The sequence below is a fragment of the [Roseibacterium] beibuensis genome, assembly GCF_039542305.1.
In the GTDB taxonomy this organism is placed as follows: Bacteria; Pseudomonadota; Alphaproteobacteria; order Rhodobacterales; family Rhodobacteraceae; genus Roseibacterium; species Roseibacterium beibuensis.
The window spans coordinates 716,534-935,350 of sequence record NZ_BAABHW010000002.1 but is presented as its reverse complement, the minus strand read 5'-3'; the positions used below and the strand labels follow the sequence as shown (position 1 = coordinate 935,350).

Annotated in this window: 245 protein-coding genes, 2 tRNA genes and 1 pseudogene (2 of these 248 only partly in view); 163 read left to right on the top strand and 85 right to left on the bottom strand. The window is 65.4% G+C overall.

Annotation, left to right across the window (positions count from 1 at the left end; genetic code table 11):
- From ABD923_RS11370 to ABD923_RS11350, 5 genes are all read left to right on the top strand, one after another.
- Positions 1–59, top strand: partial view of a hypothetical protein gene (locus ABD923_RS11370; RefSeq protein WP_259553876.1) — the 3' portion only. The gene continues 280 nt to the left of window position 1, outside the view; the window shows 59 of its 339 coding nt (coding positions 281–339); the start codon falls outside the window, past its left edge; it ends in the stop codon at positions 57–59.
- Between the two features lie 226 nt (positions 60–285).
- A complete protein-coding gene (locus ABD923_RS11365) occupies positions 286–1,851 on the top strand; it encodes a flagellin N-terminal helical domain-containing protein (protein ID WP_259553877.1) in 1,566 nt (521 codons plus the stop codon).
- Positions 1,852–1,991: 140 nt separating this feature from the next.
- Positions 1,992–2,366, top strand: a complete 375-nt coding sequence (flaF, locus tag ABD923_RS11360) for a flagellar biosynthesis regulator FlaF (protein WP_259553879.1) — start codon at positions 1,992–1,994, stop codon at positions 2,364–2,366.
- Positions 2,363–2,782: a flagellar biosynthesis repressor FlbT gene (flbT, locus tag ABD923_RS11355; RefSeq protein ID WP_259553880.1), complete on the top strand. Its 420-nt coding sequence runs from the start codon at positions 2,363–2,365 to the stop codon at positions 2,780–2,782. Before flaF ends, flbT begins: the two co-directional genes overlap by 4 nt.
- The gene (locus tag ABD923_RS11350) at positions 2,779–3,570 is read left to right on the top strand and encodes a DUF1217 domain-containing protein (RefSeq protein WP_259553881.1); all 792 of its coding nucleotides are present in this window, start codon (positions 2,779–2,781) and stop codon (positions 3,568–3,570) included. The genes flbT and ABD923_RS11350 overlap by 4 nt, the downstream gene beginning before the upstream one ends.
- Before the next feature lie 7 nt (positions 3,571–3,577).
- Here ABD923_RS11350 and ABD923_RS11345 read toward each other — a convergent pair whose 3' ends face one another.
- The gene (locus tag ABD923_RS11345; RefSeq protein ID WP_259553882.1) at positions 3,578–4,963 is read right to left on the bottom strand and encodes a FliI/YscN family ATPase; all 1,386 of its coding nucleotides are present in this window, start codon (positions 4,961–4,963) and stop codon (positions 3,578–3,580) included.
- Positions 4,964–5,070: 107 nt separating this feature from the next.
- On the opposite strand from ABD923_RS11345, the gene ABD923_RS11340 reads away from it, so the two are divergent.
- Genes ABD923_RS11340 through ABD923_RS11300 form a run of 9 tightly spaced genes read left to right on the top strand, consistent with a single transcriptional unit; the run spans position 5,071 to position 9,686 of the window.
- Positions 5,071–5,427 carry a FlgB family protein gene (locus tag ABD923_RS11340; protein ID WP_259553884.1) on the top strand — a complete coding sequence of 119 codons (357 nt, stop codon included), beginning with the start codon at positions 5,071–5,073 and terminating at the stop codon, positions 5,425–5,427.
- Positions 5,428–5,445: 18 nt separating this feature from the next.
- The gene (gene flgC / locus ABD923_RS11335; RefSeq protein ID WP_222190355.1) at positions 5,446–5,838 is read left to right on the top strand and encodes a flagellar basal body rod protein FlgC; all 393 of its coding nucleotides are present in this window, start codon (positions 5,446–5,448) and stop codon (positions 5,836–5,838) included.
- Between the two features lie 24 nt (positions 5,839–5,862).
- Positions 5,863–6,156, top strand: a complete 294-nt coding sequence (gene fliE, locus ABD923_RS11330) for a flagellar hook-basal body complex protein FliE (protein WP_222190356.1) — start codon at positions 5,863–5,865, stop codon at positions 6,154–6,156.
- A 10-nt stretch (positions 6,157–6,166) separates the two neighbouring features.
- A complete protein-coding gene (locus ABD923_RS11325) occupies positions 6,167–6,436 on the top strand; it encodes a flagellar biosynthetic protein FliQ (RefSeq protein WP_259553885.1) in 270 nt (89 codons plus the stop codon).
- Positions 6,437–6,451: 15 nt separating this feature from the next.
- On the top strand, positions 6,452–7,171 hold the full coding sequence (locus ABD923_RS11320; RefSeq protein ID WP_259553886.1) for a flagellar hook-basal body complex protein: 720 nt from the start codon (positions 6,452–6,454) through the stop codon (positions 7,169–7,171).
- Positions 7,172–7,192: 21 nt separating this feature from the next.
- Positions 7,193–7,978, top strand: coding sequence for a flagellar basal-body rod protein FlgG (gene flgG / locus ABD923_RS11315; RefSeq protein WP_259553887.1), 786 nt, complete (start codon positions 7,193–7,195; stop codon positions 7,976–7,978).
- Positions 7,978–8,397 carry a flagellar basal body P-ring formation chaperone FlgA gene (gene flgA, locus ABD923_RS11310; protein ID WP_259553888.1) on the top strand — a complete coding sequence of 140 codons (420 nt, stop codon included), beginning with the start codon at positions 7,978–7,980 and terminating at the stop codon, positions 8,395–8,397. The genes flgG and flgA overlap by 1 nt, the downstream gene beginning before the upstream one ends.
- A complete protein-coding gene (flgH, locus tag ABD923_RS11305; protein WP_259553889.1) occupies positions 8,394–9,122 on the top strand; it encodes a flagellar basal body L-ring protein FlgH in 729 nt (242 codons plus the stop codon). The genes flgA and flgH overlap by 4 nt, the downstream gene beginning before the upstream one ends.
- Before the next feature lie 9 nt (positions 9,123–9,131).
- Positions 9,132–9,686 (top strand): flagellar basal body-associated FliL family protein, encoded by a 555-nt coding sequence (locus tag ABD923_RS11300; protein WP_259553890.1) that lies wholly within the window; start codon positions 9,132–9,134, stop codon positions 9,684–9,686.
- Positions 9,687–9,728: 42 nt separating this feature from the next.
- Here ABD923_RS11300 and ABD923_RS11295 read toward each other — a convergent pair whose 3' ends face one another.
- The 10 genes from ABD923_RS11295 to ABD923_RS11250 all read right to left on the bottom strand — a co-directional run bounded on the left by ABD923_RS11295 (position 9,729) and on the right by ABD923_RS11250 (position 19,661).
- A complete protein-coding gene (locus ABD923_RS11295; RefSeq protein WP_259553891.1) occupies positions 9,729–10,115 on the bottom strand; it encodes a hypothetical protein in 387 nt (128 codons plus the stop codon).
- On the bottom strand, positions 10,115–11,200 hold the full coding sequence (locus tag ABD923_RS11290) for an EscU/YscU/HrcU family type III secretion system export apparatus switch protein (protein WP_259553892.1): 1,086 nt from the start codon (positions 11,198–11,200) through the stop codon (positions 10,115–10,117). Before ABD923_RS11290 ends, ABD923_RS11295 begins: the two co-directional genes overlap by 1 nt.
- Positions 11,200–11,970 (bottom strand): flagellar biosynthetic protein FliR, encoded by a 771-nt coding sequence (locus ABD923_RS11285; protein ID WP_259553893.1) that lies wholly within the window; start codon positions 11,968–11,970, stop codon positions 11,200–11,202. Before ABD923_RS11285 ends, ABD923_RS11290 begins: the two co-directional genes overlap by 1 nt.
- Positions 11,967–14,045 carry a flagellar biosynthesis protein FlhA gene (gene flhA / locus ABD923_RS11280; RefSeq protein WP_259553894.1) on the bottom strand — a complete coding sequence of 693 codons (2,079 nt, stop codon included), beginning with the start codon at positions 14,043–14,045 and terminating at the stop codon, positions 11,967–11,969. Before flhA ends, ABD923_RS11285 begins: the two co-directional genes overlap by 4 nt.
- Positions 14,042–14,662: a lysozyme family protein gene (locus tag ABD923_RS11275; protein ID WP_345229472.1), complete on the bottom strand. Its 621-nt coding sequence runs from the start codon at positions 14,660–14,662 to the stop codon at positions 14,042–14,044. The genes flhA and ABD923_RS11275 overlap by 4 nt, the downstream gene beginning before the upstream one ends.
- A 165-nt stretch (positions 14,663–14,827) precedes the next feature.
- On the bottom strand, positions 14,828–17,035 hold the full coding sequence (locus tag ABD923_RS11270) for a hypothetical protein (protein WP_259553896.1): 2,208 nt from the start codon (positions 17,033–17,035) through the stop codon (positions 14,828–14,830).
- A complete protein-coding gene (gene motA / locus ABD923_RS11265) occupies positions 17,032–17,901 on the bottom strand; it encodes a flagellar motor stator protein MotA (RefSeq protein ID WP_259553898.1) in 870 nt (289 codons plus the stop codon). The genes ABD923_RS11270 and motA overlap by 4 nt, the downstream gene beginning before the upstream one ends.
- A gap of 44 nt (positions 17,902–17,945) precedes the next feature.
- Positions 17,946–18,575, bottom strand: a complete 630-nt coding sequence (locus ABD923_RS11260; RefSeq protein WP_259553899.1) for a MotE family protein — start codon at positions 18,573–18,575, stop codon at positions 17,946–17,948.
- A gap of 3 nt (positions 18,576–18,578) precedes the next feature.
- On the bottom strand, positions 18,579–19,118 hold the full coding sequence (locus ABD923_RS11255; RefSeq protein ID WP_259553900.1) for a DUF6468 domain-containing protein: 540 nt from the start codon (positions 19,116–19,118) through the stop codon (positions 18,579–18,581).
- Positions 19,119–19,661, bottom strand: coding sequence for a flagellar basal body-associated FliL family protein (locus tag ABD923_RS11250; protein WP_310796444.1), 543 nt, complete (start codon positions 19,659–19,661; stop codon positions 19,119–19,121).
- 110 nt (positions 19,662–19,771) lie between these two features.
- Between ABD923_RS11250 and fliF the strand changes: the two genes are divergently transcribed.
- The 5 genes from fliF to ABD923_RS11225 are packed head-to-tail and all read left to right on the top strand — an operon-like array spanning position 19,772 to position 23,645.
- A complete protein-coding gene (fliF, locus tag ABD923_RS11245) occupies positions 19,772–21,466 on the top strand; it encodes a flagellar basal-body MS-ring/collar protein FliF (protein WP_259553901.1) in 1,695 nt (564 codons plus the stop codon).
- Positions 21,463–22,119 carry a flagellar biosynthesis protein gene (locus ABD923_RS11240; protein ID WP_259553902.1) on the top strand — a complete coding sequence of 219 codons (657 nt, stop codon included), beginning with the start codon at positions 21,463–21,465 and terminating at the stop codon, positions 22,117–22,119. The genes fliF and ABD923_RS11240 overlap by 4 nt, the downstream gene beginning before the upstream one ends.
- Complete coding sequence (locus tag ABD923_RS11235; RefSeq protein ID WP_259553903.1) at positions 22,119–22,409, top strand: FliM/FliN family flagellar motor C-terminal domain-containing protein; 291 nt, start codon at positions 22,119–22,121, stop codon at positions 22,407–22,409. The genes ABD923_RS11240 and ABD923_RS11235 overlap by 1 nt, the downstream gene beginning before the upstream one ends.
- Positions 22,396–23,136 carry a flagellar type III secretion system pore protein FliP gene (gene fliP / locus ABD923_RS11230; RefSeq protein WP_259553904.1) on the top strand — a complete coding sequence of 247 codons (741 nt, stop codon included), beginning with the start codon at positions 22,396–22,398 and terminating at the stop codon, positions 23,134–23,136. The genes ABD923_RS11235 and fliP overlap by 14 nt, the downstream gene beginning before the upstream one ends.
- A gap of 20 nt (positions 23,137–23,156) precedes the next feature.
- A complete protein-coding gene (locus ABD923_RS11225; protein ID WP_259553905.1) occupies positions 23,157–23,645 on the top strand; it encodes a hypothetical protein in 489 nt (162 codons plus the stop codon).
- A 114-nt stretch (positions 23,646–23,759) separates the two neighbouring features.
- Here the strand turns inward: ABD923_RS11225 and ABD923_RS11220 are convergent, their stop codons facing one another.
- The 10 genes from ABD923_RS11220 to ABD923_RS11175 all read right to left on the bottom strand — a co-directional run bounded on the left by ABD923_RS11220 (position 23,760) and on the right by ABD923_RS11175 (position 36,243).
- Positions 23,760–24,863 carry a flagellar basal body P-ring protein FlgI gene (locus ABD923_RS11220; RefSeq protein WP_259553906.1) on the bottom strand — a complete coding sequence of 368 codons (1,104 nt, stop codon included), beginning with the start codon at positions 24,861–24,863 and terminating at the stop codon, positions 23,760–23,762.
- Positions 24,864–25,871: a flagellin gene (locus ABD923_RS11215; RefSeq protein WP_259553907.1), complete on the bottom strand. Its 1,008-nt coding sequence runs from the start codon at positions 25,869–25,871 to the stop codon at positions 24,864–24,866.
- Entirely contained in the window at positions 25,868–27,331 is a 1,464-nt protein-coding gene (flgK, locus tag ABD923_RS11210) for a flagellar hook-associated protein FlgK (RefSeq protein WP_259553908.1), read from the bottom strand. Before flgK ends, ABD923_RS11215 begins: the two co-directional genes overlap by 4 nt.
- Positions 27,332–27,361: 30 nt before the next feature.
- On the bottom strand, positions 27,362–28,663 hold the full coding sequence (locus tag ABD923_RS11205) for a flagellar hook protein FlgE (RefSeq protein WP_259553910.1): 1,302 nt from the start codon (positions 28,661–28,663) through the stop codon (positions 27,362–27,364).
- Positions 28,664–28,759: 96 nt separating this feature from the next.
- A complete protein-coding gene (locus tag ABD923_RS11200) occupies positions 28,760–29,596 on the bottom strand; it encodes a flagellar motor protein MotB (protein ID WP_259553911.1) in 837 nt (278 codons plus the stop codon).
- Positions 29,597–29,749: 153 nt separating this feature from the next.
- Positions 29,750–31,954 (bottom strand): NADP-dependent isocitrate dehydrogenase, encoded by a 2,205-nt coding sequence (locus ABD923_RS11195; protein ID WP_259553912.1) that lies wholly within the window; start codon positions 31,952–31,954, stop codon positions 29,750–29,752.
- 198 nt (positions 31,955–32,152) lie between these two features.
- Positions 32,153–32,228 (bottom strand) — tRNA-Thr (locus ABD923_RS11190).
- Positions 32,229–32,388: 160 nt separating this feature from the next.
- On the bottom strand, positions 32,389–33,888 hold the full coding sequence (locus ABD923_RS11185; RefSeq protein ID WP_259553913.1) for a heme biosynthesis protein HemY: 1,500 nt from the start codon (positions 33,886–33,888) through the stop codon (positions 32,389–32,391).
- A gap of 16 nt (positions 33,889–33,904) precedes the next feature.
- Positions 33,905–35,371, bottom strand: a complete 1,467-nt coding sequence (locus ABD923_RS11180; protein ID WP_259553914.1) for a COG4223 family protein — start codon at positions 35,369–35,371, stop codon at positions 33,905–33,907.
- Positions 35,372–35,544: 173 nt separating this feature from the next.
- A complete protein-coding gene (locus ABD923_RS11175; RefSeq protein WP_259553915.1) occupies positions 35,545–36,243 on the bottom strand; it encodes a uroporphyrinogen-III synthase in 699 nt (232 codons plus the stop codon).
- Positions 36,244–36,301: 58 nt separating this feature from the next.
- Here ABD923_RS11175 and tsaD point away from each other — a divergent pair, with 58 nt between their 5' ends.
- The 3 genes from tsaD to ABD923_RS11160 are packed head-to-tail and all read left to right on the top strand — an operon-like array spanning position 36,302 to position 38,744.
- Entirely contained in the window at positions 36,302–37,384 is a 1,083-nt protein-coding gene (gene tsaD / locus ABD923_RS11170; RefSeq protein ID WP_259553917.1) for a tRNA (adenosine(37)-N6)-threonylcarbamoyltransferase complex transferase subunit TsaD, read from the top strand.
- Positions 37,381–38,325 carry an NAD(P)H-dependent glycerol-3-phosphate dehydrogenase gene (locus ABD923_RS11165; protein ID WP_259553918.1) on the top strand — a complete coding sequence of 315 codons (945 nt, stop codon included), beginning with the start codon at positions 37,381–37,383 and terminating at the stop codon, positions 38,323–38,325. Before tsaD ends, ABD923_RS11165 begins: the two co-directional genes overlap by 4 nt.
- A 5-nt stretch (positions 38,326–38,330) precedes the next feature.
- Positions 38,331–38,744, top strand: a complete 414-nt coding sequence (locus ABD923_RS11160) for an EVE domain-containing protein (protein ID WP_259553919.1) — start codon at positions 38,331–38,333, stop codon at positions 38,742–38,744.
- A 239-nt stretch (positions 38,745–38,983) separates the two neighbouring features.
- On the opposite strand, the gene ABD923_RS11155 is transcribed toward ABD923_RS11160, so the two are convergent.
- The 4 genes from ABD923_RS11155 to ahcY all read right to left on the bottom strand — a co-directional run bounded on the left by ABD923_RS11155 (position 38,984) and on the right by ahcY (position 43,468).
- The gene (locus ABD923_RS11155; protein WP_259554054.1) at positions 38,984–39,325 is read right to left on the bottom strand and encodes a DUF2853 family protein; all 342 of its coding nucleotides are present in this window, start codon (positions 39,323–39,325) and stop codon (positions 38,984–38,986) included.
- Positions 39,326–39,711: 386 nt separating this feature from the next.
- Complete coding sequence (locus ABD923_RS11150) at positions 39,712–40,683, bottom strand: ketopantoate reductase family protein (protein ID WP_259553921.1); 972 nt, start codon at positions 40,681–40,683, stop codon at positions 39,712–39,714.
- A gap of 103 nt (positions 40,684–40,786) precedes the next feature.
- Positions 40,787–41,851 carry a hypothetical protein gene (locus tag ABD923_RS11145; protein WP_259553922.1) on the bottom strand — a complete coding sequence of 355 codons (1,065 nt, stop codon included), beginning with the start codon at positions 41,849–41,851 and terminating at the stop codon, positions 40,787–40,789.
- Positions 41,852–42,073: 222 nt separating this feature from the next.
- Entirely contained in the window at positions 42,074–43,468 is a 1,395-nt protein-coding gene (ahcY, locus tag ABD923_RS11140; protein WP_259553923.1) for an adenosylhomocysteinase, read from the bottom strand.
- 125 nt (positions 43,469–43,593) lie between these two features.
- On the opposite strand from ahcY, the gene ABD923_RS11135 reads away from it, so the two are divergent.
- On the top strand, positions 43,594–43,809 hold the full coding sequence (locus tag ABD923_RS11135) for a hypothetical protein (protein ID WP_259553924.1): 216 nt from the start codon (positions 43,594–43,596) through the stop codon (positions 43,807–43,809).
- 57 nt (positions 43,810–43,866) lie between these two features.
- Here ABD923_RS11135 and ABD923_RS11130 read toward each other — a convergent pair whose 3' ends face one another.
- The gene (locus ABD923_RS11130; protein ID WP_259553925.1) at positions 43,867–44,007 is read right to left on the bottom strand and encodes a hypothetical protein; all 141 of its coding nucleotides are present in this window, start codon (positions 44,005–44,007) and stop codon (positions 43,867–43,869) included.
- A 126-nt stretch (positions 44,008–44,133) separates the two neighbouring features.
- On the opposite strand from ABD923_RS11130, the gene ABD923_RS11125 reads away from it, so the two are divergent.
- The gene (locus ABD923_RS11125; RefSeq protein WP_259553926.1) at positions 44,134–44,730 is read left to right on the top strand and encodes an HD family hydrolase; all 597 of its coding nucleotides are present in this window, start codon (positions 44,134–44,136) and stop codon (positions 44,728–44,730) included.
- Positions 44,731–44,801: 71 nt separating this feature from the next.
- Positions 44,802–45,293 (top strand): GNAT family N-acetyltransferase, encoded by a 492-nt coding sequence (locus tag ABD923_RS11120; protein WP_259553928.1) that lies wholly within the window; start codon positions 44,802–44,804, stop codon positions 45,291–45,293.
- 25 nt (positions 45,294–45,318) lie between these two features.
- Here the strand turns inward: ABD923_RS11120 and ABD923_RS11115 are convergent, their stop codons facing one another.
- Positions 45,319–45,477, bottom strand: coding sequence for a hypothetical protein (locus tag ABD923_RS11115; RefSeq protein ID WP_259553929.1), 159 nt, complete (start codon positions 45,475–45,477; stop codon positions 45,319–45,321).
- A gap of 97 nt (positions 45,478–45,574) precedes the next feature.
- Between ABD923_RS11115 and ABD923_RS11110 the strand changes: the two genes are divergently transcribed.
- Positions 45,575–46,474 (top strand): LysR family transcriptional regulator, encoded by a 900-nt coding sequence (locus ABD923_RS11110; RefSeq protein ID WP_222190468.1) that lies wholly within the window; start codon positions 45,575–45,577, stop codon positions 46,472–46,474.
- 6 nt (positions 46,475–46,480) lie between these two features.
- On the opposite strand, the gene ABD923_RS11105 is transcribed toward ABD923_RS11110, so the two are convergent.
- The 3 genes from ABD923_RS11105 to ABD923_RS11095 all read right to left on the bottom strand — a co-directional run bounded on the left by ABD923_RS11105 (position 46,481) and on the right by ABD923_RS11095 (position 48,407).
- Positions 46,481–46,981, bottom strand: a complete 501-nt coding sequence (locus tag ABD923_RS11105) for a hypothetical protein (RefSeq protein ID WP_259553930.1) — start codon at positions 46,979–46,981, stop codon at positions 46,481–46,483.
- 87 nt (positions 46,982–47,068) lie between these two features.
- Complete coding sequence (locus ABD923_RS11100) at positions 47,069–47,626, bottom strand: ActR/PrrA/RegA family redox response regulator transcription factor (RefSeq protein WP_259553932.1); 558 nt, start codon at positions 47,624–47,626, stop codon at positions 47,069–47,071.
- A 130-nt stretch (positions 47,627–47,756) separates the two neighbouring features.
- Positions 47,757–48,407: an SCO family protein gene (locus ABD923_RS11095; protein ID WP_259553934.1), complete on the bottom strand. Its 651-nt coding sequence runs from the start codon at positions 48,405–48,407 to the stop codon at positions 47,757–47,759.
- A 105-nt stretch (positions 48,408–48,512) separates the two neighbouring features.
- Here ABD923_RS11095 and regB point away from each other — a divergent pair, with 105 nt between their 5' ends.
- From regB to ABD923_RS11050, 9 genes are all read left to right on the top strand, one after another.
- Positions 48,513–49,916 (top strand): sensor histidine kinase RegB, encoded by a 1,404-nt coding sequence (gene regB / locus ABD923_RS11090; protein WP_259553936.1) that lies wholly within the window; start codon positions 48,513–48,515, stop codon positions 49,914–49,916.
- A gap of 110 nt (positions 49,917–50,026) precedes the next feature.
- A complete protein-coding gene (locus tag ABD923_RS11085; RefSeq protein ID WP_345229471.1) occupies positions 50,027–51,718 on the top strand; it encodes a PAS-domain containing protein in 1,692 nt (563 codons plus the stop codon).
- 54 nt (positions 51,719–51,772) lie between these two features.
- The gene (gene tsaE / locus ABD923_RS11080) at positions 51,773–52,294 is read left to right on the top strand and encodes a tRNA (adenosine(37)-N6)-threonylcarbamoyltransferase complex ATPase subunit type 1 TsaE (protein ID WP_259553938.1); all 522 of its coding nucleotides are present in this window, start codon (positions 51,773–51,775) and stop codon (positions 52,292–52,294) included.
- On the top strand, positions 52,291–53,271 hold the full coding sequence (locus ABD923_RS11075; RefSeq protein WP_259553939.1) for an aminoglycoside phosphotransferase family protein: 981 nt from the start codon (positions 52,291–52,293) through the stop codon (positions 53,269–53,271). The genes tsaE and ABD923_RS11075 overlap by 4 nt, the downstream gene beginning before the upstream one ends.
- A complete protein-coding gene (locus ABD923_RS11070; protein ID WP_259553940.1) occupies positions 53,268–53,972 on the top strand; it encodes a nucleotidyltransferase family protein in 705 nt (234 codons plus the stop codon). Before ABD923_RS11075 ends, ABD923_RS11070 begins: the two co-directional genes overlap by 4 nt.
- A complete protein-coding gene (addB, locus tag ABD923_RS11065) occupies positions 53,956–56,952 on the top strand; it encodes a double-strand break repair protein AddB (RefSeq protein WP_259553941.1) in 2,997 nt (998 codons plus the stop codon). The genes ABD923_RS11070 and addB overlap by 17 nt, the downstream gene beginning before the upstream one ends.
- The gene (gene addA / locus ABD923_RS11060) at positions 56,945–60,343 is read left to right on the top strand and encodes a double-strand break repair helicase AddA (protein ID WP_259553942.1); all 3,399 of its coding nucleotides are present in this window, start codon (positions 56,945–56,947) and stop codon (positions 60,341–60,343) included. Before addB ends, addA begins: the two co-directional genes overlap by 8 nt.
- Before the next feature lie 77 nt (positions 60,344–60,420).
- Entirely contained in the window at positions 60,421–60,741 is a 321-nt protein-coding gene (trxA, locus tag ABD923_RS11055; protein WP_222190497.1) for a thioredoxin, read from the top strand.
- A 183-nt stretch (positions 60,742–60,924) separates the two neighbouring features.
- On the top strand, positions 60,925–61,305 hold the full coding sequence (locus ABD923_RS11050; protein ID WP_222190499.1) for a rhodanese-like domain-containing protein: 381 nt from the start codon (positions 60,925–60,927) through the stop codon (positions 61,303–61,305).
- 39 nt (positions 61,306–61,344) lie between these two features.
- Here the strand turns inward: ABD923_RS11050 and ABD923_RS11045 are convergent, their stop codons facing one another.
- The 4 genes from ABD923_RS11045 to ABD923_RS11030 all read right to left on the bottom strand — a co-directional run bounded on the left by ABD923_RS11045 (position 61,345) and on the right by ABD923_RS11030 (position 63,613).
- A complete protein-coding gene (locus tag ABD923_RS11045) occupies positions 61,345–61,485 on the bottom strand; it encodes a hypothetical protein (protein ID WP_259553943.1) in 141 nt (46 codons plus the stop codon).
- Positions 61,485–61,781, bottom strand: coding sequence for an MBL fold metallo-hydrolase (locus tag ABD923_RS11040; protein WP_259553944.1), 297 nt, complete (start codon positions 61,779–61,781; stop codon positions 61,485–61,487). The genes ABD923_RS11045 and ABD923_RS11040 overlap by 1 nt, the downstream gene beginning before the upstream one ends.
- Positions 61,782–61,922: 141 nt before the next feature.
- Positions 61,923–63,242, bottom strand: a complete 1,320-nt coding sequence (locus tag ABD923_RS11035) for an ammonium transporter (RefSeq protein ID WP_259553945.1) — start codon at positions 63,240–63,242, stop codon at positions 61,923–61,925.
- A gap of 32 nt (positions 63,243–63,274) precedes the next feature.
- Complete coding sequence (locus tag ABD923_RS11030) at positions 63,275–63,613, bottom strand: P-II family nitrogen regulator (protein WP_259553946.1); 339 nt, start codon at positions 63,611–63,613, stop codon at positions 63,275–63,277.
- A gap of 287 nt (positions 63,614–63,900) precedes the next feature.
- Between ABD923_RS11030 and ABD923_RS11025 the strand changes: the two genes are divergently transcribed.
- Positions 63,901–66,114 (top strand): transglycosylase domain-containing protein, encoded by a 2,214-nt coding sequence (locus ABD923_RS11025; protein WP_259553947.1) that lies wholly within the window; start codon positions 63,901–63,903, stop codon positions 66,112–66,114.
- Positions 66,115–66,152: 38 nt separating this feature from the next.
- Here ABD923_RS11025 and ABD923_RS11020 read toward each other — a convergent pair whose 3' ends face one another.
- Complete coding sequence (locus tag ABD923_RS11020) at positions 66,153–66,779, bottom strand: MlaC/ttg2D family ABC transporter substrate-binding protein (RefSeq protein ID WP_259553948.1); 627 nt, start codon at positions 66,777–66,779, stop codon at positions 66,153–66,155.
- A gap of 26 nt (positions 66,780–66,805) precedes the next feature.
- Complete coding sequence (locus tag ABD923_RS11015; RefSeq protein WP_259553949.1) at positions 66,806–67,678, bottom strand: MlaA family lipoprotein; 873 nt, start codon at positions 67,676–67,678, stop codon at positions 66,806–66,808.
- A gap of 293 nt (positions 67,679–67,971) precedes the next feature.
- Between ABD923_RS11015 and ABD923_RS11010 the strand changes: the two genes are divergently transcribed.
- The 7 genes from ABD923_RS11010 to ABD923_RS10980 all read left to right on the top strand — a co-directional run bounded on the left by ABD923_RS11010 (position 67,972) and on the right by ABD923_RS10980 (position 74,922).
- A complete protein-coding gene (locus ABD923_RS11010; protein WP_405048336.1) occupies positions 67,972–69,666 on the top strand; it encodes a type I secretion system permease/ATPase in 1,695 nt (564 codons plus the stop codon).
- Positions 69,663–71,021 carry an HlyD family type I secretion periplasmic adaptor subunit gene (locus tag ABD923_RS11005; protein ID WP_259553950.1) on the top strand — a complete coding sequence of 453 codons (1,359 nt, stop codon included), beginning with the start codon at positions 69,663–69,665 and terminating at the stop codon, positions 71,019–71,021. The genes ABD923_RS11010 and ABD923_RS11005 overlap by 4 nt, the downstream gene beginning before the upstream one ends.
- A 134-nt stretch (positions 71,022–71,155) precedes the next feature.
- Positions 71,156–71,623, top strand: coding sequence for a RidA family protein (locus ABD923_RS11000; protein WP_259553951.1), 468 nt, complete (start codon positions 71,156–71,158; stop codon positions 71,621–71,623).
- A 4-nt stretch (positions 71,624–71,627) separates the two neighbouring features.
- A complete protein-coding gene (locus tag ABD923_RS10995; protein ID WP_259553952.1) occupies positions 71,628–72,392 on the top strand; it encodes a glycerophosphodiester phosphodiesterase family protein in 765 nt (254 codons plus the stop codon).
- Positions 72,393–72,479: 87 nt separating this feature from the next.
- The gene (locus ABD923_RS10990) at positions 72,480–73,670 is read left to right on the top strand and encodes a GNAT family N-acetyltransferase (protein WP_259553953.1); all 1,191 of its coding nucleotides are present in this window, start codon (positions 72,480–72,482) and stop codon (positions 73,668–73,670) included.
- Positions 73,667–73,975: a 4a-hydroxytetrahydrobiopterin dehydratase gene (locus ABD923_RS10985; protein ID WP_259553954.1), complete on the top strand. Its 309-nt coding sequence runs from the start codon at positions 73,667–73,669 to the stop codon at positions 73,973–73,975. The genes ABD923_RS10990 and ABD923_RS10985 overlap by 4 nt, the downstream gene beginning before the upstream one ends.
- 62 nt (positions 73,976–74,037) lie before the next feature.
- Positions 74,038–74,922, top strand: a complete 885-nt coding sequence (locus ABD923_RS10980) for a mechanosensitive ion channel family protein (protein WP_259553955.1) — start codon at positions 74,038–74,040, stop codon at positions 74,920–74,922.
- 4 nt (positions 74,923–74,926) lie between these two features.
- Here ABD923_RS10980 and ABD923_RS10975 read toward each other — a convergent pair whose 3' ends face one another.
- Positions 74,927–75,820, bottom strand: coding sequence for a LysR family transcriptional regulator (locus tag ABD923_RS10975; protein ID WP_259553956.1), 894 nt, complete (start codon positions 75,818–75,820; stop codon positions 74,927–74,929).
- A gap of 99 nt (positions 75,821–75,919) precedes the next feature.
- Between ABD923_RS10975 and ABD923_RS10970 the strand changes: the two genes are divergently transcribed.
- Positions 75,920–76,315 (top strand): (R)-mandelonitrile lyase, encoded by a 396-nt coding sequence (locus ABD923_RS10970; protein WP_259553957.1) that lies wholly within the window; start codon positions 75,920–75,922, stop codon positions 76,313–76,315.
- 42 nt (positions 76,316–76,357) lie between these two features.
- Positions 76,358–76,528 carry an SDR family NAD(P)-dependent oxidoreductase gene (locus ABD923_RS19150; RefSeq protein ID WP_310796445.1) on the top strand — a complete coding sequence of 57 codons (171 nt, stop codon included), beginning with the start codon at positions 76,358–76,360 and terminating at the stop codon, positions 76,526–76,528.
- A gap of 75 nt (positions 76,529–76,603) precedes the next feature.
- On the opposite strand, the gene ABD923_RS10960 is transcribed toward ABD923_RS19150, so the two are convergent.
- The 3 genes from ABD923_RS10960 to ABD923_RS10950 form a co-directional block, all read right to left on the bottom strand.
- The gene (locus ABD923_RS10960; RefSeq protein WP_259553958.1) at positions 76,604–77,281 is read right to left on the bottom strand and encodes a DUF6639 family protein; all 678 of its coding nucleotides are present in this window, start codon (positions 77,279–77,281) and stop codon (positions 76,604–76,606) included.
- A gap of 105 nt (positions 77,282–77,386) precedes the next feature.
- The gene (locus ABD923_RS10955) at positions 77,387–77,869 is read right to left on the bottom strand and encodes a peroxiredoxin (RefSeq protein ID WP_259553959.1); all 483 of its coding nucleotides are present in this window, start codon (positions 77,867–77,869) and stop codon (positions 77,387–77,389) included.
- A gap of 8 nt (positions 77,870–77,877) precedes the next feature.
- Positions 77,878–78,366 (bottom strand): peroxiredoxin, encoded by a 489-nt coding sequence (locus ABD923_RS10950; protein WP_222190539.1) that lies wholly within the window; start codon positions 78,364–78,366, stop codon positions 77,878–77,880.
- Between the two features lie 87 nt (positions 78,367–78,453).
- Between ABD923_RS10950 and ABD923_RS10945 the strand changes: the two genes are divergently transcribed.
- The 3 genes from ABD923_RS10945 to ABD923_RS10935 are packed head-to-tail and all read left to right on the top strand — an operon-like array spanning position 78,454 to position 80,884.
- On the top strand, positions 78,454–79,659 hold the full coding sequence (locus ABD923_RS10945) for an NAD(P)/FAD-dependent oxidoreductase (RefSeq protein ID WP_259553960.1): 1,206 nt from the start codon (positions 78,454–78,456) through the stop codon (positions 79,657–79,659).
- A 5-nt stretch (positions 79,660–79,664) separates the two neighbouring features.
- Positions 79,665–80,234 (top strand): 16S rRNA (guanine(966)-N(2))-methyltransferase RsmD, encoded by a 570-nt coding sequence (rsmD, locus tag ABD923_RS10940; RefSeq protein ID WP_259553961.1) that lies wholly within the window; start codon positions 79,665–79,667, stop codon positions 80,232–80,234.
- Entirely contained in the window at positions 80,231–80,884 is a 654-nt protein-coding gene (locus ABD923_RS10935) for an HAD family hydrolase (protein WP_259553962.1), read from the top strand. The genes rsmD and ABD923_RS10935 overlap by 4 nt, the downstream gene beginning before the upstream one ends.
- A gap of 93 nt (positions 80,885–80,977) precedes the next feature.
- On the opposite strand, the gene ABD923_RS10930 is transcribed toward ABD923_RS10935, so the two are convergent.
- Positions 80,978–82,054: a TRAP transporter substrate-binding protein gene (locus ABD923_RS10930; protein WP_259553963.1), complete on the bottom strand. Its 1,077-nt coding sequence runs from the start codon at positions 82,052–82,054 to the stop codon at positions 80,978–80,980.
- A 201-nt stretch (positions 82,055–82,255) separates the two neighbouring features.
- Between ABD923_RS10930 and recQ the strand changes: the two genes are divergently transcribed.
- Positions 82,256–84,313, top strand: coding sequence for a DNA helicase RecQ (gene recQ / locus ABD923_RS10925; RefSeq protein WP_259553964.1), 2,058 nt, complete (start codon positions 82,256–82,258; stop codon positions 84,311–84,313).
- Between the two features lie 60 nt (positions 84,314–84,373).
- Complete coding sequence (gene yaaA / locus ABD923_RS10920) at positions 84,374–85,150, top strand: peroxide stress protein YaaA (protein ID WP_259553965.1); 777 nt, start codon at positions 84,374–84,376, stop codon at positions 85,148–85,150.
- 51 nt (positions 85,151–85,201) lie between these two features.
- Here the strand turns inward: yaaA and ABD923_RS10915 are convergent, their stop codons facing one another.
- Positions 85,202–85,498 carry a DUF1244 domain-containing protein gene (locus tag ABD923_RS10915; protein WP_259553966.1) on the bottom strand — a complete coding sequence of 99 codons (297 nt, stop codon included), beginning with the start codon at positions 85,496–85,498 and terminating at the stop codon, positions 85,202–85,204.
- Positions 85,499–85,519: 21 nt separating this feature from the next.
- Entirely contained in the window at positions 85,520–86,257 is a 738-nt protein-coding gene (locus ABD923_RS10910) for an N-formylglutamate amidohydrolase (protein WP_259553967.1), read from the bottom strand.
- Between the two features lie 189 nt (positions 86,258–86,446).
- Between ABD923_RS10910 and pyk the strand changes: the two genes are divergently transcribed.
- The 10 genes from pyk (at position 86,447) to ABD923_RS10860 (ending at position 93,033) form a co-directional block, all read left to right on the top strand.
- Positions 86,447–87,895, top strand: a complete 1,449-nt coding sequence (gene pyk / locus ABD923_RS10905; protein WP_222190556.1) for a pyruvate kinase — start codon at positions 86,447–86,449, stop codon at positions 87,893–87,895.
- A gap of 7 nt (positions 87,896–87,902) precedes the next feature.
- Complete coding sequence (locus tag ABD923_RS10900) at positions 87,903–88,142, top strand: hypothetical protein (RefSeq protein ID WP_222190558.1); 240 nt, start codon at positions 87,903–87,905, stop codon at positions 88,140–88,142.
- Between the two features lie 110 nt (positions 88,143–88,252).
- On the top strand, positions 88,253–88,453 hold the full coding sequence (gene rpmI / locus ABD923_RS10895) for a 50S ribosomal protein L35 (protein ID WP_025311654.1): 201 nt from the start codon (positions 88,253–88,255) through the stop codon (positions 88,451–88,453).
- Positions 88,454–88,465: 12 nt separating this feature from the next.
- A complete protein-coding gene (rplT, locus tag ABD923_RS10890) occupies positions 88,466–88,825 on the top strand; it encodes a 50S ribosomal protein L20 (RefSeq protein WP_222190560.1) in 360 nt (119 codons plus the stop codon).
- 77 nt (positions 88,826–88,902) lie between these two features.
- Positions 88,903–89,631: a class I SAM-dependent methyltransferase gene (locus ABD923_RS10885; RefSeq protein ID WP_259553968.1), complete on the top strand. Its 729-nt coding sequence runs from the start codon at positions 88,903–88,905 to the stop codon at positions 89,629–89,631.
- A 79-nt stretch (positions 89,632–89,710) separates the two neighbouring features.
- Entirely contained in the window at positions 89,711–90,040 is a 330-nt protein-coding gene (locus ABD923_RS10880; protein ID WP_259553969.1) for an ElaB/YgaM/YqjD family protein, read from the top strand.
- Between the two features lie 10 nt (positions 90,041–90,050).
- On the top strand, positions 90,051–90,383 hold the full coding sequence (locus ABD923_RS10875) for a hypothetical protein (protein ID WP_259553970.1): 333 nt from the start codon (positions 90,051–90,053) through the stop codon (positions 90,381–90,383).
- Positions 90,384–90,468: 85 nt separating this feature from the next.
- Positions 90,469–91,533 carry a phenylalanine--tRNA ligase subunit alpha gene (gene pheS / locus ABD923_RS10870; protein ID WP_405048337.1) on the top strand — a complete coding sequence of 355 codons (1,065 nt, stop codon included), beginning with the start codon at positions 90,469–90,471 and terminating at the stop codon, positions 91,531–91,533.
- Positions 91,534–91,871: 338 nt separating this feature from the next.
- Positions 91,872–92,105 (top strand): phenylalanyl-tRNA synthetase subunit beta, encoded by a 234-nt coding sequence (locus ABD923_RS10865; protein WP_259553972.1) that lies wholly within the window; start codon positions 91,872–91,874, stop codon positions 92,103–92,105.
- A gap of 40 nt (positions 92,106–92,145) precedes the next feature.
- Positions 92,146–93,033, top strand: a complete 888-nt coding sequence (locus ABD923_RS10860; RefSeq protein ID WP_259553973.1) for a nitrilase-related carbon-nitrogen hydrolase — start codon at positions 92,146–92,148, stop codon at positions 93,031–93,033.
- Positions 93,034–93,038: 5 nt separating this feature from the next.
- Here the strand turns inward: ABD923_RS10860 and ABD923_RS10855 are convergent, their stop codons facing one another.
- Positions 93,039–93,881, bottom strand: coding sequence for an META domain-containing protein (locus tag ABD923_RS10855; protein WP_259553974.1), 843 nt, complete (start codon positions 93,879–93,881; stop codon positions 93,039–93,041).
- 183 nt (positions 93,882–94,064) lie between these two features.
- Between ABD923_RS10855 and pheT the strand changes: the two genes are divergently transcribed.
- From pheT to mscL, 4 genes are all read left to right on the top strand, one after another.
- Entirely contained in the window at positions 94,065–96,473 is a 2,409-nt protein-coding gene (gene pheT / locus ABD923_RS10850; protein ID WP_259553975.1) for a phenylalanine--tRNA ligase subunit beta, read from the top strand.
- A gap of 89 nt (positions 96,474–96,562) precedes the next feature.
- On the top strand, positions 96,563–97,006 hold the full coding sequence (locus tag ABD923_RS10845) for a YtoQ family protein (RefSeq protein ID WP_259553976.1): 444 nt from the start codon (positions 96,563–96,565) through the stop codon (positions 97,004–97,006).
- 49 nt (positions 97,007–97,055) lie between these two features.
- On the top strand, positions 97,056–98,660 hold the full coding sequence (locus tag ABD923_RS10840; protein WP_259554056.1) for a GMC family oxidoreductase: 1,605 nt from the start codon (positions 97,056–97,058) through the stop codon (positions 98,658–98,660).
- A gap of 107 nt (positions 98,661–98,767) precedes the next feature.
- Complete coding sequence (gene mscL / locus ABD923_RS10835; protein WP_259553977.1) at positions 98,768–99,202, top strand: large conductance mechanosensitive channel protein MscL; 435 nt, start codon at positions 98,768–98,770, stop codon at positions 99,200–99,202.
- Positions 99,203–99,269: 67 nt separating this feature from the next.
- On the opposite strand, the gene ABD923_RS10830 is transcribed toward mscL, so the two are convergent.
- Complete coding sequence (locus tag ABD923_RS10830; RefSeq protein ID WP_259553978.1) at positions 99,270–99,875, bottom strand: protein-methionine-sulfoxide reductase heme-binding subunit MsrQ; 606 nt, start codon at positions 99,873–99,875, stop codon at positions 99,270–99,272.
- A 73-nt stretch (positions 99,876–99,948) separates the two neighbouring features.
- On the bottom strand, positions 99,949–101,067 hold the full coding sequence (gene ald, locus ABD923_RS10825; RefSeq protein WP_259553979.1) for an alanine dehydrogenase: 1,119 nt from the start codon (positions 101,065–101,067) through the stop codon (positions 99,949–99,951).
- 115 nt (positions 101,068–101,182) lie between these two features.
- Between ald and ABD923_RS10820 the strand changes: the two genes are divergently transcribed.
- A complete protein-coding gene (locus tag ABD923_RS10820) occupies positions 101,183–101,665 on the top strand; it encodes an Lrp/AsnC family transcriptional regulator (RefSeq protein WP_259553980.1) in 483 nt (160 codons plus the stop codon).
- A 91-nt stretch (positions 101,666–101,756) separates the two neighbouring features.
- Here the strand turns inward: ABD923_RS10820 and ABD923_RS10815 are convergent, their stop codons facing one another.
- Entirely contained in the window at positions 101,757–102,083 is a 327-nt protein-coding gene (locus ABD923_RS10815) for an AzlD domain-containing protein (RefSeq protein ID WP_259553981.1), read from the bottom strand.
- A complete protein-coding gene (locus ABD923_RS10810) occupies positions 102,080–102,799 on the bottom strand; it encodes an AzlC family ABC transporter permease (RefSeq protein ID WP_259553982.1) in 720 nt (239 codons plus the stop codon). The genes ABD923_RS10815 and ABD923_RS10810 overlap by 4 nt, the downstream gene beginning before the upstream one ends.
- Before the next feature lie 91 nt (positions 102,800–102,890).
- Here ABD923_RS10810 and mobA point away from each other — a divergent pair, with 91 nt between their 5' ends.
- Both mobA and ABD923_RS10800 read left to right on the top strand, forming a co-directional pair.
- A complete protein-coding gene (mobA, locus tag ABD923_RS10805) occupies positions 102,891–104,330 on the top strand; it encodes a molybdenum cofactor guanylyltransferase MobA (protein WP_345229468.1) in 1,440 nt (479 codons plus the stop codon).
- Positions 104,327–105,205: a DMT family transporter gene (locus ABD923_RS10800; RefSeq protein ID WP_259553983.1), complete on the top strand. Its 879-nt coding sequence runs from the start codon at positions 104,327–104,329 to the stop codon at positions 105,203–105,205. The genes mobA and ABD923_RS10800 overlap by 4 nt, the downstream gene beginning before the upstream one ends.
- Positions 105,206–105,208: 3 nt before the next feature.
- Here ABD923_RS10800 and ABD923_RS10795 read toward each other — a convergent pair whose 3' ends face one another.
- The gene (locus tag ABD923_RS10795) at positions 105,209–106,378 is read right to left on the bottom strand and encodes a MalY/PatB family protein (protein ID WP_259553984.1); all 1,170 of its coding nucleotides are present in this window, start codon (positions 106,376–106,378) and stop codon (positions 105,209–105,211) included.
- Positions 106,379–106,620: 242 nt separating this feature from the next.
- On the opposite strand from ABD923_RS10795, the gene def (ABD923_RS10790) reads away from it, so the two are divergent.
- The 8 genes from def (ABD923_RS10790) (at position 106,621) to ABD923_RS10755 (ending at position 112,034) form a co-directional block, all read left to right on the top strand.
- Positions 106,621–107,151 carry a peptide deformylase gene (gene def / locus ABD923_RS10790; protein WP_259553985.1) on the top strand — a complete coding sequence of 177 codons (531 nt, stop codon included), beginning with the start codon at positions 106,621–106,623 and terminating at the stop codon, positions 107,149–107,151.
- Entirely contained in the window at positions 107,151–107,609 is a 459-nt protein-coding gene (gene def / locus ABD923_RS10785; protein ID WP_259553986.1) for a peptide deformylase, read from the top strand. Before def (ABD923_RS10790) ends, def (ABD923_RS10785) begins: the two co-directional genes overlap by 1 nt.
- Positions 107,606–108,100 carry a peptide deformylase gene (gene def / locus ABD923_RS10780; protein ID WP_259553987.1) on the top strand — a complete coding sequence of 165 codons (495 nt, stop codon included), beginning with the start codon at positions 107,606–107,608 and terminating at the stop codon, positions 108,098–108,100. Before def (ABD923_RS10785) ends, def (ABD923_RS10780) begins: the two co-directional genes overlap by 4 nt.
- Positions 108,100–109,023: a methionyl-tRNA formyltransferase gene (gene fmt / locus ABD923_RS10775; protein ID WP_259553988.1), complete on the top strand. Its 924-nt coding sequence runs from the start codon at positions 108,100–108,102 to the stop codon at positions 109,021–109,023. The genes def (ABD923_RS10780) and fmt overlap by 1 nt, the downstream gene beginning before the upstream one ends.
- A 1-nt stretch (position 109,024) precedes the next feature.
- Positions 109,025–109,297 carry a hypothetical protein gene (locus ABD923_RS10770; RefSeq protein ID WP_259553989.1) on the top strand — a complete coding sequence of 91 codons (273 nt, stop codon included), beginning with the start codon at positions 109,025–109,027 and terminating at the stop codon, positions 109,295–109,297.
- Positions 109,298–109,413: 116 nt separating this feature from the next.
- Complete coding sequence (locus tag ABD923_RS10765; protein ID WP_259553990.1) at positions 109,414–110,373, top strand: L-malyl-CoA/beta-methylmalyl-CoA lyase; 960 nt, start codon at positions 109,414–109,416, stop codon at positions 110,371–110,373.
- A gap of 162 nt (positions 110,374–110,535) precedes the next feature.
- A complete protein-coding gene (locus ABD923_RS10760) occupies positions 110,536–111,495 on the top strand; it encodes an acetyl-CoA carboxylase carboxyltransferase subunit alpha (RefSeq protein ID WP_259553991.1) in 960 nt (319 codons plus the stop codon).
- A gap of 83 nt (positions 111,496–111,578) precedes the next feature.
- Complete coding sequence (locus ABD923_RS10755; protein WP_259553992.1) at positions 111,579–112,034, top strand: CIA30 family protein; 456 nt, start codon at positions 111,579–111,581, stop codon at positions 112,032–112,034.
- Here ABD923_RS10755 and ABD923_RS10750 read toward each other — a convergent pair.
- From ABD923_RS10750 to ABD923_RS10730, 5 genes are read right to left on the bottom strand one after another with little or no spacing between them, the layout of a single operon-like run.
- Complete coding sequence (locus ABD923_RS10750; RefSeq protein ID WP_222190616.1) at positions 112,031–112,255, bottom strand: hypothetical protein; 225 nt, start codon at positions 112,253–112,255, stop codon at positions 112,031–112,033. The genes ABD923_RS10755 and ABD923_RS10750 overlap by 4 nt on opposite strands.
- Positions 112,249–112,854, bottom strand: coding sequence for a pyridoxamine 5'-phosphate oxidase family protein (locus ABD923_RS10745; protein ID WP_259553994.1), 606 nt, complete (start codon positions 112,852–112,854; stop codon positions 112,249–112,251). The genes ABD923_RS10750 and ABD923_RS10745 overlap by 7 nt, the downstream gene beginning before the upstream one ends.
- Positions 112,851–113,579, bottom strand: a complete 729-nt coding sequence (locus ABD923_RS10740) for a lysophospholipid acyltransferase family protein (protein ID WP_259553996.1) — start codon at positions 113,577–113,579, stop codon at positions 112,851–112,853. The genes ABD923_RS10745 and ABD923_RS10740 overlap by 4 nt, the downstream gene beginning before the upstream one ends.
- Complete coding sequence (locus tag ABD923_RS10735) at positions 113,576–114,478, bottom strand: cell division protein FtsX (protein ID WP_259553997.1); 903 nt, start codon at positions 114,476–114,478, stop codon at positions 113,576–113,578. The genes ABD923_RS10740 and ABD923_RS10735 overlap by 4 nt, the downstream gene beginning before the upstream one ends.
- On the bottom strand, positions 114,475–115,152 hold the full coding sequence (locus ABD923_RS10730) for a cell division ATP-binding protein FtsE (RefSeq protein ID WP_405048335.1): 678 nt from the start codon (positions 115,150–115,152) through the stop codon (positions 114,475–114,477). The genes ABD923_RS10735 and ABD923_RS10730 overlap by 4 nt, the downstream gene beginning before the upstream one ends.
- A gap of 222 nt (positions 115,153–115,374) precedes the next feature.
- On the opposite strand from ABD923_RS10730, the gene ABD923_RS10725 reads away from it, so the two are divergent.
- Positions 115,375–116,205 carry a zinc-ribbon domain-containing protein gene (locus ABD923_RS10725; RefSeq protein WP_259553998.1) on the top strand — a complete coding sequence of 277 codons (831 nt, stop codon included), beginning with the start codon at positions 115,375–115,377 and terminating at the stop codon, positions 116,203–116,205.
- Positions 116,206–116,213: 8 nt separating this feature from the next.
- Here ABD923_RS10725 and ABD923_RS10720 read toward each other — a convergent pair whose 3' ends face one another.
- Both ABD923_RS10720 and lysA read right to left on the bottom strand, forming a co-directional pair.
- Entirely contained in the window at positions 116,214–118,844 is a 2,631-nt protein-coding gene (locus ABD923_RS10720) for a TIGR02302 family protein (RefSeq protein ID WP_310796446.1), read from the bottom strand.
- 40 nt (positions 118,845–118,884) lie between these two features.
- Positions 118,885–120,150, bottom strand: a complete 1,266-nt coding sequence (gene lysA / locus ABD923_RS10715) for a diaminopimelate decarboxylase (RefSeq protein WP_259553999.1) — start codon at positions 120,148–120,150, stop codon at positions 118,885–118,887.
- A 135-nt stretch (positions 120,151–120,285) separates the two neighbouring features.
- Here lysA and ABD923_RS10710 point away from each other — a divergent pair, with 135 nt between their 5' ends.
- Both ABD923_RS10710 and ABD923_RS10705 read left to right on the top strand, forming a co-directional pair.
- Positions 120,286–121,260: a quinone oxidoreductase family protein gene (locus tag ABD923_RS10710; RefSeq protein ID WP_259554001.1), complete on the top strand. Its 975-nt coding sequence runs from the start codon at positions 120,286–120,288 to the stop codon at positions 121,258–121,260.
- Positions 121,257–122,285: a trans-3-hydroxy-L-proline dehydratase gene (locus ABD923_RS10705; protein ID WP_259554002.1), complete on the top strand. Its 1,029-nt coding sequence runs from the start codon at positions 121,257–121,259 to the stop codon at positions 122,283–122,285. The genes ABD923_RS10710 and ABD923_RS10705 overlap by 4 nt, the downstream gene beginning before the upstream one ends.
- Here the strand turns inward: ABD923_RS10705 and ABD923_RS10700 are convergent.
- Complete coding sequence (locus ABD923_RS10700) at positions 122,282–122,599, bottom strand: DUF2834 domain-containing protein (protein WP_259554003.1); 318 nt, start codon at positions 122,597–122,599, stop codon at positions 122,282–122,284. The two genes, ABD923_RS10705 and ABD923_RS10700, sit on opposite strands and share 4 nt — an antisense overlap.
- Before the next feature lie 231 nt (positions 122,600–122,830).
- Between ABD923_RS10700 and ABD923_RS10695 the strand changes: the two genes are divergently transcribed.
- From ABD923_RS10695 to ABD923_RS10685, 3 genes are all read left to right on the top strand, one after another.
- On the top strand, positions 122,831–124,486 hold the full coding sequence (locus ABD923_RS10695) for an electron transfer flavoprotein-ubiquinone oxidoreductase (protein ID WP_259554004.1): 1,656 nt from the start codon (positions 122,831–122,833) through the stop codon (positions 124,484–124,486).
- Positions 124,487–124,575: 89 nt separating this feature from the next.
- Positions 124,576–126,300 (top strand): tetratricopeptide repeat protein, encoded by a 1,725-nt coding sequence (locus ABD923_RS10690; RefSeq protein ID WP_259554005.1) that lies wholly within the window; start codon positions 124,576–124,578, stop codon positions 126,298–126,300.
- Positions 126,297–127,130, top strand: a complete 834-nt coding sequence (locus tag ABD923_RS10685) for a 4-(cytidine 5'-diphospho)-2-C-methyl-D-erythritol kinase (protein ID WP_259554006.1) — start codon at positions 126,297–126,299, stop codon at positions 127,128–127,130. Before ABD923_RS10690 ends, ABD923_RS10685 begins: the two co-directional genes overlap by 4 nt.
- A gap of 39 nt (positions 127,131–127,169) precedes the next feature.
- Here ABD923_RS10685 and ABD923_RS10680 read toward each other — a convergent pair whose 3' ends face one another.
- Positions 127,170–128,171, bottom strand: a complete 1,002-nt coding sequence (locus ABD923_RS10680) for a polyprenyl synthetase family protein (protein WP_259554007.1) — start codon at positions 128,169–128,171, stop codon at positions 127,170–127,172.
- 58 nt (positions 128,172–128,229) lie between these two features.
- Between ABD923_RS10680 and ABD923_RS10675 the strand changes: the two genes are divergently transcribed.
- The 3 genes from ABD923_RS10675 to ABD923_RS10665 all read left to right on the top strand — a co-directional run bounded on the left by ABD923_RS10675 (position 128,230) and on the right by ABD923_RS10665 (position 129,470).
- The gene (locus ABD923_RS10675) at positions 128,230–128,445 is read left to right on the top strand and encodes a putative signal transducing protein (protein ID WP_222190643.1); all 216 of its coding nucleotides are present in this window, start codon (positions 128,230–128,232) and stop codon (positions 128,443–128,445) included.
- On the top strand, positions 128,442–129,179 hold the full coding sequence (locus tag ABD923_RS10670; protein ID WP_259554008.1) for a tRNA1(Val) (adenine(37)-N6)-methyltransferase: 738 nt from the start codon (positions 128,442–128,444) through the stop codon (positions 129,177–129,179). Before ABD923_RS10675 ends, ABD923_RS10670 begins: the two co-directional genes overlap by 4 nt.
- Before the next feature lie 126 nt (positions 129,180–129,305).
- Positions 129,306–129,470 carry a YdcH family protein gene (locus tag ABD923_RS10665; protein ID WP_222190648.1) on the top strand — a complete coding sequence of 55 codons (165 nt, stop codon included), beginning with the start codon at positions 129,306–129,308 and terminating at the stop codon, positions 129,468–129,470.
- A gap of 466 nt (positions 129,471–129,936) precedes the next feature.
- Here ABD923_RS10665 and phbB read toward each other — a convergent pair whose 3' ends face one another.
- The 4 genes from phbB to ABD923_RS10645 all read right to left on the bottom strand — a co-directional run bounded on the left by phbB (position 129,937) and on the right by ABD923_RS10645 (position 133,781).
- Positions 129,937–130,659, bottom strand: a complete 723-nt coding sequence (phbB, locus tag ABD923_RS10660; RefSeq protein ID WP_259554009.1) for an acetoacetyl-CoA reductase — start codon at positions 130,657–130,659, stop codon at positions 129,937–129,939.
- 73 nt (positions 130,660–130,732) lie between these two features.
- Positions 130,733–131,560, bottom strand: coding sequence for a patatin-like phospholipase family protein (locus ABD923_RS10655; RefSeq protein ID WP_345229467.1), 828 nt, complete (start codon positions 131,558–131,560; stop codon positions 130,733–130,735).
- 43 nt (positions 131,561–131,603) lie between these two features.
- Positions 131,604–132,779, bottom strand: coding sequence for an acetyl-CoA C-acetyltransferase (locus ABD923_RS10650; protein ID WP_259554010.1), 1,176 nt, complete (start codon positions 132,777–132,779; stop codon positions 131,604–131,606).
- 159 nt (positions 132,780–132,938) lie between these two features.
- Positions 132,939–133,781, bottom strand: coding sequence for an EAL domain-containing protein (locus ABD923_RS10645; RefSeq protein WP_259554011.1), 843 nt, complete (start codon positions 133,779–133,781; stop codon positions 132,939–132,941).
- Between the two features lie 81 nt (positions 133,782–133,862).
- On the opposite strand from ABD923_RS10645, the gene ABD923_RS10640 reads away from it, so the two are divergent.
- A complete protein-coding gene (locus tag ABD923_RS10640) occupies positions 133,863–134,456 on the top strand; it encodes a DNA-3-methyladenine glycosylase I (protein WP_259554012.1) in 594 nt (197 codons plus the stop codon).
- A 51-nt stretch (positions 134,457–134,507) separates the two neighbouring features.
- On the opposite strand, the gene ABD923_RS10635 is transcribed toward ABD923_RS10640, so the two are convergent.
- A complete protein-coding gene (locus tag ABD923_RS10635) occupies positions 134,508–135,062 on the bottom strand; it encodes a TlpA family protein disulfide reductase (protein ID WP_259554013.1) in 555 nt (184 codons plus the stop codon).
- Positions 135,063–135,092: 30 nt separating this feature from the next.
- Here ABD923_RS10635 and argH point away from each other — a divergent pair, with 30 nt between their 5' ends.
- From argH to ABD923_RS10615, 4 genes are all read left to right on the top strand, one after another.
- Positions 135,093–136,484, top strand: coding sequence for an argininosuccinate lyase (gene argH / locus ABD923_RS10630; protein WP_259554014.1), 1,392 nt, complete (start codon positions 135,093–135,095; stop codon positions 136,482–136,484).
- A complete protein-coding gene (locus tag ABD923_RS10625; RefSeq protein ID WP_259554015.1) occupies positions 136,481–136,630 on the top strand; it encodes an argininosuccinate lyase in 150 nt (49 codons plus the stop codon). The genes argH and ABD923_RS10625 overlap by 4 nt, the downstream gene beginning before the upstream one ends.
- Before the next feature lie 133 nt (positions 136,631–136,763).
- A complete protein-coding gene (gene greA, locus ABD923_RS10620) occupies positions 136,764–137,231 on the top strand; it encodes a transcription elongation factor GreA (protein ID WP_222190671.1) in 468 nt (155 codons plus the stop codon).
- Between the two features lie 61 nt (positions 137,232–137,292).
- Positions 137,293–138,318: a hypothetical protein gene (locus ABD923_RS10615; protein ID WP_259554016.1), complete on the top strand. Its 1,026-nt coding sequence runs from the start codon at positions 137,293–137,295 to the stop codon at positions 138,316–138,318.
- Between the two features lie 56 nt (positions 138,319–138,374).
- Here the strand turns inward: ABD923_RS10615 and ABD923_RS10610 are convergent, their stop codons facing one another.
- From ABD923_RS10610 to ABD923_RS10580, 7 genes and pseudogenes are all read right to left on the bottom strand, one after another.
- Positions 138,375–138,998, bottom strand: coding sequence for a trimeric intracellular cation channel family protein (locus ABD923_RS10610; RefSeq protein ID WP_259554017.1), 624 nt, complete (start codon positions 138,996–138,998; stop codon positions 138,375–138,377).
- Positions 138,995–139,444 carry a ribonuclease HI gene (gene rnhA, locus ABD923_RS10605; RefSeq protein WP_259554018.1) on the bottom strand — a complete coding sequence of 150 codons (450 nt, stop codon included), beginning with the start codon at positions 139,442–139,444 and terminating at the stop codon, positions 138,995–138,997. Before rnhA ends, ABD923_RS10610 begins: the two co-directional genes overlap by 4 nt.
- 33 nt (positions 139,445–139,477) lie before the next feature.
- A complete protein-coding gene (locus ABD923_RS10600; protein ID WP_259554019.1) occupies positions 139,478–139,933 on the bottom strand; it encodes a DUF3429 domain-containing protein in 456 nt (151 codons plus the stop codon).
- A 42-nt stretch (positions 139,934–139,975) separates the two neighbouring features.
- Positions 139,976–140,267 (bottom strand): annotated as a pseudogene (locus ABD923_RS10595) (LysE family transporter); the annotation flags it as partial.
- An 88-nt stretch (positions 140,268–140,355) separates the two neighbouring features.
- Entirely contained in the window at positions 140,356–140,814 is a 459-nt protein-coding gene (locus ABD923_RS10590; RefSeq protein ID WP_259554020.1) for a pyridoxamine 5'-phosphate oxidase family protein, read from the bottom strand.
- 66 nt (positions 140,815–140,880) lie between these two features.
- On the bottom strand, positions 140,881–141,831 hold the full coding sequence (gene ispH / locus ABD923_RS10585) for a 4-hydroxy-3-methylbut-2-enyl diphosphate reductase (protein ID WP_259554021.1): 951 nt from the start codon (positions 141,829–141,831) through the stop codon (positions 140,881–140,883).
- A 173-nt stretch (positions 141,832–142,004) separates the two neighbouring features.
- A complete protein-coding gene (locus tag ABD923_RS10580; protein WP_222190683.1) occupies positions 142,005–142,577 on the bottom strand; it encodes a LabA-like NYN domain-containing protein in 573 nt (190 codons plus the stop codon).
- 262 nt (positions 142,578–142,839) lie between these two features.
- Between ABD923_RS10580 and folK the strand changes: the two genes are divergently transcribed.
- The 8 genes from folK (at position 142,840) to rnc (ending at position 149,686) form a co-directional block, all read left to right on the top strand.
- Positions 142,840–143,484 carry a 2-amino-4-hydroxy-6-hydroxymethyldihydropteridine diphosphokinase gene (gene folK / locus ABD923_RS10575; protein WP_345229466.1) on the top strand — a complete coding sequence of 215 codons (645 nt, stop codon included), beginning with the start codon at positions 142,840–142,842 and terminating at the stop codon, positions 143,482–143,484.
- Positions 143,485–143,559: 75 nt separating this feature from the next.
- On the top strand, positions 143,560–143,913 hold the full coding sequence (rpoZ, locus tag ABD923_RS10570; RefSeq protein WP_222190687.1) for a DNA-directed RNA polymerase subunit omega: 354 nt from the start codon (positions 143,560–143,562) through the stop codon (positions 143,911–143,913).
- A 42-nt stretch (positions 143,914–143,955) separates the two neighbouring features.
- A complete protein-coding gene (locus tag ABD923_RS10565) occupies positions 143,956–146,079 on the top strand; it encodes a RelA/SpoT family protein (protein ID WP_259554023.1) in 2,124 nt (707 codons plus the stop codon).
- A gap of 106 nt (positions 146,080–146,185) precedes the next feature.
- Positions 146,186–146,782 carry a DUF2062 domain-containing protein gene (locus ABD923_RS10560; RefSeq protein ID WP_259554024.1) on the top strand — a complete coding sequence of 199 codons (597 nt, stop codon included), beginning with the start codon at positions 146,186–146,188 and terminating at the stop codon, positions 146,780–146,782.
- A gap of 1 nt (position 146,783) precedes the next feature.
- Positions 146,784–147,530: a pyridoxine 5'-phosphate synthase gene (locus ABD923_RS10555; protein ID WP_259554025.1), complete on the top strand. Its 747-nt coding sequence runs from the start codon at positions 146,784–146,786 to the stop codon at positions 147,528–147,530.
- A 140-nt stretch (positions 147,531–147,670) separates the two neighbouring features.
- On the top strand, positions 147,671–148,123 hold the full coding sequence (gene acpS / locus ABD923_RS10550) for a holo-ACP synthase (RefSeq protein WP_222190695.1): 453 nt from the start codon (positions 147,671–147,673) through the stop codon (positions 148,121–148,123).
- Between the two features lie 85 nt (positions 148,124–148,208).
- Positions 148,209–148,997, top strand: coding sequence for a signal peptidase I (gene lepB / locus ABD923_RS10545; RefSeq protein WP_222190696.1), 789 nt, complete (start codon positions 148,209–148,211; stop codon positions 148,995–148,997).
- Positions 148,998–148,999: 2 nt separating this feature from the next.
- Positions 149,000–149,686 carry a ribonuclease III gene (rnc, locus tag ABD923_RS10540; protein WP_259554026.1) on the top strand — a complete coding sequence of 229 codons (687 nt, stop codon included), beginning with the start codon at positions 149,000–149,002 and terminating at the stop codon, positions 149,684–149,686.
- A 6-nt stretch (positions 149,687–149,692) separates the two neighbouring features.
- Here the strand turns inward: rnc and argC are convergent, their stop codons facing one another.
- Positions 149,693–150,607 (bottom strand): N-acetyl-gamma-glutamyl-phosphate reductase, encoded by a 915-nt coding sequence (argC, locus tag ABD923_RS10535; protein WP_259554027.1) that lies wholly within the window; start codon positions 150,605–150,607, stop codon positions 149,693–149,695.
- Positions 150,608–150,738: 131 nt separating this feature from the next.
- Between argC and era the strand changes: the two genes are divergently transcribed.
- A complete protein-coding gene (gene era / locus ABD923_RS10530; protein WP_259554028.1) occupies positions 150,739–151,644 on the top strand; it encodes a GTPase Era in 906 nt (301 codons plus the stop codon).
- Between the two features lie 5 nt (positions 151,645–151,649).
- Positions 151,650–151,979: a DUF1491 family protein gene (locus tag ABD923_RS10525; protein WP_259554029.1), complete on the top strand. Its 330-nt coding sequence runs from the start codon at positions 151,650–151,652 to the stop codon at positions 151,977–151,979.
- On the opposite strand, the gene ABD923_RS10520 is transcribed toward ABD923_RS10525, so the two are convergent.
- Complete coding sequence (locus tag ABD923_RS10520) at positions 151,976–152,593, bottom strand: Pr6Pr family membrane protein (protein ID WP_345229465.1); 618 nt, start codon at positions 152,591–152,593, stop codon at positions 151,976–151,978. The genes ABD923_RS10525 and ABD923_RS10520 overlap by 4 nt on opposite strands.
- Before the next feature lie 64 nt (positions 152,594–152,657).
- On the opposite strand from ABD923_RS10520, the gene recO reads away from it, so the two are divergent.
- Complete coding sequence (gene recO / locus ABD923_RS10515; protein ID WP_259554031.1) at positions 152,658–153,398, top strand: DNA repair protein RecO; 741 nt, start codon at positions 152,658–152,660, stop codon at positions 153,396–153,398.
- On the opposite strand, the gene thpR is transcribed toward recO, so the two are convergent.
- Both thpR and ABD923_RS10505 read right to left on the bottom strand, forming a co-directional pair.
- Positions 153,371–153,919 carry an RNA 2',3'-cyclic phosphodiesterase gene (gene thpR, locus ABD923_RS10510; protein WP_259554032.1) on the bottom strand — a complete coding sequence of 183 codons (549 nt, stop codon included), beginning with the start codon at positions 153,917–153,919 and terminating at the stop codon, positions 153,371–153,373. The genes recO and thpR overlap by 28 nt on opposite strands.
- 101 nt (positions 153,920–154,020) lie before the next feature.
- Positions 154,021–155,706 (bottom strand): acyl-CoA dehydrogenase family protein, encoded by a 1,686-nt coding sequence (locus tag ABD923_RS10505; RefSeq protein ID WP_259554033.1) that lies wholly within the window; start codon positions 155,704–155,706, stop codon positions 154,021–154,023.
- Between the two features lie 175 nt (positions 155,707–155,881).
- Here ABD923_RS10505 and ABD923_RS10500 point away from each other — a divergent pair, with 175 nt between their 5' ends.
- A complete protein-coding gene (locus ABD923_RS10500; RefSeq protein WP_259554034.1) occupies positions 155,882–156,655 on the top strand; it encodes a sulfite exporter TauE/SafE family protein in 774 nt (257 codons plus the stop codon).
- 7 nt (positions 156,656–156,662) lie between these two features.
- Here the strand turns inward: ABD923_RS10500 and ABD923_RS10495 are convergent, their stop codons facing one another.
- Together ABD923_RS10495 and ABD923_RS10490 are read right to left on the bottom strand one after the other, a co-directional pair.
- Entirely contained in the window at positions 156,663–157,229 is a 567-nt protein-coding gene (locus ABD923_RS10495; RefSeq protein ID WP_259554035.1) for a DUF3859 domain-containing protein, read from the bottom strand.
- Between the two features lie 161 nt (positions 157,230–157,390).
- Entirely contained in the window at positions 157,391–158,989 is a 1,599-nt protein-coding gene (locus ABD923_RS10490) for a phosphoenolpyruvate carboxykinase (protein WP_259554036.1), read from the bottom strand.
- Positions 158,990–159,340: 351 nt separating this feature from the next.
- Here ABD923_RS10490 and ABD923_RS10485 point away from each other — a divergent pair, with 351 nt between their 5' ends.
- From ABD923_RS10485 to ABD923_RS10455, 7 genes are all read left to right on the top strand, one after another.
- Positions 159,341–160,042, top strand: coding sequence for a response regulator transcription factor (locus tag ABD923_RS10485; RefSeq protein WP_222190718.1), 702 nt, complete (start codon positions 159,341–159,343; stop codon positions 160,040–160,042).
- A gap of 30 nt (positions 160,043–160,072) precedes the next feature.
- Positions 160,073–161,779, top strand: a complete 1,707-nt coding sequence (locus ABD923_RS10480; protein ID WP_259554037.1) for a sensor histidine kinase — start codon at positions 160,073–160,075, stop codon at positions 161,777–161,779.
- Between the two features lie 36 nt (positions 161,780–161,815).
- The gene (locus ABD923_RS10475) at positions 161,816–162,286 is read left to right on the top strand and encodes an HPr kinase/phosphorylase (protein WP_259554038.1); all 471 of its coding nucleotides are present in this window, start codon (positions 161,816–161,818) and stop codon (positions 162,284–162,286) included.
- Positions 162,287–162,353: 67 nt separating this feature from the next.
- Positions 162,354–163,280 (top strand): RNase adapter RapZ, encoded by a 927-nt coding sequence (gene rapZ / locus ABD923_RS10470; RefSeq protein WP_259554039.1) that lies wholly within the window; start codon positions 162,354–162,356, stop codon positions 163,278–163,280.
- Between the two features lie 3 nt (positions 163,281–163,283).
- Positions 163,284–163,676, top strand: a complete 393-nt coding sequence (locus ABD923_RS10465; RefSeq protein WP_259554040.1) for a PTS sugar transporter subunit IIA — start codon at positions 163,284–163,286, stop codon at positions 163,674–163,676.
- On the top strand, positions 163,673–163,957 hold the full coding sequence (locus ABD923_RS10460; protein ID WP_222190728.1) for an HPr family phosphocarrier protein: 285 nt from the start codon (positions 163,673–163,675) through the stop codon (positions 163,955–163,957). The genes ABD923_RS10465 and ABD923_RS10460 overlap by 4 nt, the downstream gene beginning before the upstream one ends.
- A gap of 29 nt (positions 163,958–163,986) precedes the next feature.
- Positions 163,987–164,907: a lysophospholipid acyltransferase family protein gene (locus ABD923_RS10455; protein ID WP_345229464.1), complete on the top strand. Its 921-nt coding sequence runs from the start codon at positions 163,987–163,989 to the stop codon at positions 164,905–164,907.
- A gap of 12 nt (positions 164,908–164,919) precedes the next feature.
- Here ABD923_RS10455 and ABD923_RS10450 read toward each other — a convergent pair whose 3' ends face one another.
- A complete protein-coding gene (locus tag ABD923_RS10450; RefSeq protein ID WP_259554042.1) occupies positions 164,920–165,795 on the bottom strand; it encodes a 3-hydroxybutyryl-CoA dehydrogenase in 876 nt (291 codons plus the stop codon).
- 231 nt (positions 165,796–166,026) lie between these two features.
- On the opposite strand from ABD923_RS10450, the gene ABD923_RS10445 reads away from it, so the two are divergent.
- On the top strand, positions 166,027–166,893 hold the full coding sequence (locus ABD923_RS10445; RefSeq protein WP_259554043.1) for a DUF6473 family protein: 867 nt from the start codon (positions 166,027–166,029) through the stop codon (positions 166,891–166,893).
- Between the two features lie 24 nt (positions 166,894–166,917).
- On the opposite strand, the gene ABD923_RS10440 is transcribed toward ABD923_RS10445, so the two are convergent.
- From ABD923_RS10440 to ABD923_RS10415, 6 genes are all read right to left on the bottom strand, one after another.
- Positions 166,918–167,844, bottom strand: coding sequence for an electron transfer flavoprotein subunit alpha/FixB family protein (locus ABD923_RS10440; protein WP_259554044.1), 927 nt, complete (start codon positions 167,842–167,844; stop codon positions 166,918–166,920).
- A complete protein-coding gene (locus ABD923_RS10435) occupies positions 167,844–168,605 on the bottom strand; it encodes an electron transfer flavoprotein subunit beta/FixA family protein (protein WP_259554045.1) in 762 nt (253 codons plus the stop codon). Before ABD923_RS10435 ends, ABD923_RS10440 begins: the two co-directional genes overlap by 1 nt.
- A 154-nt stretch (positions 168,606–168,759) precedes the next feature.
- Entirely contained in the window at positions 168,760–169,419 is a 660-nt protein-coding gene (trhA, locus tag ABD923_RS10430; RefSeq protein ID WP_259554047.1) for a PAQR family membrane homeostasis protein TrhA, read from the bottom strand.
- Positions 169,420–169,615: 196 nt separating this feature from the next.
- A complete protein-coding gene (locus tag ABD923_RS10425; protein WP_259554048.1) occupies positions 169,616–169,825 on the bottom strand; it encodes a twin transmembrane helix small protein in 210 nt (69 codons plus the stop codon).
- A gap of 78 nt (positions 169,826–169,903) precedes the next feature.
- Positions 169,904–170,731 carry an SDR family NAD(P)-dependent oxidoreductase gene (locus ABD923_RS10420; protein ID WP_259554060.1) on the bottom strand — a complete coding sequence of 276 codons (828 nt, stop codon included), beginning with the start codon at positions 170,729–170,731 and terminating at the stop codon, positions 169,904–169,906.
- Between the two features lie 66 nt (positions 170,732–170,797).
- A complete protein-coding gene (locus ABD923_RS10415; protein WP_259554049.1) occupies positions 170,798–171,367 on the bottom strand; it encodes an SH3 domain-containing protein in 570 nt (189 codons plus the stop codon).
- A gap of 146 nt (positions 171,368–171,513) precedes the next feature.
- Between ABD923_RS10415 and ABD923_RS10410 the strand changes: the two genes are divergently transcribed.
- The 7 genes from ABD923_RS10410 to ABD923_RS10380 all read left to right on the top strand — a co-directional run bounded on the left by ABD923_RS10410 (position 171,514) and on the right by ABD923_RS10380 (position 179,153).
- Positions 171,514–173,832 carry a DNA topoisomerase IV subunit A gene (locus ABD923_RS10410; protein WP_345229463.1) on the top strand — a complete coding sequence of 773 codons (2,319 nt, stop codon included), beginning with the start codon at positions 171,514–171,516 and terminating at the stop codon, positions 173,830–173,832.
- A gap of 120 nt (positions 173,833–173,952) precedes the next feature.
- Positions 173,953–174,594 (top strand): hypothetical protein, encoded by a 642-nt coding sequence (locus tag ABD923_RS10405; RefSeq protein ID WP_259554051.1) that lies wholly within the window; start codon positions 173,953–173,955, stop codon positions 174,592–174,594.
- Positions 174,595–174,752: 158 nt separating this feature from the next.
- Entirely contained in the window at positions 174,753–175,928 is a 1,176-nt protein-coding gene (gene tuf / locus ABD923_RS10400; RefSeq protein ID WP_345229462.1) for an elongation factor Tu, read from the top strand.
- A gap of 285 nt (positions 175,929–176,213) precedes the next feature.
- Positions 176,214–176,876, top strand: a complete 663-nt coding sequence (locus tag ABD923_RS10395; protein ID WP_259555231.1) for a CatB-related O-acetyltransferase — start codon at positions 176,214–176,216, stop codon at positions 176,874–176,876.
- A gap of 61 nt (positions 176,877–176,937) precedes the next feature.
- Positions 176,938–178,353, top strand: coding sequence for an NADP-dependent phosphogluconate dehydrogenase (gene gndA, locus ABD923_RS10390; protein ID WP_259555232.1), 1,416 nt, complete (start codon positions 176,938–176,940; stop codon positions 178,351–178,353).
- A gap of 209 nt (positions 178,354–178,562) precedes the next feature.
- Positions 178,563–178,638: transfer RNA gene (locus tag ABD923_RS10385), tRNA-Trp, on the top strand.
- Between the two features lie 110 nt (positions 178,639–178,748).
- Positions 178,749–179,153, top strand: coding sequence for a hypothetical protein (locus tag ABD923_RS10380; RefSeq protein ID WP_259555233.1), 405 nt, complete (start codon positions 178,749–178,751; stop codon positions 179,151–179,153).
- Here ABD923_RS10380 and ABD923_RS10375 read toward each other — a convergent pair.
- The gene (locus tag ABD923_RS10375; RefSeq protein WP_259555234.1) at positions 179,150–179,653 is read right to left on the bottom strand and encodes a YdcF family protein; all 504 of its coding nucleotides are present in this window, start codon (positions 179,651–179,653) and stop codon (positions 179,150–179,152) included. The two genes, ABD923_RS10380 and ABD923_RS10375, sit on opposite strands and share 4 nt — an antisense overlap.
- Before the next feature lie 139 nt (positions 179,654–179,792).
- Here ABD923_RS10375 and secE point away from each other — a divergent pair, with 139 nt between their 5' ends.
- The 25 genes from secE to rplP all read left to right on the top strand — a co-directional run bounded on the left by secE (position 179,793) and on the right by rplP (position 204,685).
- Complete coding sequence (gene secE, locus ABD923_RS10370) at positions 179,793–179,984, top strand: preprotein translocase subunit SecE (RefSeq protein WP_222190759.1); 192 nt, start codon at positions 179,793–179,795, stop codon at positions 179,982–179,984.
- 186 nt (positions 179,985–180,170) lie between these two features.
- Positions 180,171–180,704, top strand: coding sequence for a transcription termination/antitermination protein NusG (gene nusG / locus ABD923_RS10365; RefSeq protein WP_222190762.1), 534 nt, complete (start codon positions 180,171–180,173; stop codon positions 180,702–180,704).
- A 129-nt stretch (positions 180,705–180,833) separates the two neighbouring features.
- Positions 180,834–181,286: a 50S ribosomal protein L11 gene (gene rplK, locus ABD923_RS10360; RefSeq protein ID WP_222190764.1), complete on the top strand. Its 453-nt coding sequence runs from the start codon at positions 180,834–180,836 to the stop codon at positions 181,284–181,286.
- A 3-nt stretch (positions 181,287–181,289) separates the two neighbouring features.
- Complete coding sequence (gene rplA / locus ABD923_RS10355; RefSeq protein WP_222190766.1) at positions 181,290–181,991, top strand: 50S ribosomal protein L1; 702 nt, start codon at positions 181,290–181,292, stop codon at positions 181,989–181,991.
- A gap of 348 nt (positions 181,992–182,339) precedes the next feature.
- Positions 182,340–182,858, top strand: a complete 519-nt coding sequence (gene rplJ, locus ABD923_RS10350; protein ID WP_259555235.1) for a 50S ribosomal protein L10 — start codon at positions 182,340–182,342, stop codon at positions 182,856–182,858.
- A gap of 63 nt (positions 182,859–182,921) precedes the next feature.
- Positions 182,922–183,299, top strand: a complete 378-nt coding sequence (rplL, locus tag ABD923_RS10345; RefSeq protein WP_222190770.1) for a 50S ribosomal protein L7/L12 — start codon at positions 182,922–182,924, stop codon at positions 183,297–183,299.
- A gap of 272 nt (positions 183,300–183,571) precedes the next feature.
- A complete protein-coding gene (gene rpoB, locus ABD923_RS10340) occupies positions 183,572–187,726 on the top strand; it encodes a DNA-directed RNA polymerase subunit beta (RefSeq protein WP_259555236.1) in 4,155 nt (1,384 codons plus the stop codon).
- Positions 187,727–187,799: 73 nt separating this feature from the next.
- Positions 187,800–191,996 (top strand): DNA-directed RNA polymerase subunit beta', encoded by a 4,197-nt coding sequence (gene rpoC / locus ABD923_RS10335; protein WP_259555237.1) that lies wholly within the window; start codon positions 187,800–187,802, stop codon positions 191,994–191,996.
- A 183-nt stretch (positions 191,997–192,179) separates the two neighbouring features.
- Complete coding sequence (locus ABD923_RS10330) at positions 192,180–192,470, top strand: acylphosphatase (RefSeq protein ID WP_259555238.1); 291 nt, start codon at positions 192,180–192,182, stop codon at positions 192,468–192,470.
- Positions 192,471–192,548: 78 nt separating this feature from the next.
- Positions 192,549–193,391 carry a putative rhamnosyl transferase gene (locus tag ABD923_RS10325; RefSeq protein WP_259555239.1) on the top strand — a complete coding sequence of 281 codons (843 nt, stop codon included), beginning with the start codon at positions 192,549–192,551 and terminating at the stop codon, positions 193,389–193,391.
- Positions 193,388–194,299: a DMT family transporter gene (locus ABD923_RS10320; RefSeq protein ID WP_259555240.1), complete on the top strand. Its 912-nt coding sequence runs from the start codon at positions 193,388–193,390 to the stop codon at positions 194,297–194,299. The genes ABD923_RS10325 and ABD923_RS10320 overlap by 4 nt, the downstream gene beginning before the upstream one ends.
- Complete coding sequence (locus tag ABD923_RS10315) at positions 194,292–195,122, top strand: putative rhamnosyl transferase (protein WP_259555241.1); 831 nt, start codon at positions 194,292–194,294, stop codon at positions 195,120–195,122. The genes ABD923_RS10320 and ABD923_RS10315 overlap by 8 nt, the downstream gene beginning before the upstream one ends.
- A 254-nt stretch (positions 195,123–195,376) precedes the next feature.
- Positions 195,377–195,748 (top strand): 30S ribosomal protein S12, encoded by a 372-nt coding sequence (gene rpsL, locus ABD923_RS10310; protein ID WP_025311764.1) that lies wholly within the window; start codon positions 195,377–195,379, stop codon positions 195,746–195,748.
- A 12-nt stretch (positions 195,749–195,760) separates the two neighbouring features.
- On the top strand, positions 195,761–196,231 hold the full coding sequence (gene rpsG / locus ABD923_RS10305; RefSeq protein ID WP_222190782.1) for a 30S ribosomal protein S7: 471 nt from the start codon (positions 195,761–195,763) through the stop codon (positions 196,229–196,231).
- Between the two features lie 30 nt (positions 196,232–196,261).
- Entirely contained in the window at positions 196,262–198,385 is a 2,124-nt protein-coding gene (gene fusA, locus ABD923_RS10300; RefSeq protein ID WP_259555242.1) for an elongation factor G, read from the top strand.
- Positions 198,386–198,460: 75 nt separating this feature from the next.
- Positions 198,461–199,636 (top strand): elongation factor Tu, encoded by a 1,176-nt coding sequence (gene tuf, locus ABD923_RS10295; protein WP_345229462.1) that lies wholly within the window; start codon positions 198,461–198,463, stop codon positions 199,634–199,636.
- Between the two features lie 211 nt (positions 199,637–199,847).
- Positions 199,848–200,156, top strand: a complete 309-nt coding sequence (rpsJ, locus tag ABD923_RS10290) for a 30S ribosomal protein S10 (protein WP_025311767.1) — start codon at positions 199,848–199,850, stop codon at positions 200,154–200,156.
- Between the two features lie 14 nt (positions 200,157–200,170).
- Positions 200,171–201,013, top strand: a complete 843-nt coding sequence (gene rplC, locus ABD923_RS10285) for a 50S ribosomal protein L3 (protein WP_259550541.1) — start codon at positions 200,171–200,173, stop codon at positions 201,011–201,013.
- Positions 201,010–201,630: a 50S ribosomal protein L4 gene (gene rplD / locus ABD923_RS10280; protein WP_259550540.1), complete on the top strand. Its 621-nt coding sequence runs from the start codon at positions 201,010–201,012 to the stop codon at positions 201,628–201,630. Before rplC ends, rplD begins: the two co-directional genes overlap by 4 nt.
- The gene (locus tag ABD923_RS10275) at positions 201,627–201,923 is read left to right on the top strand and encodes a 50S ribosomal protein L23 (protein ID WP_222190788.1); all 297 of its coding nucleotides are present in this window, start codon (positions 201,627–201,629) and stop codon (positions 201,921–201,923) included. The genes rplD and ABD923_RS10275 overlap by 4 nt, the downstream gene beginning before the upstream one ends.
- A 123-nt stretch (positions 201,924–202,046) precedes the next feature.
- Positions 202,047–202,889, top strand: a complete 843-nt coding sequence (rplB, locus tag ABD923_RS10270) for a 50S ribosomal protein L2 (RefSeq protein WP_222190790.1) — start codon at positions 202,047–202,049, stop codon at positions 202,887–202,889.
- Between the two features lie 3 nt (positions 202,890–202,892).
- Positions 202,893–203,171 carry a 30S ribosomal protein S19 gene (rpsS, locus tag ABD923_RS10265; protein ID WP_025311772.1) on the top strand — a complete coding sequence of 93 codons (279 nt, stop codon included), beginning with the start codon at positions 202,893–202,895 and terminating at the stop codon, positions 203,169–203,171.
- 3 nt (positions 203,172–203,174) lie between these two features.
- Positions 203,175–203,555, top strand: coding sequence for a 50S ribosomal protein L22 (gene rplV / locus ABD923_RS10260; RefSeq protein ID WP_259550539.1), 381 nt, complete (start codon positions 203,175–203,177; stop codon positions 203,553–203,555).
- Positions 203,555–204,259: a 30S ribosomal protein S3 gene (gene rpsC, locus ABD923_RS10255; protein ID WP_025311774.1), complete on the top strand. Its 705-nt coding sequence runs from the start codon at positions 203,555–203,557 to the stop codon at positions 204,257–204,259. Before rplV ends, rpsC begins: the two co-directional genes overlap by 1 nt.
- A 12-nt stretch (positions 204,260–204,271) precedes the next feature.
- Positions 204,272–204,685 (top strand): 50S ribosomal protein L16, encoded by a 414-nt coding sequence (gene rplP / locus ABD923_RS10250; RefSeq protein ID WP_222190794.1) that lies wholly within the window; start codon positions 204,272–204,274, stop codon positions 204,683–204,685.
- Between the two features lie 155 nt (positions 204,686–204,840).
- Here the strand turns inward: rplP and ABD923_RS10245 are convergent, their stop codons facing one another.
- A complete protein-coding gene (locus tag ABD923_RS10245) occupies positions 204,841–205,461 on the bottom strand; it encodes a 2OG-Fe(II) oxygenase family protein (protein ID WP_259550537.1) in 621 nt (206 codons plus the stop codon).
- Positions 205,462–205,673: 212 nt separating this feature from the next.
- Between ABD923_RS10245 and rpmC the strand changes: the two genes are divergently transcribed.
- From rpmC to ABD923_RS10135, 22 genes are all read left to right on the top strand, one after another.
- Complete coding sequence (gene rpmC, locus ABD923_RS10240) at positions 205,674–205,883, top strand: 50S ribosomal protein L29 (protein WP_025311777.1); 210 nt, start codon at positions 205,674–205,676, stop codon at positions 205,881–205,883.
- A 2-nt stretch (positions 205,884–205,885) separates the two neighbouring features.
- Positions 205,886–206,119 (top strand): 30S ribosomal protein S17, encoded by a 234-nt coding sequence (rpsQ, locus tag ABD923_RS10235; RefSeq protein ID WP_038650285.1) that lies wholly within the window; start codon positions 205,886–205,888, stop codon positions 206,117–206,119.
- Between the two features lie 82 nt (positions 206,120–206,201).
- Positions 206,202–206,570 (top strand): 50S ribosomal protein L14, encoded by a 369-nt coding sequence (rplN, locus tag ABD923_RS10230; RefSeq protein ID WP_068344865.1) that lies wholly within the window; start codon positions 206,202–206,204, stop codon positions 206,568–206,570.
- The gene (rplX, locus tag ABD923_RS10225; protein WP_259550535.1) at positions 206,570–206,881 is read left to right on the top strand and encodes a 50S ribosomal protein L24; all 312 of its coding nucleotides are present in this window, start codon (positions 206,570–206,572) and stop codon (positions 206,879–206,881) included. Before rplN ends, rplX begins: the two co-directional genes overlap by 1 nt.
- Positions 206,874–207,437, top strand: a complete 564-nt coding sequence (rplE, locus tag ABD923_RS10220; protein ID WP_259550533.1) for a 50S ribosomal protein L5 — start codon at positions 206,874–206,876, stop codon at positions 207,435–207,437. Before rplX ends, rplE begins: the two co-directional genes overlap by 8 nt.
- A 20-nt stretch (positions 207,438–207,457) precedes the next feature.
- Positions 207,458–207,763 (top strand): 30S ribosomal protein S14, encoded by a 306-nt coding sequence (rpsN, locus tag ABD923_RS10215; protein WP_222190803.1) that lies wholly within the window; start codon positions 207,458–207,460, stop codon positions 207,761–207,763.
- 14 nt (positions 207,764–207,777) lie between these two features.
- Positions 207,778–208,170: a 30S ribosomal protein S8 gene (rpsH, locus tag ABD923_RS10210; RefSeq protein WP_259550531.1), complete on the top strand. Its 393-nt coding sequence runs from the start codon at positions 207,778–207,780 to the stop codon at positions 208,168–208,170.
- 12 nt (positions 208,171–208,182) lie between these two features.
- Positions 208,183–208,716, top strand: a complete 534-nt coding sequence (gene rplF / locus ABD923_RS10205) for a 50S ribosomal protein L6 (RefSeq protein WP_222190814.1) — start codon at positions 208,183–208,185, stop codon at positions 208,714–208,716.
- 11 nt (positions 208,717–208,727) lie between these two features.
- Entirely contained in the window at positions 208,728–209,087 is a 360-nt protein-coding gene (gene rplR, locus ABD923_RS10200) for a 50S ribosomal protein L18 (RefSeq protein ID WP_222190816.1), read from the top strand.
- A 131-nt stretch (positions 209,088–209,218) separates the two neighbouring features.
- Positions 209,219–209,800: a 30S ribosomal protein S5 gene (rpsE, locus tag ABD923_RS10195; protein ID WP_222190818.1), complete on the top strand. Its 582-nt coding sequence runs from the start codon at positions 209,219–209,221 to the stop codon at positions 209,798–209,800.
- A gap of 5 nt (positions 209,801–209,805) precedes the next feature.
- On the top strand, positions 209,806–209,994 hold the full coding sequence (rpmD, locus tag ABD923_RS10190; protein ID WP_025311786.1) for a 50S ribosomal protein L30: 189 nt from the start codon (positions 209,806–209,808) through the stop codon (positions 209,992–209,994).
- Between the two features lie 192 nt (positions 209,995–210,186).
- Positions 210,187–210,660 carry a 50S ribosomal protein L15 gene (gene rplO, locus ABD923_RS10185; RefSeq protein ID WP_222190820.1) on the top strand — a complete coding sequence of 158 codons (474 nt, stop codon included), beginning with the start codon at positions 210,187–210,189 and terminating at the stop codon, positions 210,658–210,660.
- A gap of 132 nt (positions 210,661–210,792) precedes the next feature.
- Positions 210,793–212,169, top strand: a complete 1,377-nt coding sequence (secY, locus tag ABD923_RS10180) for a preprotein translocase subunit SecY (protein ID WP_259550529.1) — start codon at positions 210,793–210,795, stop codon at positions 212,167–212,169.
- Positions 212,166–212,741 (top strand): adenylate kinase, encoded by a 576-nt coding sequence (locus tag ABD923_RS10175; protein WP_259550528.1) that lies wholly within the window; start codon positions 212,166–212,168, stop codon positions 212,739–212,741. Before secY ends, ABD923_RS10175 begins: the two co-directional genes overlap by 4 nt.
- 231 nt (positions 212,742–212,972) lie before the next feature.
- Positions 212,973–213,341: a 30S ribosomal protein S13 gene (gene rpsM, locus ABD923_RS10170; RefSeq protein WP_259550527.1), complete on the top strand. Its 369-nt coding sequence runs from the start codon at positions 212,973–212,975 to the stop codon at positions 213,339–213,341.
- Between the two features lie 15 nt (positions 213,342–213,356).
- On the top strand, positions 213,357–213,746 hold the full coding sequence (rpsK, locus tag ABD923_RS10165) for a 30S ribosomal protein S11 (protein ID WP_222190827.1): 390 nt from the start codon (positions 213,357–213,359) through the stop codon (positions 213,744–213,746).
- A 115-nt stretch (positions 213,747–213,861) separates the two neighbouring features.
- Entirely contained in the window at positions 213,862–214,878 is a 1,017-nt protein-coding gene (locus ABD923_RS10160; protein WP_222190829.1) for a DNA-directed RNA polymerase subunit alpha, read from the top strand.
- Positions 214,879–215,012: 134 nt separating this feature from the next.
- On the top strand, positions 215,013–215,435 hold the full coding sequence (rplQ, locus tag ABD923_RS10155) for a 50S ribosomal protein L17 (protein ID WP_222190831.1): 423 nt from the start codon (positions 215,013–215,015) through the stop codon (positions 215,433–215,435).
- A 188-nt stretch (positions 215,436–215,623) separates the two neighbouring features.
- Positions 215,624–216,235 carry a helix-turn-helix transcriptional regulator gene (locus ABD923_RS10150; protein ID WP_259550526.1) on the top strand — a complete coding sequence of 204 codons (612 nt, stop codon included), beginning with the start codon at positions 215,624–215,626 and terminating at the stop codon, positions 216,233–216,235.
- 81 nt (positions 216,236–216,316) lie between these two features.
- The gene (locus tag ABD923_RS10145) at positions 216,317–216,904 is read left to right on the top strand and encodes an acyl-homoserine-lactone synthase (protein ID WP_259550525.1); all 588 of its coding nucleotides are present in this window, start codon (positions 216,317–216,319) and stop codon (positions 216,902–216,904) included.
- Positions 216,905–216,970: 66 nt separating this feature from the next.
- The gene (locus tag ABD923_RS10140) at positions 216,971–217,672 is read left to right on the top strand and encodes a hypothetical protein (protein ID WP_259550524.1); all 702 of its coding nucleotides are present in this window, start codon (positions 216,971–216,973) and stop codon (positions 217,670–217,672) included.
- A gap of 37 nt (positions 217,673–217,709) precedes the next feature.
- Positions 217,710–218,817, top strand: partial view of a replication-associated recombination protein A gene (locus ABD923_RS10135; RefSeq protein WP_222190837.1) — the 5' portion only. 209 nt of this gene lie beyond the right edge of the window; the window shows 1,108 of its 1,317 coding nt (coding positions 1–1,108); the start codon lies at positions 217,710–217,712; the stop codon falls past the right edge of the window.

Here is a 218,817-nt window from a genome sequence, read left to right as displayed (position 1 = left end):
CGTATGGCCGCCGCAGCAATGTCGCGGCTGCCCCGGGTCGAACCCTCTCAAGACGCTGATTGCGACCGCGGCCGCTAAAATTCGCAGCAAAACCCATGCAGTTTCCGGCCCGTCCTAACACTTCATTCAAGCCTTTGAACGTAGGGTATTCGGGCACCCAAAGCGGGTGGCGTGACCCGGCATGAAGGGTTGCAGTGGTCAGAACGACATTTCGTGGGGCGTCGCCGCCCCGGATCGGTATGGCGCGAAAACGGCGCCCGGAAAAAAGCTAGTGAAAGGGACGACATGTCCAGCATTCTGACGAACACCAGCGCCATGGTGGCGTTGCAAACCCTGAAATCGGTGAATTCGAACCTGCAACAAACCCAGTCCGAGATTTCGACCGGCAAGTCCGTGGCTTCTGCGCGCGATAACTCGGCGGTGTGGGCCATTTCCAAAGTGATGGAATCCGATGTGAAGGGGTTCCAGGCGATCTCGGAAAGCCTCAGCCTGGGGGAATCGACCGTGGCGGTGGCCCGCAACGCGGCCGAAACGGTGACCGACCTGCTGACCGAGGTGAAGGGCAAGATCGTCGCCGCGCAGGAAGAGAATGTCGACCGCGCCAAGATCCAGACCGATATCGACGCCTTGCGCGACCAGATCAGTTCGGTCGTGGGCGCGGCGCAATTCAACGGCCTGAACCTCGTGCAAGGCACCGAGGATGTGAACGTGCTGTCGTCGCTCGACCGGTCGTCCAGCGGGGATATCTCGGCCAGCAACATCACCGTGGCGCGCCAGGACCTGACCAGCAGCGTTGGCACCAACGGCGTCGGCACCGGTGGTACGGACCTGTCGGGGCAGATCCTCGATGCGGCCACGGGCGGGTCGACCTATGGCGGCGCAACCCTGTCGGCCACCGGCAACACCGCCGTGATCGAGTTCGCCCAGACCAACGGGTGGGACACCGGCGACAGCACCACGATCTCGGTCGCAGGCCAGAACGTGACCTACACTGCCGCGGCCGATGACCAGAGCGAGACGAACGCGCGCGATGCGCTGCTGCTCAGCCTGCAGGCGCTGGACCTCGAGGATGTGACCTTCGCGTCCAATGCCACGAACCAGATCGTCGTCACCTCGACCCGGGCGTTCGAGTCGCTCGATGTCAACATCACCGACACCGTCTCGGGCGGGGACGGCAACGCCTTTATCCAGGCGGTCAACGGCGCGCCCACCGGCAACACCACGACCGAGACGGCCTCGATCAGCCAGCGCGCCGAGGAGGTATTCTTCACCAGCGGCGCCACCGTGGCCGAGGGCAACAGCTATCAGGCCTCGATCGGCGGAGAGGCCTATTTCTACACCGCCGGCAAGGGCGAAACCTTCGAAGACGTGGCGCGCGGTCTGAAGACCGCCATCGATTCGGCGGGGATCGAGGGCGTGACCACCAAGGTCGAAATTGCCGACGATGGCGCGGTTAGCCTGAAGATCGACAATTCCGGCTCCGACCTTGGCCTGACGACCGCCGCGATGGATGGCGGGACGGCCTCGGGCGGATTGTTCGGCCTGGATGCGATCGACGTGACGACAAATGCCGGCGCCGATTCGGCGCTCGACAATATCGAAACGCTGATCCAGACCTCGATCGACGCGGCCGCATCCTTCGGCTCTGCCGAGGGGCGGATCGAGACGCAATCGAATTTCGTCTCGAAGCTGATGGACTCGCTGACTGCGGGCATCGGCACCCTCGTGGATGCCGACATGGAAGAGGCCTCGGCCCGGTTGCAGGCGCTTCAGGTGCAGCAGCAGTTGGCGACGCAATCGCTGTCGATCGCGAACCAGGCGCCGCAGAACATCCTGTCGCTGTTCCGCTGACCTGACGGGGACGGGGCGGCGTGCCGCCCCGTCCGTTCCTGAGATCCGCCCGACACCTGTCATGCCGGTCGCTGCCCCGCCTCGCCGTGCCATCCGAATCGGCCCCGGCAGCAGCGGCGCCCGCCCAAGGAGTTCCTCCCGTGACCGCCACATCGCTCGCCCGAACCGCCTATGCCGCCGCGTCCCAGCCGGTGCGCACCCCGCGCGGCACCGAATACGCCGCCTTCCAATCCGTCACCGCCCGCCTGTCCCGTGCCGCGGAAAACCCGCGCGACATGGCGACGCGCGCCGCTGCAGTGCATGAAAACCGGCGCCTCTGGACGCTTTTGGCCACCGACCTGGCCGATCCCGAGAACGCCTTGCCGCAATCGCTGCGCGCGCAGCTTCTCTACCTCGCCGAGTTCTCCCTGCTGCAAAGCGGGCAGGCCTTGCGCCAGACCGATGCCCTGGCCGCCCTGATCGACATCAACACGGCCGTCATGCGTGGCCTCTCCGGCATCACGGAGGCAGCATGAGCGGGCTTGTTCTGAAACTGGGCCCCAAGGAAAGGGTCCTCGTGAACGGTGCGGTGATCGAGAATGGCGACCGCCGCGCCCGTCTGGCCATCGTCACGCCGAATGCCCATATCCTGCGGCTGCGCGATGCCATCCACCCCGAGGAGGTGACGACGCCCGTGCGCCGCGTCTGCTACATCGCGCAACTGGTGCTGTCCGGCGATACCGAGCTTGACGAGGCCAGGCCGCAGCTTTTGCGCGGGATGGAGCAGTTGAGCCAGGTCTTCACGGACCCCGACAGCCGGGCGCAACTGTCCCGCGCCACCGAGCATTTGCTGGAGGATCAGGTCTACCAGGCGCTGAAGGCCCTGCGTTGCCTGTTGCCACGCGAAGAGCGTCTGCTCGCCGCAGGCCGGTCGAGCGGGTCGCACCCGTGACCCCCATCGTCCCCTTGGGCGGCTACGCGGGCTGGCGGTTTCTCTCCGCCAGCCTCGACGCGCAGGTCGCCCGTTTTGCCGACAGCCCGGTGCAGGCGCGCGACCGCGCCTATTTCCGCGAGACGATCGGGTCGATCACCTCGGCCGCCGAACTGGTGGCCGATTATCGCCTGCGCCGGGTCGCGCTCTCGGCTTTCGGGTTGCAGGACGACATGGCCAACCGCGCCTTCATCGAACGGGTGCTGGCCGATGGCGTGGTCGAGGAGGACGCGCTGGCCAACAAGCTGGCCGATACGCGCTATCGCGAGTTTTCAGAGGCCTTCGGCTTCGGTTCCCCGCTGCCGCCGCGGACGCAGATGCCCGGCTTCGCCGACAAGATCCTTGCGAAATTCGACCGGCAAGCCTTCGAGGTTGCGGTGGGCGAGCAGGATGACGACATGCGGCTGGCGCTGAACGCCGCGCGGGCCCTGCCGGAGCTTGCCGAAAGCGGCGTCAGCGACACGACCGCCTGGCTGACGATCCTGGGGACGCCGCCGCTCAGGAGCGTGTTCGAAACGGCATTGGGCCTGCCATCCGGGATCGCGACGCTGGATCTCGACCGCCAGGTGGAGGATTTCCGCGACGCGGCCAGCCGGGTGCTTGGCAGCGCGGAAATCGCACAATTCTCGGACCCCGCGCGCGTCGAAGACCTGATGCGAAACTTCACCTTGCGCGCGCAGCTGTCGAACGGGCCCTCGATGACGACGCCGGGCTATGCGGCGATGACGCTCTTGGCCTCCATGGTGTGATGCCTCCTCAGCCGGGTGCGACGGTGGCCGCAGGGGCGGCGCGCCGATCCTTGCCACGCTCGGCGAGGGCCAGGATGCCCTCGAGGCGGGAGAAGCTGGCCGGGATGCCACCCTCGGAGGTCGCGCCGATGAAAGCGTCGAGGTCATCCCACACGGCGACCGCCGCATCGGTCATCGGATCCGATCCTGCTGAATAAAGCCCGGCCTGCACCATCAACTCGGCCTTCGCATAGGCCCCGAGAAGGTGGCGCGCCCGCGCGATCAGCCGGTTCTCGACATCGCTGGCCGCCCCCGGCAAAGCGCGAGAGACCGAGGCCAGCAGGTCAATGGCCGGGTAACGACCGCGCTCGGCGATCTCGCGGTTCAAGACGACATGCCCGTCCAGAACCCCGCGCATCACGTCCGCCACCGGCCCTTCAAGGTCCGAGCCCGCGACCAGCACCGACAGGACCGCCGTAATGTCACCCTGTCCCGCACCGCCCGGCCCCGCGCGCTCGGCCAGCGCCATGACCATTTGCGCCATCGAGGCGGGAAAGCCCCCCGGCCCGAACGGTTCGCCCGCGGCTGCCGCGACCTCGCGCTGCGCCTCGGCAAAGCGGGTGATCGAGTCGGCCAGCACAAGCACCTGCTGGCCCTGATCGCGGAAATATTCCGCGACCGCCATCATGGTCCACGCTGCGCGCGCGCGGGTCAGGGCCGGGCGGTCCGAGGTCGCGGCGATCACCACCGAGCGCTTCAACCCCTCAGATCCCAGTACGTCGGCCACGAAATCCCGCACTTCGCGGCCGCGCTCTCCGATCAAGCCGATCACCACCACATCCGCTGCCATGGCCTGCGCCAATGCCCCGATCAGGCGGGATTTTCCCACGCCAGACCCGGCAAACAGGCCCACGCGCTGGCCGCGGACGATGGGCAGCATCGTGTCGAACACGGCAAACCCGGTTTCCAGACGTGCCCCGAGCCCGCGCCGTGTGGCGGGCGGGGGCGGCGGCGCCAGAAGAGGGCAGGCGCGCGGTCCGGGAAACAGGGGGCGGCCATCCATGGGCTGCCCGTCAGGGTCGATCACGCGGCCCAGCCAACTGAGATCGGGCGCGATGGTCTGTGGCCCCAGGTGCCGGACAGCCTGACCCAGGCGCAGCCCCTCGGACGGGCCTTCGGGCATGACCCGGGCCGCGCCCTCTTCCAGGGCCAGCACCTCGCCCGGGATGCTGTCGCCGATGCGCACCCGGTCCCCCAGCGCCGCGATCCGGTCCAGCCCCGCCACGCGCACGTGATCGCGGCTTAGCCCGGTGACATGGCCGATGCTCTGGCAGGGGCGGATCGCGCCAAGTCGCGCCAGAAGCGGGGCAAAGACAGTGTCGGTTTCGGGCGGGTTTGGACAGGTCAGGGTCAAGTCTCGGCTCCTTCTGAGCGGATCGCGCGGCAAAGGCCGCCGCTGAAACCGTTTTTAAAGGAATCACCGTTAAGCATCCGTGTAGCCGATGAGGGAGAACCCCCAAAATGTTTGACGGTCTCGACATTTTTCAACTCGCCACCGCCCGCGCGCGCCATGCCGCCGCGCGGCAGGCGGTCGTGGCGCAGAACATCGCCAATGCCGACACGCCCGGATACCGCGCGCGCGACATCACCGATTTCGCCGACGCGTTGCGCCGCCTTGAGGTTCAGGGCGGCGACCCGCGCGGCGACCTCGGCATTCGCACCTTCGACGTGGACGCGCCGGCCTCGCCCAATGGCAACACGGTCTCTCTGGAACTGGAAATGGTCCGCGGGGTCGAGGCGCAGCGCGACCATGACCGCGCCATCCGCGTCTACGACAGCGCGCTGAACATCCTGCGGTCCAGTCTCGGGCGCCGGTAATTCTTGTATAGGAATGAAATGACCGATTTCAGCTCAGCCCTCTCCGTCGCCGCAAGCGGGATGCGCGCCCAGGCGCAGCGCTTGCAGCACGTGTCGGAGAACATCGCCAATGCCGACACGCCCGGCTATCGCCGCAAGCTGGTCAGCTTCGCGCCGGATCGCAGCGCCGAGGCCGCGCAAGGCGCGGTGCAACCCGGCCCCGTCCGCCTGTCGCGGGCCGATCTGCCGCAGATCTATGACCCCGGCCACCCGCTGGCCGACGATACGGGGCATTACGACGGATCCAACGTGGATCTGGTCGTCGAACTGGCCGACGCGCGCGAGGCGCAGCGCAGTTACGAGGCCAACCTGCGCGTCTTCGACCAGGTCCGGCAGATGTCCTCCTCCCTCAACGAACTCTTGCGCCGCTGAGACCCCTAGAAAGGAGCAGCCAGAATGGATGTTCGCAACACGCTCGCCGCCCAGGCCTACGGGCAGGCCCGCCCGGCCCTCCGCCCCGAGGCTACCGCCCAGCCCTCGGCCGGGGAGGCGTTTACCCAGGCCGTCGAGGGCTTCGCCGAAACCCTGCAAACCGGAGAGGCGCAGGCGCGGGCCGCCATGACCACCGGCGCCGATCCGCATTCGCTGGTCACCGCGCTGGCGCAGACGGAACTGGCCGTGGAAACGGCGGTCACCATCCGCGACCGGGTGGTCGAGGCCTACCAGGAAATCCTCAGGATGCCAGTTTGACGGGGGGCGCGTGATGGATGAAATGCTGTTCTTCGACACGCTCCGGCAGGGGCTTTGGGTGGCGGTCATCACCTCGACCCCGATCCTTGCGGCGGCGCTGATCTCGGGGGTGGCGGTGGGCCTGTTCCAGGCGCTGACCTCGATCCAGGAGATGACGCTGACCTTCGTGCCGAAACTCCTGGCCATCGTCGCGGTGTTCTGGGTGTCGATGGGGTTCATGAGCCAGACGCTCACGGCCTATTTCCACGACATGCTGATCCCCCTGATCGCGGGCATGTAAGGGGGGGAGGCCGCAATGGACAATTCCGCATACGTCACCCTGACCCGTCAATCTGGCCTGATGCGCGAAATGCAGGTCGTGGCCCACAATATCGCCAACCTGTCCACCACCGGGTTCCGGGCCGAGGGCGTGATCTTTGCCGAACATGTCCGCGCCACCGGGCGCGGCGAGGAAAGCCTGTCCATGGCCAGTGCGACGGGCCATTCGATCTCGCCCATCCAGGGCGCGCTCAGGACGACCGGCGGCACCTTCGATTTCGCGATCGAGGGCGAGGGGTTCTTCCTTGTCGACACGCCCGAGGGCGAGGCGCTGACGCGGGCCGGCAGCTTCATCCGCTCGGACCAGGGCGAACTGGTCACGCCCGATGGCCACCTGCTTCTGGACGGGGGCGGCGCGCCCGTCTTCGTTCCGGCCACGGCGGAGTCCATCACCTTGGCCGATGACGGAACCCTGTCCGCCGATGGGCAGCCGCTGACCCAGATCGGGCTGTGGCAGCCCGTCGATCCAACCGACCTGACGCGCCGGGCGGGCGTCGTTTTCGTGGCGCCTTCGGGTGTCGAACCCGCCCCGCCCGCGCGCCTTCTGCAAGGGGTGCTGGAACAATCCAACGTCGATCCGGTGGGCCAGATCGCCCGCATGATCGAGGTGCAGCGCGCCTATGAGCTGGGCCAGTCCTTCCTCGATGCCGAGGATAATCGCCTGCGTGAATTCCTGCGGACCGCGGGCAATCGATGACGCCAGAAAGGAGTCGATCCGATGAGAGCACTTGATATCGCCGCCACGGGGATGAGCGCGCAACAAATGCGGGTCGAGGTGATCTCGAACAACCTCGCCAACATGTCCACCACGGGCTACAGCCCGCGCCGCGCCGATTTCGCCGACCTGCATTACCAGCAGATGACACGCGCGGGCGCGATCAACGCCGCCGATGGCACGGTCGTGCCCGCCGGGGTGCAACTGGGCCTTGGCGTGCGGCCCGCCGCCGTCACCGTAACCTTCTCGCAGGGGGCGCTCGCGCAAACCGGGGGCGATCTGGATATCGCGATCGAGGGGCGCGGCTATCTTGAGGTGACGCTGCCCTCGGGCGCATCGGGCTACACGCGCGACGGCGCGCTCCGGCGCACGGGCGACGGGCTGATCGTGACGGCCGACGGCTACGAGGTGAGCCCCGGCATCACCATCCCCGACGACGCCCGCCAGATCGCCATCAACGCCGATGGCGAAGTCTACGCCTATTTCGCGGGCCAGGTCGAACCGGACCTTCTGGGCCAGTTCACGCTAGTCGGGTTTTCCAATGACCAGGGGCTCGAGGCGATGGGATCGAACCTGTTTCTCGAAACCGCCGCCTCGGGCCCGCCGCTCCAGGCGCAACCGGGCGAGGACGGTCTTGGCACGCTGCGCCATGGCTATGTCGAAACCTCCTCGGTCGATGCCGTGCGCGAGATCACCGAACTGATCGAGGCGCAGCGCGGCTACGAGTTGAATGCCAAGGTCATCACCGCCGCCGACCAGATGCTCGGCGCAACGACGCAGGTGCGGTGATGCGCTGGGTTCTTTTCCTGATGCTTCTCGCGCAGCCCGCCGTCGGCGACACCGTGGTCGCCTCCACCACGATCCGTGGCCAGCAGCTGATCGGCCCCGAGGACGTGGTCCTGGTCGAGGGCGACACGCCCGGCGCCCTTTGGGCGGTGGACCAGGCCATCGGGATGGAGGCGCGCGTCAACCTCTATCCCGGGCGGCCGGTCCGCCGGGGGGACGTGCACCCACCCGCCATCATCGAACGCAACGAGGTCATCACGCTGCGGTTCGACTCCGGTGGCCTGTTGATCGTGACCGAGGGGCGGGCCCTCGACCGTGCGGCCGAAGGCGAGGCGTTCCGCGCCTTGAACCTCTCGTCGCGCAATACCGTAACTGCCGTGGCCTCCGCGCCCGGCCTCGCCATCGTTGGACAGATGCCATGACCCGATTCCTCCTGTTTTTCTGCTTGTCGCTTGCCTTGGTCAGTTGCGGTCGCCTGTCCGAAGTGGGCCAGGTCCCCGATTTCAACACGCCGACCGCCGGCAACGAGGTGTTTGCCATGAGCGTGGCCCCCCTGCCCGAGGATCGCGTCGCCGCCGCCCGCCACGAGGGCGCGTCGCTTTGGACGGCAGGGCGTCGCTCGTTGCTCGGGGATCGGCGCGCGGGGGCGCGGGGCGACATCCTTACCGTCGTGATCGAGATCGACGAAAGCGCCGAAATTTCGAACAGTTCCGAACGCGGACGCGCGGGATCCGAACAGATGGGGATTTCGGGCCTGTTCGGTCTGCCGGAACTGGCGGATCGCGAATTGCCTGACGGGGCCTCGATGTCCGGCGCCGTCGATACCGGGTCGAGCAGCCGCTACGCTGGCGACGGTGCCGTGCGTCGCAACGAGGAGCTCCAGCTGCGGATCGCGGCGACCGTCACGGATGTTCTGCAAAACGGCGTGCTGCGGATCGAAGGCACGCAGGAGGTGCGGGTCAACCACGAGCTGCGCGAGTTGCTGGTCTCGGGCTATGTCCGGCCCGAGGATATCTCGCGCCAGAACGAGATCGCCTATGACCGGATCGCGGCGGCGCGCATCTCCTATGGCGGGCGCGGTCAGATCAGCGACGTGCAGCAGCCGCGCTACGGACAGCAGATCACCGATATTCTCCTGCCTTTCTGAGGGTCACAGATGATGCGCCTTGTTCTTCCGTTGCTCCTTGTCCTGCTTGGTCTTGCCGGAGGGGTGGGCGCAGGTCTGACCCTTGGGGCGTCATCCTCCCCGGATCCGGCAGCCGAGGATCACGGGTCTGCAGAAACCGAAGCGCGCGGCGATGGCGACGATCATGCCGAGGGCGAAGACGACGGTCATGGCGCGGCGGGTCATGGCACCAGCATCATCCGCGTCACCCCCGCCGGGGCCGATACGGAATATGTCCGGCTGAACAACCAGTTCATCGTTCCAATCATCCGCCACGGCATGGTGCGGTCGCTCGTGGTGATGGCCCTGACGCTCGAGGTGCCGACCGGCGACAACGACCTGGTGTTCCAGCACGAGCCGCGCTTGCGCGACTCGTTCCTGCAGGTGATGTTCGCCCATGCGAATGCAGGCGGGTTCGACGGGAGTTTCACCGAGGCTGCGGCCATGGCGCCGCTGCGCATCGGCCTGCGAGAAGCGGCAGCCCAGGTCCTGGGCGATAGCGTTTACGATGTCCTGATCGTGGATATCACGCGACAGGATGCGTGACGGCAACCGCGCATTTCGCGCACCGCAAAAATTTTTCCGCTCTCAGATCCCGCGGCACCGTTTCCGTTCCAGGGCGCGGCGTCTCTCGTCGATCTGTTGTTTCTCGATCTCTGCAAGGATCTGCTCCCGCCCGTAGGCCCGCCTCGCCGCCTCGCGGGCGCGGCCCAGATCAGCCTCGGCACGGGCAAGCGCCTCGGTTTCCGACATCTGCAGCCGTCGCAGGTGCGCGGCCTGGGCCAGCATCTGCGCTGCCAGGATCGGGTCGGTCCCCACGCTGAGGAGCGCCCGCCGGTGCGCCGCGATCTGGTCGATGCGCGCCTTGACGGCATCGCGCCGAGCACGCACCTCGGCCACGGGGCGCAAGGCCGCCTGCGATAGCATGTCGGCCAGCGTCTTCAGGTGTCCAAGCCGGGTATCGACCTTGCTCATCAGGGCCTCCGACCGGCTTTGCGCCGCATGAGGTCGGCGAAGCGAATGGCGGCGGCGACGGCGCGATACTGGTCCGGCGCGATCGGATCGCCGATCTCGACGCTGGCGAACAGGGTGCGCGCCGTCGGCGGGTCGGAATGGATCGGCACGCCCGCCTCGGCCGCTTTCTCGCGGATGCGCGCCGCGATTTCATCCACCCCCTTCGCGACACAGACCGGCACACCGCCCTTGGGCCGCTCCCATTTCAAGGCGACCGCGTAATGGGTCGGGTTCACGATCACCACGTCAGCCTTGGGCACCTCCGCCAGCATCTGGTTCGTGGCGAGCGCCTGGCCCCTTTGCCGCCGGGCCTGTTTCATGGTCGGATCGCCCTCGGCGCTTTTGACCTCGTCCATCACTTCCTGCCGGGACATCCGGTTCTTGGCCTGGTGCTGCGCGTATTCCCACATCCAGTCGATCCCGCCGATGACGACCGCCATGCCGGTCACGACGATCAGGAAATCGAGGACCAGACCGCCCAGTTGCACAAGGATCTGCCCGGGCGACGCGTAGATCGCGGCAAGGATCGCCTCGGCCCGCGCCCAGAGATAGAGCGCGAGAAGACTGGATACGACCGCCAGCTTCACGGCGGATTTCGCGAATTGAAACAGCCCCTGCGCGCCGAACTTGTTTCGTGCATTTGACAGCGGCGAAATCCGCGAGAGTTTCGGCGACAGCTTGGACGGACTGAACAAAAGACCCCGTTGCGCGATCAGGGCCACAAGCAGCAGCAGTGCGGGCACCAGGATCACGACGCCTGCGCTTAGGAGGCTATCGAACACCGCGCCAGCCGCTGCGGTTGACCCGCCCGGGGCGAGGATCAGGGCCGACAAGGGATCGGCCCGCCCGAGACTTTCCTGCATGAGCCGCCCCAGCGACTGCACCACCCAAGGGGCCAGCAGGGCCCCGGACAGGAGAAAGCCGAAATAGGTGACCGCCGTGTTGAGGTCGGCCGACCGGACGATTTCGCCCTTCTTTCGCGCCTCTTCGAGTTTCCGCGGCGTCGGGTCATGCGGTTTGTCGCGTGGCGACTCGTCTTCGGACATCACGGCCCCCCGATCGGCGACACGAGCGCAGCTTCAAAGGCTGATAGCCAGATGGGCAGGATGAAGGGGGTCGTGACCAGCAAAAGGACGAGCCCGCCCCAGGTGATCGCCGGTGCCCCCACGAAAGCGACCATCAACTGCGGCATGGCCTTGTTGATGACGCCGAGCGCCACGTTGTAGAGCAGGGACGCGATCAGGAACGGCGCCGCCAGCGAAAAGGCCAGTGAAAAGCTGTCGGCGACCTGCGCGACGCCCCAGGCGCCGACGTCCCGCGGGCCCGGTAGATCGCCAAAGGGAAGCAGCGTGTAGGATCTCAGGAACGCTTCGACGAGGTGGACGTGCAGGCCCGAGATCACGGCGAACGTGACCCCGGCCAGGGTCAGGATCGCCCCCATGGCAGGTTGCGGATCGGGCGAGGCGCCGCCCATGATCTGGCTGAGCGAGGTGGACTGCGCCGCGATGCTGCCGGCGATCTGCAGCGCATGCACCGTCAGGCGCAGCGCGAGGCCGAGGAGCAACCCCGCGCCCGCCTCGCTGACAAAGGTCTGGACGGGGGGGAGGGCAGGGCTGCCGCCGATCTCGGTCACCAGCATCGGCGTCAGGAATACGCTCATCGCCAGCGCCGCGCCCAGACGCACGCGCATGGGCACCATCTGGTCCCCCAGCCCCGGCAGAACCAGGAAGGCGGCCCCGACCCTGAGAAAGACCGACAGCCCGGCCATCAGCCACAGCTGCGACATCCCCAGAAGATGCGCCAGCAAATCGGTCATGGGGCCGCCAACCCGACCAGCGCGGGTTTCGCTTCCAGCCCGATTTCCTCGAAAGAGAAGACGGGGTTCGGGATGCCGCGCGCGTTCAGCACCGTGCGCAGGAAGCGGCGGCGCAGGGCCGATGTGACGACCGCCGGGTAGCTGCCCTTTTCGCCGGCCTGAGAGACCTTCTCGGCCACCGATCTGGCCAGCGCATTGAACTGGTCCGGCGGCAGGGCAATTTCGGGCAAGCCGGTTTCGCCCCCGATCTGGTGGCGCAGGAACACCTCTTCCCAATCGTTCGAGAGCTGGATCAGCGGCAGGGTGCCGTCCGCGCGTTTCATCTCGGCCACCAGTTGGAACCCGAGCCTTTGCCGGACGTGTTCACAAATCACTTCGGGCGGCGCCGATCCCCCGCGCGCCTCGGCCACCGCTTCGAGGATCAGCGGCAGGTTGCGGATCGAGACCTGCTCGGCCAGCAGCAGGCGCAGCACCGAATGAAGCAGGCCAAGCGGCACCTTGTCGGGGATCATCTCGTCCAGAAGCCGCCGATTTTCCTCGGACCGGGCGCCGTCGGACAGGGTGACGAACGCGTCAAGCTGGCGTTGCAGCGTCTTGAAGGTGAGCAATCGGTCGAGGTTTCGCTTCAGGACTTCCAGAAGATGCGTGGCCAGCACTTCGGAGGCCTCCACCACGGTGACGCCCTTGAGGGCGGCCGCCTCGCGATCCTGGGCGGCGATCCAGCGGGCCGGGGCGCCGTAGACAGGTTCCTCCACGTCGTCGCCCGGCGGCAGGTCTGTATGGGCATCCCCGACCAGGGCCAGCACCCGGGAGGGCTGCAGGCGGGCCGTGGCATGCTCCACCCCGAGCAGCCGGATCGCGTAGCTGCCACTGGGCATGTCGCCGCGATCGGTCAGACGGATCTCGGGCAGGATCAGGCCGAAGGCGCGCGCGACGTGCTCGCGCATGTTGCGGATCCTGGCATCGAGACCGGTGGCCGGGTCAAGGGCAAGGGCCACGAGATCCGGGGCGAATTCCACGTGGATATCGTCGAGGTCCAGCAGGTCGCCGATCTTTTCCTCGGCCTTGGCCGGGGCCTCTGCCTCGGGCGCGGGCTGTTGGGCCTCGGCCAAAAGCGCCTTGTGGCGGACCCAAGCCGCGGCTCCTAGCGCCGCGGCGCCCAGCAGGAAGGGCAGAAACGGCAGGCCTGGCACCATCGCGAAGATCGCCATCAGGACACCGACCGTGGCCAATGCGGAGGGGTGATTGCCCAATTGTTGGATCAGGGCCGTATCGGTGGAGCCGGATGCCCCACCCCGTGCCAAAAGCAGCGCCGAGGCAATGGCGATGATCACGGCGGGGATCTGGCTGACCAGCCCGTCGCCGACCGTCAGGATCGAATAGGTCTCGAACGCCTGGGCCAGGGGCATGTCGTGAATGGCCGTGCCGATGATCAGGCCGACAACCAGGTTCAGGAGCGTGATCAGCAATCCCGCGATCGCGTCGCCCTTCACGAATTTCGACGCCCCGTCGAGCGAGCCGAAAAAGGTCGTTTCCGCCTGCTCGGTCTCGCGACGCCGCTTGGCCTCGGCATGGTCGATTGCGCCGGCCGCCATGTCGCTATCGATGGCCAGCTGTTTTCCCGGCATGCCATCGAGCGCGAAGCGCGCGCCAACCTCGGCCATGCGGGCCGCGCCCTTGTTGATGACGATGAAATTCACGATCAGCAGGACGCAAAAGATGACGAGCCCCATGACGACCGAGCCGCCGATCACGAACATCGCGAAGCCTTCGATCACGCCACCAGCCGCCCCCGTGCCGGTGTGACCCTGACCGATGATCAGCTTGGTGGACGACACGTTCAGGGATAGCCGCAGCATGAGAGAGGCCAGCAGCACTGTCGGGAAGGACGAGAAATCGAGCGGACGCTCGATGAACAGGGTCACCGTGAAGATCAGGATCGCAAGACCAAAGGACGCGGCGAGCCCGATATCGAGGATGAAGCTGGGCACGGGCAGGATCATCATGACGATGATCGCCATCAGCGCCAACGCAAACAGGATCGTTGGCTGGAAGAGGGTCGCGGCCCGTTTCATGGTTGCCCCCCGAATAGCGGAAGGGCCGATGCCCTGGCGAAAAGGGGCTGAGCCGACGCCAAACTGCCGCGCCCGAGAGTCACAAGAGGTTGGCGTCGGACATGGTCGAAGGGTGTTGTGGGCCCCTCGGGCCGAGCCGCCGGCCGCGTGTCTGGCGCCAGTTCGGGGAGGTCCGCGGCTATCTCGTGGAACCGGGCGATGTACCTTTGCCCATGCCGGGGGGTGCGCGAATGATATGCGGCAATCGCCGCGTCCCAGTCACCTAGCTCCGTTCGCAGATCCAGAAGGAACCGCGCCGCGTAGCGCGCATTTCCGACAGGGTCGATCATCGCGGCCGCCGACTCGAACCGGGCGGCATGCCAGCGGTGGTTCAACTGGAAACATCCGATATCGACATTGCGCCGACCCGAAGCCAACCGGCGCTGCAATTCGTGCAGCGCTGCGGCGCGCGTGTCGAACCACATCCCCTCGCCGCCGGCATTGAGTGTCCAGGGCCAGCTAATGAAGCGGCCCTCGATGGTCCGCCCCGTTTCAAGGAGGGCAATGCTGCGCAAGATGTCGAGAGGAACCCCTGTTTCATCGGCGGCGGCGCGTGCCGCCCGGTCGCAGAGATCCATCGCTGGGCCGTGGCGCGTTTCAGCAAACGCGCTGGGTTCGGCCAGTGTGGGGCCCGTCACGGGCAAAGCCCAAGCCAGCATGCAAAGCGCGCAAACATGGGCAAGCCGTTTGATGAGGGCCCGATTGAAAAGCGACCGGGCAGCGTTTTGCTGTAGCTTGACCATTCAATCACCTCCCGGTCGCAACAAAACCGATACAAGCTGCCTCAGGGCGTCACTATCTTCTATAAGAATTGACAGGTCCTGCAGGTCTGTTTCTGCATCGCGGCGTTCTTCCTCGGCATCCATGGACCCTGGGTCGTCGGGCAAGAGATGCATCATACGGTTGGCAAGCTGGCGCTGTGGGCCGTCGGTGATTTCGGCCAGTGTCGGCCAGTCACGGGTCGACCAGGCCTCGGACAGCAGGTCATCGTCAGAGCGTTCGGGCGCGGGACCGGCGGGGAGGATCAGGCTCCGCTGCCCGCCCCGCAGCGCCTCGGCGGCTTGGAAAAGACCTGCATCGCGCAGATGCGAAATGGCCGCCATGCGCACGCGCCCGGCCTCCGACCCCTCAACGTTCCACGTGCTGCCAAAAAGATGCGCCACGGCGGCCAGCGCGGCGGTGTCCTGTGCGTCGAGCCGAGAAGCGATCAGGTGGAGGATCGCCTCGCCTCGCACTTCGTCCGACCGCCCCTCCGCGTCGAGGAGCATCTCGACGCATTCATCGAGGTTGCCCGTCGCTGCGTGGGCGAGGACGACTTCGCGCCACAGCGCATCTGACGTTTCACCGGCAGGCGTCTCGCGCAGCAAGGCCTCGGCGGCGACCAGGCGCGTCTGATCCGTGGGCGTGCCGGTTCGGCGGGCCAGGGCAAGGGCGTGGGACATGGTTTCAGCGGGCGTGGCCCCGTCAGCCTCCAACGCTTGGTCCAGGATCATGCGCATCTGTGCGGAGTCCGGTTCCACCCCAAGATCGAGATCGAGGCGCGCAACCGCGTCTTGTGGCAGGCGACCGCCCCGCACGATGGCATCGGCCACGTTTCTGGCCGCGCTGTCATGGCCGTCGCTCTGAAGCCGCCGCGCCAGGCGCGGCGCGAGGTGATCGCGCAGCACAACCGGCAAAGCGGCATGGGACCTTTGGACGAGGCCGACCTGGGCCTCCGACAGGCGCGGTCCGATGCGCCCGTCGAGATATCGCCAGAACAACTCGCTTCCACTGCAGGCCATCGGGTCGGCTTCGACCGGGAAACGCGGACTGTCGGCACCATCGACCATGGCCGCGATGATCAGGAGGTCCTCGGGCGGGGTGTCCAACTGTCGAAGCCAGAACGCGGCTTCGGCCCCGAACCCGTAAAAAAGGTAGTGGCGGGCGAGCGCGATGGCCCCTTCTGGCACCAACCTGTCGCGCTCATCGAACAGCCCGAGGCGCAGGGGCCCCAACCCCTGGGCCGGACCCGCGCCATCGGCCCAATCCCGGATCTCATAGGTAAGGCCGTCGCATGACAGTGGCGGGCGCTGCGACGCGGGGCTCGGAGCGGGGCGCCGGTCGGTGTCGAAGGCGGTTTCTGCTCGCAGGGGCGGCATCTCTGCGGGGCCGTCCTCCTCCAGGTCGCCATCGCGTCCCGGGGCGTCGGCCCCGCGCCTTTCCGTTGCGGCCTCTGCGGTTGGTGACACGAGGGCCATGTCCCGATCCGCGTCCTCCACGAGTGCGGGCACATCGCGGTCTTCCGGGGAGGCACTTGGGCCCGAAGCGACAGGGTCGGCATCCGCCAAGGGGCGCCCGAGGCTGGCATCGAGCAACCCCGCAGCCGCGGCGCGGGCCAGTTGCGCGGCCATGATCTGCGCGGCCTCTTCGAGGTCTATGTTGTCCACCCCGTGCGGGATGTCGGGACGGGTCGGGGCGGCTTCGGGCATGTCCGGGGCGAGATCAAGATCGACATCCTCGGCCAGGAGAGCCGCGAGGTCCGGCAACACCCCGGCGGTGGCGGGCCGGGTCAGGGCAGGCCTGGGCTCGTCCGGCGGATCGGCGATGTCGATCACGACGTAGCGGTCGCGAAAGCGAAACGCCTCGACGTCGCAGGGGCAGGCCAGCGAAAGGGTCAGCGAGGTGCCGGCGTCAATCTCGGCCAGCCGATCGCGCTGGATCAGGTCGAAGACGGCGCTCGTATCGAACCCCTCGGGTGCCGGTGTCACTGTCAGGGCATAGTCACGCCCGTCGCCCGTCAACGCCCAGTCCCGGTCGGGGCCGATATCCACGACCAGCCGGGAAAATCCGTCATGCTCGCCGGATTGAACCGCGAGTGTCTGAGCGCAAAGGCCGGTTGCGCCGACGAAGATCGACGTCAAGGCAAGGACCGTCCGGTGTGCGATCGGGGCGAGGGGGCGGGGCATCATCATGCCGCCCCCTGTTTCAGCCCCCGCAAGGCCTCTTCCAACGCGTTGAAATCCGGGCGCATGTGATGCGGCGTGTTCTGCCGGCCGACCTCGATACAGATATTCGTCGCGTGATTGTGGAGGTTGGCGATCAGGACCTCGCGGATCAGAAGGTAGAACTGGTGGTCCTCTTCCACGACCATCTTCACCTTCGCGGCAAAAGGGCCGACGAAGCCATAGGCCAGAAAGACGCCCAGGAACGTCCCGACAAGAGCCCCGCCGATCAGCCCGCCAAGGATCTCGGGCGGCTGGTCGATCGAGGCCATCGTCTTGATGACGCCCAGAACGGCGGCCACGATCCCCAGCGCGGGCAGACCATCGGCAACGGTCTGCAGCGCATGGGCGGAATGTTCGGCGTGGCTGAGGTTCTGGTCCAGCCGCTTGTCCAGCACCTCTTCGACCTGGTGCGGATCGTTGTAGTTCATCGAGGCCGAGCGCAGCGTGTCGCAGATCAACTCCACCGCCTCGTGATCCGCCTGGATCCTCGGATACCGCCCGAAAATGTCGGAGCCGTCCGGGTTCTCGATATGCTCCTCCAGCGTGACGGCGTTCTGCCGGCCAAGACGGATCAGTTCGAACAGCAGGCACAGCAGGTCGCGGTAATCCTCGGGCTTCCACCTGGGGCCCTTGAAGACCTTTCCGATGGCGCCGAACGTATGCTTCACCGCGCTCATGTCGTTCGAGATCAGAAACGCCCCGACCGCGGCGCCAAGGATCATCGTCATCTCGTAGGGCAGGGATTTGAGGATGATCCCGATCTTGCCCCCGGCGGCGATATAGCCCCCGAAGACCATGACGAAGATAACGACGATCCCGATCATTCCGATCATGCCGGCCCCTCCAGACGCTTTGGTTTCGTGATCGCGGACATGGGTTAATTTTCCGTATCCGGCGGGCTGATCTCCGGATCGGAGCGGACGGGGGCCGTGGCATTGCGGGTCGCCAGCACGACCGAGATCGCGTAGGCGACGTCGGGGTCCAGTTCCGCCAGGAGTGCGGCGCTGGTCGCCAGGGCCATGCGCGACAGGAAGCCGGCGGCAAAGCTGGGCTCCATCCGTTCGAAAAGCCGCGCTGCCTCTTCCGGGGCCATGGTTTCATAGACCCGCGTCAACTGGTCGATGTCGGTTTCAGCCGCCGTATCCGAGACCGAGACCAACCGCGCCAGCCTTGCCTCGGCCTGTTCCAATGCAACGAGTCGATCTTCTATAAGAGTTTGCGCCGCCATGAGGGCCGCCTCGCGTTCCTCCAGGTCGGCCTCGCGTGCGACCAGTTGGGCGCGCAGCGCGGCCACTTCGTCCAGCGCGCTCCGGAGTCGTCCCGTCTCAGGCAGGAAGGGGGCGGCGGTTGCATGGCCCGCGGGCTCCGAGGCTTGCGCCCAATCCAGTGCGCCAAGGCGCAGGACACCGGACGCGGCAAAGCTCAGCCCGAGGGCGAAAAGCAACCATCCGCGGCGCATCCGTCGCGGATGCGGTGTTTTCGATTTTCGCACTGTGCGGCGGGCCATCCGTCACCCCTCCGCAGCTTGGCCGCGATGGCGAAACAGCGGGGTCGCCGCCTGCGACGCGATGTCGGAAAGGTCAGGGGCGGCGCGGCGCGTTCCGAAGACCGGCATGGCGACCTCGGTCCCCGATTCCGTCCCACGCCCGTGGTCAGCGGCGCGCTCAGGCGCGGGACCGGCCGCTTGTATTTGACCTGCCGCAGCGTCAGGGCGGGCCTGCGCGCCGGATGCGCCCTGCACCTCGATCGCCTGTTCGGCGAAATCGTGACAGGCGGCGATCATCAGTTCCAATTCGCCCGAGATTTCCCGTGCCTGCCGCACGAGATCGTTCAACTGCCGCCCCGCGCCGTCGGACCCGGCCTTGGCCTCGGTCAGGGCCGATTTCATCTCGTCCACCTGCGTGGACAGCACCGCGATGGCGCCACCGATGCCCTGGTCGAAACTGGTCAGGCGCGACAGCCGCCGCGACAGGATCATGCAGTAGAACGCCGCGCCGAAACTGGAGAAAAACAGCAGGATGTCGGCAGCATAGGTCACAAGGAGCATCATTCAGTTCACCACGAATTGAGTCACGAGAAGGTCGCTGACCCGGCCTGCGCCGGTGACGACCTGGATGCGCCGCAAAAGCTGCGCGCGGATGCGGGCAAGGCTGGTCGGGTCGGTCAGTTCCGACAGGTCGATGACCCGCAGGTAGCTGTTCAGAACGTCCAGAACGCGCGGGCTGAGATGGGCGACCTCGGCCTCGTGTTCGGGGGCGACCTCCAACTCGGCGGTGAAGATCAGATCGGCGCCGCTGATCTCGGACCCCAGCGTGATCACCACCGTATCGAGGGGCACGAAGGCGACGTCGACGGGCACAGCCTCTTGATGCCCACTTTCGCCATGATCGCCACCAGCCTCCGAGGCGTGAGTACCCCCGTCCTCCTCCGTGGCCGAATCGGGCCCGAACGGACCGCTGGTCACGGCCCAGAACCCGCCCCCGCCCGCCGCACCGGCCAGCACCAGCCCAAGCAGCAGGGGCAGGAGGAGTCCGCGTTTCTTCTTTGGGCTTTGGCTGTCGTCATCCTGCGCCATGTCGATTCCGGTGATCACGTTACGTTCTTTCCCGTGATACCGCCTCAGCCCTAACGGTTTGTTAATCGCCGCCGAGGTATCACCTCCCTCGAACGGGCCAGAATGGTCGTGGAGGGATACGGAACGTGATGAACACGCTGACCGGTTTTTGGGATGCGCTCGACACCCGCAGGCGCGCCTTTCTGATTGGCGGGGCGGCGGCCCTTCTGGTCGTGGTCCTGATCCTTGTCCGCCTTGTCAGCGCGCCGTCTTACGCTTTGCTCTACTCGGGCCTCGATCCCGCCGCGGCAGGCGAGGTCGTGGAGGCATTGGAGGCGCGCGGCGTCCCCTATCGCATCAGCGGCGACACGATCGAGGTGGAGGCGGGCCAGCGCGATGCCCTGCGCATGGCCCTGGCCGGCGAGGGGCTGCCCGCGAACGGCCCGCAGGGCTATGAGTTGCTCGATTCCCTGTCGGGGTTCGGCACCACGTCGCAGATGTTCGACGCCGCCTATTGGCGCGCGAAGGAAGGTGAACTGGCCCGCACGATCCTTGCCAGCCCGCGGATTCGCGCGGCGCGGGTGCATATCGCCAACCCCTCTGCCGACCCGTTCCAACCCGTGCAGGACGTCACGGCCTCGGTCGCGATTCGCCCCGCCGCGGGCGGCCTCGCGCCCGGTCATGCGCAAGCGTTGCGCTATCTCGTGGCGTCCTCCGTTCCGGGTCTCAGCCCCGAGAATGTCACCGTGATCGACGCCGATTCGGGCCAGGTCCTCGGCGGGCAGGACCAGGTGACGCCCGCCGCCGATGCCGCCGGTCGCGCAGATGCCCTGCGCCTGAACATCGAACGCCTGCTGGCCGCACGGGTCGGACCGGGGAACGCGGTGGTGCAGGTCTCGGTCGAGTTGGACACGGCGCGCGAGACGATCCTCGAACGCTTGATCGACCCTGACAGCCGCGTCGTCATCGCCACGGAAACCGAGGAACGCGAAAACGCCACCCGCGACGGCGGCGGGGCCGGTGGCGATGTCACCGTCGCGTCGAACCTGCCCGATGGCGATGCCGCCGAAGGCGACGGATCCTCGGCGCAATCCACCGAAACCCGCGAGCGGGTGAGTTACGACCTGTCGGAAACCCAGCGCGAGGTGGAACGCGGGCCCGGCGCGATCCGCCGCATCTCGGTCGCCGTGCTGCTGAACGGCGTGCCCGAGATCGGGGCCGACGGGGTTGAGCGCCTTGTGCCACGCACGCCCGAGGAACTCGCCGCGCTGGAGGCCCTGGTGCGCTCGGCCGTGGGCTATGACGCGGCGCGCGGCGACAGCGTGACCATCGATTCGATGGCTTTCGACGCCTCGGCGTTGACCGGGCTGGAGACCGCCAGCTTTACCGACCGGGTCAGCCTCGATCTTGGGCGTGTCCTGCAAGCCATCGTTCTGGGGGTGGTCGCCCTGGCCATCGCCTTTGGTCTTCTGCGCCCCCTCCTGCGCGCGCGCACAGCGGAGGAGGAGCCGTCTGCCGCACCTGCCCTTGCCGGTGCCGGCATGGCCGAGATGGCCGGCGCGCCGCTTGGCGTTCCGGCCCCCGCCCAGCGGACCGATCAGCCCCAGCTTGCTGCCCCGCCCGATCCCGCGGGCGGGGCGGCGCAGTCCAACCCCGGACAGGCCGGGGGTTTGTCGGCGGCGGGCCTGTTGCCGGCCGCTCCGAACCTGGCGGCGCCCGGGGCAGACCCGCTTCCCCTCGATCCCGTCGAACGCCTGCGCCGCCTGATCGAGGAGCGCGAAGAGGAAACCGTCGAGATCCTGCGCAGCTGGATGGAAGAGGATGAAGAGGAGGTCCGTCCATGACGCGCGCCTTGTCCTTACCGGATTTCGATGAGGTAGACGGTGCGGCCCAGCCCGTTGCCCCGACGCAGGAGCCCACGACGCCCGAGGGTGCGGCCTCCGAGGAAGACCGGCTGGCGGTTTTCGAACAGGGCTACCGCAGCGGCTGGGACGATTGCCTTGCCGCAGAAACCGAAGAACGCGGCCGCATCGCGGCGGACCTGGCCACCAACCTGCGGGACCTCTCCGCCAGCTACGAGTCGGTCCGCGCCGATGTGCTTTCTGCGCTCGGTCCCCTCTTCGACGCGGTGCTGTCGCGCCTCTTGCCCGAGCTGGTGGCCGAGGCTGTCGCCCCCGTCGTGCGCGACGAACTGCTGCGCATCGCGCAGGAGGCCAGCGCCGCCTCGGTGGACCTGGTCGCCGCGCCCGTGGCGGTGCCCCGGCTGGAAAATCTTGCCGCACAAATCCCCGACCTCCGAATCCGGCTGCGGCCCGAGCCTGCCTATGCCGAGGGGCAGGTCTCGGTCCGGTTCGGCACCGAGCGGCGCGATGTCGATCTGTCCGGGGCGGCGCAGCAGATGGCCGAGGCGATTCGCGATTTCACGGACGGGCTGACCCGGCATGCCCCGGTCGCGGAGCCGTTGCCCGACATTGAATCCCAGAAAGGAGCCGCCTGATGACCACCGCCTTCGACCCGATCGCCGCCACGCGCGCCAAGGCCCTGCACGGGCTTCCCATCGAGATCCGCGTCTGCGTCGGGCGCGCGCGCCCGCGGCTGGGGGATATGATGTCGATGGCGCCGGACACCGTCCTGCCTCTCGACAGCCGGATCGAGGACAAGGTGGGGCTCTATGTCGGGGACAAGCTCATCGCCGAGGGTGACCTGGTCGAGCTCGACGGGGATCGCGCCGGGCAACTGGCCGTCCGCATCACCGGCCTGCCGGATCGCGGCGATGCGCCGGAGTGATCGGCTGTTTCCAGCGCTTCTGGCGCTTGGCGTGGTCCTTTTGCCGGGCGGCGCGGTGGCGCAAGAGGTGACCCTGACCCTCGGCGAGGGCGGGGAGTTGACGGCCCGCGCCTTGCAACTGATCGCGCTGATCACGGTGCTCAGCCTCGCACCCGGGCTGGCGGTGATGGTCACCTGCTTTCCTTTCGTGGTCACGGTCCTGTCGATCCTCCGGCAGGCGCTGGGGCTGCAGCAATCGCCGCCCAACATGCTGATCGTCAGCCTGGCGCTCTTCCTGACCTATTTCGTCATGGCCCCTGTCTTCCAAGAGGCCTACCAGGTGGGGATCGCACCCCTCATCGCCGGTGACATGCCCCCCGAAGAGGCCTTGTCCGCTGCTTACGCGCCCTTTCGCGGCTTCATGCTGAACCGGGTCGACATGGGCACATTGGCCAGCCTTGCCGAGCTGCGCGAGGTCGATCTGGCCGCGGCCGAAGGCTCCGCCCCCGAGGCGTCGATCCTGATCCCGGCCTTCATGCTCAGCGAGGTCGAACGCGCCTTCCAGATCGGGTTCCTGATCTTCTTGCCCTTCCTCGTCATCGATCTGGTCGCGGCGGCGATCCTGATGTCGATGGGGATGATGATGGTGCCGCCCGCCATCGTGTCCATGCCGTTCAAACTGGCCTTCTTCGTCGTGGCCGACGGCTGGACGCTGATCACCGGCGCGCTCGTTCGCAGCTACTTCTGACCTGAGAAAAGGCGACCTCTATGGCCGATCCCGCCCCGACCCAACGCACGACAAGAGACGAGAAACTCAGCGCGCTGGCCGCGCTCCTCGGACCCGATGGTCTGGCACGATTGCGGGCCACGGGGCTGGGAGAGGCCGGGCCGCAGCCCGATGTCGACCCCGACCGCCTGGCCTGGCATCAGAACCGGCTGTTGCAACGGCTGCGCGCGCGCCTCGAGGCCGCACCGGACCGCGAGTTGCCGCGCCGGGAGGTCCCGCTTGTGACCCCCATCACCAAGCCCAACCCAATGCCGCCTACCCCCGCACAGCTCCGCGCGCCGATGCAGGCAAATTCCGGTCTGGACGCCCGCATCGCCACTTCACTGGATGTCAATCGTCTTCGTGATGAGCACCCGGCGGTGATCGCGCATGTCCTGCGCCAGCAGGATCGCGCCACGCGCGTGAACACCTTGCGGAGCCTGCCCGGCCATGTCGCGCGCGCCGCCGTGCGCCGATTGCGCGACCTGTGAGCCGCCCCTCATCGGGTCGTCGCCGGGCCTTCAAGAAATTTCGGAACGACGGCTAGGACCGGAATGAAGCGGCTCCGGCGCGGCCCTTCGCCTTGGGACCCCGCACCGCGATCCTCAGCGGACGATGAACTCCGCATGCAAAGCGCCGGCCGCGTCGATGCTCGACAGGATGTCGATCATCTCGCGCGGCGAGACCCCGAGGGCATTCAGCCCCGCCACCACTTCGGACAGCGACGTGCCGCCACGTATTTCGGCAAGGCCCGTCCCCGCGTCTTCCTCGATCGCCGCGCCGGTGCGGGGCAGGATGACCGTCTCGCCCTCGGCGAACGGGTTCGGTTGGACGGCGACAGGCCGTTCCTCGATCCGCAGGGTCAGGTTGCCCTGCGCCACGGCGACCCGGCTGATCCGCACGTCTTCGCCCATGACGATGGTGCCCGAGCGCTGATCCACCACGACGCGGGCGCGGGTTTCGGGTTGCACCAGGATGTTTTCGACCCGCGTCAGGGCATGGGCGGGCGAGGGTGCGCGTGTCGCGCCGATATCGAGCAGCACCGTCCCCGCATCCAGCATCGCCGCAACGCCACGTCCGAATTCGTGGTTGATCGCCGCCTCGATGCGGGCGGCGGTGGTGAAATCCGGGCTGTGAAGGGCGAGGCGCACTTCGGCGAGAGAGGCGAATTCGAACTCGATCTCGCGTTCGATCCGGGCACCGTTGGGGATGACGCCAGCGGTTGGAACGCCCTGCACCACGCTCGCCGCGTCCCCCTCGACCGAAGCGCCGCCCGCGATCACCGCGCCCTGTGACACGGCGTAGATGTCGCCATCCGCGGCGGTCAGGGGCGTCATGACCAGCGTGCCGCCAAGCAGGCTGTCGGCATCGCCGATGGCCGACACGGTCACGTCGATCTGGCTGCCCTGCCGGGCAAAGGGCGGCAGGACCGCCGTCACGATCACCGCGGCGACATTTTGCGGCCGGAATTGTTCGCCGGTCACGTTCACGCCCAGGCGTTCGAGGATGTTGACCATGATTTCCTCGGTAAAGGGCGCGTTTCGGATGCCGTCGCCGGTTCCGTTCAGCCCCACAACCAGCCCGTAGCCCACAAGGTCATTGCCGCGCACACCGTCGAACTCGACCAGGTCCTTGATGCGGATCGGGGTCGCCAGCGCCGCGCTGGCGCAGGCACAGATCAGGCTCAGGGCAAGCAGGAGGCGGGTCATCTACAGGTACTCCGACAGGGACAGGCGCGAGAGGCGCGCGGTGACGAGGTAGAGGCTTTCCAGCCGCTGGCTCAATTCCTCGATCTCCGAGGCGGTGCTGTAGGGATCGGCTGCGGTGATCCGGCCCTGTTCCAACTCGAGGCTGCTGCGGGTCGCCTCGGTCCGGACGCGGGCGGCGTCGAGCTGCGCCTCGGCCGTGCCGAGATTGGCGCGCAATTGGATCAACCCGGTCTCGCCCAGTTCCAGACGCCCGGCCGCAGCCTGGGTCAGCTCGCGGCGCGAGGTTTCATCCGCCGGGCCATGGCCCTCGGCGGTCAGCGCGGCGAGGGCGAGACCGGCCAGGGTCGTGCGAATGGCGTCTTCGCGCGCGGTCACCCCGGCCTCGACCGACTGGCCTTCCTCCAAGAGGACGGGGGGCGGGTCGCCGCCCCCGCCCTGCCAGGCGAAACTGTCATAGCCGCCGCCCGTGTCGCTGAACCACGCGTCGATCTCGGCGATCAGGGTGGCCGCGTCGGGGGCCGCATCGGCGATGGGGCGGAGCGCGTCGAGGATGTCATCGGCGGGCCGCAGCGCGGGTTGATCCGGGCGGTCGCCTGAAAACAGGCTCTGACCGGCAACGCGGGTATTCAGGCTGGACACCGCCATCTCGAACCGGTCGGGCGCATCGGCAAGCCGCAACTGCAACTCGCTCGCCGCGCCCGAGTTGCTGACGGCGAGCAGACCGGGCCCCAGCCCCTCGATCTCCGCCGAGAGGCGCTCTAGCGCGGTCTGGCGACCCTGCGCGGCAAGCGCCGCCTCGGCGATGCCGGTGGCGAAGGTTTCGGTCAGGCGCAAGCGGTGCATGACGTCGGAGAGGGCCGAGAAATCGCCGCCGGTGGCCTGGCCCAGATCCGACACGCGCCCGGTCGACAGTTCGGTCGTCAGCCGTTGCAGATCGGCCTTCAACCCCGCGCTGTCGCGGCGAAACAGGTGGTATCCGGCGGCATCGCCAAGGGTGGTCAGGCTCATGCGCCGATCCTCATCAATTCGTCGAGCATCGCCTCGGCGGTCTGGACCACGCGGGCATTGGCGGCGAAGACCTGTTCGATCTGCAACAGGCGCTGCATCTCGGCATCGGTATCGACACCGGCGGCCAGTTCCGCCTGTTTCAGGGCAGATTGCCGGGCGCTGGCGTGGCTTTCATTCGTCTCGGCGGTCTGGCGGGCCAAACCGGCAAGGGACAGGTGGTCGGACACGAGCCCCGAGAGGGAGCGCGCCGCGCCCGAGAAGCCGCCTGACGCGGTCGGGCGAAGCTCGGACAGGGCATCGAGTTGCGCGGTCAGGAAAGTCGCATTGCCGATCGCGCCCTCGGTCGCGGCGCCCAGACCGTCGCGCAGGCGCCAGACCACGCCGCCCTGGTCGGGGTCCACGGCGGCGTTCAGGCGCAAGCGGCCGGCAAGGCCGATCTCGGCCGCGGCGGTGACCGGGGCGCCGGCATCGGTGAACAGGCCCGCGGCGCCGCTGGGGAGCGTCGTGTCGAGACCGGGGGCCTGCAGCCGTTCGGCGAGGTCGCGCGCGACCGCATCGATCCGGGCCTGAGCATCGGTGCCCCACGCATCCCGGACCGCGAAAAGCGCCGCCAGTTCGCCGCCGGCAAGGGCGGGGGGCGTGCCGTCGAGGCGCAGGTTTCGCCCGTTGATCGTGAGGCCCGAGAGGGTGCCATCGGCGCGGGTCATGTCCGGGGCCATGACCGCGACCGGGGTGAACCCCAGCTGCGCGGCCTGCCCATCGACCAGCGCCTCGCCATCCTGGCTGTAGAGGTAGAGCGCCCCGCTGCTGTCGCGGCGGGCCTGAAGGGGGATGAATGGGGCGATCTCTTCGACCAGCGCGTTCTGGGCGTCGATCAGGGAGGCGGCCTCGCCCCCGCCGTCCTGCGCGGCGCGGATGCGGGTGTTGAGGTCGGCGATCTGTCCGAGCGCGCCGTTGATCGTGTCGACCGCTCGCGCGATGGCCGTATCGGCTTGCAGACGCTCGGCCTGGATGCCGTCGGATATGGTGTTGATCTGGCCGGCCAGGGCAGCGGCGGCTTCGACGGCGGCGGACAGGTGCGCCTGGCTGTGCGGGCTGTTGGCGGCGGCGGTCAGGGTGGCCTCGAAATCGGCCAGCCGGGCAGAGAGGCTGCCGGACTGGTCCGGCGTGCCGATCAGGGTTTCGAGGCGGGTCATGAACCCGGCCTCGGTGCCCAGTGCGGAGAGTTCGGCATCGGCCAGTCGCCGCTGGCCGAGAAGAACCATGTCCTCGGTCCGCAGGATGCCGCCGATCTGCGCGCCGGAGCCCGCGTTTCCGGTCACGCGCGAAGCGATCTCCAGCCGGCGCACGCCGTAGCCTTCGGTCATCGCGTTGGCGATGTTGGACGACACGACATCCGCCGAGCGCCCGGCCACGGTCAGGCCGGAGAGCGCGTTGGACAGGGTGGAGGAGATGCTCATCGGCGGGTCCCGGCAGGCAAGGGGCGCGGATCAGCGCTTCATGTTGGTGGTTTCCTGCAGCATCTCGTCCACCGTCTGGATGATCTTGGCGTTCGAGGAATAGGCGCGCTGTGTCTGGATCAGTTGCGTCAGTTCGGCGGCGACATCGGTGGCCGATTCCTCGCGGGCGTAGCCGACCATCTCGCCCGTGGGTCCATCGCCCGCGTCCCACAAGAAGGCCGCGCCGCTGTCGGCGGTGATGGAATAGGTCTGGTTGTCGTGCGCCATCAGCCCGTTCATGTTCGGCACGTCGACCACGGGGATCTGGTAGATCACGCGGGTCATGCCGTTGTCGTAGATCGCGTGGAGCAACCCGTTGGCATCGACCTCGACCGTGGTCAGGTCGCCCACCGGCGAGCCATCCTTGACCACCGGCGCGCGCGAGAAGGTATCGGAGAGCTGCGTCAGCCCCCCGGCCTCACCCGGCACCCCGATCACGAGTTCCATCGGGCCGCCATCGACGGTCAGGGCGAGGGTTCCGGTCACCGGGTCGAAGGGACCGCCGGAGATGGGCGTGACGGTATCGAGATTGCCGCCATTGCCGCGCGCGTCGTCGAAGGTGACGGTGTATTCGCCGATCACCGCGCCATCGCTGGCGGAGTCGCGGACGACCATCGTCCATTCATGGGAACTGCCCGTGGCGGGCACGGTCGGGGTAAACTCGATTTCCAGGAACTGGGAGGTTCCCAGGTTATCGTAGTATTCCGCCGACATCACGAGAGTGTCGCCACCGGCCCCGGCCTCGGTCGAGGTGGCGGGCAGGTTCACCGACAGTTCCATCCGGGTGGTGGGGTCGCCGATGAACTGGTTGGTGTTGAGCATGATCGGTTCCAGCCCGGCGAAGGTGTCACGCGGGTAGGCGGGAATCGAGCCATCGGCATTGGCGGGCCAGCCCATCAGCACCTCGCCGGTTTCGGTGCGCAAGATGCCCTCGGCGTCGGGGCGGAAGGAGCCGGTCGAGGTCAGCATGATCGGTAGATCGTCGCCATCGTCGTTGAGCGCGGCGGCCGAGGTGACGGGCAGAAGGCCGCGCCCCCCGATGGCGATGTCGGTCGGGTTGGTGGTGGAGACCAGCGTGCCGCGCTGGTCGATCATGCGCGAGACGGTCGCGCGCACACCGCCGGCGGAATAGCTGCCGTCCGATTGCATCACGACCATCGAGTGGAAATCGGCCACCGCACGCTTGTACCCATAGGTGCCGGCATTGGCGATGTTGTCGGCGATCGTGGCCAGCCGGCTGGCATTCACGGTCAGGCCCGCCACCCCGGAATTGAGCGAGGAGGAAATCGTCATGTCATGCGCCTTTCTGCTGCATTCGGATTTGGTCCAGACTGCACCGGAGAAGTTAAATCGCCCCTAACAGATCAAATTTTATCTATTTCGCCCGGATCAGAGGTGGCTTCGGATCAGAATGACCTCGATCCGGTCGTTGCGGACCTCCATCGGGTCGTCGGTGATCGGCTCCCGGTCGGCATGGCCGGTCAGGCGGGCGATGCGGCGCGCGGGCAGGCCGCCGGTTTCCAGCATCCGCCGCAGGGCCTGCGCATGGGTGATCGACGCCTGCCACCGCGTTTCCGAGGCGATGACGATGGGTTCCGAGGTGACATGCCCCGCGATGCCCACCGCGTTCGTGACCGTCCCGAACAACTGGGCCATCACCGCCGCAAGGCCCGGCAGCCACGGCGCCGGATCGCCCGTGCGCGGATCGAACAGCGGCGCGCCGGGGCGCGAGAAGATCTCGATGATAAGGCCTTCGTCGGTCAGGCGGCTGTTCACATGGGCCAGGGCCAGTTCGCTGACCATGCTGTCGCCACCCTGGCCCATCAGCGCGTCTTCCAGTGCCTCGAGCGCGGCAATTTCGCGTTGCGCGTCATGGTCCGTGCCCTGCAACCCGAGCGCTTGCCGCCCCTCGGTCGGGCGACGGTTGGTGGCGCCGGTGCCGTTCTGCGCGATGGTGGTTTCGGAAAACACGCTGTCGCCGCCGAAACTGCCGTCGCCGCCGCCCGAGATGCGGCTGATCGGAACCGTCGGGCTGAAATAGTCGGCGATGCCTTTGCGCTGCTGTTCCGTGGTTGCGTTCAGCAGCCACATGAGCATGAAGAAAGCCATCATCGCGGTGACGAAATCGGCATAGGCGACCTTCCACGCGCCGCCGTGGTGGCCGCCGCCCGCGACCACCTTCTTCCGCTTGATGATGATCGGGCGCTGGTTGCTGCCATCCGCCATGCCGGCCCTCCGCAAGGGTTTGGGCCTGTTTAGCGGGCAATCGTGAAAAGGGGCTTAATGCTCCGTGACGGCGCCACGAAAAACGGCGCCGCCCGGTGGGGCAGCGCCGCTGGTCGTTCGGATGGGCAAGGGTCTGCCCATCCTCCTTTTTCGTCAGCCGATGATCGCGTTCAGCGTGGTCGAGGGGCGCATCACCGCAGCCGTCTTGGCCGGGTCGGTGTGGTAGTAGCCACCCAGATCGGCGGCGGCACCCTGGGCTGCGGCCAACTCGCCCACGATCGCCTCTTCACCTTCGGCAAGCGCCTTGGCGATGAGGGCGAAATGCGCGGCAAGATCGGCGTCCTCGGTTTGCGCGGCCAGGGCCTCGGCCCAGTAGCGGGCGAACCAGTAGTGGCTGTCGCGGTTGTCGGGCTGGCCGACCTTGCGCCCGGGCGAGCGGCCATGGTCGAGGATGCCCTGAGTGGCGGTTTCCACCGCCTCGCCCAGCACGCGGGCCTTGGCGTTGCCCTTGGCGTCGGCGAGGAACTTGAAGCTTTCGCCAAGCGCGCAGAACTCGCCAAGGCTGTCCCAGCGCAGGTGGTTCTCGGCCTGCAACTGCTGCACGTGCTTGGGGGCCGAGCCGCCGGCGCCGGTCTCGAACAGCCCGCCGCCCTGCATCAGCTTCACGATCGACAGCATCTTGGCCGAGGTGGCCAGTTCGAGGATCGGGAACAGGTCGGTCAGGTAGTCGCGCAGCACGTTGCCGGTGATGGCGATGGTGTTCTCGCCTTTGGTGATCGTCTCGAGGCTGGCGCGGGTCGCTTCGCGCGGGGCCATGATCTCGAAACGGTCGGCCACGCCCTTGGCTTCGAGGATGGGCTTCACCATAGCGATCAGCTGCGCGTCATGGGCGCGGGCCTCGTCCAGCCAGAAGATCGCGCGGTAGCCGGTGGCGGCCTGCCGCTCGATGGCGAGGGTCACCCAATCCTCGATCGGCGCCTTGCGCGCGCTGGCCGAGCGCCAGATGTCGCCCGCCTGCACGCTATGCTGGTGCAGGACCGTGCCATCGTCGAGGATCATCTTGACGGTGCCATCCTCGGGGATCTCGAAGGTGGTGGGGTGAGAGCCGTATTCCTCGGCTTTCTGCGCCATCAGGCCGAGGTTCTGCACGGTGCCGGCGGTGGCCGGGTTCAGCGCGCCGTTCTCCTTGAAGAACTTGATCGCCTCGTCATAGACCGGGGCGTAGGAATTGTCAGGGATGACGCAGTTGGCGTCGGCCTCTTTCCCGTCGGGGCCCCAGCCCTTGCCGCCGGCGCGGATCAGCGCGGGCATCGAGGCGTCGATGATGACGTCCGAGGGGACGTGCAGGTTGGTGATGCCCCGGTCGCTGTCGACCATGTACATCGGCGGACGCTCGGCCGTGACGGCCTCGATGGCGGCCATGATCTCGGGCTCGTCCTTGACCCGCGCCAGCAGGTCGCCGAGGCCGGAGTTCGGGTTCACGCCAAGCGCCTCCATCTTGTCGCCGAACTGGTCGAAGACGGGCTTGAGCCACTGCTTGACGGCATGGCCGAAGATGATCGGGTCCGAGACCTTCATCATCGTGGCTTTCATGTGCAGCGAAAAGAGCGTGCCCTCGTCCTTGGTCTTGGCGATTTCCTCGGCCAGGAACGCGTCCAGCGCGGCGGCGCTCATGTAGGTGGCGTCGACGACGGTGCCCGCGGGGTAGGAGACGCCCTCTTTCAGCACGGTCTCGCCCGAGGCGCTTTCCAGGACGATCTTGGCGGTCGCGGCCTTGTCCAGCGTGGCGGAGGTTTCGTTCGAGAAGAAGTCGCCACCCGACATCGAGGCGACGCGCGTCTTGCTATCAGATTTCCACTCGCCCATGCGGTGCGGATTCGCTTGCGCGAATTTCTTGACGGCGGTAGCGGCGCGGCGGTCGGAATTGCCCTCGCGCAGGACCGGATTCACCGCCGAGCCCTTGATCGCGTCGTAGCGCGCGCGGGCCTCTTTCTCGGCGTCGGTCTGGGGCGCCTCGGGGTAATCGGGCAGCGCGTAGCCCTGCGATTGCAGTTCCTTGATGGCGGCGACCAGCTGCGGCACCGAGGCCGAGATGTTGGGCAGCTTGATGACATTCGCCTCGGGCGTTTTCACCAGCTCACCCAGTTCGGCGAGGTCGTCGGACTGGCGCTGCGCCTCGGTCAGGTTCTCCGGGAAAGCGGCGATGATCCGGCCCGCGAGGCTGATATCCTTGGTGCCGACCGTGACGCCCGCCGCATCAGCGAAGCGCTGGATGATCGGGAGGAGGGAGGCCGAGGCCAGTTCAGGCGCCTCATCGACCTTGGTGTAGATGATGTCGGGGGTGTTCTCTGCGCTCATTGGATCCATCGTTCCATAGTTGCCGGGCGGCGGAGAATCCCGCCCTTCCTTCGCGGTATGCCATAGTACACCGAACCGGCTGGGTCCATGCCCTATCGCAGCGTCAGACGAGGCGAGTTGCCGCGCCGGCCGCTTTGCCTCTGTCGCAAGCATGTGTCCCTGTCGGGACGGTTGCAACACTTTCTGAAGGTGGGAAAGTGGTGCCGGTGAAGGGACTCGAACCCCCGACCCCATCATTACGAATGACGTGCTCTACCAGCTGAGCTACACCGGCGTCTTTCGGACCGGGCGACTGCCCCGTCCCGCTTGACCGCGCCGCTTTTAGCAGATGCGTTTGCGGCGTCAATCGCGTCTGGCCGTTCCCGTGACGCTTTCCTGAACAGGCCGGGAATCGGGGGGCGGTCCTTGTTCGGGCCGCCCCTGCCTTGGTGGTTTCAGCCGCGGGCTTCGGCCGGTTCGGCCTCGACCGTTTCCGCCTCTTCCGACGTATCCGTGGACGCGGCGGGGGTGCCCTCCACGACCTCGACCTCATCGGGCGCGTCCTCGCGCCGATCTTCCAGCGCGCCGACGATCAGCGGCAGCATCTGTGCCGGACCGGCCAGTGCCGCGTCGGATTGCGGCGCCTCCTGCCAGCTCAGCGTGTCGAAGCTTTCGCAATTCGCACAGACCGGGCGCCAATCGGCGTGGACGTGGCCACATTTCTCGCAAGTCCATTGCGGCCCGCGCGAGGCGGTGACGGCCTTGGCCAGCCAGGCCCGAACCACGCGATCCTCGCCGCCCTGCCCGCGCTCGATGGCCGCCATGATGGTCAGCGAGCGGGCGGTCGGGTTGGTTTCGGCCAGATCCCCCAGCGCACGACGCGCGGCGGGGAAATCCTCGGCGGCGATGTGCAACTCGGACTCGAGCATCTTCGTCTCGGGGTCCCTGGGATGCTTGGCCAGAAGCGGGCGGAACCGCTTGAGCCGCTGGGCCGGCGTTTCGTCCGGCGCGATGGCGGCAAAGGCGGCGGCGAGGTCGGGGTGCGGCCCCGTCTCCCACGCCTTGGTCAGGATCTTGGTGGCGATGCGCGGCTTGCCGTCGGAGATGGCCAGACGGGCGGCCATGACCGCGGCAGGCACAAGGCCGGGGGCCATGGTGTTGGCCGCGTTCGCCTCGCGCGTGGCATCGGCAACCTTGCCCTCTGCCATGGCATCGCGGGCATGGGCCAGCGCCAGCACCGCGTCGCGCCGCTTGTGCAGGTCGCGCGGGATGTTGCCGGCCTTGAGCGCATTGGCCAGCGTCTGGCGCGCGCCCTGCCAATCCTCCGACCGCGACTGCAGCTGCAGCAACGTCGTCTGCACCTCTTCGTTCTTGGGGCGCAGCGCCAGGGCGCGCTTGGCGAGTTCCAGCGCGGTGTCGGTCTCGCCATCTTCAAGCTTCTGCTTCATCAGCCCGCGCACGCCGACGAAGCGGGTGCGATCATCGGTGACCAGCGCCTTGTAGGTGTCGGTGGCGAGCTTGCGGTCGCCGACCATCTCGGCCCCTTGCGCCACGACAAGCTTGGTCAGTTCCGGGCGGCCAAGGTACTTCTCGGCGCGTTCGGCCTTGCGGATGGCCAGGCGACCCTCCCCGGCGGCCAGCGCCATCATGCCTTCGCCCAGCGCCGCGTAGCCCTTGCGCTCGGAGCGGCGGTCGAAATAGCGGCTGATGGCGGTTTCGTCGCCATTGAGGAATTTCAGCGTGGCGATCAGCAGGCCAGCCAGCTTGAACAGCAGCCAGACCGAGATCAGCAGCGTCAACGCACCAAGGATAGCGACCAGCGGCGTCAGAACGAATTCGCGCCCCGCGACGGTCAGGACGGCGGTGTCCTGCATTTCCGTCAGGAAGCCGACGCCCAGCGTCAGCAGCCCCACGATGGCGATGAAGATCAAGACTTTCAGCAGAGACCAGAGCATTGTGCGACGTCCCTTCTCAGTTGCTGCCGGCGAGCGCGTCGGCGACGGTCACCAGCGCCGCGTCCACGGCGGCGCGCGTTTCGGCCTCGGCCACCCAGCCGGACATCTCGGCCTGCGCCCCTTCGGGCAGGGCCGCGATTTCTTCCAGCGCGGTGCCGAACTCGGCCCGGTCCACCGCGGCCTGGGCGCGGGACAGGACGGCGTCGGGATCATTCCCCTCGCGGGGTTCGATCGAACGTCCCCCGACCTGCCCCTGAAGGAAGGCGGTCACGCGTTCCATCGTGCCTTCACCGGCCGTTTCGCGCAGGGCGACGGGCAGGGCGGCGCGGGCGGCGGAGGGGAAGCTGTCCTGCAACTCCTCGACCGTGGGCACGCCGGTTTCGGCATTCGCGGCCAGCGCCTCGGGCACCTCGGTCGCGGCGGCGATGGTGTCAATCGCTTCGGCATAGGGGTCGCCGGTGGCGATGGCGTTGCGGATCAGGCCAAGTGCGGATTCGGCCTCGGCGGTGGCCAGCACCGCTTGTGCCTGGGCTTCGGCCTCGGCGATGGCGGCCTGGGCTTCGGCCTCGGCCTGCGCGGCGGCCTCTTCGGCGGCGGCGCGTTCGGCTTCGATCCGGGCGGCTTCCTCTTCCTGTGCGCGCAGCTGCTCTTCAAGCTGCGTCACCGCTGCTGCTGCGGCGGCCACGTCGTTTTCCACATCGCCCGAGAAGATCGGGCGCTCTTCCAGCGTGGTGACGCGTGTGGCGATGTTTTCCAGCGCGGTGGCGGTTTCATCCAGCCGGGTGCCAAGCGCGCCGATCTGTTCGGTGACGGGCGACAGATCCACCTCGGGGGCGGAGGCCGAGGCCAGGTCACCTACCTGCGCCTGCAGAGCGGTCAGCGCCTCGGATTGCTGGGCGATCAGTGTCTCGAGCTGGCTGGTCGCCTCATCCCCGCCGGATGTGGGCAAAAGGCCCATGTAGCTGGCGCCATAGCCAATGCCGGCGGCGACGATGCCACCGATGACCAGCGGCACGAAACCGGGTCCGCGGCGTTCGACCACGGTGGCCGGGGCGGGTGCCGGGGGCGTCGTTTCTTCGACGGTGGTCTCGGCCTCGCCTGCAACGGTGTCTTCGGCGGTGCGGCCCTCGGCCGTCTCGGCATCGGTCACGAAATCCGCGCCGGCAACCGACTCTGCGTCGAGCGTGTCGTCGCCTTCGCTTGCGGTATTGTCCGTTTCGTCCGTTTCGGGCGTGTCGCCCTCTGCGGTGACCGTCTCGGCGTCGGGCGTCTCCGCCTCGGGGGTCTCACCCTCCGGCGCCAGCGTCTCGGCCTCGGATGCCGTGCTGTCCGGGTCGACCGTTTCGGCCTCGGGCGTCTGGGCCGCCTCGGACGCCACGATCTCGGCGTCTTCGATGGCGGTGCTGTCCTCGCCCGGGGTCAGCGTTTCGCCCTCTTGCGGGGCGAGTGTGACGCTGTCCTGTCCTGCGGTGCCGTCAGTCACGCTTTCTTCGGGGGGGTGCGTGTCGTCACGCGTGCTGCGGTTGCTACCAGAGCTTTTCGATGATCGTCTCGCCACCACCTGTGTCCTTCTCCCTAGCGCGCCCAAGTGTCTACCTAACCTGACACTCGGCGCGAGTCAGCCAAAATCAGCGTTTCATGCCCCGCATCTGGGGGCTACGCGCCAATCCGTCGCGCGATTTCCTCCAGAATAGCCTCCGCATTCGGAGATTCGGCAACGTCCACACCGGATTGCCACGGATCGGGCAGGGCGTCACGGGCCGCGACGCTGATCGCGATCAGGGTGAGTCGCGGTGGACGGTCGCCTGCCGCCTTGGCCAGCAGTTTAGCAGACCGAGGCGAAAAGATGGGCAGGATCGCGCCCGGCCGCCGCAAGCCCGCGAGGAAAGCCGGGTCCGGCGTGACGGTGCGCTGGTCGTATACGGCGGCCTCGTGCACCGCGATCCCGGCCTGTTCCAGCCGTCCGGCAATGTCGCCGCGCACATGGGTGCCATGCAGATGCCAGATCGGGCCTTCGGGGCGTTCGTGGGCAAGGCGCGCGACAAGATCGTCGGCGGTTCCATCGACCGAGATCGGTAAAAACCCCGCCTTTTGCGCCGCCAGCGCCGTGCGGCGCCCGACGCACCAGGCCACGCGATGCGCCCCCGCCCCGGCCTGCGGCACCGCGTTCTCCGAGGTGAAGATCAGCGTCCGCGCCTGTGCCGCCTCGGGCGGGGCGGTCAGCGGCACCACCTCCATCAGCGGCGCGATCACCACTTCGACCTCGCCCAGCCGATCCCGCAGGGCGCGGGCAAAGCGCTCCGACTGCGCCTTCGGGCGTGTCAGCAGGATCAGGGGCTTAGCATTGTCAGACATCGGGCAGAGTGTTACCTGCCTTGGCCCAGCAACACAAACGCGAAGGCCCGGTCCGGCCATGTCCACCCCGCCCCTGATCCTCGGCCTCGAATCGAGCTGCGACGACACCGCCGCCGCCGTCCTGCGCGGGCCGGGCGATGCGCCCGAGCTTCTGTCCTCGGTCGTATCCAGCCAGACGGACCTGCACGCAGCCTTTGGCGGGGTCGTGCCCGAGATCGCAGCGCGGGCGCATACCGAAAAGCTCGACCTGATGGTCGAAGAGGCGCTGGACCTCGCGGGCGTGCCGCTAACCGATATCGACGCGATAGCGGTGACCAGCGGCCCCGGCCTGATCGGCGGTGTTCTGGCGGGCGTCATGGCGGCCAAGGGGCTGGCCATGGGCTTGGGCAAACCGCTGATCGGGGTGAATCACCTTGCGGGCCATGCCCTGACCCCGCGCCTGACCGATGGCGTGACCTTTCCCTACCTGATGCTTCTGGTCTCGGGCGGGCACTGCCAGTTCCTGCGTGTCGATGGCCCCGAAGCCTTCAGCCGCCTTGGCGGCACCATCGACGACGCCCCCGGAGAGGCCTTCGACAAGGTGGCGCGCATTCTTGGCTTGCCGCAGCCCGGAGGCCCCTCGGTCGAGGCGGCGGCGAAGGCCGGTGATCCGGCCCGTTTCGCCTTGCCGCGCCCGTTGATGGACCGACCCGGCTGCGATCTCAGCTTTTCCGGGCTGAAAACCGCCGTGATCCGCACGCGCGACCAGTTGACCGAGGCACAGGGCGGGCTGACGGAACAGGACCGCGCCGACCTCTGCGCCTCGTTCCAGGCGGCGGTGGCGGATGTTCTGGCGGGCAAATCCGAGCGCGCGCTTTCGGCCTGCGATGGGTTGACCGCCTTTGCCGTTGCCGGGGGCGTGGCGGCCAACCAGACCCTCCGCGCGCGCCTGACCGCCGTGGCCGAGGTGGCGGGTGTGCCCTTCCTTGCCCCGCCGCTGCGCCTTTGCACCGACAACGCCGCGATGATCGCCTATGCCGGTCTGCTGGCGTTCGAGGGCGGGCGGGTGGACGACATGACCCTGTCGGCCCGCCCGCGCTGGCCCCTTGACCGGGCGGCCGCACCGTTGATCGGGTCGGGAAAGAAAGGGGCCAAGGCATGAGCGCGCCATTGATGATCTACGGGGCGGGGGCGTTTGGCACGGCTCTGGCCATCACCTACGCCAATGCGGGGCATCCGGTGACGCTTTGGGCGCGCGAGGGCGCGGAGGCGATGCAGAAGGCCCGCGAGAACATCCGCCGCCTTCCAGGCGCGCCCTTTCCGGCGGGCCTGACAGTGACCGACGATCCGGCCACCGACGCCGAGATCGCCCTGCTGGCCCTGCCGACGCAATCGCTGGGCGAGTTCCTGTCCACCCATCGCCCGGGCGCACCGAATCTCGTCTCCTGCGCCAAGGGGATCGACCGGGCCACCGGGCTGTTCCCCACGGCCCTGATCGCGCAGGCCGCGCCCGGAACCACGCCCGCGCAACTCACCGGCCCCAGCTTTGCGGTCGATATTGCCAGGGGGCTGCCCACCGCCTTGACGCTGGCCTGTGCGGATGACGCCCTGGGCGAGGCGCTGCAACATGCGCTGTCCACGCCTGCGCTGCGGCTTTACCGGACCACGGATGTCACCGGCGCCGAACTGGGCGGGGCGCTGAAGAACGTCATCGCCATCGCGGCGGGGGCGGTGATCGGCGCGGGGCTTGGCGACTCGGCCCGCGCGGCCCTGATCGCGCGCGGCTTTGCCGAGATGGCGCGCGTCGCCCGCGCCGCCGGGGCGCGGGAAGAGACGCTGACGGGCCTGTCCGGGCTGGGCGACCTGATCCTGACCTGTGGCTCCGAGAAATCGCGGAACTTTCGTTTCGGCGTGGCGCTGGCCCATGGCGAAACCCTGGCCGAGGACGTGACGGTCGAGGGGCTGCATACCGCGCGGCAGATCGCGTCGGACCCCGCGTTGGACACCCCCATTGCCGACGCGGTTGCGGCGATGGCCGACGGGCGGCTTGACCTTGCCACCGTTCTCGACACCCTTCTGTCACGCCCCCTGAAACCGGAGTGACCCCGATGCGCTACTGGCTGTTCAAATCCGAACCTTCGACATGGTCCTGGGACGATCAGGTCGCCAAGGGCGACGCTGGCGAGGAATGGGATGGCGTCCGCAATTATCAGGCACGCAATTTCATGCGCGAGATGGCGGTCGGTGACCGGGGCTTCTTCTACCATTCGCAGAAGGAAAAGGCGGTGGTCGGTATCGTCGAGGTGATCGCCGAGGCGCATCCTGACAGCACCACCGACGACGACCGCTGGGAGTGCGTGGACATCAAGGCCATCGAAAGCCTGCCCACCCCGGTCACGCTGGACCAGATCAAGGCGCGCGAGGACTTGTCCGAGATGGTGCTGGTGAACAACTCGCGCCTCTCCGTGCAGCCGGTGACCGAGGCGGAGTTCAAGACCATCTGCGCGATGGGTGGCCTTTGACCGGATGAAAAATGGAGGGTCCCGACCGCCGGGACCCTCCACCACCCACACACGATTTGCTCGCTCCACGTGTGTTCGAATGTCGGGCCCGTCATCCTGACCGGGCTGACCAAGACCTACCGCATCACCCCGGCGCGTTACAAAGGAAATGAAGCTCGGATTTTCGCGGTATTTGGTGTTAATCCCAGCAAAAGGCCCGCCGCTTGGGCGGGCCTTGCCATTGAACAGGGCGGCGGGCCTCAGCCGTAGACGCTCTCTTTGCCGAAGTGTTTGGTCAGCATGTAGTAGACGACCGCGCGGTACTTGTTGCGCTCAGATTTGCCGTAGGTCTCGATCACGCTGTTGATCGCGTCCATCAGTTCGGGGCCATCGGACAGCCCCAGCTTCTTGATCAGGAAATTGTTCTTCACGGTTTCCAGCTCATGCTCCTGGCTGCCGGCGACCGTCGAAGCGTCGGCGTCGTAAATCGCCGGGCCGCAGCCGATTGTCACCTTGGTCAGCAGGTCCATGTCCGGCTCAATGCCGCATTTGTTGCGCAGATCGTCCGCGTAGTGAGCGATCAGGTCGTCACGCTTGCCCATCGGAAACTGTCCCCCCGTTTTGGCATTCTCAAAAAAGTATTTGTTCCTCCAGCCCGCCGCGAAACGGGCAGGCTTGCCGGGAAGGTTACCCGCAACCCAGTCAGGGGCGAAGAAAAACTTTCGGGGAAAAGCATCCCAACCGGTCCCCGCGATGCGCAGCGCGTTGAAATCGTGCCTGTATTCGCGAAAGCTGCGCCGTGCCGTGCCTGCGTGGGCTTGATCGCGATCATGCACCATGGTCTTGCCACCGGCTGAAAGCGGCCCGCTGAGGGCCGAGGCAGGGCGGGACCGGAGACGCGCGATGGTCCGACCCGTGCGGGGACACCGGGGCTGGCCGAAGCCAGTTCCTTTCCGCGCCGGCGAACGGCACCCGCCGAACCACCGGGTCACGGGGAAAGGAGGGCCTCCAGCTGGGACAGGCTCAGATCACCCGGCTTCAAAGCGCTGCGCGTCAGGTGGTCCGCCACGCGGCACAGCGCTGCGTTCACCGGGGTCGGCACCCCGTGAAGGCGCCCGAGCAGCGCGATCTCGCCGTTCAAGTAGTCGGTTTCCAGCCGCGTGGCGCCGCGCAAGAGGCTCTGGTTCGTCGAACCGCCCACGCGGGCCACACCGGGCAGCGCATCGACGGGCCGCATCATTTCACCGCGTCTGGGGTCGCTGTCGTCCACCTCGACCCAATCCAGCCCCGCCGCGCGGTAAACGGCCTCGGCCTCGGCCCGAATGGCGGTTTTCAACGGGCCGGGATCGGCGCTGTTGCCAAGCGTCGCTTTCAGGATGTTCACGAGGTTCAACAATAGCTTGCCACGTTTGCTCGCCATGACGTTTTCATGCGTGAAGGCGCCGATATTCGCGGCCTCCAGCGCTTCGGCCATGCGACGGTCGTCGTGGTCCGTGCCGCCCGGATAGCGGCCCAGGTCGAAGATCCCCAGTTTCGGTTCGGTGAACACCGCCACCTCACCCGGCACGAGGTAAAGCGCGGGCATCATCACCGTGACGCCATGCACATTCGGAAACATCCGCAGCGCGGCGCGTTCGTTCGCCACCCCGTTCTGCGCACAGAAGATCGGCTGATCATGGACACCCGCCGCGCGCAGATCCTCCAGCGCGCCCTGGGTGTCCTGCGATTTCATGCAGAGCAGGATCATGTCATCCGCCCGCCAATCGACCTCGGCGGGCGATGCGACCGCTGGCACATCGCGCAGCTCGTCGATCCCCGGCGCGCGCAGGCGCAGCCCGGTATCCTGCATCGCCGCTAGCATCGCGCCGCGGGCAATGCCGATGGTCTCGATCCCGGCTCGGTCCAGCGCTGCTGCCACCACCCCGCCAATCGCGCCAACGCCGTAGATGACGACCCGCATGCCCAGTTCCTTTCCTGACCGACCCGTTGCACCCGTCCAACCGGTGCAACGCAAAACGCCCGGGCGCAAGGCACCCGGGCGTCATTCTCTCTGTATTCAGCGATCAGCTGATGACCGTGTCGTTGTCGAGGCCGTCCAACTCGCTTTCATCGACTTCCGGCATCGCTTCGAGTTCTTCCTTGGTATAGCCATCAAGGATCAGCGTCCCGTCGCCCTGCACCGAGAAGGCGTCCAGCGGCAGCTCAACGGTGTATTCGCCAAGGCTGAGGAAGCCACCGATGCCGATCACGGCCGAGTATTCGCCCGAGGCTTGCACGATGTAGTCGATCTCGCCCACATCATCGCCATTGGCGCCTTCGACGCTCATGCCGAGCACTTCACCGACGGTCATGCCTTCGAAATCCGAAATGTCCTGGCCCATGTCGGCCGCGGCGGCCATCCCGGTGTCGCCGGTCACCTCGGCTTCGGCTTCGGCCATCTCGCCTTCGATCTCCTCACCGATCTGGTTCAGATCGTCGGCAATCTCGTCACCGGCATTGGCGACGGCGGTCGCGGCGGCGTCACCGGCCTCTGCGATGTCCTGGCCAACTTCGCCAGCGGCGTCGGCGGCCTCGTCACCCATTTCTTCGAGGGCGGCACCGGTTTCGGCCATTTCCTCTTCGACTTCGGCGCTCAGGTCGGTGTCCATGTCGGCTTCGGCCGAGTCAGGGCTGGGCATCGCGGTGCCCAACGCGCTCGTGTCGATCACCACATCGTCGTCGAGGCCGTCCAACTCGCTTTCGTCGACTTCGGGCATCGCTTCCAGTTCTTCCTCGGAATAGCCGTCGAGGACCAACTGGCTGTTGTCGTTCATCGAGAAGGCACCCAGAGGCAGCGACACGGTGTATTCGCCAAGGCCGAGGAAGCCACCGATGCCGATCACGGCCTCGTAGCCGCCGTCGGCTTCGTAGATGTAGTCAATCTCACCGACGTCGTTGCCGTTCGTGCCGACAACATCCATGCCGAGGATCTCGCCCACGGTCATGCCGTCGAAGGCCGAGGCGTCGTGCATGCCCATCGTCTCGGACATCGTCGTTTCATCCATCGTCCCGCTGTGGCTTTCGGCATAGGCCGGGGCGGCCATGGCAAGAATGACGGCGGTGGTGGTCAGTGCGTTCTTGAAGGTCATTGTCAGATCTCCTGTGTAGAGTTGATGCCAGACCAAGCAACAGGAGGGGTGCTGGGTTCCCTGAAAAATATCGGAAAAATAACGACTTAAACGCGGTTCAACCGGACTCAACGCCTTGTATTCGACTCCGTTCCAGGCGCCCGGCCAAGTAAGCGAAAACCGGCCATTCCCGTCGGAATGGCCGGTCGAAAGCTGCCGGTCGGCCCCCAACGGGGCCGGCGATCAGTAGCGGTAGTGTTCGGGCTTGAAGGGGCCTTCCTGCGGCACGCCGATGTAATCGGCCTGCTCCTTGGCCAGTTCGGTCAGTTTCACGCCGATCTTCTTGAGGTGCAGGCGCGCGACCTTCTCGTCCAGCACCTTGGGCAGGACATAGACCTTGTTCTCGTAGTTCTTGCCCTTGGTCCAAAGCTCCATCTGCGCCAGCACCTGGTTGGTGAAGCTGGCCGACATCACGAAGGACGGGTGCCCGGTGGCATTGCCCAGGTTCAGCAAGCGGCCTTCGGACAGCAGGATGATGCGGCTGCCCGATGGCATCTCGATCATGTCCACCTGGTCCTTGATGTTGGTCCACTTGTGGTTCTTGAGGGCCGCGACCTGGATCTCGTTGTCGAAGTGGCCGATGTTGCCGACGATCGCCATGTCCTTCATCTCGCGCATATGCTCGATGCGGATCACGTCGCGGTTGCCGGTCGTGGTGATGAAGATGTCCGCGCTGGCGACCTCGTCTTCCAGCGTGACGACCTCGAACCCGTCCATCGCGGCCTGAAGGGCGCAGATCGGGTCGACCTCGGTCACCTTCACGCGGGCGCCTGCGCCGCGGAGGCTGGCGGCCGAGCCCTTGCCCACATCGCCATAACCGCAGACGACGGCGACCTTGCCGGCCATCATCGTGTCGGTGGCGCGGCGGATACCGTCGACGAGCGATTCCTTGCAGCCGTACTTGTTGTCGAACTTCGACTTGGTGACGCTGTCATTCACGTTGATGGCGGGGAAGGGCAGGTGGCCTTTTTCCATCATCTGGTAAAGGCGATGCACGCCCGTGGTGGTTTCCTCGGTCACACCCTGGATCATGTGGCGCTGCTTGGTGAACCAGCCCGGGGTTTCGGTCATGCGCTTCTTGATCTGTGCGAACAGCGCGACCTCTTCCTCGCTGGTGGGCACTTCGATCAGGTCGGTTTCACCCTCTTCGACGCGTGCACCCAGCAGGATGTAGAGCGTGGCATCGCCGCCATCGTCGAGGATCATGTTCGCACCGCCCTCTTCGAACTGGAAGATGCGGTCGCAATAGTCCCAGTATTCCTCAAGCGTTTCACCCTTCACGGCGAAGACCGGCGTGCCGCCGGCTGCAATCGCGGCGGCGGCGTGGTCCTGCGTCGAGAAGATGTTGCACGAGGCCCAGCGGACATCGGCGCCCAGTTCCACCAGCGTTTCGATCAGGACGGCGGTCTGGATCGTCATGTGCAGCGACCCGGCGATGCGCGCGCCTTTCAGCGGCTTGGAGGCGCCGTATTCCTCGCGCAGGGCCATCAGGCCCGGCATCTCGGTTTCGGCGATGTCCAGTTCCTTGCGGCCATAGTCGGCGAGGTTGATGTCCTTGACGATGTAGTCCGTGCCCATGTCCGAGGCTCCACATTTTGCAAATTCCGTTGCGGCGCAGATAGCACCAGACCCCTGCAACGGCAACGCGACACGGGAACGGAAGCGGGCGGGGGACGTTTTCCAGGTAGGAAAGGAGTTTTTCGATGAGCGAGATGCATTCAGAAACGCAACGCCACACCCGCGCGTCCGTATCGGGCGATGTGCGCGCCGGTCCGGGCGACGCCGGGGCCGCCGATGCGCCGCGCGAGCTGCCGAAATCGGAACAATACGAACGCCGCAGCCGCTATGCCGGGCCGTTCACACTGGCCGTCATCGCCGTTGGGATACTCGTCGCGTTCATCAGTTGGGCGTTGGCCTGAACCGGAAAAGGAGCCACCCGGCAGGACGGCCCCTTTGCGCGTCCGGATTGGACAAAGTTACTTGCTGGGCGCACCTTTTTCGGCGCTGCCTTCGGTTCCCTTCGCGGGGCCGGGCTTGTTCCCATCCGCGCTGGGCGGCTGCTTGTTGTTTTCCTGGAGGGGCACACCTTCGGCGCCGCCGACACCTTCCTTGGTCATTTTAATCTCCCTGAAATAATACGTCGGGACGGCAGGCTAAACCGAGGGTTGAAGATTCGCCTAATGCTTTCGGCCCACGCATTGCATTGCTAAACCGGCGGGGACGCTCGTTTCAGGACCGAATTCATGCCCAAAGCTCCCCCTCGCGCCTGGCAACGGATGTTGTCCGGGCGACGGCTCGACCTGCTGGACCCAACGCCGATGGATATCGAGATCGAGGATATCGCCCACGGTCTGGCCTTCGTCGCGCGCTGGAACGGCCAAACGCGCGGCGATTTCGCCTATTCCGTGGCCGAGCATTCGATCCTGGTCGAGCAAATCCACGGGCGGTTGCAGCCGCAGGTGCCTGTCAAATGGCGCTTGGCCGCGCTGCTGCACGACGCGCCGGAATACGTGATCGGCGACATGATCAGCCCAGTGAAGGTTGCCGTCGGGCCGGGATATGGCGAGCTTGATACCCGGCTGACGGCCGCGATCCACCTGCGCTTCGGCCTGCCCGCCGTGCTGCCCAAGACGGTAAAGCAAGCGATCAAGCGGGCCGACCGCATCTCGGCCTGGCTGGAGGCGGTGCAGCTTGCCGGGTTCGCCGAGGCCGAGGCGAACAAGTTCTTTGGCCGCCCGGATGCGGCGCTGATCGAGGGGCTGACCCTGCGCCTGCGCCCGCCGGCCGAGGTGCGCGCAGACTTCACCGCGCGGCATGCTGAGCTGATGGCGCAGATGTGACGCAAGCGCCCCTGCCACTCCGCCGCGGTCGAACGCACGCTGCCGGATTGTTTCAAGTTGGAGTCTTCCCGATGATCCACGTTCGCCCCGCCCATGACCTCGACGCGCGCGACATGGCCGCGATCCTGAACGCGGTGATCGAGATCGGCGGCACCACCGCCATGACACACCCCATCGACGCGCAGTATTTCATCGACCGGATGAATGCCGAGCGCGAAGTGTCCTCCTGGCTCGTCGCTGAAAAGCCCGATGGCGAGATCGTGGGCTTTCAATGGGTCACGCGGGGCGGGGAATACCTGCCGCCCGAGGCCGCCGAGATCGCCACCTTCGCCAAACCGGGCCAGCAGGGTCTTGGCATCGGATCGAAACTGATGGAGGCGACGAAAGCGGCGGCCAAGAGGCTGGGCTACACTTGGATCAACGCCAATATCCGCGCCGATAACGAAAGCGGGCTGACCTATTATCAATCCCGAGGGTTCGAGGATTACGGGCGGATCGAGGGCGTCCGGATGGCCAACGGGCAGGTGGTCGACAAGGTTCTCAAACGCTACGACCTGACCTGACCGTTGGGCCTGTTTGTTAGTTCGGTCACTTGATTCCGGTATTGCGGAGCCAGCGGCGCGTATCCGCTTGATCGCGGCGGCGCTCCTTCCGGGTGCGGCGGTCGGGCAACCGCGATTGATCGGGCGCGTCCCAATCTTTCTGCCGCGCGGCGGTCATGAGGCTGCTTGCGAAAATGCTGAGCATGGCGAGTCTCCTGTGATCTGCGACTAAGGGGAGCATAGCCGTGTTGCGGCAATGGGCCGAGTCAGCAATACTGCCGATGTGTTAGTTGAGCTTTCATATGGATTGGCGTGATATCCCCTCTCTCTCGGCGCTGAGGGCGTTCGAGGCGGCGGCGCGGCTTGGCTCCTATTCCGAGGCCGCGCGGGCGTTGAACGTGACGCACGCCGCCATTGCGCAGCATGTTCGCACGTTGGAAGAGCATTTCGGCCAATCCCTGATGACGCGGGCAGGCCGCGGCGTGGCCCCGACCGAAGCGGGCGCGCGGCTGGCGCGGGACCTGTCGGCGGGGTTCGGGGAAATCGCGGGCGGGGTGCGGGCCTTGATGCAAGGCCGCGCGGATCGCCCCGTCTCCGTCACGACGACGCCCAGTTTCGCCGAAGCGTGGCTGATGCCCCGTTTGGCGCAGTTCTGGTCGGCGCATCCCGAGGTGCCCCTCAGCGTCTCGGCCGAGGCGCGCATGTCCGACCTGCGCCGCGACGGCTATGACCTTGCCATCCGCTACGGGCGGGGCGAATGGCCGGGGCTGGAGACGATGCGCCTCACCGATCCCGGGATCGTCGCGGTCGCCGCCCCGCAAGTGGCCGAGCAGCTTGGCGGCGCGTGGCCGGATACGGAAGCACAGGGCGCGCTGAAGCGGTTGCGCGGATTGCGCTGGCTGGTCGATCCGCAGGATGCGGAGTTCTATGCGTGGCTGCGCGCGGGCGGAATCGACCCCGACGCGTTGGAGGCGACGCGGCTTGAGACGAACCCGATGGTCCTGGCGGCATGTCGCAGCGGGGCCGGGGTCTCCGTCCAGCCACGCGCGGTTGTCGAAAGCGATCTGGCGGAGGGGCGGCTCGTAGTGTTGGCCGAACAGGCGGACAGTCCGCTGGCCTATCACCTCGTGCATTTGCCCGGGCCGATGCCGCCCCGGGTCAAGACCTTCGTGATGTGGCTTCGCCGTTCGATGGCGTGCTGAAACCCGTTACCGGAAGAAACAGGTTGTCCCAGACCAGAGCAGCGCAACGGTTTCGCCGGTCGGGTCCAGAAGGCCCGCAACTGCGCCCCGGGCGAATTCGTCCCCAAGCGTCGTGACCTGGAAGCTGACCTGGGGCATCTCGACCCGGCGCTGACCGGGGCGGAAGCCGTTGGTGACGGGCAAGTCCGGGTCGCTGGTCGTCCAGCCGACGAACGTGCCGTCCTGGAAGTTCAGCGTCAGGCCGTCTTCCCACTGGGCGGCGGTGACCGGCCCCGCGCCACATTCGGTCTGCGTGATCACCTGGGCCGGTTCTTCATCCAGCAGGCGCGAAACGGTGTCGATCACGCCGATCTGTGCACGGCCGAAATCGATGCGAAGCCCCGAAACGGTGGGTTCGATCCCCCGCCCATCGAGCGTGAAGGGCGGAACCTCGGGTTCGCGCGTGCCGACACAGGCGGACAGCGTGGTGGCGGCGACAAGGGCGATCAGGGCGGCAGGGCGGCGCATGGTCAGGACTTTCGGGCAAGAATGCAAAGCGGTGATTCCCCGCGCGCTATAGCGCAACAGGGGCGGCGTCGCAAAACACGGGTGCGTTCAGCGGGGGCTGCGCTTGGCGAGGATCCGCTGAAGCGTGCGGCGGTGCATGTTTAGCCGCCGCGCGGTTTCCGAGACGTTGCGGTCACACAGCTCATAGACCCGCTGGATATGTTCCCAGCGCACGCGGTCGGCCGACATCGGGTTTTCCGGCGGCGGCGGCATCTCTTCCTCTTCGGCGAGCAGCGCCGCGGTGATGTCATTGGCATCCGCCGGCTTCGACAGGTAGTCGGTGGCGCCGATCTTGACGGCGGCCACGGCGGTGGCGATGGCGCCATACCCGGTCAGCACGACAATGCGGCTGTCGGGGCGCTTTTCCCGCAGGGTTTCGACAACGTCGAGCCCATTGCCATCCTCAAGCCGCAGATCGACCACGGCATAGGCGGGGGGACGGGCAGTGGCGATGGCCTTGCCCCCGACGACGGAGCCCGCCGCCTCGACCTCGAAGCCGCGCTTTTCCATGGCGCGCTGCAGGCGGCGCAGGAACGGCTCGTCATCATCGACGATCAGCAGGGACTTGTCCGGCCCGATTTCGCGGAGGCTGCGTTCTTGCGTCATGCGCATTGGTCCTTTGCCACTCTTTGCACGCTCCCTTATAGGCTGCTGCCGCGCGGGGTCAATTTGTCGCGCAGAAATTGTACGCACCGTCAAGCTGCTGTCGCATAGCGGGAACTCGCCCGTCGTTGCCTCAGGAGCCGGATTCGGCTCCACCGGCGGCCTCGATGTAACAGGCCGTGGTGTCGGCCATCTGCTGCGGCGTCGTCTCGCGGTTGAAGAACTCCACGAAGCCGTAATCGGGCAGGACGAGGTAGGCGAAGGCCGAGTGATCCACGAGGTAATAGGGGTCGTCGCCCTCGCGGTTGATGCGGTAATAGACGCGGTAGGCATCGGCGGCGGCATCGGTCTGTTCCGGCGTGCCGGTCAGGCCCAGCATGCGCGGGTGCACGTTCTCGGTGAAGGCGGCCATGACCTCGGGCGTGTCGCGCTCGGGATCGACCGAGATCATCACGGGCAGCACTTCGTGGCCCGTCGCGTCAAGGATATCCACGGCCTCGGCATTGCGCACGGTGTCGAGCGGGCAGACGTCGGGGCAGAAGGTATAGCCGAAGTAGAGGATCGTCGGCCCGGTGATGACGTCGGCGTCAGTCACGGTCTCTCCGGTCTCGCTGACCAGTGTGAACGGCCCGCCCAGATCGGCCCCTCCGGCAACGGCGCTGCCACGGCATTGTGCGAAGATATCGGCCTCGCCACTTGTACGGCCCATCAGGATGGCCAGCGCCGACCCCGCGAGGAGCAGCGCGATCAGGATCACCGAGGCAACGGCATAGGTGCGCGACATTGGATTTGGTCCCTTTGGTCTGGATAGTCGGGGTCTGTGACGTTGAATACCTAGGGACTGCGCCCTATCAATTCACATCCTTGTCCCTGCGACGGAACGCCCCTCATGGCTTTTACAACGGATCCCGCCCTCGACTTTGTACGCCAGGAGACGCGGACCGAGTGGGTTCGGCTGCGGACCTTGCTGGTTCTGCGCTGGCTGGCGATCCTCGGGCAGACGCTGACGGTGGTTCTGGCCAGCTTCTATTTCGGGCTGCGGGTGGAGCTGGGACTGTGTTTCCTGGCCATCGGGGCGAGCGTGCTGTCGAACCTCATCGCGATGTCGATCTTTCCCGAGAACCAGCGCCTCAGCGACCGGGACGCGATGCTGACGCTCTTGTTCGACCTCGCGCAGTTGAGCTTCCTTCTGTTTCTGACCGGGGGGTTGAACAACCCTTTCGCGCTGTTGATCCTCGGGCCTGTCACGATCTCGGCCACGGCGCTGACCCTGCGCTCGACCCTTGTTCTGGGGGTGCTGGCCATCGGGCTGATTTCGCTTCTGGTCTATTTCCACATCCCCCTGACGCTGGCCACGGGCGAGGTGCTGGCGCTGCCCGATCTCTACATCCTCGGCTTCTGGATCGCGATCGTGATCGGCATCGTCTTCCTGTCGGCCTATGCCCGCCGCATCAGCTCCGAGACCCATTCCATGAGCCAGGCGCTGTTGGCGACACAGATGGCGCTGGCCCGCGAGCAGAAGCTGACCGACCTTGGCGGCGTGGTGGCCGCCGCCGCGCACGAGTTGGGCACACCGCTGGCCACGATCAAGCTGGTCTCGACCGAACTGGCCGAAGAGTTGGAGGCCATGCCCGAACTGGCCGAAGATGCCCGCCTGATCCGGGACCAGGCCGATCGCTGCCGCGACATCATGCGGTCGATGGGCCGGGCGGGAAAGGACGACCTGCACATGCGCTCGGCCCCGCTGAAAGAGATCGTTCGCGAAGCGGCTGAGCCGCATGCGTCGCGCGGGATCGACATCGTCAGTTTGTTTTCCCCGGCGGAGGGGGCGGACCCGGCGCTGCCCACCGTCTGGCGCAAGCCCGAGATCATCCACGGGCTGCGCAACTTCGTGCAGAACGCGGTGGATTTCGCCGAGGCCAGCGTCTGGATCGAAGGGCAGTGGAGCGCCGAGGACATCAAGCTGAAGATCGTGGATGACGGCCCCGGGTTTCCGCCCGATCTGCTGGGGCGACTGGGCGACCCGTTCCTGCGCCGCCGGTCGCGCGACAGCGACAGTCATCGCCCGGGCTACGAGGGGATGGGGCTGGGCCTGTTCATCGCGAAAACACTGCTTGAGCGGTCGGGTGCGAAGGTGACGTTCCTCAATGCCTCGGACCCGTTCCTGTCGGACGAGGACACGCCCGAGCGCAAGGGCGCCATGGTCGAGGTCATCTGGCCGCGCGACGCCATCGTCCTGCCCGAGGAACAGGCAACCGGTCCGCTTGGGGAAAACCAGCCGATCACGGCCTGATCGCCCCGGTAAATCCGCCCAAACGTCCTTAACGGCCTGTTAACCGTTGTCGCGCAGAGTGCGCGCGGGGTGCACTAAGTCGAGGGGACGAAATGACTTTTCCGGACAGCATGACGGTCATGCTTTTCGCGGCGATCAGCCTGCTGACGGCGGCGGCGGCGTTGATCCTGACCGCGCGGTTGGCACCGGCGCAGCGTGGGGCCGGGTTTGCCCCGGCGGGCATGGCGCGCCCCCTGATCGATATGCCTCACCGCTACGAGTTTCGCGAAGGTTACCTGCTGTCACCCGTGACCTCGGACGATGCCTTCCTGCCAGAAGAGGCCGACCGCACGACCGCGTTCGATGCCCTGGCCCGTGTCCTGGCCGACCTGCACCCGGACCTTCCGGCGCGGATGCGGGCCCTGCGCAAGCGGGGTGAGGCCTTCCTTCTGACCGGCACGCTGGGCCATGATGCGCTGTCGGTGGCCGGGCGGCACGAAGACGGGCGGGTCATCCTGTCGGTCGGCCCGGCCAATGCTTCCGATGGTCGCGCGGCGGTCGATTCCGCCACATTCGCCAAGCTTCAGGAAGAAGCGGATGACCTGCGCACTGCATTGGACGCGGCGACGATGCCGATCTGGAAGCAGGACGGGGAGGGGCGTATCGCTTGGGCCAATGCCTCCTATCTGGGGCTGGCGGACCGCAAGCTTGGCGGTGGCGACGAGGCTGTGGCGCTGGGCTGGCCCCTGCCGCAAATCTTCGCCGATCAGGTCGCCCCATTGCCGGATGCCGGCAAGACGCGCCGCTGCAGCGTCGATCTGCCCGACGCCGAGACCCCGGCCTGGTTCGAGGTGTCGGCCCAACTCACCGAGGATGGCGGCGCGATCTGCACGGCGCGGCCCATCGACCGGCTTATTCGGGCCGAGACGAGCCTGCGCAGTTTCATGCAGACCCTGTCGAAAACCTTTGCCAGCCTGCCCACCGGCCTTGCCGTGTTCGACCGGCGGCGCGAGTTGATGACCTTCAACCCCGCGCTGACGTCGCTGTCGAACCTGCCGATGGAATTCCTGTCGTCCCGTCCGACGCTCGTCGATTTCCTCGACCAGTTGCGAGAGGCGCGCCGCATGCCCGAGCCGCGCGACTACCGGGGATGGCGCGACGAGATCGCGAAGCTGGAACAGGGGGCGTCCGAGGGGACCTATCAGGAGATCTGGACGCTGCCCGATGGCCAAAGCTTGCGCGTGACGGGGCGGCCGCATCCCGATGGGGCCGTGGCCCTCATGTTCGAGGATATCAGCCAGGAGGTGACGCTGACCCGGCGGTTCCGGGCCGAGCTGGATCTTTTTCGATCCGTGCTGGACGACGAGGCCAGCGCGCTGGCCGTGTTCGGGCGGGACGGGCAGATGGTTCTGTCCAACGCCGCCTATGCGGATCTGTGGGGCGACGACCCGCGATTGACCGAGGTGGCCCCGCGCCTCGCCGATGCCACGCGGCTGTGGCAGGGGCGCTGTGCTCCGTCGGGCATCTGGGGCGAAATCCGACAATTCGCAGCTTTCCAGATCGAACGTGCGCCATGGGTCGAGACGATCACCTTGCTTGAGGGAGAGCGTTTGGCCTGTCGGGTCTCGCCCATGGCGGGCGGCGCGACATTGGTCCGGTTCCTGCCGTTGGAGTCCGGCATGTCCGACCCCTTGGGCTGGTCCGAGGCTGCGGCCAGCGTGGCCGGCGCGCCCCCGCCCCTGGCCGCGCCGCATGCTGCGGTCGCGGGCATGGCCGAGCCCGCGCAGGCCCCCTACAGCCCGCCCGATCCCAAGGCCCTTTGAGGCGCGCGCACCAGCCTGCTTGCGGCGGGGCAGGGGATGGTTACACTCGCGAAAATGACCCCCGACGCCCCCGCACATGACCTTCCCGATTGGCCCGTTTGTGCCCGGATCGACCTGCTTTCCCCCTTGGTGACAGAGCGGGTCGCAGAGCGCGTGGCCGGGGTGCTGAGTGCCGGCGACACCCTGCTGCTGTCGGGCGAATTGGGCAGCGGGAAAACGCATTTCGCCCGCGCTCTGATCCGGGCGCGACTGGGTCCCGAGGGTGCCGCAGAAGACATTCCATCCCCCAGTTTCACGCTGGTGCAGACCTATGATGCACCGGGGGCCGAAGTCTGGCATGCCGACCTCTACCGTTTGGGCCACCCGGACGAGATCTTCGAACTCGGGTTGGAGGCGGCGATGGAGGACGCGATCTGCCTTGTCGAATGGCCCGAGCGGATGGCGCCGGAGTGGCCCGCCGCTGCCGCGCTGCTTCGGTTCCGGGTGACGGGCGAGGACAGCCGCGCCCTTACGGTGTCAGCGGGCAGCGGGGACCTTGGCGCCCGGATCGCGTCTGTGCTGGACGGGGTCGCATGAGCATTTCCAGGGATGAGTTTCTCGACCGCTGCGGCTGGGCCCATGCGCGCCTCGATCCCGTCGCGGGCGATGCCTCCACCCGGCACTACCTGCGCCTGACCGATCCGGAGGGCGCGCGGGCGATCCTGATGTGCGCCCCGGTCGCCAGCACGGCGGACCGCGCGGCCTTCGATGCGTTTCGGCGCGTCGGGGGGTATTTGCGGCATCTGGATCTCTCCGCGCCCGAGGAATACGCGGCCGCCCCGGCCCAAGGGTTCCTCCTGATGGAGGATTTGGGCGACCTGTCCCTGTCTCATCTTCTGGAGACGGGCGCCCCGGAGGCGGAGGCGGCCTATCGGCAGGCCGCGCATCTCTTGCCGATCCTCGCCAAATCCGCGCCCGCGGGATTGCGCGCGCCAAATGCCGAGGCGATGGCCGCCATGGTCGACCTGACCTTTGACATGCTCGGTGCCGATGGCGTCGAGCTGCCCGCCTTGCGCGCCCGTTTGCGCGTGGGGCTGGCCGATGCGCTGGCGCGCCATGCCGGGGGGGGGCCAGTTTTCGCGTTGCGCGACATGCATGGCGACAATCTGATCTGGATGCCGGATCGGCAAGGGCCGGCGCGTATCGGGCTGCTGGATTACCAGGATGCCCTGCGGTTGCCGATGGGCTATGACCTCGCCTCTCTTCTCGACGATGTTCGGCGCGACGTTCCGCACACTTGGCGCAAAAATCTTTTAGAAGATTTTTCGGCGCAGATCCACGAAACCTGTGAGGCGGCGACCGCGCGCATCGATTGCCTGTCGCTTCAGCGCAATCTGCGCATTCTTGGCGTTTTCCGTCGGTTGTCGCGGCAATTTGGAAAACCTGCCTACGCGGATTACCTGCCGCGCACGCGCCGCCTGATCGCACGGGCCTTGGAAAACCCCGCGCTTGCACGGCTGCACCAGCCGGTCTCGGAGCTTCTGGACCGAACGGCCCATTGGAGTGCTGCATGAGGTCTCGTGCCTGCATGATCCTTGCCGCGGGGTTTGGCACGCGCATGGGCGCGCTGACGGCCGACCGGCCAAAGCCCCTGATCGAGGTTGCCGGCCGCAAGCTGCTCGACCACGCGCTGGAGGTCGCCACGGCGGCGCAGGCCAAACCGATCGCGGTGAACGGGCACTACCGCGCCGGGCAGATGCAGGCTTATCTCTCGGCGCATCATCCCGGCGTGCATTTCCTGCATGAGGTGGATGAGATCCTCGATTCCGGGGGCGGGGTGAAGAACGCGCTACCGCTTCTTGGGGCTGATCCGATCTTCACGCTCAACGCGGATGCCGTCTGGTCCAAAGCGGCGCCACTGTCGGACTTGGAAGCCGCGTGGGACGGGCGCCGGATGGGCGCGCTCTTGCTGCTGGTTCCGCGCGCACGCGCGGTTGGTCGCGAAGGCGGGGGCGATTTCGCGATGGATGCCGAGGGTCGGTTGACCTGGGACAAGGGGGCGGACGGGCTGGTCTATACCGGGGCGCAGATCCTTGACCCCGGCCCGCTTTCAAACCACCCGGACGCGGTGTTTTCCCTGCGGGATATCTGGCAGGGCATGATGGACGAGGGCCGCCTGTTTGGCGTGATTCACCAAGGCCATTGGGCCGATATGGGCCATCCCGCGGGGATCGTGGCGGCAGAGGAGATGGTGCGACGTGACACGCCTGTTTGACCCGAGCGACAGCCCACGGCTTTTCGCCACGCCCATCGGCGTGGATTTCTGCTCGGCCCTCATCAAGGGGCTGGACGACCGTATGGCGGGGCAACCGCCCGAGGCGATTGCCCGGGTCGAGATCCACGTCGCGAACGCGCGGCTGCAACGGCGAATCCAGACGCTCTATGCCGAGCGGGGCGCGGGGTTTTTGCCGCGCATACGCCCTGTCACGGCCTTGGGCGACCTCGCCGATCTGGCCGGGGTGCCGCCCGCGATCTCGCCCCTGCGGCTGCGGCTGATGCTGGCCGAACAGATCGGGCGGCTGATCGACCGAACGCCTGACCTCGCCCCGCGCACGGCGCTTTATGACCTCTCCGACAGCCTGGCCGATCTGATGGCCGAGATGTTCGAGGAACAGGTCACGCCCGAGATGGTGCGCGATCTGGACGTCGCCGGGCATTCCGACCATTGGGCGCGGGCGCAGGCCTTTGTCACCGCGATCACCAGCTATTTCGCCGAGGAAGCCGCCCTGACGCCCGAGGCGCGTGCGGCCCGTGTGACCGACCGGCTGATCCGGCAATGGCAGGTCGCACCGCCCGATCACCCGGTGATCGTTGCGGGCTCGACCGGGTCGCGGGGGGCGACCCTACGTCTGATGGAGGCGGTGGCGCGCTTGACCCAGGGCGCCGTCATCCTGCCCGGTATCGACCGGGATATGCCGGCGGCCATCTGGCATCGCCTGCTCGAGGGGCGACAAGGGCAAGGTCTGGCGGGCGAGGATCATCCGCAATTCCGCCTTGCCAAGGTGGCGTCCGTCATGGGGTTGGATCCGGCCCAGGTGCCGGACTGGGCGGACGGGGTGCCCCCGGTGAACGCCGCGCGCAACGCCGCCGTATCGCTGGCGCTGCGGCCTGCGCCGGTCACCGACCAATGGCGCGACGAGGGGCCGGGCCTGCCCGATCTGCAGCACGCCTTTGGCGCGGTCACGCTGTTGGAGGCCCCAAGCCCGCAGGTCGAGGCCGGGGCCATCGCGCTGCGCCTGCGCAAGGCCGTCGCCGACGGGCAGCGCGCCGCTCTGGTCTCACCCGACCGGGTTCTGACGCGGCAGGTCGCCGCCGCTCTGGACCGTTGGCGCATCACGCCGGACGACAGCGCGGGTGTGCCTCTGGACCAGACGGTGGCGGGGCGCTTCCTGCGTTTGGTGGCCGAGGTCTTCACCGGGCCGATCACGGCGGAGTTGCTGATCGCAATCCTGTCGAACCCGATGTGCCATTCCGGCGCGGATCGCGGCCCGCATCTGCGGCTGATGCGCGAATTCGAATTGGGCGGGCTGCGGGGCAAATCCGGCTTTCCCTCACCGACTACCCTCGCCGACTGGGTCGAGAGGTTGAAGCCCGAGCAACAGGCAGAGGCGCGCGCTTGGGCCGACTGGGTGTGCGACACGCTGCTCGCGCCTCAAGTGGAGGGGGAGCAGCCGTTTGCCCGGCACGCGGAGCGCCATATCGCCCTCGCGGAAGCTTTGGCACAGGGCCGCACCGGCGAGACGACCGGCGAGATGTATCTCCAAGACGCCGGGCGTGAGATCGCGAAACTGGCCGCCGATCTGCGCGCCGAGGGCGACGCTGGCGGCGCGATGAGCGCGCGCGATTATGCCGACATGTTCGGCGGCCTGATCTCGGACCGGCAGGTGCGCGAGGGGCTGCGGCCGCATGCGCAGGTCCTGATCTGGGGCACGCAAGAGGCGCGGGTGCAAGGGGCGGATCTCGTCATCCTTGCCGGGTTGAACGAGGGCACATGGCCTGCCGCGCCCGAGGCCGATCCCTGGCTGAACCGCGCCTTGCGGGCCGAGGCGGGGTTGCGCCTGCCGGACCGCGTGATCGGGCTGTCGGCGCATGATTTTCAGCAGGCCATCGCCGCGCCCGAGGTCTGGCTGTCGCGCGCCCGCCGCGATGCCGAGACCGATACCGTGCCCGCACGCTGGCTGAACCGGCTGACGAACCTGCTGGGCGGGGCGAGTGATGTTTCCGCCCAGGTGCTGGCGCAGATGCGCCATCGCGGCGAGGCGTGGATCGCGTTGGCCGAGGCGCTGGCCAGCCCCACGCCCGAGCAGATGGACGGCGCGAGGCCCGCGCCACGACCGGCCCCCGCGCCGCCTGCGCCCGCCCGCCCGCGCAGCCTGTCGGTGACCCAGATCGAAAAGCTGATCCGAGACCCATACGAGATCTACGCGCGCAAGGTTCTTCGCCTGAAGCCGCTCGATCCGTTGCGCCCGCAACCGGATGCGGCGGTGCGCGGTACAGTTCTGCATGACGTGCTGAACCGTTTTGTCGAGGACACGCGCGCAGGCCTGCCGATGGATGCGGCGGACCGGCTATTGGCCATTGCCGACGCCGTGTTGGAGGATCAGGCCCCATGGCCCGCGGCGCGGCGGTTGTGGCGCGCGCGTCTCGCGCGGATCGTGCCGCATTTCCTGCGAACCGAGGGGGAGCGGCGGGGCTTCGCCGAGCCGTGGCTGATGGAGACCCGGGCGGAGTGGGCCGTGCCGGGCACGGCCATGACGCTGCGCGGCACCGCCGACCGGATCGACCGGCTGCCCGATGGTCGCGTGGCGATCTACGATTACAAGACCGGCTCCGTTCCGACCGAAAAACAGGAACGCGCCTTCAACAAGCAACTCTGGATCGAGGCGCTGATGGCCGAGAACGGCGCATTCGACCGGCAGGATACCCCCGCCGAGGTCGCGCGCATCGCCTACCTGGGGCTTGGCGCGTCACCCGCGACGGTGGCGCATGATCCGACGCCGTCCGACCTTGCCGAGGTGCGTGAGGGGTTGCAGCGGCTGCTGGCGCATTTCGCCGATGCGGGCACGGGCTATACCTCGCGCCGCGCGGTGTTCGAGGCGCGATACACGCGCGATTTCGACCACCTCGCCCGCTATGGCGAATGGGATGAAACCGAAGAGGCACGCGTGCAACCGGTGGGGCGGGACGATGGCTGAGGCAGGGGCGATGAACGAGGCCACCGAGGCGCAGGTGATCGCGGCGCGGCCCGATGCCTCGACCTGGCTGAGCGCGAATGCGGGTTCGGGCAAGACGCGGGTGCTGACCGACCGGGTGGCGCGGCTGTTGCTGGACGGGGTGCAGCCCGAGCGCATCCTGTGCTTGACCTACACCAAGGCCGCCGCGATGGAGATGCAGAACCGCCTGTTCAAGCGGCTGGGCGAATGGGCGATGGCGCAGGACGACCGCCTGCGCGAGGTGCTGGTGCAGGTTGGGGTCGAAGGCGACCGGCTGACGCCCGACCTGCTGCGCGATGCGCGGCGGCTGTTCGCCCGCGCGATCGAGGCGCCTGGGGGGCTCAAGATCCAGACGATCCATTCGTTCTGTTCCTCGGTGCTGCGGCGGTTCCCGCTGGAGGCACAGGTTTCGCCCGGGTTCACCGAGATCGACGAACGCGTACAGGCCCGACTGATCGCCGAGATCCTCGACCAGATGGCCGAAGATGCCCGTGGGCGCGAGGCGATCGACGCAGTGGTGCCGTACCTCTCGGACGAGGACGGGATCATCTCGCTCGCCCGCGCTGTGGCAGGCAAGGCCGAGGCGTTGGCCGACCCGCTGGGATGGGACGAGATTTGCGCGTGGTTGGGGATCGACCCCGGCCTGACCGAGGAGGGCGTCATCGCCCATGCCCTGACCGGGGATGAGCGGGATATCTGCGATTCGATCTGGCCCTATCTCGATCCGGAAAACAAGCAACAGGCGAAGCCACGCCGCGTCCTCGAAGCGATGCCGTGGGAGGACATGACCCTCTCGACGCTCAAGATGCTCGAAGAAATCTGCCTGAGCGGCGAAAGCGCGAAGGAGCCGTTCAAGGCCAAAGGCGCGTCGATCGGCAATGCCGCCGTGCGCAGCCAACTCGACCCGGATGTGCTGCAGGGCTGGATCGATCTGACCGACCGGGTGGAAGAGACCCGCCCCCTGCGCGTCGGGTTCGTGACCGCGCAGCGCGCGCATGCGCTGCATCGGTTCTCGGCCGCCTTTCTGCCCGCTTATGCACAGGCGAAACAGGCGCGCGGCTGGCTCGATTTCGATGATCTGATCGGCAAGATGCGTACACTCCTGAACACGCCGGGCGTCGCGCAATGGGTGCTGTTCCGCCTGGACGGAGGGATCGACCATATTCTTGTAGATGAAGCCCAGGACACCAGCCCGGACCAATGGGATATCGTCGCGCGGTTGGCCGAGGATTTCGCGGCAGGCGAGGGCGCGCGGGCCGATGTGACGCGCACGATCTTCGTCGTAGGCGACAAGAAACAGTCGATCTATTCCTTCCAGGGCGCGGACCCGTCCGAGTTCGACCGGATGAAGGCGCTGTTCTCGGACCGCCTGCGCGGGATCGGCCAGAGCCTCGCCGACCGTGAACTCGTGTGGTCCTTCCGTTCTGCCGCGCCGATCCTCGACCTTGTCGACCGTGTCTGCGCTGGCGGCGCGGCCCCCGGCTTGGGCGAGGGGATCGAACACAAGGCCTTCAAAGGCACCAAGCCGGGCCGCGTGGATCTTTGGCCCGTCATTCCAAAGGCCGACGATCCCGAACACCCCGACTGGGACGACCCGCGCGATATCGTGGCCGAAGATCACCACAGCGCGCGGCTGGCCGCCCTCGTGGCCGAGCGGATCGAGGCGATGCTGGCCGAGGGCGAGGAGATCGAGGTTGGCGATACGCGCCGCCCGGTTCAGGCGGGCGATATCCTGATCCTCGTGCAGCGGCGCTCGGCGCTGTTTCGCACGATCATCTCCGAGATCAAGAAGCGCGGCCTTCCCATTGCGGGGGTGGACCGGGCGCAACTGACCGCGCCCATCGCGGTGAAAGACCTGATCGCGCTGATGCGCTTCCTCGCGACGCCGGAAGATGACCTGTCGCTCGCTGCGGTGTTGAAATCGCCGCTCTGCGGGTGGAGCGAGGATGACCTCTTCCGCTTGGCCCATGCGCGCGAGGGATACCTGTGGCGCGCACTCAGGACGCGAGAGGCCGAGTGGCCCAAGACCGTTGCCATGCTGCGCGACCTGCGCGACCAGGCCGACTATATGCGGCCCTACGATCTGCTGGAACGGGCGCTGATCCGGCATGACGGGCGTCGCCGCCTGATCGCGCAACTGGGGACCGAGGCCGAGGACGCCATCGACGCGATCCTGTCGCAGGCGCTGAACTACGAGCGGATGGAGGTGCCGAGCCTGACCGGCTTCGTCGGCTGGCTGGACACCGGCGAGGTCATGGTCAAGCGCGACCTTGCGCAGGCCCACGGCATGATCCGCGTGATGACGGTGCATGGCGCGAAGGGGCTGGAAGCGCCGGTGGTGATCCTGCCCGATTGCGCGCAGCGGCGCGGGCGGCCGCCGGGGGTGAACCTCGTGCGGGCCGAGGGTGGGCCGCTTGTCTGGGCCGGGGCGCGCGGGGACATGGCCGACCCGGTGCGCGACGGCCTTGCTGCGAAATCGGAGCGTGACAGGGAAGAGGCGAACCGCCTGCTTTACGTGGCGCTGACACGGGCGGAAAGCTGGCTGATCGTGGCCGCCGCCGGGGATGTCGGGCGTGCCGACGACTCGTCATGGTACAAGACGGTCGAAGTGGCGATGGCGGGGATGGCGTGCACACCGCTGGACGTTCCCGGTGTGGAGGGACGCGGCCTGCGCGTGCAAAGCGGAGATTTCCCCGTGCGCGGGCGGTCGGTTGCGGCGCTGACGCCCCGCCCGACGCTGCCCGAATGGGTGGATGCGCCGGTGCCTGCACAGGCACGGCCTGCGAAACTGCGCACGCCCTCCGACCTCGGCGGGGACAAGGCTCTGCCGGGCGAGGGCGTGGGCGATGGCGAACCCGACGCCTTGCGGCGCGGGCGGCTGGTGCACCTGCTGCTGGAACACCTGCCACGCCTGCCGCAACCGGCCTGGGCCGGGGCCGCGCCGGGCATCGCCGCGCTGGAGGCGCCCGACGTGACGCCGGACGAACTTGCGCCGTTGCTGGCCGAGGCGACCGGCGTGCTGACCGACGCGGCGCTGGCGCATCTGTTCACGCCCGAGGCCTTGGCCGAGGTGGAATTGTTCGGCCATAGCCAGGCCTTGAATGCGCCGCTGATGGGCGTGATCGACCGCCTTATCGTGTCGGAGAGCCACGTTCTGGCGGTCGATTACAAGACCAACCGCATCACGCCGGATCGACCCGAGCAGGTGCCCGAGGGGCTGTTGCGGCAGATGGGGGCCTATGACGAACTTTTGCGCCAGATCTACCCGGATCGCACGGTCGAGGTGGCGATCCTGTGGTCGCGGACGCGCGCGCTGATGCCGTTACCCCACGATCTGGTGAGCGCCGCCCTTGCCTGCACGCCGCCCGCTTGACCTTGCCAAGGACCGTCCATACCTTGTGTGCCTGACATCAGACACCCCCAAGGATTCCGCTCAGGAGGGCCTATTCAATGGCAACCGTTTCCGTCACCGACGCCACGTTCGACGCCGAAGTGCGTCAGTCCGACATCCCCGTGGTTGTCGATTTCTGGGCCGAGTGGTGCGGCCCGTGCAAGCAGATCGGCCCGGCCCTCGAAGAGCTGTCGGACGAGTATGACGGCAAGGTCAAGATCGTGAAGGTCAATGTCGACGAGAACCCGCAATCGCCGATGCAGATGGGCGTGCGCGGCATTCCGGCGCTCTTCATGTTCAAGGATGGTGAGGTCGTGTCGAACAAGATCGGCGCCGCCCCAAAGGCCGCGTTGCAAAAGTGGATCGACGAGGCCGTCTGAGCCCTCGCCTCACCGCGAAACGAAGAAAGGGGCGCCCGTCGGGGTGCCCCTTTGTGTTGTCATGGCCGCTTTGCATTTGCCGTGGATTGTCTTTCCGCGCCAATGTGGTGCCATGCCCGCGTGGGACGTTGCCCGCGCGATATGCGCTCCGCACGGAACCGAAGACCCGAGAAAGGACAGAACATGGATATTGAAGACCTGGCTGGTGGCACGCTGGAAACCTGGACCCCCGAGGAAGTCGAGCGCGCGTTGAAGAACGGCGAGATCGTGCTTTTGGACGTGCGTACCCCGAACGAATACGTGCACGAGCATATCCACGGCGCGCTTCTGTTGCCGATGCAGGATTTCGAGCCGAGCTTCGTGCCCCATGATGAGAGGCCCCTTGTGCTGCATTGCGGGTCGGGCATCCGCTCGAAGATGGTGGCCGAGCGCATCATCAAGTCCGGCGTGACCAAGGTCGCCCATATGGGCACCGGCTTCACCGGGTGGAAGGAAAGCGGGCTGGAATATATGGGCACCAACCCCGCCGATGGCGCCCCCAAGAAGATGCGCAAGCAGGTCTGACCAGGGCCGGTCGGGCCCGCCGGCCCCGGGGGCGGCGGGTCATTCCCACTCCATCTGCTGCAACAGCATTTGCGCGTTGCGCCCGGCCAGCGCGTCGAACTGGTCGAGATGGGAAAAGGCCAACTGGTCGACCTCGACCGCGCCGATGATGTCGCCGCCCGCGTCGATATGGGCGCGCATCACCTCGCGCAGATGGGCCAGGTAGTCACGGGCTGGTCGGTTGCGCCTTGGACGACCTGCTCCAGCGCGGCGGCCTCGGCCCATGTGCCGCCCGGGTCAATCAGGATCGCACCGTCGGTCGTTTCGATCAGCCCGAAGGTGGCGTTGTTGCCGAGGTTCTCGACGTTGCGCTGTTCGGCAGGTCCTTCGATGGTCCAGATGCCGGGGGCGATCTGCTCGGTGTCCAGCCCTTGGGCGAAGACCGGCGCGGCGGACAAGGCCAGGACAAGCGCGGCGCAAGGGATAAGGTGCAGCATGGGCGGGGCCTCCTCCTCTCCGACGATCAGGCTAGGCGGGGAAAGCGTCTGCGATTGGCGGGGATGGTGTCACACCAAAAGGGGGCGAATACAGAAAGGGCGCCCCGACGGGACGCCCTTTCGATCATTATGTCCGAGGGATCAGCCCTTGGCGAACTCGGGGTAGGCTTCCATGCCCAGCTCGGCCACGTCGAGGCCCGACATCTCTGCCTCTTCCGAGACGCGGATACCCATGGTGAGCTTGAGGATGAACCACACGACCAGGCTGACCGCGAAGGTGAAGACGCCGTAAGCCGCGATGCCCAGAAGCTGCGTGCCGAGGCTGGCGTCGCCGTTGTAGAAGATGACGGCGATGGTGCCCCAGATGCCGGCGAAGAGGTGCACCGGAACGGCGCCGACCACGTCGTCGATCTTCAGCTTGTCGAGCAGCGGCACGGTGAAGACCACGATGATACCGCCGATGGCACCGATCCACAGTGCACCGAAGAGCGTGGGCGCCAGCGGTTCGGCTGTGATCGACACGAGGCCGGCCAGTGCGCCGTTCAGCACCATGGTGAGGTCAGGCTTGCCGTAGACAACCTGCGTCATGATCAGGGCGGTCACGGCACCGGCGGCAGCCGCCATGTTGGTGTTGGCGAAGATGCGCGACACGTCCGAGACGTCACCCACGGTGCCCATGGCCAGCTGCGAGCCGCCGTTGAAGCCGAACCAGCCCAGCCACAGGATGAACGTGCCCAGCGTGGCGAGGGCGAGGTTCGAACCCGGCATCGGGTGGACCTTGCCGTCCTTGGAGTACTTGCCCAGGCGCGGACCCAGCACGATGGCACCGGCCAGAGCGGCCCAGCCCCCCACGGAGTGCACGACGGTCGAACCGGCGAAGTCGGAGAAGCCCGCTTCGGACAGCCAGCCGCCGCCCCACTGCCACGAGCCCGAGATCGGGTACATGACACCCGTCAGGAGCACGACGAAGACCAGAAAGGGCCACAGCTTGATACGCTCGGCCAGCGCACCCGACACGATCGAGGCGGTGGCGGCAACGAAGACCAGCTGGAAGAAGAAGTCCGAACCGACCGAGGCATAGTCGAGCGCCGCGTCAGCAGCGGCAACACCCACCGGGTCAAGCTGCGTGATGACGAAGAAGCTGCCGACATACCCGTTGAAGTCGCCCGGGTACATCAGGTTGAAGCCGATGAGCCAGTACATGATCGCGGCCACCGAGTAGAGCGCGATGTTCTTGGTCATCTGCATGGTGACGTTCTTGGACCGCACGAGGCCGCCTTCGAGCATGGCAAAGCCAGCGGCCATGAAGAAGACGAGGAAACCTGCCATGCAGAACAGCAGGGTGGTCATGATGTAGGGGCCGATCTCGTCGAAGGACGGCGCGGCGTCCTGCGCAAGGGCCATGGTCGGCAGCGCGATCGACGCGGCGGCGGCCAGGGGAAGGAGCTTGGTGAGTTTCATTTGGAGTGTACCCTCTGGAAAGGACGCGGGCTTTACAGCGCGTCGTCGTTGGTCTCGCCGGTGCGGACGCGCACGGCGCTTTCCACATCGAGAACGAAGATCTTGCCGTCGCCGATCTTGTCGGTCTTGGCGGTCGTCTGGATGGTTTCGACCACCTGGTCGGCCATCGCGGCCGCGACCACGATCTCGAGCTTCACTTTCGGCACGAAATTCACGGCATATTCGGCGCCGCGGTAGATTTCGGTGTGACCCGATTGAGAGCCGAAGCCCTTGATCTCGGTCACCATCATTCCGCGCACCCCGATGGAGGTCAGCGCTTCACGCACCTCCTCGAGCTTGAACGGCTTGATCGCTGCGATGATGAGTTTCACTGCTGTCACCCTTCCGGTTGCTGATGTCCCCGCCCCCGTCCGCCGCGATATGCGACCGGGAACGTCACGGGGCTCAAGACTGGGCGTGACGGGTCTCAGGGCAACGAAGGGGGCCGGATTCCGGACAACCTGAAGGCGACTTTGCAAATTTTTTGCGCAAAAATGATGCGATGCACATTTTTTGGGCGGATCAATCATTCGGCACTGCGGCAAGAACCCTCCACATGCGACTCGAATTTGCTTACATTGGCTCAAAACAAAGGCAGGCAGCCCAAAGGCATTTTCAGATGAGCAATTCAGGACAGGGGCGCAGACCGCCCGCGCGAGGCCAGCGCAGCCTGGTCGCCGACCGGCGGGCGACTTCATCGCGCAGCACGCCGAAGCCCAAGCGCAAGACGACTGGCGGCAAGTCCTCGGGTTCGGGTGGCGCACGTCGGACCCGCCGCGCACGCAAGACCCGTACCGCCCGTCCGCGTGGTCCCCTTGGTTGGATCGCCTATGCCTTTCGCATGATCCTCCGCATCATCTGGGGCCTGATCTGGCGCGGGGCCGCAGCGGTCATGCTGCTTCTGGGGATTGCCACGGCCTATTACTACATGCAGCTGCCAGACCAGGTTTCGACCATCGTCGATGCCCGTGCGCGCGGGTCGGTGACGATGCTTGACCGGGACGGCAACGTCTTTGCATGGCGGGGCGAGCAGTTCGGCGGCATGATCGACGCCGAAACCGTCAGCCCCCACCTTGTGAACGCGGTGGTGGCAACAGAGGACCGCCGTTTTTATCGCCACCTCGGCGTTTCGCCGCGCGGCATCGCCAGCGCAATCCGCATCAACCTGCGCGAGGGGCGTGGGCCGTTGTCCGGCCATGGTGGCTCCACCATCACGCAGCAGGTGGCCAAGCTGATGTGCCTTGGGGTCGCCTACGACCCGGATGAATGGGCGACGGAGGCGGAATACGAAACCGACTGCCGCGAGACGTCGATCTGGCGCAAGATCCAGGAAGTGCCCTTCGCACTGGCGATGGAGTTCCGCTACACCAAGGACGAGATCCTGTCGGTCTATCTGAACCGCGCCTACCTCGGCGCGGGCGCGCGGGGCTTCGAGGCCGCCGCGCAGCGCTATTTCAGCGCCTCCGCCGCCGAGGTGAACCCGCAACAATCCGCAATGCTGGCCGGCCTTCTGGTGGCCCCGTCCTATTACGCGCCGACACGAAATCTGGAACGGGCGCAGGAACGGGCGAATGTCGTCCTGAACCTGATGGAAGAGCAGGGCTACCTGAGCGCGGCCGAGGCCGACGCCGCCCGCGCGAACCCTGCGCGCCTGTCCGAGGCCGCGGAACAGAATATCGGTGGTCACTTTGCCGATTGGATTATGGCCGAAGGGCCGGATTTCCTGACGCGCGAGACGACCGAGGACGTGGTGATCCGCACCACTTTCGACCCCGAGATGCAGGCCGCGGCCGAGCGCGCGTTGCAAAACGTGTTCGAAAACCAGGTGCGCGCCGGGTCCGAGGCGCAGGCCGCCATCGTGGTGATGAGCGCCGACGGCGCCGTGCGCGCCATTGTCGGCGGGCGGGACACGCAAGGCGCGGGCCTGTTCAACCGCGCGACGCAGGCGATGCGGCAGACCGGATCGGCCTTCAAACCGTTCGTCTATGCCACGGCCCTCGATCTGGGCTGGCGGTTCGATGACATGATCCTCGATGCGCCGCTGACCATCGACGTGCCCGGATCCGGCCCCTATTCGCCGACAAACTACACCGGCGAGTATTATGGCGAGGTCACGCTGACCGACGCGCTCAGGACATCGCTGAACACGCCCGCGGTGCGGATCGCGGACGAGGTTGGCCTCGACCTCGTGCGCACGGTCGCCTCGGAATTCGGGATTGAAAGCGACCTGGCCGCCGGGCCGGCGCTGGCGCTGGGCGCCTCGGAATCGACCCTGATCGAGATGACGGGCGCTTTCGCGGGCATCCTGAACGGTGGCTCGGCGGTGCGGCCCTACGCGGTACAGGAACTGCGCCTGTTGGGCGATGACACGCCGATGTTCGAACAGCGCACGGGTATCCGGGAACGCGTGATCTCGGAATTCGCGGCGCGGCAACTGACCTACATGATGTCCGAGGTCGTCGCGAGCGGCACGGGCCGCCGCGCGGCGCTTCCCGATCGGCCCGTGGCGGGCAAGACCGGCACGACACAGGCCGCGCGCGATGCGTGGTTCCTGGGGTTCACGGCGGATTACGTGGCCGGTGTCTGGATGGGGTATGACGATAACACGCCGCTGTCGGGCGTGACGGGCGGCGGCCTGCCCGCCGAGATCTGGCGTCAGACCATGGAAGAGATCCACCGCGATCTGCCGCCCCGCCCGCTGCCGATGATCGACCCTGTGGCCGAAGCGCGGCAGGCGCCGCAGGTGGTCGAAGAGCAGCCCCAAGGCCGCCGTCCGGACTTGGCGGAACAGATCCTGATGGAAGTTCTCGGCGGGCTTTTGGGCCGCAACTGACGCGAGCCGACGGAGCTTTGGGGCGCCTTTCCGGGCGTCTACATCGCGCGCAGGTCGCGGGCCAGCCGGTCGATATCGCCGCCGCGTGCCTCAAGCATGGCGCCGATTTCGGTCCGCTCCGAGATCATCAGGTTCACGCCTTCGATGATGAGGTTGAAGAACCGCGGGCTGCCCGACCCGTCCGAGACGAACCAGCGCAAGTCATACGGCGCATAGCCCGGCTGGTTCACGACCGAGATCACCTCTCGGAAGCTGCGCACCTGGCGCGAGCCTGTCACCGTGATGGTCGATCCGATGAACTCGCGAAAGCGGCGCCCGTACTTGTTGGCGATGTAGATTCCGAATGCCTCGGTGAAGGCGCGCATCTGGGCGGCGCTTGCCGTCCGGGCTGGGGGCCCGAGAACCGAACGCGCGATTACGGGCACATCGCCATAATCTCGGAAGATGTTCTGAAAATCGCGCAGCATGGATGCCTCGGACCGACCCGAATTGATGGTCGACATCACGTCGGCCACGGCGCGGTTGACCAATTGTTCGGCGGCTGCGGCGCTTTGCGCCTGCGCGCGGCCAAACGACCCGAAGCCGGGAAGCAGGGCGCCCAGGCCGGCTGTACCGATCAGGCTGAGAAAGCGGCGGCGGGACTGGCGGGACTGACGGAACATCATGTCGGTCTCCTTGCTGGCGATTGGGATTACTGGGCGTACGGGTCGAAATAGGGATCCGAGTACGGATCGTAATAGGGGTCGGTCATCGGATCGGCGGCGGCGACCGCGTCGTCCGCCGCATCGCCCTCGGCATACGGGTCGATATAGGGATCGAAATAGCCATCCGCCGTATCGCCGCGCAATTCGTAGCGGCGGTTCTGCAGGTAGAGCGACCGCATCTGGAGGTAACTGTCCTCGGAGTCGTAAAGCACACCTTCGACCGAGCCTGCGAATTCATGGCGGGTGTTGAGGCGACCGGCGATGCGCGCCGCGGTGATGTAGTGGCTTTCGGGGGGCTGCGCGACATGGCGCAGCGGGTTCAGCGCAAAGTCCACCACCATGCCCACCGTGTCGCGGGTGGTCGATGGCCCCAGCACGGGAAGGACGACGTAGTCCCCCTCGGGGAAGCCATAGACATGCATCGTCTCGCCGAAATCGGTCTCTTCGGCATCAAGGCCCATGTCGCTGGCCGGATCCAGAAGGCCGCCCAGTCCGATCGTCGAATTCACCGCAAAACGCAGCGTGTTGCGCGCGGCATCCTCCAGCCGGAGCTGCAGCAGGTTGTTCAGAACGTAACCCGGTTGACTGAGGTTGGACGCAAAATTGCTGACGCCACGCCGAACGGGTTGGGGGATCGCGTCGCCAAATCCGTCCGAGGCGGGTCCCACCAGCGCACGGTCGAGCGCAACGTTCAGCCGGTGAACGGAGCGGTTCTGCTCTTCGCTGGCATCGGGCACCTGGTCGCCCGGGGGCAGGGTCGCCGGCCCGCAAGCGGCCAATGCGGCGAGCGTGATAGCCCCCACTGCACGGGCCAGATGCCCGCGCCATGCAGCGCGATCGGAAGATCTACGATCAGTCACGTGGCAGCTTCCCTTGGCTCCCCTCATCATCATGTAGCCTATCGGCGCTGCCGGCGCGGGGAAAGGGCTGCCTTGCTGCGGTGGGGCATTTGGCAAATCTTAAACGGGCATTAATCTTGTGCTGGCATGGATAAGCGGGCAGACCACATTTCGATGATGGGTGGGGGACAGGCCGTGAACGGCCCCGAAAGAAAAGCAGACGTCAGGTGACAACGCAGCGCGTTCAAACCCGGGCCGCGACCCCGGCCGCCGGTCGCCCGCAAACGGGCGGGCCACAGGTTGGCCGTGCCGAACTGCGCGAGTTTCGCCGCAGGAACGCGTGGCTGTTGTGGTCCATTGCCGCTTTCAGCATGGGTGTGAACCTGCTGATGCTGACCGGGCCGATCTACATGCTGCAGGTCTATGACCGGGTGCTTGGATCTGGATCGGAGGAAACGCTGCTGGCGTTGACCATCCTCGTGGCCTTCCTGTTCCTGATGATGGGGTTTCTGGATTTCGCCCGCGGGCGGGTTGGCGCGCGCTATGGTGCGCGCTTGCAGGAATCCCTCGATGACCGCGTGTTTCGCGCCGCTCTGGAACATGCGCGGCGCACCGGCGCGATGCAGCCGGCGCTTCGGGATCTCGGCGCGGTGCAGCGCCTCGCCGCCTCTCCGGTTTTCATGGCGCTTTTCGATCTGCCTTGGACGCCGCTGTTCATCGGCGCAATCTTCTTGTTCCACCCGTGGCTGGGCTGGCTCGCGCTGGCGGGCGGCACGATCCTGGTGTCGATCACCCTGCTGAACCAACGTGTGTCGCGTGAACCGCTGGCCGAAGCGGCGATGGCCAACCAGCGCGCCGAGCAGATGGCCTCCGAGATGCAGTCGGAAGCGGAATTGATCCGCTCCCTCGGCATGACCGGGGCCGCCTTCGACCGCTGGCAGCGGCAACGCGCCAAGGCACTGGACGACGCGATGCTGGCGGCCGACCGGGTGGGGGGCTTCACCACGATGACCCGCACGCTGCGCCTGTTTCTGCAATCGGCGATCCTTGGGCTTGCGGCCTATCTCGTGCTGCAAGGCCAGCTTTCCGCGGGGGCCATGATCGCCGGGTCCATCCTGATGGGCCGCGCCTTGGCCCCGATCGAGCTGGCCATCGGCCAATGGCAGGCCATTTCCGAGGCGTGGCAGGGCTATCGGCGGTTGGGCCACTTGTTGGAGGCCGAACCAGGGGAATTGCCCCGCATGCCCTTGCCGCGCCCGAAGTCGCGCCTCGAGGTGTCGCAGCTATCGGTGGTGCCGCCCGGGGGCGCGCGCCCGACGCTGCGCGGGGTGAATTTCGAGGTCGAGCCGGGCATGGCGGTGGGCGTGATCGGCCCGTCCGGATCGGGCAAATCCACGCTGGCGCGCGCGGTGACGGGTGTCTGGCAACCGGCGGCGGGGCAGATCCGCCTCGATGGGGCCTCCATCGACCAGTATCATCCCGATACGTTGGGGCAATTGATCGGCTACCTGCCGCAATCCGTGTCGCTGTTCGATGGCACCATCGCCGAGAATATCGCCCGTCTGGACGGACAGTTCGACGGCGCGCGCGTGGTGGCCGCCGCGCAAAAGGCCGCCGCGCATGACCTGATCCTGGCCTTGCCCGATGGATATGACACGCGGGTCAGCGGCGTGTCCGCACGCCTGTCGGGCGGGCAGATCCAGCGCATCGGTCTGGCCCGGGCGCTGTATTCCGATCCCGTGATCCTTGTTCTGGATGAACCGAATTCGGCGCTCGACAATGAAGGGTCCGAGGCACTGAACAAGGTGATCGATGCGCTCAAGGCCGATAACCGGGCCGTTCTGATCATGGCGCACCGGCCCTCGGCGATCCGGAAATGTGACAAGCTGATGGTGCTGAAGGACGGCGTTCCTGCTGCCTATGGACCGACACGCGAAGTGCTGGAGAAGGTGGTGCGAAACTACCAGGATCTGACGCGCCCCGATGGCGGCGGCGGAGGTGTCGTATGACCGGGCCCGACGCCCGCCCCGACGACCGTGGCATGCCGCACCCGGTCGCGCCGGCGCGCCCTCGCCCGGCATGGTCCGTGCGTGGGCCGATGCTGATCGGCTTTCTTGCTGTAGGTGTACTGATCGCGGGCGTGTTCGGCTGGGCGGTGAGTTCTCGCCTTGCCGGGGCAGTGATCGCGGCGGGCCAGATCGAGGTCGACCGCAATCGCCAGCCATTGCAGCACCCCGATGGCGGGCTGGTGGCCGAGCTTTTCGTCGAGGAAGGGCACCTGGTCGAGGCGGGCGACCTGATCCTGCGCCTTGACCCGGCGGATTTGCAGACCGACCTGATCGTGGCGCGCGACCGTCTGGCCGAGTTGCGCGCGCGCCGTGCCCGACTTGAAGCCGAGCGCGACGGGGCGGACAGCATCACCTTTTCCCCGGCGCTTCTGGCCGATGCCGAGGCCGACCCCGAGATCGCGGATTTCCTCGAAGGGCAGCGCAACCTGTTCGATGCGCGGGCCGAGACCCTGGAAAGCCAGGTGAACCAGCTGTCCCAGCGGCGCAACCAGATCGATCTGCAGATCGAGGGGTTGAACGCGCAGGAGGTCGCCCTGACCGAGCAGTTGCTCATCATCGAACAGGATCTCGCCCGCCAGCAGGATGCGCTGGACCGGGGCGTCGGGCGCAGCGCGCCGGTGTTGCAATTGCAGCGTGACTCGGCGCGCATCCGGGGGCAGTTGGCCGAGATCGAGGCAAGCCGGGCCGAGACCGCCGAGCGCCGGACCGAGATCGAACTGGCGATCCTGCAACGCATTTCCGATCGCCGCGAAGAAGCGATCTCGGAACTGCGCGAAATCCGGGCCTCGGAGCAGGAACTGGCCGAGGAGGTCGCGGCACTGGAGCGAAACCTCCAGGAGTTGGACCTGCGCGCCCCCGTCAGCGGCGCGATCTTCGGGCTTGCCGTTTTCGGAGACCGTGCGGTGGTGCGCCCCGCGGATGAGCTGGGCTACATCGTGCCCGACGACCGCCCGCTGGTCATGTCGGTACAGGTGCCGGCCATCGACATCGACCAGATCTATATCGGCCAACCGGTCAGCCTGCTTTTCCCGGCCTTTCCGCAACGCGACATGCCCGACCTGACCGGCGAAGTGACGCTGATTTCCGCCGATGCTTTCCTCGACGATGACACCGGGACCAGTTTTTACAGGGCAGAAATCATCATGCCGGAAGATCAGCTTGCGCTTTTGGGTGACCGGCGGTTGATTCCCGGCATGCCGGTGCAGGCCTTTATCCGGACCGCCGACCGGACCCCGCTGGATTATCTGCTGGAGCCTCTGACCGACTATTTCAGCCGGGCGTTCCGCGAAAGCTGATCCGCTTGGCGGTTCGATGAAACTTGGACGACATGGGCCGCGTGCCCTTTTCCTTTCCCCGGCGCATCGCTAGCCTCGCGCCGGACAACGAAGCGGCGCGCCCGACGGCGCCCAGAAACTCGGAGAGACCATCCATGAGCGGAGAGATCGAAGCACGCCTTGCAGAGCTGGGCGTTACCCTGCCCGACGCACCGGCCCCGGCTGCCAATTACGTGCCCTACGTGGTGGTGGGCGATACCGTCTATGTCTCGGGGCAGATCTCGATGGCAGATGGCGAGATGATCAAGGGCAAGCTGGGCCAGGACATGGATACGGCCACGGCCGCAGCAGCCGCGCGGCATTGCGCGATCTCGCTGCTGGCGCAGGTCAAGGCAGCCTGCGGCGGGGATATCGACCGGCTGGAACGGGTGGTGAAGCTGACCGGCTTCGTCAATTCCACGCCCGATTTCGGCGAACAGCCCGCCGTCGTGAACGGGGCTTCGGATTTCCTGGTCGAGGCCCTGGGCGACAAGGGACGGCACGCGCGTTCGGCCGTCAGCGCCGCATCGCTCCCGTTCGGTGTCGCGGTCGAGATCGAGGGGATCTTCCAGATCCGGAGTTGAACCGATGACCCTGCCGCCCGAGTTCCTGCAAGCCCCCATCGCGCACCGCGCCCTGCACGACATGGGGCAGGGCATCCCCGAGAACAGCATGGCGGCGATCCGCAGGGCCATGCGCGCGGGCTACGGGATCGAGATCGACATCCAACTGTCGTCGGATGGGCAGGCGATGGTGTTTCACGACCACACGCTCGACCGCCTGACCCATGCGACCGGCCCCGTGCGCGACCGTCCCGCGCGGGAGCTGTGCGATCTGCGCCTGACCGATTCCGAGGATTGCATCCCGACGCTGCGCCAGGTGTTGGAGGTCGTCGATGGACAGGTGCCGCTGCTGATCGAGTTGAAAGACCAGTCGGGCGGTGTCGGGGCCGATGACGGGGCATTGGAACGCGCCGTGTCGCGGGAGCTGGCGGCGTACACGGGGCCCGCCGCGGTGATGAGCTTCAACCCCTACATGATCGGCGTGATGCGCGAGATCGCCCCGGACGTGCCGCGTGGCCTGGTCACTTGCGGCTTCATCCCGTCGAAATGGCCGCATCTGAGCGCCGAGCATTGCAACGCGCTGCGTTCCATCCGGGCTTACGGGCAGGTCGGGGCTCGGTTCATCAGCCATGACTGGACGGACCTCGGCTCTCCCCGCGTGACCGAGTTGAAGGCGCAGGGCACGCCGATCCTGTGCTGGACGGTGACCAGCCCGCAGGTCGAATCCGAGGCGCGCCGCGTCGCCGACAACATCACCTTCGAGGGCTACGTGCCGCCGATCCCGGCCTGAATCGCCCTCGCGCGCAAAGGTGAATTGACCGGTGCGCCCTCGGCCCCATCTTGAGCGACGTGCAAGCACTGATGCCGGAGAGCGACCTTGGACGGCAGCACCACCATCGAGATCGAGGTTCTATCGACACTCGCCCAGATCGACCCTGCCGAATGGGATGGCTGCGCATGCCCCGAGGCCGCGGATGGGGGCCGCCCCTTGGACCCGTTCACGACACACCGGTTCCTGTCGGCGCTTGAAACCTCTCGCTCGGTCGGCCCCGGCAGCGGGTGGGAGCCGCACCACCTCGTAGCGCGCGCGGATGGAGAGGCCATCGCCACGGCTCCCCTCTATGCCAAGGGGCATAGCCAGGGCGAGTATATCTTCGACCACAACTGGGCCCATGCCTATGAGCGTGCCGGCGGGCGCTATTACCCCAAGCTGCAAATGGCCGTGCCCTTCACCCCGGCGACAGGGCGCCGCCTGCTGACCAAACCGGGCTGGGAGGAAACGGGCCGCGCCGCGCTGGTGCAGGGGGCGGTTCAACTGGCGGCCGAGCATGACCTCAGTTCGCTGCACATCACCTTCTGCACCGAGGGGGAGGCGCAGGATGGCGACCGTATGGGCCTGATGCGCCGCTGGAGCCAGCAGTTCCATTGGGAAAACCACTGGTACGACACGTTCGATGACTTCCTCGGCTCGCTCAGTTCGCGCAAGCGCAAGAACATCCGCAAGGAACGCCAGCGGGCGCGGGATTTCGGCGGCGAGATCGTCGCGCTGACCGGGGATCAGATCCGGCCCGAGCATTGGGACAGCTTCTGGGCCTTCTACCAGGATACCGGCGCGCGGAAATGGGGCACGCCTTACCTGACGCGCCGCTTCTTCGACGTGGCCCATGACACTTTGCGCGACGACATGCTGCTGGTCCTGGCGATGCGAGAGGGGCGGCCCGTCGCCGGTGCGCTGAACTTCATCGGGCGCGAGGCGCTCTATGGCCGGTACTGGGGCTGCATCGAGGATCACCCCTGCCTGCATTTCGAGCTGTGCTACTATCAGGCCATGGATTTCGCGATCGAACAGGGCCTGAAAACGGTCGAGGCCGGGGCGCAGGGAACCCACAAGCTGGCCCGGGGTTATATGCCGGTGACCACCCATTCGCTGCACTGGGTGCGCGACCAAGGCTTTGCCGAGGCTATCGCGCGCTTTCTGCAGGCCGAACGCGAGGCGGTCGACGAAGAGATCGAGGTGCTGACCACCTACGGTCCGTTCAAGAAGGCGCATGTGGAGGAACAGGAATGACCACGCCGCAGAAACTGACCGGGGAAGGCCGCGCAAATGCGCTGGCTGCCTTGGCCAAGGAGGGATGGCGCGAAGCCGAGAACCGGGATGCCATCACCAAGCGTTTCGAGTTCGACGATTTCAACGATGCCTTCGGCTGGATGACCCGCGTGGCTCTGGTGGCCGAGCACATGAACCACCACCCCGAGTGGTTCAATGTCTACAAGACCGTCGAGGTGACGCTGACCACCCATGACGTCGACGGGATTTCAAACCTCGACGTCGCGCTTGCCTCCAAGATGGACCGTTTCGCACGCGGCGCCTGATCTTTTCGATCTGAAAGACTGACCAACCAGCGCCGTGCGAGCGGCGCCCAAAGAGGTATTGCATGGATTTGGAAAGCATTCTGTCCACCGAGATCGCCAATGACGTCACCATCGGTGATCTGTTCACGGTCGAGTTCCTGGCCTCGCTTTTGGGCGATGTCGTCTTGGCGATCGTGCTGCTTCTGGCGGCCTTCACCGTGTCCGGATGGGTTCGCCGCCGGATCGAGGGGCTGGCCTCGAAGCACAAGCAGTTGGATGATACGCTTCTCGGCTTTCTCGCCAATACCGCGCGCTACATCATCCTGGCTTTCGCGGCGCTTTTCATCCTGAACACCTTCGGCGTGCGCACCACGTCCCTCGTGGCGGCGATCGGTGCCGCCGGTGTCGCCATTGGCCTCGCGCTGCAAGGGACGCTGTCGAACCTTGCGGCGGGGATCATGCTGATCATCTTCCGTCCCATCAAGGTCGGCGATTTCGTCGAGGTGGGGGATCAAATGGGCACTGTGAAATCCATCACGCTGAACATGACCGAGCTTGCCTCGCTGGAAAACGTGCAGATCCTGATCCCGAATTCCGAGGTCTGGGGCAATGAGATCAAGAATTACTCGGTCTATCCGACCCGTCGCGCCGAATGGTATTTCGGGGTCAGCTACGACTCGAACCTGGCCGAGGCCGAGCGGATCATCCGCGAAACGCTGATCGCCGATGGCCGCACCCATTCGGACCCCGAACCTTTCGTGCAGGTGAACAACCTGGGCGACAGCTCGGTCGATTTCCTCGTCCGCGCCTGGGTCGATTCCGGCGATTACTTCGCCTACCAGGCCGACATGAAACGCGCCGTGAAAGAGGCGCTGGACGCGGGTGGCATCGGCATTCCGTTCCCGACCCGCACTGTCGTGCATGACAACGCGCCAATCCGGCTGGCCGCAGCAAACGCGGCCGAGTGATCGGTCACCCCCGGTGCCTCATGACCTCCAGGAACCGCGAGAAGGCGGGGGAGGCGAGGCGCCGGTTCGGATAGTAGAGGTGATAGCCCTGGATCGGCGGGCACCAGTCGGCCAGAACCGCGCGTAGCCGGCCCGCTTCGATATGGGGCTGTGCAAGATCCTCGGGCACGAAGGCCAGTCCGTGCCCGTCAAGCGCCGCGTTCAGGACGGGGATGATGCTGTCATAGGTGAGCTGGCCGTTCACGCGCAGCTCCAAGGCATGGCCGTCCTTCTCGAACTCCCACGCATAAAGGCCGCCTGCCGCGGACATGCGGAGGTTGATGCAGGTGTGATCGGTCAGGTCACTTGGGTGCCGGGGCACGGCGTGGTCCTCGAAATAGGTCGGCGTACCCACGACAAGGAACCGCCAGTCCGGCCCGATGCGCACGGCGATCATGTCCTTGCTGACGGACTCGCCCAGCCGGACGCCAGCATCGAAGCGTTCCCCTACGATATCCACGAAAGCATCATTGACCGAAACCTCGACGCTGACATCGGGAAAGTGGGGCAGGAACTCGGCCAGCTTGGGGCGCAGGATTGTTTCGGCGGCATGAATGCCGGAATTGATCCTGATCCGGCCTGCGGGCTTTTCGCGCAGCTCGCTCAGCGCGTCGATCTCGGCGCGGATCTGCTCGAAATGGGGGGCGACGGATTGGAACAGGCGCTCGCCCGCCTCGGTCGGGGCCACGCGGCGCGTTGTGCGCGTCAACAGGCGCAGGCCAAGGCGCTCTTCCAAGCAGCGGATCGTGTGGCTGACCGCCGAGGCCGACACGCCCAGAATGGCAGCGGCCTTGGTGAAACTGCGCGCTTGCGCCACAACGATGAAGGTCCGCAATTCGCCGAACTCGTCCCGCGCCATTCTTGAATCCTGCTCAACAGTACATGCAATTTACATCGTCTAATCGAATAGCGCGAGCCCCGCTACATACCAACCACACCGCTACAGGAGACACGCCCAATGGATATCTTCCGCGCAAACACCCGCCCCGTCATGGCCGGCCCCGCCGACTGGTTTACCGGCACGGTCGAATTGGAACGGTTGTTCAACCCGGTCGATGAAGAACGCGCGCAAGGTGCCAACGTGACCTTCCAGCCGGGGGCGCGGACGGCGTGGCATACCCACCCGCTCGGGCAAACGCTGATCGTTTTGTCCGGCAAGGGCCGTGTTCAACGCTGGGGCGGTGAAATCGAGGAAATCCATCCCGGCGACGTCGTCTGGTTCGCCCCTGGTGAAAAGCACTGGCACGGCGCCGCGCCGGATAGCGCCATGACCCATACGGCGATCCAGGAAGTTCAGGACGGACGCGCCGTCGACTGGATGGAACACGTGACCGACGCCCAATACGGGGCCTGACCCCTGACCCGTGCGTCGATCCATATCACGCAAGGAAACAACATGATCGAAGGAAAAACCGTCATCATCACCGGGGCCTCCTTGGGGATCGGGGAAGCCACCGCCAAGGAGATCGCGGCCAAGGGTGCCAAGGTGGTGAGCTTTGCGCTCGACATGCCCGAAGATACCACGGTCAACGAGTTTACCTTGGGCCCCGCGACCCAAAGCTGGTGACGTCTGACAACCTTTCCAGGATGCCCGGCACCCTCGGTGCCGGGTTTTTCATGTCGGGCAGGTGGCCAATCCGGATCAGGGCTTGTCGTCTTCGAAGCTAGCTTCGCCCGAGACGAGCCGTCCGACCAGGTCGCAGCCGTTTTCAGGTTGGATGAAATGCAGCCAGGCATTGGCGGCGAAGCGGCGCGGTTCCAGCCGGTAGATCCAGATGTCGATACGCGAGTCGTTCGGTTCCTCCAGCATCGCGTAGTCCAGGATCGCCTGACGCCATTCCGGCGCCATCTGCTCCAGTTCCAGCGCGTTGGCCATGTATTCGTGATCGACCAGCGGCACCTCCCGGCCTGCGCTGTTCTGCTCGATCAGGGCGTGGGTTAACTCGTGCGACAACAGCGTATGCAGCAGAATGTCGGGCGGGAAATTCGCGTAAGGATCATCCGGGGCGACAAGCCCGGTGTAGTCGTCGCGCACGACCAACCTGATCCGATCATAGTCGCAATCGAAGGCCGCAAGGCAGGTCGCGAACGGATGGGCGACCTCATCCACCGCCACGATGTTGATGGGGCGCTGTTGGGGCAGATGGCACGCTGCCAACCCGGCCAGCAGGGTTTCGGCAGACTGGCACAGGGTTGTCCGAAGGGCATCGGACCCGGCATCGACGGTGATGGACCCGCCCGGGCATGGCATCGGATCGGCCAGCACGGGGGCGGCTGCCGACAGGCAAAGCGATACCATCAGGCAGCGGGTTGTTGTCATTGCAACAAGATGCGGGCCGCCGGGGCGCTTGGCAACGAATACCAACCCCAAACAAGAAAAGGCGGGCACATAGGCCCGCCTGTCTCGATTGTCCTTCGCCGCGCCTCAGATCACTGCAAGGAGCGCCTCACCGGTCGAGATCGCGCACTCGCCGGGTTTTTCGACCTGCAAATGGGTGATGACGCCATCCTCGGCCACCAGTGCATAGCGCTTGGAGCGGTCGTAGAACCCGACCTCGGGCTTGGTGTAGGTCATGCCCATTGCGCGGGTGAAACTGCTGTCCCCATCGGCCAGAAGGGTGATGCCCGCCGCCGTCGCGCCCGTCGTCTCGCCCCAAAGCCGCATCACATGCGCGTCGTTCACCGAGACGCAGATGATCTCGTCGATGCCCTTGGCGTCGAACTCGGGTTTGGTGCGCACGAAACTTGGCAGGTGCTTGGAATCGCAGGTGGGCGTAAAGGCGCCGGGCACCGCCACGATGATGATGCGACGGCCCTTTGCCTTCTCTGTCAGCGAGACCTCTTCCGGCCCGTTCTGGCTCATCCGAACGAAGCGCACGTCGGGAAGGCTGTCTCCGATCGCGACCATGCCGCGCCTCAGATCGCTGCCAGAAGGGCTTCGCCGCCCGAGGTTTCGCAGACACCGGGGTTCTCCTCGGCCTGGAACACCTTGACGACACCGTCCTCGACATACATCGCGTAGCGGCCCGAGCGTGCGATCAGGCCGGCCGGCGGCGCGGTGAAATCCATGCCGATGGCCGTGGTGAACGCGCTTTCCGCATCGCCAAGCATCGTGATGCCGGCCTGGGTCGCGCCGGTGGCCTCGCCCCATGCGCCCATGACGAACGGGTCATTGACCGAAATGCAGATGATCTCGTCCACGCCCTTGGCCTCGAAATCGCCCTTGGTGCGCACGAAGCTGGGGACATGGGCAGAATGGCAGGTCGGGGTAAAGGCGCCGGGCACAGCGAAGATCACGACCTTGCGCCCCTTCACCTTGTCGCTCAACTGGACCTGCTCGGGGCCTTCGGCGCCCATCTGAACGAGCGTTGCATCGGGCAGGGTGTCTCCGACGGAAATGGGCATTTGGCGCGTCTCCTTCGCTTGTCTATCCGCATCCCCGGCATATAGGGTCCGCCGCGCAGCACGCCAGTCGCAAAGAGGGCAGGGGCCATGGAAAAAATCGTTGTCGTCGGGGCAGGGCAGGCCGGGGCCTCGTGCGTGGCCAAGCTCAGGTCCGAAGGGTTCACGGGCAAGATCACCTTGATCGGCGAGGAACATGTTCCGCCCTATCAGCGCCCGCCGTTGTCCAAAGCCTATCTGCTGGGAGATATGGAGCTTGAACGCCTCTTCCTGCGGCCGGAAAGCTACTACGCCGAGAACGGGATCGAGCTGATGCTGGATACCCGTGTTGATGCGATCGACCGTGCCGACAAGAAGGTGATCGCGGGGGGCATGACGGTCGATTACGACGCGCTGGTGTTGGCCACGGGGTCTGTCCCGCGCCGCCTGCCCGCTGCCATCGGGGGTGAGTTGCCCGGCGTCCATGTCGTGCGCACCTTGCGCGACGTTGACGAGATGGCCCCCGGGGTCGTGGAGGGGCGCCATGCGCTGATCGTCGGGGGCGGGTATATCGGTCTGGAGGCCGCCGCCGTCTGCCGCAAGAAAGGGATGGAAGTCACGCTGATCGAGATGGCCGACCGCATCCTCAAGCGTGTCGCCGCACCCGAGACCAGCGATTGGTTCCGCGCCTTGCACACGCGCCATGGCGTGACAATTCGCGAGGGCGTCGGGCTGGAACGGTTGCTGGGCGACGATCATGTCACCGGCGCGATCCTGGGCGACGGGACCGAACTGCCCGTTGATCTGGTGATCGTCGGCATCGGGATTTCGCCGGCCACCTCTCTGGCCGAGGCTGTGGGCATCGAGATCGACAATGGGATCGCGACGGACACGCAGGGCCGGACCAGCGACGCGTCCATCTGGGCTGCGGGGGATTGTGCGTCGCTTCCGTTCCGGGGAGAGCGTATTCGCCTCGAGTCGGTGCAGAACGCCATCGACCAGGCTGAAACGGTGGCAAAGAACATCCTCGGCGCGGATCAGGATTACGATCCGAAACCGTGGTTCTGGTCGGACCAGTATGACGTGAAACTGCAAATCGCCGGGCTGAACCGCGGCTATGACCGCGTGGTGGTGCGCGAAGGCGAAGGGGCCTGTTCGCACTGGTACTACGCGGGCGACACGCTACTGGCCGTCGATGCGATGAACGATGCGCGTGGCTACATGATCGGCAAGCGCCTGATCGAGGCGGGCAAATCCCCCGATCCGGCGTTCATCGCGGAGGCCTCCGCCGATCTGAAGCCGCTGTTGAAAGGGTGAGTTGAATGCGGATCGTCGCCGGGCGTTGGCGCGGCAAGAAACTGGCCGAGGTCGGCGCGGGCGATGCGGCGGCGCATCTGCGCCCCACCACCGACCGCGTGCGCGAAAGCCTGTTCAATCTGCTGATGAACGGCAAGCAGGGCGATCCCGTCACCGGCGCCCGTGTGCTGGACCTGTTTGCCGGGACCGGCGCGCTGGGGCTGGAGGCGCTGAGCCGTGGGGCCGCCCATGTCACCTTCGTCGATGATGGCGGGGCGTCTCGCGCGCTTCTGCGGGAGAATATCGGGCTGTGCGCCGCGCAAGGCATGACCAAGGTTTTTCGCCGCGATGCGACCAGCCTTGGCGAGAACCGGGGCAAACCGTTCGATCTCGTGTTTCTGGACCCGCCCTACGGTCAGGGCTTGGGTGAACGAGCCTTGGGCAGCGCGCTGACCGGCGGATGGATCGCCCCCGGCGCCCTGATCGTCTGGGAAGAAAGCACCCCACCCCTCCCGCCATCCGGTCTGGTCCAGGTCGATCAACGCCGCTATGGCGGCACGACCCTGACCCTGTTGCGTGCGGAAGAGGCCGAATGACCCCTGATCTCATCATTTTCGATTGTGACGGCGTGCTGGTGGACAGTGAGCCCGTGTCGAACCGCCTGTTGGTCGACAACCTCGCACGGCATGGCCTGTCGTTGACCTTCGATGAGGCGATGGGGCTGTTCATCGGTGGCACGATGGCAGGGGTCGGCGAGAAGGCCCGCAGCCTGGGGGCCGACCTTCCCGATGACTGGGTGGACGAGATCTATGCCGAAACCTACGCCAAGCTGCGCGAAGGCGTCGATCCGATCCCCGGCATTCCGGCGTTGCTGGATCAGCTCGACACGGTCGGCCTGCCCTATTGCGTCGCCTCGAACGGCAGTGAAGAGAAGATGGGGATCACGCTCGGCTCTACCGGGTTGGCGCCGCGCTTCGACGGGCGCCGCTATTCGGCCCATACCTTGAGGGTCGCCAAGCCCGATCCGGGCCTGTTCCTCCATGCGGCTGCGGATTTGGGCGTCGACCCGGCCAAGTGCCTTGTCGTCGAAGACAGCCCGACCGGCGCAGAAGCCGCGCGGCGCGCGGGCATGCCCTGCTTTGGCTATGCCCCCGAAGGCGATGGTGCGAGGCTGGCTGCCAAGGGCGCGCAGATCATTCGTGACATGGCCGAGATCCCTGCGCTGATCGGGATCCAGGCTGCCTGACACGCCCGCGGCGGACCTTTCCAGTTGCAAAGAAGAAGGCCGCCCCCGAAGGGACGGCCTTCCTACTGGTTACACACGTACTGGTTACGTCTCTCAATCCGTCAAAGGGACGGTTCCTGTACCGGCCTCTTCGGCGACATAGCGGCGGGCGGCTTCGACCAATGCCGCGCCATCCAGTCCGCGCGCGCTCACTTCGTCAATCCACGCTTGGGTGACCGCGTCGCCGAGAGCACGGATTTCCTCGGTCACGTCTTCCGAGAGGGTGGCAATCTGATTGCCAGCGGCGGCCATCGCGGCACGTCCATCCGCATCGCCGATGTCATGGGCGCGCCCGGCCCAAGCGCTCGCCATCATGCCGGAATTGGCGTCGATCACCGCGCGCAGATCCTCGGGCAACCCCTCGTAGACCTCGCGGTTCATCGCCCAGATGAAATAGAGGTTGTAAAGCGACCGGTCGCCCGCAACGTCAGTGTGGCTTTGCACGAGTTCGTCCAGCCGCAGCGAGGGCGACATCTCCCAGGTGATCACGCCACCATCGACGACACCGCGCGCCAGCGCCTCGGGAAAGGCGGGCACGGGCATGCCCACGGGCGTTGCCCCCAGCCGCTCCAGAAGCAGCGTTGCAGGTCGTGACGGTCCGCGCAGGCGCAACCCCTCAAGATCCGCAATCTCCTGAATCGCCGGGCCATCGACATGGATCAGGCCGCGCCCATGCATATGCGCGGCAATGACATGCACATCGGCGAAATCATCCATCAGGAATTCCTGCGTGAAGTGCCATGCAGCGCGGCTGGCCTCTTCGCCGGATTTCGTCGTCATGAACGGAAGCTCAAGCGCTTCGGCCTCGGGGAAGCGCCCCGGCTGGTAGCCCGGAATGACCCAACCGCCGTCGATCGCCCCGTCTCGGATCAGGTCATACTGACTGGGTGCGGCCCCTCCGAGTTGCATGAACGGGTAGATCTCGACCGCGATTCGGCCCCCCGACTGCTCTTCGATCGCCTCGGCCCAAGGCCCCATGAAATGGCTCGGGTTGGCCGAGAGCGGCGAGACGAAATGCTGGAACCTCAGGGTGACATCGGGTTCGGATTCCTGCGCGAGCGAGGGGCCAGCGCAAGCGACCGTAAACGCAGCCGATGTGGCCACGACATATCCGGCAAGGCGGGACAACATGATCCTGATACTCCTCGAGGTTTACGCATTGGTCAACTGGCTAGCCAAAGGATGGGCTTCCGTTAAGGGGAAAGTTGCGTAATGCGACACAGCGACCGGACCACCAAATCTGGCAGGGCTTGTTAACCAAACATCAATATGGGACGGTCAGAATTCATCGAGCAGACCGCATAACAAGACACGACAGGCCCCCGCACACCTATGCTGGAGACCCGCCCAGACGCATCCGCCCTGCTGTCGCAGGTTTTCGGCTTTCCGGGGTTCCGCCCCGGTCAGGAAGACATCGTGGGCGCGGTTGCCGCGGGCCACAACGTGCTGGCCATCATGCCCACGGGCGGCGGCAAATCCCTGTGTTTCCAGCTTCCCGCGCTTATGCGCGAGGGCGTGACCGTCGTGATCTCGCCGTTGATTGCGCTGATGCGCGACCAGGTTCGCGGCCTGCGCGAAGCCGGGGTTGAGGCGGGTGCGCTGACCTCGGGCAACACGCCCGAGGAAACCGATGCCGTGTGGGAGGCGCTGGAAAGCGGCAGGCTCAAACTGCTCTACATCGCGCCGGAACGCCTCGCCTCCTCGGGGGCTGAGCGGATGCTGAAACGTGCGGGCGTGTCCCTGATCGCGGTGGACGAGGCCCATTGCGTCAGCCAATGGGGCCATGACTTCCGCCCCGATTACCTGCGGATCGGGGCGTTGCGCCGGCAATTGAACGTGCCGCTGGCCGCCTTCACCGCCACGGCGGATGCCGAAACTCGCGAGGAAATCGTCGCGCGCCTGTTCGATGGCGCGCAGCCCGAAACCTTCCTGCGCGGGTTTGACCGGCCGAACCTGTCGCTCGCCTTCGAGGTCAAGAACCAGCCGCGCCAGCAGATCCTCAGCTACGCCGCCGCGCGCAAGGGGCAATCCGGCATCGTCTATTGCGGCACCCGCGCCAAGACCGAGACACTCGCCCAAGCCCTGCGCGAGGCGGGCCATTCCGCCTGCCATTACCACGGCGGGATGGAGGCCGAGGATCGCCGCCATGTCGAACACCGGTTCGCCACCGAGGATGGCCTGATCGTGGTTGCCACCGTCGCCTTCGGCATGGGCGTGGACAAGCCCGATATCCGTTGGGTCGCGCAGGCGGACCTGCCAAAAAGCATCGAGGCCTATTACCAGGAAATCGGCCGCGCGGGGCGCGACGGGGCGCCTGCCGATACGCTCACGCTTTATGGTCCCGACGACATCCGCTTTCGCCGCCAGCAGATCGACGAAGGCCTCGCCCCGCCCGAACGCAAGGCGGCCGATCATGCGCGGTTGAACGCGCTGTTGGGACTGGCCGAGGCGATCAGTTGCCGCCGTCAGAAACTGCTGGGGTATTTCGGCGAGGAGTCGGACCCTTGCGGCAATTGCGATCTCTGCGCCACCGCGCCCGAGACCTTCGATGCCACGACCGCCGTGCGCAAGGCGCTGTCGGCGATCCTGCGAACGGGGGAGTATTTTGGCACCGGCCACCTGATCGACATCCTCCTTGGGCAGGATACCGACAAGGTCCGTGCCCGCGGGCATGATCGGCTTCCGACTTTCGGCGTCGGGTCGGAGTTCGACCGGCGCGGCTGGCAGGCCGTGTTTCGCCAGATGATGGGCCATGACCTCGTGCGGCCCGATCCCGCCCGGCATGGCGCGCTGCGCATGACCGAGGCCGCGCGCCCGATCCTGAAGGGCGAGGCCGAGATCACCTTGCGCCGCGACACGATCACCAAATCGGCCAGCCGACGCCCGGCCGCCAAGATGCTGGTCTCGGAAGAGGACGCACCGCTTCTCTCGGCGCTGAAGGCCAAGCGCCGTGCGCTGGCCGAGGCCGCGCGCGTTCCGGCCTATGTCATCTTCACGGATCGCACCCTGATCGAGATGGCCGAGACGCGCCCCCAGTCGCTGGACGAGATGGCCAAGGTCTCGGGTGTCGGCGCGACCAAGCTCGACCGCTACGGGGCCGAGTTCCTGTCCGTCATTACCGGCGAGGCCGCAGCCCCCCTGCACCCCGCGCGGCGCAAGCTGGCGGGGCGCGAAGCGGGCACTGTCTATGATCGCCTTCTGGCGGTGCAGGCCGATCTGGCACGCGGCGACACGGGGCTTGAGAAACCGCTCTCCTGTTCCTCGTCGCAGCTGGCGAAACTGGCCGATATGCGCCCGACCGACCGGTCCACGGTCGAACGGTTGCTGGGGGAACGGCGCGCCGAACGCTTTGCCGATGCGTTTCTCGATGTACTGCGCGAGGCTGGATAACCCGGCACCATCGCCTTACATGATCAACCGATCACGAATTGCTGCCCCGGAGGACCGCCCATGCTGACCGTCATTTCCCCAGCGAAACGCCTCGATTGGGCGCCCCGCGATGTCGAGATGACCAAGCCGGTTTTCCAGGATCAAGCCGACGAACTTGCCGAGGTCGCGCGCGATCTGTCCGTGGGCGATCTGCAAAAGCTGATGAGCATTTCCGAGGACCTCGCCAAGCTGAATGTCGAGCGCTTCGCGCGCTATGCGGAGGAGCCTGACGATCTGCGCCCCGCCGCATTGGCCTTTGCCGGTGACACCTATGCCGGTCTGGAGGCCGCCAGCCTCGATGCGGACGATCTGCGCTTTGCGCAGGACCGCCTGCGCATCCTGTCGGGCCTTTACGGCCTGTTGCGCCCGCTCGACGCCATCCGGCCCTACCGTTTGGAAATGGGCACTCGGCTAAAGACCCCGCGCGGCAAGACGCTGTATGATTGGTGGGGCGACCGCATTGCCGAGGCGCTGAACGCCGAAGCCGAGGAATTGGGGACCGACACGCTGATCAACTGCGCGTCCGTCGAGTATTTCACGGCCGCTGACCGGGAAGCGCTGAAGCTCAAGGTCATCACGCCCGTGTTCCTGGAGGACAAACCGGGCGGTCCCAAGATCGTCAGCTTCTATGCCAAGAAAGCCCGTGGCGCGATGGCGCGGTTCATCACCGAACGTCGCCTCACCAACCCTGAAGGCATCGTGGAGTTCGACCTTGGCGGCTACCGCCATGCGCCTGACCTGAGCGAGCCGGGCAAGCCGGCCTTCCTGCGCGCCGAGGCCGCCGAAAAGGCAGCCTGACGATTTCGTAGCGCTGCGAATGGCGCGCGCAGGCCTGCGCGCGCAAACCCGTCAGTGTCCCGGGTGGGATTTCTCGAAGGCCGCTTTCTGCTCGTCACTTGCCTCGGTCTGGTATTTGGCTTTCCACTGCGCGTAGGGCTCGCCGTAGATGACCTCGCGGGCCTCTTCCTTGCCCATGTCGATGCCACGCTCGGCGGCGGCTTCCTGGTACCAGCGGCTCAGGCAGTTGCGGCAGAATCCCGACAGGTTCATCAGGTCGATATTCTGCACGTCTTTGCGTTCATCGAGATGTTGCAGCAACCGGCGAAAGGCGGCGGCTTCAAGCTCGGTTCTCGTCGCGTCGTCCATGTCTTGCCTCCTGTGTTCGGGTCAGACCTCGGAAATCTTCAGCGCCGCGTCAAGCATGGGGGCCAGCCTTGCGCCCCATGCCGCCTGATCCGCCTCCTCCTCGATCAGGTCGTTGCGCAGCTCGATCAGGACATGGGGGCGGCCCGGCTGCACCCCGTGCCGGTCCATCGCGTCATTGGGCAGGTGGCCGGAATAGGGTTCGTTATCACCCACGCACAGGTCGGGTTCGTCGTTCAGACGGGCCAGCAGCGGCAGTGCCAGCCGGGTATCCGCGGCATAAAGAACGCCCACATGCCACGGGCGCGGCGCCCGGCCCCGAAGCTGCCGGGTAAAGGAATGGATCGACACGAGAACGGGGTCATCCCGCCCCGCGATCAGGCGCTCCAGCGCGCGATGATAAGGGCGGTGGAACAGGTCCAGCCGCCGCTCGACCTCGGCCGCATCGGCATGGCGATTGGCCGGAATGATCGACCCGTCATAGATCTTCATCAGAAGCGTCGGGTCATCCTCGCCGCGGTTGGGGTCGATCACGAGGCGGGAAAAATCCGACACGATCACCGGGGCATCCAGCGCCGCTGCCAGGCTGCGCGCCACGCCGGCGGCCCCCACGTCATAGGCGATGTGGCGCGCCATGTCCTCGGGGGGCAGACCAAGATCCCCGCCCGCAACCTCGGGCGGCACGCGGTTCGAGGCATGGTCGCAGGTCACGACCCAGCGGCTTTTGCGCCCCTCGCCCTCGATATGAAACGGTGCAGTCACGGTCGCGTCATCCTCGCGTCATCCGACACCGGCACTTAGGACGCAATCGGTGAAAGCGCCAGAGCCGGGGTCGGCAGGCAACTTGTCCCGCGCCTGCTTTTGGGCCAATAGGGGCGCAAGGCGCCGATGTGAGCGCAAACATCGCCCAAAAAGGGTGAATAAAGATCACGAAGGGGGGGCAGGTTGCCCATGAACACCGGAAGAAACGTCAAGATCGTCGCAACGCTGGGTCCGGCCTCGGATGGCTACGACATGATCCGCGCTTTGTTCGAGGCCGGGGCCAACGTGTTCCGCCTGAACATGAGCCACGGCAGCCATGACGAGATCCGCGAACGCCACGCCGCGATCCGCCAGGTCGAAAAGGACACGGGCCGCCCGATCGCGATCCTTGCCGATTTGCAGGGGCCAAAGCTGCGCTGCGGCACCTTCGCCAATGACGAGGGGCACGAGTTGCAGGACGGGGCATCCTTTCGCTTCGATCTTGACCCGACGCCCGGCGATGAAAGCCGCGTGCAACTGCCCCACAAGGAGATTTTCGAAGCGCTGGAGCCGGGCAAGCGCCTTCTGGTCAATGATGGCAAGGTGCGCCTGCGCGTCGAGAAATGTGGCAGCGATTTCGCCGATTGCACCGTGATCGCGGGCGGGCCGATCTCGAACCGCAAGGGCGTGAACGTGCCCGACGTCGTACTCCCGCTGGCTGCCCTGTCCGACAAGGACCGCAAGGATCTTGAATTCGTCTGCCAGCTCGGTGTCGATTGGCTGGCGCTCAGCTTCGTGCAGCGCGTCGCCGACGTGGAAGAGGCGCGGGAACTGGCCCATGGTCGCGCCGCTATCCTGTCGAAGATCGAAAAGCCGGCTGCCGTCGATTGCTTCGACGAGATCCTCGCCGCTTCGGACGGGATCATGGTGGCGCGCGGCGATCTGGGGGTCGAGTTGCCCGTTCAGGCGGTGCCCCCGATCCAGAAGCGCCTGGTGCGCCAGTGCCGCTCGGCTGCGAAACCCGTGATCGTTGCAACCCAGATGCTGGAGAGCATGATCGAAAGCCCGATGCCAACCCGCGCCGAGGTCTCGGACGTCGCGGCGGCCCTTTACGAAGGGGCGGACGCGGTGATGCTGTCGGCGGAGTCTGCGGCAGGCGATTATCCGGTCGAGGCGGTGCAGACCATGCACAACGTTGCAATCGAGGTCGAAAGCGATCCGAATTTCCGCGATATCATGGTGGCGTCCCGCTACGTCGACCGATCCTCGACCGCCGACGCCATCGTGGCCGCCGCGCGCGAAATCGCCGAAACCGTGAACATCAAGGCGATCTGCTGCTTTACTCAGTCGGGCAATACAGCCGCGCTGGTGGCGCGGGAACGTCCGCGCGTGCCCGTGATCGCGCTGACGCCCCTGACCGGGGTGGCGCGGCGCATGTGCCTGCACTGGGGCACGAGCTGCTTCATCACCGATGAGCTGACGCGCTTCAAAGGGGCCGTCGTGTCGGCGGCGCGGGCCGCGCGCTCGGGCGGGTTCGCCAGCGAAGAGGATCAGATCATCGTCGTGGCCGGTGTGCCCTTCAACGTGCAGGGTTCCACGAACATCCTGCGCGTGGCACCCTGTGCCGAACGCCTGATCTACGCCACCGACCCGGAGTGAGCCACGCTTGACCCTGCCAGACGTGCCGTCCGACATCCTGCTGGTGATTGCCACGCTCGTCTCGGGCATGGCGCTCGCGTCGAGCCTAGCGGGTTGGGTCAACGGGCGCTGGCCGATCGCTGCCCTTCTCAGCCTGGCAATCGGGGTCGGGTTGTTCGTCTTCCTGCATCTGTCGCTCCCCGGCGGGCTGGAGTTCTGGGACATTCCCGATGCGTTCATCCTTGTGGCGGCGCGGATTCTGAACTGAGGCTTGCCACGTCGCCCCTTTGGCTGTATGCGACCCGCTCCAACGGTGCGGCCGGCCTTGATACGGCATGCCGAGTCGCGCCCGAACCGCTTCGAGACAAGGAGACGGAAATGCCGAAGATGAAGACGAAATCGAGCGCCAAGAAGCGCTTCAAGGTGACGGGCACCGGCAAGGTGGTCGCCGCTCAGGCCGGCAAACGGCACGGGATGATCAAGCGGACGAACAAGTTCATCCGCAACGCACGCGGGACGACGACCCTGTCGGAACCCGATGCGAAGATCGTCAAGTCCTACATGCCCTACGACCGCTGAGGAGGCCCGGATATGTCCCGCACCAAAGGTGGAACCGTCACCCATCGCCGCCACAAGAAGGTTCTTGACGCGGCCAAAGGTTATTATGGCTCGCGCTCGCGCAACTTCCGCACCGCGACCCAGGCCGTCGACAAGGCCAACCAGTACGCCACGCGCGACCGCAAGGCCCGCAAGCGCCAGTTCCGGTCGCTCTGGATCCAGCGCATCAACGCCGCCGTGCGCGCCCATGATGAAAGCCTGACCTATTCGCGCTTCATCAACGGCCTGGCGCTGGCCGGGATCGAGGTGGACCGCAAGGTTCTGGCCGATCTCGCCGTGCACGAGCCCGAAGCGTTCGGCGCCATCGTGGCGCAGGCCAAGGCCGCGCTCTGATCCGACCCCGGATCGCTTGAGTTTCAACCCCCGCCGGGCGACAGTCCGGCGGGGGTTCTCTTTTGCGGGCAGGGCCGATGGGCTATTTCTCCGACTATCTCAAGCGCACCGATGACCGGATGCTCTCGAAATGGGTGCATTACTTCGAGGTCTACGAGCGCGAGATGACCCGGTTTCGTCAGCGCCCGATCTCGTTTCTGGAAATCGGCGTGTTCAAGGGCGGCTCGATCCCGATGTGGAAAGGGTTCTTTGCCGAAGGTTCCCGCCTGACCTTCGTCGATATCGACCCGGACTGTGCCCAACATGCCGAGGAGGGCACCAGCGTCGAGATCGGCAACCAGGCCGATCCGGATTTCCTTGCGCAGCTTGCCGAGAAACACGGACCCTTCGACGTGATCCTGGATGATGGCAGCCATGTCTGCGCCCATCAGATCGCCAGTTTCGAGGCGCTTTGGCCCCATATCAGCGACCGTGGCATCTATGTGGTCGAGGATTGCCATACCTCCTACTGGCCCGGTTTCGGCGGCGGTTATCGCAATGAGGCCAGCTGGATCGAATACGCCAAGCGCCTCGTGGACCGGATGCATAGCTGGTACACCGATCAGGACGCGATGTTTCCCTTCGACGAGATCGCGAAGGACCTGCAAGGCGTGCGCTTCTACGACTCGATCACCGTGGCCGAGAAGCACCAGAAACCCGAACCTCCGACGACGCTCTATGCCCAGAACGGCAAGGTGACCTTGTCGCGCCGTGCACTGGCCGTGCGCGGGCGGAAGTCGGCCTTCGCGGGCAAGGACGGGACCTGAGACCCGGAAAATAATGGAACCGGCGAACATCCGGCACGTTGTGGAGGCAGATCACACGCAACCATGACGGAGGTTCGACATGGCAACCGCAAAGACCACCAATGGCCGCAGCAGCCCCGACAGCGCGGACATTGCCGCCCAACTGGAAACCGTGAAGGCCGATCTGGCCGCGCTGAGCCAGACGATGGCCGATTATGGCCGCGGCAAGGGCGCCGAAGCGCGTGCGCACGTCAATGAACGCGCCAACGATCTGTCGGACGCCGCCCGTCTCAAGGGCGAACAGGCCCGCGCCGAAATCGACCGCATGACCGCCCAGACGGGCGACATGGTGCGCTCGAACCCGGGGGCGGCGCTGGGCGTTGCCGCTGGTGTCGGCTTCCTCGTCGGCTTTCTCTCGTCGCGCCGGTAAGGGGGCCGCGATGCTGACCGCATTGGCTTACAAGGCCCGGGTCGAGGCCCGGGCCGCCGCCTTCTCGACCTTTGCCGGGCTGTTGCTGGCCGTGGGGCTGGCGTTTTTCACGGTGTCGGCATGGCTTGCCCTGTCCGCCGTCCTGCCGACGGCAACGGTCGCCTTGATTGTCGGTGGCGTCTATTTCGGTCTCGCGCTGGTCTTCTTTGGCATCGTGGCCCTGATCCGGCGTAAACCGGTCCATGTGCCGCCCGCCGCGCGCAGCACGCCGATGCCCGAGATCATCCAGGCCTTCGTCACCGGCATGGCCGCTGGCCAAGGGACCGCCGCCACCCGCCGCTGATGCCAGCCTGCCTTGCAATCCGCCCCCTCTCTGCTAGGTGAGGGCGCGGATTTTTTCATGGGCGGAGATGGCTTCGATGGACGGTTTGGACAGCTTGCGCGCCACCTGGCTGGAGCGGATCGGAAACGCGGGCGACGAGGCCGCGCTGGAAGAGATCCGCGTCGCGGCCATCGGCAAGAAGGGCGAGATCAGCCTGAAGATGCGCGAGCTGGGCAAGATGACGCCCGAGGAACGCCAGACCGCCGGTCCCGCGCTGAATGCCCTGAAGGACGAGGTGAACAGCGCGCTGGCCGCCAAGAAGCAGGCGCTGGCCGATGCCGCGCTGGACGCCCGCCTGCAAGCCGAGTGGCTGGACGTGACCTTGCCCGCGCGGCACCGCCGCGTCGGCACCATCCACCCTGTCAGCCAGGTGACCGAAGAGGTCACGGCGATCTTCGCCGACATGGGCTTCTCGGTGGCCGAGGGGCCGCAGATCGAGACCGATTGGTACAATTTCGACGCGCTGAACATCCCGGGCCACCATCCCGCCCGCGCCGAGATGGATACGTTCTACACCCACCGCGCCGAGGGGGATAACCGACCGCCCCACGTGCTGCGCACCCATACCAGCCCCGTGCAGATCCGCCATATGGAGGCGCATGGCGCGCCCTGCCGCGTGATCGCGCCGGGCCGCGTCTATCGCGCCGATTACGACCAGACGCATACGCCCATGTTCCACCAGGTCGAGGGGCTGGCCATCGACCGCGATCTGTCGATGGCGAACCTGAAATGGGTGCTCGAGGAATTCTTCACCGCCTATTTCGGCACCAAGGTCAAAACGCGCTTCCGCGCCTCGCATTTCCCCTTCACCGAGCCGTCGGCCGAAGTCGATATCCAGTGCTCCTTCGAAGGCGGCACCGTGAAGGTGGGCGAGGGCGACGGCTGGCTGGAAGTACTGGGCAGCGGCATGGTGCACCCCAAGGTGCTGCAAGCGGCGGGCGTGGACCCGGCCGAGTGGCAGGGCTTTGCCTTCGGCATGGGCATCGACCGGATCGCGATGCTGAAATACGGCATCCCCGATCTGCGGGCGTTCTTCGACTCAGACCTGCGGTGGCTGCGCCACTACGGGTTCAGCGCGCTGCAGGTGCCGGCGGTGCATTCGGGGGTGTGAAGAACTCGCTCCGCCCGAATAGCGCCGAAGGCGCCGGGCGAGCGCCTGCCCGTCCCGGCGGGCTGGCGCTTTGGCAACCCTCGCGCATCGTTCCTTCTGAGCAATGACTTGGCTGCCATAAAGCGCCATAGACCGCCCGTTGCTGCGCCACCCCACGGGCAGGCGCGCGCCCGGCTACCGTTGCGCGCGTTGGTGGCCGCGCCCGGCCCTTACCCCCACGGGCAGCGCGCGCCCGACTGCCACATCGCGTAGGGCGGGACTTGCCCCGCCGCGCCGGGAGAGGCGGGACAAGTCCCGCCCTACCTTGCCCTGTCGCAGATCCGCGCCATTTCACGCCCATGCCAAACCTTCGCTGCTCAACCTGGATCGTCCTTGCCCTCGTCACGCTGATCGTGATCGCGCATGTGTTCCTGTGGCGATCCGACATGCCGACGGGGCAAAAGCTGACCTGGACGCTGCTGAACACGCTGGCCTGGACGATTATCCTTGCGCCGGTTTTCCTGGTCGAGCGCTGGCTGACCTCGGTCCGGGCCAGGAACCGGGATGACCGTCCCGACGACAGCCAAGCTTGACCCACGCAGCGGTTTTCGGCACGGGGCCGGGAAACAGCACATGGGGGCGGAATTGACACGCTATCTGAACCTCGGCGCGGCGCAGATGGCCTCGGCCATCGGCGATCTCGACGCGAACCTCGCCACCCATCACAGGCTGATCGGACAGGCCAGGAACCTCGGGATCGAGTGCCTCGTCTTCCCGGAACTGTCGCTGGCGGGTCATTACGGCGCGGAAAACCTGCTGAACGTCGCGATGCACCGTGATGATACCCGCCTGCTAGACCTGTCGAAGGCGGCGGGCGAGATGGAAATCGTCGTCGGCTTCATCGAGGAAGGCCCTGCCGCGCAGTTCTACAACGCCGCCGCCGTGCTAAAGAACGGCAGGCTGGTCTATATCCACCGCAAGCTGAACCTGCCCAGTTATGGCCGTTTGATCGAAACGAAATACTACGCGCTGGGCCGCTTCGTCGACACGCACCCGATGCCGGGGGACTGGCGCATGGGGCTGCTGATCTGTGCCGATCTCTACAACCCGGCGCTGGTGCACCTGTCCTTCCTGCACGGCGCGACCCTGTTGACCGCGCCGATTTCGTCGGGGCGCGAGGCGGTGGGCGACGAGTTCGACAACCCCGACAGCTGGGCCACGACGATGAAGTTCTATTCCATGATGTACGGCGCGCCGTCGATCATGGTGAACCGCTGCGGCGTCGAGGAAGACCTGACGTTCTGGGGCGGCTCGCGCATCCTCGACCCGTTCGGGCGTGTGCTGGCGCAGGCGGGCGAGGGCGAAGAGGTGATCGCGGCCAAACTCGACTATGCCGAGGTGCGCCGCGCCCGTGCCCTGCTGCCCACCGTGCGCGACAGCAACATCAGCCTGGTCCAGCGCGAGATGGAGCGGTTGACCGCCAAACTTGGCGTGCCGGATATCGTGCGCGACGACGAGTGACGCCTTTACTGGCGGACGAATTCCAGCCGCAGTTGGTGATTGGCGTCGCGAAGGCTCCAACGGGTGCCGTTGATCGCGAAATGCGCGGCGCTGGCGAAACTCGCCGAGACGATGCGCTCAAGCTCCATCTCTGGGCCGGGGCAGGCCATGCGCGTGGTCATGAACCCGCCGCCCGCGACACCGATCCGGTCGCCGCGTTGCAGCAGTTGGCCGTTGATCTGGTTGCAGCCGAAGGCGAAATGTAGCCGCCCCTGCGCGTCGATCTCGACCGGGCGCATGCGCGCCATGCGATCGTTGAAGCGAACATCCTGCCCCGAGGCGTCAAGCACGCGGTCCAGCACCCAGTTTCCAGCAAATGGCACCGGCGTTTCGTGATCCTGTTCCAAGGAAACCTCCGACGGGGTGCCGACCGGGAAAATACGGAACTCCTCCCAACCTAGGGCATGGGGTGAGACGGCGCCGAACAGCGTCTGCTGCCCGATGCCTGCGCGCACGTATTGACCGTTCTGCACCGACCGCAGGTGAAATGTACCGCCCGATTGGCTCATCTCGAACCGTTCCCACCCGCCGATGCGGTCGCCACCAAGGGCCATCAGCGCGTTTTCCGTGACGCCCGCGCGCAGATACCGCCCCGAGGCCGGATCGCGGAACGCCACTTCGTTTCCGCCAAGGCGCTCGATCTCGAAGACATGGGCGCGATTGCCCGGACAACTGGCGGCCAGGTAGCCACCGTCGAAGCAGGCATACCGGCGGTTCTGCCAGGATTGGATCGCCACCTGTTCGGCAGCGGCGGCAACGGGGGTGGCCAGCCCGCAGGCAAGCGCGGCAAGGGCAATGAAACGGCGCATGTGGCACGTCCTTTCCAGGTTTGGCCTCGCCCCCGCAGGGCCATTTGACATTGATCTGTCTGATACCGTGCGGCCGGCAAAGGCAAAATGGCGGGAATCCCGACCCACGGATGCGGGGCAGCCTTCCAATCCGGGCCTGCCTGCGCTAAGCGCGAGGCCGGAATTGCGAAGGGGTTGCGGCCAATGAAATTCACGCTGTCGTGGTTGAAGGATCACCTCGAAACCGAGGCGTCGGTCGACGAGATCGCCGAGGCGCTGACCGATCTGGGCCTTGAAGTTGAGGGCGTCGAAGATCGCGGCGCGCGGCTGTCGTCCTTCACGCTCGCCAAGGTCGTTTCGGCCGAGCAGCACCCCGATGCCGACCGGCTGAAGGTCTGCATGGTCGAGACGGACGAGGGCGTGAAGCAGATCGTCTGCGGCGCGCCCAACGCACGTGAGGGCATTACCGTCGTGCTGGCCAAGCCGGGCGACTACGTGCCGGGGATCGACGTGACCCTGTCCGTGGGCAAGATCCGCGGTGTTGAAAGCCATGGCATGATGGCGTCCGAGCGTGAGTTGGAACTCAGCGACGAACATTCCGGCATCATCGAACTGCCCTCGGGCATTGTGGGGCAGAGCTTCGTCGAATGGCTGGCCACGAACGACCCGGCCAAGGTCGATCCGGTGATCGAGATCGCCATCACGCCGAACCGGCAGGACGCGCTGGGCGTGCGCGGCATCGCCCGCGACCTTGCCGCGCGTGGGATCGGCAAGCTGAAGCCCTACTCGGTCGACCCGGTGCCGGGCAGCTTCGCGTGTCCCATCGACGTGACGATCGACAAAGACACGCTGGACGGCGCGCCGCATTTCACGGGTCGCTTGATCCGCGGCGTCAAGAACGGACCCTCGCCGCAATGGTTGCAGGACCGTCTGCGCGCCATCGGGCTGCGTCCGATCTCGGCGCTGGTCGATATCACCAACTTCTTCACCTACGACATGAACCGCCCGCTGCACGTGTTCGATGCGGACAAGGTCAAGGGCAATGTCCGGGTGCACCGGGCCAAGGGGGGCGAGGAACTGCTTGCGCTGGATGAGCGGACCTACACCTTCTCGAAGGGTCAGATCATCATCTCGGGCGAAGATGGCCCCGAAAGCATCGCCGGTATCATGGGCGGCGAAGAGTCGGGCTGCACCGAGGAGACGGTGAATGTCTTCCTTGAATCCGCCTGGTGGGACCCGGTTCAGATCGCCTACACGGGCCGCGACCTGAAAATCCACTCCGATGCGCGCTACCGGTTCGAGCGTGGCGTCGACCCGGAATACACCTTGCCGGGGCTTGAGGCTGCGACGCGCATGATCCTCGATCTGTGCGGGGGCGAACCGTCCGAGGTGGTCGAGGCGGGGGGCGCGCTGAAAACCGCGCGCAGCTACCCGCTCGATACCGCGCGGGTCATCAGCCTTGTCGGGATGGAGATCCCCAAGGAAGAACAGGCGCGGATCCTGACCGAACTTGGTTTCTCGGCCACCGGAACGGGGGACGTGCTGGAGGTCTGGGTGCCGTCCTGGCGGCGCGATGTACAGGGCGAGGCCGATCTCGTCGAAGAGGTGGCGCGCGTGGCCTCGCTGACCAAGCTGGAGCCGAAACCGATGAGCCGCTCCAAGCCGGGCGTGCCCGCGCCGGTGCTGACGCCGATGCAGCTGCGCGAACGTGCTGCGCGGCGGACCTGTGCGGCGCTGGGCTACAACGAATGCGTGACCTACAGCTTCATCGACCAGGCCTCGGCCGCGCTGTTCGGCGGTGGCACCGATGACGTGATGCTGGAAAATCCGATCAGTTCGGAAATGAGCCATATGCGCCCGCACCTGCTGCCGGGTCTTTTGCAGGCCGCGGCGCGCAACCAGGCGCGTGGCATGATGGACCTGGCCTTGTTCGAGGTCGGTCACGCCTTCGAGTGGGGTGAGCCGGGAGAACAACATTTGCAGGCCACCGGCCTGTTGGTGGGCCAGACCGGCCCGCGCGACCCGCATGGCGCGCGCCGTCCGGTCGACGTCTTCGACGTCAAGGCCGATGCCGAGGCGGTTTTGTCGGCCATTGGCGCGCCCGCCAAGGCGCAGATCCTGCGGGGCGGACCCGAGTGGTGGCACCCGGGCCGGCATGGCGTGATCTGTCTCGGCCCGAAAAAGGTGCTTGGCGTCTTTGGCGAACTGCACCCCCGCGTGTTGGAAGCGATGGACGTGAAAGGCCCGGCGATGGCCTTTACCCTCTTCCCCGCCGAGGTGCCGATGCCGAAATCCCAGGGCGCCAGCCGCGGCGCGGCGGTGATGCCGGAATACCAGGCGGTCGAGCGTGATTTCGCCTTCGTCGTCGATGCTGAGGTCGAGGCGCTGAACCTCGTCAATGCCGCGGCCGGGGCCGACAAGGCGCTGATCGAGGATGTTCGAGTGTTCGACGAATTCGTCGGCGGCAGCCTCGGCGATGGCAAGAAATCCATCGCGCTGACCGTGCGGATGCAGCCGACCAAGGGCACGATGACCGAGGAAGAGATCGAGGCCGTGGCGTCGAAGATCGTCGAGAAGGTCGGCAAGGCCACGGACGGCACGCTGCGCGGCTAGGTGCGCACGGGACGTGGTAGGGCGCGGTTTGCTCGTCAGCAGCCGCGCCTTATCTTTTTGGGCGGAACCACAGATAAGGGATGCGAGACATGAAGGTTTACCTTTCGGGCGAGATCCATACCGATTGGCGCGAGCAGATCGTTGAAGGCGCGCAAGATCTGGACGTGACCTTCTCGGGCCCCGTTACCGATCATACGGCAAGCGATGATTGCGGAGTCGCGATCCTGGGGGAAGAGCCCAACAAGTATTGGCACGACCACAAGGGCGCGATGGTGAATGCCATCCGCACGCGTCACGGGATCGAGAATGCCGATGTTGTCGTCGTCCGCTTCGGCGAGAAATACAAGCAGTGGAACGCGGCCTTCGACGCGGGCTACGCGGCGGCGCTGGGCAAGCCGATGATCGTCCTGTCCATGCCCGAGCATCAGCATGCGTTGAAAGAGGTCCACGCCGCCGCTCTCGCCGTGGCCGAAGAGCCGCGCCAGGTGGTCGAGGTTCTGCGCTACGTCCTGACCGGTAAACTGCCAGGCTGACGCACGGTTCCGCTTGGCGTGCACGCCCCGGCGCGCCAGTGTCGCGGGCATGGAGGCGGAATACGTCATCGTTGGCGGCGGCAGCGCGGGTTGCGTCTTGGCCGCGCGCTTGTCCGAAAACCCGAACACCTCGGTCATCCTGGTCGAGGCGGGCGGTGGCGGGCGTGACATCTTCATCCGCGCACCGGCACTGGTGGCCACGATGGTGTCGGGCCGACCGCGCATCAACAACTGGGCATTTCAGACGGTTCCGCAGCCGGGCTTGAACGGGCGGCGCGGGTTCCAGCCGCGTGGCAAAGCCTTGGGCGGCTCATCTGCCATCAACGCGATGCTCTACGTCCGGGGCAACCCGGCAGATTACGACCACTGGGCCGATCTTGGCTGCGACGGCTGGGATTGGGAGTGCGTGAAGCCCCTGTTCCTGCGCGCTGAAGGCTTTCAAGGCGGGGCTGGGCCGCACCACGGCGCGGATGGCCCCTTGCAGGTGCGCGCCCAATCCGCGCCGCGCAAGATCAGCCGCGCGTTCGTTGACGCCTGCGAGCAATGCCAGATCCCGCGGTGTGACGATTTCAATGAAGGCGCGCCGGATGGGGCGGGCCTTTACCATGTCACGCAGTTCCACGACGGGCCGCAGGCAGGGGAAAGATGCTCTGTCGCGGCGGCCTACTTGTTCCCGGCGATGGGGCGATCCAACCTCACGGTTCTGACGCGCACGCTCGTCGAGAAGGTGGTGATCGAGGATGGCCGCGCGACTGGTATCAAAGTGCGCCGCAAGGGACGTCGGCACGCCATCCGGGCGCGTCGTGACGTGATCCTGTCGGCTGGAGCGTTCGGCTCACCGCAGATCCTGATGCTCTCCGGGGTCGGGCCGGAGGACGAGTTGCGCGCCCACGGCATCGACCCGGTGCATGTATCCGAAGGCGTCGGAAAGAACCTTCAGGACCATCTCGATCACGTCATCTCCTACCGCTCGCCCCGGCGCGATGTTGTCGGGCTCAACCCGCGTGGCTTGGGCCGCTTGGGCAAGGCCGCGCTACGGTGGCGCAAGACGGGCGAGGGGCTGTTTGCGTCGCCCATGGCCGAGGGCGGGGCATTCCTGAAATCCGATCCGGCGCTCTCCCATGCCGATCTGCAAATCCATTTCGTGATCGGGATCGTCGATCAGCACATGCGCAAACTGCATGGCGCGGACGGTTTCTCGGCCCATATCTGCGCGCTCTATCCCCATTCGCGGGGCGAGGTCGGGCTGAGCAGTAGGCGGCCCGGCTCTCCGCCCCGGATCGACCCGAAATTCCTGTCCGACCCGCGTGACGTTGCGGTGATGATCAAGGCCGCCCGGCAACTCGATACGATTCTGGGGGCCGAGGCGCTGGCACCGTGGCGGGGCAAGCGGCTTTATCCCAACGATGGCAGCGATGCCGCGCTCGAAGCCGATATTCGCGCCCGGGCCGACACGATTTATCACCCTGTCGGGACCTGCCGGATGGGCGATGATGCCGAGGTGGTTGTGGCCCCCGATCTGCGGCTGAACGGCATTGAAGGGCTGCGCGTTGTCGATGCCTCGGTGATGCCGCGCATCGTCGGAGGCAACACGAACGCGCCGACGGTGATGATCGCGGAAAAGGCCGCCGACATGATCCGCGCTGGCGTCTGAACCCCATTTTCCTTGCAACTGTTCGATTGTCGGGTGCTACACTCCGTCGCGGGTGGGGCGGGCGAAGGTCCGGCCACCGGGGCAACAGGAACCAAGGAAACGATCAAATGCTCAACGAGTTCAGGGATTTCATCGCGCGCGGCAACGTCATGGACATGGCCGTGGGCATAATCATCGGTGCGGCCTTCACCGCGATCGTCACGTCGCTCGTGGGCGACCTCATCAACCCGATCATCGCGCTTTTTACCGGCGGTATCGATTTCTCGGGCTGGTTCTATTCGTTTGATGGTGAAAGCTACGCGTCGCTTGCCGCCGCGCAGGAGGCCGGTGCGCCGGTCTTTGCGATCGGCAATTTCATCATGGCGGTGATCAACTTCCTGATCGTGGCTTTCGTTGTCTTCATGCTGGTGAAGATGGTGAACCGCATCAAGGAAGCGACCGCGAAAGAGGCTGAGGACGCCGGCACCGAGGCCGAGACGCCGAAAGGCCCGACCGAGTTGGAAGTCCTGTTGGAAATCCGTGACGCGCTGAAAACGAATTGATGCATCTGGCGTGCAAAGAACAGGCCCGCCGGAAGTCGCGGGCCTGTTTTGGGTTCTGTCAGGGACCTCAGGCGTTTGCCAGGCGTGGGCTCCGAGGGCGCAGGTGCCAGTACCAGACGCGATAGGCCTCAAGCGCGATGAGCGGCGCGAAATGGACGATCGCGGCGCCGGGATGGCCCCAGTCATGCAACGCGGCCCAGTGCACCAGCGTGAACACAGCCGCGCCATAGGTGGTGCGTTGCAGCGTTTTCCAGTGCTTGCCCATCAGGCGCTGCGCGTAGTCCATGGAGGTGATGGCCAGCGGGACAAAGATCAGGAAGGCGATCCAGCCCGCCCAGATATAGGTGCGCTCCAACTCACCCAGAACACGGGTCATGCTGCCCTTGTCGATCAGGTAGAACACCGTGTGGAGCGCGGCATAGCCAAAGGCCGCAACGCCAAGGTAACGGCGGTTCTTGCGCAACCAGCGCGGCCCGCGCCAGCCCTTGAACAGCAGCATCAGCGGCGTCGCCATCATCGTGACGATCAGGAGGCGCGCCGCCCATTCGCCGGTCGGGTGTACGAGGATGTGGATGATGCGCTCATTGGTCGAGGTCATCGCCTCGTAGCTCCAGAGCACCGGGGGAAGGCTGAGCAAGGCCCAAAGCCAATACGGGGAAAGACGGTTCAACATTTGGCAAACTCCGGCGGGATGCGGGTGGCAATACTGGTCCACGTATCCGCCGAAGGGTTCCGTCGCGGTCAGGTCAATTCTTCACGATCAGGCTGGGCGAGGTCACGTCGATCCCGAGGGCCTTGCCAACCTCGTAATTCGTCAGCTTGCCCTCGTGGGTGTTCAGGCCGGCCCGCAGATGCGGATCGTCGATGCAGGCCTGCCGCCAGCCCTTGTCGGCGATATCCAACATGAAGGGCATGGTCGCATTGCCGAGCGCCCGCGTAGAGGTACGGGCAACCGCGCCGGGCATGTTGGCGACGCAGTAGTGAATGATGGCGTCGACGTCGTAGATCGGGTCCTTATGCGTCGTGGCGTGCGAGGTTTCGAAACACCCGCCCTGGTCGATCGCGACATCCACCAAGACCGCGCCGTGCTGCATGCTGGTCAGTTGCGCGCGGCTGACCAGTTTGGGCGCGGCGGCACCGGGGACCAGGACAGCGCCGATGACCATGTCGGCTGTCGGCAGGGCCTCGGCCACCGCTTCGGCGCTGGCATAGCCGGTGCGAAATTCAGCGCGGAACAGGTCGTCGAGCTCGCGCAGGCGCGGAAGGGAGCGGTCGAGCACGGTGACCTCGGCCCCCATCCCGGCCGCGACGCGCGCGGCCTGCGTTCCGACAACCCCGCCGCCGATCACGAGGACCCGCGCTGGCGCAACACCCGGCACACCGCCCAACAGAACACCGCGCCCTCCATTTGCCTTTTGCAGCGCCCAGGCGCCCATCTGGGGCGCGAGTTTGCCCGCGACCTCTGACATGGGCGCGAGTAACGGCAGTCCGCCGGTGGGGGCCGTGACGGTTTCGTAGGCGATGGCGGTCACACCGCTGTTCAGCAGGTCATGTGTCTGGTCCGGGTCGGGCGCGAGGTGGAGATAGGTGAACAGGATCTGGCCCGCGCGCAGCCGCTTGCGCTCGACGGCCTGCGGTTCCTTGACCTTTACGATCATCTCGGCGCGCTCGAACACCTCCTCCGCGGTTTCAACGATCTCGGCGTCAATCGCGCGGTAATCGTCATCTTCGAAGCCCGCGCCTGCGCCTGCGCCTGTCTCGATCAGGACGCTGTGCCCGTGGGCGATGGCCTCGTTCGCCGCAGCGGGCGTCAAGCCTACGCGGTATTCCTGCGGTTTGATCTCTTTCGGGCAACCGATCAGCATGGAACCTCCCCTTCCGTCTGTCTGAACCCATCATTTCTCAAACCACGATCACATGCTTTGAAACCTGCCCGGTATCTGGCATAGGTTGCGCACGAATTTTCGACAGGAGAGCGTAATGGCGCAAGAAACCCGCGCTTTTCCGGACTTGGACGATATGGACCGTGCGATCCTGCGCGTATTGCAGCGCGATGGAAGGATGACTCATGCCGAGTTGAGCGACAAGGTACATCTGTCCCCTTCGGCCTGTCACAGGCGGGTGCAACGGCTGGAAGCGGCCGGGGTGATCCGCGATTACGTGGCGCTGCTGAACCCGAGGGCCGTGGGGCGGGTGACAACGGTTTTCGTCGAGATCAGCTTGCAGGGGCAATCGGACGAGATCCTCGACGCTTTCGAAAAAGCCGTGGCACGGGTGCCGGACGTTTTGGAATGTCACCTGATGGCGGGCACGGCGGACTACATGCTGAAGGTCGTGGCGCGCGATTCCGAGGATTTCGCGCGGATCCATCGCCAATCGCTCGCCCGCCTGCCCGGGGTGGCGCAGATGCAGTCGAGTTTCGCGTTGAAAACGGTGTTCAAGACGACCGCTTTGCCGGTTTGAGGGGTTTCGCCTGCTGACGCAGGCGACCCGTGCGAGGGGGCTGTCTGCCCCCTCGCGCTCCCCCGAGCATATTTGCCGGGATAAAGATGGATCAGAACAGCGCGCCGAGGGCGAGGAAGGCGGCGATGCCGCTGACGATGGCCCAAAGCGGGCTTTTGAGGATGTAGCCCACCGTGATCGTCACGGCGGCCGCGCCTAGGCGTGTCGGGTCCGGTTGCCCCCCGGTGGCTTCGGGCCAGACGACAAGCGGCGCGACAAGGGCCGGAAGGATGGCGACCGGCGTGTAGCGCAGGTGCCGCAGCAGCCACTCGGGCAAAGGCCGGTCCCCGATCAGCCCGAGGAAGGAGAAGCGGATCAGGAACGTGCCCGCGCCAAGCGCGGCGATGATCCCCCAGATCTCGGCATCGGTGAAATTCATTGGAAGGTCCCCGCGCGGGTCATGCGGCGTTCGACCTCGGCGCCGACGATCATGCCGCCGAGGCCGCCGACGAGCAGTCCCAGGTTCCAGGGAAGGCCGGCGGCGAGAAGCGCGAGGGTGATCGCGGCGAGGGCGGCGGCGACATGGGCCATCGTGCGCAGTCCGGGCGCGACAAGGGCGAGGAAGGTGATCGGCACGATGAAATCGAGGCCCCAATCGGCGGGGATGGCGCTTCCGGCGAGGATCCCGGCGAGCGAGGCAAGATACCAGAGCGGCACAATGGGCAGGCAGGCGCCGAAGAAGAAGGCGACCTTCTCTGCAAGGGGCGCTTTGGGCGCGTCCTCGTAGCGTTGCACGGCGAGCGCGTAGGTCTGATCGACGGTTAGATAGGCGATCAGCGCGCGTTTCCAGATCGGCGCGGCCCCGAGATGTGGCGCGAGGGAGGCCGAATACATCGCCATGCGCAGGTTCACCGCCAGCGCCGAGGCGACGGCGACGAAGGCCGGCGCATTCTCGGTCATCAGTTGCAGGGCGGCGAATTGCGAGGCCCCGGCGATGACGAGGAAGGAAAAGCCCATGACCTGCCAGAGGTCGAGACCGGCCTCGGTTCCGACCACGCCGAAGAGCGCGCCGAAGGGCACGACGACGATGATGAAGGGCGCGGCATCGCGCGCGCCGCGCCAGAAGGCGGCGCGAGGGGAATTGGCAGATGGCATGACGTGGTCTACCCCTGTGTTTCCGGCGGGTTAGACCGGTCCGGCGCGGGATGCAAACGCGCAATGGTGATGCGGAGGATGACGGCATGTCATGGCGGTTGAAATGAGCGGAATGCCTTGCGTCATCCTTGCCGGGGGCGAAGGGCGGCGCCTTGGAGGGGGCAAACCTTTTGTGAGCCTCGCCGGGCGGCCGCTTGTGTCACATGTTGCAGGTCGGATGGCGTCGCAATGTGCGGCGCTGGCCGTGAATGCGTCCGATCCCGGTTTGTATCGATCCCTTGGCCTGCCGGTAATCCCTGATGCCATGCCGGGGCAGGGCCCGCTCGGGGGGGTGCTGGCCGCGATGGATTGGGCGGCGGCTTGTGGCGCAGACCGCGTCGTTACCGTGGCTGTCGACACACCCTTTCTGCCGGGGGATCTGGTCGCGCGCCTGGAAGCGGTGCAAGCCCCGGCGGTTGTGGCGGAAACAGACGGTGGACTGCATCCGGTCATAGGGCTCTGGTCGGTCGATTTGCGGGACGAGCTACGTGCTGCGCTGGAAAAAGGGGCCCGCAAGGTACGGGTCTGGGCAGAAAATGTCGGAGCACGGATCGTGCGGTTCGACGACGCGGACGCGTTCTTCAACGTGAACACAGCCGAAGATCTGGCAAAGGCCGAGGCGATGCTGACGGCGCGGGCGACGGCGTTTGACACGATCCTCGTGGTCGACTGGTCGGCCCGTGCCGCGCCTTCGCCTGCGAAACCCAGCAAGGATGCGATCCATATCGGCATGGTCCGGGATGGGCATATCGCGGGCAGCTACCACCGCACGCGTGCCCATGCGACGCGCTGGTTGACGGGGCTTCTGGATGGCGAGAGGCGGGCCGGCCGCCGGGTGCTGGCGGCGTTCGATTTCCCCTTTGCCTATCCGACGGGCTTCGGGCGGGCGGTGACCGGCTCGGATGATCCGCTGGCGATCTGGGCCGATCTGGCGGACCGGATCGCGGATGATGAACGCAACGGCAACAACCGCTTCGAGGTGGCGGCTGATTTGAACCGGTTGTTCGGCCAGGAGGGGCCATTCTGGGGCCATCCGCAGGGGCGCGAGATCCCGGACCTGCCGTTCCACAAACCCAGCTATGCCGGGTTCCCCTTCGACGAGCGGCGCGGGATCGAGCGGTTGATCCCCCGCGCAAAGACCTGTTTTCAGCTCATGGGTGCAGGCTCGGTCGGGTCGCAGGCGCTCTTGGGGATTCCGCGCTTGCAGGCCTTGCGGGTGCGGTATGGCGATGACCTTGCGGTGGCGCCGTTTCAGTCGGCCGACGCGCCGATCGTTCTGGCCGAGCTTTATCCCGGCCTGATCGATGAGGCGATCAAGGCGCAGGTTGGCCCCGGCGACATTCTGGATGCCGTGCAGGTGCGGTCGATGGCGCGGGCCTTGTCGCGCCTTGCGCCGGAGCGGTTGAATGCTCTGCTGGCCGAGGGCGACCCGGTCGAGGGGTGGATCCTTGGTCACGGGCACGAGGCCGCGCTTGTCGAGGCTTTGGGGTGAGGTCGCGTCATCCCCTGTTCGGCCTTGCGCTGGCCACGTTCGGCGCGCTGGCCCTGACCCCCGACACGCTGCTGATGCGCATCTCGGGGATGGGCGGCGTGCAGATGATGGGCTGGCGGGGCACCCTGATGGGGGTCCTGATGCTGGCGGCCTGGGCGGTCTTGCACAGGGGGCACCTGCGTGCCGACATCACGGCATTGGCAACGCTTTCGGGGCTTGGCGTGGCGCTGTCTCAGGCGGTGAACGGGGCATTTTTTGCCATCGGGATCGCCATTGCACCTGTGACGGTGGTCTTGCTGGGCGTGGCCACGGTGCCGGTCTTTGCCGCCGTCTTTTCACGCCTGATGCTGGGGGAGCCGACAAGCCGTGCGACATGGGCCACCATCGCCGCGGTGCTGGCAGGCATCGCGCTGGCCATCCTGGGAAAGCCCGACGCCAGTACGCCTTGGGATGTGGCCAGCCTGCTGGGCGGCGCGATGGGATTGGGGGTGGCGGCCTGTCTCGCCTTTTCCTTCGTGCTGATCCGGAGGTCGGGCGGGTTGCCCATTCTACCGGCCGTGGGCGCGGGGGCGTTGATGGCGGGGTTGGTTGGCGTGGCCATCACAGGACCCGCACAGATGGGGCAGGGGGAGGTCTGGGCCATCGCGATCACCGGTGTCGTGATCCTGCCCGTAGGGTTCTTTGCGCTGTCGCTCGCCTCGCGGCACACGGCTGCGGCGAATGTGTCGCTTCTGATGCTGCTGGAAACGGTGCTTGGCCCACTTTGGGTCTGGCTGGGCTATGGCGAGGCGCCGACCCCGCTGATGTTGGTGGGCGGGGCCGTCGTGATCGGCAGCCTCGCCCTTTACCTGTTGCGGCAGCGCCGGGGCGCCTGACCCTTATTGCAAATCGGCAAAGGCACTTTGAAGGCGGCCTGCCGCGTCTTCGATCACCGAGCGCGGCGCGGCGAGGTTGAAGCGCATCCAGGTCTCGCCGCCCTTGCCGAAGGTCGGGCCATGGTTGGCGGCGATGCCGGCCTCTTTCTCCACCCGGGCGGTGAATTCCTCGCGGCTCATGCCGGTGCCCGAGAAATCCACCCAGGACAGGTAAGTGGATTGCAGCGGCATCGAGGTGACGCCGGGAATGGCGGCGATGCCCGCATCGAAGACCTCGGCATTGGCGGCGATATAGGTCATCAGCTCATCCACCCAGGCTGCACCCTCGGGCGAATAGGCGGCGGTGACCATGTGCAGGCCGAAGCTGTTGGGCGACATGCCAAGGGCCATCATCCGTGCCCCGAACCGCGCGCGCAGATCCGGGTCGGGGATGATCACGTTGCCAACATGTGCCCCTGCGATGTTGAAGGTCTTGGTGGCCGCCGTCATCATCACGAGCCGGTCGTCCAGCCCCTCGATCCTGGCCATCGGGATGTGCGACTGCCCCGGCATCACAAGGTCATGGTGGATTTCGTCCGACACCACGATCAGGTCATGGCGGCGCGCGAACTCGGCCACGCCCTCAAGCTCCTCGCGGGTCCAGACGCGGCCGCCGGGGTTGTGGGGCGAGCAGAAGACCAGCATCTTCTCATTGCCGGTCATCTGGGCGTCGAACGCCTCGAAATCGAGGCGGTAGGTGCCATCCTCGATGGGCATCTGCAATTCCCGCAGGTCACGGTTCGAGGCGCGGATGACCTTGGCGAACGCGTGATAGACGGGCGTGAACAGAACCACGCCGTCGCCTTCCTTCGTGAATGCATCGAGGCACATGGCGGTGCCGTTCACCAGGCCATGTGTCGTGAAGATCCAGTCCGGGTCCACTGTCCAGCCGTGGCGGTTGTCCATCCACCACTGGATCGCACCCTTGTAGGCGCTGTCATCGCCGAAATAGCCGTAGATGCCATGATCGAGCATCCCGCGAACGGCCTCCTGCACGCAGTTGGGTGGCCGGAAATCCATGTCGGCGACCCACATGGCCAAACCTGTATCCGGGGAGACGCCGTAGAGCGTGTCCATCATGTCCCATTTCACGCAATGGGTGCCGCGTCGGTCGATGATCTCGTCGAAACTCATGTAAGTGCCCCTGGACTCCGCTTCGTTCTCATTTTTCCCAAGAAGCAGAATGATGATCCTATTTCAATACTCATTCTTGGAACAAGCGTTCTGCAATTTTTCGCATAGGTGGGAAAGGATGACTTTCAGGCAGTTCGCGTCTCGCGCGCTGCCTGTGAATTTCTCCGGCCTTGCTGGCGGAAGGTCAAGCCATAGGGTCGCGGTCAGTTGCGACCGCGTGCCGGATCGCCTATCTCACCGGCATGCAAAGGCCCATCTTGATCCATCCCGACCCACGCTTGAAAAAGGTCGTCGCCCCTGTGCCCGATTTGTCGGACGAGTTGCGGGTGCTGGCCGATGACATGTTGGAAACGATGTATGGCGCGCCGGGTATCGGTCTGGCTGCGCCGCAGATCGGTGTGATGACCAGCCTGATCGTTCTGGATTGCGCCAAGGGCCAGGACGAGGCTGCCGCGCCGCGACCGCTCGCCATGTTCAACCCCCGGATCGTCGCGCAATCGGACGAAACCAGCGTCTACGAAGAGGGGTGCCTGTCCATCCCGGAAATCTTCGCGGATGTCGAACGCCCCGCCGCGGTGACCGTCGAATGGATGGATCCGAACGGCAACGCGCAGCGCGAAACCTTCGACGGGCTGTGGGCCACTTGCGTGCAGCACGAGATCGATCACCTGAATGGCAAGCTGTTCATCGACTATCTCAAGCCGCTGAAGCGCCAGATGATTACCCGCAAGATGGTCAAGCTCAAGAAAGAGCGCGCGCGGGAAGCCGGCTGATGGCGGTGCGCCCGGTCGTCCTTGCCCCGGACCCGGTGTTGTCGCAGGTCTGCGCGCCGGTCGAGCGGTTCGATGGCGCGCTGGGCGACCTGGCGATGGACCTGATTCAGACGCTCTATGCCGCCGAGGGGCGAGGGCTTGCCGCGCCGCAGATCGGTGTGGCCGCGCGCATCTTCGTCACGGACACCACATGGAAAGAGGGGGCGCCAAGCCCCATGGTCTTCGTGAACCCCGAGATTATCGCGGCCGCTGCCGAAATGGCCGAGTACGAGGAACGCTGCCTGTCGATCCCCGGCCAACCTGTGCGCATCAAGCGGCCCCGTTGGGTCGAGTTGCGCTGGCAATCGCTTTCGGGCCAAACGCAACAGGCGCGGTTCGGCGGGTTCGACGCGGTCTGCGTCCAGCACGAGCGCGACCATTTGGACGGCATTCTCATCACCGATGGTATGGCTGCATGACGGCGCGTCCGTGCATTCCCTGGCCCGACAAGCGGCTGCGCACCCCGGCCGAGCCCGTGGGTGAGATCACCGACAAGATCCGCGCGATCTGGGATGACATGATCGACACGATGGAGGCGATGCCGGGCGTCGGCCTCGCCGCGCCGCAAATCGGCGTGATGCTGCGCCTCGCCGTGGTCGATGCCAGCGACGAACGCGGCTTTGCCGTTCGGCTGGCCGACCCTGAGATCGTCGCCTCTGGCCCCGGCACCCGCCCGCATGACGAGGCCAGCCCGAACCTGCCCGACGTCAGTGCAAAGATCATCCGCCCGGACCCGGTGACCGTGGCCTTCACCGATCACCACGGCATGCGGGTGCGCCGCGAGTTCACCGGACTGTGGGCCACCTCGGTTCAGCACCAGATCGACCACCTGAACGGGCGCATGTTCTTCGACAACCTGTCCAAGGTGAAGCGGGACATGCTGCTGCGCAAAGCGAGGAAGACCGCCTGATGCGCCTTATCTTCATGGGCACGCCTGATTTCTCGGTTCCCGTCCTCGACGCACTGGTGGCGGATGGGCACGAGATCGCATGCGTCTATTGCCAGCCGCCCCGTCCCGCCGGGCGCGGCAAGAAGGAACGCAAAAGCCCGGTGCACCTGGCTGCCGAGGCGCATGGCTTGCCCGTGCGGAATCCCAAAAGCCTGCGCAATGACGAGGCGCAGCAGGAATTCGCGGCATTGGACGCAGATCTGGCCGTGGTGGTCGCCTACGGTCTGATCCTGCCGCAGCCCGTTCTGGACGCGCCGAAACAAGGGTGCCTGAACATCCATGCCAGCCTTCTTCCACGCTGGCGCGGGGCGGCGCCAATCCAGCGCGCGATCATGGCCGGCGACGCGGAGACCGGCGTCTGCATCATGCAGATGGAGGCGGGCCTTGATACCGGCCCTGTTCTTTTGCGCCGCGCCATCCCCATCGGGGCCGAGGAAACCGCCGCCGAGTTGCATGATCGCTTGTCGCTCCTTGGCGCCGAGGCGATCCTTGAGGCGCTGCACCAACTGCCCGACCTGACGCCGGAGCCCCAGCCCGAGCAGGGCGTCACCTATGCCGAGAAGATCGACAAGGCCGAGGCCCGTATCGACTGGGCCGATCCCGCCGAGACCGTCGATCGCAAGATCCGCGGCCTCTCGCCTTTCCCGGGGTCTTGGACCATGATCGACGGCAAGCGGGTGAAACTGCTGGCCTCGCGCATGGCAGATGGCAGCGGCACAGCGGGTGAGGTTCTGACCGGTCTGATCATCGCCTGCGGTCGAGGTGCGGTCGAGGTCACGCGTGTTCAGCCAGAGGGTAAACCGCCCATGGCGGCCGATGACTGGCTGCGCGGGGCGCGGTTGACGCCCGGAACGGTGTTGGGCGCTGAACAAGGGGAAGGTTGAGATGATCCTGTTTTCGTTCTTCGGCTCGCTGATGCTGGCCGGTATCGTCGCCTTCCTGTTCGAGAAATGGGGCTGGACGCATAATGGCATTGTCCCCTCGGTGCTGATCGCCTTTGGCGCGGTGCTGGTCCTCTATTTCCTGCGGTCGCTGTTTCATTTCAGCCTCGGCTCGCCGGGTGTCGACGCCATCGTGGGTGCGGCGGCCGCGTTGATCCTTATCCCGACCGAGGCCGCGCAGCGCCGCCGGACCCGGAAGCGCGATCGCCGTCGCTGACGCGCACGAGCAACCGCGTTTTGCGGCGGCGCAGCACTTGCGCTTGCGCGCGCAGCATTCTATCCCTCGGCGCGACTCTTGCGAAATATACTGTCGCATACACCCGAGGAGCCGCCATGAGCTTTCGCATCCAGCCGCAACCCGTCGCCCGCCCCAACCGCTGCCAGCTGTTCGGCCCGGGGTCGCGCCCTGCGATCTTCGAGAAAATGGCGAGTTCCGACGCGGACGTGATCAACCTCGACCTCGAGGATTCGGTCGCCCCCGATGACAAGGACGCGGCCCGCAAGAACGTGATCGAGGCCATCGGCAGTGTCGATTGGGGGACCAAGACGCTGAGCGTGCGGATCAACGGCCTCGACAGCCCCTACTGGTATCGTGACGTGGTCGACCTGCTGGAACAGGCCAGCGAACGGCTGGACCAGATCATGATCCCCAAGGTCGGCAATGCGTCCGACATTTACGCCGTCGACGCGCTCGTCACCTCGATCGAGGCGGCCATGGGCCGGACCAAGAAGATCGGCTTCGAGGTCATCATCGAATCGGCCGCCGGCATCGCCCATGTCGAGGAAATCGCGGCTTCTTCGCCCCGCTTGCATGCCATGAGCCTGGGGGCCGCCGATTTCGCGGCCTCGATGGGGATGCAGACCACCGGCATTGGCGGCACGCAGGAAAACTACTACATGCACCACGAGGGCAGCCGCTATTACAGCGATCCTTGGCATTGGGCGCAGGCGGCCATCGTCGCGGCTTGCCGCACCCATGGGGTGCTGCCGGTCGACGGCCCGTTTGGTGATTTCTCGGATGATGAGGGCTTCCGTGCGCAGGCGCGCCGCTCGGCCACGCTGGGTATGGTGGGCAAATGGGCGATCCACCCCAAGCAGGTGACGCTGGCCAACGAGGTGTTCACCCCGTCGGACGAAGCCGTGGCCGAGGCGCGCGAGATTCTGGAGGCGATGGAAAAGGCCAAGGCCGAAGGCGCGGGGGCCACCGTCTACAAGGGGCGTCTGGTCGATATCGCGTCCATCAAGCAGGCCGAGGTGATCGTCAAACAGGCCGAGATGATCGCGGCCAGCTGACAGGAAGATTGTTCGCGAACAATCTTCGGCGCCGAAAAACCTTCGCAACGGTTTTTCCGGCCCAAGCGCAGATCCAAGCCGCGGCCCGTGCCGCGGCTTGTTGCATCCGGCCTGCGCCCCAGCCATATAACGCGGGACGCCACGGAACGGATGATTGCTACCATGCACTATCTCGACTTCGAAAAACCGCTCGCCGAGATCGAGGGGAAGGCCGAGGAACTGCGCGCGCTTGCCCGGCGCAGCGAAGAGGCCAATGTCGGAGACGAGGCCGCCGCGCTGGATCGCAAGGCCGCGGACATGCTGGTGGATCTCTACAAGAACCTCACGCCCTGGCGGAAATGCCAGGTGGCGCGCCATCCGCAGCGCCCGCATTGCGAGGCCTATATCAAGGCGCTTTTCACGGAATACACGCCGCTGGCCGGGGACCGGAACTTTGCCGATGACCATGCGGTCATGGGCGGTCTGGCGCGGTTCGACGATCAGCCCGTCGTGGTGATCGGCCATGAAAAGGGCCACGACACCAAGACCCGGATCGAGCGCAATTTCGGCATGGCCCGGCCCGAGGGCTATCGCAAGGCCGTCCGCCTGATGGATATGGCGGATCGTTTCGGCTTGCCGGTGATTACGCTGGTCGACACGCCCGGTGCCTATCCCGGCAAGGGCGCCGAGGAGCGCGGCCAGTCCGAGGCCATCGCCCGGTCGACCGAGAAATGCCTGCAGATCGGCGTGCCCCTGATCTCCATCATCATCGGTGAGGGCGGTTCGGGTGGCGCCGTGGCCTTTGCCACCGCCGACAAGCTCGCGATGCTGGAACACTCCGTCTACTCTGTCATCTCGCCCGAAGGCTGCGCTTCGATCCTCTGGAAGGATGCCGAGAAGATGCGCGAGGCCGCCGAGGCGTTGCGTCTGACAGCCCAGGATCTGCACAAGCTTGGGGTCTGCGACCTTGTCATCAAGGAGCCGACGGGCGGCGCACAACGCGATACCGAGGCGACGATTGCCGAGGTCGGCAAAGCCATCCGCTCGATGCTGGCGCAACTGAAGGACGCCGGAGGCGCGGATCTGATTGCATCGCGTCGCCGCAAGTATCTCGACATGGGGTCGAAGGTGCTGGCTGCGTGATCTCTCGCCGGGCTTTGCTTGCGCTTGTGCCTGTCTCTCTGCTGTCCTTGCCCCGTGCCGCGACCGCGCTGGAGCTTGGAGCCATGACGCCTGTCACAGATCTCGACTGGTCCTACCTCGCCGACACCGTCATGGGCGGTGTTTCGCAGGGCCAAGCCCGGGTCGAAGGCGGGGCAATCCGCCTGACCGGAACGGTTTCCACTGAGAATCGGGGCGGTTTCATCCAGACGCGCACGGCGCTGCCCGAAGGCTTGCCGCCCGGAACGACCGCTCTGTGCCTTCGGGTGCGTGGCAACGGCGAACGCTATTTCATTCACCTGCGCACGACGCGCACGCGGCTCCCTTGGCAATATTATCGGGCGGGCTTCGAGACCAGCTCGGACTGGTCGGACGTGGCACTGTCCCTTGCCGGTTTCGCGCCGTCAGGCCGCCTCATGCGGGCGCGCATCGCCCCGGAAGAGGTGCGCTCGATTGGCCTCGTAGCGTATGGCCGCGACCACGAGGCGGATGTGTCCCTGAGCGAGATCGGCGCGGCCTAGCCCGCGCCCTTGATCCATGCGCCGATGGTGAAGCTGGCGACCGCAGCGGTCAGCAGGATCAACCCGATATAGAGCGCGCTCAGCCCGTCGCGGCAGAACCCGCCCCCATTGCCACATTCATACATATTGCCGGTCAGGGAGTAGCCCGCGAGCACGGCCAGAAGCAGCAGGAAGATCGCGCCTGCCGCGAAGAAGAAAAGGCTCAGGACGCGGGCTACCACATGCGCCCTTTCGCATAGTCCGGATAGGTCCGGTCGTAGGTTTCGGCATCAAAGCCCGCGTCCATCTCGCGGTTCATCTGGCCCGCCGTGGGAACACGCCCGCTTTCGTCCCCCCGCACCCACAGGCCCGAGCGCATCAGGGCCTTGGCGCATTGGTAATAGACCTCCCCGATCTCGACGATGATCACGCTTCGGGGATGCTTGCCGCGCTGTTCGAAACGTTCAGTCATCCCGGGGTCTGCGGTCAGCCGGGCGGTGCCATTCACCCGGACGACATTGTTCGACCCGGACACCATGAACATCAGGCTGACGCGCCCATCGCGCACGATGTTGCGCAGGCTGTCGATCCGGTTATTCCCGCGCCAGTCGGGCAGGGCGAGGGTGCGGGCATCCAACACGCGCACCACCGGGCCGTCATCGCCACGGGGGCTGCCATCGGTGCCCTCCGGTCCAACGGTGGTCAGGATGCAAAACCGCGCGGCCTCGACCCATGTGCGATAGAGAGGGGTCAGGTGGTCGGCCACCTTGGTCAGTGCGGCGGGTACGATCTCGGCATCGTAGACGGTTTCGAGATCGCCAAGTGTCTCAATGAATTTCATTCTGACCTCTTCCGGAATCCGGCCTCCGCCATCAGCGCGTTCGAGGCCGTTTCGACCTCGTCCTTCAAGCGGGCCATGAAGTCTTCGGTCGGCAGGCCCGGCTCGATCCGTGGAAGGAACTCCACCACCGCCAGTCCCGGTTTGCGCAGGATGCCGTGGCGGGGCCAGAAGACGCCTACGTTGGTGGCGACCGGCACGCAGGGCTGCCCCAACTCGCGGTAGAGGACCCCGCTACCGATCTTGTAAGGAACATCCACGCCGGGGGCGACGCGGGTGCCTTGGGGATAGATGATCAACTGCCCCGGTTCCTGCCTGCCGGATTGAACCCCCGCCATCATTTGCTGGATGGCCTGTGCCCGCTTGCCCCGGTTGACCGGAACACAGCCGATCCGCAGGGCATATTGCCCAAGGATCGGAGCATACATCAATTCGCGCTTCATGATGAACTTGCCGCGCGGAATGGCGTTGTAGATCAGGATGATGTCAAGGAACGACTGGTGTTTGGCGGCGATCAAAACCTCGTCTGTCGGTGGTGTGCCCCGCACCTCCGAGCGCAGGTTCACCATCCATCGCGCCGTCCAGATCACCCATCTGCAATAGGCGTGGCAGGCAGCGTGCGCTCCGGCGCGGCTGACCATCGCCCAAGGCAGGTAGATGATCGCGATGATGGGCATGGCGCCGTACATCTGGATGATGAAAATCAGGGATCGAAGCCACTGGATCATTGCAGGCCCCTCAAGGTGCGCAAGGCCGCGACGCGCGTCGCGATAAAGGCGGTGATGGCCGCAAGGGCCGGGATGACCAAGGGCCACAGCCATTGCGACCCCGCGAAACCGAGGCCGGTCAGGAAGCTGTCGCTGTCGCCTGCGCCCGGTAGCAGCAAAACGGCGACCATGCCGAGCGCTGTTCCCGCCGACGCCCCCGTCAGCGCGCGCAAGGTGAAGCGACGCACGAAGGCGCGCGCGATGTAGGAATCGCGCGCGCCCACCAGCCGGGTCACGCGAATGACCTGCTCGTTCGCGGCGAGGGCCGATTGCGCGGCCAGCGTGACCATGGCCCCCGTCGCGCCGAGGATCAGCACCAGAGAAACCCAGCCGAGCAGCCGCAGGCGTCCGGCGGCTTCGACCAGCGGGCGGCGCCAGCGCGTGTGATCGTCCAGCACGGCGCCCGGCGCCTCGGCGGCCAGACGTTGGCGCAGCCCGTCGCCGTCATAGCCTTCGGCGGTTTCGCTGACCTCGATCAAGCGCGGGATCGGCAAGTCGTCCACTGGCAGTTCGGGGCCAAACCATGGCTCCAGCAGCGCCTGTTGTTCCTCGTCTGTCAGGGCGCGGGCCGACTCGACCCCGGGGGTCTGTTCCAGCACCGTGAGGACCGCCCAGGTCTGTGCTTCCAATTCGGCTGCGGGGGCCGAGATCCGAATGGTCGAGCTGCGCGCCAAGGCGTCCGACCAGCGGTCGGCCAAACGGCCCGACGCCATGGACAGCGCCATCGCGAATACGGCGAGAAAGGCCATCGCCGCCGAGGTGGCGAGCGAGAGGCGCGCGGCCTGACCCGTGCGCGGCACCACCCGGTCGGCCTGCGCGTCGCCCTTGAGAAGGGCCAGGATATCGCCGAGCGCGGTCACAGATCCGCCCCCGCGACCGTCACATGCCCACCCTGAATGCGCAGCACGCGCGCCTGGACCTGGCTTTTGGCGGCCCGGATCAAGGCGAGGTCATGGGTCGCGATCACCACCGTCTTGCCCATGCGGTTCAGTTCCACCAGCAACTGCAACAGCCGCAGCGACATGTCCCAGTCCACGTTGCCCGTAGGCTCATCCGCCAAGATGACATCCGGGTCCATGATGATCGCCCGGGCCAGCGCCGCACGTTGCCTCTCGCCCCCCGACAATTCCGGGGGCAGGGCATGTGCGCGCGATTTCAGACCGACCCAGCTGACCAGGTCGGACAGGTTGGCGGCCTGATCCGGCGTCGCGCGGCCCGATACGGTCAAGGGCAGTGCGATGTTCTCGGAGGTCGGCAGATGGTCGAGGAACTGGCAATCCTGGTGTACAACGCCGATCCGGCGGCGCAAGTCGGCCACCCCGTCACGGTCCAGCGCGGCAGCATCCACGCCGAGGAGCTGGATGCGCCCCGCGGTTGGCAACAATTCGGCATAGCACAGCTTGAGAAAGGTGGTCTTTCCCGCCCCGGACGGGCCGGTCAGGAAGTGAAACGAACCGGGCTGGAGTTGCAGCGACAGGTCGGCCAGCAAGGGCTCGGTCCCGTAGCCATAGGCGGCCTCCTCCATCACGATCACGTCTCAACCCTCGCACCAGTTCTTGGTGTTGTCTTGCAACGGATGGGCCTCTGTTGCAATCGGCGGCTGGGTCGCAAGTCTGCGCGGCGAAGCTGCAACGCGGAAAATCCACGGGAAAAGCGATGCTTGGAAAGATTGGGGGGCGTTGCTACAAGTTATCAACAGCGCGGGTTGCAGGGCGCGTGCCGATGCCCCGAAACCCCGACGGAGGACCTGGGTCTCATGCGGTTGACCTGCCCGAATTGCGGCGCCCGATACGAGGTGGATGACAGCCTGATCCCGGCCGAGGGTCGGGATGTGCAGTGCTCCAATTGCGCGACGACCTGGTTCCAGCCCGGCCGCAGATCCGCCGTCGAGCCCACGCCTGAGCCGGAGCCCGAGGCGCCCCGGCCACCCCAAGACATCCCGGAACAGGCCGATGCGTCCGCAGACCCCGCAGACGAGACAACGTCCCCGGACCCCGAGACAGTGGAAGAGACGCCCGCCGCGCGGGAGCGTCGATCGATCGATCCCGCCGTGCGCGATATCCTGCGGCAGGAAGCCGATCGTGAATCGCGGTTGCGTCGGGGTGAGCCGGACCCGGTAGAGACCCAATCGGAAATGCCGCTCGATCAACCCGAGGAGGCAGCGCGCGCGCGCCGGCCGGGTCATGACGCGGACCTCGAAAATGCGCAGGAGGCCTTCGACACCCCCGCGTCAGGCCGGGACGGCCACTCCGACGGCGCGCGACGCGATCTCCTCCCGGACATCGAAGAGATCAATTCCACCCTCCGCGCAACAGGGGACAGGGCCGCCACCGAGGAGGATGCAAGCGACATTGAGACGGTCGATGCCTCGTTCCGTCGTCGCCAGGGCGTTCGGATCGGGTTTGGCCTGACGGTGATGATTGCCGCCATGCTGGCATGGCTTTATGTCAATCACGAGCGTGCGATCGGCTGGCTTCCCGCTGCCGAACCGGTGATCGAGCGCTATGTCGGCTTGATCGACACGGCCCGCTTCACCCTGGATCAGACCGCGCGCGATCTGGTCGGGCCCGACGAGGCCACCGAGTAAGCCAAGCCTCAGAACTGGTCGAGAAGTCGGCGCAGGTAGTCGAGTTCGATCTGGGGACGTTCCTGTTCCGAGGAGCGACGACGCAACTCGTCCAGCAACTCGCGTGACCGCCGGTAAAGCTCCTCGCGCGTTTCCATGTCCTCGTCCGATCCCATCGAACCCGAGTTGCCAGCCTGACGCCCCAACGGGTCTTGCAGCGGGCGGTCGGGCGCCATGGACCCTTCGGCTTGCCCCTGGCCCGGCTCACGCCCCTCGTCCTGCGCCAAGGCGCGGCCTAGTTCCGTCATTCCTTCGCGAAGGCCTTCCATCGCCTCGGATTGCAGGTCGAGCGCCCCGGCGATGTCGCCGTTTTCCAGCGCTTCGGCGGCTTCATCCATCGCGCGGCCCGCCTCGTCCAACTGGCGCAGGGCCTCGTCGCCAGCTTCGCTGCCGGTGCCGGGCAGGCGGCGGGCCTGTTCCTCCAGCTGCCGGCGCAGCGCCTCTTGCCGTTCGGCCAAGGTCATGCCGTCATTCTCGCCGCCCTGGCCCGCGCCTTGCTGATCACCGGGCATTTGCCCGTCCTGTTGCTGGCCCGGTTGCTGGTCTTGCTGCCCCGGCTGTTGGCCGGGTTGCTGACCTTGTTGCCCGGGCTGTTGCTGACCGGGCTGCTGGCCTTGCTGGCCGGGTTGCTGCCCCGGTTGGGGTTGGCCTCGGGGCTGGCCGCCGAACTGCTCCTGCAATTCGCTGAAACTGTCGTCCGAAAGCTCCTGCTGTTCGCGCAGCGTGTCCTGCAGCCCTTCCATCGCCTGCTGGCCGGGAGTTTGCGGCCCGTCCCCGCCCTCGCCTTGCGTGATTTCCATGTTTTCCAGCATCTGCTGGAGCGCATTGAGCATCTCCTGCGCCTCGGCGGTGCGGCCTTCCTGCATCAGCTCTTCGATCCGGCGCAGCATTTCGTCGAGGTCCGCCATGGACATTTCCATGCGCTCGCCCTGGTCGGGCTGGTCAGTGCCGTCACTCGGTTCGGCGTTCTCGGCCAGTTGCTGCATGTAGTCGTTCATCGCTTCGCGCAATTCCTGCATCAGCTGCGCGATTTCCTCGTCGCTGGCGCCCTGTCGCATGGCCTCGGACAGACGCTCCTGCGCGCGCCGAAGTCGTTCCAAAGCATCGTCCAGATCGCCGTCTTCCAGCTCAAGCGCGGCGTTCCAGAGGATGTCCGCCACCTGGTCGCGGGTCTCGGCGCTGATCGAGTCGACGCCTGATTCCAGCCGACGGATCGCGGTGCGCAGTTGCAGGTAAACGCCTTCGTCGAGGTCGTCCTCGGGGTGAAAGGTGATGGCGCGTAACAGATCCGCTGCGCGTTCTGCATTATCGCGGTTCCAAAGGATGTCGCGGCGCATCTCGATGACCGCGTTTGCCAGCGGGTCGAAAAAGCGGCGGCCGGGCAGGCGCGGCACGTCGTAGCTGACCGTCCCGATCTGGCCCGCATCGTCGGTGACGGTCAGGGTCAGGCTAACGGGCAGGTTGGCGAAGGGATGCTCGGACAGGTCTTCGACCATCACCTCGGTAAAGTCCTCGCGCCCGCCGCGAAACGGCATGGGCAGGTCGAGCACCAGCGGCTCGCGCGGTTCGGGATCAATGCGCAGACCATAGCGACGGTCGGCTGCCTCGGCGTTCAGGCGCAGCGTGGCGGTGCCCGAAACGACCCCGTAGTCATCGGACGCGGTGTAGCTCAACTGCATCTGCCCCGGAGGACCCGGCTCAACCTCGCCCTCCAACGCGACCGAAGGCGGGGCATCGGCCAGCATCGAAATATCCCAACTGCGCGCGCCCGAGGGACCGTAGATCGACAGGCTGCCCGAGCGGGCCAGCGTCACATTGCGCGACAGGTAGGGCTGATCGCCGGCCGGGGGCAGGTCGCCAATATTTGTTTCGACCGTGATCTCGCCGGGGTCGCCATAGAAACGCAGGCTGATGCGCGACCCGGCAGGCGCCTCGAACCTCTCGGCGGTGATATCGGCGAGGTAAAGGGATGGTAGCCCGGTGTAGATCGGCGGCTCCACCCAGCCCTCCCAGGACGGCCCGCTGGCAGAGGCAGCGCCAGGTCCAAGCGCAACGGCTTCGCCGATCTCGGACACGCGCCCGAGCGTGCCGAACAGCAGGGCCATCGCGAGCGCCGTCGCCGCCATGTAACGCAGGGCATAGGGGTCGCGGTCAGACAGGCGCAGATCGGGTTGCGGGGCGTGGGCGTGGCTGGCGCGTTCGGCCATGCGCGCCACATGCGCGGCCCAGACCGATTGGCTGGCCGGGTCATTCGCGCCCACGGCAGGGTGGTCCATCAGCGCCGTGATCGGCCGCCCCGGCATGGTCGCATCCAGGCGCTCCAGCGCTTCGCCGCGGCTTGGCATGCGGAACCGGCGCAGGCCATGGAGGACCGCCCAGACGAGGCCGACGCCCAAGAGGCCGATCACGGCCCAAAGCTGCACCTGTGTCAGGGCGGTGGCGAGTCCGAAGGCAAAGCCTGCGACGGTCAGAAACAGGAGTGACCAAAGCGGCCAGAAAGCCCGCGTCGCACGTTCGGCCACCATCCCCAGTCGCGTCAGGCGAAGGGGCCAGATCAGGCGCTGCAAGGCTGCCTCTTTCTGGGTGGTGTCTTCGGTCACGAATTCCCTTTCGGGGCGGGATCGCCCCGTCTGCCGGGCCTCATAGCCACTCGGGAACAGTATCGCGTTTGATGATCTCGTCAAATGTCGGACGCGCCCGGATGACAGCGAAGTGATCGTCCTTAACAAGGACCTCGGGGATCAGGGGCCGCGTGTTGTATTCCGAGGACATGACCGCCCCGTAGGCCCCGGCCGAGCGGAAGGCCACCAGATCGCCCTCGGCCATGGGGGGCAGGTGGCGTTGCTTGGCGAAGGTGTCACCGCTTTCGCAGACCGGGCCGACCACGTCGAAGGGGCGCTGTTCCACGCCTGCCGCAGGCTCCTCGACCGGCACGATATCGTGCCAAGCGCCATACATGGCAGGGCGGATCAGGTCGTTCATCGCAGCGTCGAGGATCAGGAAATCGCGTCCCTCCCCTTCCTTGACGTAGATCACGCCCGCCACCAGCAGGCCTGCGTTGCCCGAGATCAGGCGCCCCGGCTCGATCTCGACCTCGACGCCAAGGTCGCCGACGGTGCGTTTGATGACGTCGCCGTATTCGATGGGCAAGGGCGGCGCGCTGTTCGACCGCTCGTAGGGGATGCCGAGGCCGCCGCCGAGGTCCAGACGCCGGATGTCATGGCCATCGGTGCGCAGGGTCCGGGTCAGCTCGGCCACTTTTTCATATGCGATCTCGAAGGGTTCGAGGTCGGTCAACTGGCTGCCGATATGGACGTCGATGCCGATCACCTCCAGCCCGGGCAGGGCGGCTGCCTCGGCATAGACCTCGCGGGCGCGGGCGATGGGGATGCCGAACTTGTTCTCGGATTTGCCGGTGGCGATCTTTTCATGCGTGCGGGCATCCACGTCCGGGTTCACCCGGATCGTGACGGGCGCGACCTTGCCCATCTCGACCGCGACGCGGGACAGGCGGCGCATCTCGGGCTCGCTTTCGAGGTTGAACTGCCGGATGCCTCCGTCCAGCGCCAACCGCATTTCGTCCTCGGTCTTGCCGACGCCGGAGAAGACGATCCGCTCACCCGGCACGCCGGCCGCTTTCGCACGCAGGTATTCCCCGCCCGAGACGACATCCATCCCGGCCCCAAGGCTGGCGAGGTGTGTCAGCACCGCCTGGTTGCCATTGGATTTCACGGCGAAGCACACGAGATGATCCAGACCATCCAGCGCCTCTTCGAACAGGCGGTAATGGCGGGTCAGGGTTGCGCAGGAATAGACGTAGAACGGCGTGCCGACCGTCGCCGCGATCTCGCGGATCGGCACATCCTCGGCATGCAATGTGCCGTCGCGATAAAGAAAGTGATCCATGGGTCCGACCTTTTGGCGCCTGGGCGCAACCTGTCCGCGCGGGGCCACATACCATCCTGCGCAGCACAATCAAATAGGCTGGACGGCGCCCGCGTCCCGGCTAACCTTGGCGCAACACCAGCAGAGGGGAAGACCATGGTGAAAACCGCGATCATCGAGGCCCATGGCGGCCCGGAAAAATTCAAGATCGTCGATCTCGAGGTCGGGGACCCCGGCCCGGGCGAGATTCGCATCCGCCACAAGGCGGTGGGCCTGAACTTCATCGATTGCTACCAGCGCTCTGGCCTTTACCCGATGGAACTGCCCCATGCGTTGGGGATGGAGGCCTCGGGCGTGATCGAAGCGGTGGGCGAGGGCGTGACGCATCTCAAGGTCGGCGATCGCGCCGCCTATGCGGCCCAACCCCCGGGGGCCTACACCGCCGAACGCGTGATGCCTGCGGCCCAGGTCTGCCCGTTGCCGGATGCCATCAGTTTCGAAGAAGGCGCGGCGATGATGCTGAAGGGGCTGACGGTTCAATACCTGTTCCGGCGCACGACCCCGATCACGGCGGGCGACACCGTGCTGTTTCACGCCGCTGCCGGGGGCGTGGGGCTGATTGCCTGCCAATGGGCCAAGTCGGACGGCATCCGCCTGATCGGGACCGCAGGGACCGATGCCAAGTGCCAGTTGGCGCTCGACCATGGGGCCGATGCCTGCATCAACTACCGCGACGAGGATTGGGTCGCCCGGGTCAAGGAACTGACCGATGGCAAGGGCGTGGACGTTGTGATGGATGCCGTGGGCGCCGACACGTTCGAGGGGTCCCTCGACAGCTTGCGGCCGCTTGGCTTCATGATTTCCTTCGGCAATGCGTCCGGTCCGGTGCCGCCCTTTGCCATTGCCACGCTGGGGGCCAAGGGATCGCTCAAGATCACGCGGCCGACGCTGTTCACCCATATCGCCGATCACGAGACGTGCCAGCAGATGGCGCGCGACCTGTTCGAAAAGGTCGAGGCGGGTGATGTGCAGATCCGCATCGACCAGCGCTTCCCGCTGGAGGACGTGGCCGAGGCACACCGCGCGCTTGAAGCACGCAAGACCACCGGGTCGACGATCCTGACCCTGTGAGGACAACCCGCGTCATTCATACGGTCTCGGCCCATGCGGCGGGCGAGGTCGGTGACGTCATCACCGGCGGCGTCTCCCCGCCGCCGGGCGATACGCTTTGGGAGCAGCGCCGCTGGATCGCCGAGGACGGCACCCTGCGGGCGTTGATGCTGAACGAGCCGCGCGGTGGCGTCTTTCGCCACGTGAACCTTCTGGTGCCGCCGAAGGACCCGCGCGCAGACGCGGGGTTCATCATCATGGAGCCCGCCGATACGCCTCCGATGTCGGGGTCCAACTCCATCTGCGTGGCGACCGTCCTTTTGGAAACCGGGATCGTCGCGATGCAGGAGCCGGTGACGGACCTGACGTTGGAGGCCCCCGGCGGGCTGGTGCATGTCCGCGCCACCTGTGAGAATGGCAAGGTTACCCGTGTTGCGGTCGAGAACCTTCCAAGTTTCGCGGTGGAACTGGACGCGCGCATCCATGTGCCGGGGGTAGGGCCGCTGCGCGTCGATACGGCCTTCGGGGGCGACAGTTTCGTCATCGTCAACGCCACCGATATCGGGCTGGAGCTTGTCCCCGGAAACGCCCGCGCGCTTGCCGAGTTGGGTGTGCGGATCACGACAGCCGCCGACGCGGCGTTTCGGTTTGACCACCCCGACAGGCCCGATTGGGCGCATCATTCCTTTTGCCTGTTCGCCGGAGACCTGGAAAAAGCCCCGGACGGGCTGCGCGCCCGGTCGGTCGTGGCCATCCGCCCCGGCAAGATTGACCGTTCGCCGACTGGCACGGCGGTCTCGGCGCGCATGGCGGTTCTTCACGCCAAGGGGCAGATGGGCGTCGGCGATCGTCTGACCGGCGTTTCGCTCCTCGACACCGAATTCGAGGGGCGGATCCTCGGTGAAACGCATGTTGGCGCCCGCTCGGCCATCCGGCCCGAGATCGCCGGACAGGCCTGGATCACCGGCACGCATCAGCACATGCTTGACCCGTCCGACCCGTTCCCGCTGGGGTATCGCCTGTCCGACACCTGGCCGGGGGCTTAGGCCGCCGCGCGGCCCGGGCGCGCCTTGAGGAACAGGGCCAACGGCAAGCCGCAACTCACGCCGATACCATAGGTCGCGGGGATGACGAGCAGGAACACCCAGTCCTTCTTGGTAAAGGCCTCGACCAACGCCCAGATGGTCAGCGCCACGGCGGCAATGGTCAGATCGTAAACCAGCGCGGTGGTGGCGTCGTTGACATACCAGGCGTCGATCATCGGCCCCAGCGACCAGCCATTTTCCGCGAACCAGGCATAGAAATACGTCCAGGGCAGGATCGCCCCGACGATGACAAGCAACAAATAGACGTAGCGCATGGAACCCCCAAACCTGACCTGGCAACCAGATAGCCCGACCGGTGCCGAGGTCACATCGCCCGCACCGTGTCGTCAAGGGCTGGACAAATCGCCGATCCGATGCTGCGCTGCGACAACGTGCTGCTGTGTCACGATTGACCGCCGCGGTCTTGTCCAATAGGCCTTCGCGAAAGATTGTTGCGCGAGATGCGGCCTTGGAGCAGCGTCACGACACGAACCAGAGGGAACACGATGTCCGATATCGAACGCGAGAGCATGGAATATGACGTGGTCATCGTCGGCGCCGGCCCATCTGGCCTGTCCGCTGCGATCCGCCTCAAGCAGATCAACCCCGATCTCAATGTCGTCCTGCTGGAAAAAGGCTCGGAAGTCGGTGCGCATATCCTGTCGGGCGCCGTGCTGGACCCGGTGGGCCTGAACCAGCTGATCCCGGACTGGAAAGAAAAAGGTGCGCCGCTGAACACGCCGGTCGAGGATGACAAGTTCTACATCCTCGGCGAAGGCGGCGGTATTCGCATCCCGAATTCGGTCATGCCGCGCCTGATGAACAACCACGGCAACTACGTGGTCTCGATGGGCAATGTCTGCCGCTGGCTGGCGGAACAGGCCGAGGAACTGGGCGTCGAGATCTTCCCGGGCATGGCCTGTTCGGAACTCGTCTACGGCGAGGACGGCGAGGTCAAAGGCGTCGTCGCGGGCGAATTCGGCAAGAACCCCGATGGCACGCCCGGTGACGGTTACGAACCCGGCATGGAACTGCACGGCAAATACGTCTTCCTGGGTGAGGGCGTGCGCGGTTCGCTGACCAAGGAGGTCATGGGGAAATACGGCCTTCAGAACGGCAAGTGCCCGCAGAAATTCGGCATCGGCATGAAGGAGATCTGGGAGATCGACCCCGCGAAGCACAAGCCGGGTCATGTCATGCACACGATGGGCTGGCCGCTTGGCAAGAACGCCGGGGGCGGGTCCTTCGTCTATCACCTCGAGAACAACCAGGTCTATGTGGGCTTCGTGGTGCACCTGAACTACGAGAACCCGTATCTTTCGCCCTACCAGGAATTCCAGCGCTTCAAGCATCACCCGATGATCGAAGAGCTGTTGAAGGGCGGCAAGCGCGTGGCCTATGGCGCGCGCGCCATTTCCGAAGGCGGCTGGCAGTCGATGCCCAAGGCCGTTGCCCCGGGGGCTGCGATCCTCGGGTGCGGCGTGGGCCTGGTGAACGTGCCGCGCATCAAGGGCAACCACAACGCCATGTTGTCCGGCATCGAAGCCGCCGAGGCCGCCGCGGCCGCCATCGCCGACGGACGCTCGGGTGACGAGTTGACGGCCTATGACGACTACATCCACGAAGACGGCCCGATCGCCCGCGACCTCAAGCCGGTGCGCAACGTCAAGCCCCTCTGGTCGCATTACGGCATCATCGGCGGCGTCATCCTCGGCGGGATCGACATGTGGGTCGGCAGCCTGACCGGCTGGAACCCGTTCGGCACGCTCAGGCACCACAAGTCCGACGCGGCCCATACCGGCAAGGCGAAGGATTTCAAGCCGATCGACTACCCCAAGCCGGACGGCAAGATCAGCTTCGATCGCCTGACCAATGTCAGCTTCTCGATGACCAACCACGAGGAAAGCCAACCCTCGCACCTGCAACTCTTGGATCCCGAGATCCCGATCAAGGTGAACCTGCCCGAATACGCCGAGCCCGCGCAGCGTTACTGCCCGGCCGGTGTGTACGAGGTCGTCGAAGAAAAGGGCGAGGCGCCGCGCTTCGTGGTGAATTTCCAGAACTGCGTCCACTGCAAGACCTGCGATATCAAGGACCCGTCGCAGAACATCAACTGGACGGTCCCGCAGGGCGGCGACGGGCCGAATTACCCGAACATGTGATGAGCGGATGGCAGGCCACCGGTCGGGGCGCATTGCCCTTGCCGGGGCGGCGGCCTAGTCTCCTCTCCGACGACCTGAGGAGAGCTTTCATGACCCCGTTTCGCCCCCTTGCCCGCGCCGGCTTGATCGCCGCGGCCCTTGCCCTGACCGGCCAGGCTGCCCACGCGCAGGAAGAGGGCGCTGCCGCCCGCGGCCCGGATATCGGATTGGCCGGTTCCTACCTTGCCGCGCGCGCTGCCGTCATCTCGGGGGACCATGCCGAGGCAGCCGAATATTTCGAACGCGCCTTGCTGTCTGACCCGGGTAATCCGACCCTGATCGGCAACGCGGTTTTCGCCAATGCCGCGCTCGGCCGGTTCGACCGCGCCGCGGCACTGGCCGAAGACATGCCCGCCGACGCGCAGGGGCAGGAACTGGTCGACCTTGTCCGCTTCGTCGAATGGATCCGCCTGGACGAGATGGAGCGTGCCGCCGCAGCCATGGCCGAGGGGCGTGGCGCCGGGCCCTTCATCGACGGGTTGGCCTCTGGTTGGATCGCGCTGGGCGAAGGGGACATGACCGAAGCCGTGCGCACCTTTCAATCGCTGGCCGACGACCGTGTCCTGTCGCAGTTGGGGTGGCTCCACCTCGCCCTTGCCCAAGCCGCTGTCGGAGATTTCGAGCGCGCCAATGAGATCCTGTCCGGTGACCAGATCGGCCCGATCAACCAGACCGAGCGCGTGATCGCCGCCCGCGCGGAGATCCTCGTGCAACTTGACCGGCGTGGCGATGCGCTTGACCTGCTTGATGGCTTCACGCAGCGCGTTCCGGACCCGGCCCTGCTTGAGCTTCAGGCACGGATCGGGGCCGGGGCCGAGGGGCCTTACGCGTTCGTCACGGACGCGAGCGAAGGACTGGCCGAGGTTTTCTTCACCGTGGCCGTGGCGCTTGGCAATGACGTGCCCTCGACCCTGCCGCTGATCTATGCGCAGGCCGCCACCGAGATTGACCCCGAGCATTACGATGCGGCGATGCTGGCGGCCACGCTGCTGTTCGAAGCGGAGCAGAACGACCTCGCTGCCGCAGCGTTCGAGACTGTGCCCGAAGGCGCCGATCAATATGTCGAAGCCCAGATGGGCCGCGCCGAGGCGATCGAGGAGATGGGGGATATCGAGGCCGCCACTGCCGTACTCGCCGATCTCGCAGCCGCGCGCCCCGACCTTGCCAGTGTTCTGGCGGCATATGGCGACATGCTGCGCCGTGGGGAACAATGCGGCATGGCGATCGACGCCTATACCGATGCGCTCGACCTCGTGGACACGACGCAGCCGCGCTACTGGTTCGTCTATTACGCGCGCGGGATCTGTAATCACCGCGAAGACAACTGGGATGCGGCAGAAGACGACTTGCGCCAGGCCCTCGTTCTGAACCCCGAGCAGCCGCAAGTCCTGAACTACCTCGGCTATTCGCTGGTCGAACAGCGACGCAATCTCGACGAAGCCCTCGACATGATCGAACGCGCTGTCGCCGCGCGCCCTGACAGCGGCTACATCGTCGACTCGCTTGGTTGGGTGTTCTACCGCCTCGGCCGCTATGACGAAGCCGTCGAACCGATGGAGCGTGCGGCGGAGCTTCTTCCGACCGACCCCATCATCAATGACCATCTCGGCGACGTGTACTGGATGGTTGGCCGGGAGCGCGAGGCGCGCTTTCAGTGGGAACGTGCCCTTAGCTTCGATCCGGAGCCGGAGGACGCCGAACGCATCCGCCGCAAGCTGGATCTGGGTCTCGACCGCGTTCTCCAGGAAGAAGAGTCGGTCGGCGAAACCCAGTGATCGAACGTGCTGCCCCCGCAAAGGTCAATCTTGCGCTGCATGTCACAGGGCGGCGGGACGATGGCTATCACCTGCTCGATTCGCTGGTGGTCTTCGCTGATATCGGCGACCGCATTTCGGTGCGCGCTGCGCCGGAGTTGTCCCTGTCCGTGACAGGGCCGCGTGCGGGCGGAGTGCCGACCGACGACTCGAACCTTGTCTGGCGAGCGGCCGAGTGGTTGGGGCAGCCGGGCGGCGCGGCGATCACGCTGGAAAAACACCTGCCCCATGCGGGCGGTATCGGTGGCGGGTCGTCTGATGCTGCGGCCACGATCCATGCCCTGTGCTCGCTTTGGAACAGACCATCCCCCAGCCCGGAAGAGACGCTCTCGCTCGGCGCCGACCTGCCAGTGTGCCTTTTCGCGAAACCGGCCCGCATGCGTGGGGTCGGAGAGGTGATCGAGCCGCTTCCGCCGCTCCCGCCGCTGTGGCTGGTTCTCGCCAACGCCGGTGTCGAGGTGCCAACGGGGCCTGTCTTCAAATCGCTCGAACGCACCGACAATCCGCCTTTGCCAGAGCCCGATTGGACCGATCTTGCGTCCTTGGTCGCGTATCTGTGCCGCGCGCGAAATGATCTTGAACCGCCGGCCCGCGCGCTTGTCCCTGACATCGGACAGGTCATCGCCCATCTCAATGCGCAGCCCGGCTGCCTCATGGCCCGAATGAGCGGGTCCGGTGGGACCTGCTTTGGCCTGTTCGCGCATGAGGAGGCAGCGCGCATGGCCGCCGCTGTGATCGGCAAGGCACATCCCGCGTGGTGGGTCGACGCCGGGGCTGTTCTCGCAGCGTAAGCCGTTTCGCCGAATAATCTTCCAGAAGGTTATTCGGCCTCAGTTCAGCCGTGCCACCACGTAATCGGCGAGGTCGATCATCATCTCGCGCAGGGGATGATCCGGAAGGATCGACAGGGCGGATTTCGCCTCGTCGACATAGGCATTGGCCACGTCACGGGTTTCTTCCAGCGTGCCGTGGCGGCGCAGCAACTCCAGCGCGTGTTCAAGGTCGCCATCCTGCTGGTCGCCCTTTTCGATGGTCCGTTTCCAGAAGGCACGTTCGTCTTCATCGGCGCGGGCCACGGCACGGATCACGGGAAGCGTCAGCTTGCGCTCCCGGAAATCGTCGCCCGTGTTCTTGCCGATCTCGCCGCCGGTGCCGCCCCAGTCCAAGAGGTCGTCCGCCATTTGGAACGCGATGCCCAGACCGTCGCCATAGGTGGCGAGCGCTTTGATTACGTCTTCATCCTTGCCGGCGATCACCCCGCCGACCTCGCAGGCTGCCTCGAACAGCGCCGCGGTTTTGCCGCGGATCACCTGCAGGTAGATCTCTTCAGTCGTGGCGAGGTTCATGGCGGCCGTAAGCTGAAGCACTTCGCCCTCGGCGATCGTCGCGGCCGCGTTGGACAGGATGTTCAGGACCCGCAGGTTTCCGGTCTCGACCATCAACTGGAACGACCGGGCGAACAGGTAATCGCCGACGAGAACGCTCGATTTGTTGTCCCACAGAAGGTTCGCCGTGGGGCGCCCACGCCGTTTTTGGCTTTCGTCAACCACGTCGTCATGCAGCAGCGTCGCGGTGTGGATGAACTCCACCGTCGCGGCCAGTTTCTGATGCGCATCGCCTTCGTAGCCGCAGAGCCGTGCGGCGGCCAGCGTCAGCATCGGGCGCACGCGTTTGCCCCCGGCTTCGACCAGATGCGCCGTCACCTCGGGAATGCGCGGCGCGTGTTTCGAGGCCATGCGGGCGCGGATCAGGTCGCCGACGGCGGCCAGATCGTCAGCCAGTGCGGCCTGCATCCGTTCATGCGGTTTGGTGGCGGCGTCGTCGAGGCTCATGCGCCCAGTCCTTCCGTGTCACTCGACAAGCGCGGGCAGGGGGCCTACATGCCGAAACATGCTTGAGGTGATGCGCAGCAACGACCCGACCCAGATCGCCTTTGCCTCGGCGCTGTTGTCGGGCGAGGGTATAGAGGTGTTCGAGATGGACGTCCATATGAGCGTCCTCGAAGGCTCCATAGGCGTTTTGCCGCGCCGCCTGATGGTCCGGCGCGAGGATGCGCACATGGCCCGGGCGGCGCTGCGCGACAACGATCTTCCGGTGACAGAGTGAGCGAAGCGGGCCTGACCCGCGATGCGTTTCTCGGCGGGCGTGTGCAGGCATGGCAGCCCGCGAAAGGCTATCGCGCGGGGACGGACCCGGTGTTTCTTGCGGCCGCTTGCCCGGCCGAGACCGGGGAGACGGTCCTCGAAATGGGTTGCGGGGTTGGCGTGGCGTCCCTTTGCCTCGGCGCTCGGGTCGAGGGCCTGCACATCACGGGCGTGGAGCGTCAGCCCGCCTATGCCGATCTGGCGCGGCGCAACGGGCTTGACGTGGTCGAGGCCGATCTGACCGCTTTGCCGCAGGATCTGCGCGCGCGCAGTTTCGACCATGTCATGGCCAACCCGCCCTATTTCGCCGAAGGGGATGGCACCCCGGCCAGCGATGTCGGCCGCGAGGGAGCGTTTCGCGAGGACACGCCCCTATCCGCGTGGATCGATACCGCTCGCTCCCGCTTGAAGCCCAAGGGATGGCTGACCTTGATCCAACTGGCCGAGCGTTTGCCCGAATGTCTGTCTGCCCTGTCCTCTGGTTTCGGTTCCGTCGCTGTTCTGCCCGTGCAATCGCGCGCGGGCCGGTCTGCGGGGCGGGTCCTGATCCGGGCGCGCAAGGGCGGGAAGGCCCCGTTCAGGCTGCTGGCGCCGTTCTTGGTACACGAACAGCCGCATCATCTGTCAGATGGCGACGATTATACCGCGCGTGCTGCCGCGGTGCTGAGAGACGGCGCTTCCATCGATTTTCAATAAAACTGCTGCGCCGTGGCCCGCGCGACCGCCGCTTAAGCATAATCCAATCGAATGCAAGGGATGACACGACTCGAATTCCGTGCTGCACTCGTTATGTGAATGTCACATGTCAGAGGAGGACTATCCATGTCGCTTGGTGCACATCTTCAGGAACTCAAGAAGAAACATGCGACTCTCTCTGCCCGTGTCGAAGAGGCTGAGCGCAGTCCCGGCACCGACGACCTCACCATTCGCGCGCTCAAGAAGGAAAAGCTGCGCCTGAAAGAAGAAATCAGCCGTCTCGACGCCTGATCGGCCTGGCGCGGCCGCAACGGTCGCGCCGCCTGCCGCGCCTGGTATGATGCCGGCCTTTGCGCCGGGCTAAATCCAGTGCGCTATCGGCAACCGGATAAACCCTGCGCCACGGTATACAAAGGTCCGCAATGCGACCTTGTTTTCCTTGGCCCCGTCAAGCATTGCAATTTTGGAAGACCGGGCTTTCCGCCATTCATCTGGTGGCGGGAGTCATGCTGACCTAGTTGTGTCTGCAGGGGAGGTGAAGACCTTTGTTGGAAAGGACGACACCGATGTACGTGATCTCTTCTCAGGCGCATATCCATGACGTGGTCGCCCGCGCCAAGCGCGAGCGCGCGAAATATGTTGCCGGTCTGGTTGGACGCATCTTCCATCCGCATCGCGGCTGATCGACAGATCGCCGGAAGCGAAAAAAGGCCGGGCATCCCCCCGGCCTTTTTCCTTTTTTGGGTATGCTATCGGGTCAGACGAAGAACTGCGCCCCGTTGGCCGAAATCGTCGAGCCGTTGATGAAGCCGGCGTCATCCGAGGCGAGGAAGACGACGCACCGCGCAATCTCTTCCGGTTCGCCCAAGCGGCCAGCCGGGATCTGCGCGATGATCGAGTCGCGCACCTTTTCCGGCACGGCCATGACCATCTCGGTCGCGATATAGCCGGGGCAGACCGCGTTGGCCGTGATGCCGGCGCGTGCGCCTTCCTGGGCCAGCGATTTCACGATGCCCAGGTCGCCCGCCTTGGTCGCGGCATAGTTCACCTGCGCGAACTGGCCCTTCTGGCCGTTGATCGAAGAGATGACGATGATGCGGCCGAACTTGCGCTCGCGCATGCCGGGCCAGATCGGGTGCACCGTGTTGAAGACGCCCGTCAGGTTGGTGTCGATCACCTCGTGCCACTGTTCGGGGGTCATCTTGTGGAAGGGCGCGTCACGGGTGATGCCGGCATTGGCGACGACCACGTCGATCGGGCCAAGATCGGCCTCGACCTTTGCCAGACCCTCCTTGGAGGAGTCGTAATCGGCCACGTTCCACTTGTAGGTCTTGATCCCGGTCTCTTCCGTGAACTTCGCGGCTTTCTCGTCGTTGCCGGCATAGGTCGCAGCGACCTCATAGCCCTCGGCCTTGAGCGCCTTGGAAATGGCTTCCCCGATTCCTCGGGTGCCGCCGGTGACGAGCGCAACTTTAGCCATGTTCTCCTCCGTTTTGGCATTGTTCGTTGGAAACTTTGTTATATTGCTGCGCGCGCGAGCGCAACATTGTTGCTCATGCAGAAAGCCAGTTTTCTGCGTCACTTACGCCCAGATCCCAGGTGTCGCGCAGTTTCCGGGGATCGGTGAAATCGATCTTGTCGGCGGGCGTCTCATTGCTGGGCCAGATGTAGAAACGGTTTTCCATCTCGGGCAGACGTTTATAGGGGCGAGTCAGCAACACCCATGTGACGCCCTCGTTCGGGGCCGGCATGGGGGCTTGATCGGCCATGCCGCCATCGACCACGCGCTTGCCGTCCCATAGCGGCGGTTCGAAAACCGGTGGGATGACGGCAGCCGCCGTGATCAGGTCGACCAGCCGCCCATTCTGCGCGACCTCGTTCGCATCCACGAGATGGGCCTGAAGGCCCAGCTTCTCGGCCCAACTGAAATGCGGGGACTTCACGGTGTGCAACTCGGCCTCGTAGGCGGCGGCCAGCGCGGTGCCCGTCAGCGTCGGATGCCCCGTTTCGGGCGGATGGGCAATCTGGATCTGGAATTGCGCAGCTTGCGCGACCTTGGCGCAGGCCGCATCGTCCATCACCCGGGCGACGACATCGCAGTAGATCTTCTGATGCGGGGTGATTCCGTCGCTATCGGCATCGAAGAGATCAAGATTGTGATCCCTTTCCTCGAAGGCGCTGCTCATCTCGTCAAGCAAGCGTTCTGCGATACCTGCGATCCATGCCGCACCGGCAAGTGCGCCACCGCTGACGCCGGTCATGCGCTGTGGCGTCAGCGTCCGCTCCTGCCCGATGCGAGACAGGAATCCGCCTTGCCAGAAACACCGCAGGCCACCGCCCGAAAAGACGATCTGCTCCGGGTCCGGTAGGTCCGGCATCATGAAAAACGGGCCCCGGAGGGCCCGTTCGTTGCCTTGACTGAGATCAGGGGCGTTCGACGCACAGCGCCACGCCCATGCCGCCACCGATACACAGGGTCGCGAGACCCTTCTTGGCGTCGCGACGCTTCATTTCGAAGAGCAGCGTGTTCAGCACACGGCAGCCCGACGCCCCGATGGGGTGACCGATGGCAATGGCGCCGCCGTTCACGTTCACGATCGCCGGGTCCCAGCCCATGTCCTTGTTCACGGCGCAGGCCTGCGCGGCGAAGGCTTCGTTCGCTTCCACGAGGTCGAGGTCGTTGACCGACCAGCCGGCCTTTTCCAGCGCCTTGCGCGAGGCATAGATCGGCCCGACGCCCATGATCGACGGGTCGAGGCCCGCCGTCGCGTAGGAGGCAATCCGCGCCAGCGGTTCGATCCCGCGCTTTTCGGCGTCTTCGGCGCTCATCAGCAGGGTCGCCGCCGCGCCGTCATTCAGGCCCGAGGCGTTGGCCGCCGTCACGGTGCCGTCCTTGGTGAAGGCGGGGCGCAGCTTCTGCATCGCTTCCATCGTGGCGCCATGACGGATGTACTCGTCGTTATCGACGACGATATCGCCCTTGCGCGTCTTGATGGTCACCGCGGTGATCTCGTCGGCGAAGCGGCCTTCCTTTTGCGCGGCCTCGGCCTTGTTCTGGCTGGCAACGGCGAACTCGTCCTGCTGTTCGCGGCTGATCTGCCATTTCTCGGCGACGTTCTCGGCGGTCTGGCCCATGTGATAGCCGTTGAACGCGTCCCACAGCCCGTCCTTGATCATGGTGTCGACGTATTTCATGTCGCCCATTTTCTGACCCTGGCGCAGCGCGGCGGCATGGGGGCTCATCGACATGTTTTCCTGACCGCCGGCCACGACCATCGTCGCATCGCCCAGCATGATGTGTTGCGCGCCAAGGGCCACGGCGCGAAGGCCCGAACCACAGACCTGGTTGATGCCCCAGGCGGCGCTTTCCTGCGGGAAGCCCGCGTTGATATGTGCCTGACGCGCGGGGTTCTGGCCCTGCGCGGCAGTCAGCACTTGGCCAAGGATCGTTTCGCTGATCTCGCCCTTGTCGACGCCAGCGCGTTCGACCACGGCCTCCAGCACGACGCGCCCCAACTCATGGGCGGGCGTGTTCGCGAATGAACCCAGGAAACTGCCCACGGGCGTGCGTGCGGCCGAGGCGATGACGACATTGGTCATGAAATCCCTTTCCTTCTTAACTCGCCCCCCAAGCCATCCTGCCGAACGGGGGACCTCCGTGTCTCACACGCATTGATAGAGTTAGGTCCGGCGCGACACAACGGACAGTATGTCCTATGGGCATCCTGCGCGCAAAAGCTGCGCCATCGGCCCGGCAGCCTAGGCGCGGCGTGCCTCGGCCGCGTCATCCTTGCGCCAGGGCGGGGTCAGGGACGGGGCGCCATAGTAGTAGCCTTGCAGGCAATCGACGCCGGCCTTGGCCAACCATGCGGCCTCTGCCTCGGTTTCGACGGATTCGGACACGACCAGCATGTCGAAATGCCGACCCAGCGAGATCAGCGCCTCGGTCAGCACCTGGTTATCCGCGTCCCGGTCGATATGGCGCGTGAACTGCCCGTCGATCTTCAGAATATCGAAGCAGAACTGCTTGAGGTGGCGAAAGGCCGTGTAGCCTGCGCCGAAATCGTCCAGGGCAAAGGTGACGCCCTTGTCCTGCAATTCCTCCATGAAGATGGCCACGATCTCGGGCATCAGCATGGCCGAGCTTTCGGTGATCTCCAGGATCAGCCGCTCGACCGCGCCGGGGTGCTGCTCGAGATATCTGCGCAGCGTCGCCATCCAGCCCGGATAGCCGACCGATCTGGCCGACATGTTGATCGACAAGCGCAGATCGGGTGTTTCGACCAGCGCGTGCAATCCGGCTTGCAGCGCAGCGCAATCGATTCGGCGACCCAGGTCGGTGTCTTCGGCCGCTCCCATGAAGTCGCGCGCGGGAATGATGCGACCGGTTTCGTCGAGGATGCGGATCAGCCCCTCCCAGAACGCAACGCGACGGCCATCGGCGCGAAGGACGGGCTGATAGGCCAACATCGCATCCCCGCGGGCCAGCGCCTGCTCGACCATGGCCAATGTGCCGCGATCGCGCTCGGCGATGGCAGCCTCGAGGGGACTGCCCATGCCCGGTTCCGCCAGCTCGCGCCGCATCTCATCACCTCTTTTCATGATCTGCATGGACGTGATGGCCCGCCATCCCTTAAGGAATGATGAAATTTCATTTTTTGCTTAAATTTGAAGGAAAAGCCGATGGGGCTGGACGAGACGGGGCGCTGTGGCTGGTGCGGGACCGACCCCCTTTATGTCGCCTATCACGACACCGAGTGGGGCGTGCCGGAGCGCGACGGCCGTGCGCTTTGGGAAAAGCTGATCCTCGACGGCTTTCAGGCGGGGTTGAGCTGGATCACCATCCTGCGCAAGCGCGAGGCCTTTCGCGAGGCCTTCGAAGGGTTCGATCCCGAGGTGATCGCGGGATGGGGGGAGCCCGAGGTCGCGCGGCTGTTGGGTAACGCCGGGATCATCCGCCATCGCGGCAAGATCGAAGCGACCATCGGCAATGCGCGCGCGTTCCTTGCGATGGAGGAGCAGGGCGGGTTCGCTGACGCGATGTGGGCCTATGTTGGCCACAGTCCGATCCAGAACCAGTGGCAAGCGCTGGCCGAGGTTCCCGCCTACACGCCCTTGTCCGAACGCATGTCAAAAGACTTGAAAAAGGCCGGATTCCGATTTTGTGGGCCGACCATCGTTTACGCGTGGATGCAGGCAACGGGCATGGTCAATGACCACCTTGTCGGCTGCCCGCGCCATCCGCAGGTCGCGGCCCTTGCCATGTCGCGCGGGTGACGCGGAAAAACTCGAGTTTTTCTGGCCGTTTTCCTCGAGGAAAACGCCCGCTCACCCTTCCGCGATCAGCGCCTCGATCAGGGCGATTGCCTCGGGGCTGGCCCAATCGGCATCGCCGCGCAGGCGCGCGATCTCCTGACCGTCGCGGTTCAGGATCACGGTGATCGGCAGGCCGAAAACGCCCATCTCCCGCGCGATCTGCTGGTTGATGTCGCGATATCGCGGAAGGGCGGTGACCCCTACTTCTTCGAAAAAGCGCCGGATCGCCTGGGGCGGGTTGCGCCCCGTGGCGAGCGTGACGACGCGAAACTCCTCGCTGCCCAAGGTTTCCTGCAACGCGTTGAGGGCGGGCATCTCCTCGCGGCAGGGCGCACACCACGTGGCCCAGAAATTCAGGACGATCACCTGGCCTTCGAAAGCAGCGAAGGTGCTTTCGGTCTCGTCTTCGGTCAGGAAGGGCGCCTCTGAGACGGCCTGCGGTTCGTCATGCAACACGACGCCGCGCATCTCGCCGGTGATCAAGTCCGACAAGTCCTGTGCGGCGGCGGCATTTGCACCGAGGCCAAGGGCGATGTAGAGCACGGACGCGCAAAGACTGCGGATCATTTCAATTTTCCCTCCGAAGGGTCACAGAACATGTCTGATACGGGCTCCAACGCGATGTGGGGCGGCCGCTTCGCCGCCGGTCCGGACGCGATCATGGAGGCGATCAACGCCTCGATCGGGTTCGACAAACGCCTTGCGAAACAGGACATCGAGGGCTCCCGTGCCCATGCCGCCATGCTGGCGGCCACGGGCATCTTGAGGGATAGCGACGCAGAGGCGATCCGGGAAGGCCTGCTCACCGTTTTGTCAGAGATCGAGGGGGGCACGTTTCAGTTCTCGACCGCGCTCGAAGACATTCACATGAACGTCGAGGCGCGGCTGAAGGAATTGCTGGGGGACCCCGCCGGCCGTCTGCACACCGCCCGGTCCCGCAATGACCAGGTGGCGACCGATTTCCGCCTTTGGGTGCGCGACCAGATCGACGCGGCCATCTCAGGGCTCGAAGCGCTGCAAAGCGCGCTGCTGGAACAGGCCGAGGCCGGTGCGGATTGGGTCATGCCCGGCTTTACCCATCTGCAAACCGCGCAGCCCGTGACCTGGGGCCATCACATGATGGCCTATGTCGAGATGTTCGGTCGCGACGCGGGCCGGTTCCGCGATGCGCGCGCCCGGATGAACGAATGCCCCCTCGGCGCGGCCGCGCTGGCGGGCACGTCCTTTCCGATCGACCGGCACATGACGGCCGGGGCGCTTGGGTTCGACGCACCATGCGCAAACTCGCTCGATGCCGTCAGCGACCGTGATTTCGCGCTTGAGTTCCTGTCGTCGGCCACGATCTGCGCCATGCACCTGTCGCGCTTTGCCGAAGAGCTTGTGATCTGGTCCTCGGCCCAGTTCCGCTTCGTCGCCCTGTCCGACAGGTTCTCGACCGGCTCTTCGATCATGCCGCAGAAAAAGAACCCCGACGCCGCCGAGCTGATCCGCGCCAAGATCGGCCGCATCCTCGGGGCGAACGTGGCCCTTCTGACGGTGATGAAGGGCCTGCCCTTGGCGTATTCCAAGGACATGCAGGAAGACAAGGAACAGGTTTTTGACGCCGCCGACAATCTGATGCTGGCCCTGGCCGCGATGGAAGGCATGGTCAGCGACATGACCGCGAACCGCCCCGCGCTCGAGGCCGCGGCCGCCAGCGGGTTTTCCACGGCGACCGATCTGGCCGACTGGCTTGTGCGCGAACTGGACATGCCGTTTCGTGACGCGCATCATGTGACCGGTGCCCTCGTGAAACTGGCCGAGGACAAGGGCTGTGACCTGCCCGACCTGACGCTGGAGGAGATGCAGGGCGTCAGCGCGGGGATCACCGAGGGCGTGTTCGGCGTGTTGGGGGTGCACAATTCGGTCGCCTCCCGCATGTCCTATGGTGGCACGGCGCCCGAACAGGTCCGCGCCCAGATCGCCCGCTGGAAGGAGAAGCTGGCATGACGTTTCGACTGACCCTGATGATCGCGGCGATGACCGCGCTTCTGGCCGGCTGTGGGGCCGATGGCGAACCCGAAACGCCTGACCGGGCCGAACCCGGCATCACCATATCCGGAACGGTCGAGGTCGGCGTCTCGGGCAGATTCTGAAACGGTCCCAACGCCCCTTGAATCGGCTTTGCCCGGTCCCCATCATCTCGGTTGAACGCGCGGCATAACGGCCTTACGGTCGCTCAATCGCTGCGGACGACCGAGAACGAATTCACCCGATAGTACAGGTCCCATGGAAAAGATCCCGATGACCCCCGCGGGCCACAAGGCCCTGAATGACGAGTTGAAGCAACTGCGCTCGGTCGAGCGTCCGGCCATCATCCGTGCGATCGCCGAAGCGCGCGAGCATGGCGATCTGTCCGAAAATGCCGAGTATCACTCGGCCCGCGAAAAGCAGTCTTTCATCGAAGGGCGCATCAAGGAACTCGAAGGGATGCTGGGCCTTGCCCAGGTGATCGACCCCAAGACGCTGTCGGGGCCCATCAAGTTCGGCGCCACCGTCGTCCTTGTGGACGAGGACGATAACGAGAAGACCTACCAGATCGTGGGCGAGGCCGAGGCCGACATCGAGAAGGCGCTCCTCAACATCAAGTCCCCGCTTGCCCGCGCCTTGATCGGCAAGGAGGAGGGCGATACCGTCGAGGTCAGGACGCCGGGTGGCAGCAAGGATTACGAGATCCTCAAGATCTCTTACGTCTGATCTGGCGCACGGATGATCCAGCCCACGCCGTTTCTGCCCGTGCCGAGGTCATAGCCGCCCCATGTCTGACGACGACAAGCCCACGACCCTCGACCTCGGGCTATATGCGCGTGGCGAACCCGAGGGGCGTATCACGCTCGTCGAGATCGTCGCGGCGATCCTGTCGCTGATCTGGCTTGCCGCGGTTGTGGTGTTCGGGTTTCGCGGCGACGCGGACGAAGGGGGCGCCGGCATCGCTGGAATGGTGCTTTCGGTGCTGGCCGTCCTGCTACCCGTCGCCCTGATCTGGGTGGCCGCGATGGCTGCCCGAACGGCCCGCGCGCTGCGCCACGAGGCGACGCGCCTGCAAGCCTCGATCGACGCCATGCGCGCCTCCTATGTGGAGCAGCAGCAGAAGCAGGCTTTCGACATCCGGCCCGAACTCGTTCGGAAGCTTGACGAACTGGTCGCAAACCAGGAGGCGGCCGCAGCAGCGGGCGCGCGGCCCGCAACCTTCACCTCGATGCGCTCAACCACCCCGGCAGAAACCCGCGCCGCGGTGGCCCCGCTGAACGACGCCCTGGACACGCCCCAACCCGCGCTGGCGCTTGCCATGGCGCAAAACACGGATCGCGAGCCGATCTCGGTCGCCGATTTCATCAAGGCGTTGAACTTTCCCGAGAACGAACACGACAAGGAAGGCTTCCGAACGCTGCGCCGCGCCCTCGAAGATCGCGGCACGGAGCGCCTGATTCGGGCCAGCCAGGATGTTCTCACCCTGCTCAGCCAGGACGGGATCTACATGGACGACCTGCGCCCCGACCGGTCGCGCCCCGAGTTCTGGCGTCGCTTCGCCCAAGGCGAGCGTGGCCGTGCAATCGCGGCGCTCGGAGGTATCCACGACCGCTCGTCGCTGGTTCTGGCGGCAGGACGCATGAAGAAAGACCCCGTGTTCCGCGATGCCGCGCACCATTTCCTGCGCCACTTCGACCGGACCTTCATGGAGTTCGAAAAGAACGCCAGCGACGAGGAAATCGCGCGGCTTGCCGATACCCGGACGGCGCGCGCCTTCATGCTCCTGGGCCGCGTGACGGGCACCTTCGATTGAGGCCTGTCCGAAAATCCTTCCGGAAGGATTTTCGGCTCGATGGCGTCGGGGTTCGATCAGGACCTCGGGGGTCTCGGTTTGTAAGCCGGTAGCCGCCAACCATACGCCAACGATCCCGCCCGCAAGACAAACGTGACCGCGATACAAGCAAGGACAGGCACCAATGGGTTGCTGGTCAGGCTCGCCGAGAGGAGCGCCGTGCCCGCCCCCGCCAGCGCAGCGGTCACGTAGAGTTTTCCCGGCCGGATCAGGAGCGGCACCTCGTTCGAGACGATGTCGCGCAACAGCCCCCCGAAGCACCCGGTCGCCACCCCCATCAACAAGACGATCGGCACGCTCTGATCCAGTTCGGTCGCCGCCCGGACGCCGGCCGCGACCGCGATGGGCAAGGCCAGCGCGTCCAGCCATGTCAGGACCATCTGGCGGCTTTCCAGCAGATGCGCGGTAAAGAAAACGACAACCGCCGCCCCGCAGGCGATGGCCAATGGCGTGGGGTCGGCCATCCAGAACACCTGATTGCGGTCCAGCAGAACGTCGCGAATGGTGCCGCCCCCAAGCGCGGTGAGCGAGGCGAGAAAGGCAAAGCCCACAAGGTCGAGCTGCGCCCGGCTCGCCGCCAGCGCGCCGGAAAGCGCAAAGATGAGGGCCGCGGCATAGTCGAGCGCGAGAACGGTTGTCATTTGAAAGGCTTCATACCCGCCCGCGCCAATTCGTCGGCGCGTTCGTTTTCCGGGTGACCCGCATGGCCCTTGACCCATTCCCAGGTCACGTCATGGCGGCGCGCAGCCTCGTCGAGACGTCGCCAGAGATCCTCATTCTTCACCGGTTTCCGGGTCGACGTCTTCCAGCCGTTCTTTTTCCAGCTGTAAAGCCAGGCGGTGATCCCGCCCTTCACATAGGCGCTGTCGGTCACGACCGTGATGGTCGAGGGGCGTTCCAGCGCCTCAAGCGCAGAGATCGCGGCCAGCAGTTCCATGCGGTTGTTGGTGGTCTGCGCCTCGCCCCCCTTCAACTCGCGCTCCTTGAGGACGGTTTCGCCCTCCTTGGCCTGCAAGAGCGCACCCCAGCCGCCCGGTCCCGGGTTTCCGGAACACGCGCCGTCGGTATAGGCGTAAAGCTCAGCCATGGCGGCGCTCTTTCCTGCGGGGATCGGGCACCATCACGCTGCAAGACCCCCGACGATCAGGCAGATCACGACAACCGCGGTGAGCAGGAGGCGCAAGCTCATCCACCAGGACGGGGCTGCCCCGTTTCGTGCGGCCGACCAGTCGATTGGCAGAAGGACCACGAACCCTGCGATCAGGGCGTAAAGCGCGGGCTCGGTCGGACCCGAGGCTGTCAGGAATCCCCAGATCGGCGGCAAAACCGACAGCGCGTAGAAAAGGGTCGCTTTCCGCCCGTCCGTCCTGGCGGCGAACCCCCAGATCACGCCCGCCATGAAGCTGAGGATCGTCAATCCATAGACCTGCATCAGAACCGGCCCGTTCAGGCGCCGCGGCAGGATGACCGACGACAGCGAGGCCAGATCGGGGCGGATGCTGGTGATCGCGCCCCAGATGAAGGGGATCAGGCCAGCAAGGCCCAGCAGAAGCGGAGTGGTGGGTATGCGCGTCATGACCCGTTATCTGCCCCTCCGCGCGGCGCGGGGCAAGGCCCCTCAGGCGCGTTCGAGGGCAAGCCGGCCCGCCAGAAGTGCGAAGATCGCCGCGAAGCTGCGATTGAGCCAGGACATGACCTTGGCGGAGCCGAATATCCAGCCCGCGTGGCGGCGGCGAACAGGCCGTAAAGGAAGAAGACCGCGAAGGTCATGGCCAGGAAAACCCCGCCAAGGAGCAGCGCTTTAAACGTGACTGTCCCCGGGGGGCGCTGAGAAAGGGCGTCGGAAGAGACAGGAAAAAGATCGACAGCTTGGGGTTCAGGATGTTGATGAGCGCCCCGCGGCGCGCCACGGCAAGCGTTTAGAAGACCCCGGTGCCGGGGGCGATGACGACAACGAAAGCGGTGAGAAGAAACTGCGTGGATGGCATCGCTACGACCTCATTTGGTGGCGAGGCCGGGCCCCGTGCGGAAGAAGCTTGCATCATTCGTGAAGATCGTCTCGGGAGAAAGGCGGATAAGGCGTCCGTCCGGATCGTCGATGCGCGCGACATTGGCAATGAACCACGGGTTCCAATCCGGCTCGGGGCCGAGGTAGCGACGAAGCAGGCGGCGGAAAAGCTCTGGGTCCATCGGTTCGATGACCGCTTCGCCGCGCAGCCCTAGGTGTCTCAGGATACCACGCGCATTGTCATACTGAACGATTTCAACAGCCGCGCGCGGATCGCGGGAAATGCGCTGAACGGAACTCGCGGATACGTTCGACAGCATCCAGAGTGCGCCATTTTCCCAATGATACCAGACGGGAGCGTTGCGTGGGGCGCCGTCCACGGCCAGCGTGGACAGGTTGGCCATCAGGGGCAGGCGCAGGAGCTCTTCGGGATCGAAGGTTTCGGACATGGCGCAGCATAGCAAGATGCACGTCCGGTGTCGTCGACAAGCGAGGCGGGCCGACCGCCGAACCTGTCACGCCGGAACGCGCAGAACCCTCGGCACCTTGAACTCGACGTTTTCCTTGGCGGTTTCGACCAGTTCGACCGTCACGTCGTAGCGGTCGCGAAACGCGTCGATCACCTCGTTCACAAGAATCTCGGGGGCACTTGCCCCGGCGGTGATGCCGAGCGTCGCGATCCCTTCCAGCGCCCGCCAGTCTATATCCGTCGCCCGCTGGACCAGTTGGGCGTACTCGCATCCCGCGCGGGCGCCGACTTCGACCAAACGCTTGGAATTCGAAGAATTCGGCGCGCCGACCACCAGCATCGCGTCGGCCTTGGGGGCCATTTCCTTGACTGCTTCCTGCCGGTTGGTGGTGGCGTAGCAGATGTCTTCCTTGTGGGGGCCGACGATATTCGGGAAGCGTTCCTTCAGCGCCGCCACGATATCGGCGGTGTCATCCAGCGACAGGGTCGTCTGCGTGACGAAGGCCAGCTGATCGGGGTCGCGCACCTCGACCTTGGCGATGTCATCGACCGTCTCGACCAGCAGGACCTCGCCTTCGGGCAGTTGGCCCATGGTGCCGATCGTCTCGGGGTGGCCCTCATGGCCGATCATGATCATCTGAAGGCCATTCTCGTGATGACGCGCGGCCTCGATATGGACCTTGGACACAAGCGGGCAGGTGGCGTCCACATAGACCATCTCGCGGCGCGCGGCCTCGGCCGGCACGGATTTGGGCACGCCATGGGCCGAGAAGATCACGGGGCGATCGAGGGGACACTCGTCCAGTTCCTCGACGAAGACAGCGCCTTTTTCGCGCAGGTCGTCCACGACGAACTTGTTATGCACGATCTCGTGTCGCACGTAGACAGGCGCCCCCCATTTCTGCAGCGCCATTTCTACGATCTTGATGGCGCGATCCACGCCGGCGCAGAACCCGCGCGGCGCAGCAAGGTAGATGGTCAGTGGCGGCTTGGTCATGGTCTGGCCTTTCGGCGGCGAACGGTCCGGTTTTCGTTGGTCCAGAGGTAAAGGCAGGCGCGGTGCCCGTCCAGCCCGGGGATGCGATGCAGACTGACGCGGGGCCGCCGGTTCCAAAAAAGAAAACACCCGCCGGGGCGGGTGTCTCATGTCGTGGCGGTGAAGGCCCCGGCTCAATCGACCTCAAGCTCTTCCTCTTCGCGCTCGGGGCGGGGTTCGCGCGGCGGGCGGCCAATCACTTCCTTGAGCTCGTCCAACTCGATGAAATTGTCGGCCTGGCGGCGCAAATCGTCGGCGATCATCGGCGGCTGGCTGCGGATGGTCGAAACCACCGACACGCGCACGCCCTTGCGCTGCACCGCCTCGACCAGCGGCCGGAAATCGCCATCGCCCGAGAACAGAACGATGTGGTCCACATGCTCGGCCATTTCCATCGCGTCCACGGCCAGTTCGATATCCATGTTGCCCTTCACCTTGCGGCGGCCGGTGGAGTCGGTGAACTCCTTGGCGGGCTTCGTGACCATGGTGAAACCGTTGTAGTGGAGCCAATCGACCAGCGGCCGGATCGGCGAGTAGTCATCGTTTTCCAGAAGCGCGGTGTAGTAGAAGGCCCGCAGCAACTTGCCCCGCTGCATGAACTCCTGCCGCAGCAGTTTGTAATCGATGTCGAAGTTGAGAGCTTTGGCGGCCGCGTAGAGATTGGAGCCGTCGATGAACAGCGCCAAGCGCTCGTCCCGATAGAACATTGCAAATATCCTATTGCGAATGTGACCCACACTGGTGTCCCCGCCGGGGAGTGAAGCCGGCGTCCCGCATGGCGTGAATGGCCGGAAAATAGGGATTTGAGAAACAGACGCAAGACCGACGGTCTTAAAGAATGCGAAGTCCGCATAGTTTCGCTGCCCCAGGCCAGGCACGGCGGCGGAAATCCTCCTGTCTCAAGGCCCATGAGATGACCGCGCCAAGGCGATGAGATTGCAATCATCTTGCCGCCGCTGCCATAAGGCCATGCCGTTTGTGTTCTGCTGGATTGCCCTTATGCCGCTTCCCGTCGATGCCGCACCTTTGTCGGCCGAGATTTCCAACGCCGATACCACTGTCTTTGTAGCTCTGGGGGCGAATCTGCCCGGTCCCTTCGGGGGACCTGCCGAATCGCTTCGCCACGCAATGGAACGGTTGCGAGAGATGCCCGATGGCGTTCTTCATGGCGGCACGCTTTACAGCACGCCGGCCTATCCTGCGGGTAACGGCCCCGACTACGTCAACGCGGTGCTGGCCGTGCGGGCCAGCGACACGGTTCGGTTCGTGGCCAACGCCTTCGGGATCGAGTCCGAGTTCAACCGCGACAAGGACCGGGCCGCCGGACGATGGGCCCCGCGAGCGATTGATATCGACATCGTCGCAATCGGTGGGCAGATCCTGCCTGATCCCGCACGGCATGCGGCCCTCCGCGCGAAAGCGCCCATCGACCGGGTCCTGACCGACGAGGGGCTTGTCGTGCCACATCCGGCCATGCAGGAACGCGCCTTCGTCTTGAAACCGATGGCGTTTTTCGCGCCCTCCTGGCGGCATCCGGCGCTGGACCGGACCGCGCTCGAGTTGGCCGAGGCGCTTCCGGCCGAGGAACTGGACGCCGTCAGGGCGATCACATGAATTGCGGTTGTCAATAGGCCGCGACGCCTTTATGTAAGCCGTTCGAGATTATCCCAAGCAAGGTCGGAGTGCTCCATGGCCCGCGTGACGGTTGAAGACTGCGTTGACAAGGTACCGAACCGGTTCGAACTGGTGATGCTCGCCTCGCATCGGGCGCGCGAAATCGCCTCGGGCGCGGCGCTGACCGTCGATCGCGACAACGACAAGAACCCCGTCGTTGCCCTGCGCGAGATCGCGGAAGAGACGCAAAGCGCCGAAGACCTGCGCGAGCGCCTGATCGAAAGCCACCAGACCCAGATCGAGGTCGATGAGCCCGAAGAAGACGCCATGGCGCTTCTGCAGGGTGTGGAACGTGATCGTCCGGCGGACAACGACATGGACGAAGAGCAGATGCTGCGCGCCCTGATGGAAGCGCAGGGGCAGAAGTAACCCGCCGGTGCTCCCGGCGTTGGTGGGGATGACGACCCGGTCATGATCGACGCCGACGACCTGCTCAGTCTGGTCAAGAATTACAATCCCAAGACCAACGAGGCGCTGATTCGCGGCGCCTACGACTATGCCAGGAAGATGCATGAGGGGCAGACGCGCCATTCCGGCGAGCCCTATTTCACGCATCCCGTCGCGGTCGCGGCCATCCTGACGGAACAGCGGCTGGATGACGCGACCATCGCGACGGCGCTGCTGCACGACACGATCGAGGACACCAAGGGCACCTATGCCGAAGTGGCCGAGAAGTTCGGGCGCGACGTGGCCGAACTGGTGGATGGCGTCACCAAGCTGACGAACCTGGAACTCTCCAGCCGCGAGACCAAGCAGGCCGAGAATTTCCGCAAGCTGTTCATGGCCATGTCCAAGGATCTGCGCGTGATCCTGGTCAAGCTGGCGGACCGTCTGCACAACATGCGCACCATCCGCCACATGCCGCCCGAGAAGCAGGCGAAGAAGGCGCATGAAACCATGGATATCTATGCGCCGCTGGCCGGTCGCATGGGGATGCAATGGATGCGGGAGGAGTTGGAAGACCTCGCCTTCCGCGTCCTGAACCCCGAGGCGCGCGCCTCGATCATCCGCCGTTTCATCACGCTGCAAAAGGAAACCGGCGACGTCATCCCCAAAATCACCGAGGATATCGAGACTGTCCTCGAAAAACATGGTGTGAAGGCCGACGTGTTCGGGCGCGCGAAAAAGCCGTTCTCGATCTGGCGCAAGATGCAGGAAAAGCAGCTGGCCTTTTCGCGGCTGTCGGACATTTACGGCTTCCGCGTCATCACCGAGACCGAGGATGACTGTTACCGCGTTCTTGGCGCGATCCACCAGCGCTGGCGCGCCGTGCCGACCCGGTTCAAGGATTACATCAGCCAGCCGAAATCGAACGGCTATCGCTCGATCCATACGACGGTGTCCGGCCGCGATGGCAAGCGGGTCGAGGTGCAGATCCGCACCCGGCAGATGCACGAGGTGGCCGAGGCCGGCGTCGCCGCGCACTGGTCCTACCGCGACGGGGTGCGGGCGCAGAATCCCTTCGCCGTCGATCCGGCAAAGTGGCTCGAAAGCCTGACCGAACGGTTCGAGAATGCCGAGGATCACGATGAGTTTCTCGAGCATGTGAAGCTCGAGATGTATTCCGACCAGGTGTTCTGCTTCACGCCCAAGGGCGATGTGGTCAAACTCCCCAAGGGGGCGACGCCCATCGATTTCGCCTATTCGATCCATACCCGCATCGGGCATAGCTGCGTCGGCGCCAAGGTCGACGGGCTGCGCGTGCCGCTCTGGACGCGGCTGAAGAACGGCCAATCGGTCGAGATCATCACCGCCGAGGGGCAAACGCCGCAGGCGACCTGGCTCGACATCGTTGCGACGGGCCGGGCCAAGGCCGCAATCCGGCGCAACCTGCGCGAGGTCGACCGCGAACGCTATATCAAGCTGGGGCGCGAACTGGCCCGTGTGGCCTTCGAGCAGATCAACAAGCGCGCCACCGAAAAGGCGCTGGCAACCGCCGCGAAGATGCTGAACCTCAAGGAAGCCGACGAGGTTCTGGCGCGCATCGGCTCGGCTGAACTGTCGGCGCGGCAGGTGGTCTCCACCCTTTATCCCGAGTTGGTCAACGACGATATCGGCGGCGAGATCGAGGAGCGCCGCGCGGTGATCGGCCTCCCGCCGGGGGCCGAGACGCGCCGCGCGCAATGCTGTCAGCCCGTGCCCGGCGAACGCATCGTCGGCATCACCTATCCCGGCAAGGGGCCGGTCGTGCACGCCATCGATTGCGAGGCCCTGGCCGATTTCGACGACACGCCCGAGCGCTGGATCGATCTGCATTGGACCGAAGGCCGGCATGCGCCCACGCACAATGTGACGCTCGATGTCACCCTCTCGCACCAAAAGGGCACGCTGGGGCGCATCTGCACGTTGATCGGCGAGCAGAACGCAAATATCTCGGATCTGCATTTCATTGATCGCAAACCGGATTTCTACCGTATTCTTGTCGATGTGGAAGTGCGGGATGCCGAGCATCTTCACGCGGTGATGATGGCGGTCGAAGCCGATAGCGACGTGGCCAGCATGGGGCGCGTGAGGGACCTCGACCGCCGCCCCTGACGGGGCGCGGGTAGGAGACGGTCTTGCGACGCGTCGCGGGTCCGAGAAGGAGAGGAAGAGCGTCTTGGTCTTCAAGAGGCGAGACCCAAGGTCGTGGCCAAGGCTCATGGTCGAGGCGTTCTGGCCCCGTGGCGGCTGGGGCCGGGCCTTCCAGTATGTGCAGCACCGTGTGCGCCGCCTTCCGGGAACACCCGAACAGATTGCCCGCGGCGTCTTTGCCGGGGCCTTCACGATCTTCACGCCGTTTTTCGGCCTGCACTTCGTGGTTGCAGCCATCCTTGCCAAGGTGATGCGCGGCTCGATCCTTGCGGCCCTCCTCGCGACCTTTCTCGGAAATCCGCTGACCTACGTGCCGATCGCGATCATTTCGTTGCAGACAGGTCATTTCTTTCTGGGCACCAGCCCAAGGGGCGAAGTCGACGAATCGATCTTTGCAAAGTTCGGCGGCGCGGCGGGTGATCTGTGGCACAACATGATCGCTGTTTTCACCCCGGCACAGGCGCATTGGGGTGACCTGCGGATCTTCTATAACGATGTATTCTTCCCGTGGATGGTGGGCGGGATCGCGCCGGGCCTTATCTGTGCCCTGACCTGCTATTACGTCAGCGTTACGGTGATCCGCGCATACCAGAAACGGCGCGCGGCCAAACTGCGGAAGAAGATGGAAAAACTCAGTCGTCAGGCTGAGGTTGAAAGGGGTTGAGATGAGCGAGCGCGAACTGAGACTGGGCGTCAACATCGACCACGTGGCCACGCTCCGGAACGCCCGTGGCGGCGCGGTGCCGGACCCGGTCCGTGCGGCCGTCATGGCGCAAGAGGCCGGGGCCGATGGGATCACCGCCCATCTGCGCGAGGATCGCCGGCATATTCGCGACGCCGATATCGACGCGATCATGCAGGCGATCTCGATCCCGCTGAATTTCGAGATGGCCGCCACCGACGAGATGCAGAAAATCGCGCTGGCCCACCGCCCGCATGCCGCCTGTATCGTGCCCGAACGCCGCGAAGAGCGTACGACCGAGGGTGGCCTTGAAGTGGCGGCAGATCAGAACCGGCTGGCCGATTTCATTGCGCCGCTGCGCGATGCCGGCATCCGCGTGTCGCTGTTCATTGCGCCAGACCCGGCCCAGATCGAGGCGGCGCATCGCATCGGTGCGCCCGTGATCGAACTGCATACCGGCGCCTATTGCGACCACCACGCCGGTGGCGATTTTGCTGCACGGGACGCGGAACTCGCCCGCCTGATCGACGGGGCGAAACAGGCCGCCGACCTGGGACTTGAGGTGCATATGGGACACGGCTTGACCTATGACACGGTCACGCCCGTCGCCGAATTGCACGAGGTGAAGGAACTCAACATCGGGCATTTCCTGATCGGCGAGGCGGTGTTCGTCGGGCTGCCGGCTGCCATTGCGGAAATGCGCCGAATGATGGAGGCTGCGCGCACCTGATTGCCGCCGATCCAGACCCGGAGATCACACGTGCCGACATTCCCCAGAACCGGCCCCGCCGAAGGCGGGCCCTTTGAGCCGTCATCGGTGTCAACGCGCGCCGCTCGTGAACTTCAGAAGACCGTGACAAGAGACGCCCCATGATCCTCGGCATCGGCACCGACCTCGCGAATATCGAGCGGATTCAAAAGGCCCTCGATCGGTTCGGCGACCGGTTTCGCAACCGCGTTTTCACCGTGACCGAACAGACCCGGGCCGAGCGGATGAAAGACCCCGCCTCGACCTATGCCAAGCGCTGGGCCGCCAAGGAGGCCTGTTCAAAGGCCTTGGGCACCGGCCTGCGCATGGGGATCGCGTGGCGCGACATGGCGGTCACCAACCTGCAGTCCGGCCAGCCGGTGATGGAGGTCACGGGCTGGGCCAAGGAACGGTTGGAGCAGATGACGCCCGACGGCCATAGCGCCGTCATCCATGTCAGCCTGACCGACGATCACCCTTGGGCGCAGGCCTATGTCGTGATCGAGGCCCTGCCCGAGGAAGAAGCCGACAAGCGCCCGCAAATCGGCCCGGTCAGCCGCCGCCGTCTGTCCTAGCGGGCGGGCTTGCTTGACTCGCGCTCGCGCGACCCGCATGAACCCGCCAGAACGACGAGAGGCAGGCAGCGAAAGGGCAACACCCATGGCAGCGTCGAACGCCAAGAAAGACGGCATCTGGGAGACGGTGAAAACCATCGTCTACGCCCTCCTGATCGCGGGCGTGTTTCGCACCCTGTTCTTTCAGCCCTTCTGGATTCCGTCAGGGTCGATGAAGGACACGCTGCTGATCGGGGATTTCCTGTTCGTCAACAAGATGGCCTACGGCTATTCGCGCCATTCCTGCCCGTTCTCGATGTGTCCCTTCGATGGCCGCATTTTCGGGCGCGAGCCCGAGCGGGGCGATGTCGTCGTCTTCCGCCACCCGGTGAACGGCGAGGATTTCATCAAGCGGGTGATCGGCCTGCCCGGCGACCGCGTGCAGGTGATCGACGGGCTTTTGCACATCAACGGGGACCCGGTCGAGGTGACGCCCGAAGCACCCTTCGAAGAGGTTTACGAACGCCAGGGCCCCATCGGCCATCTACCGCGCTGTTCCAACGCCCCTGTCGGCGAAGGCGCGATCTGCGAGAAAGAGGCCGCGACCGAGACCCTGCCGGGCGGTGTCAGCCACTCCGTTCTGAACATCCAGGATGGCACGCGCGGCGACAATACGCCGGAATACGTCGTGCCCGAAGGGCATTACTTCGTGATGGGCGACAACCGCGACAACTCCATCGACTCGCGCTTTCCGCAATCGGTTGGCGGTGTCGGCTTCGTCCCGTTCGAAAACCTGCTTGGCCGGGCGGATCGCGTGATCTTCTCTTCCGCCGGTCAGCGCATGATCTACTTCTGGACATGGCGGTCTGACCGCTTCTTCCACCGGATCGACTGACCATGGCGCTGTCGCGCGAGATTTCGGCTTTCTGCGAGCGGGTGGGGCACCAGTTCCAAGACCCCGATCTGATCCTGCGCGCGCTGACCCATTCCTCGCTGTCTTCGCCCACGCGCCCGGACAATCAGCGCCTCGAATTCCTGGGGGACAGGGTTCTCGGCCTTGTCATGGCCGAGGCCGTGCTCAAGCGCGACAGAGAGGCCAAGGAAGGGCAGCTTGCGCCGCGCTTCAACGCGCTCGTCCGCAAGGAAGCCTGTGCCGAGGTGGCGCGCGAGATCGACCTTGGCGCGGTCCTGCGGCTTGGCAAATCGGAGATGACCACGGGCGGCCGCCGCAAGACGGCGCTTCTGGGGGATGCGATGGAGGCGGTGATCGCCGCCATCTACCTCGATGCCGGGTTCGACGTGGCGCGCGATGTGGTGTTGCGGCTCTGGGGCGATCGCCTTGACCGCGTGGCCGAGGATGCGCGCGATCCCAAGACGACGTTGCAGGAATGGGCGCAGGCGCGCGGTCAGACGCCGCCGCGCTATGTCGAGCTGGACCGGACCGGTCCCGATCACGCCCCCGTCTTCACGGTCGAGGTGCGCATGGATTCGGGCGAGACCGCCCGTGCCGAGGCGCGCGTGAAACGGCAAGCCGAACAGGCCGCCGCCCGCGCCCTGATGGAGCGGTTGAGCAAGGGCGGCTGACCCGCCTCAAAGGCCCAGGGTTTCGTCCAGCCCCAGCATGATGTTGAGGTTCTGAACCGCCGCCCCGGAGGCGCCTTTGCCAAGGTTGTCCAGCACCGCGATCAGCACCGTCGCCCCGGTCTCTGGGTCGCCATCCACGGTCAGTTCCATGCGGTTGGTATCGTTCAGGCGGCGCGGGTCGATCCGGTCGCCCAGTGCTGCGCGCTCGACCACCGAGACGAAGGGCGAGCCGTCGTAATGCGCGGCCAGCGTCTCCAACGCCTCGGCAGCGAAGCCCGGCGCGCCATGCCATGGCACCTGCACGATCATGCCCTGCGCGAACTGGCCGACGGATGGCACGAAGATCGGGCGTTTTTCGAGACCGGAATGCACCTGCATCTCGGGCAGATGCTTGTGCGCCTGCCCGGTGGCATAGACGAAGCTGCCCGACGCCGTGCCTTCCTCGAATTCCGCGATCAGGGATTTGCCGCCGCCGGTATAGCCGGAAATGGCGTTTATCGTCAGCGCCGCATCGGCGGGCAACAGGCCGGCCGCAACCAGCGGACGGATCAACCCGATGGCGCCGGTCGGGTAACAGCCGGGGTTCGAGACGTATTTCGCCGATGCGATCCGCTCCCGCGCCTCGGGCGACATCTCGGCAAAGCCGTAGGCCCAGTCGGGATCGACCCGGTGCGCGGTCGAAGCGTCGATCACGCGGCAAGGCTGCGCATCGAGGTCGGGCTTGATCTCATGCACGGCGGCATCGGGCAGGCACAGGATGGCCACATCCGCCTCGGCAAAGGCCGACAGTCGCGCCAGCCGTGACTTGCGCTGTTCCTCGGGCAGCGAGATCAGCGTGATATCCTCGCGCGGTTCCAACCGCGCCCGGATCTGCAAGCCGGTGGTTCCCACCTCGCCGTCGATGAACACTTTCGCTGTCATGGACCCGGTCCCCTGTCTGTTTCGCGCCAACCTATGCCCGCTGACGCGGGGCGCCTCAACTGTCACTTGTAGCCAAGCGCCGCGGGATGGGCTATGGCCCACGGCCAAACCCCACGTCGGAGCAGCACAGCATGACCACCCGCGCCGGATTCGTCGCCCTGATCGGAGAGCCCAATGCGGGCAAGTCCACGCTTCTGAACCGCATGGTCGGGGCGAAGGTGTCGATCGTCACGCACAAGGTGCAGACCACCCGCGCCCGTATCCGCGGCGTCGCGATGGAGGGCGAGAGCCAGATCGTCTTCGTCGATACGCCCGGTCTCTTCCGTCCGCGCCGCAGGCTCGATCGCGCGATGGTCGCCGCCGCCTGGACCGGTGCCGCCGATGCCGACGTGATCGTCCTTCTGATCGAGGCGCATCGCGGCAAGACCGAGGGCGTCAATGCCATTATCGACACGCTCAAGGACAAGGCCCAGGGCCGGCGGGTCGCGCTCGCCATCAACAAGATCGACCGGGTCGAGGCGCCGGTGTTGTTGAAGCTGACCGAGGAGATGAACGCGGCCTTCCCCTTCGAGGAGACCTACCTGATTTCCGCCGAGAAGGGCTATGGCGTGGCCGACCTGCGCAAATGGCTGGCAGGGGCGATGCCCGAGGGCCCGTGGCTTTACCCCGAGGACCAGATTGCCGATCTGCCCATGCGCATGATCGCCGCCGAAATGACCCGCGAAAAGCTGACCCTGCGCCTGCACCAGGAATTGCCCTACCAACTGACCGTCGAGACCGAAAGCTGGGAGGAACGCAAGGACGGCTCCGCCCGGATCGACCAGGTGGTCTATGTCGCGCGAGATGGGCACAAGGGCATCTTGCTGGGCAAGGGCGGCGAGACGATCAAGGCCGTCTCCAAGGCCGCGCGCGAGGAACTGGAAGACTTCCTCGGGCGCAAGGTGCACCTGTTCCTGCAGGTCAAGGTGCGTCCCAACTGGTTGGAAGAGGCCGAGCGCTATTCCGAGATGGGTCTCGATTTCCGCGACGGGAACTGACGCGAATGGCGCGGCTGACGGCCGAGTTCTGGGTGCATGCCTATCTCGCGCGGTTGCGGCTTGCCGATATCCCGGCCTTCGTCGTCTCCCATGGCGACGACACCGCTGGCGCGGTGCTGGTCAAGCTCAACACGCTTGACGGCAGCGCGCGCGCGTTTCAGCGCAGCTTCGACCTGGCGACCGGTGACCGGGCGTGGGTCGTGCTCGCCGAAGGCGAAGAGCCCGCCGTCGACGCGGCCATCGCCCGCCAGCGAGAGTTCGACCCGGACCTTTGGGTGATCGAGGTCGAGGATCGCGCAGGCCGGCACCTGCTGGACGAACCGGGCCTGTCCTAGCGGTCGGCGTAGCGGCCGATCGCGATGAAGATCACCCCGGCCAGCAACAAGCCGACCAACAACATCCCCAGCGTCGCCGCCACCGCCCATGGGCCAAGGGCCGGGACATCCATGAACGGGTAGGGGTAAAACGCGTCCCGTGTCGCCATCCCCAAGGCATAGGCCCCGTAGACGCTTGGCCACAGGATGAAGATCGGCAGATCGGCCCATTCCAGTGCCCGCTTCGGCGCGTCGAACAGCCACCAAAGCCCCACCGCCGCCGGGACGACCGTGTGCAGCCCGATATCGGCCCACCAGCCGATGCCCTCCGGATTCCACAGATCGGTCAGCAGCGCATGGTAGACGACCGCCAGCGCCAGTTCCGACAGGGTCAGCGCCGCCAGCCATGGCGCGCCGACCCCCTTGATCTTGCGGAAATTCACCGTCGCGAAGGTGACGACCGTCAGCGCCGTGGTCAGGATGGTGAAGAACCGCGCCATCTCGACCAGCGTCGCCACCGGACCTGTGCCGCGATAATCGACAAGGTAAACCCACTGCGCCAACAGCGCCAACCACGCGATGAGGGCGATCAGCAGGGCGCGCCTGCGGGCCGGGCGGGGCAGGGTCGGGAACATGCGCCAGACCCTGCCATGCGCCCCCGCCATGGACAAGCCGCACGCCCCGCCGGATAGTGCGCGCATGGAATGGCGTGCGGACGGGATCCTGCTGACGGTGCGGCGGCATGGCGAAAGCGCCGCCATCATCGAGCTGTTCACCGAGGCCCATGGCCGCCATCTCGGCGTGGTGCCCGGCGGGGCCTCGCGCAAGCTTGCGCCCCTGCTGCAACCGGGTGCGCAACTCGACGCCACATGGCGCGCGCGGCTTTCCGATCATATCGGCAGTTACAAGGTGGAGCTGGTGACCTCGCGTGCCGCCGACGCGATGGGCGACCGGCTGTCACTGGCGGGCCTCGGCGCGGTCTGTGCGCTCCTGTCCTTCTGCCTGCCCGAGCGCGAGGCGCATCCCGCGCTCTATGCCCGCACCGCGGCGCTGCTCGACGGGCTCGGGGCCGAGCGCTGGGCCGAGGCGTATCTCGGCTGGGAACTGGCGCTGCTCGACGAGATGGGCTTTGGCCTGTCCCTCGATGCCTGCGCCGTGACCGGCACGAACGAGGATCTTGCCTTCATCTCGCCCCGCACGGGGCGCGCGGTCTCCAAGGAAGGGGCGGGCGACTGGGCCGACCGCCTGCTGCCCTTCCCCCGCTGCCTGTCCGGTGGCCCGGTGACTGGCGCGGGCGACCTGCTGGACGGTCTCAAAACGACCGGTCACTTCCTCGCCCATCACCTGGCGCCGTCCCTGGGCGACAAACCCTTGCCCGCAGCCCGCCAACGGCTTGTCGACCTCCTGGTCCGTCAGGCCGGCGGCTCCATCAACGGATAGGACGCAAGCGCCTCGTGGATCGCGCCCGCCGGGGTCAGGGTCGACCCGAAGAGAACGATGTCGCGGGCGACAAAGCCCGGAATGGCCGCTCTTGCCCCCAGTTGCGCGGCCAGCCGATCCCGCGCTGGGCCCCTTGGCCGCCGATTGGATCGCATCAAGGTCACATGCGGCCGGAACCGCCGCCGCGGAAGGTCCACACCCGCCGCGCGCGCGACCGCCGCCACCTTGGCCTGCAACCCGTCCAGCGCTTGCGTGTGACGCACGGCGGCGAAAACCAGTCCGCGCTCCATCTCGGTGAAGGAATCCAACCCGTCGAACACGATCTCGACCGCAGGCCAGTGCAAGCCGGATAGCCCCATGTCGATCTCCTCCAGCGTCGCCTCGCTGACCTCGCCCAGGAAGGCCAGCGTCAGGTGCAGGTTCTGCTCCGGCACGGCCTTTCCCACCGGCAAGGCAGATTGCAGCCGCGCCAGGGCGGCAGTGGTTTCTTCAGGGATGGGAAGGACGATAAAGGCGCGCATGACCATAGGAAACGGGGCGGGATGCTTTTGCGCAACCCGCCCCTTCATCTTGGCAAGAAAACTCTCGGGAGTGCGGGGGCAGACAGCCCCCGCTGACCCGCTCAGCCCAGCAAGCGCCGCGCGATGACCTGCGCCTGAATCTCGGCGGCACCCTCAAAGATGTTCAGGATGCGCGCGTCGCACAGGATGCGGCTGATCGTGTATTCCAGGGCAAAGCCGTTGCCGCCATGGATCTGCAAGCCGTTATCGGCGCAGGCCCAGGCCACGCGGGCCCCGAGCAGTTTCGCCATGCCGGCCTCGACGTCACAACGCCGCCCCTCGTCCTTTTCCCAGGCCGAGAAGTAGGTCAGCTGACGCGCGATCATGATCTCGACCGCCATCATCGCCAGCTTGCCCGACACGCGCGGAAACTCGATCAGCGACTTGCCGAACTGCTTGCGGTCCTGCGCATATTGCATGGCCACGTCCAAGGCCGACTGGGCCACACCGATGGCGCGGGCCGCGGTCTGGATACGGGCCGATTCGAAGGTTTCCATGAGCTGTTTGAAGCCCTTGCCTTCCTCTCCGCCCAGCAGGTTCTCGCCCTTCACGTGGAAGTCGTCAAAGCCCAGCTCGTATTCCTTCATCCCGCGGTAGCCCAGCACCTCGATCTCGCCACCGGTCATGCCCTCGGTCGGGAACGGGTGCTCGTCGGTGCCCGGTTCCTTCTCGGCCAGGAACATCGACAGGCCCTTGTAGTCGGTCGTGTTCGGATCGGTGCGGGCCAGCAGCGTCATCACATGCGTGCGCGCGGCATGGGTGATCCAGGTCTTGTTGCCGGTCACCTTGTAGTCGCCGTTCTCGTCCTTGACGGCGCGGGTGCGCAGGCTGCCAAGATCCGACCCGGTATTCGGCTCGGTAAAGACGGCGGTCGGCAATTTCTCGGCCGAGGCGAGCGCCGGAAGCCATTTCTGCTTCTGTTCTTCGGTGCCGCCCGCCAGGATAAGCTCTGCCGCGATCTCGGAGCGGGTGCCAAGGCTGCCGACGCCGATATAGCCGCGCGACAGCTCCTCGGACACGACGCACATCGACGCCTTGGACAGGCCGAACCCGCCGTATTCCTCGGGGATGGTCAGGCCGAAGACGCCCATCTCGGCCAGTTCCTCGATCACCTCCATCGGGATCAACTCGTCCTTGAGGTGCCATTCATGGGCATGCGGGATGACGCGATCGACCGAGTAGCGGCGGAATTGCTCGCGGATCATCTCCAGCTCTTCGTCGAGGCCCGACGCGCCGACCGTGATCTCGGCCGAACGTTCCTGCATCAGTTCCACCAGCCGCGTCCGCGCGGCCTGGGTGTTGCCGCCCTGGGTGAGGGTCATGACCTCGGGCACCATCAGCGCGCGTTGGTCGTCCTGCGTCAGGCCCACGTCCTGCGGGCGCAGCATCTCGCCCTGGCTCATCGGGATGCCGCCGTAAAGTTGCCAGAGGTATTCGCCGAAGGCGATCTGCTGGATCAGCTGCTCGACCTCGCCGAACTTGCCTTCGCCTTGCAGTTTCTCGGCCCAGGCCTGCATCTGGCGCAGCGCCTCGACATAGGTTGCGATCCAGGCCAGCCCGTGGGCCGCGGTCTGGTTCGCCTCGACCAGCCCGCCCGAGATGCGGCCATCCTTGGTCACCTCGGCGCGCAGGTGCTCCTTCGCCTTGTCCAGCAGCGCTTCGGCCGGTGCGATGGCGGCCTTGGTCAGCGACAAGAGATCCGGCAGGATCACGTCGGTTTCGGGGATCGGCTGTCCATCACGGGGCATCGTCGGTCTCCTCTCGGGGCAGGTCTGTCACGGTTATCGCGTGACTTAGGGCCTTTGCAGGTGCAGCGCAACAAAAATGCCGGTTTTTATTGCGAGGCGCACGAAAATGTCGCGCAGCTTTTTGCGCTGCAGCGACCTGCAAAGCAGGATATGAGGGCGCGAACGAAAACGCGCCATGCTCGAAGACACTTTATCCCTCATGCCCTTATGGGCCTTTGCCGTGGCTGTCGGCGTCACCCTGATCGCGGGATTCGTGAAGGGGGCGATCGGCTTTGCCATGCCGCTGATCATGATTTCGGGCCTGTCGCTGTTCCTGGACCCCTTGCTGGCCATCGCGGGGATCATCCTGCCCATCGTGATGTCCAACTTCCTGCAAGTGGCGCGATTCGGCCGGGTCGAGGCGATGGCGGCGATCCGGGAGTATTGGCGCTACATCGTGATCGTCTGTGTGATGATCGTCATCGTTGCGCAATTCGTGACCGCAATCCCGACACGGGTCTTCTACCTGATCCTCGGCATTCCGGTGGTCATCCTGTCCCTGATCCAGTTGATGGGCGTCACCTTCCACATTCCCCGGCACCGGCGCCGCCTTGCGGAATGGGGCATCGGGGCGCTTTCGGGCATCCTCGGCGGCATGACCGGCACATGGGGGCCGCCGACGGTCCTTTACCTGATCGCGCTGGAAACGCCCAAGGCCAAGCAGTTGCTGGTGCAGGGCGTCGTTTACGGGCTCGGCTCGGTCAGCTTGCTCGCGGGCCATCTTCAATCGGGCGTGCTGACGGCGACGACCGCGCCGTTCTCCGCTGCGCTGCTGATCCCGGCCTTTCTCGGGATGCAGATCGGTTTCCGCCTTTCCGATCATCTGAACCCGGCGGTGTTCCGCAAGGTCACCCTGGCTGTGCTGGTGTTGGCCGGGGCGAACCTCGTGCGGCGCGGGATCATGGGCTGAGCCGCGCTCAGGACATGAACCCGCCCTGGCAGGCCGCCACCATCGGGCGGGCGAAATCGGGCGGCACGATCTCGAAGCGGATGTGGAACAGCTCGTCCCCGTTTGCTTCCGCGATGAGGGTCCAGGTGCCCGTGACCAATTCATCCTGTGTCTCGAAGCTGAACCCGAAAAGCGACATCGCCGTGTCGTTCATCGTGGCGATCCAGCGTTCGACGGTAATGCCGCTGCCCGGGTAGGGCGGGTGCGTGACAGTGACGGTCACCGGGCCGGGGTCGGTCCCCTCTGCCACCCGCGCAAGCACGCCAAAGCCCATGCCAAGCGCAGCCGGGACAACCGTATCCTCGAAGCGGATCTGCGGCAGGTCCTGCACGATGTTGATCGTGCCGGCGGCCGTGTCGGGCGCGTCTTCAAGGCGCACGGGGTCCTGCGCGCAGTAGACGCCCCACTCGATCTCGTCGATCAACGCCCCGATGCGCGGGTTGTCCGCCGCGTCCGACGGCGCAAGCGGCGCCTCCTCCTGCGCGATGGCAGGGGCAACGAGAAGGCAAAGGCACAGGGCAACGGGTCTGATCATCGCGCCTCCGAACATGGCTGACATGGCCCGAGCGTAGCAGCCACGCAGGACACTGCAATCAGGTGCCTCGGCCGGTCGGGTTGCCGCGCGCGATCCCGCTGAAACGAAAAGCCCCCGCCTCCGATGCCGGAGCGGGGGCAATGTCGAAATCCCTTGCGGGATCAGCCGATCGCGGCGTTTTTCACATCGTCGTCGATATAAGGCACGTATTGCGCGAAATTGTCGGCGAACATCGCAACAAGCTTCGCCGCCTGCTGGTCATAGGCCGCCGGATCGGCCCAGGTGCCGCGGGGGTCCAGCAGCGCATCGTCGACGTCATGGCAGCGCGTCGGAACCTCGAACCCGAAATTGGGGTCGCGGCGGAATTCTCCGGCGGTGAGCGACCCGTCCAGTGCCGCGGTCAACAGGGCCCGGGTGGCCTTGATCGGCATGCGGGAGCCCGTGCCATAGGCACCGCCCGTCCAGCCGGTATTGACCAGCCAGCAAGTCGCCTCGTGCGCATGGATCTTTTCCTGCAGCAGCTTGCCGTACACCTCGGGGCGGCGCGGCATGAAGGGCGCGCCGAAGCAGGTCGAGAAGGTCGGTTCGGGCTCGGTCACGCCGCGCTCGGTTCCGGCCACCTTGGAGGTGAAGCCCGACAGGAAGTGATACATCGCCTGCGCCGGAGTCAGCCGCGCGATCGGAGGCAGGACGCCAAAGGCGTCGCAGGTCAGCATCACGATGTTCTTCGGATGTCCGGCCATGCCGCTTTCGGAGGCGTTCGAGATCTCTTCCAGCGGGTAGGCGCACCGCATGTTGGCCGTCAGGCTGTCATCGTCGAAATCCAGGACCAGCGTCTCGGGGTCGTAGACCATGTTCTCGATCACGGTGCCGAATTTCTGGGTCGTGGCGTAGATCTCGGGCTCGGCCTCTTGCCGCAGGTTGATCGTCTTGGCGTAGCAGCCACCCTCGAAATTGAAGATGCCGTTGTCCGACCAGCCATGTTCGTCATCGCCGATCAGCGTGCGCGACGGGTCGGCCGACAGCGTCGTCTTGCCGGTGCCGGACAGGCCGAAGAACACGGCGCTGTCTTCCGGGTTTCCGATGGCGTGGTTGGCCGAGCAATGCATCGCCATCACGCCCTTGCCGGGCAGGATGTAGTTCAGCAGCGTGAAGACGGATTTCTTGATCTCGCCGGCATATTCCGTGTCGCCGATCAGGATCAGTTTCTTGTCGAAATTCATCGCGATGACGGTTTCGGTGCGGCAGCCGTGGCGCTCGGGATCGGCCTTGAAGCTGGGGCAGTTGATGACCGTGAATTCAGGGGTGAAGCTGTCCAGCGTTTCGCGTGCGGGACGTCGCAGCATGGTGCGGCTGAACAGGCTGTGCCAGGCCAGCTCGGTCACCACGCGCACGTCCAGTTTCAACGCCGCGTCTGCGCCCCCGTGCAAATCCTGCACGAACACCTCGCGGCCCTTCATGTGCTCCAGCATGTCGGCGTGCAGCTGGTCGAACGCCTCCGGCGTCATCGCGGCATTGTTGTCCCACCAGATTTCGTCGGCGACGCTCTCGGTCTTGACCACGTGCTTGTCCTTGGGCGAGCGGCCGGTGAACTTGCCGGTCGAGACAAGCAGCGTGCCCCCGTTTCCAAGCTTGCCTTCGCCCTTGCGCAAGGCGGCTTCGATCAGCGCGGGTTCAAGCAGGTTGTAATGGACTGCGCCGAGGCCAGTGATACCCTGTTTTTCCAGCGTTTGGGCCGGGTTCACGCGTCCTTCGATCATGTCTGAATGCTCCTGGGCCGTTTCGGGGCGGATGCCATTGGGTCGCCGACCCGATCCACGGGTCAACATATTGATGCTGCGGCGCGTATAACATGACGTTTTTGTATCTGAACAGGACGCTTCGGCGCAGTTAGCGCAACCATCACGAAATTTTCTTTCGAATCGCCGTAAGGCTGCGCAATGCGCCCGCTGCGCGAACGGCGAGTGTGCCCTAAACGACTCATTAACCCGATTATGGCAGTTTTGAGGCAACGGCGGTGGCCGATTCGCAAGTTTGAGATTGATTCCCGGGGGCCAAATCAGGACAATGATCGAAAAATAACATATATTGGGCAGTATAAGGAAAGCACGATGGCGAAGATTGCGCTTGTCGATGACGACAGGAACATCCTGACGTCTGTCTCCATGACCCTCGAAGCCGAGGGCTTTGACGTCGAAACCTACAACGATGGTCAATCCGCGCTCGACGCGTTCAACCGGCGCCTGCCGGACCTCGGCGTGTTCGACATCAAGATGCCGCGCATGGACGGGATGGATCTGCTGCAACGCCTGCGCCAGAAATCCAAGATGCCCGTGATCTTCCTGACCTCCAAGGATGACGAGATCGACGAGTTGATGGGCCTGCGCATGGGCGCGGACGACTACGTGAAGAAACCGTTCTCGCAGCGTCTTCTGGTCGAACGTATCCGGTCGATCCTGCGCCGCCAGGAAGCGCTGTCTTCGGATGCCGCCGGCACGCCCGAGGAAAGCGCCGTCATGGTGCGCGGCAACCTGACCATGGACCCCCTGCGCCACGCGGTGACCTGGAAAGGGCTGGACGTGTCGCTCACCGTGACCGAGTTCCTGCTGCTTCAGGCCCTCGCCTCGCGCCCCGGCTTCGTCAAGAGCCGCGACCAGCTGATGGATGTCGCCTATGACGAACAGGTCTACGTCGATGACCGCACCATCGACAGCCACATCAAGCGGCTGCGCAAGAAGATGCGCTCGGTCGATGACGAGTTCTCGGCAATCGAGACGCTCTACGGCATCGGCTATCGCTACAACGAAGAATAAGGGGCCAGATCGGTGCCCGCGGATATTTCCATGACCAACCGCCGCGCCTCGGCGCGGGCGGATATCGTCCTTGGCGAGGATTGGGATCGCCCCGCGGGCAGCGTCGAGTCCGAACTGCGCGCCGCGCGGCAGCGGCGTGGCGTGATCTCGCTCAACCGCTCGCCGCTGGCGCGCAAGATCATCATGTTCAACCTGCTCAGCATCGTCGTGCTGGTCGCAGGTGTTCTGTACCTCAGCCCGTTCCGGGACAGCCTCGTGCAACAGCGCGAGCGCGCCCTCGCGATCGAGGCGCAACTGCTGGCCGAGGTGTTCGAGGCCAGCCTGCCGGAAAGCGCGCCGGTGAACCTGCTGACGGGCGACGGTATCGACCCCGATGTCGTCCTGGGCCGGATCGGCTTGGCCGATGGGGTCGACGTGTTCCTGTTCGATCCGAACGGAACGCTCGTGACCTCGACGGCCGATGTGGCGGGTACGCCGGCCAGACCGGTCCGTGGTCTGCCACGGCAGGCCGACGACGCGCTGATCATTACCGATTTCCTGAACAGTTCGTGGCGCGCGATGTCCGCACTCTTCGGCGCGCAGCCCGCCGATGCGCCGCGTCTCTCGCCCGAGGAGTTCGCGCGGTCGTTGATCGACTCGGCCCGCGATGGGGCGACGGTTCTTCACCGCAATGCCTCTGGCGCAGGCACGGTGTTCGCCGCCGCGACACCCGTCGACGGGGCCACCGGGACGCTCGGGTTTCTCGTGGTGTCCACCGCGGCGGGCGAGATCGACGAACTCGTCCGCATGGAGCGCGAGCAACTGCTCCAGATGTTCGTCGTGGCCCTGCTGGTGTCGATCGGCCTGAGCCTCGTACTCGCCTCCACCATCGCGAACCCGCTGTCCGACCTTGCCGCCGCTGCCGAACTTGGCCGGGACAAGAATGCCCGCAAGATGAGCCCGACGCGCGTGCGCATCCCCGACCTGACCGGCCGGCCCGACGAGATCGGTCGTCTCTCCGGCGCCCTGCGCGGCATGGTGGCGGCACTCTACGACCGGATGGACGCGAACGAACAATTCGCCGCCGATGTCAGCCACGAGATCAAGAACCCGTTGGCCAGCCTGCGTTCCGCCGTGGGCACCATGCGCGTCGCCCGCACGGACGATCAGCGCAATCGCCTGCTGGAAGTGATCGAACACGATGTGCAGCGCCTTGACCGGCTGGTCTCGGACATCTCGAACGCGTCGCGCCTCGACAGCGAATTGGTGAAAGAGGAGGAAGAGGAATTCAACCTCGTCCGCACGCTGGAAAACCTGTCGCAATACCATTCCGAGGAAGCGGCCAAGAAGGGCGTCGAGTTCATCACTGACCTGCCCTCCGAGAAGATCATGATCTCTGGCCTCGAAGGGCGCTTGGCGCAGGTTTTCGTCAACCTCCTCGGCAACGCGATTTCCTTCTGCGAGGAAGGGGACGCGGTGCGGCTCTGGACGCGGCGGCGCGAGAACCGGGTTCTGATCGTGGTCGAGGATACCGGGCCGGGCATCCCTGAATCGGCCCTGACCAAGGTCTTCAACCGGTTCTATTCCGAGCGCCCGGTTCAGCAGTTCGGCAACCATTCCGGCCTTGGCCTCGCCATCTCGAAGCAGATCGTCGAAGCCCATGGCGGCGTGATCTGGGCCGAGAACATCCGCCCGACCGACCTCGATGCCGCGTCGGAACCTCTGGGGGCCCGGTTTGTCGTCGGCCTGCCGATCTGATCTGACGCAGCAGCCGACCGCACCGGCGGTGTTCACATGACACACCTGCCATCGTTGACCGATCGCGCCGCGTCTTGCGATGGGGATCGCTGGTATTTCCGGGCCAGCGCGGTTGCGCTCGGTCAGAACGCGGTCTTGATCCTCGGCCAGCCAGGCGCCGGGAAATCCACGCTTGCCCTGTCTCTCATGGCCTTTGGTGCCACCTATGTCGCCGATGACGGCGTGTGGCTGGAGCCGCACCCGGACGGCCCGGTTCTGTCCCGCCCCGCCGCTGCCCCGCCGATGATCGAAGCGCGCGGTGTCGGCATTTTGAACGCGGGCGAGGTGGTCGACCGCGCCCGCCTGGCGCTGGTGGTCGATCTCGACGCCGCCGAAGCCGACCGCTTGCCGGTCAGACATGCGGTGGCGGTCGGGCCGACAGAGAGTCCCTTGCTGCAGGGCAAGGATAACCCCCACCTCGCAGCCGCGATCCTTCAGCTCTTGCGGAGCGGGCGGGCAGAGCCATGATTGCCCTCAACCTTCCGCGGGCCATATGGCAAGGTCCAGGCATGGAATTACAGCGAACGGACCTCAGATGACCGACCAGACAGACCCGCGCCCACCCACCACCGCGCCGGTGCGGGTCGTTCTTGTGACTGGGCCGTCGGGCGCCGGGCGCTCTACCGCGATCAACGCGCTGGAGGATATCGGGTTCGAGGCGATCGACAATCTCCCGCTCAGCCTGCTGCCGCGCTTGCTGGAGGGGGCACCGCCCGACCGCCCGATGGCGTTCGGCACCGATGCCCGTAACCGCGAGTTCAGCGCCGAAAGACTGCTGGAAGCCTCCCACAGATTGCAGGCGTCCGAGGGCGTCGAGGTGGAACTCGTCTACCTCGATTGCGACCCGCACACGCTGCAACGGCGCTACTCGGAAACGCGGCGGCGGCACCCGCTGGCCCCGGATGCGGACCCGGCGAACGGCATCACGCTGGAGCGTGACCTGCTGAGCCCGGTGCGCGGCCATGCCTCCGTACTGATCGACACGACGAGCCTGACGCCCCATGAATTGCGCGCGGAAATCACGCGCCTCTTTTCGCCGGACGGGACGCAGAAGCTTAGCGTGACCGTCATGTCCTTTTCCTATCGGCGGGGGCTTCCGACCGGCGCGGACCTGGTTTTCGATTGCCGGTTCCTGCGCAATCCGCATTGGGACGCCGACCTGAAACCGCAGGATGGCCGCGACCCCCGCGTGCAGGCCTACATTGCCGAGGACCCCCGGCACGCACAGTTCGAGGCGCAGGTGCAGGAGATGCTGGCGCTCCTGCTTCCGGCCTTCCGCGAGGAAGGGAAAAGCCACCTGACCGTCGCCTTCGGCTGCACCGGCGGGCAGCACCGGTCGGTGGCAATGGCCGAAAACCTTGCCGCCCACCTTGCGGAAGAAGGATGGCATGTGTCTAAAAGGCACAGGGAAGTGGAGCAGCGGCGCATCGCGGCGTCGCGGCCTGACATGTCAGAGGCCTGATCTGTGATCGGAATCGTTATCGTCGCCCATGGGGGGCTCGCATCCGAATTGATGCGGGCCACCGAACATGTCGTGGGCCCGCAACCGGCGATGATCGCGATCTCGGTCGGTCCCGAAGATGACCGGGCCGCGCGAACGCGGGAAATCTGCGATGCGGCCGACCGGGTCGATACCGGCGAGGGGGTGGTCGTGGTGACCGACATGTATGGCGGCTCGCCCTCGAACCTGAGCTTGCGCGCCTGCCGCCCGTCGAACCGCAAGATCCTGACGGGGGTGAACCTGCCGATGATGATCAAGCTGGCGAAATCCCGCCGCCTCGGGGTCGAGGAAGCCGTGGCGCGCGCCGCCGAGGCCGGTCGGCGCTATATCAACAGTTTCGACGGAGCCCCGGAATGAGCAGTGCCGACACCGTGACACGAGACCTGAAGATCGTGAACGTGAAGGGCCTCCACGCCCGCGCCTCGGCCCGGTTCGTCGAGGTGGTGGAGAACCATGACGCAACGGCAACCGTCCGCAAGGATGGGCTGAGTGCCGCCGGCGACTCCATCATGGGGCTTTTGATGTTGGCAGCTTCCAAGGGAAGCACTATTGAGGTCGAAACCTCGGGTCCCGAGGCCGAAGTCTTGGCAGATGCGCTTGCTGCGCTGGTGGCCGACAAGTTCGGCGAGGGCGATTGAACAGCCCGGGCGCACGGTCGATCTGAACGATGGAACGAAGGCGCGTGACGGATACCCAGCATCGCAATTCCGTATCGGCCCCGGCCCCTGCGCGTCTGGACGGGCCGGGCAATGTCTATGACCGCCGGTCGCTGACCTATGCCAACAGTTTCGACAACCCGTTCGTGCGCAACACGATCAAGACGATCGAGTGGCTGACCGGCAAGGTCGCCATCATCCGCCGGGTGCGCCAGTTCGAACAGATGGGCGAACACACCGGGCAGGCCTTCTGGCCCGCGACGATGAAGGTGATGGGGATCGACCTGCAAACCCCCCGGCATCAGCTTGAGCGCATCCCGTCCGAAGGCCCTGTCGTTTTCGTGGCGAACCATCCGCACGGCCTTGTCGATGGCATGATCTTGGCGGATCTGATCGGGCGTCGGCGTCTGGATTACCGCATCCTCACCCGTGCGCTGCTGACCGGCATCGACGAGGCGGCCGCAGGGTTCATGATCCCCGTGCCGTTCCCGCACGAGCCGGACGCGCAGCAGAAGATGCTGGCCATGCGGGCCGAGGCGTTGACGCATCTCAAGGCGGGCGGTTTGATCGCCCTCTTCCCCTCCGGCGCGGTCGCGGCCTCGGAGTCGATGTTCGGCCCTGCCGTCGAGGGCGAGTGGAACGTCTTCACCGCAAAGTTGATCCGGACCACGGGCGCGACCATCGTGCCGTGTTTCTTCACCGGATCGAATTCACGCTGGTACCAGATCGCCAACCGGATCTCTCCGATCCTGCGTCAGGGTCTTCTGATCCACGAAGTGGTGCACAGTTTCGACAAGCCGCAGGCCCCGATCATCGGCAACCCCATCCCGCCCGAGGAATGGGCGGACCGGATCGCCAAGCCGCGAGAGTTCATGGCGTGGCTCCGGCAGCGGACCCTATCGCTGAGGGACAATCCCGACGCGCGCGGCTAAGGCGCCGCGACCTTACCGTGTCGGAACCGGTTCCTCGCCCCGGTAATCGTAGAACCCCCGGTCGGTCTTGCGGCCAAGCCAGCCCGCTTCGACGTATTTCGTCAACAGGGGGCAGGGGCGGTATTTCGTATCCGCCAACCCGTCATGGAGCACGTTCATGATGGCAAGGCAGGTGTCGAGGCCGATGAAATCGGCCAATTCCAGCGGCCCCATCGGGTGGTTGGCGCCCAGCTTCATCGACTCGTCGATCGAGCGCACGCTGCCAACGCCTTCGTAGAGCGTGTAGACCGCCTCGTTGATCATCGGCATCAGGATGCGGTTGACGATGAAGGCGGGGAAATCCTCGGCCGTGGCAGAGGTCTTTCCAAGGCGGTCCACCACTTCCTTGCAGGCCTTGAACGTCTCTTCATCCGTGGCGATCCCGCGGATCAGTTCGACCAGCTGCATCACCGGCACGGGATTCATGAAGTGGAAGCCCATGAACTTCTCGGGCCGGTCTGTTCGGCTCGCCAGCCGCGTGATCGAGATCGACGAGGTGTTCGAGGTCAGGATCGTATGCGGCAACAGGTGCGGGCCCAGATCCTCGAAGATCGCCTGCTTGACCGTCTCGCGTTCGGTCGCGGCCTCGATGATCAGGTCCGATGGCCCGACCTCGGACAGGTTGGTCGTCGTCCTGATCCGGGCCAGCGCGCCGGTTTTTTCCTCTTCGGTGATTTTGCCGCGCGAAACCTGGCGGCTCATGTTCTTGTCGATCAGCGCCATCGCGGCGTTCAACGCATCCGGGCTGATATCGGACATCACGACATCATAGCCCGCCAGCGAACAGACATGGGCGATGCCATTGCCCATCTGTCCCGCTCCGACGATTCCGATCTTTGCCACCTGCATGCGTTTCTTCTCCTGTCTCTCGCTCGGCGGGCCGCCGGCGCAGGCCCGAGACTATGCGCCAGCGCTACCCGGGCACAAGCCATTCCCACAGGTTGCGCGACCCGCCGGAATTCGGCGTTCGCAGGGGGATGTGTAGGTCAAAATTAAATTAAAACATACGTTTAGGAATTGGGAAACGCGTTTCTGAAAGGGTGGCCATGGGTGAGTCTCAACATGGTGGGAGCAACAGAAATGAGTTTCGTGCATCGGGGCTATATGCCCCTCGACTATCAACCCGTGGTCTATCCCGGGTCCGTCCTGCGGTTCAGGGGCCCTGCCGTCGATCTGTCCCGGCCCTACATCCTGTGTCTCGGCGGTGCCGAAACCTTCGGCCGCTTCATCCATGCGCCCTATGCCGAGGAGATGTCGCGCCAACTCGGGCAGCAGGTGGTCAACATGGGTGTCATCGGCGCGGGCATGGATGTGATGATGAATGACGGCGCGATCCAGCGCGCCATGCGCGGGGCCTCGGCGGTGGTGCTGCAGGTCACCGGGGCGCAGAACATGACCAACCGCTTCTACTCGGTGCATCCCCGGCGCAATGATCGGTTCCTAAAGGCAAGCTCGATCCTCAGTACGATCTACCGCGATGTGGATTTCACGGAGTTTCATTTTACCCGTCACCTGCTGACCCATCTGAAGTCGCGTTCACGCGACCGGTTCGCCATCCTGCGGGAGGAATTGCAGGTCGCGTGGCGGGCGCGCATGGCGAAGTTCCTGTCGGAGTCGTCGGTGCCGGTGCACCTGCTGTGGCTGTCAAACCGCCTGCCGGGCGAGGATCGGGCGCAACGCGGGTTGGGGATGGAGCCGCTGTTCCTGACCCAGGCGATGCTGGATGATGTCGCGCATCTTGCGCGGTCCGTCACCGTGGCCGTGCGGCCACCGGCTGCCAGCCGGAATCCGACGCGGGGCATGTTCTTCGCCGCGCGGGAAGAGGCGGCGGCCCGTGTCCTGCCGGGGCCGGAGGTTCACAGGGATGCAGCGCGGGCCTTGGCCACGCATCTTTCGGCGGACGGTGCCATGAAAAACCCCGCGCAGGCGAACCGGCGCGGGGCGTAATATTGGGAGGAGACGTCCGTTCAATCAGAGCTTGCCGGTCAACTCCGGCACGGCGTCGAACAGGTCGGCCACAAGCCCGTAATCGGCCACCTGGAAGATGGGGGCTTCCTCGTCCTTGTTGATCGCGACGATGACCTTGGAGTCCTTCATCCCCGCCAGGTGCTGGATGGCACCGGAAATGCCGACGGCGATGTAGAGCTCGGGGGCGACCACCTTGCCGGTCTGGCCCACCTGCCAGTCGTTCGGCGCATAGCCCGAGTCGACGGCGGCCCGGCTGGCGCCGACGGCGGCGCCCAGCTTGTCGGCCAGCGACTCGATCAGGGCGAATTGCTCTTCCGAGCCGACGCCACGGCCGCCCGAGACGACGATGCCCGCGCTGGTCAGTTCCGGACGATCGCTTTCGGCGACCTTGTCCTCGACCCATTCCGACAGGCCCGAGGCCGCCGGGGCATCGACCATCTCGACCGGGGCCGAGTTGCCGGCGCCGGCCGCGTCGAAGGTCGAGGTGCGGAAGGTGATGACCTTCTTGGCATCCGACGATTTCACGGTCTGCACGGCGTTGCCTGCGTAAACCGGGCGTTCGAACGTGTCGGCATCCACCACGCCCGAGGCGTCCGAGATCACCATGACGTCCAGCAGCGCCGCAACGCGGGGCATGATGTTCTTGGCGTCCGTGGTCGCGGGGGCGACGATGTGGGTGTAGTCGCCCGCAAGCCCAACGATCAGGTCGGCGGTGGTTTCAGCAAGGCGATGGCCCAGGCTGTCGCCCTCGGCGCAGAGCACCTTGGCCACGCCGTCGATGGTCGCGGCGGCGTCCGCCGCGGATTTGGCCGAGGCGCCGGCGCAGAGCACGGTCACATCGCCCAGCGGCTTGGCGGCGGTCACGGCCTTGGCCGTGGCATCCATCGCCAGTTCGCCACCGGTTACTTCGGCAAGAAGCAGAACAGCCATCAGATCACCCCCGCTTCGGTTTTCAGTTTCTCGACAAGTTCATCCACCGAGCCGACGATGATGCCGGCCTTGCGTTCCTCGGGTTCGCTGGTCTTCAGCACTTCGAGGCGCGGCGCGGTGTCGACGCCGTAATCGGCCGCCGTCTTTTCATCCAGCGGTTTTTTCTTGGCCTTCATGATGTTGGGCAGCGACGCGTAGCGCGGCTCGTTCAGGCGCAGGTCCACGGTGACGATCGCCGGCATCTTGACGGCGATGGTCTGAAGGCCGCCGTCGACCTCGCGCGTGACCTTGGCGGTGTCGCCGTCGATCTCGATGCCCGAGGCGAAGGTCGCCTGGGACCAGCCCAGAAGCGCCGACAACATCTGGCCGGTCGCGTTCATGTCGTTGTCGATCGCCTGCTTGCCGGCCAGAACGAGGCCCGGCTGTTCCTCGTCGACCACGGCCTTGAGGATCTTGGCGACGGCCAGCGGCTCGATATCCTGGTGGACGTCATCGGCGGCGACGACGAGGATGGCACGGTCGGCCCCCATCGCCAGCGCGGTGCGCAGGGTTTCCTGTGCCTGCTTGACCCCGATGGATACGGCGACGACTTCGTCGGCCTTGCCCGCCTCTTTCAGGCGGATCGCCTCTTCGACGGCGATCTCGTCGAACGGGTTCATGGACATTTTCACATTGGCGAGATCGACGCCGGAGCCGTCCGCCTTGACGCGGACCTTCACGTTGTAGTCGATCACGCGCTTCACAGGTACGAGGACCTTCATCGCACGTCTCCTCTCTCTCAATCCTACTTTCGGGGAGCCGTCTCCCCGCGAATTCCTCACCACGGTGAGTGATAGACATATCGTTCGGGTGAAAACAGGCCAAAATCGACGCGGGGCGTGCCATCGACGCCGCGTCAGAATGGCTCACGCCGGGTCAGGTCAACCCGGTGTGCCGCATCAGTTCGACACAGATCGCGGCATAGCAGGCAATCGTGGCGGCAAGGACGAAGCCATGCCAGATCGTGTTGTGGAAGGGCAGCTTGTGCCACATCAGGAAAACGACGCCCGCCGAGTAGAGGATGCCCCCGGTCGCCAGAAGCGTCACGCCCCAGCTGCTGAGGCCTGAGACCAGTGGGCCGCCCATGACGGCCCCCGCCCAGCCGAGGCCGAGATAGAGCACCAGCGCGATCAGCATGCGTTTGCGGGTGCTGAAGATGACGATGGACGCACCGGCCGCCGCCACGCCCCAGATGGCTGCGAGGAACCCGGGCGATCCGGGCATGAGCGCGACAAAGGGCGTATAGGTGCCGGCGATCTTGAAATAGATCGCGGATTGGTCGAGGCGGCGAAGGCGGTCGGCCCATTCCGGGCGCCGGATCATGTTGTAGAGCGCCGAGCAGCTGAGCATAGCGAGCAGCGTGATGGCGTAGATCGTGGTGGCCGTGACCGTCGGCGCATCCCCGATGCGGATCGCCGCGAGGGCCACGAGGATTGGCCCGGCAATCAGCGCCGCGCCAATACCGACCACATGAATGGCGGCATCCGAGATATACTCGGCGCGGGAGTAAGGGCGCGGACCTGCAACATGCGACATGTTCTTAATGTAGCAGCAAAAAAGAGGTTTGCGAGGGGGTCATGCCTTTTTCGTCGCCTTCGGCGCCGACCCGCCGGGGGGCTCTGCCCCCCGGACCCCCCGGAGTTTTTTGCCAAGATGAAGGGGATTGGCCAGAGCGCCAGGGAATACGGGCAAGGTGCGCACGGCCCCGTTTGCGTACGGCGCTGATGTGGACTCAGCCCCCGGACTGCCCGCGGAAGAAGACAAAGGCGGCGATCAGGACCACGGCAACGAATTGCGCGATCAGGCGCCAAACCATGAACTTGTTGGACTGCTTGCTGCCCTCGACGCCGCCCTTGCGGAAGGAGTTGATCCCCATCAGCAGGATCACGAGCACCACGATACAAGCCAGCAAGGCTACGATGAAAAGAGGGTCGGTGGTCATGGTCGTGTCTCTTTCTTCACCCGTTCCGGGCGATCTAGCAGGCAGTTTGCGCAAAGCCAGCGCATCGTCGTGTAAGGTCTAACCGCGGTTCAGCACCCAGTCGAGCGCACGTGTGGGCAGCGCGCGCCTGAGGCCGTTGGCGATATAGGCCGGGGTTGTGATGTAGTAGCGCGGCCGGGGGCGGGGGCTTTCGAGGGCGTGGACCAGTTCCCTGACGACCGCCTCGGGGGGGAGTTCGAACCGGTCAGGGCCGCGATCCTCGTAGAGCCGCTTGAGCAGGCTGGCCCGGTAGAGATCGGCGCGCGGACTATTCTGCCAATCGATCCAGCGTTCGAAATGCGGGATGGCCTTTTGGCGCAGCATCGAGGTGACGGGGCCGGTGTTGAGCGTCACGACATGAATGGGCGTGTCCATCATCTCGATCCGGAGCGTGTCGGTCAGCCCTTCGAGGGCGAATTTCGTGGCCACGTAGGCGCCGCGCCATTTGTAGGTGACATGGCCCAAGACCGACGAATGCTGCACGATGCGGCCATGCCCCTGCGCCCGCATGATGGGGATGACGCGTCGGGTCAGGTCGTGGACGCCGAAGAGGTTGGTGGCGAAGATCTCTTCCAGGGCGCCGCGCGGCAGGTCCTCGACCGCGCCGGGCAGTCCGAAGGCCCCGTTGTTGAACAGGGCGTCCAGCGTGCCGCCGGTCAGATCCAGCGTATCGGCCAGCCCCTGCGCGACGCTGTCGGGGTTCGCGTAGTCGAGGCGCACGCTGTCGAACCCGTCTGCGCGGAGGCGGTCCACATCGGCCTGCTGCCGGGCGCTGGCGATCACCCGCCATCCGCGCTGGCGCAGGCCATGGGCTGCGGCCCGTCCGATTCCGGACGAGCAGCCGGTGATGAGAATGGTTCCGCCCATGGTGTCGCCTTTTTTCAGTTCCACGCAGGGAGGGGTAGGTCAGGCGCGGGGCCCCGGCAACCGTGCCTAGTTGACCGGTTCGAGGAAATCCTCGGACATGTAGCCGGTTTGGCCGGTGGCGATGACTTGCAGATGCGCCCAGCCATCCCCCACGCGTTCGATCAACTCCACCTCCTCGCCGCGGAAAAGCGCCGTCAGGATGGCATCGTCGGTCGAGGGGCCAGCCCGAAAATTCACGCGGTCCCCGGTGACGCGCAGGCGTTCTGGTGTTGTCGCCGATGGCCCCGGCGACGCCGCGGGAGGGGCCTCGGCCGTGATGTCGGGGGCTTCGGCCTCGGGCGCGGCCTGCTCGGGTGCGGCGGTCGGTGGGGTCGCGCCAAGGGTAATCCGCTCGCCCGTGGTGTCGGCGGGTTCCACCACCGCGTCGATCACGATGTCTTCGCCCTCTTCCGTCGTCAGGACAAGGCGGCCATCGGGCGTTTCATGCAGGGCGGGGTCTTCCTCGGGGGCGGTCGGATCGCCGGGAACCGTCACCACCTCGTCCCGCGCGGCCTGGAACCCCTCGGGCGGCGCATCGGAAAATATGATCATCACGGCGTAGATCGCCACGAGCAAGAACAGCGTCAATCGCAACATGTGCCGTGTGGCCCCCACTTCGTTTCCCGGCGTCCTACACCGCCTGCCTTCGATTCGCCAAAGCGCGCTTTTCCACAGGTGATTGCACCACCCGGGCCGATGGCTGCTTGCCGCCCGTTTCCGCGCAGTCTATCACATTCCTTGGTATGGACGAGCAGGATCCCCCACAAGATGACCGGTCCGATGACGATCGGTTGAGCGCCGAACCGCTGTCGCGGGCGATCGGCTCTCGCTACTTGCAATATGCATTGTCGACGATCATGCACCGCGCCCTGCCGGATGCGCGTGACGGGCTGAAGCCGGTGCACCGGCGCATTCTTTACGCGATGCGCGAGCTACGCCTCGGGTCCAACGGCGGTTTCCGCAAATCGGCCAAGATCTCGGGCGACGTGATGGGCAACTATCACCCGCATGGCGACGCCGCGATCTACGACGCGATGGCGCGCCTCGCGCAGGATTTCGTCATTCGCTATCCGCTGGTCGACGGGCAGGGGAATTTCGGCAATATCGACGGCGACAACCCTGCCGCCAGCCGCTACACCGAGGCGCGGATGACCGCCATGGCCGAGGCGCTGATGCAGGGCCTCGACGAGAACGCGGTCGATTTCCGGGACAATTACGACGGGACCCTGCGCGAGCCCGAGGTTCTGCCGGCCACCGTCCCGAACCTGCTGGCCAACGGGGCGAGCGGGATTGCCGTGGGCATGGCCACGAACATCCCGCCGCATAACCTCGACGAACTGATCGGGGCCTGCCTGCACCTGATCAAGACGCCCGATGCGCGGGACGAAACGCTGCTCAATTACATTCCGGGGCCGGATTTTCCGACCGGCGGCGTGATCGTGGAGCCGCGCGAGAATATCGCCGAGGCGTACCGCACGGGGCGTGGCGCCTTCCGCCTGCGCGCGCGGTGGGAGACCGAGGACCTGGGCCGCGGCCAATGGCAGATCGTCGTCACCGAGATCCCGTACCAGGTGCAGAAATCCAAGCTGATCGAGAAGCTGGCCGAGTTGATCCAGACCAAGAAGGTCCCGATCCTGGCCGATGTGCGCGACGAGTCGGCCGACGATATCCGCATCATCCTCGAGCCGCGGACCAAGAACGTCGATCCCGAGGTGCTGATGGGCACCCTGTTCCGGCAATCCGATCTTGAAACGCGGTTCAGCCTGAACATGAACGTGCTGATCGACGGGCGCACGCCCAAGGTCTGTTCGCTGAAGGAAGTGCTGCGCGCCTTCCTCGATCACCGGCGCGACGTGCTTCAGCGCCGGTCCCAGCATCGGCTGGAAAAGATCGACCACCGCCTCGAAGTGCTGGAAGGTTTCCTGATCGCCTTCCTGAACCTCGACCGGGTCATCGACATCATCCGCTACGATGATGAGCCCAAACCCGCCTTGATGCGCGAGGATTGGGGGCGCGAGTTTACCCGCGCCACCTCCGAGAAGGATTACGTCACGCCGCCGCCCGGCGATGGCGAACTGACCGAGGTGCAGGCCGAGGCCATCCTCAACATGCGCCTGCGCAGCCTGCGCCGCCTTGAAGAGATGGAGCTGATCCGCGAGCGCGACGCCCTGATGGAGGAGCGCGCGGGGCTCGAAGACCTGCTGGCCGATGAGGGCCTGCAATGGGCCCGGATCGCCGACGAGCTGCGCGAGGTGCGCAAGGCCTTCGGCGCCAAGGCCGAGGGCGGCGCGCGGCGCACCGAATTCGCCGAAGCCGGCGAGACCCCGGATGTGCCGATCGAAGCCATGATCGAGCGCGAGCCGATCACCGTGGTCTGCTCCAAGATGGGCTGGATCCGGGCCATGAAGGGCCATATCGACCTGTCGAGCGAGTTGAAATTCCGCGACGGAGACGAGGGCCGGTTCGTTTTCCACGCCGAAACGACGGACAAGCTGTTGATCATGGGGGCGCAGGGCCGTGTGTACACGCTGCCCGCCTCCAACCTGCCGGGCGGTCGCGGCCTGGGCGAGCCTGTGCGCCTGATGGTCGATTTGCCCAACGAATCCGAAATCGTGGATCTGTTCGTGCATCGCCCCGGCGGCAAGCGTCTGGTCGCCTCTTCGGCCGGGGACGGGTTCCTCGTGCCGGAGGACGATATCGTCGCGCAGACACGGGCGGGCAAACAGGTTCTGAACGTGCGCGGCGATGCCGTGGCCAAGGTTTGCGTGCCGCTGGCCGAGGGCGACGATCATGTCGCCGTTGTCGGCGAGAACCGCAAGCTGCTGGTGTTCTCGTTGGATGAACTGCCCGAACTGGGGCGTGGCAAGGGTGTGCGCCTTCAGAAATACAAGGATGGCGGCCTGTCGGATGCCCGCACGTTCCGGCTGGACGACGGTTTGACATGGCTCGATCCCGCGGGCCGGACCCGGACCGAGGCAGACCTTGTCGAATGGACCGCGAAACGGGCCAGCGCCGGGCGCATGGCGCCACGCGGGTTTCCCCGCGACAACCGCTTTACCTGAGGCGCGGCCCAAAGCGGCAGGAAGGCCACGCTGAGCGACACGCGAAGTTGCACGGGTTTACCTTTCGCCACCCGCTGCTGTATCGACTCCGACAACCGTTTGCCGAGGAGACGTTCCCAGATGCGCCTGTCCCGCTTCGCCCCTCTTGCTGTCGTTGCCTTCGTCGCAGCCTGTGCGGCCGGTGATCCGCTCGAGGAAGATCTGCCCGACATGGGTGATTTCCGTCTGGCCCACAACATCGTCGTGGCCGACAACGCGCAGCAGGTGCCGCCGTCCCGCAACGCCGAGCCCGAGGAATGGGTCGAGATCCTCGAAGCCGAGATCGATCGCCGCTTCCGCGGCTACGAGGGGGACCGCCTCTATCACATCGGCGTCGCGGTCGATGGCTACGCGCTTGCCCCTCCGGGCATCCCGATCGTGTTGCAGCCGCGCTCGGTTTTGATCCTGTCGGTCAATATCTGGGACGATGAACTTGGCCGGAAACTGCACGACGAACCCGAGCGGATCATGGTGTTCGAAGGCGCCAGCCCGGAAACGATGATCGTCGGCTCGGGCATCGCGCGCTCGCGGGATGAACAAATGCAGATCCTGGCCCGGAACGCGGCGCGGCGCATCCAGCTGTTCATGTTGGACAACCCCGAATGGTTCAACATCGACCCCGACGCCGCCGAAAATGCCGCAAGCGCGGTCGAGGCTGCCGCAGAGGCCGCTGAATCCGCGCCCGAGGGCGCAGACGAAGCGCTGGAAGAGGCAACCGAGTGACCGTGCCGATCCGGGGCAGGATTTCTGCCCCGGGATCGCCGCCGATCCACATAGCACCTTGATTTTTCCGTGCGGGCCGAATACCTCGCCCGCGATGTTGAACCGGGCCCCGGCGTTTGCTGCTTGACGGGGCCCCCGAATGGACGGGGCGCCAGCCAATGGCAAAGGAAAAGTTTGAACGTAACAAACCGCACGTGAACATCGGCACGATTGGCCATGTTGACCACGGCAAGACGACGCTGACGGCGGCGATTACGAAGTATTTCGGCGACTTCAAGGCGTATGACCAGATTGACGGTGCGCCGGAGGAGAAGGCGCGCGGGATCACGATTTCGACGGCGCACGTGGAATACGAGACGGAGAACCGTCACTACGCGCACGTCGACTGCCCCGGCCACGCGGACTACGTGAAGAACATGATCACGGGTGCGGCGCAGATGGACGGCGCGATCCTGGTTGTGAACGCGGCCGACGGCCCGATGCCGCAGACGCGTGAGCACATCCTGCTGGCGCGCCAGGTTGGCGTTCCGGCGCTGGTGGTGTTCCTCAACAAGGTCGACCAGGTCGACGACGAGGAACTGCTCGAGCTGGTCGAGATGGAAGTGCGCGAGCTGCTGAGCTCCTACGACTTCCCGGGCGACGACATTCCGATCGTGGCCGGCTCGGCGCTGGCGGCGATGGAAGGCACCAACCCCGAGATCGGCGAGAACAAGATCAAGGAGCTTCTGGCCGCTGTCGACGAGTACATCCCGACGCCCGAGCGCGCCGTGGACCAGCCCTTCCTGATGCCGATCGAGGACGTGTTCTCGATCTCGGGCCGCGGTACGGTTGTGACCGGCCGTGTGGAGCGTGGCGTGATCAACGTGGGCGACGAGATCGAGATCGTCGGCATCAAGGACACCACCAAGACGACCTGCACGGGCGTCGAGATGTTCCGCAAGCTGCTGGATCGCGGTGAAGCGGGCGACAACATCGGCGCGCTGCTGCGCGGTGTGGACCGTGACGGTGTCGAGCGTGGCCAGGTTCTGTGCAAGCCGGGCTCGGTGACGCCGCACACGAAGTTCGAGGCCGAGGCCTACATCCTGACGAAGGAAGAGGGTGGCCGTCACACGCCGTTCTTCGCCAACTACCGCCCGCAGTTCTACTTCCGCACGACGGACGTGACCGGGACGGTGACGCTGGCCGAAGGCACGGAGATGGTGATGCCGGGCGACAACGTGTCGTTCACGGTCGAGCTGATCGCCCCGATCGCCATGGAAGACGGGCTGCGCTTCGCCATCCGCGAAGGCGGCCGCACCGTCGGCGCAGGCGTCGTCGCCAAAATCATCGAGTGATCCCGCCCGTTCCGAACGGAACGCTGGCGCAGTCACACGACGAAAATCAGGGAAGCCGCGGCACTGTCCGCGGCTTCTTTCTGTGTGACGGGGCGTTGATACCCACGATCCCGTCACACATGCAGAGTCGCTACGGTGATGGTGTGGGCGGCTGGCCCCCAACGGCCGGGTTTTGCTTTCCGGCCTGAGTCATGTTACGTCACGCGCATCAGGCAACAGGAGGCATCGATGGATCAGCCGCTTTGATCGCCAAATTCCAATCGCATCAAAGACAAAGGCTATCCCATGCCCGCATTCCGCCCGTTTCCCGCCCCCGGCGTGTCTCATCCCGTTCCGATGCCCGATGGCTCGGTTCATGAGGGCACCGTGTTCCTGTCCGCCGTCATCGACCACCCAAGGTTCGAGGTCGGCTATTATACTTATGCCTCGGCGCATCACCCGCCCGAGGATTGGGCCGCATATCTGGCCCCCTATCTCTACCCGTTCAGCCCCGAGAAACTGACGATCGGCCGCTTCTGCCAGATCGCAAGCGGGGTGGAGTTCATCACGGCCTCGGCCAACCACCGCTACGACGGCATATCCACCTTTCCCTTCGCGGTGTTCGGCGGCGGCCCGGTTGAGGGGCGTCCGTCGATGCCATCGCCCGGGGCCGATACCTGCGTCGGGCATGACGTGTGGATCGGCACCGGTGCGCGCATCCTGCCGGGCGCCCGGATCGGCAGCGGTGCGATCATCGGGGCCGGGGCGGTCGTGTCGGGCGAGGTCGCGCCCTACACAATCGTCGCAGGCAATCCGGCCAGACCGGTGCGGCGACGCTTCGCGCCGGAAACCATCGAGCGTTTGCTTGAAATCGCCTGGTGGGAGTGGCCGATCGACAGGATCCTCGCGCATGAGGCCGCGATTTGCGGGGGCGATCTGAGCGCCCTTGAACATGCGGCGCGGCATTGATGCAGGTTGGCGTCACCGGCGCAGGACCCCATCTCTGGCGTGACAAGAACAGGAGCGTTTTATGACCGTCACCCCGGAAATCGGTGTGATCGGCCTTGGCACGATGGGGGCTAATCTTGCCCTCAACATTGCCGAGGCGGGCCACCCCATCGCCGTGTTCAACCGGACGCCTGAAAAGACCTTCGCCTTTGCCGAAAGCGCGGGCGCCTTGTCCGAGCGGATCGTGCCGACCGAGAGCCTTGAGGCGTTCGTCGCGGCGCTGGCCTCGCCCCGGCGCATCCTGCTCATGGTGCCCGCCGGGGACGCGGTGGAAGAACAGATCGCCGCCCTGCGCCCGCTGTTGGACGCGGGCGATATCCTGATCGACGGCGGCAATTCCGACTGGCAGGACAGCACGCGCCGCCATGCCGAGTTAGGGCGCGACGGCCTGCATTTCCTCGGGCTGGGTGTGTCCGGCGGGGCCGAGGGGGCACGGCATGGACCCTCGATGATGGCGGGTGGCAGCGAAAGGGCTTACGAGGCCGTCGCGCCGATTCTGCGGGACATCGCCGCCCGGTTCGACGGCGAGCCTTGCGTCGCGTATCTCGGCTCTGGCGGGGCGGGCCATTTCGTGAAAACCGTCCATAACGGCATCGAATATGCCGACATGCAGATGATCGCCGAGGTCTACGGCCTCATGCGCGACGGGCAGGGGCGCGCGATGCCTGACATGGCAGGGGTGTTCGCCCGCTGGAATGCCGGGCCGCTTGAAAGCTACCTGATCGAGATCACGGTCGAGGTTCTGGGCACGTCCGACCCCGAGACCGGCAAACCGATCCTGTCGGTGATCGCGGATCGCGCGGGCCAGAAGGGGACGGGGCGCTGGACGGTGATGGACGCGCAACGCCGCGCCGCGCCGCTTCCGGCGGTCGAAGCGGCGGTGACCGCCCGTGTCCTTTCGGGCGAGGGGGCGTGGCGCAGCAAGGGGGCGCAGCTATTCCCCGATCCGGCGGCAGGCGCGATTGGCCCGCTCTCCGACGAGCAGCTCGAACAGGCTTTGCTCGCCGGGAAAATCCTGGCCTATTCGCAGGGCTTCGCCCTTCTGGCCAAGGCCGCGCGGGAAGAGGAATGGTCCATGTCCCTGCCGGATGTCGCGCGTATCTGGCGGGCGGGGTGCATCATCCGGTCCGGGCTGCTGGACGATATGGCGACCGCGTTGGAAAGCGCCGAGATGGATCTGCTGGCCTTTGCCCCCGCCTTTTCCGAGCGACTGACGCAAACCCTGCCCGCGTTGCGCGCAACCGTTGCAGCGGCCACGCTGTCGGGCTTGCCCGCCCCAGCCCTTTCGTCCGCGCTCGGGCATTTCGACCTCCTTCGGCAGGCGCGCGGCACAGCGGACCTGATCCAGGGGTTGCGAGACCGGTTCGGCGCGCACGGATTCGAACGATTGGATCGCCCCGGCGAACCCGGCCAGCACGGGCCTTGGACCGGGACGTGAGGGCGGGTTACCGGATCTAGCCTACGTTGCAGTTGAGCAGGCGCAGACTGCACCGGCGCAAGCGATGGCATCGCGCAAAACTGGGCGGCTTCCTTCGGATGTCCTGTTGCGGTGTCGATCAACACGGGATGTCAGGCGATCGGGTTTGGGATTCCGCCGTTTCCCGTCTGGACAAGCCCGTAAAATGGGCCTATCCCGCTGACCGGCCTAGGGGTGTAGCTCAGTTGGTAGAGCATCGGATTCCAAATCCGACGGTCGGGGGTTCGAGTCCCTCCGCCCCTGCCAATTTCCTGAGAATCGAAAAGACTAGCCGCCCCGAATGACGTGGATCATGAACCCGTCAGGATCGGCGTGATACCCTTTCTCATGCAATGATTTGAGACAGGAGGGTTTCCATGACACGCCGTTTTTCACTCGGACTCCTGGCCGCGATCTGCGTCGGCATGATGTCCGTCGCCGCTCTGCCGGTCGCCGCGCAGCAATTCCTGGGCCAGTACACCGCCTATATCGGCCAGCAGGATCTTTATAATTCCAACGGCCAGCGCCTGACCGAACATTGGCAGATCCTGCGGCAGGACCGCGCCAACCTGCACCGCTTCGGGATCTCGCAGCCCGGTGACGAATGGGACCCGTGGTTCGGCAACTACAACGCGCGCGGCGCGATGGAGCAGATGATCATGCAAGGTGCCGCCGACCCGGTGGCCCGCCAGAACATCATCGCCGGCGGTGCCACGGTGGTCGTGCAGGTCTATGGCTGGAACGGTCAGCCCTCGCGCATTGACGTACAGGTCTGGCGCTAGGTCCTGAGCCCCGCCAGCGCGATCAGGTAGGCCGGGATTTCCCTCAGCGCGCCTTTGATCTGCGGCCAGGGGCGCGCTGTTCCCAGCGGCGGTGCCGAGCCCTCGGCGATCAGTCCTGCGCGGCGTGCCAAAAGCGTCGCGCGGGGCAGGTGATACGCGTCGGAAACGATGAGAACCCTCGTAAGGCCGAGCGCGTCGAGCAGCGGTTTGGCGAAGCGGATGTTTTCCCCCGTCCGGTGCGACGCATCCTCCAGCCGGATCACATCGGGCGGCACACCGGCAGCGATCAGGGTGTCGCGCATGACCTCCGCCTCGGGCGGGCCGTGCTTGCCAAGCCCGCCACAGGGGATCACGACCTGCCCGCGCCCGTCGTGCCATTGCCGCGCCGCCCATTCGGTGCGACGCGCGAGGGTGGGGGAGGGCACCCCGCCCGGCCAGACGGCCGCGCCAAGCACGAGGATGGCCTCATCCGGCCGTGTCGCAGGGGGATTTGCACTCATGACGAACCGCTTGACCTGTGATCGCAGGCTAGCGCGGCGGCCCGCACTCCGCCAGAGTCCGCGGTGGGCGTGACGCACGGCTTGCGCCCAAGGGCGGCCATGCGTATATGCAGCGCGATCCGACACAAGGGAAAGACCCATGGCCAACCCGTTCCAGTTCCTCCAGCAGACCCGCGCCGAAATCGCCAAGGTCGTTTGGCCGACGCGCCGCGAGGTTCTGACGACGACGGCGATGGTGTTCCTGCTTGCGGCGCTTGCGGCGGTCTTCTTCTTTTTCGTCGACTGGGTGATCCGCCAGGGGCTGGAACTGGTCCTGACGCTGTTCGGCTGATCCGGTCCGCCGCCCCTTGATTTTCCGGCAATGCAGGGGTATGGCGCGTGCATTCCCGAAAATGGCGTGCGTCGAAGAAGTGATGCACGCTGTTTTTTATTCGGGAGAGTGCCGCCGTATGGCGGCGACATTCTAGGTTTTCATCGGTCCTCTTTGGGCCGTGCGGTCAAGGGACGCGAACGAGACATGGCAAAACGGTGGTATTCGGTCAGCGTGCTGTCCAACTTCGAAAAGCGGGTTGCCGAACAGATCCGCACCGCCGTGGCCGAAAAGGGCCTCGAAGAGGTGATCGAAGAGGTGCTCGTCCCCGAAGAGGACGTGATCGAGGTGCGCCGGGGCAAGAAGGTCACCGTGCCGCGCCGCTTCATGCCCGGCTACGTGCTGGTGCGCATGGAGATGACCGACGAAGGCTACCACGCGATCAACTCGATCGCGCGCGTCACCGGTTTCCTTGGCCCGCAGGGCCGCCCGATGCCGATGCGCGATGACGAGGTGAACGCGATCCTCAACCGCGTCGAAGAGGGCGAGGCGCAGCCGCGCTCGACCATCACCTTCGAGGTGGGCGAGAAGGTCAAGGTCAACGACGGCCCGTTCGAGGATTTCGACGGCATGGTCGAAGAGGTCGACGACGAGAACCAGCGCCTGAAGGTGACGGTCTCGATCTTTGGCCGCGCGACGCCGGTCGAACTGGAATTCACCCAGGTCTCCAAACAGGCCTGAGCGAAGAGGGCGCCGCACTCCGGCGCCCGTTAAATGTGGGAGGCGAGGCGGTCGCGACCGTCGGACCGGACCACGGCAACAAAGGCCGCCTGACGCGTCGGGGGGCTGTTGGAAAGAAGGAGAGGCCATATGGCCAAGAAACTTGCTGGCACCATGAAGCTGCAGATCCCTGCAGGTCAGGCCAACCCCTCGCCGCCGGTGGGCCCCGCCCTCGGTCAGCGTGGCATCAACATCATGGAATTCTGCAAGGCGTTCAACGCCAAGACGCAGGAGATGGAGCCGGGCGCACCCTGCCCGACCGTGATCACCTACTATCAGGACAAGTCCTTCACGATGGACATCAAGACGCCCCCGGCGTCCTACTACCTGAAAAAGGCGGCCGGTCTGAAGAACCAGGGCAAGCGCAACCGTCCCCGCGGCGCCGAGAACCCGGGCCGCGAGACCATCGCGACCGTGACCGTCGCGCAGGTGCGTGAAATCGCCGAAGCGAAGATGAAGGACCTCAGCGCCAATGACGTCGAGGCCGCAATGAAGATCATCGTTGGCTCGGCCAACTCGATGGGCATCGAGGTGAAGGGGTAAATCATGGGCAAGATTGGAAAGCGTCTGAAGGCCGCCCGCGCCGCCTTTGCCGACAAGGAAAACGTCTCGGTCGAAGAGGCCGTTGAACTGATCAAGGCGAACTCGAACACCAAGTTCGACGAAAGCATCGAGATCGCGATGAACCTGGGCGTCGACCCGCGCCATGCCGACCAGATGGTCCGCGGTACGGTCACCCTGCCCAACGGCACCGGCAAGTCGGTGCGCGTCGCGGTGTTCGCACGTGGCCCCAAGGCTGACGAAGCCAAGGCCGCCGGCGCCGATATCGTCGGTGCCGAGGACCTGATGGAAACCGTCCAGGGCGGCACCATCGAGTTCGACCGCTGCATCGCGACGCCGGACATGATGCCGATCGTCGGCCGTCTGGGTAAGGTGCTCGGTCCGCGCAACCTGATGCCGAACCCCAAGGTCGGCACCGTGACCATGGACGTCAAAGAGGCCGTCGAAGCCGCCAAGGGCGGTCAGGTCCAGTTCAAGGCCGAGAAGGCGGGCGTCGTCCATGCCGGTATCGGCAAGGCGTCCTTCGATGCCGCCAAGCTGGCCGAAAACGTGCGCGCCTTCGTGGACGCCGTGAACAAGGCCAAGCCGTCGGGCGCCAAGGGGGCCTACCTGCAAAAGATCTCGCTCAGTTCCACCATGGGGCCGGGCGTGTCGGTTGCTCTGGACAGCGCCACCGGCAACGCGTGATCTGACGCGAAAAGGTTTGGAAAGGCCCTGCCGGTGATGGCGGGGCCTTTTCGCGTTTCAGGCCCGGATCGCTGCATCTGGGGCTTGGCAAATCGGCGGCTTCGCTATAGACCCGCCCCTGCAACGGAGCGCGCGATTCGTCACGCGCTCTTTTGCGTTTCGTCCAAGACGGTGGGTTGGGGTGATACGGCCTCAATAATTCCTGCCCGAGACGGGATCAGACCAGATGACCGAGGGCTCTCCCGTAGAGCGCGCGGTGGGGTTGGTTCCCGTTGTCCACGGACCAAAACCGCCGGAGCGATCCGGTAGACTAGAGCCGGGGGGAAACCCCCAAACTGGAGTGAAACTGTGGATAGAGCCCAGAAAGAGAAAGTGGTCGAGGAACTCGGCCAGATCTTCGAAAGCTCTGGCGTCGTTGTGGTTGCTCACTACGAGGGTCTCACGGTTGCCGAGATGCAGGATCTGCGGGGTCGCATGCGCGACGCTGGCGGGTCCGTCCGCGTCGCCAAGAACAGGCTCGCCAAGATCGCCCTCGAGGGAACGGATGTCTCTGGCATCGCCGAATTCCTCACGGGCATGACCGTTCTGTCCTATTCGGAAGACCCCGTGGCAGCAGCCAAGGTCGCCGAAGCCTATGCCAAGGATAACGACAAGTTCGAAATCCTGGGCGGGGCGATGGACGGAAACGTTCTGGACCGCGCCGGTGTTACCGCGGTGTCCAAGCTGCCGTCGCGCGAGGAGCTTATCGCTTCCATCGCCGGCTGCATCGGGGCACCCGCGTCGAACATCGCCGGGGCCATTGGCGCACCTGCTTCGAACATCGCTTCCATCCTTTCCACCATCGAGGAAAAGGCGGAGGCCGCATAAGGCATCCCGACACCTCCGCATCTTGCGGCGTTGGAACACACACCTACATACGGATACTGAAAAATGGCTGATCTGAAGAAACTCGCAGAAGAGATCGTCGGTCTGACCCTCCTGGAAGCCCAGGAACTCAAGACCATCCTCAAGGACGAATACGGCATCGAGCCCGCCGCTGGCGGCGCCGTGATGATGGCTGGTCCCGCCGGTGACGCCGGTGGCGCTGCCGAAGAAGAAAAGACCGAATTCGACGTCGTTCTGAAGAACGCCGGCGCACAGAAGATCAACGTGATCAAGGAAGTGCGTGGCATCACCGGCCTGGGCCTCAAGGAAGCCAAGGACCTGGTCGAAGCCGGCGGCAAGATCAAGGAAGGCGTCGACAAGGCCGAAGCCGAAGAGATCAAGGGCAAGCTGGAAGCAGCTGGCGCCGAGGTCGAGCTGGCCTGAGCCGGACGATAGCGGCGGCGCGACGCTGAATGTCGCGCCGACCCGCACAAGAATTGGGCTGGGCCCGGGTGTTTCCCGGGTCCAGCCGAACGCGTCTTAGCGAGGGCCTTGCGGGTCAGGGTCTTCCCTAAGGCGGCAAATCAGGGGTCGGGAGCGCGCCATTGGGCGGGCGCGCATGAATGGACCCCGCCCGTCTTGAGGTTTCAGTGCTCCCCCGCCGGTGACCCGACGGCGTGTGGGCGGCACGAGACAACGGAAAGGTGCGCACGAGCATGGCTCAGACCTACGAAGGCCAGAAACGTATCCGCAAATTCTACGGCAAGATCCACGAAGTGCTGGAAATGCCGAACCTGATCGAGGTGCAGAAGTCGTCCTACGACCTGTTCCTGAAATCCGGCGACCAGGAAACCCCGACCGATGGCGAAGGCATCATGGGCGTGTTCCAGTCGGTCTTCCCGATCAAGGACTTCAACGAAACCGCCGTGCTCGAGTTCGTCAAGTACGAGCTGGAACAGCCGAAATTCGACGTGGAAGAGTGCCAGCAGCGCGACCTGACTTACGCCGCGCCGCTCAAGGTCACCCTGCGTCTGATCGTGTTCGATGTCGATGAGGACACCGGCGCGAAATCGGTCAAGGACATCAAGGAACAGGACGTTTTCATGGGCGACATGCCCCTGATGACGCCCAACGGCACCTTCATCGTCAACGGCACCGAGCGCGTGATCGTCAGCCAGATGCACCGCTCGCCCGGTGTGTTCTTCGACCACGACAAGGGCAAGACTCACAGCTCGGGCAAGCTGCTCTTTGCCTGCCGCATCATTCCGTATCGTGGTTCGTGGCTCGATTTCGAATTCGACGCCAAGGACATCGTCTTTGCGCGCATCGACCGTCGCCGCAAACTGCCGGTCACCACGCTGCTTTACGCGCTGGGTCTCGACCAGGAAGGCATCATGGATGCCTATTACGACACGGTCGATTTCAAGCTCGAGAAGAACAAGGGTTGGGTCACCAAGTTCTTCCCCGAGCGTGTGCGCGGCACGCGCCCGACCTTCGATCTGGTAGACGCGGCAACCGGCGAAATCATCTGCGAGGCCGGCAAGAAGGTCACGCCGCGCGCGGTGAAGCAGATCATCGACGCGGGCGAGATCACCGAGCTTCTGGTGCCCTTCGACCACATCGTCGGCAAGTACGCCGCCAAGGACATCATCAACGAGGAAACCGGCGCGATCTACGTCGAAGCCGGTGACGAGTTGACCTGGGAGGTCGACAAGGACGGCGAAGTCACGGGCGGCACGCTGAAAGAGCTGCTGGATGCCGGCATCACCGACGTCCCCGTGCTCGACATCGACAACGTCACCTTCGGCCCGTACATGCGCAACACCATGGCGATGGACAAGAACCTCAACCGGAACACCGCGTTGATGGACATCTACCGCGTCATGCGTCCGGGCGAGCCGCCCACCGTCGATGCCGCCTCGGCGTTGTTCGACCAGCTGTTCTTCGACAGCGAGCGCTACGACCTGTCGGCCGTGGGCCGCGTGAAGATGAACATGCGCCTTAACCTCGATGCCGAGGACACGCAGCGCACGCTCCGCAAGGAAGACATCATTGCCTGTATCAAGGCGCTGGTGGAACTGCGTGACGGGCGCGGCGACATCGACGACATCGACCACCTCGGCAACCGCCGGGTGCGCTCGGTCGGCGAGCTGATGGAAAACCAGTACCGCGTCGGCCTGCTCCGCATGGAGCGCGCGATCAAGGAGCGTATGTCCTCGGTCGAGATCGACACGGTCATGCCGCAGGACCTGATCAACGCGAAACCGGCCGCGGCCGCGGTGCGCGAATTCTTCGGCTCCTCGCAGCTGTCGCAGTTCATGGACCAGACCAACCCGCTGTCGGAAGTGACGCACAAGCGTCGCCTGTCGGCCCTCGGGCCGGGCGGCCTGACGCGCGAACGCGCGGGCTTCGAGGTGCGCGACGTGCACCCGACCCATTACGGTCGCATGTGCCCGATCGAAACGCCGGAAGGTCCGAACATCGGCCTGATCAACTCGCTGGCGACCTTCGCCCGCGTGAACAAGTACGGCTTCATCGAAACCCCCTACCGCAAGGTCGAGGGCGGGCAGGTGACGGACGAAGTCCATTACATGTCCGCGACCGAGGAAATGCGTCACACCGTGGCGCAGGCGAACGCCAATCTCGACGAGAACGGCAAGTTCATCAACGAGATGGTCAACACCCGTCAGGCCGGTGAATACACGCTTGCCCCGAACGAGGCGGTGGACCTGATCGACGTGTCGCCCAAGCAGTTGGTGTCGGTCGCGGCCTCGCTCATCCCGTTCCTCGAAAATGACGACGCCAACCGCGCCCTGATGGGCTCGAACATGCAACGTCAGGCGGTTCCGCTGCTGCAGGCCGACGCCCCCTTCGTGGGCACCGGCATGGAGCGCAAGGTGGCCATCGACTCCGGCGCGGCCATCCAGGCCCGCCGCGCGGGCATCATCGACCAGGTCGATGCGCAGCGTATCGTCGTGCGCGCCACCGAGGATCTCGAGATCGGCGATGCCGGTGTCGACATCTACCGCCTGCGCAAGTTCCAGCGCTCGAACCAGAACACCTGCATCAACCAGCGTCCGCTGGTGAAGGTCGGCGATCGCGTCTCGAAAGGCGAAGTCATCGCCGACGGCCCGTCCACCGACATGGGGGAACTGGCGCTCGGCAAGAACGTGGTCGTCGCCTTCATGCCGTGGAACGGCTACAACTACGAGGACTCGATCCTGATCTCGGAACGCATCGTGCGTGACGACGTCTTCACCTCGATCCACATCGAGGAATTCGAAGTCGCCGCCCGCGACACGAAGCTCGGACCCGAGGAAATCACCCGCGACATCCCCAACGTCGGCGAGGAAGCCCTGCGCAACCTCGACGAGGCGGGCATCGTCTATATCGGCGCCGAAGTGGGGCCGGGCGACATCCTCGTGGGCAAGATCACCCCCAAGGGCGAAAGCCCGATGACGCCGGAAGAAAAGCTTCTGCGCGCCATCTTCGGGGAAAAGGCCTCGGACGTGCGCGACACCTCGCTGCGTTTGCCGCCGGGTGACTTCGGCACGGTCGTCGAGGTGCGCGTCTTCAACCGCCACGGCGTTGAAAAAGACGAACGCGCGCTGCAGATCGAGCGCGAAGAAGTCGAACGCCTCGCCCGCGACCGGGACGACGAAATGGCCATCCTGGAGCGCAACATCTACGCGCGCCTCAAGACCATGATCCTCGGCAAGACCGCGGTGAAGGGGCCCAAGGGCGTCAAGTCCGGCTCGGAAATCACCGAAGAACTGCTCGACAGCCTCAGCCGCGGCCAGTGGTGGCAGCTGGCCTTGGGCGACGAGCAGGACGCGGCCCATGTCGAGGCCCTGAACCAGCAGTTCGAGGCGCAGAAGCGCGCCCTCGATCACCGGTTCGAGGACAAGGTCGAGAAGGTCCGCCGCGGCGACGACCTGCCGCCGGGCGTGATGAAGATGGTCAAGGTCTTCATCGCCGTGAAGCGCAAGCTGCAGCCGGGCGACAAGATGGCCGGCCGTCACGGGAACAAGGGTGTGATCTCGAAAGTGGTGCCGATGGAGGACATGCCGTTCCTCGCCGACGGCACCCCGGTCGATTTCGTGCTGAACCCGCTCGGCGTGCCTTCGCGGATGAACGTCGGTCAGATCCTTGAAACGCATATGGGCTGGGCCGCGCGCGGCCTCGGGATCCAGATCGACGAGGCGCTGGACGACTACCGCCGCTCGGGCGACATGACCCCGGTCAAGGACGCCCTGAAGATCGCCTATGGCGACGAGGTCTATGACAGCGCCTTCGCCGACATGGACGAGGATCAGGTGCTGGAAGCCGCCGGCAACGTGACGCGCGGTGTGCCGATCGCAACCCCGGTCTTCGACGGTGCGAAAGAGCCCGACGTCAACGACGCACTGGTGCGCGCCGGGTTCGACCAGTCGGGCCAGTCGGACCTGTTCGATGGCCGCACGGGCGAGAAATTCGCCCGCCAGGTCACGGTCGGGGTCAAGTACCTGCTGAAACTGCACCACCTGGTCGACGACAAGATCCACGCGCGCTCGACCGGCCCGTACTCGCTCGTCACGCAGCAGCCGCTGGGTGGTAAGGCGCAGTTCGGTGGTCAGCGCTTCGGCGAGATGGAGGTCTGGGCCCTCGAAGCTTACGGCGCCGCCTACACCCTGCAGGAAATGCTGACGGTGAAGTCGGACGACGTGGCTGGCCGGACCAAGGTCTACGAGTCGATCGTCAAGGGCGAGGACAACTTCGAAGCCGGCGTGCCGGAATCGTTCAACGTTCTCGTCAAAGAGGTCCGGGGTCTGGGCCTCAACATGGAACTCCTGGATGCGGAGGACGACGAAGACGGGATCGCGGCGGAATAACCGCCCGGCCCTGTCCGGGGCGGCCCCTCTTGGTCGCCCCCGCCCCTCTGCGCCTGTCTTTTAAGGATTCGATATGAACCAGGAACTCACCAACAACCCGTTCAACCCGCTGACCCCGCCGAAAGCCTTCGACGAGATCAAGGTGTCGCTGGCCTCGCCCGAGCGGATCCTCAGCTGGTCCTACGGCGAGATCAAGAAGCCCGAGACGATCAACTACCGCACGTTCAAGCCCGAGCGTGACGGCCTGTTCTGTGCGCGCATCTTCGGCCCCGTGAAGGACTACGAATGCCTTTGCGGCAAATACAAGCGCATGAAGTATCGCGGCGTCGTCTGCGAGAAATGCGGCGTGGAAGTCACCCTGCAAAAGGTGCGCCGCGAGCGTATGGGCCACATCGAACTGGCCGCGCCCGTCGCCCATATCTGGTTCCTCAAGTCGCTGCCCTCCCGCATCGGCCTGATGCTGGACATGACCCTGCGTGACCTCGAGCGTATTCTCTACTTCGAGAACTACGTCGTGATCGAGCCGGGCCTGACCGACCTGACCTACGGCCAGTTGATGAGCGAAGAGGAATTCCTCGACGCGCAGGACGCCTATGGCGCCGACGCTTTCCAGGCCAATATCGGGGCCGAGGCCATCCGCGAGATGCTCAGCCAGATCGACCTCGAGGCCGAGGCTGCGCAGCTGCGCGAAGACCTCAAGGAAGCCACGGGCGAACTGAAGCCCAAGAAGATCATCAAGCGTCTGAAGATCGTCGAGAACTTCCTCGAGTCGGGCAACCGCCCCGAGTGGATGGTCATGACGGTGATCCCGGTAATTCCGCCGGAACTGCGCCCGCTGGTGCCGCTGGATGGTGGCCGCTTCGCGACGTCGGATCTGAACGACCTCTATCGCCGGGTCATCAACCGCAACAACCGTCTGAAGCGTCTGATCGAGTTGCGCGCGCCCGACATCATCATCCGCAACGAAAAGCGGATGTTGCAGGAATCGGTCGACGCCCTCTTCGACAACGGCCGTCGCGGCCGCGTCATCACGGGGGCCAACAAGCGCCCGCTGAAATCGCTGTCCGACATGCTCAAGGGCAAGCAGGGCCGCTTCCGCCAGAACCTGCTGGGGAAACGCGTCGACTTCTCGGGCCGTTCGGTCATCGTGACCGGTCCGGAACTCAAGCTGCACCAGTGCGGCCTGCCCAAGAAGATGGCGCTCGAACTGTTCAAGCCGTTCATCTACTCGCGGCTTGAGGCCAAGGGCCTGTCCTCGACGGTCAAACAGGCCAAGAAGCTGGTCGAGAAAGAGCGCCCCGAGGTGTGGGATATCCTCGACGAGGTGATCCGCGAACACCCCGTGATGCTGAACCGGGCGCCCACGCTGCACCGTCTCGGCATCCAGGCGTTCGAGCCCGTGCTGATCGAAGGCAAGGCGATCCAGCTTCACCCGCTGGTCTGTTCGGCCTTCAACGCCGACTTCGACGGCGACCAGATGGCCGTGCACGTGCCGCTGAGCCTCGAGGCCCAGTTGGAAGCGCGCGTCCTGATGATGTCGACGAACAACGTTCTGTCGCCCGCCAACGGCGCGCCGATCATCGTTCCGTCGCAGGACATGATCCTCGGCCTCTACTACGTAACCCTCGAGCGCGAGGGCATGAAGGGCGAAGGCATGGTCTTTGCCGATGTGGACGAGGTGCGTCACGCGCTGGACGCCGGCGAAGTGCACCTGCACTCCAAGATCAAGGCCCGCGTGCGTCAGATCGACGAGGAAGGCAACGAGGTTTACCAGCGTTTCGACACGACCCCCGGTCGCGTCCTGCTGGGCGACCTGCTGCCGCTGAACGCCAAGGCGCCCTTCGACCTGGTCAACCGTCTGCTGCGCAAGAAAGAGGTGCAGCAGGTCATCGACACTGTCTACCGCTATTGCGGTCAGAAGGAGTCGGTCATCTTCTGTGACCAGATCATGACCATGGGCTTCCGCGAGGCGTTCAAGGCCGGCATCTCCTTCGGCAAGGATGACATGGTCATCCCCGACACCAAGTGGACGCTGGTCGACGAGACCCGCGAACAGGTCAAGGAATTCGAACAGCAGTACATGGATGGCCTGATCACCCAGGGTGAGAAGTACAACAAGGTCATCGATGCCTGGTCGAAAGCCAACGACAAGGTGACGGACGCCATGATGGCGACGATCTCGGCGGCCAAGCGCGACGAGAACGGCGCCGAGATGGAGCCGAACTCGGTCTACATGATGGCCCACTCCGGGGCGCGTGGCTCGGTCACCCAGATGAAACAGCTGGGCGGCATGCGCGGCCTGATGGCCAAGCCCTCGGGCGAGATCATCGAGACGCCGATCATCTCGAACTTCAAGGAAGGTCTGACCGTTCTTGAATACTTCAACTCGACGCACGGCGCCCGTAAGGGTCTGTCGGACACCGCGCTCAAGACCGCGAACTCGGGGTATCTGACCCGTCGTCTCGTGGACGTGGCGCAGGACTGCATCGTTCGCATGGACGACTGCGGCACCGACCGCGTGATCACCGCCAAGGCCGCCGTCAATGACGGTGAGGTCGTGGCCTCGCTTGCCGAACGTATCCTGGGCCGCACCGCCGGTGAGGACGTGATGGTGCCGGGCACCGACGAGGTGATCTGCGCCAAGGGCGAGTTGATCGACGAACGCAAGGCCGACGCGATCGAGCAGGCCGGCGTGCAGCAGATGTTCATCCGCAGCCCGCTGACCTGTGAGGCCGAGGAAGGCGTCTGCGCCACCTGCTACGGGCGCGACCTTGCCCGCGGTACCAAGGTGAACACCGGCGAGGCCGTCGGCATCATCGCGGCGCAGTCGATCGGTGAACCCGGCACGCAGCTGACGATGCGGACCTTCCACATCGGCGGCGTTGCACAGGGTGGTCAGCAGTCCTTCCAGGAAGCGGGCAGCGGCGGCACCATCGCCTTCGGCAACCCGAACCTGCTGGAAAACACCATGGGCGAGCAGATCGTCATGGGTCGCAACATGCAGCTGATCATCAACGACGATCAGGGCAACGAGCAGGCCAGCTTCAAGCTGGGCTACGGCACCAAGGTCATGGTCAAGGACGGCCAGAAGATCGACCGCGGCGACCGCCTGTTCGAGTGGGACCCCTACACGCTGCCGATCATCGCCGAGAAGGCGGGCACGGCGAAATTCGTCGACCTCATCTCGGGCGTGTCGATCCGCGAGGATACCGACGACGCGACCGGCATGACCCAGAAGATCGTCTCGGATTGGCGCACCGCGCCCAAGGGCAACGAGCTCAAGCCCGAGATCCTGATCGTGGGCGAGGATGGCGAACCGGTCCGCAACGATGCGGGCAACCCGGTGACCTACCCGATGTCGGTGGATGCGATCCTGTCGATCGAGGACGGCCAGAAGGTCGAAGCCGGCGACGTGGTGGCCCGTATCCCGCGTGAAGGCGCCAAGACCAAGGACATCACCGGCGGTCTGCCGCGTGTGGCCGAACTGTTCGAAGCGCGCCGTCCGAAGGATCACGCGATCATCGCCGAGCTCGATGGCTACGTGAAATTCGGCCGCGACTTCAAGAACAAGCGCCGGATCGGCATCGTGCCCGCCGACGACAGCCTGGAGCCCGTGGAATACATGGTGCCCAAGGGCAAGCACATCCCGGTTGCCGAGGGCGATTTCGTCCAGAAGGGCGACTACATCATGGATGGCAACCCGGCGCCGCATGACATTCTGCGGATCATGGGGGTCGAGGCGCTCGCCGATTACCTGATCGACGAGGTGCAGGACGTCTATCGCCTGCAAGGTGTGAAGATCAACGACAAGCACATCGAGGTGATCGTTCGCCAGATGCTGCAGAAGTGGGAGATCCTCGACTCCGGCGAGACCACGCTGCTGAAGGGTGAGCATGTCGACAAGGCCGAGTTCGACGCGATGAACGAGAAGGCGCTGGCCGACGGCCGTCGTCCGGCCGAAGGTGAACCGATCCTCCTCGGGATCACCAAGGCGTCGTTGCAGACCCGGTCCTTCATCTCGGCCGCGTCCTTCCAGGAAACCACGCGCGTGCTGACCGAGGCTTCGGTTCAGGGCAAGCGGGACAAGCTGGTCGGCCTGAAGGAAAACGTCATCGTGGGCCGCCTGATCCCGGCGGGCACCGGTGGCGCGACCCAGAGGGTCGAGCGCATCGCCAAGGCGCGCGACTCCGAGGTGATCGAGGCTGCGCGTGCCGAGGCCGAAGCCGCCGCGGCACTGGCCGCCCCGGAAGAGGGCGACGCCGCCGAGTGATCGGATCTTCTGAAAGATTGGAAAACGCCCCGTTTCGACGGGGCGTTTTTCGTTTGTGTGGCCCGCCTTTCCGGCCCGCAGGTCCCCGGAACGGCGGGCCATCTTCAGGGCTTGCCCGCTTGAGAATGCGACCTTGAACACCAAGTTGGGGGTAGGATTGGAAACCACCCGCGAGGACCGGACATGACGGCAGAACCGAAATCCTTGATGGTCAGTGTCACCGGACGGGTTCAGGGCGTGGGGTTCCGCGCCTGGACACAGCGCGAGGCGACACGGCGCGGATTGGTCGGTTGGGTCCGCAACGAGTTCGACGGCTCGGTCTCGGCCCTGTTGGAGGGGACGCCCGACACCGTAGACGCGATGGTCGACGCGATGCAATGCGGCCCTATCGGCGCCCGCGTCGATCGGCTGAGCTCCATGCCCGGCGCGCAGACAGAACGCCAGGGTTTCGACATCACCGAGCCCGATTTCTGAAACGGGCTGCGGGGATTCCCCCGGCATGCGCTTTGTCCTACTGTCCGGGCGTAAGCGGTGTGTCGGAAACGGGGTCACATGGGCGCGGAAAACCAGATCGTGGGCGTGTGCCGCTTCTCCTACCTCGGGGAGGGGGGATTCCAGGCGCAGAAAGGCGGCTTCGAAAAAGCGCAGGAAGAACTTTATGCCATTCCGCGCATGCGCCGTCGCTTTGCCTATTTCGAGAATATCTGCCTTCCCTCGCTCGCCGCGCAGACCGACCAGAATTTCCGCCTCGTGGCCCTGATCGGGGACACGATGCCTTATCGGTGGCGCAAGCGCCTGAAAGGGTTGATGGGCGTCTATCCGTTCCTCGAAGTCTGCACGCTCGAAGCCGCCGGCCCGCTCAATTCCACGCGCCGCGCCTTTCGCCGGGGCGTCGATGGAGAGCCCGATTTCATCACCGGCTTTCGCATCGACGACGATGATGCGGTGGCGGTCGACTACATCGAACGCACGCGCGCAATCTCCGACAAGCTGATCGAGCTTGGATGGGCCGACGCCGAAACGCCCGCCGCGGTCTGTTTCCACCGGGGCATCTACTGGGACATGAACCGCCCCGAGAACGAGCGGTTCTACGATTTCTCCGAGAAGGAACCGCTCGGTCTGGCCAGCGCGATGGTCACGACGCTCGACAGCACGTCCAACATCTTTCGCTGGAACCACCGAAAGCTGGCCGCGCATGTGCGCTGCTGGATCGACCCGACCGACTACATGTTCGTGCGTACGCTGCATGGCCATAACGACAGCGACCGTTCGATCCCGCCGGGGGCACGCCAGCTTCCCGACTGGCAGGCCCGCACCCTGCTGCGAAAGCGGTTTTCCCTCGCCCCGAAAAAGATCATACCGCAGATGGCAGAGCTTCAGACGGAAGACGAATGAACGCGGCATCGAACCTGCGCGGCGCGCTGTTCATGATGGGCAGCATGGTCGCCTTCACCCTGAACGACGCCTGCGTGAAGCTGCTGGCCGAGGACGTGCCGCTGTTCCAGATCGTCTTTCTGCGGGGCCTTCTGACGACTGCCTTGATGGTGGTGACCGTCGCGGCCTTCGGCAGGCTGTCGTTCCGCATTCCCAAGGGGGACCGGGGCAAGGTCGCGTTGCGAACCTTCTTCGAGGTGGCGGCGATGGTCGCCTTCCTGACCGCGCTGGTGAACATGGCCATCGCCAACGCGACCGCGATCCTGTCGGCCTTGCCGCTGCTGGTGACCCTCGCTGCCGCTCTGCTGTTTCGCGAACCGCTTGGATGGCGCCGGTTGACTGCCGTGGGCGTTGGCTTCACCGGCGTCTTGATGATCGTTCAGCCGGGGACCGAGGGGTTCAACGTCTATTCCCTCGTCGCGCTGGTGGCGGTCCTTCTGATCACCGGGCGCGAAATGACGACCCGTGCCTTCAGCCCCGAGGTGCCCAGCATGACCGTGGCGGTCATCACCGCCGCTTCGGTCTGTGTCTTCGGCGGGGTCGCGTCGCTGTTCGAGCCATGGGTGGCCCTTGGCTGGCGCGAGGTCGGGCTGATCGCGATAGCCTCGGTCTTCATCATCGGCGGCTATGTCTTCTCGGTGATGGTGATGCGCGTGGGCGAGGTCGGGTTCACCGCCCCTTTCCGCTACACGGCGCTGGTCTTCGCGCTGGTCCTGGGCCTGGTGCTGTTCGACGAGTTGCCAAACACCCTCGCGCTCTCTGGGGCGGCGGTGGTCATGGGCACCGGCATCTACACCCTTTTGCGCGAACGCGCCCTGCGCCGCGCAGCCGCCGCGCGGGCGACCGTCAAGGGCAGCGCCCATGGCTGACCGGGTGCAGGTCCAGGGGCTGTGCCGCTTCTCCTTTCCCTGCACGGGGGGCTTCAAGAAATACCACGATAGCCTCGAGGAACGCCGCGCCGCCCTCTACGCGCCCGACCGCCTGAACCAGCGCATGACGTGGTTCTGCCATGTCGGCCTGCCGGGCCTGCGGGCGCAGACGGACAAGGACTTCACCCTTCACCTCCTGCTGGGCGAGGATTTTCCCCAACCCTGGCGAGACGCGTTGCTGGCCATGATCGCCGATGTGCCGCAGATCGTGCCGGCCTTTCGCCCGCCGGGCGATCACCGCGCCGTCTGCCGCGAGGTGCTCTTGTCGGGCCGCGACCCCAAGGCCGACGCGGTGGCCGAGTTCCGCCTCGACGATGACGACGCCGTGGCCGTGAATTACGTGCAGTCGCTGCGCCGGAACTGGTCGCGGGTTCACCGGCTGGCGTCCTCGGCCGGTCGCGTCGCGTTGGACCAGGGCAAGGGCATGGTGCTTGAGGCGCGGGCGGGGCAGGGGATCGTCCCGCACCTGTTCCTGACCATGTGCTGGGCGCCGGCCCTCGCGATCTACCTGCGCCCCGAGGATACCGGGATCATCATGGATTTCCCGCATCACAAGATCTGGCAGCGCCTGCCCTTCGTCAGCCTGACCGAGCAGGTCATGTTCATCCGGGGCCATCACACGACCAACGACGCCCAGACCCCGTGGAAGGCAACCGCCCCCGTCGCCCATGACCCGGCTGACCTGCCCGGGCTTCTGCGCCGCCGCTTCGACATTGATCTGGACGGCTTCGACCGCGTGTGGCAGGGTCTCGCCAACGGGTGACACGCGCCGCGCCGCGGCACTGTTGACACCTGCCCCGACTCCCCCTATATCCCGCGCCACTTGGCCGGGCGTCCCCGGGCGCTTTGCATGGCCTGAATACAGAATGAGTGGTCACGATCCGGGCCGTTTTGGTGCCCCGATCCTCTGAGAATTCCGCCGCAGCGTCCTCCAGGTAGGGAAGGGATGCATGCGGGTTTGGTGGTTTCGTGCATGCGGAACGCCATCTGACATAAGTGAGCAAGACGGGGAACCGAATGCCGACGATTCAACAGCTGATCCGCAAGCCGCGGCAGCCCAAAGTAAAAAGGTCCAAGTCCCAGCACTTGGAAAGCTGCCCGCAAAAGCGTGGCGTGTGCACGCGCGTCTACACCACCACTCCGAAGAAGCCGAACTCGGCTATGCGGAAAGTGGCCAAGGTGCGCCTGACCAATGGCTACGAGGTCATCAGCTACATCCCCGGTGAAAGCCACAACCTTCAGGAGCACTCGGTTGTCCTGATCCGTGGCGGCCGTGTGAAAGACCTTCCCGGTGTGCGCTACCACATCCTGCGTGGTGTTCTGGATACCCAGGGCGTCAAGGATCGTAAGCAGCGTCGTTCGAAATACGGCGCCAAGAAGCCGAAGTAAGAGGATACAAACATGTCCCGTCGTCACCGCGCAGAGAAACGCGAAGTTCTGCCCGACGCCAAGTTCGGCGACCGCGTTCTGACCAAATTCATGAACAACCTGATGATCGACGGCAAGAAGTCGGTCGCAGAGACCATCGTCTACAACGCGTTCGATCGCGTCGAAGGCAAGCTCAAGCGCGCACCCGTCGAGGTGTTCCACGAGGCGCTCGACAACATCAAGCCCGCCGTCGAGGTTCGCTCGCGCCGTGTGGGCGGTGCAACCTACCAGGTTCCCGTCGAAGTGCGCCCCGAGCGTCGTGAAGCCCTAGCGATCCGCTGGCTGATCAACGCGGCCCGCGCCCGCAACGAAAACACCATGGAAGAGCGTCTGGCCGGCGAATTGGTCGACGCCGTGAACTCGCGCGGCTCCGCCGTGAAAAAGCGCGAAGACACGCACAAGATGGCCGACGCCAACAAGGCGTTCAGCCACTACCGCTGGTAAAACACTCTCTCCAAGCCTGAGGACACCCCCATGGCACGCGATTATCCGCTCGAGCGCTACCGCAATTTCGGGATCATGGCGCATATCGACGCCGGCAAGACCACGACGACCGAGCGCATCCTTTACTACACCGGCCGGTCCCACAAGATCGGCGAAGTCCATGACGGCGCCGCCACCATGGACTGGATGGAGCAGGAGCAGGAACGGGGGATCACGATCACCTCGGCTGCGACCACCACCTTCTGGCAGTGGCAGGAAGATCCGACCGCCGAGGGCACGTCGGACACCAAGGTGCGTTTCAACATCATCGACACCCCCGGCCACGTCGACTTCACCATCGAAGTCGAGCGGTCGCTGGCCGTTCTCGACGGCGCGGTCGCGCTGCTGGACGGCAACGCCGGTGTCGAGCCGCAGACCGAAACGGTGTGGCGTCAGGCCGACCGCTACAAGGTTCCGCGTCTTGTCTTCGTCAACAAGATGGACAAGATCGGCGCCGACTTCTTCAACTGCGTGCAGATGATCAAGGACCGCACCGGCGCGACCCCCGTGCCCGTGAACTTCCCGATCGGGGCCGAGGACAAGCTGGAAGGCATCGTCGACCTCATCACCATGGAAGAGTGGGTCTGGCAGGGCGAAGACCTCGGTGCATCGTGGGAGCGTCGCCCGATCCGTGACGACCTCAAGGCCACCGCCGACGAATGGCGCGCCAACCTCATCGAGAACGCCGTCGAAATGGACGACGACGCGATGATGGCCTACCTCGAAGGCGAAGAGCCCGACGTCGCGACCCTGCGCAAGCTGGTCCGCAAGGGCTGTCTCGACCTGAAATTCGTTCCGGTTCTCGGTGGCTCGGCCTTCAAGAACAAGGGTGTCCAGCCGCTGCTGAACGCCGTTGTCGACTTCCTGCCCAGTCCGCTGGACGTGGTCGACTACATGGGCTTCAAGCCCGGCGACGAAAACGAAGAGCGTAACATCGCCCGCCGCGCGGACGACAACATGCCCTTCGCCGGCCTGGCGTTCAAGATCATGAACGACCCGTTCGTCGGCTCGCTGACCTTCACGCGCCTCTACTCGGGCGTGCTGAAGAAGGGCGACTCGATCCTGAACTCCACCAAGGGCAAGAAAGAGCGCATCGGTCGTATGATGATGATGCACTCCAACAACCGCGAAGAGATCGAGGAAGCCTTTGCCGGCGACATCATCGCGCTGGCCGGTCTGAAAGAAACCACCACCGGTGACACGCTGTGCGATGCGCAGGATGCCGTCGTTCTGGAAACGATGACCTTCCCCGATCCGGTGATCGAGATCGCGGTCGAGCCCAAGACCAAGGCCGACCAGGAGAAGATGTCCCAGGGTCTGGCCCGTCTGGCCGCCGAAGACCCGTCCTTCCGCGTCGAAACCGACCTCGAGTCCGGTCAGACCATCATGAAGGGCATGGGCGAACTTCACCTCGACATCCTCGTCGACCGCCTCAAGCGCGAGTTCAAGGTCGAAGCCAACATCGGCGCCCCGCAGGTGGCCTATCGCGAGACCATCGGTCACGAGATCGAGCATACCTACACCCACAAGAAGCAGTCGGGTGGTTCGGGCCAGTTCGCCGAGGTCAAGCTCATCATCTCGCCGACCGAGCCGGGCGAAGGCTATTCGTTCGAAAGCCGCATCGTCGGCGGTGCCGTGCCGAAGGAATACATCCCCGGCGTCGAGAAGGGCATCAAGTCGGTGATGGACTCCGGTCCGCTCGCGGGCTTCCCGGTGATCGACTTCAAGGTGGCGCTCATCGACGGTAAGTTCCACGACGTCGACTCGTCGGTTCTCGCCTTCGAGATCGCATCGCGGATGTGCATGCGCGAAGGTCTGAAAAAGGCCGGCGCCAAGCTGCTCGAACCGATGATGAAGGTCGAGGTGGTCACGCCCGAGGAATACACCGGTGGCATCATCGGCGACCTCACCTCCCGCCGCGGTCAGGTGACCGGGCAGGAGCCGCGCGGCAACGCCATCGCGATCAACGCCTTCGTGCCGCTGGCCAACATGTTCGGCTACATCAACACGCTGCGCTCGATGTCCTCGGGCCGTGCGCAGTTCACGATGCAGTTCGACCATTACGAGCCGGTTCCGCAGAATATCTCGGAAGAGATCCAGTCGAAATACGCATAACGGCGGGGCGGTCGCGCCGCCCGCCCCAAACCGTAGGGGTCGCCCCGGCGACCTGCACCAGACAAGGAGGCCATCATGGCAAAGGAAAAGTTTGAACGTAACAAACCGCATGTGAACATCGGCACGATTGGCCATGTTGACCACGGCAAGACGACGCTGACGGCGGCGATTACGAAGTATTTCGGCGACTTCAAGGCGTATGACCAGATTGACGGTGCGCCGGAGGAGAAGGCGCGCGGGATCACGATTTCGACGGCGCACGTGGAATACGAGACGGAGAACCGTCACTACGCGCACGTCGACTGCCCCGGCCACGCGGACTACGTGAAGAACATGATCACGGGTGCGGCGCAGATGGACGGCGCGATCCTGGTTGTGAACGCGGCCGACGGCCCGATGCCGCAGACGCGTGAGCACATCCTGCTGGCGCGCCAGGTTGGCGTTCCGGCGCTGGTGGTGTTCCTCAACAAGGTCGACCAGGTCGACGACGAGGAACTGCTCGAGCTGGTCGAGATGGAAGTGCGCGAGCTGCTGAGCTCCTACGACTTCCCGGGCGACGACATTCCGATCGTGGCCGGCTCGGCGCTGGCGGCGATGGAAGGCACCAACCCCGAGATCGGCGAGAACAAGATCAAGGAGCTTCTGGCCGCTGTCGACGAGTACATCCCGACGCCCGAGCGCGCCGTGGACCAGCCCTTCCTGATGCCGATCGAGGACGTGTTCTCGATCTCGGGCCGCGGTACGGTTGTGACCGGCCGTGTGGAGCGTGGCGTGATCAACGTGGGCGACGAGATCGAGATCGTCGGCATCAAGGACACCACCAAGACGACCTGCACGGGCGTCGAGATGTTCCGCAAGCTGCTGGATCGCGGTGAAGCGGGCGACAACATCGGCGCGCTGCTGCGCGGTGTGGACCGTGACGGTGTCGAGCGTGGCCAGGTTCTGTGCAAGCCGGGCTCGGTGACGCCGCACACGAAGTTCGAGGCCGAGGCCTACATCCTGACGAAGGAAGAGGGTGGCCGTCACACGCCGTTCTTCGCCAACTACCGCCCGCAGTTCTACTTCCGCACGACGGACGTGACCGGGACGGTGACGCTGGCCGAAGGCACGGAGATGGTGATGCCGGGCGACAACGTGTCGTTCACGGTCGAGCTGATCGCCCCGATCGCCATGGAAGACGGGCTGCGCTTCGCCATCCGCGAAGGCGGCCGCACCGTCGGCGCAGGCGTCGTCGCCAAAATCATCGAGTGATCGGGTGCCGGCGCGAGCCGGCCCTCCTTCGCCGCCGTGACAGTGGTTTGCAAAAAACCATGAAAGCGGCCCCGATGATGACTTGAAACGCCGAAGGTCGCGCGATATTGCGCGGCCTTCGCCGGTAACCAGCCCGGCCAAAACGAAACCGGTTCGACGAGGGGCGGATTGCCCGTCCCCTCCTCTCAACTGAAAGGAACATGATATGGCGATTGCCAGCCAGAACATCCGGATCCGCCTCAAGGCGTTCGATTACCGGGTTCTCGATGCCTCCACGCAGGAGATCGTGAACACCGCCAAGCGGACCGGCGCGCAGGTGCGCGGCCCGATCCCGCTGCCCAACAAGATCGAGAAGTTCACCGTTCTGCGTGGTCCCCACGTGGACAAGAAGAGCCGTGACCAGTGGGAGATCCGCACCCACAAGCGTCTTCTCGATATCGTCGATCCGACCCCGCAGACGGTGGACGCGCTGATGAAGCTCGACCTCGCCGCCGGCGTGGATGTCGAGATCAAGGTCTGAGGGGGGTAACGACGATGTTGCGCTCTGGAGTGATCGCCAAGAAGCTGGGCATGACCCGGCTGTTCATGGAAGACGGGCGTCAGGTTCCCGTCACCGTATTGTCGCTGGACGGCTGCCAGGTCGTCGCGCAGCGCACCCCCGACACGGATGGCTACACCGCCGTGCAGCTGGGTGCCGGCACGGCAAAGGCAAAGCGCGTTTCGGCGCCGATGCGTGGCCACTACGCCAAGGCGTCGGTTGCGCCCAAGCGGAAGCTGGCCGAGTTCCGCGTCGACCCCGACAACATGATCGGCGTGGGTGAGGAAATCACCGCCGACCATTACTTCGAAGGTCAGTTCGTGGACGTCTCGGGCACCTCGATCGGTAAGGGTTTCGCCGGTGCCATGAAGCGGCACAACTTCGGTGGTCTGCGCGCCTCGCACGGCGTGTCGATCAGCCACCGTTCGCACGGCTCGACCGGTCAGTGTCAGGACCCCGGCCGCGTCTTCAAGGGCAAGAAAATGGCCGGCCACATGGGTGCCGCCCGCGTGACCACGCAGAACCTGCAAGTCGTCAAGACCGACGCCGCGCGGGGCCTGATCATGGTCAAGGGCGCGGTTCCCGGCTCCAAGGGCGGTTGGGTGACGATCAAGGACGCGGTGAAAAAGCCGTTCCCCGAGAACGCCATTCTGCCCGCCGCGCTGAAGTCGGCCGCTGAAGAGGCCGCCAAGGCCGCCGAAGCCGCCGCCGCCGAAGCCGCAGCAGCCGAGGCTGCCGCCGCAGAAGCCGCCGCAGCCGAAGCAGCCGCCGCCGAAGAGGCCGCGCTGAAAGAGGCCGAGGCACAGATCGAAGCCGAGAAGAAGGACGGTGAGGAATGAAACTCGACGTGATCAAACTCGACGGCGGCACGGCCGGTTCGGTCGAGCTCGGCGACGATGTCTTCGGACTCGAGCCGCGCGCCGACATCCTGCACCGCGTCGTCCGCTGGCAGCGCAACAAGGCGCAGGCCGGTACGCACAAGGTCAAGACCCGGTCCGAGACCAGCTACTCGACCAAGAAGATCTATCGCCAGAAGGGCACCGGCGGCGCACGCCACGGTGACCGCAACGCGCCGATCTTCCGCAAGGGTGGCATCTACAAGGGTCCGACCCCGCGCAGCCACGCCCACGACCTGCCCAAGAAGTTCCGCAAGCTGGGCCTGAAGCACGCGCTTTCGGCCAAGATGGCGGCGGGCGAACTGGTCGTGATCGAGACGGCCGCGATGGATGCGCCCAAGACCAGCGCCCTGGCCAAGCAGGTCAAGGAACTGGGCTGGAAGCGCGCCCTGATCATCGACGGCGCCGAGGTGAACGAGAACTTCGCCATGGCAGCCCGCAACATCGAAGGTCTCGATGTGCTGCCGTCGGTGGGTGCCAATGTCTATGACATCCTCAAGCGCGACACGCTCGTGCTGACCAAGGCGGGTGTCGAAGCTCTGGAGGCTCGACTGAAATGAGCGTGAAGGCAGAACATTACGACGTGATCCGCAAGCCGATCATCACCGAGAAATCCACGATGGCGTCGGAGAACAACGCCGTCGTCTTCGAAGTGGCGATCGACGCGAACAAGCCGCAGATCAAGGAAGCGGTCGAAACGCTCTTTGGCGTGAAGGTGAAGGCGGTCAACACCGTCGTCTCCAAGGGCAAGGTCAAGCGCTTCCGCGGCCAGACCGGCACCCGCAAGGACGTCAAGAAGGCCTATGTGACCCTCGAAGAGGGCAACACCATTGACGTGTCGACCGGTCTTTAATAGACGGCGACATCGCTTCGGCCCCGGCACCATCCGGGGCCGTCGTTTTTGAGAGAATCGGGGACCTTCGGGGCCCTTCACCACCGGGGCTGACCCCCCGCAAAGCAACGGAAGACAGAAAGCATGGCACTCAAGTCGTACAAACCGACGACGCCGGGCCAGCGTGGGCTGGTTCTGATCGACCGTTCGGAGCTTTGGAAAGGTCGCCCGGTCAAGTCCCTCACCGAGGGTCTGACCAAGAAGGGCGGCCGGAACAATACCGGACGGATCACCGCACGCCGCCGCGGCGGCGGGGCGAAGCGTCTTTATCGCGTCGTCGATTTCAAGCGGACCAAGTTCGACGTTCCGGCCACGGTCGAGCGTATCGAATACGACCCCAACCGCACCGCCTTCATCGCCCTGGTCCGCTACCAGGACGGCGAGCAGGCCTACATCCTTGCGCCGCAGCGCCTCGCCATTGGCGACACGGTCGTTGCCGGCTCGAAGGTCGATATCAAGCCCGGTAACGCGATGCCCTTCTCGGGCATGCCGATCGGCACGATCGTCCACAATATCGAGCTGAAGCCCGGCAAGGGCGGCCAGATCGCGCGCGCCGCGGGCACCTACGCCCAGTTCGTCGGTCGCGACGGTGGCTACGCCCAGATCCGCCTGTCTTCGGGCGAGCTGCGCATGGTCCGCCAGGAATGCATGGCAACGGTTGGCGCGGTCTCGAACCCCGACAACTCGAACCAGAATTTCGGCAAGGCCGGCCGCACCCGCCACATGGGCAAGCGCCCCGCCGTTCGCGGCGTCGCAATGAACCCGATCGATCACCCCCATGGTGGTGGTGAGGGTCGGACCTCGGGTGGCCGTACGCCGGTTTCGCCCTGGGGTGTCGACACCAAGGGTAAGCGCACCCGCAACAAGAACAAGGCGAGCCAGAAGCTGATCATCCGCTCGCGGCACGCCAAGAAGAAAGGGCGCTAAGACATGTCGCGTTCCGTCTGGAAAGGGCCTTTTGTCGACTCTTACGTCCTCAAGAAGGCTGAGAAATCCCGCGAGTCGGGCCGCAACGAGGTCATCAAGATCTGGTCGCGCCGCTCGACCATCCTGCCCCAGTTCGTGGGGCTCACCTTCGGCGTCTATAACGGCCAGAAGCATATCCCGGTGAACGTCACCGAGGACATGATCGGTCAGAAGTTCGGTGAATATGCACCGACGCGGACCTATTACGGCCACGCCGCCGACAAGAAAGCCAAGAGGAAGTAAGCCATGGGCAAGGATAAGAATCCCCGCCGCGTGGCGGACAATGAGGCGATGGCCAAGCTGCGTATGCTGCGCACCTCGCCCCAGAAACTGAACCTGGTGGCGGCGATGATCCGCGGCAAGAAGGTTGAAAAGGCCCTGTCGGACCTGACCTTCTCGAAGAAGCGCATCGCCGTGGACGTGAAGAAGTGCCTTCAGTCCGCCATCGCCAATGCCGAGAACAACCACGGTCTCGACGTCGATGAACTCGTCGTCGCCGAAGCCTGGGTCGGCAAGAACCTGGTGATGAAGCGCGGCCGTCCGCGCGCCCGCGGTCGTTTCGGCCGTATTCACAAGCCGTTCAGCGAGCTGACCATCACGGTTCGCCAGGTCGAGGAGCAAGCATAATGGGTCACAAGGTCAACCCGATTGGTATGCGCCTCCAGGTGAACCGCACCTGGGACAGCCGCTGGTACGCCGACACGAAAGAGTACGGTGATCTCCTGCTCGAGGATATCGCGATCCGCGAATTCATCGAGGAAGAGTGCAAGCAGGCTGGCGTGTCGAAAGTCATCATCGAGCGTCCGCACCGCAAGTGCCGCGTCACGATCCACACCGCCCGTCCGGGTGTCATCATCGGCAAGAAAGGCGCAGACATCGAAACCCTGCGCAAGAAGCTGGCGAAGATGACGGACAGTGAGCTGCACCTCAACATCGTCGAGGTCCGCAAGCCCGAGCTGGACGCCCAGCTGGTGGCCGAGTCGATCGCGCAGCAGCTCGAGCGTCGTGTGTCGTTCCGCCGTGCCATGAAGCGCGCCGTGCAGAACGCCATGCGCATGGGTGCCCTCGGCATCCGCGTGAATGTCGCCGGCCGCCTTGGCGGCGCCGAGATCGCGCGCACCGAGTGGTATCGTGAGGGCCGCGTGCCGCTTCACACCCTGCGCGCCGACATCGACTACGCCCTGTCCGAGGCCGAGACGCCCTATGGCATCATCGGCATCAAGGTCTGGATCTTCAAAGGCGAGATCATGGAGCACGATCCCAGTGCCCGCGATCGCCGTCATGCGGAGCTCCAGGAAGGCGGCGGGCCTCGTCCGCGCCGCGACCGCTGAGGAGTTTGAGAGATGCTGCAACCCAAGCGCACGAAATTCCGCAAACAACACAAGGGCCGTATCCGTGGCGAAGCCAAGGGTGGGTCGGATCTGAACTTCGGCACCTATGGCCTCAAGGCGCTTCAGCCCGAGCGGGTCACCGCCCGTCAGATCGAAGCCGCCCGTCGTGCCATGACGCGTCACATGAAGCGTCAGGGCCGCGTCTGGATCCGGATCTTCCCCGATCTGCCCGTCACCTCGAAGCCCGTCGAAGTTCGGATGGGTAAAGGTAAGGGGTCGGTCGATTACTGGGCCTGCAAGGTCAAGCCGGGCCGGATCATGTTCGAGATCGACGGCGTGTCCGAGACCGTCGCCCGCGAAGCCCTGCGCCTCGCCGCGATGAAGCTGCCGATCAAGACCCGCACCGTGGTGCGTGAGGATTGGTGAAACCAATCCTCGCGAGTGCGGTGTAGGCAGTTTCGCAGAAACTGTCCGGGCCGCACCCCGGTGAAGCAACAGAAAACCCCCGCTGAGCAATCGGCGGGGGTTTTGTCATTCAAGGGGGGCGGCGGGGTGAAGCTCGCCCTAGGCGTGGGGGAAGTTCATTCCCACTTGTAGTTGAAGCTGACCGAGATGCGCTCGTCCTCGGCCATGTTCATCGGCACTTCATGGCGCAGCCAGCTCTCCCAGAGGAGCACGTCGCCCACGGCGGGCTTTACGTAGATGAAGGGCTGCAACTCCTCCCGCGCGCCTTTGCGGCGGGTGGGGGCGGCCATCATCATCGCCGAGCGCGGGTCTTCCAGCTTGAGCGCCGAGGTGCCCTCGGGCATGGCGACGTAAGTCGTGCCGGAGATCACCGAATGCGGGTGGATATGGCTGGCATGCATCCCGCCCTCGGGCAGGATGTTGATCCAAAGATCCTCCAGTACCAGCTTGCCTTCGCCAAGGTCGAATTCCAGGTCCTCGGCGAAGGCCGCGACATGGGCATCCAGAACCTTGACCAGGTCGGCGAAGATCGGGAAGCGCCAGGGCAGGTCGGTCAGCGAGGCGTAAGAGGTATAGCCGGGATAGCCATTGGCCTCGCACCAATCTTGCCCCGCCTCGTCATCCTCGGCGATGACAAGGCAGGAGTTCTCCAGTTCCTCCGCGTCGATCGGCTGGCCGAATTCGGCGAGGGGCGCGTGATAGAGACGGGTCGCGAAGAGCGATTTGATCTGTGCCATGGCCGCGTGATACCCCAAGCCAATCCGCGGCGCGAGGGCGTTTGACGCCGCCGGCGTCGGGGCAAGTCAAGAAAATCAGGCACAATCCGGCATCGGGGGTTGCTTTATCGCGGGACTCGGAGTATCCGGCGCCCTCATTCCGAAATCCACCGGATTTGGCGTGACCCGATTCCTTTGGGGCGCTCCGGTGTTATTGAGAGGAAACACAGGCGATGAACGCCAATGAACTGCGTGACAAGACGCCGGACCAGCTGCGTGATCAGCTCGTCCAGCTGAAGAAGGAGGCCTTCAACCTCCGCTTCCAGCAGGCCACCGGCCAGTTGGAGAACACCGCCCGCATGCGCGCCGTCAAGCGCGACACCGCGCGCGTGAAAACGATCCTGAACGAGAAAGCGGCAGCCGCCGCAAGCACGGAGGCCTGAGAATGCCCAAGCGTATCCTGCAAGGCACCGTCACCTCGGACACCAACGCCCAGACCGTCACCGTGTCGGTCGAGCGTCGCTTCAAGCATCCGGTTCTGCAAAAGACGATCCGGAAGTCGAAGAAGTACCGCGCCCATGATGCTGACAACCAGTACAAGGTCGGGGATACCGTGCGCATTCAAGAATGTGCACCCATGTCGAAGACGAAACGCTGGGAGGTGGTCGAGCGCGTCTGACGCGCCCGCACATCCCCTGCTTTAGCGAAACCCTGGAGCCTCATGTCCTGATCAGGCGGCTCCAAAGGTCGGGAGAAACCAAATGATCCAGATGCAGACCAATCTGGATGTCGCTGACAACTCCGGCGCTCGCCGTGTTCAGTGCATCAAGGTTCTGGGTGGGTCCAAGCGGAAATACGCGTCGGTGGGTGACATCATCGTCGTATCCGTGAAGGAAGCCATCCCGCGCGGTCGCGTGAAGAAGGGTGACGTCCGCAAGGCCGTCGTCGTGCGCACCGCCAAGGAAGTCCGCCGCGAAGACGGCACCGCGATCCGCTTCGATCGCAACGCCGCCGTCATCCTCAACAACAACCTCGAGCCGGTCGGCACCCGTATCTTCGGGCCGGTGGTTCGCGAGTTGCGCGCGAAGAACTTCATGAAGATCATTTCGCTGGCGCCGGAGGTGCTCTGATGGCTGCGAAACTGAAAAAAGGCGACCGCGTCGTCGTTCTGGCCGGCAAGGACAAGGGTAAAGAGGGCGAAATCACCGCCGTCATGCCCAAGGACGGCAAGGCCATCGTCGACGGCATCAACATCGCCATCCGCCACACCAAGCAAAGCCAGACCAGCCAGGGCGGCCGCATTCCGCAGCCGATGCCCATCCAGCTGTCGAACCTGGCCCTGCTGGACGCCAACGGCAAACCCACCCGCGTCGGCTTCAAGGTCGAAGACGGCAAGAAGGTGCGTGTCGCCAAGACCACGGGGGACGTGATCGATGCTTGATACCGCCACCTACACCCCGCGCCTCAAGACGCTCTTCCGCGACCAGATCAAGGCCGCGATGAAGGAAGAGTTCGGCTACGCGAACGACATGATGATCCCGCGCCTGGACAAGATCGTCCTGAACATCGGCGCCGGGGCCGAAAGCGTGAAGGACTCCAAGAAGGCCAAATCGGCCCAGGAAGACCTGACCGCGATCGCGGGCCAGCAGGCTGTCATCACCAAGGCAAAGAAGTCGATCGCCGGCTTCCGCGTTCGTGAGGGCATGCCGCTCGGCGCCAAGGTCACCCTGCGTGGCGACCGCATGTACGACTTCCTTGACCGTCTGGTCACCGTTGCCCTGCCGCGCGTCCGCGACTTCCGCGGCGTGAAGGGCAACGCCTTCGACGGCCGTGGCAACTACGCCATGGGCATCAAGGAACACATCGTCTTTCCCGAGATCAACTTCGACAAGGTCGACGAAGTCTGGGGCATCGACGTCATCATCTGCACCACCGCGAAAACCGACGCGGAAGCGAAGGCGCTGTTGAAGCATTTCAACATGCCCTTCAACAGCTGATCGCGGGAGGAGAGTGACACATGGCTAAGAAATCCATGGTTGAGCGCGAACTCAAGCGGCAGAAGCTGGTGGCCAAATACGCCGCCAAGCGCGCCGCGCTGAAAGAGATCGCAAACGACGAAGACAAGCCGATGGAAGAGCGTTTCAAGGCCCGCCTCAAGCTGGCGAAACTGCCGCGCAACAGCTCGCCCACGCGCCTTCACAACCGTTGCCAGCTGACCGGCCGCCCCAAGGCGTATTACCGCAAGCTGAAAATGTCGCGGATCAAGCTGCGTGACCTGGCCTCGAACGGCCAGATCCCCGGCATGGTCAAGTCGAGCTGGTAAGGAGGGTTTGAAAAATGAATGATCCTCTTGGTGATATGCTGACCCGCATCCGCAACGCTCAGATGCGCGGCAAATCCGTGGTCTCGACCCCGGCCTCCAAGCAGCGCGCCCGCGTGCTCGATGTGCTGGCCGACGAAGGCTACATCCGTGGCTACGAAAGCGGCACCGACGCGCTCGGCCATCCGACCTTCGAAATCTCGCTGAAGTATTACGAGGGCACCCCGGTGATCCGTGAACTGAAGCGCGTCTCGAAGCCGGGCCGCCGCGTCTACATGGGCGTCAGCGACATCCCGCAGGTCCGCCAGGGCCTGGGTGTCTCCATCGTGTCCACCTCGCGTGGCGTGATGTCCGATGCCGCGGCGCGCGCAGCCAATGTTGGCGGCGAAGTGCTCTGCACCGTCTTCTAAGGAGGTTTGGCAATGTCTCGTATTGGTAAAAAACCGGTCGAGCTGCCCGGGGGCGTCTCCGCCACCGTGTCCGGCCAGACCGTTGAGGTGAAGGGGCCGAAAGGCACCCGTAGCTTCACCGCGACCGACGATGTCACCATCGCGGTCGAAGACAACGCCGTGTCGGTCACCCCGCGCGGCAAGTCGAAGCGTGCCCGTCAGCAGTGGGGCATGTCGCGCACCATGGTTCAGAACCTGGTGACCGGCGTGACCGACGGCTTCAAGAAAGAGCTTGAGATCCAGGGCGTCGGTTACCGCGCACAGATGCAGGGCAACACCCTGAAGCTGTCGCTCGGCTACAGCCACGACGTCGATTTCGAGGTTCCCGCCGGGGTCACCGTGACCACGCCGAAGAACACCGAGGTCGTGATCGAAGGCGCAGATCAGCAGCTGGTGGGCCAGGTCGCGGCGAATATCCGCGAATGGCGCGCCCCCGAGCCCTACAAGGGCAAGGGCATCCGGTACAAGGATGAGTACATCTTCCGCAAGGAAGGCAAGAAGAAGTAAGGGCGACGGATATGGCACTCAGCAAAAGAGAACTGTTCCTCAAGCGCCGTCTGCGCAACCGGAACAAGCTTCGCACCCTGGCGGGTGGGCGTCCGCGTCTGTCCGTCCATCGGTCGAACAAGAATATCAGCGTTCAGCTGATCGACGACACCAACGGTGTGACGCTGGCATCGGCCTCGTCGCTCGAAAAGGATCTCGGCGTCGTCGGCAAGAACAACGCCGAAGCCGCGGCCAAGATCGGCGCGGCTATCGCCGAGCGGGCCAAGGCCAAGGGTGTCGAGGAATGCTTCTTCGACCGTGGCGGCTTCCTCTATCACGGGCGCATCAAGGCTTTGGCCGATGCCGCGCGTGAAGGTGGCCTGAAGTTCTGATCGCCCAGCGGGCGACGTGACATGTGCAGGCGGCGGGTCCCCTCGCCGCCTCGATGATCGGGGGGCACGACGCCCACTGCGATCGGACCAAAAGGGCGCGAGACGCGCCAGACAGTGAAAGGATGCCGAATATGGCAGAACGTAACGAACGCCGGGGCCGCCGCCGCGATGACCGCGAGGAAACCCCCGAATTCGCCGACCGTCTGGTCGCGATCAACCGCGTCTCCAAGACCGTGAAGGGTGGTAAGCGCTTTGGCTTCGCCGCCCTCGTCGTGGTGGGTGACCAGCGGGGCCGCGTCGGCTTTGGCAAGGGCAAGGCCAAGGAGGTCCCCGAGGCGATCCGCAAGGCGACCGAGCAGGCCAAGCGCAACCTGATCCGCGTGCCGCTCAAGGAAGGCCGCACGCTGCATCACGACGTGAAGGGCCATCACGGCGCTGGCAAGGTCGTCATGCGCACCGCGCCGGAAGGCACCGGGATCATCGCAGGTGGTCCGATGCGCGCCGTGTTCGAGATGCTGGGCATCAAGGACGTGGTCGCCAAGTCGACCGGCACCCAGAACCCCTACAACATGATCCGCGCCACGCTGGACGGCCTCCGCAACGAGAGCTCGCCCCGCATGGTGGCCGCGCGTCGTGGCAAGAAAGTGGCTGACATCCTGCCCAAGCGCGACGAAGCGCCGGCCGAATCCAGCCAAGTCGCTGAGGAGGCCTGAGACCCATGGCAAAGACCATCGTCGTCAAGCAGATCGGCTCGCCGATCCGTCGCCCCGAGATCCAGCGCAAGACGCTGATCGGCCTGGGCCTGAACAAGATGCACAAGACCCGCGAGCTTGAGGACACCCCCTCGGTCCGCGGCATGATCAACAAGATCCCGCATCTGGTCGAGATCGTCGAAGAGCGCGGCTAACCCCGCCCTTCCTCTACAAGATCGCGACGCCCCCGCATCCCGGGGGCGTTTCGCTTTTAAGGGCGGGTCTTGCCATGGCATCCGACTCCGCCTATACGCGCCCGGTGGTCGACCGGGCCACATCTGACACTCAAGACATGCCGTGTGCGTCCCACCTCGCTTCGGGGGCGGTTCCGGCTAAGGAGAAGCGACATGAAATTGCATGAACTGCGCGACAATCCCGGCGCAACGAAAACGAAGAAACGCGTGGGCCGTGGCCCCGGCTCGGGCAAGGGCAAGACCGCCGGCCGTGGTATCAAGGGCCAGAAGTCGCGCTCGGGTGTGGCCATCGCCGGCTACGAAGGCGGCCAGATGCCGCTCTACCAGCGTCTTCCCAAGCGTGGCTTCAACAAGCCGAACCGCAAGGAATACGCTGTCGTCAACCTCGGCCTGATCGAGAAATTCGTCGAGGCCGGCAAGCTGGACGCGAAAGCCGAGATCACCGAAGACGCGCTCGTCGCATCGGGCCTCGTGCGCCGCAAGCTGGACGGTGTCCGTGTCCTGGCGAAAGGCGACGTGACCTCGAAGCTGAACATCTCGGTCACCGGCGCCTCCAAGGCGGCTGTCGAGGCCGTTGAAAAGGCTGGCGGCTCGCTCAAGACCGCTGCGGCGTCTGCGGCGGAATAACCCGGTCGGGGGCGGCTGCCCCCTTCGGTGCTTGTGGGCGGCGGTCCAGCCGCCTACATCCTAGCTCAGGAATTTCGCGCCGCAGGACCGCATCGACCGGTCTTGCGGCGCATCGCGCATAAGAGAGGCGGCATGGCATCAGCAGCGGAGCAAATGGCCTCGAACATGAGCTGGCGGGCGTTCGGTAAAGCGACCGAACTGCGCCAGCGCATCTGGTTCACCCTTGGCCTTCTGATCATCTACCGCGTCGGCACCTATATTCCCGTGCCGGGCATCGACGGCGTCGAGTTGCGCAACTTCTTCGAACAGGCGTCAGCGGGCCTTGGCGGTGTGCTGAACATGTTCACGGGGGGTGCACTGTCCCGGATGGGGGTCTTCGCCCTCGGGATCATGCCTTATATCTCGGCCTCGATCATCGTTCAGCTCATGGCCTCGATGGTTCCCGCGCTCGAACAGCTCAAGAAAGAGGGCGAGCAGGGCCGCAAGAAGATCAACCAATACACCCGCTACGGCACCGTGGCGCTGGCGACCGCGCAGGCCTATGGCCTGGCGATCAGCATGGAATCGGGCGGTCTTGCCGCCGATCCGGGCTGGTTCTTCCGCGCGGCCTGCGTCATCACTCTGGTGGGCGGCACCATGTTCCTGATGTGGCTGGGTGAGCAGATCACGCAGCGCGGCATCGGCAACGGTATCTCGCTGATCATCTTCGTCGGCATCATCGCCGAGATCCCGGCCGCCCTGGCGCAGTTCTTCGAATCCGGCCGCTCCGGCTCGCTGACCACCCCGGCCGTTCTGGGCGTGATCATCATGCTGATCGCGACGCTGTTCTTCGTCGTCTTCATGGAGCGCAGCCTGCGCAAGATCCACATCCAGTATCCGCGCCGACAGGTGGGGATGAAGGTCTATGACGGCGGCTCCAGCCACCTGCCGATCAAGGTGAACCCGGCGGGCGTGATCCCGGCGATCTTCGCCTCGTCGCTTCTGTTGCTGCCGACCACGCTGACCACCTTCTCGGGCGGCCAGGCGCAGGGGCCGGTGATGTCGTGGGTGCTGGCGAATTTCGGCCCGGGGCAGCCGCTCTACCTCGCGTTCTTCGCGGGCATGGTCGTCTTCTTCACCTACTTCTACACGCTCAACGTCTCGTTCAAGACCGAGGACGTGGCCGATAACCTGAAGAACCAGAACGGGTTCGTGCCGGGCATCCGCCCGGGCAAGCGGACGGCGGAGTATCTTGAATACGTCGTGAACCGTATCCTCGTGCTCGGCTCGGCCTATCTTGCGCTCGTCGTGCTCTTGCCCGAGATCGTGCGCACGAACCTTGCCATCACGGCCTATTTCGGCGGTACGTCGATCCTGATTATCGTGTCGGTCGGCATGGACACCGTGCAGCAGGTGCAATCGCATCTTCTGGCCCACCAGTACGAGGGGCTGCTCGAGAAATCGCAGCTCCGTGGGCGAAAAGGTGGTAAAGCGAAGTCGAAGGCAAGGAGAGGGCCTGCGCGTCGATGAACATCATTCTTCTCGGGCCGCCGGGGGCCGGCAAAGGCACCCAGGCGGGTATTCTTGTGAAAGAGCGTGGCATGGTTCAGCTGTCCACCGGGGACATGCTGCGCGAAGCCAAGGACAGTGGCACGGACATGGGCAAGCGCGTGGCCGAGGTCATGGCGCGGGGCGAGTTGGTCACCGACGAGATCGTCATCGGCCTGATCCGTGAAAAGCTGAAAACGGTGAAAGCCGCGGGCTTCATCTTCGACGGGTTCCCGCGCACCCTGGCCCAGGCCGACGCGCTGGCGGAGCTGTTGGAAGAAGAGGGGCAGGCCCTCGATGCCGTGATCGAAATGCAGGTTGACGATGACGTGCTCGTCCAGCGCATCGTGAACCGCGCCAAGGAGGCGGCCGCCGCAGGCCAGCCGGTGCGCGCGGATGACAATGCCGAAAGCATGAAGGTCCGGCTGATGGAATACTACAAGAAGACCTCGCCGCTGATCGGGTATTACTATGCCAAGGGCGATCTGCACTCGATCGACGGGCTTGGCCAGATCGACGAGGTCGCAAGCGCGATCAAGGCGATCTTGGGCTGAATTCGCCCGAAAACGCGGGTCTCGGGACCGATTGCCGCTGCGGGGGTTGACGATGTCAGCAATCCCCAATATGCGCACCACTTCCGCAAGGAAACGACGTCGTCGATTCGGGTTTTCCGATCCGCGACAGAACACCTGAATGATGACTGCGGCCCGGTCGCGTGACGCACCGGGCTAACGTTGTGAAAAAAGGGCCTGGAGCTACGGGCTCGCAACGAAAGGACATATGACGTGGCACGTATTGCCGGCGTGAACATCCCCACCGCCAAGCGCGTTCCGATCGCGCTCACCTATATCACCGGAATCGGCCATGCCTCGGCCAAGGAGATCTGCGAAGCCGTCGGCATCGACCAGAGCCGCCGCGTGAACGAACTCAGCGATTCCGAAGTGCTCCAGATCCGCGAGCACATCGACGCGAACTTCACCGTGGAAGGCGACCTGCGCCGCGAGACGCAGATGAACATCAAGCGCCTGATGGACCTCGGCTGCTACCGCGGCCTGCGCCATCGCCGCAACCTGCCTGTGCGCGGTCAGCGCACCCACACCAACGCACGCACGCGCAAGGGCCCCGCAAAGGCCATTGCCGGCAAGAAGAAGTAAGGGAGGGCTGGTTCAATGGCACGCGATCGTCGTCCCGCCAAGCGCAAGGTTTCTAAGAACATCGCCGCAGGCGTTGCTCATGTGAATTCCTCGTTCAACAACACCAAGATCCTGATCTCCGACGTGCAGGGCAACGCCATTTCGTGGTCGTCCGCCGGCACCATGGGGTTCAAGGGCAGCCGCAAATCGACCCCCTATGCCGCGCAGATGGCCGCCGAAGACGCGGGCCGCAAGGCACAGGAACACGGCGTGAAAACGCTGGAAGTCGAAGTGCAGGGCCCCGGTTCGGGCCGCGAGTCGGCGCTGCGCGCGCTGGCTGCTGTCGGTTTCCAGATCACGTCGATCCGTGACGTGACGCCGATTGCCCATAACGGCTGCCGTCCGCCCAAGCGCCGCCGCGTGTAAGCGACACCTTTTTCAGGCGGGCTGCGTGCGAATTGCGCGCGGCCCGTCAACGTCATTTTGACCCTCGGGCGTGCCGGGCCACTGGATCCACCCGGTACAAGTATGGAGGCGACGCATGATCCATAAGAATTGGCAAGAGCTGATCAAACCCACCCAACTGGTGGTGAACCCCGGCACCGACCCGGCCCGCAAGGCCACCGTCGTGGCGGAACCGCTGGAGCGGGGTTTCGGCCTGACGCTCGGCAACGCCCTGCGCCGCGTGCTGATGAGCTCGCTTCAGGGTGCGGCCATCACCAGCGTCCAGATCGACGGCGTTCTGCACGAGTTCTCCTCGGTCGCCGGTGTGCGCGAGGATGTGACGGACATCGTCCTGAACCTCAAGGGCGTGGCGATCCGCATGGAAACCGACGGTCCCAAGCGTCTGTCGATCTCGGCCAAAGGGCCCAAGGTCGTCACCGCCGGTGACATCTCGGAAAGCGCGGGCATCGAGATCCTGAACAAGGAACACGTGATCTGCCACCTCGACGACGGCGCGGAACTCTACATGGAGCTGACCGTCAACACCGGGAAGGGCTACGTCTCCGCCGACAAGAACCGCCCCGAGGATGCGCCCATCGGCCTGATGCCGATCGACGCGATCTATTCGCCGGTCAAGAAAGTGTCCTACGACGTGCAGCCGACCCGCGAGGGCCAGGTGCTCGACTATGACAAGCTGACGCTCAAGCTGGAAACCGACGGCTCCGTCACGCCGGATGACGCCGTGGCCTATGCCGCACGCATCCTGCAGGACCAGCTGTCAATCTTCGTCAACTTCGACGAGCCCGAGGCCGCCGGCCGCCAGGACGACGAGGACGACCTGGAGTTCAACCCGCTTCTGCTGAAGAAGGTGGACGAGCTGGAGCTTTCGGTCCGCTCGGCGAACTGCCTGAAGAACGACAACATCGTCTATATCGGCGACCTGATCCAGAAGACCGAAGCCGAGATGCTCCGCACCCCGAACTTCGGCCGCAAGTCGCTGAACGAGATCAAGGAAGTGCTCTCGGGCATGGGCCTGCATCTCGGGATGGATATCGTCGATTGGCCGCCCGATAATATCGAGGAACTGGCCAAGAAGTACGAAGACAACTTCTGACCGTTTCGGGGGCGGTCCGCCGCCCCCGCCAATGCCCGGGCTGCCGGGGACGACACGGGCAATCCCGCCCCAAGGAGAGGGTTCCGCCACGCATGGAACCCCGGACAAAGCAAAACGAGACCAGGAGATAGAAAATGCGTCACGCTCGCGGATACCGCCGCCTGAACCGGACCCACGAACACCGCAAGGCGATGTTCGCCAACATGGCCGGGTCGCTGATCGAACATGAACAGATCAAGACGACCCTTCCCAAGGCGAAAGAACTGCGCCGCATTGTCGAAAAGCTGATCACGCTGGGCAAGCGCGGCGATCTGCACGCCCGCCGTCAGGCCGCGTCGCAGCTCAAGCAGGACATGCATGTCGCCAAGCTGTTCGAGGTTCTCGGGCCCCGCTATGCCGAACGTCAGGGCGGCTATGTCCGTGTCCTGAAGGCCGGCTTCCGTTACGGTGACATGGCGCCGATGGCGATCATCGAATTCGTGGATCGCGACGTCGACGCCAAGGGCGCTGCGGATCGTGCCCGCGAAGAGGCCATGGCCGAGTTCGACGAAGAATGATCTGATCGCGGCCCATACGGCCGCTTCGAACGGACCGAACCCCCGCCCCTGGCGGGGGTTTTCTTTTTTGCGTCATCGGTTTGGCGTCCATGCGCCAGTGACGGTGTTCCCGACCAGTCACCCCTCGAAACGCGTTGACCATGGGCCCGCGAACCTGTCTAAAAGGACATGTCCTTTTGGTCAGGTTCATGTCTAAAGCACCCGTTCTAGATCTCCTTCTGCATGAGCTTTCGCTGGCGGCCCCGGCAGGGTTCGCGGTCGGTTTACACATTAGATACGTCTCCCCCCTTATCATGGTGAACACCTACCCGGATGCCTGGCAGGAGGTGTACACAGCGAAACTTTACGGTCTGCGCGATCCGACCCTTGCCTGGGGTCTCAGCCATACCGGCACCCGCCGCTGGAGCGAGATCGGACTGCCCGATCCCTTCGGCATGATGGATGAGGCTGCCGAGTACGGGCTGAAATACGGGATGATCGCCTCCATCGGTCCGATGTCTTCTCGCACCATCGCCGGCGCCAGCAGGGCGGATCGCGAGTTCGCCGAGAACGAGATGGAACACATACTCAGGATCGTGCAGCGCATGCACGACCTGTCCGAACCGCCGGCCCGCCTGTCCAAGGCGCAGGCCGACGCCCTGAAATGTATCGCGGAGGGGGACCGCCATGCAGCTGCCGCAGCCAGACTTGGAATTTCCGAGAGTGCCCTCAAGGCGCGCCTGACCTCCGCCCGGCAAAAGCTGATGGCCCGGACCACGGCCGAAGCGGTCCAGCGGGCCAAGGAGTACGGGTTCATCTAGGGGCCTGGATGACAGCAGAGGCAAAGGATCCTCACCGCGGTGCGATTGTTGACCACAACCACCCGGAAAGGACCTTATGACATGGAAACTGCAACGATCTCCTTCGACAACATGCACACCTACGGCCCGCTCTTCGCCAACATGCTGAAGGCGCGCCACCGCACGTTCATCGAGGAAAAGAACTGGGACCTGCCGGAAGAGGCCGGCATGGAATTCGACCAGTACGACACCGCGCACAGCCGCTGGGTCTGCGTGCATGAAAACGGCCGCGTCATGGCCGGTGTGCGCCTCACGCCGACGACGGCAAAATGCGGCATCTACACCTACATGGTCCGCGATGCGCAGCGCGGGCTTCTCGACACGATCCCCGGCAACCTGCTGTGGGAACCCGCCCCGATCGCGCCCCATATCTGGGATGCCAACCGCCTTTTCGTGGTCAACGATGTCCCGACCGAGATCCGCCGCCGCGTGCAGATGTCGCTGATGGGGCACATGGTTCGGTTCGCCCGCGCGCAGGGCGCGACCATCCTGATCGGCCTGTTGCCCACGCTCATCCCGCGCCTTGCCCGCCGCCTCGGGATCGACATGGCCCCCGCCGGCCCTGAGATGAGCTTCGACGGCGTGCCGCACCGGGTTTATTTCGTCTCGATGGCGTCCAAGATGCATTGATCGCAGGTTTTTCTGGACTCATCATGAGGTCGGGCGCGATGGGTGCCCGGCCTCGTCGGAACCAACATGCCCCAGCTTCTTCCCGGTGCTGTCTTTTTCGGAATCCTTGCTGTCGTCGCCGTCATCGTGCTGCGGGCGCGGGCGGCCAAGCCGCGCCTTTCCGTGTTTCGGCTTGCCCTGATTGGTGTGGCGGCGGCCTATGTCATCCCTCCGTCCCTTGCGTTTCTCATGGGGCAGTGGGCGGCCGTGTCCTGGCTGCCCGGTCCGCCGACCGTCACCGGGGACCAGGTCTTCATAGCCGCCTTGGTGAGCGTGTTTGCCCTCGCATTGCAACAGCCGGGCAAACCGCCCAGCGTGCCGCTTTGGGCCGGGATACTGATTGGCGTGGCGGTGGCGGCCTTTCTGCCGCCGCTGCTGGACCTTGCGACGGGCCGCTATCAGAATGCCTCGCTGCGGGCCGACGTGACCCACTGCACGCGTGGCATGACAGGGCAGGTGCAGCCGCGCGAGGTCAGCAACCTCTGCGATTTCGACATCGTGGTCGGCCTCTGCATGCCCGGAGAGGTCAACCCGACGCCCTGCGCCCAGGCCTTCACGATCCCGCCCGGCGAGAGCGCCGTTTTTGACCCCGGCGATGCGCGCCTGTCCAGCGTGCCGGGTAATCCCAACGGCCTGACCGTGGTCGCCTGCCGCCCGCCGGACCGGCCCTCGCGATGGGGCAATGTCACCGGGCGCGGCTATCGCGGGGTGTGTCTGCCGCCCGGTTGATCTGGCGTCCGCGGCCCCGCGCGCCTACCTTGGGAAGATGGACCTGTTCGACACCGCCCCCTCCAAGACCGACACGCCGCAAAAGGGCCCGCGCCCCCTGGCCGACCGTCTGCGTCCGCGCGCCCTGTCCGAGGTCATCGGGCAGGATCATCTGCTTGGCCCCGAGGGCAGCCTGCGGGTGATGCTCGATGCGGGCAGCCTGCCTTCGCTGATCTTCTGGGGCCCGCCCGGCGTGGGCAAGACCACCATAGCCCGTCTGCTGGCCGATGAAACGGACCTGCATTTCGTCCAGATCAGCGCGATCTTCACCGGCGTTCCGGAACTGCGCAAGGTGTTCGAGGCTGCGCGCCATCGCCATGCGAACGGGCAGGGGACGCTGCTGTTCGTGGACGAGATCCACCGCTTCAACAAGGCGCAGCAGGACGGCTTCCTGCCGCATATGGAAGACGGCACCATCCTGCTGGTTGGCGCCACGACCGAGAACCCGTCTTTCGAGTTGAACGCGGCCCTTCTGTCGCGCTCGCAGGTGCTTGTGCTGAACCTGCTGGACGAGGGCGCACTGGATCAATTGCTGGAACGCGCCGAGTTGGAGCTTGGCAAGACCCTGCCGCTGACGCCCGAGGCGCGCCATGCCCTGCGCGACATGGCCGATGGCGACGGGCGCGCGCTGCTCAACCTTGTGGAACAGGTCGCGGCCTGGGACACGGGCGCGCCGCTCGATACCTCGGCGCTGGCCCACCGCTTGCAACGCCGCGCCGCGCAATACGATAAATCGGGCGAGGCGCATTACAACCTGATCTCGGCGTTGCACAAATCCGTCCGCGGCTCAGACCCCGACGCGGCGCTTTACTGGCTGGCCCGGATGCTGGAGGGCGGCGAAGACCCGCGCTTCCTCGCCCGCCGCATCACCCGCATGTCGGTCGAGGATATCGGGCTGGCCGACCCGCAGGCGCAGCGCCAATGCCTCGATGCGTGGGAAACCTTTGAACGGCTCGGCTCCCCCGAGGGGGAATTGGCCCTGGCGCAGGCGGTCATCTACCTCGCCCTCGCGCCGAAATCGAACGCGGCCTATGTCGCCTACAAGGACTCGCGCGCCTCGGCGAAATCCACCGGCTCGCTGCCGCCGCCCAAGCACATCATGAACG

Coding starts and splice junctions, on each gene's coding strand:
- lepB (WP_222190696.1), top strand. CDS start 148,209: ATGGCAGCGTCGAACGCCAAGAAAGACGGCATCTGGGAGACGGTGAAA.
- ABD923_RS10765 (WP_259553990.1), top strand. CDS start 109,414: ATGAGCTTTCGCATCCAGCCGCAACCCGTCGCCCGCCCCAACCGCTGC.
- ABD923_RS11075 (WP_259553939.1), top strand. CDS start 52,291: ATGAGCATTTCCAGGGATGAGTTTCTCGACCGCTGCGGCTGGGCCCAT.
- ABD923_RS10945 (WP_259553960.1), top strand. CDS start 78,454: ATGGAAAAAATCGTTGTCGTCGGGGCAGGGCAGGCCGGGGCCTCGTGC.
- ABD923_RS11120 (WP_259553928.1), top strand. CDS start 44,802: ATGATCCACGTTCGCCCCGCCCATGACCTCGACGCGCGCGACATGGCC.
- ABD923_RS10880 (WP_259553969.1), top strand. CDS start 89,711: ATGGCAACCGCAAAGACCACCAATGGCCGCAGCAGCCCCGACAGCGCG.
- ABD923_RS10175 (WP_259550528.1), top strand. CDS start 212,166: ATGAACATCATTCTTCTCGGGCCGCCGGGGGCCGGCAAAGGCACCCAG.
- rplQ (WP_222190831.1), top strand. CDS start 215,013: ATGCGTCACGCTCGCGGATACCGCCGCCTGAACCGGACCCACGAACAC.
- rpoC (WP_259555237.1), top strand. CDS start 187,800: ATGAACCAGGAACTCACCAACAACCCGTTCAACCCGCTGACCCCGCCG.
- pyk (WP_222190556.1), top strand. CDS start 86,447: ATGAACACCGGAAGAAACGTCAAGATCGTCGCAACGCTGGGTCCGGCC.
- ABD923_RS10960 (WP_259553958.1), bottom strand. CDS start 77,281: ATGACAACAACCCGCTGCCTGATGGTATCGCTTTGCCTGTCGGCAGCC.
- ABD923_RS10145 (WP_259550525.1), top strand. CDS start 216,317: ATGGAAACTGCAACGATCTCCTTCGACAACATGCACACCTACGGCCCG.
- flbT (WP_259553880.1), top strand. CDS start 2,363: ATGAGCGGGCTTGTTCTGAAACTGGGCCCCAAGGAAAGGGTCCTCGTG.
- ABD923_RS10160 (WP_222190829.1), top strand. CDS start 213,862: ATGATCCATAAGAATTGGCAAGAGCTGATCAAACCCACCCAACTGGTG.
- ABD923_RS11235 (WP_259553903.1), top strand. CDS start 22,119: ATGACCACCGCCTTCGACCCGATCGCCGCCACGCGCGCCAAGGCCCTG.
- ABD923_RS11115 (WP_259553929.1), bottom strand. CDS start 45,477: ATGCTCAGCATTTTCGCAAGCAGCCTCATGACCGCCGCGCGGCAGAAA.
- tuf (WP_345229462.1), top strand. CDS start 174,753: ATGGCAAAGGAAAAGTTTGAACGTAACAAACCGCACGTGAACATCGGC.
- rplB (WP_222190790.1), top strand. CDS start 202,047: ATGGCACTCAAGTCGTACAAACCGACGACGCCGGGCCAGCGTGGGCTG.
- ABD923_RS10795 (WP_259553984.1), bottom strand. CDS start 106,378: ATGAGTTTCGACGAGATCATCGACCGACGCGGCACCCATTGCGTGAAA.
- rplA (WP_222190766.1), top strand. CDS start 181,290: ATGGGCAAGATTGGAAAGCGTCTGAAGGCCGCCCGCGCCGCCTTTGCC.
- ABD923_RS10445 (WP_259554043.1), top strand. CDS start 166,027: ATGAGTTTCGTGCATCGGGGCTATATGCCCCTCGACTATCAACCCGTG.
- mobA (WP_345229468.1), top strand. CDS start 102,891: ATGGCGGTTGAAATGAGCGGAATGCCTTGCGTCATCCTTGCCGGGGGC.
- ABD923_RS10425 (WP_259554048.1), bottom strand. CDS start 169,825: ATGACCACCGACCCTCTTTTCATCGTAGCCTTGCTGGCTTGTATCGTG.
- trhA (WP_259554047.1), bottom strand. CDS start 169,419: ATGTCGCATGTTGCAGGTCCGCGCCCTTACTCCCGCGCCGAGTATATC.
- ABD923_RS10460 (WP_222190728.1), top strand. CDS start 163,673: ATGAGCAGTGCCGACACCGTGACACGAGACCTGAAGATCGTGAACGTG.
- ABD923_RS10275 (WP_222190788.1), top strand. CDS start 201,627: ATGAGCGTGAAGGCAGAACATTACGACGTGATCCGCAAGCCGATCATC.
- ABD923_RS10985 (WP_259553954.1), top strand. CDS start 73,667: ATGACCACGCCGCAGAAACTGACCGGGGAAGGCCGCGCAAATGCGCTG.
- ABD923_RS11095 (WP_259553934.1), bottom strand. CDS start 48,407: ATGTCGCGCACCTATGCCGTTGCCTCGGTGATCCTGATCGCGCTGCTC.
- ABD923_RS11270 (WP_259553896.1), bottom strand. CDS start 17,035: ATGATGATGCCCCGCCCCCTCGCCCCGATCGCACACCGGACGGTCCTT.
- argC (WP_259554027.1), bottom strand. CDS start 150,607: ATGACAGCGAAAGTGTTCATCGACGGCGAGGTGGGAACCACCGGCTTG.
- ABD923_RS11205 (WP_259553910.1), bottom strand. CDS start 28,663: ATGACGATTTCCTCCTCGCTCAATTCCGGGGTGGCGGGCCTGACCGTG.
- ABD923_RS11135 (WP_259553924.1), top strand. CDS start 43,594: ATGAGCGAGATGCATTCAGAAACGCAACGCCACACCCGCGCGTCCGTA.
- ABD923_RS11295 (WP_259553891.1), bottom strand. CDS start 10,115: ATGAGCAAGGTCGATACCCGGCTTGGACACCTGAAGACGCTGGCCGAC.
- ABD923_RS11050 (WP_222190499.1), top strand. CDS start 60,925: ATGGATATTGAAGACCTGGCTGGTGGCACGCTGGAAACCTGGACCCCC.
- rnhA (WP_259554018.1), bottom strand. CDS start 139,444: ATGGCTGAGCTTTACGCCTATACCGACGGCGCGTGTTCCGGAAACCCG.
- rpoZ (WP_222190687.1), top strand. CDS start 143,560: ATGGCCCGCGTGACGGTTGAAGACTGCGTTGACAAGGTACCGAACCGG.
- ABD923_RS10485 (WP_222190718.1), top strand. CDS start 159,341: ATGGCGAAGATTGCGCTTGTCGATGACGACAGGAACATCCTGACGTCT.
- ABD923_RS10245 (WP_259550537.1), bottom strand. CDS start 205,461: ATGGCACAGATCAAATCGCTCTTCGCGACCCGTCTCTATCACGCGCCC.
- rplT (WP_222190560.1), top strand. CDS start 88,466: ATGTCCCGCACCAAAGGTGGAACCGTCACCCATCGCCGCCACAAGAAG.
- ABD923_RS10810 (WP_259553982.1), bottom strand. CDS start 102,799: ATGCCATCTGCCAATTCCCCTCGCGCCGCCTTCTGGCGCGGCGCGCGC.
- ABD923_RS11020 (WP_259553948.1), bottom strand. CDS start 66,779: ATGATGTTCCGTCAGTCCCGCCAGTCCCGCCGCCGCTTTCTCAGCCTG.
- ABD923_RS10590 (WP_259554020.1), bottom strand. CDS start 140,814: ATGTCCGAAACCTTCGATCCCGAAGAGCTCCTGCGCCTGCCCCTGATG.
- def (WP_259553986.1), top strand. CDS start 107,151: ATGGCGGTGCGCCCGGTCGTCCTTGCCCCGGACCCGGTGTTGTCGCAG.
- ABD923_RS11285 (WP_259553893.1), bottom strand. CDS start 11,970: ATGACCGATTTGCTGGCGCATCTTCTGGGGATGTCGCAGCTGTGGCTG.
- ABD923_RS10950 (WP_222190539.1), bottom strand. CDS start 78,366: ATGCCCATTTCCGTCGGAGACACCCTGCCCGATGCAACGCTCGTTCAG.
- ABD923_RS10855 (WP_259553974.1), bottom strand. CDS start 93,881: ATGCGCCGTTTCATTGCCCTTGCCGCGCTTGCCTGCGGGCTGGCCACC.
- ABD923_RS10955 (WP_259553959.1), bottom strand. CDS start 77,869: ATGGTCGCGATCGGAGACAGCCTTCCCGACGTGCGCTTCGTTCGGATG.
- tsaD (WP_259553917.1), top strand. CDS start 36,302: ATGTCCACCCCGCCCCTGATCCTCGGCCTCGAATCGAGCTGCGACGAC.
- rplR (WP_222190816.1), top strand. CDS start 208,728: ATGGCACTCAGCAAAAGAGAACTGTTCCTCAAGCGCCGTCTGCGCAAC.
- ABD923_RS10555 (WP_259554025.1), top strand. CDS start 146,784: ATGAGCGAGCGCGAACTGAGACTGGGCGTCAACATCGACCACGTGGCC.
- ABD923_RS10325 (WP_259555239.1), top strand. CDS start 192,549: ATGGGCGCGGAAAACCAGATCGTGGGCGTGTGCCGCTTCTCCTACCTC.
- ABD923_RS10315 (WP_259555241.1), top strand. CDS start 194,292: ATGGCTGACCGGGTGCAGGTCCAGGGGCTGTGCCGCTTCTCCTTTCCC.
- ABD923_RS11155 (WP_259554054.1), bottom strand. CDS start 39,325: ATGGGCAAGCGTGACGACCTGATCGCTCACTACGCGGACGATCTGCGC.
- rpmI (WP_025311654.1), top strand. CDS start 88,253: ATGCCGAAGATGAAGACGAAATCGAGCGCCAAGAAGCGCTTCAAGGTG.
- ABD923_RS11160 (WP_259553919.1), top strand. CDS start 38,331: ATGCGCTACTGGCTGTTCAAATCCGAACCTTCGACATGGTCCTGGGAC.
- ABD923_RS10440 (WP_259554044.1), bottom strand. CDS start 167,844: ATGGCTGTTCTGCTTCTTGCCGAAGTAACCGGTGGCGAACTGGCGATG.
- tuf (WP_345229462.1), top strand. CDS start 198,461: ATGGCAAAGGAAAAGTTTGAACGTAACAAACCGCATGTGAACATCGGC.
- rpsG (WP_222190782.1), top strand. CDS start 195,761: ATGTCCCGTCGTCACCGCGCAGAGAAACGCGAAGTTCTGCCCGACGCC.
- flgG (WP_259553887.1), top strand. CDS start 7,193: ATGAGAGCACTTGATATCGCCGCCACGGGGATGAGCGCGCAACAAATG.
- ABD923_RS19150 (WP_310796445.1), top strand. CDS start 76,358: ATGATCGAAGGAAAAACCGTCATCATCACCGGGGCCTCCTTGGGGATC.
- ABD923_RS10860 (WP_259553973.1), top strand. CDS start 92,146: ATGGGGGCGGAATTGACACGCTATCTGAACCTCGGCGCGGCGCAGATG.
- ABD923_RS10395 (WP_259555231.1), top strand. CDS start 176,214: ATGCCCGCATTCCGCCCGTTTCCCGCCCCCGGCGTGTCTCATCCCGTT.
- rpmD (WP_025311786.1), top strand. CDS start 209,806: ATGGCAAAGACCATCGTCGTCAAGCAGATCGGCTCGCCGATCCGTCGC.
- ABD923_RS11255 (WP_259553900.1), bottom strand. CDS start 19,118: ATGATGCTCCTTGTGACCTATGCTGCCGACATCCTGCTGTTTTTCTCC.
- ABD923_RS11100 (WP_259553932.1), bottom strand. CDS start 47,626: ATGACGCAAGAACGCAGCCTCCGCGAAATCGGGCCGGACAAGTCCCTG.
- rpsH (WP_259550531.1), top strand. CDS start 207,778: ATGAATGATCCTCTTGGTGATATGCTGACCCGCATCCGCAACGCTCAG.
- ABD923_RS11225 (WP_259553905.1), top strand. CDS start 23,157: ATGGCCGATCCCGCCCCGACCCAACGCACGACAAGAGACGAGAAACTC.
- ABD923_RS10935 (WP_259553962.1), top strand. CDS start 80,231: ATGACCCCTGATCTCATCATTTTCGATTGTGACGGCGTGCTGGTGGAC.
- ABD923_RS10635 (WP_259554013.1), bottom strand. CDS start 135,062: ATGATCCGCAGTCTTTGCGCGTCCGTGCTCTACATCGCCCTTGGCCTC.
- ABD923_RS10970 (WP_259553957.1), top strand. CDS start 75,920: ATGGATATCTTCCGCGCAAACACCCGCCCCGTCATGGCCGGCCCCGCC.
- rpoB (WP_259555236.1), top strand. CDS start 183,572: ATGGCTCAGACCTACGAAGGCCAGAAACGTATCCGCAAATTCTACGGC.
- ABD923_RS11130 (WP_259553925.1), bottom strand. CDS start 44,007: ATGACCAAGGAAGGTGTCGGCGGCGCCGAAGGTGTGCCCCTCCAGGAA.
- ABD923_RS10690 (WP_259554005.1), top strand. CDS start 124,576: ATGACCCCGTTTCGCCCCCTTGCCCGCGCCGGCTTGATCGCCGCGGCC.
- ABD923_RS10865 (WP_259553972.1), top strand. CDS start 91,872: ATGCCAAACCTTCGCTGCTCAACCTGGATCGTCCTTGCCCTCGTCACG.
- ABD923_RS11040 (WP_259553944.1), bottom strand. CDS start 61,781: ATGCTGCACCTTATCCCTTGCGCCGCGCTTGTCCTGGCCTTGTCCGCC.
- ABD923_RS11340 (WP_259553884.1), top strand. CDS start 5,071: ATGTTTGACGGTCTCGACATTTTTCAACTCGCCACCGCCCGCGCGCGC.
- flgH (WP_259553889.1), top strand. CDS start 8,394: ATGACCCGATTCCTCCTGTTTTTCTGCTTGTCGCTTGCCTTGGTCAGT.
- ABD923_RS10680 (WP_259554007.1), bottom strand. CDS start 128,171: ATGAGCCTCGACGACGCCGCCACCAAACCGCATGAACGGATGCAGGCC.
- ABD923_RS10710 (WP_259554001.1), top strand. CDS start 120,286: ATGGTGAAAACCGCGATCATCGAGGCCCATGGCGGCCCGGAAAAATTC.
- ABD923_RS10375 (WP_259555234.1), bottom strand. CDS start 179,653: ATGAGTGCAAATCCCCCTGCGACACGGCCGGATGAGGCCATCCTCGTG.
- rpsK (WP_222190827.1), top strand. CDS start 213,357: ATGGCACGCGATCGTCGTCCCGCCAAGCGCAAGGTTTCTAAGAACATC.
- ABD923_RS10150 (WP_259550526.1), top strand. CDS start 215,624: ATGTCTAAAGCACCCGTTCTAGATCTCCTTCTGCATGAGCTTTCGCTG.
- rpsL (WP_025311764.1), top strand. CDS start 195,377: ATGCCGACGATTCAACAGCTGATCCGCAAGCCGCGGCAGCCCAAAGTA.
- ABD923_RS10930 (WP_259553963.1), bottom strand. CDS start 82,054: ATGTTGTCCCGCCTTGCCGGATATGTCGTGGCCACATCGGCTGCGTTT.
- pheT (WP_259553975.1), top strand. CDS start 94,065: ATGAAATTCACGCTGTCGTGGTTGAAGGATCACCTCGAAACCGAGGCG.
- rplX (WP_259550535.1), top strand. CDS start 206,570: ATGGCTGCGAAACTGAAAAAAGGCGACCGCGTCGTCGTTCTGGCCGGC.
- fliP (WP_259553904.1), top strand. CDS start 22,396: ATGCGCCGGAGTGATCGGCTGTTTCCAGCGCTTCTGGCGCTTGGCGTG.
- ABD923_RS10725 (WP_259553998.1), top strand. CDS start 115,375: ATGCGGTTGACCTGCCCGAATTGCGGCGCCCGATACGAGGTGGATGAC.
- ABD923_RS10600 (WP_259554019.1), bottom strand. CDS start 139,933: ATGACGCGCATACCCACCACTCCGCTTCTGCTGGGCCTTGCTGGCCTG.
- rplD (WP_259550540.1), top strand. CDS start 201,010: ATGAAACTCGACGTGATCAAACTCGACGGCGGCACGGCCGGTTCGGTC.
- ABD923_RS10875 (WP_259553970.1), top strand. CDS start 90,051: ATGCTGACCGCATTGGCTTACAAGGCCCGGGTCGAGGCCCGGGCCGCC.
- rplP (WP_222190794.1), top strand. CDS start 204,272: ATGCTGCAACCCAAGCGCACGAAATTCCGCAAACAACACAAGGGCCGT.
- phbB (WP_259554009.1), bottom strand. CDS start 130,659: ATGGCTAAAGTTGCGCTCGTCACCGGCGGCACCCGAGGAATCGGGGAA.
- ABD923_RS10645 (WP_259554011.1), bottom strand. CDS start 133,781: ATGAAAAGAGGTGATGAGATGCGGCGCGAGCTGGCGGAACCGGGCATG.
- ald (WP_259553979.1), bottom strand. CDS start 101,067: ATGCTGATCGGTTGCCCGAAAGAGATCAAACCGCAGGAATACCGCGTA.
- ABD923_RS10995 (WP_259553952.1), top strand. CDS start 71,628: ATGACCCTGCCGCCCGAGTTCCTGCAAGCCCCCATCGCGCACCGCGCC.
- ABD923_RS10745 (WP_259553994.1), bottom strand. CDS start 112,854: ATGAAATTCATTGAGACACTTGGCGATCTCGAAACCGTCTACGATGCC.
- ABD923_RS10980 (WP_259553955.1), top strand. CDS start 74,038: ATGGATTTGGAAAGCATTCTGTCCACCGAGATCGCCAATGACGTCACC.
- ispH (WP_259554021.1), bottom strand. CDS start 141,831: ATGACCAAGCCGCCACTGACCATCTACCTTGCTGCGCCGCGCGGGTTC.
- ABD923_RS10565 (WP_259554023.1), top strand. CDS start 143,956: ATGATCGACGCCGACGACCTGCTCAGTCTGGTCAAGAATTACAATCCC.
- ABD923_RS11195 (WP_259553912.1), bottom strand. CDS start 31,954: ATGAGCGCAGAGAACACCCCCGACATCATCTACACCAAGGTCGATGAG.
- fmt (WP_259553988.1), top strand. CDS start 108,100: ATGCGCCTTATCTTCATGGGCACGCCTGATTTCTCGGTTCCCGTCCTC.
- motA (WP_259553898.1), bottom strand. CDS start 17,901: ATGATCGGAATGATCGGGATCGTCGTTATCTTCGTCATGGTCTTCGGG.
- ABD923_RS11200 (WP_259553911.1), bottom strand. CDS start 29,596: ATGGCGGATGGCAGCAACCAGCGCCCGATCATCATCAAGCGGAAGAAG.
- ABD923_RS11085 (WP_345229471.1), top strand. CDS start 50,027: ATGACGGTCATGCTTTTCGCGGCGATCAGCCTGCTGACGGCGGCGGCG.
- ABD923_RS10885 (WP_259553968.1), top strand. CDS start 88,903: ATGGGCTATTTCTCCGACTATCTCAAGCGCACCGATGACCGGATGCTC.
- ABD923_RS10820 (WP_259553980.1), top strand. CDS start 101,183: ATGGCGCAAGAAACCCGCGCTTTTCCGGACTTGGACGATATGGACCGT.
- recQ (WP_259553964.1), top strand. CDS start 82,256: ATGCTGGAGACCCGCCCAGACGCATCCGCCCTGCTGTCGCAGGTTTTC.
- ABD923_RS11110 (WP_222190468.1), top strand. CDS start 45,575: ATGGATTGGCGTGATATCCCCTCTCTCTCGGCGCTGAGGGCGTTCGAG.
- flhA (WP_259553894.1), bottom strand. CDS start 14,045: ATGAAACGGGCCGCGACCCTCTTCCAGCCAACGATCCTGTTTGCGTTG.
- ABD923_RS10665 (WP_222190648.1), top strand. CDS start 129,306: ATGTCGCTTGGTGCACATCTTCAGGAACTCAAGAAGAAACATGCGACT.
- ABD923_RS11145 (WP_259553922.1), bottom strand. CDS start 41,851: ATGACCTTCAAGAACGCACTGACCACCACCGCCGTCATTCTTGCCATG.
- gndA (WP_259555232.1), top strand. CDS start 176,938: ATGACCGTCACCCCGGAAATCGGTGTGATCGGCCTTGGCACGATGGGG.
- lysA (WP_259553999.1), bottom strand. CDS start 120,150: ATGGATCACTTTCTTTATCGCGACGGCACATTGCATGCCGAGGATGTG.
- ABD923_RS11365 (WP_259553877.1), top strand. CDS start 286: ATGTCCAGCATTCTGACGAACACCAGCGCCATGGTGGCGTTGCAAACC.
- rpsN (WP_222190803.1), top strand. CDS start 207,458: ATGGCTAAGAAATCCATGGTTGAGCGCGAACTCAAGCGGCAGAAGCTG.
- rnc (WP_259554026.1), top strand. CDS start 149,000: ATGGCGCTGTCGCGCGAGATTTCGGCTTTCTGCGAGCGGGTGGGGCAC.
- rplO (WP_222190820.1), top strand. CDS start 210,187: ATGAAATTGCATGAACTGCGCGACAATCCCGGCGCAACGAAAACGAAG.
- ABD923_RS10760 (WP_259553991.1), top strand. CDS start 110,536: ATGCACTATCTCGACTTCGAAAAACCGCTCGCCGAGATCGAGGGGAAG.
- yaaA (WP_259553965.1), top strand. CDS start 84,374: ATGCTGACCGTCATTTCCCCAGCGAAACGCCTCGATTGGGCGCCCCGC.
- ahcY (WP_259553923.1), bottom strand. CDS start 43,468: ATGGGCACGGACTACATCGTCAAGGACATCAACCTCGCCGACTATGGC.
- ABD923_RS10640 (WP_259554012.1), top strand. CDS start 133,863: ATGGGGCTGGACGAGACGGGGCGCTGTGGCTGGTGCGGGACCGACCCC.
- greA (WP_222190671.1), top strand. CDS start 136,764: ATGGAAAAGATCCCGATGACCCCCGCGGGCCACAAGGCCCTGAATGAC.
- secE (WP_222190759.1), top strand. CDS start 179,793: ATGGCCAACCCGTTCCAGTTCCTCCAGCAGACCCGCGCCGAAATCGCC.
- ABD923_RS10580 (WP_222190683.1), bottom strand. CDS start 142,577: ATGTTCTATCGGGACGAGCGCTTGGCGCTGTTCATCGACGGCTCCAAT.
- ABD923_RS11125 (WP_259553926.1), top strand. CDS start 44,134: ATGCCCAAAGCTCCCCCTCGCGCCTGGCAACGGATGTTGTCCGGGCGA.
- ABD923_RS10770 (WP_259553989.1), top strand. CDS start 109,025: ATGATCCTGTTTTCGTTCTTCGGCTCGCTGATGCTGGCCGGTATCGTC.
- thpR (WP_259554032.1), bottom strand. CDS start 153,919: ATGCGCGCCTTTATCGTCCTTCCCATCCCTGAAGAAACCACTGCCGCC.
- rplC (WP_259550541.1), top strand. CDS start 200,171: ATGTTGCGCTCTGGAGTGATCGCCAAGAAGCTGGGCATGACCCGGCTG.
- ABD923_RS11000 (WP_259553951.1), top strand. CDS start 71,156: ATGAGCGGAGAGATCGAAGCACGCCTTGCAGAGCTGGGCGTTACCCTG.
- ABD923_RS10495 (WP_259554035.1), bottom strand. CDS start 157,229: ATGATCAGACCCGTTGCCCTGTGCCTTTGCCTTCTCGTTGCCCCTGCC.
- ABD923_RS11070 (WP_259553940.1), top strand. CDS start 53,268: ATGAGGTCTCGTGCCTGCATGATCCTTGCCGCGGGGTTTGGCACGCGC.
- recO (WP_259554031.1), top strand. CDS start 152,658: ATGGAATGGCGTGCGGACGGGATCCTGCTGACGGTGCGGCGGCATGGC.
- rplL (WP_222190770.1), top strand. CDS start 182,922: ATGGCTGATCTGAAGAAACTCGCAGAAGAGATCGTCGGTCTGACCCTC.
- ABD923_RS10405 (WP_259554051.1), top strand. CDS start 173,953: ATGCGCCTGTCCCGCTTCGCCCCTCTTGCTGTCGTTGCCTTCGTCGCA.
- ABD923_RS10830 (WP_259553978.1), bottom strand. CDS start 99,875: ATGTTGAACCGTCTTTCCCCGTATTGGCTTTGGGCCTTGCTCAGCCTT.
- rpsQ (WP_038650285.1), top strand. CDS start 205,886: ATGCCCAAGCGTATCCTGCAAGGCACCGTCACCTCGGACACCAACGCC.
- nusG (WP_222190762.1), top strand. CDS start 180,171: ATGGCAAAACGGTGGTATTCGGTCAGCGTGCTGTCCAACTTCGAAAAG.
- ABD923_RS11175 (WP_259553915.1), bottom strand. CDS start 36,243: ATGTCTGACAATGCTAAGCCCCTGATCCTGCTGACACGCCCGAAGGCG.
- ABD923_RS11150 (WP_259553921.1), bottom strand. CDS start 40,683: ATGCGGGTCGTCATCTACGGCGTTGGCGCGATTGGCGGGGTGGTGGCA.
- ABD923_RS10140 (WP_259550524.1), top strand. CDS start 216,971: ATGCCCCAGCTTCTTCCCGGTGCTGTCTTTTTCGGAATCCTTGCTGTC.
- ABD923_RS10330 (WP_259555238.1), top strand. CDS start 192,180: ATGACGGCAGAACCGAAATCCTTGATGGTCAGTGTCACCGGACGGGTT.
- ABD923_RS10500 (WP_259554034.1), top strand. CDS start 155,882: ATGCTCGAAGACACTTTATCCCTCATGCCCTTATGGGCCTTTGCCGTG.
- rapZ (WP_259554039.1), top strand. CDS start 162,354: ATGACCGACCAGACAGACCCGCGCCCACCCACCACCGCGCCGGTGCGG.
- ABD923_RS11035 (WP_259553945.1), bottom strand. CDS start 63,242: ATGAAACTCACCAAGCTCCTTCCCCTGGCCGCCGCCGCGTCGATCGCG.
- rplE (WP_259550533.1), top strand. CDS start 206,874: ATGCTTGATACCGCCACCTACACCCCGCGCCTCAAGACGCTCTTCCGC.
- ABD923_RS10525 (WP_259554029.1), top strand. CDS start 151,650: ATGGCGCGGCTGACGGCCGAGTTCTGGGTGCATGCCTATCTCGCGCGG.
- ABD923_RS10740 (WP_259553996.1), bottom strand. CDS start 113,579: ATGATCCAGTGGCTTCGATCCCTGATTTTCATCATCCAGATGTACGGC.
- ABD923_RS11105 (WP_259553930.1), bottom strand. CDS start 46,981: ATGCGCCGCCCTGCCGCCCTGATCGCCCTTGTCGCCGCCACCACGCTG.
- ABD923_RS11165 (WP_259553918.1), top strand. CDS start 37,381: ATGAGCGCGCCATTGATGATCTACGGGGCGGGGGCGTTTGGCACGGCT.
- ABD923_RS10755 (WP_259553992.1), top strand. CDS start 111,579: ATGACGCCTGTCACAGATCTCGACTGGTCCTACCTCGCCGACACCGTC.
- flgK (WP_259553908.1), bottom strand. CDS start 27,331: ATGAGCATCTCCTCCACCCTGTCCAACGCGCTCTCCGGCCTGACCGTG.
- ABD923_RS10410 (WP_345229463.1), top strand. CDS start 171,514: ATGGACGAGCAGGATCCCCCACAAGATGACCGGTCCGATGACGATCGG.
- ABD923_RS11220 (WP_259553906.1), bottom strand. CDS start 24,863: ATGACCCGCCTCCTGCTTGCCCTGAGCCTGATCTGTGCCTGCGCCAGC.
- ABD923_RS10650 (WP_259554010.1), bottom strand. CDS start 132,779: ATGACCAATGTCGTCATCGCCTCGGCCGCACGCACGCCCGTGGGCAGT.
- acpS (WP_222190695.1), top strand. CDS start 147,671: ATGATCCTCGGCATCGGCACCGACCTCGCGAATATCGAGCGGATTCAA.
- flgA (WP_259553888.1), top strand. CDS start 7,978: ATGCGCTGGGTTCTTTTCCTGATGCTTCTCGCGCAGCCCGCCGTCGGC.
- ABD923_RS10615 (WP_259554016.1), top strand. CDS start 137,293: ATGTCTGACGACGACAAGCCCACGACCCTCGACCTCGGGCTATATGCG.
- ABD923_RS10845 (WP_259553976.1), top strand. CDS start 96,563: ATGAAGGTTTACCTTTCGGGCGAGATCCATACCGATTGGCGCGAGCAG.
- ABD923_RS10420 (WP_259554060.1), bottom strand. CDS start 170,731: ATGGGCGGAACCATTCTCATCACCGGCTGCTCGTCCGGAATCGGACGG.
- ABD923_RS10975 (WP_259553956.1), bottom strand. CDS start 75,820: ATGGCGCGGGACGAGTTCGGCGAATTGCGGACCTTCATCGTTGTGGCG.
- ABD923_RS11045 (WP_259553943.1), bottom strand. CDS start 61,485: ATGCGCGCCCATATCGACGCGGGCGGCGACATCATCGGCGCGGTCGAG.
- ABD923_RS10700 (WP_259554003.1), bottom strand. CDS start 122,599: ATGCGCTACGTCTATTTGTTGCTTGTCATCGTCGGGGCGATCCTGCCC.
- ABD923_RS10625 (WP_259554015.1), top strand. CDS start 136,481: ATGACGTTTCGACTGACCCTGATGATCGCGGCGATGACCGCGCTTCTG.
- rplF (WP_222190814.1), top strand. CDS start 208,183: ATGTCTCGTATTGGTAAAAAACCGGTCGAGCTGCCCGGGGGCGTCTCC.
- ABD923_RS10695 (WP_259554004.1), top strand. CDS start 122,831: ATGTCCGATATCGAACGCGAGAGCATGGAATATGACGTGGTCATCGTC.
- ABD923_RS11300 (WP_259553890.1), top strand. CDS start 9,132: ATGATGCGCCTTGTTCTTCCGTTGCTCCTTGTCCTGCTTGGTCTTGCC.
- ABD923_RS10560 (WP_259554024.1), top strand. CDS start 146,186: ATGGTCGAGGCGTTCTGGCCCCGTGGCGGCTGGGGCCGGGCCTTCCAG.
- ABD923_RS10435 (WP_259554045.1), bottom strand. CDS start 168,605: ATGAAGGTCCTCGTACCTGTGAAGCGCGTGATCGACTACAACGTGAAG.
- mscL (WP_259553977.1), top strand. CDS start 98,768: ATGCTCAACGAGTTCAGGGATTTCATCGCGCGCGGCAACGTCATGGAC.
- ABD923_RS11260 (WP_259553899.1), bottom strand. CDS start 18,575: ATGGCCCGCCGCACAGTGCGAAAATCGAAAACACCGCATCCGCGACGG.
- rsmD (WP_259553961.1), top strand. CDS start 79,665: ATGCGGATCGTCGCCGGGCGTTGGCGCGGCAAGAAACTGGCCGAGGTC.
- flgC (WP_222190355.1), top strand. CDS start 5,446: ATGACCGATTTCAGCTCAGCCCTCTCCGTCGCCGCAAGCGGGATGCGC.
- regB (WP_259553936.1), top strand. CDS start 48,513: ATGGCTTTTACAACGGATCCCGCCCTCGACTTTGTACGCCAGGAGACG.
- ABD923_RS10815 (WP_259553981.1), bottom strand. CDS start 102,083: ATGAATTTCACCGATGCCGAGATCTGGGGGATCATCGCCGCGCTTGGC.
- ABD923_RS11005 (WP_259553950.1), top strand. CDS start 69,663: ATGACCGGGCCCGACGCCCGCCCCGACGACCGTGGCATGCCGCACCCG.
- ABD923_RS10840 (WP_259554056.1), top strand. CDS start 97,056: ATGGAGGCGGAATACGTCATCGTTGGCGGCGGCAGCGCGGGTTGCGTC.
- ABD923_RS11275 (WP_345229472.1), bottom strand. CDS start 14,662: ATGGATCTCTGCGACCGGGCGGCACGCGCCGCCGCCGATGAAACAGGG.
- rpsS (WP_025311772.1), top strand. CDS start 202,893: ATGTCGCGTTCCGTCTGGAAAGGGCCTTTTGTCGACTCTTACGTCCTC.
- folK (WP_345229466.1), top strand. CDS start 142,840: ATGCCGTTTGTGTTCTGCTGGATTGCCCTTATGCCGCTTCCCGTCGAT.
- fusA (WP_259555242.1), top strand. CDS start 196,262: ATGGCACGCGATTATCCGCTCGAGCGCTACCGCAATTTCGGGATCATG.
- ABD923_RS10415 (WP_259554049.1), bottom strand. CDS start 171,367: ATGTTGCGATTGACGCTGTTCTTGCTCGTGGCGATCTACGCCGTGATG.
- ABD923_RS11215 (WP_259553907.1), bottom strand. CDS start 25,871: ATGAGCCTGACCACCCTTGGCGATGCCGCCGGATACCACCTGTTTCGC.
- rplV (WP_259550539.1), top strand. CDS start 203,175: ATGGGCAAGGATAAGAATCCCCGCCGCGTGGCGGACAATGAGGCGATG.
- def (WP_259553987.1), top strand. CDS start 107,606: ATGACGGCGCGTCCGTGCATTCCCTGGCCCGACAAGCGGCTGCGCACC.
- era (WP_259554028.1), top strand. CDS start 150,739: ATGACCACCCGCGCCGGATTCGTCGCCCTGATCGGAGAGCCCAATGCG.
- ABD923_RS11290 (WP_259553892.1), bottom strand. CDS start 11,200: ATGTCCGAAGACGAGTCGCCACGCGACAAACCGCATGACCCGACGCCG.
- ABD923_RS11320 (WP_259553886.1), top strand. CDS start 6,452: ATGGACAATTCCGCATACGTCACCCTGACCCGTCAATCTGGCCTGATG.
- ABD923_RS10915 (WP_259553966.1), bottom strand. CDS start 85,498: ATGGACGACGCGACGAGAACCGAGCTTGAAGCCGCCGCCTTTCGCCGG.
- secY (WP_259550529.1), top strand. CDS start 210,793: ATGGCATCAGCAGCGGAGCAAATGGCCTCGAACATGAGCTGGCGGGCG.
- rpsE (WP_222190818.1), top strand. CDS start 209,219: ATGGCAGAACGTAACGAACGCCGGGGCCGCCGCCGCGATGACCGCGAG.
- rpmC (WP_025311777.1), top strand. CDS start 205,674: ATGAACGCCAATGAACTGCGTGACAAGACGCCGGACCAGCTGCGTGAT.
- ABD923_RS10475 (WP_259554038.1), top strand. CDS start 161,816: ATGACACACCTGCCATCGTTGACCGATCGCGCCGCGTCTTGCGATGGG.
- rplK (WP_222190764.1), top strand. CDS start 180,834: ATGGCCAAGAAACTTGCTGGCACCATGAAGCTGCAGATCCCTGCAGGT.
- ABD923_RS10655 (WP_345229467.1), bottom strand. CDS start 131,560: ATGATGCCGGACCTACCGGACCCGGAGCAGATCGTCTTTTCGGGCGGT.
- def (WP_259553985.1), top strand. CDS start 106,621: ATGCAAAGGCCCATCTTGATCCATCCCGACCCACGCTTGAAAAAGGTC.
- rplN (WP_068344865.1), top strand. CDS start 206,202: ATGATCCAGATGCAGACCAATCTGGATGTCGCTGACAACTCCGGCGCT.
- rpsC (WP_025311774.1), top strand. CDS start 203,555: ATGGGTCACAAGGTCAACCCGATTGGTATGCGCCTCCAGGTGAACCGC.
- ABD923_RS11240 (WP_259553902.1), top strand. CDS start 21,463: ATGACGCGCGCCTTGTCCTTACCGGATTTCGATGAGGTAGACGGTGCG.
- ABD923_RS11025 (WP_259553947.1), top strand. CDS start 63,901: ATGAGCAATTCAGGACAGGGGCGCAGACCGCCCGCGCGAGGCCAGCGC.
- ABD923_RS10320 (WP_259555240.1), top strand. CDS start 193,388: ATGAACGCGGCATCGAACCTGCGCGGCGCGCTGTTCATGATGGGCAGC.
- ABD923_RS10490 (WP_259554036.1), bottom strand. CDS start 158,989: ATGATCGAAGGACGCGTGAACCCGGCCCAAACGCTGGAAAAACAGGGT.
- tsaE (WP_259553938.1), top strand. CDS start 51,773: ATGACCCCCGACGCCCCCGCACATGACCTTCCCGATTGGCCCGTTTGT.
- ABD923_RS10455 (WP_345229464.1), top strand. CDS start 163,987: ATGGAACGAAGGCGCGTGACGGATACCCAGCATCGCAATTCCGTATCG.
- ABD923_RS10520 (WP_345229465.1), bottom strand. CDS start 152,593: ATGTTCCCGACCCTGCCCCGCCCGGCCCGCAGGCGCGCCCTGCTGATC.
- fliE (WP_222190356.1), top strand. CDS start 5,863: ATGGATGTTCGCAACACGCTCGCCGCCCAGGCCTACGGGCAGGCCCGC.
- ABD923_RS10480 (WP_259554037.1), top strand. CDS start 160,073: ATGACCAACCGCCGCGCCTCGGCGCGGGCGGATATCGTCCTTGGCGAG.
- ABD923_RS10675 (WP_222190643.1), top strand. CDS start 128,230: ATGCTTGAGGTGATGCGCAGCAACGACCCGACCCAGATCGCCTTTGCC.
- addA (WP_259553942.1), top strand. CDS start 56,945: ATGGCTGAGGCAGGGGCGATGAACGAGGCCACCGAGGCGCAGGTGATC.
- argH (WP_259554014.1), top strand. CDS start 135,093: ATGTCTGATACGGGCTCCAACGCGATGTGGGGCGGCCGCTTCGCCGCC.
- ABD923_RS10450 (WP_259554042.1), bottom strand. CDS start 165,795: ATGCAGGTGGCAAAGATCGGAATCGTCGGAGCGGGACAGATGGGCAAT.
- ABD923_RS10380 (WP_259555233.1), top strand. CDS start 178,749: ATGACACGCCGTTTTTCACTCGGACTCCTGGCCGCGATCTGCGTCGGC.
- ABD923_RS10505 (WP_259554033.1), bottom strand. CDS start 155,706: ATGCCCCGTGATGGACAGCCGATCCCCGAAACCGACGTGATCCTGCCG.
- ABD923_RS11185 (WP_259553913.1), bottom strand. CDS start 33,888: ATGCTCTGGTCTCTGCTGAAAGTCTTGATCTTCATCGCCATCGTGGGG.
- ABD923_RS10610 (WP_259554017.1), bottom strand. CDS start 138,998: ATGACAACCGTTCTCGCGCTCGACTATGCCGCGGCCCTCATCTTTGCG.
- fliF (WP_259553901.1), top strand. CDS start 19,772: ATGAACACGCTGACCGGTTTTTGGGATGCGCTCGACACCCGCAGGCGC.
- trxA (WP_222190497.1), top strand. CDS start 60,421: ATGGCAACCGTTTCCGTCACCGACGCCACGTTCGACGCCGAAGTGCGT.